Origin of the sequence: Amantichitinum ursilacus (assembly GCF_001294205.1) — a bacterium.
In the GTDB taxonomy this organism is placed as follows: Bacteria; Pseudomonadota; Gammaproteobacteria; order Burkholderiales; family Chitinibacteraceae; genus Amantichitinum; species Amantichitinum ursilacus.
This window is the reverse complement of record NZ_LAQT01000009.1, coordinates 115,343-346,028: the sequence shown is the minus strand read 5'-3', so window position 1 is coordinate 346,028 and position 230,686 is coordinate 115,343. Positions and strand designations below refer to the sequence as shown.

Genomic DNA, 230,686 nt, shown 5'->3' with positions numbered 1-230,686 from the left:
GCCATGCTTATTTCACCGTCACGGTGGGCACCACCGACATACCGGGCACCAGCAAATACTGGTGGATGCGGTCATCGTCAAACCAGATTTTGACCGGCAGCCGCTGCACCACTTTCACGTAGTTGCCGGTGGCGTTCTCCGCAGGTAGCTGGCTGAAATACGAGCCGGTGCCAGCCTGGATGCTGGCGACCTTGCCATTGAATTTAACGCCGGGATAGGTATCCACCTTGATCTCAACCGGCTGCCCGGCGTGCATATTGGTGAGCTGGGTTTCTTTGAAGTTGGCGGTAATCCACAGTTGCTGGCCGACGATGGCGAGCAAGGCCTGGCCCGGATTTACATAATTGCCGCTTTCCACCGACCGCTTGGTGATGCGGCCATCCACTGGCGCCACCACATGGGTGTAGGACAGTTGCAGCTCGGCCGCTTTGACTTGCGCGCGAGCGCTGACCACGGCGGCTTGCGCGGTTTTGACCTGAGCATAGGCTGCGTCGATCTGCCGATGCGACGCGCCCGCTTGCGCTTTGGCGGCCGCGACTTTAGCGGCATTGGTGCGATCTTGCGTTTGCGCCTGGTCCACTTGCTGCTGCGAAATCGCGTCTTTATCCACGCCTTCATAGCGCGCCCGATCCCGCGCCGAATTGCCTGCTTCTACTTCGGCCTCGTGCACCTGCGCATCGGCCTGACCGGCGTTGGCAGCGGCCACCTGGGTTTGTGCCCGCGCCTGCGCCAACTGGGCTTCAGCGTTAGCCAACTGGCCCAGAGCCTGATCCAGCTTCACCTGATAATCGCGTGCGTCGATTTCGAGCAAGGGCTGGCCGGCGTGCACGATCTCGTTATCGTCGACCAGCAATTTAACGACGCGCCCGCTAACTTGCGCCGCAATCTGGCTACCGCGGCCATCAATAAACGCATCGTCGGTGGAGACATGGCTGCGCGAATGCAGCCACGCGTATATGCCAGCGCACAGCAACAGGATGACCACGATGACGATGGCCAGCATAACCAGCGGGCGTTTATACAGCGGCTTTTTGTTCTTCTTTTTATCGTCCTTGCCATCGCCCTCGCCTTTGTCGTCCTTTTTGTCTTGATCGGACGCCGGTGCCGGCGCGGGCGCGTCCTGATCGGCATGGGTAACCGGGTGTTCGGCCTGGTCATCGTGACCGGAATGGTGAGCGGGTGCTGGCGTGGGTGTGGCGTCGGACATGGCGCATCCATAAAGCCAGCACTGCTGCGCTGGCGTTGAAGGAAAGAGGATTACAAACAAGGAAAGAGAATACAAAGCAAAGGGCTACAAACCGTGCCAGCCGGGCCTGTGAGCGTGGGTCGGCAAAGTCCGAAAGGCTTGCCGGGAGCGGGACTACAGCGACGATGTAGAGATTGCAATCAGGGGGCAGCGCTTGGCCCGGCCATTCCCCGCCGTTCGTGGCCTAAGGCCCGGCGGTGGCATAACCGAAATGTGCGTTGCCCCTTTGGGGTAACGCACCCTACGCGCTGCTTTTGCTGGGTTTGCTGGGTTTGCTGGAAATTTGAATTGCTTTAAGGTGGGCTGCGCATTTCTTGCGGGCGGCTTTGGGTGGTGGGTCTTGACCCACCCTATGCGACCGCAACGTAATCAGACGAAAGCGATAAGCACACGCAACGCCCATTCACTGCCACGGCCCAGCATCCACGCCCACCCGATGTTGCGCAGCAACGAGGCAGCAACCCTGGCTACGCCACGCCATCTCCTGAGCGCGCGAAGGTAGGAGACCAGCCCTATCGGGCTCCGACTGAGCGTCGCGTCCGCGGAGCGGCAGCTATGCAACCCAAAGGATGTGCTTGAGGCTTTTGACCTACCCCCGCATTGCGGCAGCTAAGGGCGGCCTCTTTGGTTACTTTCTCGGCTGTAGGAGAAAGTGACGTGCTCCCGGGCACCCCCGGGTATCAAAAATGCGCCGCAGGCTAAGCGGTTTATGACGTTCACGCCAGACGCCTAACACGGACACCCCTTCCCACTCCCCGCATACCGCGCATCAACGCAATACCGATGAAACTCCCGCCGCGTCATCGGCGCTACATCCGGATGCCGCTGCTGCATATGCTGCAAGTAATAATCATAATCCCGCACCCCCACCATCAAGCGCGCCATCTGCACCAGCTTATGCAACACGTCCTTGACGCGCTCCACCCAACTGCTTGCCAGCAATTGCTGATGTGCAAATTCCGCACGACTCAGGGCCGGAGCCCGCGCGCGTAACTGCAATTGCAGATAGCGCGCATAGGCCCGGTCCAGCTCATCGGCTGGTGCGTGCGCCGACAGCTCAAGCATGATGCGTTGCCCCGCCGCGCCATTCGATGTCGGCTTCGTGCGTGGTCGGTTGGCGCGACTTGAGCGCAGCGCGGATATTAAGCGCGGCCGAAACCAGCATCACCACGGCCACCAGCATAAAGAAACCGCATAGCGCTGCATTCACCTGGTTGTTAAGCACAATGCGTTGCATATCGTCGATGGTTTTAGCAGGTGCGAGGATGGTGCCTTGCTCAGCCGCAGCGCTGAACTTGTTGGCCACGGCCAGAAAACCAACCTTCGGATTATCGCTAAAGATCTTTTGCCAGCCTGCCGTCATCGAGCAGATAAACAACCACGCGGTCGGCAAAATCGTCACCCACGCGTAACGCTCTTTTTTCATCTTGAACAAAACCACCGTACCCAGGATCAGCGCCATCGAGGCCAGCATCTGGTTGCCGATGCCGAACAGCGGCCACAACGTGTTGATGCCGCCGAGCGGGTCCACCACGCCCTGATAGACAAAGTAACCCCAGCCTGCGACCGCCAGCGTGGTGCCGATCAGATTGCCACCCCAGCTATGGCTGCGAGCCAGTCTGGGGAAGGCCACACCGGCCAGATCCTGCACCATGAAACGGCAAGCGCGCGTACCGGCGTCGACGGCGGTCAGGATAAACAGCGCTTCAAACAGAATGGCAAAGTGATACCAGAACGCCATCAGCGCGCGGCTGTTGAACACATCGGACACGATATGCGCCATGCCGACCGCGAATGTTGGCGCACCGCCAGCGCGGGACAGGATGGTTTTTTCGCCGACATCACGTGCAACGGCCAGCAAGGTGTCCGGCGTAACCACAAAGCCCCAGCTATTGATGGCCACAGAGGCGGTTTCGACGGTTTTGCCAATCACCGCGGCTGGCGAGTTCATCGCAAAGTACACGCCCGGATCGATGACCGACGCGCAGATCAGCGCCATGATGGCGACGAACGATTCCATCAGCATCGCGCCGTAGCCAATCGCGCGAATATGGCTTTCGCGCTCAATCAACTTGGGCGTGGTGCCGGAAGCCACCAAGGCATGAAAGCCCGAAATCGAACCGCACGCAATCGTGATAAACAGAAACGGAAACAGCCCGCCGCTGAACACCGGGCCGGAGCCATCGATAAAGCGCGACACTGCGGGCATTTTCAGGTCGGGCGCGGCAAATACGATGCCGATGGCCAAGCCGACAATCACGCCAATCTTGAGGAAGGTGGACAGGTAATCCCGTGGTGCCAGCAGCAACCACACCGGCAACACTGAAGCGATAAAGCCGTAGATCACCAGGGCAATGGTCATCTGCGTGCCATTGAGCGTAAACAGCGGGCCCCAGGTCGGGCTCTGCGCGATATCGCCGCCGAAGATAATCGCCGCCATCATCAGCACAAAGCCGATCACCGAAATCTCGGCAATACGACCCGGGCGGATATAGCGCATATACACGCCCATAAACAAGGCGATCGGAATGGTGGCCGCGATGGTAAACGCGCCCCACGGGCTATCGGCCAAGGCTTTGACCACCACCAGGGCCAGTGCCGACAGGATGATAATCATCACGCCTAACGCGCCCAACATCACCACCACACCCGCAAACGGCCCCAGTTCCTGCTTGGCCATTTCGCCCAGCGAACGGCCGTCGCGGCGCGTTGAGATAAACAGCACCAGAAAATCCTGCACGGCGCCAGCCAGCATCACGCCAATCAAAATCCACAGCGTGCCCGGCAGATAACCCATTTGCGCCGCCAGAATTGGCCCTACCAGCGGCCCTGCGCCAGCAATGGCGGCGAAGTGGTGGCCAAACAGGACGAACTTGTTGGTAGGCACGTAATCGAGGCCGTCGTTGCGGCGTTCAGCTGGCGTTTTGCGACTGTCGTCGAGCTCGAACACTTTGGTGGCGATAAAACGGCTGTAGAAGCGGTAAGAGATGGCGTAACAGGCGATCGCCGCCACCACAATCCAGACGGCATTAACGTGCTCGCCGCGACTGAGCGCCAGAATGCCAAAGGCAATCGCGCCTACGATGGCCACCGCCACCCATAACAATTTGTCTTGAATACGGCCCATGCGCTTCCCCGAGATTGAATTCGAATGCAAGCCGCGCCGAAAGCATTTTAAACGCTTTGGCGCGTTTTCGTAGTCTATACAAACACACTACGTCTTTCATCACTCTTTCGCGATTCGGAGAAAAATAGAATTTTCTGATTGCCGGGGCGGTGCGGCAAAAATAAAGGCCCGGTTTAACCGGGCCCGGGGGACAAGCGTGGAATGCGATTACAGGCCGCGTTCCAGATCGGCGATCAGATCGCTGATATGCTCCAGACCTACCGAAATACGCACCAGCCCGTCGCCTATGCCGGCACGGGCACGGGCTTCTGGCGTCAAGCGACCATGCGAGGTGCTGGCCGGGTGCGAAATGGTGGTGCGCGTGTCGCCCAGGTTGGCGGTGCGCGACATCAGCTGCACGGCGTCGATCAGTTTCCATGCGGCTTCTTTGCCACCCTTCAGATCAAACGACACCACGCCGCCATGTCCACTTTGCTGCTTGTTGGCCAGTTCGTGACGCGGGTGATCTTTCAGGCCGGTGTAATACACTTTTTCGATGGCAGAATGCGTTTGCAGCCAACTCGCCAACTGGATGGCGTTATCGCAGTGCGCTTTCATGCGCAGCGACAAAGTTTCGAGCCCCTTCAACAACACCCAGGCGTTAAACGGCGACAAAGTTGGGCCCGCGGTGCGCAGAAACAAATACACCGGTTCGATCAATGCGCTGCTGCCGACCACTGCACCACCCAGAACGCGGCCCTGACCGTCAATATATTTGGTGGCCGAATGCACCACGATATCCGCGCCAAAACGCAGCGGCTGTTGCAGCGCGGGCGAGCAGAAGCAGTTATCCACCGTCAACAGTGCGTTGTTGGCGTGCGCGACATCGGCAATCGCTTGAATATCGGCCACATCCACCAGCGGGTTGGACGGCGTCTCGAGGAAGAACAAGCGCGTATTCGGGCGCACCGCCGCTTGCCATTCGGCAATATCCAGCGGCGAAACGTAGCTGACTTCGATGCCAAAACGCGTCAGATAGTTATTGAAGAAAGTCATGGTCGAGCCGAACAGCACATTCGACGCAACGATATGGTCGCCTGCTTTCAGGTGCGCCATGCACAACGAGGTGATCGCGCTCATGCCCGAGGCGGTGGCCACGGCGCGCTCGGCGCCTTCCAGCGCGGCTAGACGCTGTTCAAACGCCGACACGGTGGGATTGGTAAAGCGCGAATAGGTATAGCCGGGGATCTGGCCGGAGAACATCAACGCCGCTTGCTCGGCGTTTTCCATTACAAAGCTTGAGGTCAGGTACATCGCATCGGAATGCTCACCAAATTGCGAGCGTTCGGTACCGGCGCGCACAGCCAACGTGTCGCGATGCAGCTTTGAATAATCCAGATCCGCCATGTCCATCCCTTCCTTGTCGTTAGAAACAACATAGGGTGGGTCAAGACCCACCAACCAGAGTGGCATAACCGGACATTGATGTCCGGACGCCTGGCTTTGGTTGGTGGGTCTTGACCCACCCTATGGGTGCTGCGATTACATCAGGTTTTGTTCGGCCACACCAATGTTCATGTCGAGCAAACCGGCCTCGGTGGTGCGGTTGGACAGCGGCGACAGGCGCTTGGCTTCCAGTTGGTCCAGGTACTCGTCGGTGATATCGCCGGTGATGTAGTTACCGTCAAAACACGAGGTTTCGAATTCCGAAATCTTGCCGCCGCTGGCTTCGGTACACGCCAGAATCAGATCGCTCAGGTCTTGATAGATCACCGCATCGGCGCCGATTTCATCGGCAATTTGCGCAGCGGTGCGACCGGTGGCGATCAGTTCGGCACGCGTCGGCATATCGATGCCATACACATGCGGGAACATCACCGGCGGCGCAGCCGAAGCCAGGTAGACCTTGCGGGCACCCGCTTCACGCGCCATCTGCACGATTTCTTTGGAGGTGGTGCCGCGTACGATGGAGTCGTCTACCAGCAACACGCTGCGGCCGGCAAATTCCACGCCGATCGGATTGAGCTTCTGGCGCACCGACTTCTTGCGCGACGCCTGGCCTGGCATGATAAATGTGCGGCCGATATAGCGGTTTTTGATAAAGCCTTCGCGGTACGGCAAATCCAGCTTGATGGCTAGTTGCAACGCCGAAGCGCGGCTGGTGTCAGGAATCGGGATAACCACGTCGATATCGAGATCAGCGACTTCACGCGCGACTTTTTTGGCCAGGTATTCACCCATCTTCAGACGCGCTTCGTACACCGAAATGCCGTCGATGATGGTGTCCGGGCGGGCAAAGTACACGTGTTCGAAAATACACGGCACCAGCTGCGCGGCAGGATGACATTGGCGACTGCTGAATTCGCCACCAAACGAGATATACACGCCCTCGCCCGGCGCGATGTCACGCAGGCGCTTGAAGCCCAGCGTATCCAGCGCAACCGATTCGCTGGCAACCAGGTATTCCGGGCCTTCCGGCGTATCGTGCATACCCAGCGTCAGCGGTCGAATACCGTGCGGATCGCGAAACGCGACCAGACCGTAGCCTGCAATGATCGCGACCACTGCGTAAGCGCCTTTTACACGCTTGTGCACGGCGGCGATGGCTTCAAAAATAATGTCCTGATCCAGCTGGAAGCCGTTGGCGCGTTTCTGCAATTCGTGGGCAAACACGTTCAGCAGCGCTTCGGAATCCGAATTGGTATTGATATGCCGCAAGTCAGTCCGATACATCTCGTCCTTGAGCTTGCTGTCATTGGTCAGGTTGCCGTTGTGCGCCAGCACGATGCCGAACGGGCTGTTGACGTAGAACGGTTGCGCTTCGGCCAGGCTGCTGGCCGAACCGGCGGTGGGATAGCGCACGTGGCCAATGCCCGTGTTGCCCCACAGCGAGCGCATGTTGCGGGTGCGGAACACGTCGCGCACCAGCCCTTGGCCTTTGTGCATGTGCAGCCGTTGTTCTTCGGCGGTGACGATGCCGGCCGCATCCTGGCCCCGATGCTGTAGCACCAGCAGGCCGTCGTATAACAATTGGTTGACCGGAGATTTGGCGACTACGCCCAGGATGCCACACATGCTGAATGCCTCTTGAATCTGCTAAAACCAGTTACCGGAAAAACGATCAACGTTCCGCGCCATCAATCGTAATGGATGTGCGCCGCCACTTGCTGGGGCAGCCAGGGCAGCGTCATGCGCGCCGCTTCTTCGAACATGGGGCTGAACATGGCATTTCGCCAGAGCGGGCTTTGTGGAACCTGGGTAAGCCCGGCCAGCAATACCAACATCAACGTAAACAGAAAGCCGCGAGCCAGTCCGAACACCGAGCCCGCCAGCCGATCCAGCGGCTTGAGCCCGGTGGCCGTCAGAAACTGGCCCAGCGTAATGCGGATCAGCGAGCACAACAGCCAGCTGCCAAAAAAGATCATGACCAATGCGGCCAGATAACGTAACTGATCGGTGGGTAGCGCTTGCGGCATGAACACCGCCACGGCGCTGGCGAAATGAAACGCCAGCCACGCCGACGCAGCCCAGCCCACCAGCGCCATGACTTCCTGCACCAGCCCGCGCATTACCGATAACAGGATCGATAGACCGAGGATTGCCAGTACCAGGTAGTCGAACAGCGTCATGCCGGCACCTGCTTGCTACCGTGGCGTGCGTTGCGGTGGATCATCGTTATTTGCTGACCACCTGGCCCTGGTAACCCAGTGCGCCAAGTTTTTTGTTGATTGCGTACGCCTCGTTGGCCAGGATCGGGCCCACCCGCACGCGGGTCAGCGTGCCGTTGCTGGTGGTTACCTTCTCGGCGTAGGCCGGCATCCCTGCGGCCTTCAGCTTGCTCACGGTCTGACGCGCTTTTTCTGCATCACCAAACGCGCCCAGCTGCACATAGTGGCGCGGCGAATTGTCGTCTTTCTTCGCGCTGGTCGCGTCATCCATGCCGTTAAGAATGCGTTCCGGGTCATTGGCGGCAGGCTTGCTGTCTTTGACCGTGTCTTTCACATCTTTGACGGCCGGTTTCGGCGTTGGCGTGGGTTTCGGTTTGGCGACAGCCCCCTTGGCTGGCGTCGGCTTGGGTGTATGCGCGTCTTCATCATCCGCACCCGGGCGCACCAGCTTGCCGGGTAACAGTGTGGAGGCATGCGTCGGTTCGCTGTTATGCGCCACCACGGCAGGCGGCGGCACGGCAGCGGGCGCGGAACCCGCAGGCACCAGCACCGGTTGCGGCGCGACGGCAGCTGCGCTGGCATCCATGCCGGCATCAACCCCATCGTTAGCGATGACGACCTGCGACGCGACGCCAGAGCTGGGCGCGCTGGCGATGATTTCCACCGCGTGCTGCGACACCAGATTGGTCGGCGGTTGGGAATCCAGTACGGTCCAGAGAACGGTAAGGGAAAAAACAACCAGGGCGATTGCGCCAACCAGGCGACGACGCGCCCGCTTGCGCAGGTATTGCAGTTCTTCTGGAACGTTATCTCGAGCCATGCTGGGCGTTCATCACTTCGGCGACGGTGTAGAAGGATCCAAAGACCAGGATTCTATCAGCTTCCGCAGCCTGCTCACAGGCTGCTTGCCATGCCGCGGACACCGATGCAAAACCGGCTTGCGGCGCTTGCGGCGCGACGCTGGATACGATAGAGGCGAGTTGTTCCACGCTGGCAGCGCGTGGCAGATCGGGCGCAGCCAGATACCAGCGATCAATGCGATCGGCCAGTGCGCTGACCACGCCGGCAATATCTTTGTCCGCCATCGCGCCAAATACGGCGTGAGTACGGGCGGAAAAGCCCATCTGGTCCAGCGCCGTACGCAATGCGCGCGCGGCGTGGGGGTTGTGGGCCACATCAAGTACGGTTTGCGGGCGACCGGGCAATACCTGGCATCGTGCGGGCCATTCCACTTCCAGCAAACCGCGTTTGATATCGCCGATGCCCGGCGGCAGGCGATCGCGCACCGCATCCAGCATGGCGATCGCGATGCTGGCGTTGGCCAGTTGATAAGGTCCGCGCAACGCCGGCAGCGGCAGGGCATGACGCGCGCCGTGCGGTGTCCAGCAAACCCACTGATTGCCCTCGCCTTCTTTGGCGTAACCAAAATCGCGGCCGATCAGCTGCAACGGCGCACCCACGCGTTCTGCGGCGTCGAGTATCGATTGCGGTGGATTGGGGTCGGCGCACAGCGCGGGTTTACCTGCACGGAAAATACCGGCCTTCTCCGCACCGATGCTTTCGCGGTTGTCACCCAGCCAGGCTTGGTGGTCGAGGTCAATACTGACCACGCCCGCCACATCGGCATCGAAGGTATTTACCGAATCCAGCCGCCCGCCAAGGCCCACTTCCATCACCGCCACATCGACCTTGTCGGCGATGAACTGGTGCATTGCAGCCAGCGTGCCAAATTCGAAATACGTGAGCGTGGTTTCGCCGCGTGCGGCTTCAATGGCACGGAAGCTGGCCACCAACTGTTCGTCGCTGGCGGGCTCCATATTGATGCGCACTCGCTCGTTGTAATGCAGCAGATGCGGCGAGGTAAACGTGCCCACCTTGTAACCGGCGGCACGCAACATGCTCGACATCATCGCGCAGACGGAGCCTTTGCCATTGGTGCCACCGACGGTGAGCACCGGAAAGGTGGGCTGCAAGCCCAGCGCGTCGCGTACCTGCGACACCCGGACCAGGCCCATATCGATCTCGCTGCTGTGCAGGCTTTCCAGATGGCTGAGCCACTCGGCCAGAGTGGCCGCGTCAAAGCGCGACATCAGTTCGCCGTGGCAACAGCAGGTTGGCGACTGAGCAGCGTCACCAGATCAGCAATCTTCTGGCGCTGTTCGCGGCGGTCGACGATCTGGTCGATGGCGCCTTTTTCCAGCAAAAATTCGGAGCGCTGGAAGCCTTCCGGCAGCGTTTCGCGCACGGTTTGTTCAATCACACGCGGACCAGCAAAGCCAATCAGCGCGCCCGGCTCGGCCAGCACCACATCGCCCAGGAAAGCAAACGAGGCCGACACGCCACCCATGGTCGGATCAGTCAGCAGGCTGATAAACGGCAGACCCGCTTGCGTCAGACGCGTCAATGCGGCGCTGGTCTTGGCCATCTGCATCAGCGAAGTCAGGCCTTCCTGCATGCGCGCGCCACCCGAAGCGGCCACACACATAAACGGCACATTGTTTTCAATCGCGGCTTTAACGCCGCGCACAAAGCGCTCGCCCACCACCGAGCCCATCGAGCCGGTAATGAAGTTGTATTCAAACACCGCCACCACGATGGGCACGTTCAGGATCGAGCCCTGCATCACCACCATGGCGTCGTCTTCGCCACTGGCTTCTTTGCTGCTAACCAGTTGATCGGCGTAACGCTTGGTGGCTTTGAACTTGAGGATGTCGACCGGCTGCACTTCAGCGCCAATCTCGAAACGCCCTTCCGCGTCCAGCAGGATGTCGAGACGACGCCGAGCGTTGATGCGGTTATGAAAATTACACTTCGGGCAAACGTCGAGGTTTTTCTCCAGATCCGTGCGATACAGCACCGCGCCGCAGGCCTGGCACTTGTGCCACAAGCCTTCCGGCACGGCTGAACGCGCACCCGGCTCGCGGGTTTTGTTGATCTTGGGGGGAAGCAGTTTTTGCAGCCAACTCATTTGTTAATACTCCTTATGCGCGAGCCGTATCCATGGCCGCACGGACGCCTTTGAGGAAGGCAGTCAGGCGTTCTGCCAGACCGTCTTCGCCGGCTTCCACTTCTTGCACCAGACGCGACCCGATCACCACGGCGTCGGCAATTTGCGCGACGCTGCGGGCGGTGTCGGCATCACGGATACCAAAGCCCACGCCGACCGGAATGCTGAGGTGCTGTTTAATCACCGCCAGCTTTTCGGCCACGTTCGAAAGATCAAGATGCGACGCGCCGGTCACACCTTTCAGAGAAACATAATAGCCATAGCCACTGGCCAGGCGATCAATGGCCTGCAGGCGCGACACCGGGGTCGTCGGCGCCATCAGGAAAATCGGGTCAATCTTATTGGCTTTCAACACATTGGCCAGCGGCTCGGCTTCTTCGGGCGGCATATCCACCACCAGCAAACCGTCGACGCCCGCGGCATGCGCGGTGGCGGCAAAGTCTTGATAACCCCAACGCTCCACCGGGTTGGCATAACCCATCAGCACCACGGGCGTGGCGGCGTTGGTCTTGCGAAATTCGGCAACCATCGCCACCACATGGCGCAGGCTGGTCTTATGCGCCAGCGCGCGTTCGTTAGCACGCTGGATGACCGGGCCATCGGCCATCGGATCAGAAAATGGCACACCCAGTTCGATCACATCGGCACCGCCATCCACCAGCGCGTGCATAAGTTCTACCGTAATACCGGGGCGCGGATCGCCTGCGGTGATATACGGGATCAGCGCTTGCCGGCCTTGTTGCGCCAGTGCGGCGAGCGTGTTCTGGATGCGGGACATAATCTTCCGTCTTTTAGTCTGAGGGTAGAAACGCGCCAGTTGCCCGTGTGGACGACCTGGCGCGCAGCGGATTAACGATCGCGAGTGATTACAGTTCGATACCGGCCAGGCGCGCCATGGTCGGGATATCTTTATCGCCGCGGCCGGACAGATTAACCAGAATCACCTGGTCCTTCGGCAACGTCTTAGCCAGTTTGGCCGCATGTGCCAGCGCGTGGCTGGATTCCAGCGCCGGGATGATACCTTCAAAACGACTCAGATCGTGGAATGCCGCGATGGCTTCGCTGTCGGTAACGGCCACGTATTCGGCGCGATGGATGTCTTTGAGATAGCAATGCTCCGGGCCGACGCCCGGATAATCGAGGCCCGCCGACACCGAATGGGTATCCGCCACCTGGCCATCTTCATCCTGCATCAGATACATGCGGTTGCCGTGCAGCACGCCGGTGCCAACGTTGGCGGTCAGCGGCGCGGCGTGACGGCCGGTTTCGACGCCATCGCCACCGGCCTCAACGCCGATCAGACGCACGCCTTCCACCGGCACATACGGGTGGAAAATGCCGATGGCGTTGGAACCGCCACCAACACATGCCACCACGTAATCGGGCTGACGGCCGATCATTTCGGGCATCTGCAATTTGGCTTCTTCGCCGATCACGCACTGGAAATCACGCACCAGCTTGGGATACGGGTGCGGGCCGGCGCAGGTGCCGATGATGTAATAGGTGCTATCGACGTTGGTCACCCAGTCGCGCATCGCCTCGTTCATGGCGTCTTTCAGCGTTTTGGAGCCCGACTCAACCGGCACCACAGTGGCGCCCAGCAGCTTCATGCGAAATACATTGGGCGACTGACGTTTGACGTCTTCGGCACCCATGTACACCACGCATTCCAGACCGTAACGCGCCGCCACGGTGGCCGTGGCCACGCCGTGCTGACCCGCGCCGGTTTCGGCAATCACGCGTTTCTTACCCATGCGGCGTGCCAGCAAGGCTTGGCCGATGGTGTTGTTTACTTTGTGCGCGCCGGTGTGGTTCAGGTCTTCACGCTTCAGATAAATCTGCGCGCCGCCCAGCAGTTCGGACCAGCGTTGGGCGTGATAAATCGGGGAAGGACGGCCCACGTAATGCTTGAGCTCGTGATGGTATTCGGCCATGAAAGCCGGATCGGCTTTGGCCTTTTCGTATTCGATGCGTAATTCATCCAGCGCGGGCATCAGGGTTTCGGCCACATAAATGCCACCGAACTGGCCAAAATGGCCCTGCAAATCAGGTTGGTCGTAACGAAGGAAATCGTTCATGCGCTTCTCGCTGCCTTGATGAATTGGACGATCTTGCCGTGATCCTTGATTCCGCGGCTGGCTTCAACGCCGCTGGATACATCCACCGCCCACGGTTTAACCGCAGCGATGGCCTCTGCCACATTGCCTGCATGCAGCCCGCCGGACAGTATCAACGGCAAGGGCAAATCTGCAGGAATCAGTGACCAATCAAATGCTTCGCCGGTACCGCCTGGGGTGCCTTCGACAAAGGCATCCACCAGCAACCCGCGCGCGTCATGGTAAAGCGCCGCGTATTCTAACAAATTTGTGCCCGGTTTTACTCGCACTGCTTTGATATACGGTCGGCCAAAGCTGCGACAGTATTCGGGCGACTCATCCCCATGAAACTGCAGCAGGTCCAGCGGCAGTTCGCGCAGGGTTTGCCGCAGCCAGTCGGCGTCGGCATTCACAAACAAACCCACCGTGGTCACAAATGCGGGCACCGCCGCCAACAATGCCTTGGCGGGCTCGACGTCGATATTGCGCGGACTGGGCGCGTAGAACACAAAACCGATTGCATCGGCGCCCGCCTTGGCTACCAGCCGGACGGTCGCTGCGTCACGCAAACCGCAAATCTTGATACGAGGAAAACGGTCAGGCATAGAGATATCCAGACTAAGAGCGGTCAGATCAGACCGTAACGCGGATCGGGTTCGCTGGCCAGGCCAAATTCGGCCGGATAGCTTACGCCAGCCAGATACAGGCCGTCGGGCATAAACGTCGGCGGCGCCACCGTGCGATCACGCAAGGCGATCATGTGCAAAATCCATTCCGGCGACTCGTTGCCTTTGCCGATATGCAACAGCGCACCCATCAGATTGCGCACCATGTGGTGCAGAAAGGCATCGGCCTCAAAATCAATCGCCCACAGCGTGCCCATGGCATTGATGTCGACCCGCTTCATGGTTTTGACCGGCGTTTTGGCCTGGCATTCGGCGGCACGGAAACTACTGAAATCATGCGTGCCCAGCAATAACCTGGCAGCGGCGCGCATCGCGTCCACATCAAGTTCGTTATGTATCCAGCCCACGCGCCCCGCCAGTAAAGCCGGACGCACCGGATGATTTAGCAATAGATAGCGATAGTGGCGCGACGTGGCACAAAAGCGCGCGTGAAACGCATCGGGGACTTCTTGCGCCCAACGCACCGCCACGCCATCGGGCAGAAAGCTGTTTACGCCACGCACCCATGCGGTCAGCGGGCGTTTGACGTCGGTATCAAAATGCGCGATCTGGCCGCTGGCGTGCACGCCGGTATCGGTGCGGCCCGCTGCGTGCACACGGATCGGCTCGCCCGCCATGCGCGACACCGCGTATTCCAGCGCGCCTTGCACCGTCAGCTGATCGGGCTGCACTTGCCAGCCGCAAAAAGCCCGGCCGTCGTATTCGATGGCGAGCGCGTATTTCATGCGTAAACCGATGAGAAAAAAACGAAGGTTAGCACGATGCCTGACAGCAGCCCGATCAGCAAGCTGCGTTGCGGCGGTGTCAGCCGCACTTGCGGCAGCGTAACCACTGTGGCAACGGGCGAGCTGGGCGACGCGGGGGCATCCGCCGCAAGTTGATCCAGCGCGCTCAACTGCCGCCACAAGCCGCGCCAGTCCTGCCGTTCTGCCAGTAAGGCTTCGGCTTGGTCCATCGTAAGCGCCAGGCGCAAAGCCCAGCGTTCACGATTGATGCCCAGCGCGCGCAACGGCGCAGCCAATATATATAAGCCAGCGAACAGGCGATTGCGATCCATGCCGCGCAGCAACCATTGCAACGCGCTGAGCACCGCCAGCAGCCGTAGCGCCTGCACGCCGCCCGCCATTAAACCTTCGCGCGTCGGGGCGCCCCAGCCGGACCACAGATAAAGGCCCGGTGTGGAATAGCCATACACAATCAATATCGCCAATAGCAAAATGCGCACGCGCCGCAGCATGCGCGCCATGCGCGGCCATTCCAGCCAGCTGGTCAGCAGCACCAGCAGCACGGCGCAAACGACAAGTGGCGTGGGCCGCAACAACTGCAGCACACACGCCACCCATAGCCAGCAAAGAACCCGGTTTGCCGGATGCACTACCCGTCGACCTTACAGCGCATCCAACAGGCTACGCGCTTCGGTTTGCTGGTTGGCATTGCCTTCGCCCAGTGCTTCTTGCAGGATTTCTCGAGCGCCTTCGACATCGCCCATATCGATATAGGCACGCGCCAGATCGATCTTGGTTTGCACCGGATCATCGCTGGCAAAGTCGCTGCTTTGCAGATCCTGGCCAGCCGGTGGCGGGGTCAGCGCCAGATCCAGCGTATCCAGGCCCGGCACTGCCGGAGCCGGCGATGCCACCACAGGTTCGTTCAGATCAAAGCTGAAATCGAGGCCCAGATCGTCTTGCGCTTCGGCCGGAGCCGGTGCGGCAGCCAGCTCTTCCGGCATATCCAGCGAACCCAGATCCAGATCGAGGTCCAGATCGGTGTCTTCCAGGCTACCCAGATCGGCCGAATAATCCGGCTCGGCTTCAAAATGGGGATCAGCCGACGTTTCTGCCAGACCGGTGTTCAGCCCCGCATCCAGACCAAAGTCCAGGTCGTGATCAAGGTCAGCGGTGGCGTTCAGATCGGCCAGCGGATCGCTATCAATCGCGGGGTTGAGGGTCGGCTCGGCCAGCGGTGCGGCCGGCGCTTCCGGCACGCTGAACTGGTCCAGATCAAAGTCGAGATCGTTGCCCAGATCGGCGGCCAGGTCCGTCGCGGCGGTGTCTTCCACCACCGGCGCAGCGACTGGTTCCAGATGCGGCATGTCAAACACCGGCGCATCGGCTTGCGGGGCCAACGGCGACGGGGTTTCCGCCAGCAGCGAAGCCGGTTCAGCCGCGGCAACCGGGTCGGAGCCCAGATCAAAATCAAGATCATGACGGGCCGCTTCAGACGCAGCGGCAGCACCTGCCACGGCGACACCTGCAACCGCAGCGCCAGTCAGCAACGCGCCGGTGCCCAAAGCCGGTTCTGCGACAGCGCCAGCCGCGGTGCCTTCAGTACGACCGTACAGAGGGTTTTCCGGGTCCAGCGTGCGGCCGGTGTAGGCAGCTTGTTCCCACAGCGGACCACGGCCGTTTTGCGCGGCATACAGATCGGTGGCCACTTCTTCAAACGAGGTTTTGTCTTTGCGTGCGGCGTAGATTTCCAGCAATTTCATGCGGATTTCGTGGCGCGACGGGTCTTTCGACAAAGCGTCTTTCAGGATTTCTTCGGCTTGCGCATCACGACCATAGGCCATGTACACCTCAGCTTCGGCAATCGGATCGACTTCATCGGTATCGATGGTGCCGAGGCCTTGACGGCTGAAATCGGTCAGGAACGAATTTTCGGTCGGTTGCGTGCTGATCACCGCGCCGCCGGTCTGGCCCAGCACCGTGTTCGGCTTCAGATCGCCACCGGTAATGATGCTGTCTTCAAATGCAGCCGGCTTTTTGCGACGACGCATATAAAAGAATGCGCCTGCACCCAGCAGCAGCACCGCGAGGATGCCGCCCGGGATCAGCGGATCGTCCATGATGGTGTCCATCAGCGACGGCTCGGCGACCGGCACGGTGACCGGGATCACACGGCGCTTGTGCACCACGGCTGGCGCGCTGGCGACATCCGAAGCCGCAGCGGGTGCGGAAGCCACATCGCTGGCAGCGACCGGTGCCGATGCGGTTTCGCTGGCAGCGGCAACCACTGGCGCTGCGGTCGCAACCGGCGTGGGCGCAGGCGTCGGCACAGCGGTCGGTTCGGGTGTTGGCGTGGCTTTGGCGGCCGAAGCGGCGCCTTGCATGGCCAACAGACCCTTCATGTCCTTGACGTTCTTTTTGAGCGAATTGACGCGGTCTTGCGCGTCCTGCATTTCTTTTTGCTTGCCGACGCGCGCTTCTTCTTTGGCGTCTTTGCTGCCACCGTTAGCGGCGGCTTTGTCCGAGCCCTTGGACAGCTTCAGCACATCCTTGCTTTGCTGACCCTCGGTAACGCCCTTGTCTTCGACTTTGGCGCCAATCTTGCCGCTAATGGACTGATTGCCCGACTCAGCGGCGGGGGTTTTCTCCGCGTTCTCAGCCACCTGGTCACGGTAGGCGTGCCAGTTTTGCGACTGCAGATGGATTTCTTTGGCGGCATCCTTGCGGCTGACTTCGGCCATTTTTTCTGGCGTCGGCACTTGCAGGATGCGGCCCCGCTTGAGACGGTTCATGTTGCCGTCAAAAGCGCTGCTGTTATTGCGATACAGGCTGACCAGCACTTGCTCCAGGCTCACCCCGCCCGGCTGCACCGAACGCGCAATACTCGACAGCGTGTCGCCTGATTTAACGGTATAGCTATCGGCGCCAGCGTTGTCGCCGGCAGCAGCGGCCGGTGCGGCTTGTGCCACGGGTGCCGATGCAACATTGTCAGTGGGCGCCTTGGCGGCGGCACGAGCACGGCGGCTGCCACCGCGACTTCTTACAGTCGGGCTGGACGGTGTGATGGCCTTGCCAAAAGTGCGAGTGCCGCTGAAGTTGCTGGCGGCCGAGCCACCATTACCGTTGCTGGCGTTGTTGTAGCCCACGGGATCAATCAAAGCGGTATAGGTGCGCTGAATGCGGCCCGAGGCCCAGTTCAGGTCTACTACCAGATCCAGCACAGGCTCGCTAATCGCCTGGGCAGAGTTGACCACCACGTAATACTGGCCGTTGGGGCGCTTGTCGATCTGAAAGCGCAAACCCAGTCCACCTGCGGGGTACGGCACTTGCGCTGCGCTGAACGCTTCTGGCGGCGCCAGGCTGACGACCAGCGAATCGGCTTCTTCCGGCTGCACGGAAACCAGGTCGATTTCCCCGCGGAAAGGTTGCCCCAGCCCGGACAAGACATTTAAACGTCCCAACCCGGCTGCTTCGGCTCCCCATGGCGCCGCGATCATCAGCGCCAGTACGCAGGCTTTGACTCCAGTTTTGATAGGCACAGCTTCCCCCGTTGCTTTTATTACTTAAGACACGTTGCGATCGTGCCCGCATCCCAATCAGGGACGAGAACATAACATCCGGTAGCAAAGCCCTGCAAGGCGCTTGCCACGGGCAATCCTGACGCGGTCAGAATTGCAAAAATCGCCAATTCAATTGTCATTGTCAAATCAAATATCCATTCCATTCAATCAATACAACAGAATGAATACTGATTACCCCTGTTTTTTTAACTACTGATACTGCGTCGGCGCGCAATCCGGCTCAGTTGCCAGTGCGTGCGCGCCCAATCCCACAACGGTTTTAGCGCCCCTTGCGCCAACTCCGCGGGCGGCTGTTGCCCTAAAAACGACAATGCCGACCAGATTGCAGGTACTGCTTGTTCTATTTGCAATGCGCTTGCACGGGTTTGTTTGCTTAATTTTTCGCCCGCCGCATTGGCCAGCACTGGAATATGCGCATATTCCGGAAGCCGATAATGCAGTAATTGCCGCAAATAATTCTGACGAGGGGTCGAATCAAGCAGATCAGCGCCGCGCACGATATGCGTTACACCTTGATCCTGATCATCCACCACCACCGCCAATTGATATGCAAACAAACCATCGGCGCGCCGCAACACAAAATCGCCCACCTCATTAGCGAGATCGGCGGTTTGCGCACCCTGAATTAAATCAATAAATCGCAGCGGCGTATCTACCGTTCGTATCCGCCAGGCGCGCGGTTCGCGGCCAGATGCCAATCCGTGGCGACAAATACCAGGATAAACCGGACCATCAATACCCGCATGGGCCACTTCGGCGATTTCTTTGCGTGAGCAGCCGCATGGATAAACCATGTCAGCATCACGCAAGCTTTGCAGCACTTGCGCGTAGCGCTGTTGGCGCTCGGCGCTGTTTTGATAAACAACCGGACCATCCCATTCAAAGCCCCAGGCGTCTAGCAAATGCAATATGCGATCCGCCGCGCCGGGCATACAGCGGGTGACATCCAGATCTTCCATGCGCACCAGCCAGCGACCGTGATGCGCGCGTGCGTCCAGATAGCTGGCTACCGCAGCAATCAATGAGCCCTGATGCAGGTCGCCTGTCGGGCTAGGCGCAAAGCGGCCGCAATAGGGCGCGTTGTGGGCGGGCAAACTGGATGGGAATGTAGAGGCGTTATCGGACATATCTATAAGGGATATATGCAAAACCGCGCTTTATGACAGGCGTGCTTGGCATGTAATTGCTTCAGGGCAGCCAGGCTTTACGCTAAAATGCCCGGCTAATTCACCCATTTTATACGGGGCTGCCCTGCGGCGCTGCCCTATCCCGACTCCAGAAAAGGACAAATCATGACCTACGTTGTCACCGACGCCTGTGTGAAATGCAAGTACACCGACTGCGTGGACGTATGCCCGGTGGATTGCTTTCGTGAAGGCCCCAACTTTCTGGTCATCGATCCGGACGAGTGTATTGATTGCACTTTGTGCGTGGCTGAATGCCCGGTCGAAGCCATTTACGCCGAAGACGACGTGCCCGGCGATATGCAGCAATACATTGCCCTGAACGCCGAGATGTCGCAGGTGTGGCCCGCCATCGTGGAAAAGAAAGACCCGATGTCCGACCACGAAACCTGGGCGGCGGTGAGTGGCAAGTTTGACCAGATCGAGCGCTGATCACCGCATGTTTGCGCCCGCGCAGACATGGCAAAGCATGATCGCGGTTGCCGTGCGGTCGCTAATCTGCTTATAATCGCCGATTCACCCCTTGTCTGACCGTCGTCGCACGCGGCAGACTGAACCAATCCGTAAGGAGAGCACATGCGACATTATGAAATCGTATTTATCGTGCACCCCGATCAGAGCGAGCAAGTGCCCGCCATGATCGACCGTTACAAGTCCCTGATCGCTACGGGCAACGGCACGATCCATCGCCTGGAAGACTGGGGCCGCCGTCAACTGGCTTACCCGATCCAGAAAATCCACAAGGCTCACTACGTTCTGCTGAACGTAGAGATCGGCCAGGAAACCCTGGACGAACTCGAGCACGCCTTCAAGTTCAACGACGCCGTACTGCGCCATCTGACCACCAAGATGGAACACGCTGTGACCGAAGCTTCCCCGATGATGAAGGAAGAAAAGTCCCGCTCGCTGACCCCGGCTTCGCAAGAAGGCCAGGCTGCTTAAGCTGCAAAGCGCAAGCACTAAACCAGTGACGATCAGTAACCAGGTCACGTTGACTGCAACATTGCTTGAAAAACAAGCGCTAAGGCTAACGCCCGCTGGCATCCCGATTCTTGAAGTGACTTTGCTGCACGAATCGGAACAACAGCAAAACGGTATGCCCCGACGCGTTACCCTGGAAGCAGTGGCCAAGATTACCGGCCCACTTGCCAAACGGTTTGTTGAGCAGGTTGCAATTGGTCAGGCACTACAGATTGGCGGGTTTCTCGCCAGCGCCGGACAAAAACAACGTAACCGCCTGGTACTGCACATCGAACAGTACGAATTGTTGAATTAAAGGATCTATCCATGTCTCGTAATCTTTTCAAGCGGAAGAAATTCTGCCGCTTTACCGCTGAAGGCATCAAAGAAATCGACTACAAGGACACCGCGCTCCTGAAAGATTTCATCGCTGAAAACGGCAAGATCATCCCGGCCCGTATCACCGGCACCAAGGCCAAGTACCAACGTCAACTGTCGGCTGCCATCAAGCGCGCGCGCTTCCTGGCTCTGCTGCCGTACACCGACCTGCACTAAGTCGGGGAACATATAACATGCAAATCATTCTTCTTGAAAAAGTGGGCAACCTGGGTGGTCTGGGTGACGTGGTTAAAGTGAAGGACGGCTTCGCCCGTAACTTCCTGATCCCCCAAGGCAAAGCCAAGCGTGCTACCGAAGCTAACCTGCAAGAGTTCGAAGCTCGTCGTGCAGACCTGGAAAAGCGTCAAGCTGAAATCCTGGCCGGTTCGCAAGCTCGTGCTGAAAAGCTGGCTGGCGCTTCTGTCACCATCAGCCAGAAGGCTGGCGTTGATGGCCGTCTGTTTGGCTCGGTTGGCACCGCTGACATTGCTGATGCGTTTACCGCTGCTGGCAACGAAGTGAGCAAGAACGAAGTCCGTCTGCCGGAAGGCGCCCTGAAGGCTGTGGGCGAATACGAACTGGTGCTGGCTCTGCACCACGACGTAACCGTGGACGTGAAAGTGGTTGTGGTTGGCGAGCACTAAGCTCACCGCGCGGCTGGTTACAGCCGCAGCATCACACCAGAAAACGGGAAGCTTATGCTTCCCGTTTTTTTTATGCGCGCGATACCCGGCACGCTGCCGCCCCATACATGGGTATACATACAACACAGCGCCCGGATGGCATAAAAAAACAGCCCACTGGCAGCGGCATTTGCGCGCCCTTCTCTCTATAATCACTCTCTGTTTTATCAGAACACCGGCACTGCCCGAGGAAGCCTATAGCCATGCGCAAGTTGATCAACCCGACCGATGTCGCGCGCGAAACCTTCAAGCAGCTGGCGGTGCGGCGTATTCCGCCCACTCCTGATCATTACGAAGAGATTTACCATGGCATCGCCGGCACGCCCGAGGAAGAGCGCATCCCGCCGCTGGCCAAACAGCTGGAAGACACGCTGTCATCATTGCCGCGCCAATCTCCCGAACTTTCCCGCTCACTGGACCAGTTGCGCCGCTGCATCCGCGCCAGCAACTGGGAGAAAGTCACCGAACTCGCCATTCGCTGCGTTGAACTGCAAGGCGGCCAGACGCAACTGGCACGCGGCTGGGCCGAACTGATTCGCGATCTGGTCAAACAGTGGGATTTACGCAATCCCAACTACACCGCCGCGCGCAAGCAAGATGCGCTGGAGCGGGTGCTGATCAACTTTGGTGGCGACCCATCCTCGCTGAACGAAAAACTTGATGGTCTGGTGCGCGCGTGGGGCGAAACCGGCACGCCGTCTGACGGCTTGGGCGAAGCCGACGAAGCGGTGCAACCGGCGTCCAGCATCGCGCCCATGGCTTTAGACCCAGCGGCGCCTGGCGGCCCTGCTAGCTGGGCGGAATGGCGCGAATCCTTGTCGCATGCCCTTGATCTGGGCCTGGCCGCGCGGCTGACGCATTACCCCGAAATCGCCATTGAGGCCGCCGCACTGGCACGCGAAGCGGATGCAGTCGCCAACGAAGGCGATCTGCAAAAGTTTATGCCGCGCCTGAAGAAATTCTGGATCCGGCTGGAGCTGAGCAATTCGCAAGAAACGCGCTTGTGTGATGGCCTGCTCAGCCTGTTGCGCCTGCTGACCGACAATATCGGCGAGATCATCGTCGATGAAACCTGGGTGCGCGGCCAGATTGCCGTGGTTCAAGAAATCATGGCGCAGCCGCTGGACATGCGGCTGATCTATGACGCGGAAGCCGGCATCAAGGAAGTGATCTACAAGCAAAGCGTGCTCAAGCAAGGTCTGCGTGAGGCGCAGGCGGCGCTGAAATCAATGATGTCGACGTTTATTGATCGGCTGGGCACGATCTCCGACAGCACCGACCAATATCAACAACGCATTACCACTTATTCCGAGCAGATCAGCCGCAGCAATAACTTGTCCGATCTGAAGGTCGTGCTGGAGAACCTGACGCACGACACGCGCTCGATGCAGCTGGATGTGGTGCGTAGCCGCGACGAGCTGGTCGAAGCGCGTACGCGCGTCAACGAAGCGCAAACCCGTATCGACGAGCTGGAAAAAGAGCTGCAAGCAGTCAGCGAAAAGGTGCGCGAAGACCAGTTGACCGGCGCAATGAACCGCCGCGGCCTTGATGAGACCTTGACGGTTGAGGCCGCCCGCGCGCTGCGCAGCGGCAAGCCGCTGGGGCTGGCGTTGCTGGATATCGATAACTTTAAAAAGCTGAACGATGTGCGCGGCCACAGCGCGGGTGATCAGGCGTTGATCCACCTGGTGGCGGTGGTTAAATCGCTGTTGCGTCCCACCGACAAAATCGCGCGCTACGGTGGCGAAGAGTTTGTACTGCTATTGCCAGAAACCGATCTGCGGGAATCCGAAGCCGCCATGCTGCGTTTGCAGCGCGAACTGACGCGACGTTTCTTCTTGCACAATAACGACAAGGTGCTGATCACCTTCAGCGCGGGCGTGACGCTGCTGGCCCCCGGCGAAATCGGCCACGAAGCCATCGACCGCGCCGATGCCGCCATGTATCGCGCCAAGCAGGCGGGCAAGAACCGCGTTGAAGTCGAAGTGCCGCCCGATACCGTGGCCTCGCCAGGCTAAGAGCCGCGTGTAGTTCAAAAAAAAACGGGCATGGATCAAAAATCCCTGCCCGTTTTTAATTGCTACGATTCAGCGCGGATTACGCGCCGAACAATTCATCCGTGGTGCAGACCGCCGTACCCAGCTTGCCCACCACAATGCCGGCCGCCCGATTGGACCACTGCATGGCTTCCGGCAACGCCTGCCCGGCCGCCAGCATCAAGCCCAGCGTACCGATGACGGTATCGCCCGCGCCCGAGACGTCATACACCTCGCGCGCCAGGGTCGGCGTGTGGTTGACGCCCTGTTTGCGGAACAGAGTCATGCCTTCCTCGCTGCGCGTAACCAGCAGCGCATCCAGATCGAGCTGTTCGCGCATTGACTGCGCCTTGGCCACCAGATCGGCCTCATCACGCCACGGGCCCGCCACCTGACGGAACTCGGAGCGATTGGGCGTCAGCAGCGTCGCGCCACGGTAGCGCGCATAGTCTTCGCCTTTCGGATCAACCAGCACCGGCTTGTTGGCATTACGCGCGGCCGCGATCATCTCGTAGACGTGGCGCAAACCGCCCTTGCCGTAATCCGACAAGATCACCACGTCGATATCGGCCAACAGTCGACGGAAATCATCCAGCTTGCTGGCGAGGATTTCGTGGCTGGGCGATTCTTCAAAGTCGATACGCAGCAGTTGCTGTTGCTTGGCCAACACGCGCAATTTAACGGTGGTGGCAATGGCTGGATCGCGGTAAAGCTGCGCATCCACGCCGTCAGCAATCAGCAGGCGTTCCAGACTATCGCCCGCTTCGTCTTCGCCCACTACGGCCAGCAAAGTAGCCTTGCCGCCCAGCGCGGCAATATTGCGCGCCACATTGGCGGCGCCGCCCGCGCGCTCGTCGGTTTTGCGGATGCGCGCCACCGGTACCGGCGCTTCGGGCGAAATGCGATCGACATCGCCAAACCAGTAACGGTCCAGCATTACATCACCCACCACCAATACGCGCGCAGTGCTGACCGCGCTGCGCAGTGCGGTGAATTCAGGCGTTTCAACGGCGGCCGATGGCGTCATAGTCAATTCCGTATTCACGAACCATGGCCGGGTCGTACAGATTGCGGCCATCGAGAACCACCGGCTGTTTCAGCGTGGCGGCAATGCGTTCAAAGTCAGGGCACTGGAATTCTTTCCATTCCGTCACGATCAGCAAGGCGTCTGCGTCGGTGAGCGTACCCATTGGCGATACCGAGTAATCGATGCGGTCGCCCAACGTATGGCGCGCTTCCTGCATCGCGACCGGGTCAAACGCGCAGACCGTGGCGCCGCGGCTCAGCAAGCCATCAATGATGACCAGACTGGGCGCTTCGCGCATATCGTCGGTGCGCGGCTTGAACGCCAGGCCCCACAGTGCAAAGCGGCGCCCACGCAGATCTTCGCCGAAGCGGTCTACCACTTTCTGCAGCAGACGTTCCTTTTGCAGATCGTTAACGGCTTCCACCGCCCCGAGCACTTGCAAGTCCATGCCGTACTCAGTTGCGGTGCGGCGCAGCGCTTTCACGTCTTTGGGGAAACACGAACCGCCATAGCCGCAACCCGGGTACAGAAAACTGTAGCCAATGCGCGGATCAGAGCCGATGCCTTTGCGCACCAGTTCAATATCAGCGCCCAGCTTTTCCGCCAGGTTGGCCAACTCGTTCATAAACGAAATGCGCGTGGCCAGCATGGCGTTGGCGGCGTATTTGGTCAGTTCGGCCGAACGGATATCCATCACCAGCATGCGTTCATGGTTGCGCTGGAACGGCTGATAAATGCTGCGCATGATGCGGATGGCGCGTTCATCTTCCGCGCCGACCACAATGCGATCCGGGCGCATAAAGTCAGCGACGGCCGCGCCCTCTTTCAGAAATTCAGGGTTCGACACCACACCAAACGGCACATCGACGCCGCGCCTGGCCAACTCTTCACGAATCGCATCGGCCACTTTTTCGGCGGTGCCGACCGGCACGGTCGACTTGTCGACCACCACTTTGTAGTCGGTCATGTACTTGCCGACATTGCGCGCGGCAGCGGTCACATATTGCAGATCGGCCGAACCGTCTTCGCCAGGCGGCGTGCCGACGGCAATAAACTGCACGGTGCCATGCGCGACCGATTCTTCGATATCGGTACTGAAACGCAGACGCCCCGCTTCGACATTACGCGCCACGACATCGTCGAGGCCCGGTTCGTAAATCGGGATGCCGCCCGCACGCAGTATATCGATCTTGCGCTGGTCAAGATCGAGACACAGCACGTCGTTGCCATATTCAGCGAGGCATGCGCCGGTGACCAGGCCTACGTAGCCGGTACCAATCACAGTGATTTTCATAAGCCCGTGACTTCCTTGATGTTCTGGTTGATTTTTTTAAGAGTGGCCAGCGGATCCGCGCTTTGCGTAATCGGGCGGCCAATCACCAGATAATCGGCGCCTGCACTTAGGGCGGCCTGAGGCGTCATCACCCGGCTCTGGTCATCCAGCGCCGCATCGGCGGGGCGGATGCCAGGCGTAACCAGTTTGAAGTCCGCGCCACACAACGCCTTTAGCTGCTGCGCTTCTTGCGCCGAACACACCACGCCATCCAGACCACTTTGCTGCGCCAGTTGCGCCAGCCGCGGCACTTGCACCTCGGGGCCCGGCAACCCCAGATCAGCCAGTTGCTCGGCATCCATGCTGGTCAGCACGGTGACGGCAATCAACAAAGGGCGATGCGACAGCCCTTCCAGCGCATCGCGCGTGGTTTCCATCATCTTGCGTCCGCCCGAAGCGTGCACATTCACCATCCACACCCCCAGGCTGGCGGCAGCTTTGCAGGCTTGCGCCACGGTATTGGGGATGTCATGGAATTTAAGGTCGAGAAACACATCGAACCCGCGACCAATCAGGCTTTCCACCACGCCCGGCCCGGCGATGGTAAACAGCTCTTTGCCCACCTTCAGCCGGCATTCCTGTGGGCTGACGCGATCGGCAAAAGCCAGGGCGGCTTTTGGATCAGCGTAATCGAGGGCGACAATAATGCGAGGATCTTGAGACATAAGTCCTTTTCAGCAGTGTGTTATCCAGTTCTGCGCTGCGGCGCGCTATCCACGCCTTAATGCGGCGTGCGGCTGCGTTGGCCGCGCACGGGGGAGAATGTTTCCCACTCGGCGCAAGCCGGGCAATGCCAGAAGTACTGGCGCGCCTTGAAGCCGCAAGAGCCGCAGTAATACATCGATTGTTCGCGCGTTGCATCGTTGAGCAACTTGACGATGATTTCCAGCTCCGGCTTCTGATCGTCCGGGGCAATCAACAGATGGGTTTCCAGCAAGCGGCGCAGGCCCGGCATGGTCGGATGATTGCGCAGACGTTCACGCACAAACTGGTAGGCGTCTTCCAGGCCTTTTTGCGCCATCAAGCGCTCATAAGTCAGGTCGAGCACGTCCAGTTCGGGATACTGGCTCAGCAAACGCAGCAGCAAATGCGTGCCTTCGGTGGTTTTGCCCTTGGCATCCCATGCGGTGAGCAAGCGTCGTGCCACCAGCGCCAGGTAATCCGGGTCTTGCGATTCAATCGCCAGCCATTGCGCGATCGCCTCATCGGCATCGCCTGCAGCCATGGCCAGATCGCCCAGCAAGGAACGCGCGCGCGCGCATTGGCGGTTGGCGCTGAGTGCGGCGTTCAGCTCGATATGCGCTTCTTCGGGCAAAGAACGCGACATCGCTTGCTCGGCCAGTTCGCAATGGAACTGGGCGATCTCGTGCTGATAGTTGTGCGAGTCGTCACGCAGCTGTTGTGCAATCTCGATCGCTTTGCGCCAGGCTTTTTCTTGCTGATACACGGCCAGCAATTCGGTGCGCGCCAGGCGGGCGTTATCGGTGTGCTGCAGTTCGGTCAGCAACGCCTCGGCACGATCAAACAAGCCGGCTTTCATAAAATCCTGCGCCAGCTCGAACTGCGCTTGTTGGCGCTGCACATCGTTCAGCTCGTTACGCGCCAGCAATTTCTGGTGCATGCGGATTGCGCGTTCCAGCTCGCCGCGGCGGCGAAACAAATGGCCCAGCGTAAATTGCAGCTCCACCGTTTCGGCATGGTGTCGCGCTACTTCAACGTAGACGTCGACGGCGCGATTGGTCTCGCCGTTCAACAGATAGTTAAGCCCTTTGAAATACGCAGCAGGCAGCGAGCGTGTTTCGGACAGAACGTGTTTGATATCGATACGTGCCGCCATCCAGCCCAGCGCAAAAAACGCCGGCAAAGAGATCAGCCACCAGTATTGGGAATCTAGCATGGACAAGAACCTGGCCAGTTGAGACTGGTCTTGCAGTCAAAAGAAAGAAACGCAGCCCGCTTAGAGGGCATCGCGCGGTTGTTCCACCATCAGCGGCTCGCTGACCACCTCAACCGGCGCGGGGGTACGGACGCGCAGTTCCTTGCGTAGCGCCACCACTTCGCGGCGCAGACGGAACACCTGGCCCAGCATGGCCAGAAAGGCGAATACGGCGCCCGCGGCAAAGAATACGAACAGGATCATCGAGAGAGGTGCTTCCCAGCTGTAACCGAGGAAGAACTGCAAAGACACCGTGTCGGCGTTGTGCATGGCAAAGCCCAGCAACACGATAAACACCAGCAACTTGATCAATCCGTAGACGTAACGCATAGGCCATCCGCTCTGTTTGATTACGGCCGTATTGTAGCCGATTAAGCCTGGCGGGCTATCCTGGATTTCCCTTGAGCCTGTAACGACATCGGCATATTTACGCTACATGGACACAATACAACGTAAAAACGGCGCCCCGAAGGACGCCGTTTGAGGGACTAGCTAGCAATTACAGCAGTTCGTCTACGCGCTCGCGCAGTTCCTTGCCCGCTTTGAAGTGGGGCACGAACTTTTCCGGAACCTCGACTCGAGAGCCGGACTTCGGATTGCGACCGACGCGTGGCGGCCGGTAGTTGAGGTCAAAGCTGCCAAAGCCACGGATCTCGATGCGCTGACCTTGAGCCAGGCTTTTGGCCATGGCATCGAGTATGGTCTTGACGGCCAGCTCAGCGTCTTTGGTCACCAGTTGCGGATAGCGCGAGGTGAGTTTCGCGATGAGCTCGGACTTCGTCATGCTGCCTGAATTCCTTACTCAGCCGAGCCGGACAGCTTGGCTTTGAGCAGGGCACCCAGGTTGGTCGTACCAGCAGTGGCGTCGGACGACAGACGCGACATCGCATCTTTCTCGTCACCCATGTCCTTGGCTTTGATCGACAGGTTGATCGAACGATTCTTGCGATCAACGTTGATGATCATGGCTTCAACCGCATCGCCTTCTTTCAGGACGGAACGGATGTCTTCAACGCGGTCACGCGAAACTTCGGTCGAACGCAGGTAGCCTTCAACTTCGTCGGTCAGCGCAATCACAGCACCCTTGGCATCCAGGGACTTGACGGTACCCTTGACGATGGCGCCCTTGTCGCTGCTGGCCACGTAGTTGTTGAACGGATCGCCTTCCAGTTGCTTGATGCCGAGGCTGATGCGCTCTTTGTCCACGTCGATCGACAGGACAACGGCTTCAACTTCGTCACCCTTCTTGAAGTTGCGCACGGCTTCTTCGCCAGTCACTTGCCACGACAGGTCGGACAGGTGAACCAGGCCATCGATGCCGCCAGGCAGGCCAACGAACACGCCGAAGTCGGTAATCGACTTGATCGCGCCCTTCAGCTTGTCGCCCTTCTTGAAGTTTTCAGCGAATTCGTCCCAAGGATTAGCCGCGCATTGCTTCATGCCCAAGCTGATACGACGCTTCTCTTCGTCGATATCCAGGATCATCACTTCAACTTCGTCGCCCAGCGAAACAACCTTGGACGGATGAACGTTCTTGTTGGTCCAGTCCATTTCGGACACGTGCACCAGGCCTTCGATGCCTTGTTCGATTTCAACGAACGCGCCGTAGTCGGTCAGGTTGGTCACCTTGCCGAACAGACGGGTGCCTTGCGGGTAACGACGGGACAGACCCACCCACGGATCTTCGCCCAGTTGCTTCAGACCCAGCGATACGCGGTTCTTCTCTTGATCGAACTTCAGGACCTTGGCTTCGACTTCATCGCCAACAGCCAGCACTTCGGACGGGTGCTTCACGCGACGCCATGCCAGATCGGTGATGTGCAGCAGACCATCGATACCGCCCAGGTCCACGAAGGCGCCGTAGTCGGTGATGTTCTTGACGATACCCTTGACCACTGCGCCTTCGCGCAGGGTTTCGAGCAGCTTCTGACGTTCTTCGCCCAGCGATTCTTCCAGAACGGCGCGACGCGAAACCACCACGTTGTTGCGCTTGCGATCCAGCTTGATCACCTTGAATTCGATCTGCTTGCCTTCGAACGGGGTGGTGTCTTTTACCGGACGGATGTCGACGAGCGAACCCGGCAGGAAGGCGCGCAGGCCATTGACCATAACGGTCAGGCCGCCCTTGACCTTGCCAGAGATCACGCCGGTCATCACGGCGCCCTTCTCCAGGCAGTCTTCCAGCTCGATCCACGAGGCCAGGCGCTTGGCCTTTTCACGGGAGAGCTTGGTTTCGCCGTAGCCGTTTTCCAGGCTGTCGATCGCCACCGGCACGAAGTCGCCGATTGCAACTTCGACTTCGCCGTTGTCATTCTTGAACTCTTCCAGCGGAATCAGCGATTCCGACTTCAGACCGGCGTTCACGGTCACGAAGTTATTATCGATACCGACGACTTCGGCGGTAATCACTTCACCTGCGCGCATCTCTTGACGCGTGAGGCTTTCCTCGAAAAGCGCTGCAAAGCTTTCCATGGAAGTGTTGAGGGTTGCAGTTGTCATGTGTTGAGAAGTTCCAGCATCCCCGGACTTGAGGCCCGGAGGGGGTTAGTTACACCAGATCAGGCCTGCTTTGCGCAGGATTGATCACCAAAACGCGCCTGTCGGCGCAAAGGCGAGCCAGCCACCAGCTACAGGGTCGACTCGCGAAAGCAGCGATGTTAAAGAATTCTTCGCATCGCTTCAAGTATTTAGCGATTATCGGAAGGTCAGGCGGCGTTGGCATGCCACCATTGCAGCACCTGCCCTACCGCGGCCTCGATGCCCAGCGCCGAAGTTTCCAGCAAATGCGCGTCGGGCAACTGCCGCAGCGGCGCCACCGAGCGCGCACGATCCCGCGCATCGCGCGCTTCCAGATCAGCGGTAATGGCTGCCAGATCCGCGTTTTCGCCACGTCCGATCAATTGCTTGTAGCGGCGTTCGGCGCGCACCTCCGCAGTTGCCGTCAAAAACACCTTGAGCGGCGCCTGCGGAAACACCACCGACCCCATATCGCGACCATCGGCCACCAGACCCGGCGCTTGCGCAAACGCGCGCTGGCGTTCCAGCAAGGCCGCGCGCACCAGCGGCAGCGCCGCCACTTGCGACGCACCCACGCCGATGGTTTCCGAGCGGATCATGTGGCTGACATCATCGCCCGCCAGATAGATGTGCTCGCCTGCGAAGCGCACATCCAGCGCATGCGCCACCGCGGCTACACCATGTTCGTCATCCCAATGGATGCCCTGGCGGCTGGCGGCCAGCGCCGTCAGCCGGTACAGCGCGCCGGAATCCAGATAATGGAAACCGAGCGCGTCCGCTACACGTTGTGCAATCGTGCCTTTGCCCGACGCGGAAGGGCCGTCGATGGCAATTACCGGTACTGCCATGCTTAGCCTCGTCCAGCCAGGATGTCTTCAATGCGAGCCAGTTCTTCCACCGAGAAGTCCAGGTTTTTGACCGCACCCAGGTTTTCTTCGATTTGCTCGACGCGGCTGGCGCCGATGATGACGGTGGTAACGGTGCGCAACGCCCACGCCAGCGACATTTGCGCCAGCGTCTGTCCGCGCGCCACGGCCACTTCATTCAGCTTTTTGACCTGCGCCAGACGCTGTTCCACTTTGTCGGTGGACAAGAACGGGTTGCTGCTGTCGGCCGCGCGCGAATCCGCAGGGACGCCATTCAGATAGCGGCTGGTCAGCAGGCCTTGCGCCAGTGGGCAGAATGCGATCGAACCGATGCCTTCTTCCGTCAGCACGTCAGTCAGACCATCCTCAATCCAGCGATCCAACATCGAATACGACGGCTGATGGATCAGGCAAGGCGTGCCCAGTTCTTTCAGCACGCGCGCAGCCACTTTGGTCTGCTCGGCCGAGTACGACGAAATGCCGACGTACAGCGCCTTGCCCTGACGCACGATGGCGTCCAGCGCACCCATGGTTTCTTCAATCGGGGTATCCGGATCAGGACGGTGCGAATAGAAGATGTCCACATATTCAAGGCCCATGCGCTTCAGGCTTTGATCACAGCTGGCCATCAGATATTTGCGGCTGCCGAAATCGCCATACGGGCCCGGCCACATCTGCCAGCCCGCTTTGGACGAAATGATCAGCTCGTCACGATAGGGCTTGAGATCGGTCGCCAGCAGACGGCCAAACGTTTCTTCGGCCGAACCGGCGGGCGGGCCATAGTTGTTGGCCAGATCGAAATGGGTAATGCCGGCATCAAACGCGGCACGCACCATGGCGCGCGAGTTATCAAACGGCTTGTTGTCGCCAAAGTTGTGCCACAGACCCAGCGAAATCGCCGGCAGCTTAAGGCCGCTGTTGCCGCAGCGGCGATACGGCATGCGGTCATCGTAACGGTCGGGGTGCGCAATATAAGTCATGCTTTAGTCCTGTCCATGTGTGTCGTCGTGATGGCCCGCCCTTGCGGGCGCGACCTTGTTGTTTTTTCTTTTAGCGTTACCGCTTGCGGTTGCCCCAGGCCACGCGGGCTTTACTGGCCTGGGCGAAATAATCCGTCATGCCATCGCGGTCTTCGGCTTCAACCAGCGCAATCACTTGTTGCAACTGGGCAGCGCAGGATTTCAGGTCTTGCAACAAAGCGCTGCGATTGGCCAGCGCGATGTCGCGCCACATATCGGGATGCGAGCCGGCAATGCGGGTGAAATCGCGAAAGCCCGACGCAGCAAATTCAAGGCAGGTGTCGGCGTCGGCGCGCGCCAGTACGGTATTCATATATGCGAAAGCCAGCAAGTGAGGCATATGGCTTACGGCCGCGAATACGCCGTCATGCTGCGCCGCCTGCATGGTATGCACCACCGCGCCACATTGCTGCCACAACGCTTCAATGCGGGCGGTACTGGCCGGGTCGGTCTCCGCCAAGGGCGTCAGCACCACGCGACGGCCTTCAAACAAACCGTATTGCGCCGCCGCAGCCCCCGACAAATCAGAACCGGCAATCGGATGGCCCGGTACACACCACGCCAGATGCTCCGGCAGGTTTTCGCGAAACAGGGCGCAGACGTCCTGCTTGGTGGAGCCGCCATCGGTGACCAGGCAACCGGGCGCAAGGTGCGGTGCGATACGTTGCATCAGCGCGCCCATCTGGCCCACCGGCGTGGCCAGCAACACCAGATCGGCATCGACCACCGCTTCGGCCGCGTCGGCGGTGGCGACGTCAATGACATTCAGCTCGATGGCGCGCGCCAGATTGTCCGGATTACGCCCTACGCCCACCACGTGCTGCACCAGCCGCACGCGTTTCAACGCCAGCGCAAACGAGCCGCCGATCAAGCCAGTGCCCAGCAGCACCAGTTTTCGCACAGGGGTCATTGCGCTTTACCTTGCACGTCCTCTTCGCGATACGTGCTGATGATCTGCAGCAGCGTGCGTTTGATCCTGGAGCCATCCGCAGGCGCATCGGCAACCGGCGCTTCGGAAATGCGCAACGTATACAGTTTGCCCGGCGCGTAGTTAAAGCCTTCGATGCCGCCATACAACAGCTGCCATGGGCCATCGGCCTTTTCCCGGAACTGCAGGCAATCCATTTTGGCGGCGCCCGCCGTGCACGGCACGGTTTCCGGGGCAATCTGAATGACTTTCTCGACCAGTTGCGCCTTGTGCACAAACACCAGTTGGTCGGTATTGCCGGATTTGAACACCAGCTTGCCATCGCGGGTGAGGTCATAACTTTTCGCTTTGTTCAGCAACTGCAGCACATCGCGTTCTTTCTCGGACGACTCGGTATCCAGACACGCCATACGCGTACCCGCCAGCGGGCCGATCTTGAAGTCGGGATATTCAATCGCGCCCATAAACCGGTTGCACCCCGAAAACCCGCTGATCTTTGCGCCCTTGATGCTCATCGTCACCGGACGCTGTTGTTCGTCGATGGCTTTGGCCGACAATTCCTGACCATTAATGCGCCAGGACTGCAGCTCATAGTCGCCATCCAGCAGCGACAGCGCCTGCGCGCTAAGACTGGCCGCCAGTAACGCGCCGGCCACCAGCCAGGTTTGCAGCAGTTTCATTGGGTTCTCCGGATGTGTTGGTTTATCTGTTTTGGGCAATGCCATGCGACCACGGCGGGCGCGATCAGTTGCCTGCGCGCTGTTCGCGGCCATCAAATCAATCAGATCGAACGCCCCACTGCCTGGGCAATCGCGCCCAGCGTGGTCATCAGTTGTTTCAGCTCGGCCGGGGTCAGCGCCTGGTCGGCATCACACCACGCTTCGCAGGGATTGGGGTGCATTTCGATCAACAAACCGTCAGCGCCTGCTGCCACTGCCGCTTGCGCCAGGGCAGGCACCATCCAGGCTTTGCCCCCGGCGTGGCTCGGATCGACGATCACCGGTAAATGCGTTTCGCGCTTGATGACCGGGATGGCGGTGATATCGAGCACATTGCGATACGCCGTCTCAAACGTGCGGATGCCGCGCTCGCAAAAAATGATGTTGTGATTGCCGCCCGCCGCAATGTACTCCGCCGACATCAGCCATTCCGAAATCGTGGCCGACAAGCCGCGTTTGAGGATGACCGGCTTGTTGACGCGCCCCACTTCTTTCAGCAAATCAAAATTCTGCATATTGCGCGCGCCGATCTGGATGACGTCGACTTCATGCTCGATAAAAGTGTCGAGCATGCGCACATCCATCAGTTCGGTCACGATGGGCAGATTGTGCTGGCGCGCCGAACGCTGAAAGAACTCCAGCCCTTCCACGCCCAGCCCCTGAAACGCATACGGACTGGTGCGCGGTTTGAATGCCCCGCCGCGCATCATGCGACATCCCGCCGCCGCGACCGCCGCCGCCGACTCATCCATTTGCGCCTGGGTTTCCACCGAGCACGGCCCGCCAATCACCTGAATCTGTTCTCCGCCAATCGGAATACCGCGCACGCGGATCACCGAGCCTTGCGGGTGCGTCGCGCGCGCGACAATCTTGTATTGCTTGGCCACGCGGTGGGCGCGTTCCACGCCGGGCATGATTTCAAAATGCGCCAGGTCCAGCTTGTTTTCGTCGCCAATGGCACCAATGATGGTCAGTTCTGCGCCGCGCGAGACATGCTCTTGCAAGCCCGCCTTACGGATCTCGCTGATGACGCCATCGATGTGTGCAGCGGTGGCGTTTTGTTGCATGACGATAATCATGGTTGTTCCTGAATATTCGTGTCCGAAGACGGGAAGGCAAAAAGCGCAAGACCCCGATTGGAAACCAGAGCGCCGGTTCAGGCAACCTCTACGAGTGCCAATCAGGTCATTACACGGCTTACGCGGCCGTTTTTAGCGTAATCACAGCAACCCCAGCACAAGGCTGATATGGATTTACTGACCCGCTTGTTGATCAGCCTGATAACCCAGGCCGCCCTGGTGGAAGCGCGCGACGCGTGGGCGGGCGGACATTTATGGCGCGTATCGCAACTGGCGCGACGCCTGGCGTTGGATCTCAAATTGCCCGCGCCCGACGTCGCGCAAATTACGCTCGGCGCGCTGGTGCATGATCTGGGCAAGATCGGCGTGGCCGAAACCATCCTCAATAAACCGACCCGCCTGAGCGACGAAGAGTTCGATGCCATGCGCGCGCATCCGGAAACCGGTCTGGCCGCATTGGTGGGCCATCCGCTAGCGCATCTGGTCCGTGAATCGGTGCTGATGCATCACGAAACACCCGATGGCACGGGCTATCCGCAAGGTCTGCAAGGCGACGCGCTGCCGCTGGTGGCGCGCATCGTCGGGCTGGTAGACGCGTTTGATGCGATGACCTCAACGCGCTCCTATCGCCGCCAACTCGGCATCGAGCCCGCCTTGCAAGCCATTGAAGATAATATCGATACGCAATTTGATGGCGGACTGGCGCGACACTTTATCAAGATGGCGCGCGCAGGCGCGTTTGACGACATCGCGGGGCATTCCGAGAAAGGTATCGCCATGCAGCACTGCCCCACCTGCGGCCCGATCATCGCCATTCCCCACAAAACCCGTAGCGGCGATGTGATCGCCTGCCCGGCTTGTCGCACCGGTTTCAAGGTATTGGGCAACGCCAATGATTGGCACTTGCGGCCGCTACCGGTGCATATCAGCGCGCGCCCGCTCAGCGTTGATCACGAACTGGTGCAATGTCTGGCGCAGGAAATCCGCGCACAACTGGATGAGCGCGTGGCCCTCGGCGTGGTCTAAGTCCACGCCGGCATCGTGCCGGTTACACGCTGCGAAACTGCTGTGCCGCCACGCGCAAGTAATAGAACATCGAAATGATGGTCAGCACGCCGGCGACATACAGCGCGAGCATTCCGATAAACAAGGTGGGTACACCGGGGATGAGCGGGTCGTTCCAGAGCAGGAACAGGATTGCGATCATCTGCGCCGTGGTCTTGAATTTGCCGATGGTAGCGACGGCCACGCTGCGCGATTTGCCAAGCTGTGCCATCCATTCACGTAATGCAGAAATGGTAATTTCGCGACCGATGATAATGACGGCCAGCCACGACGGCGCGCGCTCCAGTTCCACCAGCAGGATCAGCGCCGCAGCCACCATCAGCTTGTCGGCCACCGGATCAAGAAAAGCGCCAAATGACGATGTCTGGTTCCAGCGCCGCGCCAGAAACCCGTCAAACCAGTCGGTAAGCGCCGCCACGGCAAAGATGGCGGTGCCGATCATGTTCTTCATCGGCATGGCAACCGCGGTGTCGGGCAGATAGAACAAGCCGACAAATACCGGAATTGCGGCTACACGCAGCCAGGTCAGAAAGATCGGCAGATTAAAAGGCATCGCGGGCCACGGTCCGGTTCAAAACCCGCATTCTAACAGCACATGCGCAGCTAGTCTTACAGCGCTGCGTGCATTTACACGCCGTTTTCAAATTGGCGGCGCGCGCAGGCAACACGCAGCGACTAGCCCCGCAATGCGGCATGAATCTTCTCGGCCAGCGCCTGGCTAATACCGTCCACCTGCATCAAATCATCCACGCCCGCGCCTTTTACGCCTTGCAGCCCGCCAAAGCGCGCCAGCAATTTCTGCCGCCGCTTGGGGCCAACGCCTTCAATTTCTTCCAGGCTGGACGCCACACGCGCCTTGGCGCGGCGCGCACGGTGCCCGGTAATGGCAAACCGGTGCGCCTCATCGCGGATTTGCTGGATCAGGTGCAGGCCCGGATGGTCGCGGGGCAGTTGCAGCACATTGTGCGTGCTGGCAAATACCAGTTGCTCCAGCCCGGCTTTACGCGTTTCGCCTTTGGCCACGCCGATCAGCGCCGGTTGCGGCAGGCCCACCTCTTCCATCACCGCCTCAGCCATCGACAACTGACCTTTGCCGCCGTCGATCAAAATAAGATCGGGCACCTTACCTTCGCCAGCTGCAATTTTCTCATAACGGCGCGTCAAGGCCTGGCGCATGGCGGCATAGTCATCGCCCGGCGTAATCCCATTGATGTTGTAGCGCCGGTACTGGCTGGTCTGGATATCGCCATCATCAAACACCACGCACGACGCCACGGTGGCCTCGCCCATGGTGTGCGAAATATCAAAGCACTCGATGCGTGCCGCGTCTTCCGGCAAACCCAAAGCTTCGATCAGCGCTTGCAAGCGCCCGGACTGGCTGGCGGCATGGCTGCTGCGTTGCTGGATGGCCAGGCTGGCGTTTTTGCGCGCCATTTCCAGCCACACCCGACGTTCGCCGTTGGGATTGGCGTTGATGATCACTTTGCGTTGCGCTTGCTCGGTCAACAGTTGCGTCAGCACGTCCAGATTGGGCGGCGCGGGCGAACAGATCACCACCGGCGGCACCGTGCGGTCCAGATAATGCTGGGCGAGGAAGGCTTCCAGCGCTTCGGCCTCGTCGTAATCCTCCGCGTGCGTGGGGAACAGATTTTTGTCGCCCACGTGTCGGCCGCCACGCACCATGGCGAGGTTCAGGCACACCGTGCCGTTTTCCACCACGGCGGCGACGATATCGGCGTCCAGCTCGTTGGTATTACTCGACACAAACTGCCGTTCCTGAATCCGCGCCAGCGCCTGGATCTGGTCGCGGATGGCGGCGGCTTCTTCAAACTTCCACTCTTCCGACAAACGCGCCATGCGCGTTTCCAGCTCCAGCAGCAATTCGTTGGCGCGGCCGTTTAAAAACAGCACCGCGTTATTGACGTCGGCCCGATAGTCCTCGGGCGTAATCAGGTCCACACAGGGCGCGGAACAGCGCTTGATCTGATGCAGCAAACAGGGGCGCGAGCGATTGGCAAACACCGTGTCTTCGCAGGTGCGCAGCTTGAACACCTTCTGCAACAGCTGAATGCTTTCCTTGACCACATAGCCGCTTGGAAACGGCCCGAAATACTGATTACGCTTGTCCAGCGCGCCGCGGTAATACGCCAGTCGCGGTGTTTTATGGCCCGTCACCACCAGATAGGGATAGCTTTTGTCGTCGCGAAACAAGATGTTATAGCGCGGCGCCAATGCCTTGATCAGGTTGTTTTCCAGTACCAACGCTTCGGCTTCGGAGCGCACCACCGTGGTTTCGATGCGCTCGACTTGCGTCAGCATCAGGCGGATGCGTGGGCTGTGGTCGTTTTTCTGAAAATACGAGCCCACACGCTTACGCAAGCTGATGGCTTTGCCGACATACAGCACCGTGCCATCGCCCGCCAGCATGCGATACACGCCGGGCAGCAGCGGCAGCGCTTTTACAAACGCCAGGTGACGTTCAAGGCGGGCTTGGGGATCGGAATCAGGAGCGGCTTGCGCCACGGAGTCGGACATGAGAGGCCTGGATCAAAATTCAGCCCCGATTTTAGCAACACTGCGCCAGGTGCTGAAAGCACAACGCGTGGCAGCCCTGTGCGTGCGCGCCTGGCCCCACGTTTCAGACGCGCTTTTCGGGCTTTATTCGAATGTCATAAATTGCTATTTAATACCGTTAATCTGCTATGCACCTGTATTCATTAAATGAAATTTTTCTGTATCTATAGATTGCTTTGAAAGCGCTATAACATCCGGCCGTAAGTTAAAAACAGGCCAGCAAGATAATCGCGGCAACGCCAGGCCAATATCGCAAAAGAACACCCACCAGTTAGCAGAATTCAAACAAGTGTCATCAAATCGATATAAACCAGGAGTCATGATGAGCAATCCCCAATTAACGCTGTATGTCGGCGCGGATTTTGTCAGCGTATTTGCCATGTCGGCATTTGTGGCTTTAACCGAAAAAGAACTCGAATTTGATATCGTCAAAGTCGATCTGAAACAGCGCGCCAATTACCTGCCCGATTACACGCAATTGTCGATCACCAACAAAGTGCCCACGCTGGTGCACAACGGTTTTAACGTGTCGGAATCCTCGGCCATTGCTGAATACCTGGACGAAACCTTTGCCGAAACCGGCCGCCGCGCGCTGTACCCCAAGGCCGCGCATGACCGCGCCCGCGCCCGGCAAATCCAGGCGTGGCTGCGCAGCGATCTGCTGGTGGTGCGCAAAGAACGCCCGGCTGATCTGATCTACTTTGGCAAAAAAGAAACGCCTTTATCCGACGAAGCACGCGTGGCCGTCGACAAACTGTTCCGCGTGGCCAACCAGTTGCTGGATCACGGTTCCGACCCGCTGTTTGGCGAATGGAGCATTGCCGATACCGATCTGGCCGTGATGCTTAACCGCCTGGTAGCCAATGGCGATGAGGTACCGGCCAACCTGGCGGCGTATGTGCAAAAGCAGTGGCAGCGCAACAGCGTGCAACGTTGGGTGCAGCAAACCCGCTAAGCCGCGTACGCGGGCGCAAGCCCGAATAAAACCCTGCGGCGGCGCACCCGCCCCGCAGGCGCCCTCTGGCCTCATTGCGCCAGAGCGCCAGCCCGCCGTTATCGCGGTGGGGTAACCCGATCTGACTGATTCATCGTGGCCGTAACCCCGCAGCCGTTTTTAAACGGCGGCGCGCCCTGTTACGCCCCGAGCAATGGTTAGCGCAAAGGCCCGATAGCGCGTGCATTAAATGGCGCATTAAGGCTACCGGCATGAAGCTTGTTTACTTTTTTTGCGAGGCGGATTGTGCAGGATGTGATCGAGTTTGAAAAATTCAAGCCTTATACAGCCAAGTCGATTCAGGATACTGAATACTGGCATAAATTAACGCCTGAATTACAGGAAGCCATTAACGTTGTTTCGCGCGTTATGCCTTTTCGCACCAATCAATATGTATTGAGCACATTGATCGACTGGAATAATGTACCCAATGATCCGATGTTCCGGCTCACCTTTCCGCATCGCGATATGTTGCTGGAAGAAGAATATGAATCGTTGCACGCATTAATTGCCGCGGGCGATCAGGTGGCAATCAAGCGCAGGGTGGAATTGATCTGGCGCCGCATGAATCCGCATCCGGCGGGCCAGCTCACGCATAACGCCGCGCTGCTGGACGGCAAACCGCTGGCGGGCGTGCAGCATAAATACCCCGAAACCGTGCTGTTTTTCCCCGGCGCGGGCCAGACCTGCCACGCCTATTGCACCTTCTGCTTTCGCTGGGCGCAGTTTATTGGTGAAGAAGAACTCAAGTTCAACGCCAGTGAGGCGGAAGAGCTGGTGGCTTATCTGCGCCAGTACCCCGAAGTGACCGATGTGCTGATCACGGGCGGCGATCCGCTGATCATGAACACGCGCTCGCTTGCCGGATACATCGAGCCGCTGCTGCAACTGCCGCAAATCAAGAGCATCCGCATCGGCACCAAATCGGTGGCGTACTGGCCGCAGCGCTTTGTTACCGATAAAGATGCCGATGCGCTGCTGGCGTTGTTCCGCCAGGTGGTCGCCTCGGGCAAAAACCTGGCGATCATGGGTCATTACAGCCATCCGGTGGAGCTGCGCCCGGCCATTGCCAAAGAAGCGGTGCGCCGCATTACCGGCACCGGCGCCACCTTGCGCATGCAGTCGCCGGTCATCCGCCATATCAACGAAGACCCGTATGCGTGGCGCGAACTGTGGGTGGAAGGCGTACGCCTGGGCGCGATTCCTTATTACATGTTTGTCGAGCGCGATACCGGCCCCAGCCACTATTTCGAGCTACCGCTGGCACAGGCTTTCCAGATTTTCCGCACCGCCTACACCGGCGTGTCTGGCCTGGCGCGCACCGTGCGCGGGCCGTCGATGAGCACCTTCTACGGCAAGGTGGTGATCAACGGCATCGAAGTGGTGGCAGGCGAAAAAGTGTTTGTGCTGACCTTCTTGCAGGCCCGCAATCCGGACTGGGTCTTGCGCCCGTTTTACGCGCGCTTTGATCCGCAAGCCACGTGGCTGGACGACCTGGTGCCCGCGTTTGGCCAGCAACACTTTTTCTTTGAACACGACGCCGAACCCGCGCCGCGCAAAACCATTGCCCTGACTCTGGCCGTGTAAGCGCGGCCCTTTACCGAACCTGGACTCCACACCATGAAACACCTGAACCCGGACATTGCCCGGTTAATCTGCCAACGCGCCGCGGAACGCCGTGGCGTGTCGACCGAACACGCGCGCTGGTTTGCCGATGCGCTGGTCGAAACCTCGTTGATGGGCATTGATACCCACGGCCTGCGCCTGTTTGCGCTGTACCTGCGTGAACTGGACGAAGGCCGCAGCAAAGCCAAACCGCACTTTATGCTGCGCCGTCGCCAGGGCGCGATGGCCACGCTGGATGCCGATGCCGCACTGGGCACCGTCGCCGGGCTGCATGCCGCGCGACTGGCGGTGGGCATTGCGCAAAGCCATGGCATCGGCGCGGTGGCGGTCGGCAATTCCAACCATTTTGGCGCGGCCTCCATCTATGGCCTCGAAATCGCCCGCCACAACATGATCGGCCTGGTCACCACCAGCGCCGCGGCGCGCATGTCGCCGTTTAATGGCAAGCGGGCCATGTTTGGCACCAACCCGATCTGCTTTGTGGCGCCGGGCGTGGGCGAGCAGCGTTTTATGCTGGATATGGCCACCAGCCAGATCTCGTATTCGCAAATCAAACACTATCGCAAAAACGGTCTGGCGCTGCCGCTGGGCTGGGTGCTCAATGCCGCGGGCGAGCCCACCGAGCAGCCAGCCGATGTGGTTTCGCTGTCGCCGCTGGGCGGCTACAAAGGCCAGGGCCTGGCGATGATGGTGCAGATCCTCAGTTGCCTGCTGGCCAGCATGCCGCTCGATCACGAACTGGACCATCTGGACACCGGGCGCTTTGATACCGGCCGCAATATCGGCCACTTCATGATCGCCATCGACCCCAGCGCATTTGCCAACCCGGCCAGCTTTCGCCAGCAAGTCAGCCGCCTGATGGACGACGTGCGCGCCACTCCGGCGCGTGACGGCGCGCGGGTACAAGTGGCGGGAGACCCGCAAGCGGCCAACCGGCAACAACGGCTGCAGCACGGTATTCCGGCCCTGCCCGAAGAAATCGAAGCCCTGCTGCGCGAAGGCGAGCGCGCGGGCGTGCTGGAAACCCGCGCCCTGGTGCTGGAAGACGCGGAGGTGACAGCATGAGCGGCAATGTCATTCCGTTTGACCGGCGTTCGGGCGAAGTCTGGCTGGATGGCGAATTTGTCGAGTGGCAGTCGGCGCGCATCCATGTACTAACGCACGGCCTGCACTACGGCAGCACCGTGTATGAAGGCGAGCGTGTGTATGGCGGCCAGGTGTTCAAGCTGGGCGCGCATACCGACCGGCTGTTTGCGTCGGCCGAGACCATGGATATCAAGTTGCCCTATCCGAAAGCCGAGCTGGAAAACGCCACCCGGCAATTGCTGGAACGCAACCAGATTGTGGATGGCTATGTGCGGCCCGTGGCCTGGCGCGGCAGCGAAATGATGGCGACCTCCGCGCGCAATAACCGCATTCATGTGGCGATCGCATGCTGGCAATGGCCCAGTTATTTTGATCCGGCCGCGCGCATGGCCGGCATTACCTTGCAAACGGCCGAATGGCGCCGCCCGCCTCCCTCCAGCAGCCCGTTTCAGGCCAAGGCGTCTGGCCATTACATGATCGCCACGCTGAGCAAACACAAAGCCGAAAACGCCGGCTTTCATGACGCGCTGATGCTGGACTGGCGCGGTTATGTGGCTGAAGCCACCAGCGCCAATATCTTTTTTGCGCGCGAAAACCGGCTGTACACGCCGCGCCCGGATTGCTTTCTGAACGGCATTACGCGCCAGACCGTGATTGCGCTGGCGCAAGAGATGGGCATGGAAGTGATCGAACGCCACATCCTGCCTGAAGAAATGGGCGAGTTTGACGAATGCTTTCTGACCGGCACCGCCGCTGAAGTCACGCCGGTCAGCCGCATTGATCATTATCAATTTAAACCCGGCCGGGTGTGCGAAGCGCTGGTCGCTGCGTACTTTGCTCTGGTGCAGCCCGCCGCCGCGCAAGGAGAACGCCATGCTGGCTGAAGCCCGTATTCAAAACCCCGCCACCGACGTGGCGCCCGAGCGGCTGCAGCGTTACCAGGCCGAACTGGCCGAGCGCGGCTGGACATTGGTCGAGCCGCGCGATGTGGCCGACGGCGTGCGCTCGCTGCTGGCGCATTTTGGCCGCGTGATCCCGCAACTGGATGGCCAGGAGACGTTTGAAGTCACGCTCAAGCCCGGCTTTGGCAATCTGCCGTACTCGCAAAGCAAAAACGGCATCGGCCCGCACACCGAAGCGCCGGTGTATGACCCACCCCCGCGTTATCTGGTGCTGCATTGCCACAAGCAGGCGCAATGCGGCGGCGGCCACACGCAACTGGCCGATGGCCTGGCGTTTTTTAACGCGCTGCCGGCCGAGCTGCAGCTTTGGGCCACGCGCAACCCGGTGCGCTTTACCGCCACCGCGCAGCCAGGCCAGCCCGCGCAACAGCAGATTGAACGCCCGATGCTGACGCATCAGGACGGCCAGCCGCTGTTCCGCTTCAGCTACAACCAGTTCAACTACGGCGACGTCAATCCGTCGGCCGCCGACATCGCCAACCCGCTGCAACACCACACCGAGACGCCGCTGCACCAGATCGCCGCAGCCGGTGAGGCGTTCTTTATCGCGCAAGCGGTGCCGGTGCTGATTCCCGAAGGCCATGTGCTGATCTGGGACAACTGGCGGCTGATGCATGCGCGCAGCCAGTACCAGGACCCGGCGCGCCACCTTACCCGCTACTGGCTGGCCTGAACGCCACGCCCGCCGCCACCCCGCTCTCGCCTCAGGAAAAGTGTTCATGTCGCAACCCACAAGCAACAACGCCGCCAGCGCGGTCAACCATGATCTGGTGCGCCATCTCAACCGCGCCTGGCCCAAACGCGCCACCGTCTGCGCCGTCGATCGTTTTCAGATCGAAGACGAATTTGATCCGGCGCGGCCCGATTACCCGCTCAGCATGGTGCCGTTTCATGACGACCCGCGCTTTGCACAACTGGACGCCGCCACGCGCAGCGCCATCCTCACGTGGGGCTGGATTGGTTATAACCAGCGCACCGTCACCGCCGAAGAAAGCGTGGTCAACCCCGCGCTGAGCGTGATCGCCAACCAGTATCTGGGCGAAGACGACTGGCATTTTCGTGAGGCCATGCAACAAACGCTGATCGACGAGCACTACCACACGCTGATGCATTTGCGCGCCATCGAACGCGCCCGCGCCGAGCGCCAGATTGATTACACGTTGACCCTGCCGCGCTCCGTCACCTATCGCCGTCTGCAAGAAGTGCAACAAGGCCTTAACGAGCCGTGGCAGCGCGATCTGGCCGCGATTGCGTTCGCGGTGGTGGCCGAGATCAGCGTTAACGCGTATCTGGATACCCTGGCGCAAGACCAGAGCATCCAGCCGCAAAACCGCCGCGTGGCCGAATTGCACAACCGTGACGAATACGCGCACAGCAAGGTGCTGGCCGAGATCGGCAAGGTGATGTTCGCCAATATGGCCACCGAGCGCCGCGCGTTTTTTGCGCAGATGCTGCCCGTCGCCCTGCATGCATTCGTGGCGCAGGACTACTCGATGTGGGAGGCCATTTTGCTGCATCTGCAAGTGCCCGACGCCGCCGCCATCATCGCCGACGCGCAAACCCGCAACCGCGGTGGCGTCATCATGCGCGATTACACCGGTCTGCACCGGTTGGCCGCCGATATCGGCATTCTGGACCAGATGAACTTTGACTTTACCGGCACGCTGCGCCCCAGCGCCGAAGCCATGACGGAGGCCGCATGAGCACGCCCGCCAACACCCCGCTGTACGAGGTCTACGCCATTCGCGTGGGCGCCAACGGCAAACGCACCGCGCGCGAGAACTTTTTGTATGACGCCTGCTGCGGCGACCCCAATGCATCGATGCCGCTGGATTATTACTTCTGGGTCATCCGCAATGCGCAGCACACCGTGGTGGTGGACACCTGCTTTCAGCCCGCCACCGCGCACAAGCGCGACCGCGAAATGCAGCGCCTGCCCGAGGCCTCTTTGCGCATGCTGGGCATCGAACCGGCCGAGGTGCGCGAGCTGATCATCACCCACCTGCATTGGGATCACGCTGGCAACCTGGGGCTGTTTCCACGCGCCACCGTGCATTTGCAAGAAGAAGAACTGCGCTTTTGCACCGGCCCGAAGATGACGCATCACACCATCAACAAAACCTACGAAGCCGACGACGTGGTCACTGCCATACGCCATCTGTTTGATGGCCGGCTGAAGCTGCATCGCGGCGTGGCCGAAGTGGTGCCAGGTGTGACGATCCACCCGGTGGGCGGGCATACGCCTGGCAGCCAGGTGGTGCGCGTACCCACGCAACGCGGCTGGATTGTGCTGGCCTCGGATTCGGCGCACTTGTGGGCCAATATCCGCCTGCGCAGCCCGTTTCCGATTCTGGACGACATGGCGCAAACGCTGGAGGCATTTGACACCATCGACCAACTGGCCGACGGCGATGACCATGTGATACCGGGGCATGATCCGCTGGTGGCGCAGCGCTTTCCGCACTGGGCGGGCGATGCGCAAATCATTTGCCTGCACGAGCAGCCCAGCGATATTCCGGGCCATACCAGCGCCTATCGTCAGGCCAGCGCGCGCTAAGCGCTACCGAGGTCGCATATGCAAACCGTAGATATTGTGGTGGTGGGGGCTGGCGTGGTGGGGCTGGCGGTGGCGCGGGCGCTGGCGCGCGCAGGCCGCCAGGTACTGGTGCTGGAAGCCGCGCCACAAGCGGGCATGGGCACCAGCGCGCGCGGCAGCAAGGTCATCCACGCCGGGCTGTATTACCCGGCCGGATCGCTGAAAGCGCAGCTCTGCACCCACGGCCGCCAGTTGCTGTACGCGTATTGCCAGCAGCGCCAGATTGCCTATCGGCGCTGCGGCAAATTGCTGGTGGCCACCTCCGATAACGAGCTGGACCAGTTGCATGCGCTGCAGCTCAAGGCCAAGCGCAACGGCGTAACCAATCTGCAGCTGATCAGCGCGGCACGGGCACAGGCCCTGGAACCCGAGTTGCGATGCAGTGGCGCGTTGTTGTCGCCCGACACCGGCATCGTCGATAGCGCGGCCTATGTGCGCGCATTGCAAACCGACGCCGAGCGTGCTGGCGCCCGTTTTGTGTTTAACGCCGAGCTGGCGTCGGCCGAGACGCGTGCGGACGGCTTTATGCTGATTGTGCGCGACGCCATGGGCACACAATGGCGCGCGCGCCAGCTGATCAACTGCGCCGGTTTGTGGGCGCCGCGGCTGGCGGCACAGATCAGCGGCCTGCCGCAACAGGCCGTGCCGCAAGCGTATTACGCCAAGGGCCATTACTTTAGATGCGATGCGCCCAGCCGCTTTAGCCATCTGATTTATCCGCTACCCAACCAGGCCGGACTGGGCGTGCATTTAACGCTCGATCTGGCAGGCCGCGTGCGCTTTGGGCCCGATGTGCAATGGCTGGATGGCCCCGGCATTGCGGCCGACCCCGCCCACATCGCGCCCTACCCGGCTGACCCGCAACGCGCCGCCGCGTTTTACACCGAAATCCGCAAATACTGGCCCGGCCTGCCCGACGGCGCGCTGCGCCCCGACAGCGCCGGCATCCGCCCCAAACTGGCTGGCGCGGATGCGGCGGCGCAGGACTTCCGCATCGACACCGAGGCGCAGCACGGCGTGCGCGGGCTGATCAATCTGTTCGGCATTGAATCGCCGGGGCTAACCGCGTCGCTGGCGCTGGGTGAGCACGTGGCCGCGCTGGTGCAAAGCGGTGCAGAAGTGGCGGCCGCCACGGCATAACCGAGGTCAACGTCCCCCATAGGGTGGGTCTAGACCCACCCAACAAAGCCAACGAAAAGAACACGGCCGTACGCGCATTTCTCATCGGCTTTGAATGGTGGGTCTAGATCCACCCTATGCACGTTTAAATCAGGCAGCGGCCATTTGCCCCAGCCGGTGCAGCGCGTCGTCCACGGCGGGCGTAAACGCCATGCCGGCGCTCAGGCGCAGGCAGTTGGCAAAATGTGCCGAGCTGGAAAACATCTGCCCCGGCGCAAAGCTGATGCCGCGTTGCAGCGCCTGTTCAAACAAGGGCAGCACTGAGCGTGGCGTGGGCAGCTGCACCCACAGCATCGCGCCGCCGCTGGGTTGCGATACCTGCGTGCCCGGCGGAAACGAGCGCAACACCGCCTGGGTGACACGCTCGCGCTGCACCGCCAGCTGCAGCCGCACCTGGCGCACATGTTGTTCATGCGTGCGCGAACCCAGAAAGCTGGCCAGCGTTAGCTGGGGCAGCAGATCGCACGAGCGCGACTGCGCATACTTGAGCATGCCCACCCGGCTACGCCAGCGCCCCGGCGCCATCCAGCCCAGCCGCAAGCCCGGCGCCAGCGATTTGGTCAGCGATGCGCAATGGATGACATAACCGGCCTCGTCCCAGCGTTTTAGCCCCGACAGCGGCGCGTCCTGGCTGGCCAGTTCGGCATAGGTGTCGTCTTCGATCACGGCAATCTGCTCGCGCGTGCACCAGCGCACCAGCCGTTCTTTATGCGCGTCGGGCATTACACAGCCCAGCGGGTTCTGCAGATTGGGCATCACCACCACCGCCTTGATCAACCGCCGTTGCGCTGCGCTTTCCAGCGCATCCAGGCAGATGCCGGTATGCGGGTCGGTGGGGATTTCCAGCGCCTGCAGGTTAAGACTTTCCAGCGTTTGCAACAGGCCAAAAAAGGTGGGCGATTCCACCGCCACCACGTCGCCCGGTTGCGTAACGGCGCGCAAGGCCAGGTTAAGCGCTTCGGTGCCGCCCTGGGTGATGATGATGTCCTCGGGCGTCAGATGCATGCGGCTCATCAGCGCGCGTCGCGCCAGCAATCCGCACAAGGCCGGGTGGCCGGTGGCGGGCGCGGGTCGGCCCAGCACGCCGCTTTGCCGCCGCAAGGTATTCATCATGCAACGTTGCAAGGCGGCATGCGGATAGAGCGCGGGCGCCATTTGCGCATGGGCCAGATTAACCTTGACCGACGTGGCGCGCGTTGCCGCCAGCAGCGCCGAAATGCGCGAGCTGGCGCCGTCAAACTGGGCGGCGTCCAGCTGCGCGCCAGGCTGCACCGGCGCCGGCGCTGGCGCGTTATCGCGCGGTGCGCGGATGTAGTTGCCCGAGCGCGGCCGCGCTTCCAGCACGCCGTGTTCTTCCAGGCGGCGGCACACATTCAGTGCGGTGGACAGGCTGATGTCGTGCTTGCTCATCAAGGTGCGCACCGACGGCATTTTGTCGCCGTGCTTGAGCGTGCCGCGCTCGATGGCGTCCAGATAATGGTTGGTGAGTTGGTGATACAGGGGAAGCGTGCGCATGGTTTCGTTTTTACCCGTTTAGAGAGCTGCTGCAGGCTTGCTGGGTCGCCATGGCGAGTACGCGTGTTACGGGGGATGGACTAACACCCGGCTGGGGGGTGGCGACGCGGCGTATCAACGCCGCGTCGCGGGCCGGGCAATGGCTCAGGCACCTTGTGGGATGGCCCGCAAACCGGCGCTGGATCTTTGCAGATAGCCGGTTACGCCTACGAACACGAGCGCCATGCCCGCGACCAGTAGCCAGAATTCGCTCATATGATTGTGGTTGCTCATCCAGCGCCAGGTGGTGACGCCAAAACCGCCGCCCAGCGACTCGCCCACGGCGGTGCTGATCGACAGAATGCTGTAGGCCACGGCGCGGCTTTCCTGGCCTATCAGGCCCAGCAGCAGCACGTCCACGCTGGGAATAAACAACATCTCGGCCAGCGTAAACAGCACCACGAACACCACCGCACCGGGATAACCGGGCACCGCCCACGCGGCAATAAACGCCAGCATGAATACGGTAAAAGCCAGCGTCACCTGGCGCATGGGGCGCCCACCCTGCCAGCGTTCGGCAATATGGGTCAATGGCAGCTGCAAGGTCACAATCAGCACCGCGTTCAGCGAATACAACCAGCCCAGTTTGCTGGCCGAATCCAGCGCGCTGGAGACATACAGCGCCAGCGTATTAAACAGCTGCCCGTACAGAAACCAGCCAAACGCATTGATCAGCAAAAACGCGCGCAAACCGGGCCGTTGCAGCAGGTTGCGATAGGTGCGCCAGTTGCTGGAACCGGCCTTTTGCATCACCGCCGCCACGCGATGCAGCCGCAGCCAGGTCAGTACGCCAGCCAGCACATAGGTGGCCGCAATGCCCGCCGCCACCCAGCCATATTGTTTGCGATCGACAAGATACAGCGCCAACGGCGCGGCCACGGCCGAAGCCACGTTAACCGCCACATTGATCACCGAAAACAGCCGCGCGCGGCTTTGCATCGAATCACTGACCGCCGCGCCCAACTGCTTGCTGGCCAGGTTGTTGATCGAGATGCCCACCCCCGCCAGCATTAGCGCCAGCGCCATCAGCGGCAGTTGCTGCACCTGGCCCAGCGTGGCCAGCCCCACCGCCGCGATCACGCAACCGGTCAGCACCGAGCGCGGCGCGGGACTGCCATCCAGCCATGGCGCCAGCGGAATCTTGGCCACCTTGTTGGCAAACGTGAACAAAGCCATCAGCAGCGCCACCTGGCTGGCCTGCAAACCTTTGGCGGTCAGCATCACCACCAGTGACGACAACAGGCCGAAATAGCCAAAGTTGGCCATAAAGTAATGAATGACGACGGCCGAGACGCCGCGTTGCTGTCCTGTCGGTTCCATAGTGGTTCTGCCTTTGTGGGTGATATCAAAACACTGCAATCAGAAGTTCATGCGCAGGCCAGCCAGCACATCGTGCGTGGTGCCGCCGCTATCCACCGGCAGCGCAAACCCCACGCCCGAACTGCTGCCGTTGCGCAGACTGGCCACGCTGGCGTACACGGCGTCGCGTTTGTTCAGCGCGTACACCACAGCCAGGCCATAAGTGAGCGCCTTGTTTTGCGGCGCGTTGGCGTTGCGCGTGGATGAATAATCCAGCCGCACATCCAGCTTTTCGCTCAGCCGCACAATGCCGCCGCAGGTGCTTTCGTCGATCACCTGGCCCAGTTGGGTGGTGCGGATGCGTTGGCGTCCGGCCGAAATGCGGCCCCAGTCAAATTCGTAAGCGGCGCCCAATAAAAACAGTTTGGCATCGGGGTCGGCCACGCTATAGCGATGATCAAATACCGCCGCGCTACCGATATATAAATGTGACAAGGGCCAGAGGGTAAAAGTTAAATAACCGCGGCCACCATCATTATCATTGCCGGGCGAATAACCACCGGCAAATGCCAGCTTTAAATCAGTGATCGGCGCTAGTTCCAAAACCATATCGTTGCGGCCATACTGGTATTTATTGCCGCCTTTAAAAATGGCATATGCATTGCCCCAGAACGACACGCCAAAACCATCCAGCTTTGATAACACGCGGTAATGGGGCGAGTACTGTTTGCCCACCGTCAGCTTGCCGTCTTCGGTCTGCAGCGCCATATAGGCCAGCCGCGGGCCAGTGATGTCGGTGGGCGGCGTAACGCCATGCGCCACAATCACTGGATATTCGATATCGCTGATCACCGTCATATAACCAAGGTCTTCGGTATTTCTGAATGCAATTTTTGAGGCATTCAATCCGTCATGGTCCACCAGCATGCGTTGCTGGGTATTGGTGCGCGTAAATTCAGTATAAATATCAATCGTGCCCAATATTTGCGTCGTGGCCTGACATTGCAATGCCGCGCCGCTAAAAACCAATATACCAAGCGCTTTACGGATTAATGCTGATTTAAATCGCGCCTTGTTGGGCGCGGCGTGCCCCACCGGGCCAGCGCGCTGGCCACGTTTGATTGCAATATGCATATAGGTCTTGTTGTTATGGTTATGCGGGCTGCAGCCACCGCCGCCGCGGCCAGGATGCCGCAGCGACGGTGGCGGGTGCGTCAGGCGTGTTCCGCGACGGCTGCAGCCGGTTTCCACACATACAGAAAGTCCAGCGATTTGATCGCGCCGCGCGCGCGTTCCAGCGCCTGGTCTGGCGATTCGCCCACTGCAATCGCCAGTGCCGAGCGATCAAAACTATGCCGCACCGCGCTGCCGCGCGAACCCGGTTTGCGGATCAGATCAAACGCTTTGATATACGACAGCTGTTTGATTTCGGTCATGCCGCGCACTTCGGCCAGTTGCTGGCTTTCCGACGCCGACGGGTCGGCATACCAGATGGCCGCGCTCTGGTTGCTGACGATGGTGGCGGGCAGCAGCGGCGTGATATCGGTGCCCAGGCTTTGCACGGCCACCAGGTCATACAGGTCTACGCCGGTGGCGTAATTAACCAGCTCGATAATGCGATCGCCGCCGATGCGCGTATGCGTTTCGATAATGCGCGGGCCGTCGGCCGTCAGCATCAGTTCGGTATGCGAAGGCGTGTTGTTAAAGCCAAACGCGGCCAGGATGCGTTTGACGTATTGCTCGATCGCCAGGTAGTCAGCCTGCGGCACCGGCGCGGGCACCAGATGGCCAATCTCGACAAAGGTTTTGGCGTCTTTGAATTTTTTGGTGATGGCCACCACGTGGTGCTGGCCGTTGCTGGAAATGGCTTCGACGCTGAATTCTTCGCCCACCAGAAATTCTTCCACCATTACGCCGGTTTCAATATTGGCCGCGCCCACCCAGTCCAGCGCTTCGGCAATGCCTGCGGCGTTGTCGATGCGCGCCACGCCCTCGCTGGCTTCGCCCGCCACCGGCTTGACGATGCACGGAAAACCGATGGTTTCGATGGCCGCCAGCAAGGCGGCGCGGCCTTGCGCAAACTGATAGCGGCAGCTGGGAATACCGTGCTGGTCCAGCGCCTTGCGCATGTCGGCCTTGTTGGCCACCAAGTGCAGCAAATCAATATCGATGGTGCACGGCACGCCCAGATGTTGCGCCACGGCATAGGCAGTGGCTTGCACCTGATCGTTGTACGCCGCCACCGCGTCAAACGGCTGGTTGGCGTGGAAAGCCGCGGCGGTGGCGGCCCACAGCTCGGTCGGGGTGTCGTCGTCGAGCATCACCACGTGTTGGTACGGGCCGTGCAGATCGTCGGCAATGATGCGATGGCGCGGCATGAACAACACAATCTGGTGCCCGCGCTCTTGCAGGCGGTAATGGCAAGGACGGTTGGTGCCTATGATCAGAACTCTCATTTCGGTTTACCTTTGCGCAGAAATATAAAAGTCAGTACCCACGCGACGCCACAGCGCCGCACACCCGCTATCGTCAACCCCGACGGCCTTGCTTCAGCCCGTGGCCGTGTCGGTGTTTTCGACCGAAAAACTGGATAACAGCGCCTGCTGCGGCAGGTTGTTGATATTCATCATCACCAGCGGCGCGCTGGCCGAGCTGTTGTCAAAGCGGTGCGTAATGCCCGCAGGCACCAGCACCCAATCACCCGGCGCTAGTACGGTGACTTCGGGCAGGCCGCTGTCCGGGTCTTGCAAGGTGACCGTGCCGTGGCCGGACTGGATAAAAAACAGATGCCACCACGAGTGCTTGTGCGTCTGCATCTGCTCGCCCGGGTTAATCCATTGCATCGACATCGCCATACCCGGCACCACTTCGCAGCCGGTTTCACCGGGGCCCACCGCCAGCGCGATGGTGTCGGTGGCCGGGTCGGTATTGGCCAGCCGCAACGCTTGTAGATCGGCATCGCGCCAGACGGCCGGGCGGCTTTGCATTTGCCGATAAAAGTTGCGGTACGGCATAAACGGAAAGGTGTTGCCAGCAAATTTGCTCATTACCAAAACCTGTTAAAACGATGGGGTCATCAAGGTGGCGCGCTCAGGCAGGCAGCGCTTGCGTGGCGCGCGCCGCGTGCAGTTCCAGCGCGTACAGCAGACACAGCGCCAGCCCGTGTGCCGCCGTCGCCACTTCGGCCACGGCCGGATAACTGGGCGCCAGCCGGATGTATTGGTCATCGGGGTCGCCATGCGGAAAACTGACGCCCGCTGGCGTAACGGTAATGCCCGCCTCGCGCGCCAGTTGCACCGTCAGCTTTGCCGTGCCCGGCGGCACTTGCAGATGAATAAAATAGCCGCCCTGCGGCTGGTTCCAATGCACGCCCGGCACGCCTGCCAGGTGCTGCGTAAACGCGTCATACACCGCCTGAAACCGCGGCCGCAGAATGGCGGCGTGGCGTCGCATCAGCGCCTGCACCGTGGGCAGATCGCGCATAAAGCGCACGTGGCGCAACTGGTTGATCTTGTCGGGGCCGATGCTGCGCACCAGCGCATGGCGCAGCCACCACGCGATATTGGCGGGCGATGCCGCCATCGCCGCCACGCCCGCGTTGGCGAACGTCATCTTGGCGGTGGAGGTAAACGCCAGCACGCGGTCGGGATGGCCCGCGGCGGTGCACTCTTCCAGCATGTTGAGCGTGTGGCGTGGCGTATCGCCCAGATGGTGATGGCGATAAGCGTCATCCCAGAACAAACGGAAATCCGGCGCGGCCTGCATGCGCGCCAGCCGCCGTACGACCGCATCGCCATACACGGTGCCGGTGGGGTTGTTATACGTGGGCACGCACCACATGCCGCGGATATCGGGGTGCGCCGCCAGCAAGCTTTCCACCGCATCCATATCGGGGCCGTCGTCCCGCAACGGCACCGTATACAGCGTGATGCCGTAGGCGGCGCAGATGCTGAAATGCCGGTCGTAGCCGGGCACCGGCGCAATAAACGCCAGTTGTTGCAGCGTGCGCCACGGCGCATGCGGCGCAAAACCGTGCCACAGCGCGTACATCAAACAGTCATGCATCATTTCGAGCGTGGCGCTGCCGCACACCACGGTTTGCGCGGCCGATGCGCCCAGCAATGCGCCAAATAACTGGCGCGCCTCGGGGATGCCGCCATTGCCGCCATAGTTGCGGCAGTCCATGCCATCGCTGGCGGCGCAATCGCTGTCGCTGGCCAGCATATCGAGCATGGGCATCGATAAATCCAGTTGCTCGGGCGCAGGTTTGCCGCGCGATAAATCAAGCTGTAGACCTTGTTGCAAAAGCTGGCGATAAGCGTGGGCGGCGGGCGTCATGGCGGGCTCCAAATAAGTTTTTATGCGGCGCGCGGGGTGGGTCAATAAACCGGCTTGATCTCGATACGCTGTTCCAGCGCCGCCACCAGTTGCAGCAATTGTCGGCACAGCGTGGCGTAATCGGCGTGATGCACCATCACGTAACCCAGAAAAGAAAAATTGTCGGTAATCAGCGTAGATGCAGGCGCGCCCAGCGGTTTGTCCCAGCCCCCGCCAATCAGCCGGATGCCCAGCGCGTTTGCGGTGGCGGCGATATCGGGCCAGGCCAGCACCGTGCCATCGCGCGGCGCCTGGATCAGCCGCACGCCGCTGTAGCCCACCTGCTGCAAAGGCGCGTTGTGCTCCACCCCTTCCACCGCCCAGCGCAGCCACGCCTGCCACGGATCAAAACCGGCAAATGAATGCATGGCCAGATGCCAGATCTGCATGCCACCGGGGCGCATATTGGTTTCAACGGCCGAGGTGGTCTGGTTGGCGCGCCAGAAAATCTCGTTATGCCAGGCGCCGTGGCGCGGCGCGACCAGGTCGGCCATATGTTGGCCGGCGGCATCGATGCGGCGCTGTGCCAGCTCGGGCAAGGGCGCGGGCACCACTTGCTGGATTTCGGCGCGAAAACGCCCTTCGGTGGTTTGCTTTTCGGTAATCCAGCGCGCACCCGCAACCTGGTCCCAGCTGTATTCGCGTGCGGCTTCGACCAGGGTTTCAACGATGACGCCACCGGCGCGATAGCGCGACAGCTCGGCCCATGCGTCTTCGCATTCGGCCAGGCTATGAATCACGCGGCAGCCACGGCTGGCGCCCTCTTGCGCCGGTTTGATAAACGCCTGGCCTTGCAATTGCGCCACCACATCGCGCAATGCGCTCAGGCTGTCCACCTGGGTGGAATACACCGGCTGATAGCCTTCTGGCCGGTCGATGCAGGCGGCATCGAGCCGACGGAACACGCGCTTGTCGATGCCGGCCAAGGCGGCCTCGGTGCCGCTGCCGGGCAGGCCATACGCCTCGGCCAGCGCCGCGCCCAGCACCACGCCGCGATCCGAAAACGGCAACACGCCCACCGGCTGCAACTGCAGTTCTTCCAGCGCCTGGCGCAACTGCGGCAATGCAGTGGCGAGATGCTCGGGGGCAAAGTCAGTCAGCAACACTCGGTCCGCCAGTTGCATATCGGTCGGCTTTAGTTGTTCCACCAGCAACACCAGCGGCTGGCCATACACGCGTTGGTAGGTCTGGCGCAGCAAGGCGATATCGAGCGCTCGAGTGCCGTTATATCCCACAACAATAATGCATTTAATTGCTGCCATTGATAGCCTCCTATTCATCCGCTAATGCGCGCTTTAATGCGCGTCTTAAAAAACCATGTTTTGTTCAATAAGCCAGTCAGCTAACCAGTCAGTCATACACTCTGATCGGGGCCGAATTGCGTGCGCTGTTCGGCATGCGCATCGGACAAGCAAGTTGACACTTCGCTGCTGCCATCCAGCGCAGGGTGCAGGCCGTAAAGTGGCGCCAGTGCTGGCGTTACGGGCGACCCACCGGTTTGCGACGAACCATCGTGCGCGGCCTCTGGCCACATATCGGCGGTAAAAAGCGCCATTTCAGATTCTCGCAATTCAAATATTAATTACGCGTCTTGATGCAATTGTCATAAACACGCCAATTAGCCGCATCAATTGGATGAGCGCATCGTAAGTTGGGCGTATCTTGTTGCCCAGATTAAGTTGAGGTAAAGTCAGCCGCACATTACTGGTCAAGTGAGCAGCAAAGTGCAGTCGTCGTCTCGGGCAGCAGTGCCGACTATAGAATTTGAGCCCGGCATTCCGATGGTTACGCAAATCGTCGAACAGCTAACCGAGGCAATACAGCGCGGCGATCTGGCGCAGGGTGCGCGCTTGCAACCGGTGCGCGAGATGGCGCTGCAGCTGGGCGTGAGCAAGTCCACGGTGATCGAAGCACTGGATCGCCTGCGCGCCAAAGGGCTGATCGTGTCGCGCCAGGGCGCGGGCCATGCGGTGGCGCGCAATCAGATCAAAGCGCCCGGCCTGGGCCGCGATTTGCTGCCGCAAGACACCTTGAGCGTATTGCGCCGTTCCCTGATTACAGAAACCGGCAAATTGCGCCCCGGCTGCGGCTTTCTGCCGCTGGACTGGCTGCCCGAAGACGCATTATTGAAAGCCATGCGCGGTGCAATTCGCGCCAATACCCTGCGCCTGAGCGAATGCGGTGCGGCCGCGGGCTATCTGCCGTTGCGCCATGCGCTGCAGATCAAGTTGGCGGCGGTGGGTATTGATGTGCCGGTGGAACAGATTGTGACCGCGTCCAGCACCATGAACGCGGTCGATATGGTGTTGCGGCTGTTGCTGCAACCGGGCGACAAAGTGCTGCTGGATGACCCGTGTTATTTCAATTTCCACGCCATGCTGGCTTATCGCGATGCGTCCGCCATCACCATCAAACGCACGCCGCAAGGCATTGATTTTGCCGAGCTGGAACACACGCTGATGACGCATCGGCCGCGGGTTTATATCACCAATAGTGTGCTGCACAATCCGCTGGGGCATTCGTTTTCGCCGGTCGAGGCTTTCCGCCTGGCCGATCTGGCGCGGCGTTATCAAGTGCACATTATTGAAGACGATCTGTATTGCGATATTCAGATGCAGCCAACCCCGCGCCTGGCGGTGGCAGGCGGGCTCGAGCACGTTAGCTATATCTCGGGATTTACCAAAACCTTAACGCCCAATACCCGCGCCAGCTTTATCGTGGCGACGCCCGCCTTGTCCGCGCAATTAACCGCATTAAAGCTCAGCACTGGCGGCATTACCTCGGAGCTGACCGAGCAGATCATTTATCGCATTCTTAGCGAAGGCAGTTATGGCCGGCATATTGCGCGCCTGACGGACCGGTTATTTGAATCGGGCCAGAACGTGGCGCAATGGCTGCAACAAGCAGGCTGCGAAGTGCAATCGACCACAGGCGAAGGATTTTTTCTGTGGGTGCGATTGCCGCAAGAGCTGGACGCAATTGTCATTGCGCGCCACGCATTGGCCGAAGGCATGGCCTTGGCGCCCGGTGGATTATTTAGCCGCGACCCGGCCGCCAATCAGTTTTTGCGTTTTAACGTGGCGCATAGCGATGATGCGCGCGTCAAATCGCTGTTTTTGCGTGCTTTGACTCTACGTTAATCAGTCTAGCCAGCTCGATGCATCGACTTGAAGCGTGACGGCGTTAAACCGCTTTGCGCCGAAAAGAAACGCGAAAACGCCGACACCGAAGAAAATCCCAACAAATCGCTGACATTGGAAATTGAGGCTTGCTCTTGCAGCAGCATTTGCTTGGCCTTTTTAAGCCGCACTTGCGCGGTGATGCGCTGGAAATGCGTGTCTTCTTTCTGCAGCAATCGATGCAAGGTAAAGCGTGAGGTATGCAAGCGTTCGCATACCATTTCCAGCAAGGTATTGTCGCCGGCAAACACCGTAACCGGATTGACCAATTCATCGATCAACGCCTGCACGCGCGCGGCAAATGAATATTTTTGCTGTAGCGCTTGCACCTCCGCTTGCGCCTGGCCATTAATCACGTCATAAGCCACCCGGTTATGCAGCGCATAGGCCTGCGCCGCGCCCGGCAAATGCAAGGCCATGCGATTGCGCGCAGCGCCAAACCGCAAACGACAACGCTCTTCTTCTTGCGCGGCTTGCCAGCCGGGAAACGGCTTGCCAGTTAACTCAATCGCCACCGGCAAATGCGCATCATCCAGATATTGTCGCGCCAGCCGCGCCATCAACATCAGATTGCCGAATGCGCTGCGGCCAGTACGTTCGCCATCGGCATTGCCTTCCATTTGATATTCGAATTCAAAATAATCGCCTTGCTGCTTAATCAGCATATCGTCCACATCGCCGATCAATCCGCGCAAATCCAGATAATTGGCAAATGCGTGTTGCAGCGTGGGCGAATTAGCCACCACGCAAATCACCGTGCTGAACGGCGCCGTGGTTAATACTGCTGACATGCTATGCGGCATATGTGCCAAGGGCGTCATGCGCTCGGTCAGATTCAGCATGGCGATATGTTTTTCGGCGGCAATGCGGCCTTGTGGATCGCGCGCTTCGGCTTCGGCAATACCGGTAATACGCTGGAATTCGCGCGGACTGAGGCCATGGGCGCGGGCGGATTCCAGCCCCAATAACGCCAGCTTGCTGGTGACAGTTCGAGACCACGGCGTCATTTAAAACCTCTTCATAATCAATCACTCACACTGCACTGCAACATCGGGGCATGGCGTTACATCACACTAACACAGGCCATAAATCGCACCAGTCAGGCATGGGCCTTATGCGCGGCAAGGCATAAAAAAACCGACCCGGCGCAGCAATGGCGCGGGTCGGTTTTAAATGGCTTTAATTATTTCGAAATCGGCAGGATTTTTTCTTCCAGCGTTTGCGTTTTGCTTATTGCATTGGCATCACGCGATGATGCGGCCGCATAGAAGGTATAAGCGCCTGCCGGAATATGCCATTGATGCAGATTGATATCCCAGATGGCCAGCCGCTCGTTATTGGCGGAGACGGTCACGGTTTTCGCTTCGCCTGCCGCCAATTGCACTTTTTGCCAGCCGATCAAACGGCGCGGCGGCTCGCCTGCCGCGCTGGGCATTGCGGTGTACAACTGCGCCACTTCTGCGCCCGCCACGCTGCCGGTGTTTTTGACGGTAAAGGTGGCCGTTAAATTGCCGCTGCTATCCACTGCAGTGGTCAAGCCGGAATAGGCAAACGTGGTATACGACAATCCATGCCCAAACGGGAATAGCGGCTGAATGTTTTGCGCGTCATACCAGCGATAACCGATTTGCAGGCCTTCGCTATACGTCACATTCAAATCAGTACTGGAAATGGCTTTCTGCGGTTGATCGGTATCGGCTTGCGGGAAAGTAATCGGCAATTTACCCGACGGATTGGTGGCGCCAAACAGGATATTGGCAATGGCCGGGCCGCCCTGCATACCGGGATACCAGGCTTCCAATACCGCATGCACATTCGCCAGCCACGGCATGGTGACTGCCGTGCCGCTTTCTAGCACCACCACGCTGCGTTTGGCGCTAGCCGCCACTGCGGCAATCAATGCGTTCTGGTCATACGCCTGATTGGCCGGATCCGTTGCGTTATTCGGCAATGCCAACGACGGCAAATCGCCACCCTCGGTTTGCCATTGCGTGCCAAATACAATCGCCACGTCGGCATTGGCTGCGGCCGCTGCGGCTGCAGTGGCATCCGAGCCATCCAGATAAGTGACCGTCGCATTGGGCGCTTTGGCTTTGATAGCGGCCAAAGGCGAAGATTTATAGAAGGTGGCGCACGCTGTTACCTGCCCCGCAATCATGGCCGTCGGTTGCAAACATGTGACCGCATTGCCATCGCGCGGCGGCGTCAGGCCGGAACCGCCACCCGACAATACGCCGACATCGGCATGGCCACCGATCACCACAATACTGTTGATGGTCGCGGCATTTAATGGCAATACCGCCGCGCTGGCATTGCTGGGCGCACTGTTTTTAAGCAATACCATCGATTGTTCGGCGGCCGCTTGCGTAGCAACATTGCCCGCCGCCTGATCGATCGTGCCATTCAAAGCGGCGGGGCTATCAAAAATGCCCAGGCGAATCAGCGTACGCAATTTACGCTGCACCATATCGTCCAGTCGTGATTGCGCTACGGTGCCGCCTTGCACCGCTGCTTTCAGCTTCTGATTGAAATACGTGGCGATACCATAAAAGCCGGTGCTGTCATCAGTAGAACCACCCTCTTCTTCATCCAGTCCGGCATTTGCGCCACGTACCGTATCAGTCAAGGCTTCAAACCAGTCTGATTGCACCTTGCCTTTAAAGCCCCATTCGGTCTTTAACACGTCGGTGAGCAGATACTTGTTCTCGCAGGCTTTAACGCCATTAACCAGGTTATAGGAGCACATCACATTGCCGGGTTTACCGGTTTTAACGCCAATCTCAAACGGCAACAAATGCAGTTCGCGCAAGGTGCGTTCATCGATGATGGAATTGGAGGTAAAGCGATTGGTTTCCTGATCATTGGCGGCGTAATGCTTGATGGTGGCCACCACTTTCTGATCCTGCGTGCCGGTGGTGCGGGCCGCGATCATATAACCGGCCAATACCGGATCTTCGCCCATGTATTCAAAGGTGCGGCCATTGCGCAATTCGCGCGCCAGATCGACGCCACCGCCAAGGCCTTCAGTAAAACCGATCGTGCGTAATTCCTTGCCGATTTGCGCGCCATAGTTGTACGCCAGTTGCGTATCCCAACTGGCGGCCAGGGCAATGGTGGACGGCATGGCGGTAGCGCCATTAACCACTGGAGATCCATTTAAAGTCTGATAAACGCCGGTTGCCGAATCGGCAATGTAATAGTCCGGAATGCCCAGCCGCGGAATGCCCGGAATATAACCCGCGCCGCCCAAAGGCCCGGTTTGCGTGCCCACGCCGTGCACCATCTGGATTTTCTCATCCAGCGTCATTTGCGCCACCAGCGCTGCCGCGCGCTGATCGGCCACAGCATCCAGATCTGTGGTCGCGCCGGGGCTGGCGCTGGTCACGTCATCGTTGCCACTACCGCACGCTGCCAACAATGCAGCGCAGAGCGTGGTTAAAACCCAGTTTGTGCGAGTCGTCATACTGCCTCCATGGTGCCTGACTGGCCGATGTACGCATCGGTATCAGGTTGTTATCGGAGCAGAAATGGTAGTCGCGGTTTTAAAACTACACTTTGCATGGCGTTGCGGGTTTTGGCTTTGCGTGCTGCGGCGGGGGCGGATGGGATAAGGGGATGGCCTTAGTCCGGATTGCGCCCGACACCTTGTCCTGGGACAAGTCCCAAAGGTGTAGATATTCCCAACTGTCATGCCGCGCCCCGCGCTTTATCATCGCGCCTCCGCGTCGTATCACGTTTGCGGAAAGTGCCATCGGTTTGCCTGTGCGCCGTCCAGCCCAAAAGGTTGGGCGCTGGCGGGTGCGGCAGACCAGGATGGAATGTGCAATCCAACACATCCTTGCAAGGGTCGGCTGTCACGGCTGGCAAAACATTATGACTCAACGCGACGGTTTTACTTCGACATTTGGCGTGCTGGTCGCGACGCTGGGCTCGGCGGTGGGGCTGGGTAATATCTGGAAGTTTCCATATTTAACCGGCACCAATGGCGGTGCCGGCTTCTTGCTGGTGTATTTGCTGGCGACCTTATTGCTGGGTTTGCCGGTGATGATTGCCGAAACCATGCTCGGTCGCGCCACGCGGGCGAATGCGGTGACGGCGTTTGAACGCTTGCGGCCGAGGCAACCGTTCTGGCAAATCATTGGTTATATGGGTTTGTTGGCGGCGGTATTGATCCTCGGCTTTTATACCGAAGTGGCAGGCTGGGTATTTGCGTATATCGCCAAAGCATTAACCGGCACGTTAATTCATGGCGATGCGGCGGCGGCACAAGCGCAATTTGGCCAGACCATTAGCGCGCCCGCCTCGGCTTTATTCTGGCAATGGCTGGTATTGGCTTTGGCGGGCGGCATTATCATGCTGGGCGTATCCAAAGGCATTGAGGCCGTCACCAAAAAGCTGATGCCGGTGCTATTTGTTTTGCTGTTGTTATTGTGCGTGCGCAGTCTGACTTTGCCGGGGGCGGCGGAAGGATTGCGCTTTTTGTTTGCGCCCGATTTCTCGCGCATTACGCCTGCCGTGGTGTTAACCGCCGTCGGCCTGGCGTTTTTTAAATTGTCGGTGGGCATGGGCACCATGCTCACTTACGGCAGTTATTTCCGCGACAATCAGAACATTCCCGCCACTGCGGGTCGCGTGATGTTGGCGGATTTAAGCATTTCGTTATTGGCCGGCATGGCGATTTTCCCCGCCGTATTTACCTTTCATTTTCAGCCTACCGATGGCCCCGGCCTGGTGTTTCTGACCATTCCCTCGGTCTTTGCCAGTTTGCCTGGCGGCAGCATCTTTACCGTATTGTTTTTTGTGCTGACGGCCATTGCATCCATGGGCGCAATTCTGTCGATTCTGGAGGTTCCGGTGGCCATGATTACCGAGCGCCTGCAATGGAGCCGCCGCAAAGCCACCTTATGCACGGTGTTATTGATTGCAGCATTGGGCGCGCCGGCCGCCTTGTCGCAAGGCGTGCTGGAACACACCACCTTGTTTGGCTTGTCGGCATTCGGGCTGTATGACTTTGTGAGCTCAAACGTCTTGTTGCCGGTCGGTGGTTTGTTGATTTGTCTATTTGTGGGCTGGGTAATCGGGCCGCGCTGGGTGCAGGCGCAATTAAGCAATCAAGATACGCTTGATAACCAATGGCTGGTCAAGGCGATTTTCTTTGTCGTGCGCTATGTTTCGCCGGTTTTGATTGTGATTGTGCTATTGCGCGGCATGAAAGTGATTTGATCCAGCCCGATTATATCGATCACTTTTCTTCGGGTAATTCCGGCAAAGTCAGTTTGGGCGTCGGCGCATCGACGCCCTTTTCTACCAGATAAACAAATGCCAGCAATTCGGCGACGGCACGATACAACTGCGCCGGAATGCGCTGGTCCAAATCCACCTGCATCAACATCGAAACCAGCTCGGGCGATTCGTGCACAAATACGCCCGCTTCCTTGGCTTTTTCGATAATCGTTTCAGCCAGAATGCCGCGGCCTTTCGCCACCACACGCGGCGCGCCACTGGCCTCGTTATAAGCGAGCGCCACTGCGTTCTGTAATGCACCGTGTCGATTAGGGGGTTTGCGTTGCATCGGGTCCTGCGGCGTCGCTCAGCGCGTCGTCAAAACGGGTATTGCCCAGCAGCAGACCGGCATCGTAGAACTGCTGGAATAGCTGCGGCTGCGCTTGTTTCAGCGTGGCCGCGGTCTCTTTATTGGCGGCATGAAACTGCAGGCTGAACTGGCCCTGCGATAGCGACGCGTTAATCGACACCTTGCCCAGGTTGGGCAGGTCCAGCGTCAACGTGGTGTTCCAGCGTTGCGCTTCGGTTTCGCGCGTGCCGCCGCCTTCGCGTTCGTTTTCGGCCTGCAACTGCCATTGCATCGGTTGGCCCGGCCACGCCTGGCCTTGCCAGATGATGGGGCGCTGGTCGATGACGTCTAGTTGTTGCTGCACCAGATTACGCAACATCGATTGCGGGTCGATGGCGTGCGTGGTGGTCGCCGTAGGTGTCGCGCTGGTTTGCGTCAGGCTGTTCGTGGCGTCGCTGGCCAGTTTCAGCGTTTGCGTGGCGACATCGGCCTTGGCGTTGTTGGCCGTGCTGGCGGCTTCGGCCGATTTGCTCAGCGTGGCCTGCGGTTCTTGTTGCAGTGATTGCAGGCTGCGCTGGCCGGTGGCCCACTCGGCTTGATGCGATTCGTAAAACAATCCGCTTTGGCCTAGCGCCTGGCCCAGCTTCTCGGCCAGCTTGCTGGTATCCGGCATGCCGGTAAACAGCGGTTCTGCATGCACCAGGCCATCGGCCTTACCCGCTTTGGTTTGATCGCCACTGGTAAGCAGATCATTCAGATAACGGCTGGCACCGCTTAATTGCGCATCGCCATTGGCGCGCGGATTGGAAGCCGTGGTGGTAGTTTGCGTAGGCTGGCCAGTGCTCTGGTTGTTGAGCGCAAAGGTCAGCCGCGGATCTTTGGCCACCACCGTCATATTCAGTTGGTCGCCAGTCTGGGTTTCGGCGGGCAGATTCAGATCAAGCAACTGATTGCTGACCAGCACGGCATAGCGCCCATTGCCCAGTTGCGCCGCCACCGTGCCCTGCACTTGCTGGCCCAGGCCAAACAGCGCTTCTTCGATCGGGGCATTGGCGACTTCGTTAACGCTGTTACTCGTGCCCGAGTACAGGTTGATCAGCGCGCCCAGCCCGCTTTGCGAGACCATGCCGCCCTCGCCTTACCGATGACCTTCGGTGCGGTACAGCGCCACGATCAGATCGGCCTCCCCGCGTGAGATGCCGCATTCCTGCGCCACCGCCGCCGCATCGGCGCCTTGACGGGCCATGCGGATGGCGTGTGCATACGGCGTCTCGGCGTTGGATTCGCTGGCGCCAGAAGGCACTTTTTCGGGATGAGGTAACAGATAGCTTTGCTGGGCTTGCGCGGCGGCCAGGCGCACCTTCAGCAGCTCCAGTTCCTGGCGCAAACCGGTGATATCCGCCTGCGCGGTTTCCAGCTGGTTGATCAGCTGGCGCGATACGGATTTGGGGGCGTTGGCGCGGCGCAAAAACAGCAGCAACTCGGCCACATAAAACAGGATGAGCACGAGTCCCAGGTAGAGCAACTGCGGCCAGGTAATGAGGATGCCGTTCACTAGCGCCTCTCAACGCACGGGGTGGATGCGGTGCGGCGTGAACGCGGCCCGGATCTGGTTAGCTATCAGGGGCCGTAAGCACGACGCATCTTTGCGCTATTTTGCAAATTTCTCAGCGTGCCGACAAGCTCCGTGCGCCGGGCTTCGGCGTGCGGCAGCAAACTGTCGATCTGCGTCTGGGTTTTACGTAACGTTTCGGCCAGCACATCGCGCTCGCCGGCTGGCAGGCTTTGCCAGTTGATGTCACGCAATTCGGCGCTCAGCGCCACATACTGTTCGGCTTCCATCAAGAAAGCCTCCCAGTTTTCTTTGGCCGCCCACTGCATCATGGCCAGGCACGTGGACGACAACTGTTGGTATACCGCAACGCCCGGGTCAGGCACGGCCATAGCTCAGCGTGCCGCGGTCGTTATTGGGATTGGCGGCAGCGGGGGGCGGCGCTTCGGCCACCGGTTGCGCGCCCGCGCGCGAACCCGCTTCAATCTGATCCCAGCTTTCTTTCAGCTCGCCCAGCAACTTGCCCACGTGGTCCAGCACATCCAGCTTGTTGTGCAGGTTGGCCAGCAGCAATTGCTCGGTCATGTAGCGATACAGCTGATCCAGGTTTTCGGCCAGATCGCCGCCCTTGGATTTGTCCAGCGACTGTCGCAGGCCCTGATCAATGATGGAGATGGCGTGGCTGATGGCCTTGCCCTTGTCGGGGATATGGCCAGCTTCCATATGGTACCTGGCCAGCCCAACCGCCTTGATGGCGCCTTCGTACAGCATCACCACCAGTTTAAGCGGGCTGGCCGTTTCGACCGCCACATCCAGACTGTTGTCGCCGTACTGCTTTAACGCCTTTTTAACGGCATAGCTCATGCCGCACCTCCATGTTCAACTGCGTAAAAGTCCAGCACGCTTTAAGACGACGACACACCTGGCAAGTTGGCCAGCTGTTGCGTCAGATAAGAACTGGTGGACTTGAGCTGACCAATCAACGTATCCATGGCCGTAAATTGCGTTACATAGTTAGCCTGAATCGAGGTCAGCCGCGTTTGCATTTGTGCTTCTTGCGTCTGCATGCCGGTAATCGATTTGTTCAGCGCCGCGGTGACGGTGGTGAATACACCGGTGGTCGACGACATCGAGGTAATCGCCGCATTCAGCCGATAGGCAAAACCCTGGCTGAACGACACCGTCCCCATATCACCGACCGAACCGCCGCTCAGCGTAACGATCATGCCTGCTGCCGCGCCCGTACCGGTCAACACGTTACCGACCGCCTTGGCCGGTTGGCCGCCGATGGTGGCCACTGCGTCGCTACCGGTACTTACTGCGGTATAGCCCAAGCCGATCGAGGCGGAGTTGGGCGAGGTACCGTTCACCTGAATATTCGAAGTCGAACCAAACGAGTTCGAGGTAAATTTCATCGCGCCGGTGGTGGTGTCGTACGCCACCGAGGCCGATACGCCCGCGGCTTTCAGCTGGCTATCGTTATTGATGGCGGTCTGCATGGCGGCGGCCAGATCAGCGGCCGAGTTATACACCGCGCCTTCAGTCAGTTTGATTTCGCCCGATTGCACGCCATCAAGGCCCACGCTGAAGCTGGCGTTGTTGCTGTCGATGGTGACCGGAAAGCCCGTGGAGCTATCCAGCGCCGGGCCTGATACCGAGCCCTGGGTGGCGGCTTTGCTCACAAAAATCGGATAGGTGCCGGGTTGCGTCTGGCTGCTGGAGGCCTTGAACGTCACGGCGCCCGGCTTGCTGGTGCTGCCCGCCGTGGCAAACAAGCCGGCCAGTGCGGTCGGGTTCGCGGTGATGGCCGCTTTCAGTTTGGTGGTATCGAGGTTCAGCACGCCGGCCTTGCTGGCATCCTGCGTGACCGTACCGGTGGACGACACGCTGCCGGTACCAAAGCTCAAGCCCACGTCGTACAGCGACTGGATCGAGTTGGTGGTGCCCAACGACTGGTTGAACACGGCGCGCAGCGAGGTCTTGATGCTGTTGAGCGACGTCTGGCCGTTAAGAATGCCCGATGCACCGGTGGTGGCATCGTAGCCGGTCAGCGTATTGAGCTGGTCCATGGTCGAGTTATACGCATCGACCATCGCCTGTACTTTCTTGACCAGGTCGTCGGTGTTGACGCCCACGGTGAGTGTGGTCGGCGTGGTGCCGGTGGTGCCAGTCAGGTTCAGCGTTACACCCGGAATGACATCGCTGACGGTATTGCTGGCCTTGGTAATGGCCACGCCATCCACCGAGAACGAGGCATCGCTGGCCGCTTGGGTCTGGCTGACGGTATTGGTGGTCGAAGCCGGATCGTAAGTCAGCTTGGACAAACCGGTGCCGGTGGTGTCGGACGAGGTGATCTTCAGGCTGTTGGACGCGCCGGTGTTGTTGGAGCTCATCACAAGACGGAAGCCAGTGCCATCGTTGATGACGCTGGCGGTTACGCCTTTGTTGGCGGAGTTGATCGCATCGCGCACGCCAAAGATGTTGTTGTTGCTGCTATCGATATTGACGGTAAACGAACTGGCGCTGGTATTGGCGGTAAAGCCCTTGGTGCTGTCGTACGAACCAAACGCAATGGTCAGCGAGCCGGTGCCGACCGGGTCAGTGGTATTGGTATAACGCGCCGAAGCCAGCACCTGGTTGGATGCCAGTGACGACACCGACAACGAGTGGCTGGACACCTGGGCAGTGCTGTCCGCGGTGGCCGTGCCGACCGAGGTATTGCCCAGCGTGGCGGTGGTGGTTTGCAGCTTGGTGGGATCAGACAGCGCTTTGACGGCAGTCTGGAAATCCGACATCGAGCTTTGCAGCGTGCCCAGCGCGCTGACTTGCGCCTGGTAGCTGGCTTCCTTTTTCTGCAGCACGGTCAGCGGTTGTTGTTCCACCGCCATCAGCTGCGAAATGATGCCCGAGACATCGATGCCCGAGCCGATACCCATCGACGTAATCGCGCCCAGATTGGAACTGGACGACAAACCCGAACTGGTGGTCGTCGACGGCGTGGGGGTGGGCGTGGGGCTGGAACTGCTAACACTCGATGTCATACGGCACTCCTTGGCAGCGACTCATCATACCGTGAAGCCACTGTAGCTTGCATTAAGCGTAACGCGAAGTCGCCATTCTCAATAAGAACAGCGGTGCGCGGTGATACCTGTTTATCGACCGGTCAGGCCGAATCTTTAATCAACAAACCCTGAAATTTATCGATCGCGGTGGCGATCTGGACCGCTTCTTCGGATGGAATCTGGCGGATCACTTCTTTCGATTGGGTATCGATGACTTTGACCAGGCGCATTTTGGTGGCGTCATCCACCGTAAATTCCAGCGTACTGGTCTTGGAATACTGTTTGAGCGCTTCGTTCAGTTTGTCGACCGCATCTTGCGTGGAGGTCGCGCTGGCGGTGGCTTTGGCGGTGGGATCGAGCGGTTGTGCGCTGCCGCTACCAGTGCTGCTGGCGCTGCCTAAAATCGGCGGCGCGGGCGTGGTGGTCGCGGTGGCACCCGAGGCAGTGGGTGTGGGCACAAGGGCAACGGCGGCACTAGCGGACGGGATCTGCATGATCGTGTCTCCTGTTACGCGGAAAGCCCCGAGGCAGAACCAGCTGCATCGGGGCGGTATTGCGGCCCCGGGTTGCCCCGGGGCGTTGCTTCAGTCAGCGCTGGCGCTTACTTCAGCAGGCTCAGTACGCTTTGCGGCAGCGAGTTGGCTTGCGACAGCATCGCGGTGCCCGCTTGTTGCAGAATCTGCGACTTGGTCAAGCTCGCGGTTTCCGACGCAAAGTCCGTATCCTGAATCCGGCTACGTGCGGCCGAGAGGTTCTCGGACGTCGTGGACAGGTTCGAGATGGTGGACGTAAAGCGGCTTTGCAGAGCACCCAGCTGAGCGCGTTGCGAGTCGATGTACGACAGTGCATCGTCCGCGATACGCAGTGCTTGAGTGGCGCCGTCTACCGTCGACACATCCAGGCTTTGCACGGTCTTCAGTTCTGCAGTGTTCACAGCACCCGAAGTGAACGAAGCGTTGATGGTGCCGTCGCTGTTCTTGGTGGTGAATACGCCAGAAGCAAAGCCTGCGCCGCTGGTGGTTACCGAGTACGAGTTAGCCGAGTTCAACACCACCTGGCCACCGAAGGTAAAGCTGCCCGAACCTGCTGCGCTGGTCAGTGCAGTACCGGTGGTGTACTGGTTGTTGCCGGTGGAGTTGGTGGTATCCAGGTTGTACTGGGTCACCGAACCGCCGAAGCCGCTCGATACGCCGCTAGCCGAAGTCATCTGGATGTTGGTGCCAGAATCGTTGGTCAGTTTGATACCGTAGGTGACGGCGCCGGTGTTGTCCGTGAAGGACGACAGCTGAGCCACAACACCCGTTTGCGATTGTTGTGCGTTGAACGCGTTCACAGCCTGGTTGTAATCGGAAGCGGTCGGAGCTTGACCCGAAACCGAAGACGTTACGCTGAAGGCCACGCCGACGTAGGTGTTGTTGTTCGAAGCCAGGGCCAGGCTGTACGAGCCCGAACCGAACGACAGATCAACTTCAGTACGTGCAGTTGCTTTAACGCCAGTGTTAGCCGCGTTGATCTTGGCAGCCACGTCGGAAGCCATGTCGGTGCCCGACACGGAAATCGACTTGCCGTTGATCGACATCGTGCCGCTGGAAGTCACGACCGCGTTGCTGACCGCAACGGTACCGGTCGCGCCCACAGCGCCTTCGGTGGAGCCGGACACTTCAGAAGTGATGGCCAGTTCGCCGGTACCCAGGCCGCCGCCCATTTGATAAGTACCGTACTGGTTGGTACGGAAGTTAGCGGTGGTTGCGGTGATGGTCTGGTTGGCGTTGGCGCCCACCTGGTACACAGCGGCAGTAAAGCTGCCGTCAAACAGGTTCTGGCCGTTGAACTGGGTGGTCGTGGCCGTGCGGTCCATTTCGGAAACCAGCTGGTTCACTTCCGCGTTCAGGGCTTGACGGTCAGACGTGGAGTTGGTGGCGTTACCCGACTGCACGGCCAACTGACGAATACGTTGAACCATATCGCCCATATCGCCCAGCGCGCCTTCAGCGGTCTGCGACAGCGAAACGCCGTCGTTGGCATTACGGGTGGCCTGATCCATACCGTTGATTTGCGACGTGAAGCGGGCCGAGATGGCCAGGCCAGCCGCGTCATCCTTGGCGCTGTTGATGCGCAGGCCAGAAGACAAACGTTGCAGCGACGTGCTCAACGACGATTGGGAATTGGACAGGTTACGCTGTGCGTCCAGTGACGCGACGTTTGTATTGATGACCATTGACATGGTGTATTGCTCCTCTTAGAGGCATATCTGCTTGAGTTTCAGACGCAACACAGCGCCCTTGAAACACTTATCGACAGGCCTTGAACGTTCTTTAGTTAAAAATGCGAAAAAATTTGATTCGCCGGTGATTAACGATTGCACGGCAGAAAAACGCCGATGAACGTTCCCCTTGCCTGTAAGCCATGTATCGGTAACAGCCCAAAAAACTTGAGAAGCTTTCATGCAAAAGCGCATGAACCCAGGTGCAGTCCTGGGCTAATCCACCTTTTTGATCATCAAGACCCTACGGTTGGTCTTTGAAACATCTCATAGGGTGGGTCATGACCCACCATTCAAAGCCGACAAACGTTACGCAGTGGCTGCGCTCCACGGCTTTGGGTGGTGGGTCATGACCCACCCTATTCTGTGGCTGCGTTTGCATAGGGTGGGTCACGACCCACCATTCAAAGCCGACGAGCATTACGCCGATGGCTGCGCTCCATGGCTTTGGGCGGTGGGTCATGACGGGGACGCCGAGTCCCACCCTATGCGACTGCGGCTTAGTCCGGGCTCCACGCCTTCAGCCATTTGCCCAGATTTTCGCCCTGCAGCATCCAGCGGCTCAGCACCGCTTCGCGCAGCGCGTCGCCGGCTGCCCAAGTGGCATCCAGATCGGCCAGATGCATGCGGATGGCGTCGGCCCAGTCCTTGTGCCGGTTGCGCACTCGGGTGACTGGCAGGTCGCCCTGGTACGGCACGATATCGGTACAAATGGTGGCAAAACCGCAAGCGCCGTATTCCAGCAAACGCAGATTACTCTTACATTCATTGAAAACATTGTGCTCCAGCGGCGCCAGCGCCAGATCCAGTTTCAGGCTGGCCAGTTTGGCCGGATAACGGTCGATCGGCACCCCTTCGTGGTACTCGGCGATATAGGGCCGCAGCTTGTCCGGGCACATGCCAAAAAACACCCAATCCACGGTGCCGGCAAACTCGCGCACCACATCAACAATCAGCTCCAGATCACCGGTGTGGCTGATGCCGCCCGCCCAACCCACGCGCGGCCGTGCGCCCCGGCTGCGCTGCGGCGGCAGATTGCCCCACCACGCCGGCGGCAGATAGTTATGCACCACATGAAAATTGTTGTGCAGATCGGAATACGCCTCAGCCAGCCGCTCGGTGCTGACCACAAAGCGATCGGTCAACTGCACCGCCCGGCGCAAAGACCGCAGAATGTCTTTCGGCATATGGTGCCGATGCAGGCTCTTGATCGGCAGATTGGGCAGATAGTCATCCAGCTCATAAATGCGATACGCACGCTGGAACTGCGCCGAGCGCGCCATAAAGCCGATCTGTTCTTCAGTAATCTGGCGCTGGAACACCAGCACATCCGGATCAATCCGGCGCAAATCCAGCGGATTGAGCAACTCCATCGATACCACGCCGCTGATCATGCCCGCGGCTTCCAGTGCATTCCACGGCTGCATGATGCGGTAGTTGCCGCAGCCCATCACATCAGCCGGATGCGACATGATGCGCAGCGGCGGCGTCCAGCTGATGGGGCGGAACGTCACCGGCCGACGTTGGTCCAGCTCGAAGCCATTGCCGTGCAGCAACAGATTGCGGTTGTAGTACGGGTCCAGCGCCAACTGTGGCAACCAGCGCTGCAACATCTCGTCCTGCTCACCGCGGAAGCGGTCCGCCTTGGCCTGCGCCGCCGCCGGATCCAGCTGGCGTTGGCTAACGCTGCCTTCATGCATCACGCTCACATGCGGCGTAAACACAATCAGATAGCCCGCCGCGCGTACCTTCAAGCACAGATCAACATCGTTGTATGAGACCTTGAACGCCGTCTCATCCATGCCGCCGACGGCGTGATACAGCGAAGTGCGGATTAGTGCACACGCGGCCGTCACCGCCGAATAGTTCTGCGTGACTTGCAGCCGGTTCATATAACCGCGTTCGTCACGGTTCATACCGATAAACGGATGGTCCGCCGGGCCGCGCAAGCCCAGCACCACGCCCGCGTGCTGCACGCGACCGTCCGGGTACAACAAACGCGGACCGACCATGCCCACGTCCGGGCGCAAGGCGATGCGCACCAGTTCTTCTAGCCAGTTGTCCTGGATGGCGGCCGTGTCATTGTTTAACAGCAGCAGGTATTCGCCCTTGGCCTCGCGCGCGGCCATATTGTTCATGGCCGAGAAATTAAACGGCTGCGGATAACGCAACACGCGGATTTGCGGATTGTTCAGCGCAATCAGCCCATCCAGAAACGCCACCGCATCGGGCTCGCTGGTGTTGTTATCGATCACCAGAATTTCAAACAGCGGATAAACGTTGTGTTCGATCAGGCTGGTAACGCAACGCGAAATCATCGAAAACTGGTCTTTGGTCGGAATCAGGATACTGACCAGCGGCGCGGTCGGATGCTCGTAGCGCACGTTAAGCGTGCCACCGATCAAACCGGGCTCCAGTGTGGCGGCCTGGCCGATGCGCGCCAGGTGGTCGCGGATGACGCGCGCAAACGCGGCGGCGCGGTTCGGCTCGTCCAGCCCACGCCATGGCCATTGCGCCAGATGCACGCCTAGCTCGGGGATATGTGCGATCGCGTTCACGCCGTGCTGTTCATACACGCGGCAGATCAGGTCATTCTGTTCTGCGCCCGCCTCTAACGGCCCCAGGGCCAACGCCTGTTGCAGGGCGCCCAGCCGCGCGACCACCACGCCATCGGCATAAGGCATGGCGCGCAGCAGATCGGGGCTGAAGTCAGGCTTCAGTCGCGGCATATCAGGCGCGCCGTTTTCATGCAGCCAGTCGTCGTCCCAATACAGCAATTGCCATTCGGGCTGCACCGCCGCCTGCACCAGACCCAGCAACACGCCTTCACGCGTCAGGCGGTCCCCCGCTTCGATAAAGCCGACCCATGCCGCGCTGGCGTTCTGGGCATCGGCGAGCAAATCCGCATACGCACCGCTGCCTTGCAGCCAGCCTATGCCGCTCTGGCTGGTCGGATCGGGGTTGGGCAACGGCGACACAATCACCGCTTGCACTGGCTTGTGATATTGCTCGGCCAACGAGGTGAGCGAGGTCGCCACCGCTGCCATATTGCCGATGCGATCGACGATATACAGCCGCAGCGGTTGCGGCGGCAGCTGGTTGCGGCGCGCGTCGATCAGATGCGCTTCGTTCAGCGTAAAGGCGCGCTGCAGCAGCCATTGTTCGTACGGCGCAGTCACGGCCACGGGCGTGTGCACATTGGCAGGCAAAGCGGGCAGCGGCAGCGCGGCGGTTTTCAGACCCGCCAGATCGGCCACCAACGGCAACACGCGTTCCATGATGTGCGCCAGCGTACCGTCCACCTGGCCTTGTTCGTCGTCGAAGTCCTCTTGCGTCACCCGCAATTCGCGCAACGCGGCAAACAGCAAACCACGCGCCCAGAACATGTTTCCCGCGACGAACAGGTATTCCAGATCGTCCGGGTCACGCCCCAGTTTGGCCGCCCATTCGCGCGTGCCCGGCAGGTTTTCCCCGCGCGAGCCGGCCACGCGCGCAGCGCTGCACATCGAACCGGTGGTGCCCACCAGACCCACTTCCGGGTGCGCATCAAAGAAGGCCAGCACGCTGCCGATCCCATCGGCCGGCACCAGCCCGCCATACAATTCAGCGCGCCACGCATCGCCATGCCCTTCGGCCTGGTGCAGTGACTTTTTGGTGTGCAGCTTCAAGACCAGGTCGTAATCCTGCAGCGGCTCGTAATCCAGCAGTTTGAACAGTGGGCCGACGTCCCTGCCCCGGTTTTCCACCAGATAAATGCGCGCTTGCGGATATTCGGCATCCACGCGGCCCAGCACGTCCTGACGCTGTTCCGCCGTGGTGGTAATGATCAGATCAAACGGCACTTTGATGCGTTTGAGCGTGGTGACCAGCTCAGGCCATACATCGGGGTAGTACAAATGGCAGACCACGGCGATGCGATGGCGCACCACCGCAGGCGGCGTGGCTGGCAACTCTTCGGCTGGCAGTTCGGGCAGCGCGGCGTCGGCCTCGCGCGGGCCGACCGCTGCGGCGGCGACCACGGGGTGGCGTTTTCGATGGCTTCGGTCACGGCCGCAGGCAGCAACGGCTGATCCAGCGCGCGCACCACGGGCGCATTCGGGTCCAGCCGGCGCGCCCACTGCCGCAAGGGTTCGGCGCGTTCGGCCTGACCATGACGCACCAGCAAGGTATACAAGGCACACAAGGCACGGATATGAAACGGGTTTTGCGTGATGACTTTTTCTAACGCAATGCGTGCGCTCTCGGCATCGCCACTCAATTCCGCCACCGAGGCGCGCGAGATTTCCAGCTCCTGCTCATCCAGCTTCGGTTTCAGTTCCTGCAATTGCAGCTTGCCTGCGGGCATGGCACGCAACAGCAAATCAATCTGGCCCAGATAGCGGAAGAATGGCGCGTTATAAAACGGCATTTCCACATATTGTTTGGGCGTAAAACTCCAGTCCGGCGCACCGCGCATATCCGGCCATTCCGAATAGAAAATTTCCTGCACGGTTAACGATTTATTAGTGCCCAGACATTGCACCAGCGTGCGCGCCGCCTGTTGCACCACTTGCAATGCGTCTTTATGGCTGCGGTCCGGCTCCAGTTGCACGTATAAATCGGCCAGCCAGTTAAAGAATGCGGCTTTGTCTTCCGGCGCAAAGGCCGGATCGTGCAAGGCCGTCAGCAAATCGGTTTGATGATCCGATGCCGGGTAATTCAATTCGCGAATTACATACGGCAGCGGCAGCAAGCGCGCCTTGCCCGCCATCAGCAAATGGAAAGCGTGGCCAAATTCGTTGAATTCCCAGCGGATATCATCGGGAATGGCGTGATACCACTCCAGCGCCACCGGCGTGCGGATCACCGCATAAAACGGCGGGATAAAGTTATCCATAAACGACAGAATGCGCGACACACTCAAATCAGCCGAGTGCTCTTCCATCACCTTGCGATCACGCAAGAAGTAATGCACGCGTTCGCCATCGGCCAGGTACATCAGGCAGTAGCCATGGCAAATGGCGTAATCGTCGTTCTGCTGCAAAAAAGCCGCGCTTTCGTGCAGGCCTTCGTGGGTTAAAAAGTCGTCATCGGTCACAAAGGCCAGATACGGCGTTTGCACCAGATCCACGCCTTTGCGGATCTTCTGCATGATCGCGCCGTAGGCAAATTCCGGGCAATGCTGATAGCTGACGTTGGCATTGGCGTATTGCGCGGCCGCTTCGGCATTGCTTTCGGGCGACGAATCCATCACCAACAGCAAGTACGGCATATTGGCGTAATGGCGAATCGCGCGCGCCATAAAGCGCGGGCGATTGTGCGTCAGCATCACCAGGGTTAACAGGGGGCCGGTATCGATCATTTAGAATCCTGAGGGGTATTTCAGAGGGCGCGTTTCAGATAGCCATCGGGCGCCACCGTCAGCAGCAGTTTGTCCTGAATGCTGCGGTCGATACTGAATTCGGGGTGTTGCGGCAAAAAGGCGTGCACGGCGGTTTTGGGGTTGTCGCCAATATCCCAGGGCCGATCGGGATAAGACCCGACAGGCATATCTTCCACAATGGTATCGAAGACCACGCAATAGCTGCCCGGCGTAACCAGATCGGCATAAGCGTTTAATTCATCCAGCACATGCGCATGCGTGTGATTGGAATCCAGACACACCAATACGGTTTTGTAGCCCTGCGCCAATTGGCGCACTTTGGCCACGGTCTCGGCGGCAATCGATGAGCCTTGCACCATGGTGATTTTGTGCGCCAGCGGATGCGCCTCAACGGCCGCGCGGTTATGCGCGCGGATATCGATGTCGATGCCGATCACGTGGCGCTTGCTGGCCTTGGGATCGAGCACCGTGCCTTGTTCCACCGCTTCGCAATAATCGATCAGCGCCAGGACCGATGCACTCAGGATTAACGAGCCGCCATGGGCAATGCCGGTTTCGATAATCAGATCGGGTTTGATCTGCCAGATCAGTTCCTGCATGGCCACCATATCTTGCGGCAACTGGATAATGGGCCGACCCAGCGCGCTAAAGTTATAGGTGTATTTATACGACTGGGTGCGCACCACAAAATCGACGCCCAATTGGTGCATTGCCGGGTCTTGACCCTGTGCGGCGATATCGCGTTGGCGTTCTGCTGCAAACTGGGCGTGCAAATCTTCTGCCATTGTGGCGGTCTCCGTGCCTGATGCGTTGCGGGGCGTTGTTTAACAATCGCCCACGCTGCTGTTGTTCAATGCTGCAATATCGCGGGTTTTAAGTACGCGCGCCGGGTTGCCCACCATTACTGCGCCCGCTGGCACATCTCTATTGATCAAAGCGCCCGCGCCAATAATGGCCCAATCCCCAATTTTAAGGCGCGGCATGATGGTTGCCCCCGCCCCGATAAATACGCCTTTACCAATCTGCACCAGGCCACACACATTAACGCCCGGCGCAATAAAGCTGGATACACCCACGGTGGTTTCGTGGCCGATCAGCGCGCCCATATGCATGCAGACGTTATCGGCCAGTTGCACGCCCGCTTGCACAATCACGCCTTCGCGCAAATAAATGCCGCGACCTAATTGCACCATGTCCAGATCAATCTGCGGATGGATCAGATTGGCCAGTTCAAAGCCGGCATCGCGCAGCGTTTGCGTGGTGCGATGCCGGGTGTGGCAATCGCCCGAAATCAGATTCACAAAATCGTATTCTTGCGGACTAAAGCGCGGCAAAACCTCAAAGCCGCCAAAAATCGGCAGCCCATAAAAATCGGTGCCTGCTTTGGCCGGGTCATTATCAATATAACCGGCAAATTGCGCGCCCGTGGCTTCGCGCACGCGTTTAAGCATGCGTGGCGATTCCGGATTATTGGCGCCCAATAGCAGGATTTGCTTCATCGCTTTAATCCGGCAAAACGCTCAGCAAACACGCCACCACGCGCGCAATTTGCGGCTCGGTCAGATCGTGATAACTGGGCAGATTAATGGCGCGATGGGGCAAGTCATAGGCCAGTGTATTCGTGGCCACCGGGCTGAATGACGGCGTGCTGGATAGCGGGCTAAAAAAGACGCGCGCATCGATGTCTTCGGTTTTAAACGCTTGTTGCAAACGTTCGCGCGTAATGCCGGTGGCGCTGGCAAACACCACCGTCGGCATCCAGTAGCCGTTTTGCGTGTTGGCCGCCTCGGGGTTGATCGCCAGTACGCCTTTGTCCACATACGGCTGCAGCCGTTGCTGGTAATGCTGGAATACCTCGCGCTTGCGCCGCACCAGCTCGTCGATGCGGCTGAGCTGGGCGCAACCCAAGGCCGCCTGCAGGTTGGACATCTTGTATTTAAAGCCGACTTCGGACGGCCAGAATTGTTTGGTCTCGCCGCGCTTGCGACCGTGGTTGCTGAGCGTCAGCACGCGCTCGTACAGGTCGGCGTCGGACGTGACAAACATGCCGCCCTCGCCCGTGGTCATGGTTTTGGTGCCATGAAACGAGAACACGCCAAAGCGCGCGCTCGCTCCGGCGCGGCGACCGTGATAGACCGAACCGATGGCTTCGGCTGCGTCTTCGATCAGCGCCAGGCCATGCTGTTCGGCCAGGGCCGCCAGTTCATCCAGCGCGCACAGATTGCCGTACAGATGTGTCGCCACAATCGCTTTGGTGCGCGGGGTAATGGCGGCGCGCACGGCTTGCGGGTCGATACACCAGCTATCAATCAGCACATCGACAAACACGGGCGTCGCACCCACGTGGACGATGGGCGCGACCGTGGCGATCCAGTTTGTGTCCGCCAGAATCACCTCGTCGCCCGCGCCTATATCCAGCGCGGCCAGACCCATATGCATGGCGCCGGTGCAACTGGAGGTGGCAATGGCATGCGGCACGCCCATCCACGCGGCAAACTCGCGCTCAAAACGGTTGAGATAGTCATAGCAATGCTCGCCCCAGCCATTGGCGGCGGCATCGGTGGCGTATTGCACTTCCAGCGCGGTAATCGACGGCTTGGTATACAGAATGCGATCCTGGCTCATAGCACGCGCACCTCCGGAATCGCCACCACAAAGCGCCCGCCCCATTCGCGGATGACGGCCAGTTGCTGCATCACCTCGGCCTGCAGATTCCACGGCAGGATGATGACGGTATCGGGCTTGGTCGCCAGCAGCGCTTCGGGCGACACAATCGGAATATGACTACCTGGCAAAAACTTGCCTTGCTTGGACGCGGCGGCATCGGCCACCAGCGGCAGCCATTCTTTATTTACGCCTGCGTAATTAAGCAGCGTATTGCCCTTGGCGGCTGCACCATAAGCGGCGACGGTGCGGCCTTCGCGCTGGCAATCCAGCAGAAACTGCACAAAATCGGTTCGCACGCGTTTTACATGCGCCTGAAAATCCGCGTAGGCCGCGGCGGTATTCAGGCCCGCCTCTCCTTCTTCGGCGCGCATGGCGATCAGCGCTTCGGTCTCGGCAAACGCGGCATGGGCGTGGCAGGCGTAAATGCGCAGACTGCCACCGTGCGTGGGCAAGGCTTCAACGTCATAAGCGCGCAAACCGGCCGCACCCAGGACGTGTTCCACCGCCAGCAAAGACAAATACGAAAAATGCTCGTGGTAAATCGTGTCGAATTGCGAATGGCGTAACAGATTAAATAAATGCGGAAATTCAATGGTCCACGTGCCGTGCTCGGCCAGCAATATCTTGAAGCCCTGCACAAAGTCGTTGATATCGGGCACGTGCGCCAACACGTTGTTGGACACCATCAGATCGGCTGCGCCGTATTGCTCGCGCAAGCGGCGCGCGGTTTCGCTGCCAAAAAACACTTCTTCGATATTCAGGCCCAGTTTGCGCGCGGCGGCAGCGGTGCTGGCGGTAGGCTCCACGCCCAGACAGGGAATCCCGCGCGCCTGCACATAGCGCAGCAGATAGCCATCATTGGCGGCCACTTCCACCACATGTGACTGCGTGGTCAGGCCAAGGCGCTCCACCATTTTGGCCACATAGGCATCGGCATGCGCCAGCCAGCTGCTGCTGGTCGATGAAAAATACGCGTAATCGGAGCTGAACAATAAATCGTGGCGCGCAAAGTCTTCGGTCTGCACCAGCCAGCAGTGCTGGCACACCTTTACACGCAATGGATAGTGGATTTCGGGCTCGGACAACTGCGCCTGAGTCAGGTAGGCGTTGGAGGGCGGCGAGAAGCCCAGATCAACCAGATCCAGCTCAAGTTCGTGAGCGCAATGGCGGCATTTCATAATGTGATTCCGTCAAAATCCGGCGATAGCAAAGGGTTGGCCTGGTCGCGGGCCGACAATTCGGTAATGGGCAACGGCCAGGCGATGGCCGCGCGTGGGTCGTTGTAGCGCACCGCGCCTTCCAGCTCGGGCGTATAAAAAGCAGTGTGCAGATACAGCATTTGCACGGCATCGGATTGCGTCTGAAAACCGTGTGCGCATCCGGGTGGAATCAGCAATGCGCGGTCATGCTGACCATCCAGCCATTCGGCATGCCATTGCATAAAGGTAGGCGATCCATGGCGCAGGTCGAGAAACACATCCCATACCTGGCCGCTGAGGCAACGCACTATTTTGAGTTCGGCTTGCGGCGCATGCTGAAAATGCAGGCCACGCACCGTGCCCTGGCGCGCGCTGAAGGAATGGTTGATCTGCACGATATGCTGGCCACCCAGCCAGTCGCCCAGTTCGTCTTCGCCATACCAGCGGCCGAAACTGCCACGCGTATCGCCACGGCGCTCGGTGGTCAGCAGCGCTGCCCCGGCAATCGGCAACGGCGTGATCAGCATGGCTTACTGCGCCCACTCGATGCCCGCCGCGCGCGCATCGTCGAGATAGGTTTGCAATTGCAGCGCCGACAAGACCTGGCCTTGCTGCCAGGCCTGATACCACTGCGCGGTATGCGCCAGCGTTTGCGCCAACGTCCACACCGGTTTCCAGCCCAGGCCCTGGCGCAGGCGCGACGAATCGAGGCGCAAGGCGTTGGTTTCATGCGCTTGCGCGCCGATCTTGCGCCATTGCACTTCGGGCCAGTGGCTCTGCATCTGCGTCAGCACATCCTGCACCGACGCGATATCGTCATCCGATGGGCCAACGTTCCAGGCCGAGGCCACTGCGCTGTTTTCTTGCAAGAGATGCTGGCCGATGAGCAGATAGGCGCTCAGCGATTCCAGCACGTGTTGCCATGGACGGATGGCCAGCGGATTGCGGATTTCAACCGCAGCGCCTTCGGCCGCGGCGCGAGCAATATCCGGGATCAGCCGATATGGGGCCCAATCGCCGCCGCCAATGACATTACCGGCACGCGCGGTAGCGATATACAGCGGCTGCATCTCGGCGCGCACGGCAAAGCTGGCGCGATAGGATGCGGCGACCAGTTCGGCGGCGGCCTTGGAGGCGCTGTAGGGATCATGCCCACCCAGCGCGTCTATTTCGCGATAGCCCCACGGCCATTCGCGGTTCTCATAACATTTGTCGGTGGTGATGACGACCACGGCGCGTACCGAGGGCAAATGGCGCGCAATTTCCAGCACGTTGGCCGCGCCCTGCACATTGATTTGCCAGGTGGATAACGGGTCTTGGTACGAGGTCAGCACCAACGGTTGCGCGGCCAGATGGAAAATGATCTCTGGCGCGGCGGTGGCCATGGCGTGGCGCAACGCTTCTACATCGCGGATATCCGCCAGCGTTTGCGTATGGCCCAGGCCCAGCACATGGCTGTGCGCGTGTTCGGGCTCGGCGGGCAAGCTGTAGCCGTGGACATCGGCGCCGGCCTGTTGCAGCCACAACGCCAGCCAGGAACCCTTAAAGCCCGTATCGCCAGTCACAAACACCGACCGGCCGCGATAAATGTCATTAAACAACGCGGTTATTCCCAGGTTTTCCAGGGCGCTTGCTTCTCGGCCCAGAGCTGATTGAGCTGCAATTTATCGCGCAGCGTATCCATGCATTTCCAGAAGCCGGTATGCCGATACGCCATCAAATGGCCGCTGGTGGCCAGCGTCTCCAGCGGCGCGGCTTCAAACACGGTGCTGTCGCCTTCAATAAAATCAAAGACACCCGGGCGGCATACCATAAAGCCGGCGTTGATCCAGCCCAGGTCGCCCGCCGGTTTTTCGCGGAATTCGCGGATCATGCCGGCGTCGTCCGAACCGACAATGCCAAAGCGCGCTTCGGGCTGCACGGTGCTCATCGTGACCAGCGCTTGCGGATTGGCTTTGTGTTGCGCCAGCAATGCATCCAGATCGATATCGGAAACGCCATCGCCATAAGTCAGCATAAAGTCGTCATCGCCCAGATAATCACGGGCGCGCAATATGCGGCCGCCGGTCATGGTATCGCGCCCGGTTTCCAGCAAAGTCACTTTCCACGGTTCGGATTGATTGCGGTGCACTGTAATCTGGTTATCGGTCAGGTCGATGGTGACATCGCCTTGATATAAAAAGTAATTGGCAAAAAATTCCTTGATCTGATTGCCTTTATAGCCAAGCAGAATCACGAATTCATGAAAGCCATAATTGGAATAGCTTTTCATGATGTGCCAAAGAATCGGCCGCCCGCCAATTTCCACCATCGGCTTTGGGCGCAAATCGGTTTCTTCGCCTAATCGCGTACCCAGACCACCCGCCAGAATCACGACTTTCATATTGTTTGTCCTTTTTGCAGCGGCAATCAGGTACGCGCCAACTGGCTCAAAATGCGGGTGATTTGTCGCAGCGCGCCCTGGAATGCATCGCCGGCCAGATCAAAGGTGACGTTATGGTTGCTGTCGCCCTTGCCCGCCGCCCAGTTGCTGACCACGGCCAGCGTGGCGTAATGCAGGCCCAGTTCGCGCGCCAAGGCGGCTTCGGGCATGCCGGTCATGCCCACCATATCGCCGCCATCGCGCTCAATACGGCGGATTTCGGCGGTGGTTTCCAGGCGCGGGCCTTGCGTGCAGGCGTAGGTGCCGCCGTCAATCAAGGCAATATTTTCAGCTTGCGCCGCGGCCAGTAATTGCTGGCGCAAGGCACGGTCATACGGCTCGGTAAAATCGATATGCGTTACCGGACGGTGGCCGCTTTCAAAATAGGTTTGATGCCGGCCGTGGCTGTAATCAATGATCTGATCAGGAATCACCAGGGCGCCCGGCTGCAGATCGGCGCGGATGCCGCCCACCGAGGCAATGGCAATCACGGCATCGGGTTTTTGCTGCGCCAATGCCCAGATATTGGCGCGATAGTTGATCTGATGCGGTGGCAGGGTGTGGCCATAGCCATGACGCGCGATAAAAACCACGTCGTGGCCGGCAATCACGCCAAAAGTCAGCGCGCCCGAGGGCTCGCCATAAGGAGTACGAATTACTTCGCGGCGCGTGTTCTGCAAATCGGCCAATTGGCCAGCGCCGGTTCCGCCGATGATGGCGAGCATGGACTTCTCCTGCAGAGCCAGGCGGCAATCGCCCGGAATGTATTATCTTTATCGGCTCATACGCCGCCATCTTAAAAAAGAAAATGAGGCGACACCAGAGATGTCGCCTCATTTATTGTAATCAATGCCGCAAATTTTGCGGCTTAACGCAATTTACGCTGCCAGCGAATCAATCTGGCCACGCATACGCAGATATTCCGCAAATTCCGCACCCACTTCCGGATGTTTCAAACCCAGTTCGTAAGTGGCTTTCAAAAAGCCGAATTTGCTGCCGCAATCGTAACGCGTGCCTTTAAGACGATGCGCCAGAATATGCTGTTCTTGCATCAGCGCAAAAATGCCATCGGTAAGCTGGATTTCGCCGCCTTTGCCCGGTTGCACGTGTTGCAGATGATGGAAAATACGCGGCGTTAAAATATAACGACCCACCACGGCCAGATTGGACGGGGCTTCTTCGGGCTTCGGCTTTTCAATGATGTTGTTGATTTTCAGGCGGTTAGGCGCGCTGGTGTTGACTTCAACAATCCCGTACGAGCCGGTATCTTCGTGCGGCACTTGCTCCACACCCAGCACCGAGCAATGCGTGTCGTCAAACAAATCCACCATCAATTTCAATTCGGACGTCGCGCCATCAATCAAGTCATCGGCCAGGATAACGGCAAATGGCTCGTCGCCCACGGCGGGCTTGGCGCACAGCACGGCGTGCCCCAGACCCAATGCTTCGGGCTGGCGGATGTACACGCAGGTCACGCCCTTGGGCAGCACATTGCGCACGATATCCAGCAGCTTTTGTTTGTTCTTGGCGGCCAGTTCGCTTTCCAGCTCATAGGCCTTGTCGAAGTGATCTTCGATCGAGCGCTTGTTGCGGCCCGTGATAAAGATCATTTCGGTGACACCGGCATCCAGCGCTTCTTCAACGGCGTACTGGATCAGCGGCTTGTCGACAATCGACATCATTTCTTTCGGGCTTGCCTTGGTGGCGGGCAGAAAGCGGGTACCCATACCAGCGACAGGAAAGACTGCCTTGCGAATTTTTTGCATTCCAAACCCCTTAACGTATTGACCTGAATCCAGCAAGCCCATGCGCATCGCCGCGCCCGTCACCTGATCGGTCTGGCGTTGCAACAGCTCGTCCGGCCACTGCGAAACCGCAGAACGACCGACCCCGAGGGCGTCGGCGAGACGAGACTGGCTTCCAAACAATCGGATGGCATCGGTTTTGCGCATTGCGGCATGTTCAATGAGTTAAACAACGACGTCAAGCAGGTTTTCGATCGCCTGCGTGAGTTCAATAAAATGAACGTCGCTGCGTGAATGCACCGATAATTACACAAGGCATAAGTATTTGACAACAGCCAGACAGAAAAAATATTTATGTAGTAATACTGCCAACGGCTACAAGTAAAGCAGCTTCATCCCAAATGATAATGCCGAGCTCTTCCGCTTTCGTCAGTTTCGACCCTGCCTCGGCGCCCGCTACCACCACATCGGTCTTTTTGGACACACTGCCCGAGACCTTGCCTCCGGCGTTTTCGATCAAGGCTTTGGCCTGGTCGCGCCCCAACGTCGGCAATGTGCCAGTCAGTACCAAAGTCTTGCCACTCAAGGGTCCGACGGCGATGGCGCTGGTTTCCGGCAAGGCCGCCAGCAAGGCAAGGCGCAATTCGGCCAAGGCTTGCAGTTGCTGTTTATGGCCTGGTTCGTTCAGCCATTGCTGCAGCGACGCGCGCACATCAGCCGGCAACACAGTCAGATCGTCGACATTCGCGGTCGCCAAAGCCGCCAGATCGGGCACGCTGCTGGCCAACTGTTTGCTGCGCACCGGTGTGAGCTTGGGCACACCCAACGCGGCGTAGAGTTCGGCGGGTTCGAGCTTGTCACGCAACTCCGGATGCGGTGCATGCTGGCCCGCCGGGGTAACGCCGGCGTCGAGCAGCGCTTGCAATGCTTGCTGATTGCGTTCTTCAGCAAAGAAATCGGCGATGGCGTCGGCCACCGTGCCGCCAATATCGGGCAGCACGCGCAGCAACGGTGCAGGCGCGTGCCGCACAAATTCCAGCGTACCCAACCAGTCGGCCAGTGTTTTGCCGGTAGATTCGCCCACGTGGCGAATCCCCAATGCAAACAGCATGCGCCCCAGTGCGGGTTGCTTGCTGGCCTGGATGGCCTCAAGCAGGTTTTCAGCCCATTTGGTCGGGCTTTCTTTGCCCGATTGCGTGGCGGCGGGCACGCTCTGGTCGCGCTCATCGGCGCGGCGTTTCATTTCGACAAAGTCCGCCAGCGTCAGCCGATACAGATCGGCTACGCCGTGCACATATTCCAGATCGACCAGGTTATCGATATAACGCTCGCCCAAGCCATCAATGTCCATGGCGCGGCGACCGGCGAAATGCGCAATCGCTTGCTTGCGTTGTGCCGGGCAAGCCAAGCCGCCCGAACATCGCGCGACGGCCTCGCCTTCTTCACGCACTACGTGCGAGCCGCAGACCGGGCATTGCGTAGGCAAGCGGTACGCCGCTTGCAACGGCTCCTTCGCCGGGTTGAACAGATCGCCGCCGGGCACATCGCGCATCGGGCGCTTTTCCAGCACCACGCCCACCACTTCCGGGATGACATCGCCCGCGCGCCGCACGATGACGGTATCGCCGATGCGCACGTCCTTGCGCCGCACTTCGTCTTCGTTATGCAGAGTGGCGTTAGTGACGGTCACGCCGCCGACGAACACCGGCTGCAAGCGCGCCACCGGCGTAATCGCGCCGGTGCGGCCAACTTGCACATCAATGGCGTCGACAATGGTCAACGCTTCTTGCGCCGGAAATTTATGCGCAATGGCCCAGCGCGGCGCGCGCGAGACAAAGCCCAGTTCTTCTTGCTGCGCGAACGCGTTGACCTTGTACACCACGCCATCGATTTCATACGGCAAGCTGGGCCGCACCGCGCCGATATGCCGGTAGTACTCGACCAGCCCTGCGCCGCCTTTAACCACGGCGCGCTCTTCACAGATTGGCAAACCCAACTGGCTGAGCCATTCCATCACGCCCGCTTGCGTGTTCGGCGGCGTTGCGCCTTCGCAGGTGGCAATGCCATAGGCAAAGAAATTAAGCCGGCGCGAGGCGGTGATACGCGAATCCAGCAAGCGCGTGGCACCGGCTGCGGCGTTGCGCGGGTTGGCGAAGGTTTTGTCACCTTTCGCGACTTGTTCTTCATTCAGCCGAATAAAGTCTTTTTTGAACATCAGCACTTCGCCACGCACTTCCAACAGCGTGGGCAGATTGGTGCCGCGCAATTTAAGCGGAATGGCCTGGATGGTGCGTACATTGGGGGTGACGTCCTCGCCGGTCGCGCCATCGCCGCGCGTCGCGCCTTGCACCAGCACACCGTTCTCGTAAGTCAGGCTCATGGCCATGCCATCGAACTTCGGGCCGACATCATAAGAAACCTCAGCCACGCCCAGCGCTTCACGCACGCGTTTGTCGAAGGCCAGTGCGTCTTCTTCTTCAAACGCGTTATTGAGCGACAGCATAGGCACGCGATGCGTCACCGGCTTGAGCGATGGCAGCGGCGCGCCACCCACGCGCTGGGTGGGTGAATCAGGCGTAATCAGCTCGGGATGCGCCAGTTCCAGCGCCTGCAGCTCACGAAAAATCCGGTCGTACTCGGCATCGGGCACCGTCGGATCATCCAGCACGTAATACTGATACCCATATTTATGCAGTGTTTCGCGCAGCTGCGCGGCCGTGTTTTGTAAGTCGAGATCGCTCATTACATACAGTCCAGTAACAAGGAAAAATGAAAAACCCGAACCGGCAAGCGCGGGTTCGGGTCGTTTATTGTTGTGTGGCGGCATCGCCGCCCGGTGTTATGCAAACAGACGCAGTGCGGCCATCGAACCCGGCACGATGCCGCGGTCGTCCATACGGGCGTAAATACCGCCCAACTGGCGATGGATATTGCCCAGGCTGCTTTCCGTCAGCGGCTTGCCGTTATCGTCCACAAGATTACCGCCCAGGCTTTGCGACAGATGCAGCGCAAAGTCGCACAGATATTCAAATACTTCGAGGCCACCGGCCACGCGCGGCACGTCGAACAGCAGCGTCAGCGCGGGCGAGGTGTTGCCAAACGGCGACTGGTCTTGATTAGCCAGCACAAACAGCGTCTTGCCCGAATCACTCTTGTAATGGAAGGTGCCATCCGGCGTACGCACCATGCGCGCTTGTTCTGCCAGCAAACGCACGCGTTCCAGCGGGAACGGCTTGTCGTGCGCGATCACGTTCAGACCAATCAGCACATCGACCGAGGCACAGAATTCGTCCAGATCGGCCGCAGCCGCCAGTTTGGCCGAGCGCTGCGGGAAAGTGACGACGGCCTCGTGGCCATCAGCAAACTGCTGCACGGCCATGCAAAAGCCGTTCAGTTGTTCCTGGGTGAGCGGGCCTTGGCGATCGGCCAATTGCAGGCCTACGCGCAGTTCATTAAAAGCGGCGTTGGTATTGCCATATACGATTTGCCAACGGCCATCATCGCCCTGGCCAATCACCTGCACACGCTTGGCGCCCGGAAACGGCGGGATTTCGTCGGCGGGGATATCCACGCCTGCGTGGATTTCGGCAACAAAGTCGAGCGCCGGGTCCAGCAGGCTGGACGCCACTTCGGTGTCATCGCTGCTGCGTTGCACTGCGGGCGTCGGAGCTGGCGTGGTACGTTGGACTTGCGGACGTTGCGGCGGCACGCGCGGCGCGGCTTCAACCGGCGGCTCGTACCAGGACGGTTCTTTGGCGGCGCCGACTGCGCCGACTTCTTCGTCGATCAGGCCTTCATCAATGATGGCCAGCTCGGGCTCGTGCCGCACTTCTGCCGCTGCGGGCACGCCCAGCGCCGGCTCCAGCCGTTGGCTATCGCCTTTGCGCACCACGTTTTGCGGCGTTTCCAGCAGCACATCGGGCTGGTTGCGCGCAAACGCTTTGGCCGCCTGTTTGCGGTAGCGATATTCTTGCCAGGAATTGAATGCGTAGACGGCGACGACGAGCGCGCCGCCAATCGCCAGAGAACCCAGTTGTAAATCGGTCATGGTCCAGACTGTATCAATCGACCCCGACGCGGCTTCGCCACGTCAGCGATCATGTTTAAGCGGTTGCGGCATCGCGCATGGACAAGGCGGTTTCGATATCGACCGCCACCACGCGTGACACCCCTTGTTCCTGCATTGTTACGCCCACCAGTTGCCCTGCCATTTCCATGGTCAGCCGGTTGTGGCTGATGTACAGAAACTGCGTGCGTTCGGCCATTTTTTTAACCAACTCGCAAAACCGCAGCGTGTTGGCGTCGTCCAGCGGCGCGTCCACCTCGTCCAGCAGGCAGAAAGGCGCCGGGTTTAGCCGGAACAGCGAGAATACCAGACTTAACGCAGTCAGTGCTTTCTCGCCCCCTGACAGTAAGTGGATCGTACTGTTCTTCTTACCCGGAGGCTGCGCCAGAATGGTCATTCCGGCGTCCAGGATTTCATCACCCGTCAACACCAGCTCGGCATGCCCGCCGCCAAACAGCAGCGGAAACAACTCTTGCAGATTGGCGTTGACCGTATTGTAGGTGTCTTGCAGCAAAGCGCGCGTTTCGCGGTCGATGCGGCGGATGGCGTTTTCCAGCGTTTCCACCGCCGCCAGCAAGTCGCCCGCTTGCGCGTTCAGATACTGCTCGCGTTCGCGCGCCGTATTTAACTCTTCAAGCGCCGCCAGGTTGACCGAACCCAATGCGTTAACCGCTTGCGATAGACGCGCAATCTCGCTCATCAAACTGTTGATCTTGAGGCCCGCGCCGATTTTGGCCTGCAAGGCGGCTTCGTCCGCGCCGGCCTCGGCCAGCTCTTCGGTAAAGCGGCTGAGCGCCAGGCGCGCCTCCTGTTCTTTAAGGCGCGCCGCGTTGACCGCTTCGCGCGCGGGTTCCATGCCCGCTTCAACACGCTGGCGCGCGGCTTCCTGCTCGCGCATTTGCTGGGCAAAGCCGTTGAGCGCATCGCGCGCGGCGGCCAGCAAGCGTTCGCGCTCGCTGCGCAGATTGATGGCGTACTGGAAACCGACATCAAAATCGCCTTCGTCGATGCCTTCCAGTTCCAGCATCAGGCTTTCGAGACGCTCGGCCACCACTTCGCGCCGTTGCTGCAAATCTTCATCACGCCGACGACTTTCCTGCATGCGCGTTTGCACGGCTTGCACGGCAAAGCGCGCTTCTTGCGCCATACGCTCGGTCTGGCGCAAACGGCTGCGCTGCAGATCGCAGGCGGATTCAGCCTCATGCCGCGCCAGTTTGTAGCTTTCCAGTTGCTCTTGCAGCGGTGCCAGCGCATCACTTAATTGCAGCCGGATTTGTTCGGCCTCTTGCCCGGCGTAGATTTCTTCTTCCAGCTGCGCACTCAGCGTGGTCAGTTCTTCTTGCCATTGCATTTGCTGACGTTGCTGCGCGGCCTGTGCCTCTTGCTGCCGTGCCGCTTGTTGCGCCAGATCGGCATGGCGTTTTTGCGCGTCGGCCAGTTGCTGGCGTTGTTGTTTGAGCGTGCTTTCGATCTGGCTTAACGCTTGCATGGCCGCTAGTTGCGCGGCTTGTACCGCACGCCATTGCGGCGCCAGTGTCTGTTCTTGTTGGCGCGCGTATTCCAGCTCCTGGCGTTGCGCCACCAGATTGGCGACCACCCCTTGCGCCGCGTGGTAATGCAGCGCATGCCGGTCGCCCACATGGCCTTCCGGCGTCACCAGCACGCCACCCAACGGTAGCTGCGCACGCCACTGCGGCCAGTCGGCGGCACTTTCGATACACCATGCCTGGCCTAGCCAGTCTTGTAATGGGGCGGCGGTTTGTTCGGCGCGGACGTACTCCCCCAGGCGCGGCAAGGGCAGCGTGCTTGCCGCGTCTGCCGCGACACCCGGCCACAACAGGGCAACGGCGGAGGGCGGCACATCGGCGGGCATCGCCGTCACGGTGCGCGCCTGCATGCGCAGCCCCAATACCGCTTCGACGGCTTTGCCCCACGGCGCAGTAATATTTAACGATTCAAACAAAGGTGCGACGTCGGCCAGACCTGCATCGCGCAGCCAGGATTGCAGCACCGCATCGTCCACCGGCGCGGGCAGGCTTTCCAGCGCATGGATCCGCGCCTGCACGCCGGTGTATTCGCGCTGTAGCTGGTCGCGGGCGGTGTTGGCGTCCTGCGTTTGCTGGCGCGCGTCATCGAGCGCCAGTTCGGTGTCGGCCAGCGCCAGTTGCTGGCTCTCCAGCGCAAAAGCGGCGTCTTCCAGTTGCTCGGCCAGGGCGTCATTGCCATCTGCCGGCGCCAATCGGGACAATTCCAGCTGCAGCCGGTCGCGCCGCGTTTTTAACGCCTCCGCATTACGCACATGGTTGGCGCCCTGCTGCTGCGCCAGTTGTAGCGCATTACGCGACTGCGCCAGTTCTTCGCGCGCCTGATCGAAACGTTGCTCTGCTTCGCGCTGCGCGTGTTCCAGCTCGGGCAGGCGCAGCGTCTCTTCTTCCAGCGCCATGGCGGCGGCTTCGGCGGCCAGGCTGGCGTCTTCCTGCTGGCGCGCCCATTCGCTCTGCTCCGCATCGGCCTGGCGTGCCGATTGTTCGATGCGCGCCAGTTCTTGTTTGGCGGCATCAAAATCTTGATTGAGGCGGTCGCGGTTCTGGCGTAAATGCAGCAATTGCTGCTCCAGCCGCGCCACAGCGGCATTGGCGTCGTACAACTCGGCTTGCGCGCTGTGCACGCTGTCGCTGGCGCTAAAGTGGGTTTCGCGCAGGTTTTCCAATGCCGCTTCGATGGCGCGTAATTCGGCCACCTGGCCATCGAGCGCGGTTTGCGCCAGGTCGATATCGCGGCGGGCGTTTTCAACGTCGCGTGCGGCATCCAGCTTGCGTTGCAGGGCCAGCAGGTTCTGCTTTTCGACGATGGTTTCTTTCAGCGTATTGAATTGCGCGGCCACGGCGGCCTGCGCATCGAGCTTTTCAATTTGCGCGGTCAGCTCGCGCCGGATGTCGTCAACGCGATCAAGGTTATCGCGTGTATCGGCCAGTCGGGTTTCGGTTTCGCGGCGACGTTCCTTGTATTTGGAGACGCCGGCAGCTTCTTCGAGAAAGTGGCGTAATTCTTCTGGCCGCGCTTCGATAATGCGCGAGATCATGCCCTGCTCGATGATGGCGTAACCGCCCTTGCCCACGCCGGTACCGAGAAACAGATCGGTAATATCGCGCCGCCGCACCGGCATCTGGTTGATGTAATACGAAGATTCGCCCTGCCGCGTCAGCAGGCGCTTGATCGAGATCTCGGCGTACTGGCTCCACTGGCCCGCAGCCAAACCGGCGCTGTTATCAAACACCAGTTCCACCGACGCGCGCGACACCGGCTTGCGCCCGCCGGAGCCATTAAAGATCACGTCCTGCATTGATTCGCCGCGCAACTGTTTGGCTGACGATTCGCCCAGCACCCACCGCACCGCATCAATCACATTGGACTTGCCACAACCGTTGGGCCCGCACACCGCCACCAATTGCCCGGCCACGTGGATGACCGAGGGGTCAACAAACGATTTGAAACCGGCAAGTTTGATGTGAGTCAGGCGCACGGCGAGATTGTCAGTTGGGGTGGCAGGAAAGCGGCAAGTGTAGCAGACCCGCCGCGCGCAACAGCCTGCTGCGCGCGGCGGGTCAGGGTAATGCGCCCTTGGCGCTTAGTCGTTCTGAATCACGATTTTGGGGAATTTTGCCGAGAAGTCCTGCGCACGCAGCGCCACCTTGGCCGCCACTTTGCGCGCGATCGATTGATAGATCTGCGCCACCTGGCCGCCGGGTTCCGCCACCACGCTGGGTTTGCCAGCGTCGGCGTGCTGCCGGATCGATAATGCCAGCGGCAATTGACCCAGCAGGTCGACGCCATAGTCCGCGCACATGGCGGCACCGCCGCCTTCGCCAAAAATGGGCTCGGCATGGCCGCAGTTGCTGCAGATGTGCACCGACATATTTTCGACGATGCCGAGGATGGGCACGCCCACCTTCTCGAACATCTTCAGGCCCTTGCGCGCGTCCAGCAGCGCAATGTCTTGCGGCGTGGTCACGATCACTGCGCCGGTCAACGGCACCTTTTGCGACAGCGTCAGCTGAATATCGCCGGTGCCCGGCGGCAGATCGATAATCAGGTAATCAAGGTCTTGCCACAGCGTGTCATTCAGCAACTGTTGCAGCGCCTGCGTCACCATCGGACCGCGCCACACCATGGGTTGCTCGGTATCGATCAGAAAACCGATCGACATGGTTTGCACGCCGTGGCTGATGATGGGCTCGATGTGTTTGTTATCAGGCGAGCTGGGGCGCTGATCGGCCACGCCCATCATGGTGGGTTGCGACGGGCCGTAGATATCGGCATCAAGCAAACCCACACGCGCGCCCTCTGCCGACAAGGCCAGCGCCAGATTGACCGCCGTGGTGGATTTACCCACACCGCCCTTGCCACTGGCCACCGCAATGATGTTCTTGACGCCAGGCAGTAGCGCCACGCCGCGTTGGGCCGAATGCGACACGATTTGCCAGCTGACGCGTATATCGGTGCTGGCTATGCCCGGCAGGTTGCGCAAGGCGGTTTCGATCTGTTGCTGGATCACGCCGGTTTGCGATTGCGCCGGATAACCCAACACCACGTCCATGCTGGCCACGCCGTTTTCGAGACGCAGGTTTTTAACGCTGCGCGTGGACATGAAGTCTTTGCCCGTGTTCGGGTCGATCAACGCGCTGAGCGTGGCCTGCAGGGTGTTCAGATCAGACATTTGCAATTACCGGAAAAGTGTAAGAAGTACCGCGTGCGCGATGGCGCCAGCGGTGGATTTTAGCGCAGATGGGGCTATGCGCCTTAACAATCAAGCATTAACGCTGCAACGCGGGGCAAGCTGAGGTGGGCAGATACGTTGAAAGCAAAACGCGCGATTATCGAATTAATTAATAAATCAAAATCAATATTTGAATGCAATTACAAAAATAGAAATCTAATTTTGCCTGAATTGCGCCCACTCAATCATGGCGCGGCGATTAGCCCAAACGCCTCAGTTGCTTTAATATCCCCCTATTAGCGCATAAGCAGGCGACCCGCCTTTTATAAACTAAAGGAACAGGTTCTTATTATGCAATCCAGTCTTAAAGTGTTAATCGCTGATGATCATCCGATTGTGCTGTTGGGCCTTGAACAGACCCTGGCCAGAATCCCGTTCGTGCGCCTTGTGGGTAAAGCGCACGATGGCCGTCAATTACTGCAAATGCTGCATGAAGATATGCCGGACCTTATAGTCAGTGATTATTCCATGCCCGGCGAAGACACGCCGGACGGGCTGATTCTGTTTCGCCATATCCGGCGTCTGGCCCCGCATTGCAAACTGATTATCCTGACCATGCTCGATAACGTGGCGTTTGTAGAAAGCATGCTTAAGTCGGGCGCAGATGGTGTGATGAATAAACAAGATGATCTGGCCGATATCGCCGAGGCCATTCAGGCGGTGATGGTGGGCAGGCAATATCTGGGCCGCAGTGTATTGGAAGCGCGTGCATTGGCGGGCCAGATGCCCGATGAAGAAATTGGTGGTTTGCGCGCATTAAGTCAGCGCGAGTTGGAGGTAATGCGCCTGTATTCTGCGGGTCGCTGTATTACCGAGATTGCACAGCAGTTAAACCGCAGCGTTAAAACCATCAGCCATCAGAAGAAATCGGCCATGGAGAAAATCGGCGCACGCAATGACATGGAATTATTCCAGTTGGCGCGTGAACTGCACCTGATCGTTTAAGCGCAGCCTGGCAAGACAAAACGCCCAATTACGGGCGTTTTTTATGATCACGGCCGCAGCGCGGTTTAATTAACGATTACGCATGAAATCTGCGGTACGGAAGAATGCGTCTTCGAGATGGTCGCGCAGGGCAGGATCGAGATGCAGTTCATCCATGGCGGTGTACATACACAATAGCCATTGATCGCGCGCGTCTTCATCCACCGCAAAAGGCAAATGCCGCGCGCGCAACATCGGATGGCCGTATTTCTCGATATACAAGGACGGGCCGCCGAGCCAACCGGACAGAAATTCAAACAGTTTCTGCCGGATCAAGGTGGTGTCAGCGCTATGCATGGCGTGCAGCGTGGCAGTGCGCGTATCGCTGGCCATCAGATCGTAGAAACGATCCACCAGCTTGCGCAGCACCGCGTCGCCACCGAGCATTTGAAACGGCGTGAGTTGTTGCAGCGCCGGATCGATCTGATCGCCCATGCTTATTCGCCCTTGCCGGCGTCACCCTTCACCGGGCGGACCAGGCTGGCGGCGTGTTTAGCACGTTCGCGGGCAATACCGGTGTCGTCACCGGCGGCCAGGGCGACGCCCATGCGACGGCGTTCGAACGCTTCGGGCTTGCCAAACAAACGCAGGTCGATGCGCGGCAATGACAGCGCTTCTTTAACGCCTTCAAAGGCGATGCCGGTTTCATTCATGCCGCCATAAATAACCGCGCTGGCGCCCGGCTCGCGCATGCCGGTATCGACCGGCAGACCAAGAATGGCGCGGGCATGCAATTCAAATTCGGAGAAGCGTTGCGACATCAGCGTAACCAGGCCGGTATCGTGCGGGCGCGGGCTCACTTCGGAGAACCACACCTTGTCGCCCTTTACGAACAGCTCAACGCCAAACAAGCCGCGACCGCCTAGATCGCCGGTCACTTTGGCGGCAATGTCGCGCGCGCTTTGCAAAGCGGCCGGGCTCATTGCTTGCGGCTGCCAGCTCTCGACGTAATCGCCCTTTACTTGCACGTGGCCAATCGGGTCGCAGAAATACGTTTCTACCTGGCCCGAAGCGCCGACTGCGCGCACGGTGAGCAGCGTGATTTCGTAATCAAAATCGATAAAGCCTTCGACGATGACCTTGCCCGAGTTAACACGGCCACCGCTGGCGGCGTAGTTCCAGGCCGCTTCGACATCGGCCTCGGAGCGCAGCGTGGACTGGCCCTTGCCCGACGACGACATCACTGGCTTGACCAGGCACGGATAGCCGATTTTCGCGATGGCAGCGCGCAGCTCTTCCAGCGTTTCGGCAAATTGATAGGGCGACGTTGCCAGACCCAGCGTTTCGGCAGCCAGGCGACGGATGCCTTCGCGGTTCATGGTCAGATTGGTGGCGCGTGCGGTGGGGATGACTTCGGCGACCTTGTCGGCCTCGATCCGCAGCAGCTCTTCGGTGGCGATGGCCTCGATTTCCGGCACGATCAGATGCGGCTTTTCTTGCTCGACCAGCGCGCGCAAAGCGACGGGATCGGCCATGTTGATGACGTGGCTGCGATGCGCCACCTGCATGCCGGGCGCATCGGCGTAGCGGTCGACGGCAATCACTTCGACACCCAGACGTTGCAGGGCGATGATGACTTCCTTACCCAATTCCCCGCTGCCCAGCAGCATGACTTTGGTGGCGGAAGCAGACAGCGGCGTACCGATACGCATGATGAACTCCAGAGGCGGCTAGCTTTTAAAGGGCGGCATCTTACCACGTCACCCCGCCGCGCCCAGCGCCCGCTCGACAGATGCGGCTGGCGTTGTAATCTAACCACGCTTGCGCACCGCGCCATGCAAAACAGGCCGGATTAACCGGCCTGTTGGTGTGCTAGCGCAGCGAAATCAGGTTCGCGCGGACAAATGATCAATCCAGCGAATACGGATACGGTTTCATCTTTACATTGGAGGCGGATTCGCGATCGCGCTCGTCCAGGTTGATGGGCTGCTTGTCCCACAGCAGCGCGCGGCCTTCGATCTGACCTTCGGCCACGTCTTTGTTTTCTTCCAGAAAACCTTGCATGAATTTGGTGAAATCAGAAACGTAGTTGATGTCTTGAGCCATGATCGTCTGTGTTCGTTAAACCGGAATAAGCGCCATTATAAAGGCAATCGGGCAAAAGCGGGCAGCAAGCTCGCATGCAACGCGGGCGTCGCCGCGGCCAGCACACAACCGGCGCTGCCCAGCACCAGCGGCTGACCTTGCCAATCGGTCATCACACCGCCTGCCCCGATAATCACCGGGGCCAAGGCGGCAAAGTCATGCAGCTTGAGGCCCTCTTCTGCCACCACGTCCAACCAGCCGCTAGCCAGCTGGGCATACAGAAAGCCGTCGCCGCCATAAATCGGGTAACGACATTGCGCTACCAGTTGATTGAACACACCCAAGGCGTTGGTCAAATATTCCGGGCCGGTGGTGCCGATACGCGCGGCGCTGATCGTGTCCACAGCGCTTACGCGCACGGGCTGGCCGTTGAGCGTGGTGGGTACGCCCTCGCCGCCGATCCAGCGGTCAGCCGTAATGGGCTGATTGATGACACCCAGCACCGGCTTGCCAAAATGCAGCAGACCAATCAGCGTTACAAACAGCGGCCGGCCCACAGTAAAAGATTTGGTGCCGTCGATGGGATCAAGCACCCACACCCATTCGGCGTCGGTATTTTCTTCGCCATGCTCTTCGCCAATGATGCCATCCTGCGGCCGCGCGGCATTGATGCGCTCGCGCATCACGCGCTCCGCCTCGCGATCGGCGATGGTCACCGGGCTGTCATCGGCTTTTTCGTCGATGGCAAACGGCTGGCGGTAATAGCGTTTGATCATCTCTCCCGACAGGTCGGCGAGCTCGTGGGCAAGGTGCAAGATGTCCGAAGGCAAAGTCATGAGAATCATTCAGTGGTTGAAGACGCGGAAAGCAGACTAGCACGGCGTGCAATACCTGCGAAACGGATGATTTAGGCGCAGTGGTACGCTCGGAACTGTCATAAAATACGGTGTTTTTACACGGAAGGAGCTGCCATGAAGGGTGATCCCATCGTTCTACGTGCGCTGAATGCAGTGCTGACGAACGAACTTACCGCCATCAACCAGTTTTTTCTGCATGCGCGCATGTATAAAAACTGGGGATTCAAGCGGCTGAATGATGCGGTGTATCACGAGTCGATCCACGCCATGAAACGGGCCGACAAATTGATCGAACGCATTCTGTTTCTGGAAGGCCTGCCCAATCTGCAACAACTGGGCAAATTGCTGATCGGCGAAAACCCGCAGGAAATGCTGGAATGCGATCTGAAGCTGGTCGGCGAGCATCTGTTGGTCTTGCGCCAGGCAGTAGAAAACGCAGAAACCGCGCAGGATTATGTCACCCGCGACATCCTGACTGATCTGCTGGAAGACGAAGAAGAATACCTGGATTGGGTAGAAACCCAGCTCGACCAGATCCCGGCCATGGGCATTGGCAATTATCTGCAAGCGCAGATTGAAGACTGAACAAGCGAGGCACCATGCAAGGCAAACAAAATGTAATCGATGGCCTGAACAGCCTGTTGGCGGCGGAACTGACCTCAATCGACCAGTACTTTCTGCATAGCGAGATGTATCACAACTGGGGCTTTGAGCGCCTGTATGCTCGCATCGCGCATGAACATCAGGACGAGATTGGCCACGCACGCCGTCTGATCGCCCGCATTCTGTTTCTGAATGGCACGCCCAATGTGGCTGCGCGTACACCGCTGCGCATCGGTAACGACGTGCCGACGATGCTGCAATATGATCTGGAAACCGAATACGACGTGGCGGCTGCGCTGAAGAGCGTGATCGCGATTGCGGAGCAAGAACAGGATTACGTGACGCGCGAAATGCTGACCGACCTGCTCGATGACACCGAAGTCGACCATGCGCATTGGCTGGAACAGCAGCTGAATCTGATCAGGGTGATTGGTCTGAGCAACTATCTGCAATCGCAGTTGGGCGAAGACAGCACCGCAGCTTAAGCGGCATTTTGTAGACAGCAACGCGGAAGAGGTAGAACGCGCTTTCGGTCGAATCCGAGGCTGGGCAGGCTGCTACGCGTAAAAAGCGCTCAGGCGGCTTCTGCCTCATCCCATTCGCGGATGGCTTTGGCTTCGAGTGCTTCGTACAGCGCTTCTTTGGCACAGCTGGTGCATTGCCCGCAGCAGGTTGCGGCGCGCGTGGCCATTTGCAATTGCGCAAAGGTCTGCACGCCGTCTTCAACCGCGGCATGAATGGCTTTCTGGTTAACGCTGTTGCAAATGCAGATGTACATGCACGATTCGCCGTTTACTGAGAACTGTTCGCATTATGTAGCAAGAACGATTCTCAATCTAGCACTGGATCCGTTGCTGCCGATAAACGGATTACGATTATATTAATCGGGCCACACTTTCTACGAACCGGCTTACCATTTGCAACAGGTCCGTTCATGAAATGCGCATGGCAATGCCCCGGCCGAATGATATAGTACGATCGTTCTATATCCTTGCAGGCCTGGTCATGAGCATCCAGCGCGGCCGCGGCACCGCCATCAATCCGCACAATCGTTATCAAAGCCAGACGCACCAGACTGAGGATGACGGCTGGCTGCAAGAAGAACCGGGCCGCCCCGCCACCACCGTGCAGTGGCTGCCTGCGCGCAATATCCTGACGCGCAATACCTCGCCTGATATTCCGTTTGATCGCTCGGTTAATCCCTATCAAGGTTGCGAGCACGGCTGCATCTATTGCTTTGCGCGCCCCAGCCACGCCTACTGGGATATGAGTCCGGGCCTCGATTTTGAGACCAGACTGATCGCCAAGCCTAATGCTGCGCAGTTGCTGCGCGAGCGTTTTCAGCAACGCGGCTATCAACCCGCCCCACTCTGTTTGGGCTCGAATACGGATGCCTATCAGCCACTGGAGCGCGATGCCAAGCTGTCGCGCGCGATTCTGGAAGTGCTGCTGGAGGCGCGCCACCCCGTGTATATGCTGACCAAGAATGCACTGATCGAACGCGACATTGATCTACTGCAGGAACTGGCGGGGCACAACCTGGTGTCGGTGAATGTGAGCATCACCACGCTGGATCGGCAACTGGCGCGCGTGATGGAGCCGCGGGCCAGTCAGCCGCTGCGGCGATTGGAAACAGTGCGCACTTTGGTCGACGCGGGCATTCCGACGGGAGTATTGGCCGCGCCCATGATCCCGGCGCTTAATGACCACGAGCTGGAGAAAATTCTGACCGCAGCCAAAGAAGCGGGCGCGACTTCGGCCGGCTATACCTTGCTGCGACTGCCCCATGAGTTGACGCAATTGTTTGAAGACTGGTTGCGCAACCACTACCCGGATCGCGCTGACCATGTACTGAACCTGGTGCGCGACACTCGCGACGGCGCTTTGTATAACAGCGATTGGGGCCAGCGCATGAAAGGCACCGGCCAATACGCACAGATGATTACGCAACGTTTTAGATTGGCAATTCAGAAACTCGGATTGAACAAAGGCCGGCCGGAACTGGACTGCACGTTATTTCGTGCACCGGGGCAGCAAGGGCATCTGTTTTAGATACCGCGTCCCCTCGCGCATATAAAAAAACCTCGCCGCAGCGAGGTTTTTTTATCGAAACACACCGAGTCGCCTTACTGACCGAACGGGTGACGCATCACGATGGTTTCTTCACGATCCGGGCCCGTCGAGATGATATCAACCGGCGCTTCGCACACTTCTTCCACGCGCTTAAGGTAAGCACGGGCGTTGGCGGGCAGATCTTCCCAGCGCTTGATGCCGAAGGTGGATTCGGTCCAGCCCGGCATTTCTTCGTACACCGGTTCGCAACGTGCGATTTCTTCTGCGCCCACCGGCAGGATGTCGACGACTTTGCCGTCCACTTTGTAGCCGGTGCACAGATTGATGGTCTCAATGCCATCCATCACGTCGAGCTTGGTGACACACAGGCCCGATACACCATTGATCTGGATCGAGCGCTTGAGTGCGGCGGCATCAAACCAGCCGCAACGCCGCGGACGACCCGTGACCGAACCAAACTCGTTGCCGCGCTTGGCCAGGCCAGCGCCGACTTCATCAAACAATTCGGTCGGGAAAGGACCCGAGCCCACACGCGTGGTATACGCCTTAACAATACCCAGCACGTAATGCAGCATCTGCGGCGCAACACCCGCGCCCGGCGCAGCGGCGCCCGCCACACAGTTGGACGACGTTACATACGGATAAGTACCGTGGTCGATATCGAGCAGCGTGCCTTGTGCGCCTTCAAACAGCAGCGGCTGACCGGCTTTGTTCATGTCGTACAGCGTGCGAGACACGTCGGCCATCATCGGGCGGATGCGTTCGGCGTAGGCCAGCGTTTCATCATGCACGCGTTGGAAGTCCAGCGTTTCAGCATTGAAATAATGCTTGAGCATGAAGTTGTAGTATTCGAGGTTCTCTTGCAGCTTGCTCACAAAGCGTTCGCCGTGGAACAAGTCTTGCAGACGGATTGCGCGGCGCGCCACCTTGTCTTCATAAGCGGGGCCGATGCCGCGGCCCGTGGTGCCGATCTTTTTCTCGCCACGAGCGGCTTCACGCGCCTGGTCGATCGCGATGTGATACGGCAAGATCAGCGGGCAGGCTTCGGAAATGCGCAGACGGCTGGCGACATCGATGCCAGCGGCGTTCAGCTCGTCGATTTCCTTGAGCAAGGCTTCCGGCGAAATCACCACGCCGTTACCGATAAAGCAAGCCTTGCCTGCATGCAGAATGCCGGACGGAATCAGGCGCAATACGGTTTTTTTGCCGCCCACCACCAACGTATGCCCGGCATTGTGACCGCCCTGAAAGCGGACCACACCTTGAGCGTGATCGGTCAGCCAGTCGACAATCTTGCCTTTGCCTTCGTCGCCCCATTGGGTGCCAACCACGACTACGTTTCTGCTCATTCAAAACCTCGATTTACCAAAAATAACGACTGTTAACCCGTGCTGCCAAAAGGCAGCCCACCTTTTAGCAGACTACCGCCAATGCGCCCATCCGCTCAGACAAGCGGACGCACCACCCAGTTGCCTTGTTCCAGACGCAGCACCCGATCCACATGGGCCTCTGCAGGCTGCACGCCCAGATCGATCACCACGGTCTCACCTGACTTACGCAGTGCGCGCACCGCATCAATCAGTGCACGATCATCGCCCGCGGGTGCAAGGATCGCGCTTTGCGCGGTCGGAAACGGCAAGCGACTTAGCTCGCGCAAATCCAGACTGAAACCGGTTGCCGGACGCGAGCGACCAAATTTTTCACCGACGCGATCATAACGACCCCCTCGCGCCACGGCATTGGCAAAGCCTTGCGCATAGGCGGCAAATACCAGACCCGTGTGGTAATCGCTACTGCGCACTTCAGCCAGATCAAAGCGCACGCCAATGCCACGCACCGCCAGCGCACCAGCCAACTGCTGCAATGCGGTCAAGGCCTCGGTTACGCCCGGCACAGCGGGCAGCAAACTGCCGGCGCGAGCCAGCACGTCATTGCTGTTGCCATAAAGACCCGGCAGCGCTTGTAAACCGGCGGCCAGTTCGGGCGCCAGATGCGCCGTTACTGCACGCAGCGTCGGAATATCTTTTTGTTGCAGCGCCGAGAAAGTCTGGTCGCGTGCATCGTCTTTCAGACCCGCCGCATCGGCCAGCGCGTGGAACAAACCAATGTGGCCAATATCCAGCCGCACTTGTTTCAGCCCGGCCAGCGCCAGGCTTTCAAACATCAGCTCGATAATCTCGACATCTGCGGCAATGTCGGCGCAGCCATAGATCTCAGCGCCAATCTGGCGCGGCTCGCGCGTCGACAAAATGCCATCGGGGCGCGTGTTGACCACGGAGCCGGAATAACACAAGCGCGTGGTGCCCTGGCGGTTGAGGATATGTGCGTCGATGCGCGCCACTTGCGGCGTGATATCGGCGCGCAGGCCCATCTGGCGGCCGGTCAGTTCATCCACCAGCTTGAACGTCTTGAGGTCGAGCGCAGGATCGTCATGCAGAAACAACGATTCCACGTATTCCACCAGCGGCGGCAACACCAGTTCATAGCCATAGCAGGCAAACAGATCAAGCATGCCACGACGCATGCTTTCAATTTGCCGAGCTTCTCGCGGCAGTACGTCGGAAATGTATTCCGGCAATATCCAGTTACGCATTCCATCACCTGTTGGCGGGCTTGCGGCCAGCCCGGACAAACGGACGCCCGGGCGCGCAACGCGTGCCTGGGCCGTAAAAAAGCAAGGGCGCATTATCTCACGATAATGCCGATACGCCGAGCGCAAAACGGTGCATTACGCGCATGTCATGCACAAAAAAACGCCTGGCGGGTTAGACCAGGCGTTTTGTAGCCGCTTGTAGCGCGTTGATTGGCGAGGCTTATTTGCCGGCTTTGGCGGCCGGCGCTTCTTTACCCAATGGGCTCTTCATGTACTTGAAGAAGGCCGAGCTAGGGTCCACCACCATCACGTCGCTCTTGCGGTTAAAGCTTTGCTTGTACGCGTCCATGCTGCGATAGAAGGAATAGAACTCGGGGTTTTTGCCATAAGCCGCACCATAAATGGCCGCCGCTTTACCGTCACCCTCACCCTTCAATTGCTGTGCCTGGTTGTAGGCATCGGCCAGAATGACCTCGCGCTGGCGATCCGCATCCGCCTTGATCTTCTCGGCAGCGGCCGAACCCTCGGCGCGCAGCTGATTGGCCACGGCTTTCCGCTCGGATTGCATACGCTCGTACACCGAGCTCAGTGTGCTGTCTTCCAGTTCCACCCGCTTGATGCGCACATCGACCACACGCACACCAATGCGCGCGGCATCGGCATCGGCCACTTGCTGCACGCGCGCCATCACGGCATCACGCTGGCCGGAAATCACGTCCTGCACCGTACGCTTGCCGAACTCGTCGCGCAGCATGTTGTTGACGGTATTGCGCAGGCGATCTACCGCTTTGGACTCATCCAGACCGACAGCACGGTAGTAACGCTCGACGTCAACGATTTGCCATTTGATATAGCTGTCGACCTTTACGTTCATCTTTTCGATGGTCTGAATGCGAGCAGGCTCGGCTTCGTCGATGCTCTGGATGCGTTTATCGAAATAACGCACATCCTGCAGCAACGGCACCTTGAAATAGATGCCCGGCTCAGCCAGCACGCGGCGGAATTCCGAGAACTGGAACACGACAGCCGACTGGCGCTGGTCCACCGTAAACAGCGACAAGCTCAACACAAACAAAACGACGAGGATTACCGCGATTGTTGGAATAATTCTGTTCATTGCCATCCCCTGTTAACGGCCGTCTCGTGAACCACGCTCAGCTGGCGCAGCCAGCGGATTGGCGGGAGTCACGGGTGCAGAATCAGTCGTTGCCGGAGAATCAGCCGCACGTGTGGTCGCGACGTCAGCAGACTGGCCGGGGTTGGTCGATTGAATCAGTTTATCCAGCGGCAGATACAGCAGGTTGCCGCTCGCTTTCTGGTCCACCAGCACCTTGGTGGTGTTGGCAAACAGCTGTTGCATCGTGTCCAGGTACATGCGATCACGCGTTACTTGCGGCGCCTTGGAATACTCGGCTTCCACTTGCTTGAAGCGCGATGCATCACCCTCGGCTTGCGCCACGACACGCTGCTGATAGCCTTGGGCTTCTTCCAGCAGGCGCGAAGCGGTACCACTAGCCTTCGGGATCACGTCATTGGCATAAGCCGTGCCTTCGTTGATCAGGCGGGCCTTGTCCTGGCGCGCCTTCACTGCATCGGCAAACGCGGCCTGCACCTGCTCAGGCGGTTGCACATCCTTGATGTTGACGCGCGATACCGAAATACCTGCGCCGTATTTATCCAGCAATTGCTGGATCAGCTCTTTGGTATCTTCAGCGATTTTGCCGCGGCCTTCGTTAAGCACGTAATCAACCTTGTTGCGGCCGATCACTTCACGAATCGCGGTTTCGGCGGCTTGCTTGACCATGTCCTTGCCGTCGCGATCGGTAAAGCGGTTATCGAACGAAAAGTCCTGTGCCGACTTGAGCGTGTATTGCACCTCTAGCTGCACCTGAATGATGTTCTGATCGCCCGACAACATGATCGATTCATCACCGCTACCGTCGCCACCCGCACCCACTTCCAGACTGCGGATTTCGGTGACATTGACGATTTCACGACTTTCAATCGGATACGGAAAGTGCCATTTCAGGCCGGATTTGTTGACGGTTTCAACGTAGCGGCCAAAGCGCAGGATCAGTGCGTTCTCGCGCTCGTCGACCACGTAAAAGCCCGACGCGAGCCACAACACGACCACCACGCCGACAATCGCCAGTACGCCGGTAGAGCCGCCCGGCATGCGCCCGCCGCCACCCGATGCGGGCGGCCGGTTACCATTGCCGCCGCCGAAAAAGCGGGAGACTCGGTTGCCAATGTTGCGAAGGATTTCGTCCAGATCGGGCGGGCCGTCTTTGCGGCCACCGCCCCACTGCGGATCGTTCTGACTCATGGATTTTTATTGTTCCTCGATGGGTTGACTCATTGAATCGACCAGTGCGCCACGCAGCAAATCCAGCCCCAAGCCTTGCGCAGCACTTACCCGCACGGCGCGGATTCTACCATACTCGTCAGGCTCAACTGCGGGCGTAAGCCCTTTCAGGTCGATCTTGTTCCAGACCATCAATTGCGGAATGCGTTCCGCACCAATTTCAGATAAAACCTTGTTGACTTCCGCCACCTGCATCTCGCGCAGCGGATGGTTGACGTCAACCACGTGCAACAACAGATCAGCCTGAATGGTTTCTTCCAGCGTGGCCCGAAATGCCGCGACCAGCGTGTGCGGCAAGGCGCGGATGAAGCCGACTGTATCCGAAATGACGACTGAGTGTTCGTGATCCAGAAACAGCTTGCGCGAGGTGGTGTCCAGTGTGGCAAACAGCTGGTCCGCCGCATAGGCGCGCGCCTTGGTCAGCGTGTTGAACAATGTCGATTTGCCCGCGTTGGTATAGCCGACAATCGACACCGAAAACTCGTTACGACGTTCGCGCGCGCGGCGCTGGGTAGCGCGTTGGCGCTGCACGGTTTCCAGCTGCGCCTTCAGGCGCTTGACGCGAATACCCAGTAAACGACGGTCTGTTTCCAGCTGGGTTTCACCCGGTCCGCGCAAACCGATACCGCCTTTTTGCCGCTCCAGGTGAGTCCAGCCGCGCACGAGGCGCGTAGCAATATGGGACAACTGCGCCAGTTCAACCTGCAGCTTGCCTTCCGCAGTGCGTGCGCGTTGCGCAAAGATATCGAGGATGAGCGTGGTGCGGTCGATCACGCGGCACTGCATGGCGCGCTCAAGGTTACGCTCCTGCGCGGGCGACAACTGATGATTAAAAATCACCAGTTCCGCTTCTTGGGCGCGCACGGCCTCGGCGATCTCTTCCACCTTGCCCGTGCCAGCAAAATAAGCCGGATCCGGGCGACTGCGCTTGCCCTCAACGACCGCCAGCGGCGTAACGCCTGCAGAGGTGACTAACTGGACAAACTCTTCCTGGCCGTCCCGGTAATCCGGCTCGCCAAAATCAAGACAAACCAGGACGGCGCGATCTCCGCCCTTGTGGCGATCAAACATAGGTGGGTATATGTCTCATGAAAGCGGCGTGTAACGCGCGCATTGGATAATGATAGCGAAGCCCGTGGACGACAAAGCCCCGGCGGCAACCACCGGGGCTCTGGTCTGATCACCGTAACGGAGGATCAGGCTTCCGGCGTGGCCGCGACACTGGCCTGCTGCGGATGCTCATGCGGGATATTGACCGGGCGCGACGGCACCACAGTCGAAATCGCATGCTTGTAGACCATCTGGGTGACGTTATTGCGCAGCAGCACCACATATTGGTCAAACGATTCGATCTGGCCCTGCAGCTTGATGCCGTTAACCAGGTAGATGTAAACCGGCACGTGTTCTTTACGAAGGATGTTCAAAAACGGGTCTTGTAGCATTTGCCCCTTGGTACTCATTGTTTTTTCTCCGATGCGTTATTGTTTGGCGGTCAAAGGACTGTGTGTATCAGCCTGATTGCTCTGCTTTCTAAAGCCTGTCTTACGCTTATAGTACAAAATGCGTTAGCTGCCAATAGCCGGAGCAACCGCGCCGCCCGTCCATCGGAAGCCATGCTGCGCTGCAATGCAACCGGTCTTGCAGTCCGCCCCGCTTATGCCAGGACGACTTGATCACGTGCTACATCGCAGCATCGGCGCGCCCTGGGCATGTCAGGCCGCGCCTTACCGCTTACTGCCCTTTCTTTGCCGCCAAGCGTTGTTTGAACTTCGCTTTCTCTGCGACTTTTGCCTTACGCGTCGCCACCAGACCCGGCTTGGAGCGAGATACTTCTTCTTTCTCTTGATACGGGTTGTCGCCCAGCTTGAACTGCACGCGCAACGGCGTGCCTTGCAGCTTGAACGTCTTCACAAACGTGGATTCCAGATAACGCCAGTACACGGCGGGCACTTTTTCGAGCGCATTGCCGTGAATCACCACCACCGGCGGGTTGGTGCCACCCTGGTGGGCATAACGTAACTTGGGGCGAATCTTGCCAGCCAAAGGGGGCTGTTGCCGTTCAATGGCCAATTGCAGTGCGCGAGTCAGTTTTGGTGTCGGAATCTTGATCATTGCGGCGTGGTAAGCCTGATCGATCGACTTGAACAACTCCGCCAGACCCTGCCCCTGTAGCGCCGAGATGTAATGGAATTGTGCAAACGACAGAAAACCCACCTTGCGCAGGACTTCGCGCTTGATGATTTCGCGCTGCTCCAGGTTGGCAGCCTCCCATTTATTGACGGCCACCACCATGGCGCGACCGGCTTCCAGTGCGAAACTGGCCAGACGCGCATCCTGATCCGACACCTCTTGCGTAGCATCCAGTACCAGCACCACGACGTTGGCGTCTTCAATCGCCTGCATGGTTTTAACCACCGAGAATTTCTCGATGGCCTCGTCGATCTTGCCGCGACGACGCACACCAGCCGTATCGATGATGGTGTACTTTTTTTCGCCGCGATCAAAATCGATATACACCGAATCGCGTGTAGTCCCAGGCTCGTCAAACGCGATGACACGCTCTTCGCCGAGCACCGCATTGACCAGCGTCGACTTGCCCACATTGGGCCGGCCGATCACGGCAAATTTGGGATGATTGGCTTCTTCCTCTTCCTCTTCCACCGGGAACAGTTCGAGCACTTCGTTGATCATCTCGCGCACGCCTTCGCCATGCGAGGCGGAGATCGCGCCAGGATCGCCCAGGCCCAATTCGAAGAACTCAGCGGTCACCACCGAGCGCGTCATGCCTTCGACCTTGTTGACGGCCACATACACCGGACGCTGCGTCTGGCGCAGGCGCTGCGCAATGATCTTGTCTTGCGGCGTCAAACCCGAACGGCCATCGACGATAAAGATAATCGCGTCGGCTTCGTCGATGGCTTGCAGCGTCTGGCGGGCCATCTCATGCATGATGCCGTCGTCGACCACGGGCTCGAAGCCCCCGGTATCGACGACCAGATACGGCCGATCGCCCACACGGCCATGGCCGTAGTGGCGATCACGGGTCAGGCCCGGATAGTCGGCGACCAGCGCATCACGCGTTTTGGTCAGCCGGTTGAACAGCGTGGATTTACCCACATTCGGGCGCCCGACGAGGGCAATGGTTGGCTTCATGCTTCTACTTTATTTACTTAACGCCCACCGAAAATACGTCACCTTTTTGTGACTGTACGATCAGATGGTCTTCCCAGGTTTGAGGAGCGGCGGCAATGCGGCTGTCATCCGTACGGAGCTGAGCCACAAATTCACCAGTATCGGTGTTCAGAAGGTGGATATAGCCTTGATAGTCGGCCACCGCCACATTACCTGCCAGCAGGGCGGGCGCGCCTACTGTGCGGGCATACAACTTTTCTTGCGTCCACACATTGCGGCCGGTGTCGCGTTCATAGGCCAGCACGTGACCTTGATCGTTGGTCACGTACACATGACCGCCGTCGATGGCCAGACCGGCAAAGCTGGAGGTCTCGCGCGACCATTGCACCGAGCCATTGACTTTGTCAAAGCAGGTTACGCGGCCCTGGTACGATACGGCGCAAACGGTGCCGCCGGCCACGACGGGCGCTGCGACGACGTCAGATACGCGCTCGACTTCAGTGGCACCCTTGGGTATGGCCACCGGGCTATCCCACAATACGCGACCATCGCCTGTAGCCAGTGCCACGAGACGCCCGCCCGGCATGCCGGCGTAGGCGAAACCGTTGTCGATAACGATAGGCGCATAGTTGCGCAGTGTCAGCGACGGCATCTGGCGCTGGAACTGCCATTTAAGCTTGCCATCTGCAGCATCGAACGCGGCAATCTTGCCATCGCCAGTCCGCACCAGCACTACACCATGGCCCACCGCTGGCGGCGCGATGATTTCGCTGGACGCCTGGCCTTGCCACAGCACTTTGCCCTGCGCGTCATATGCCAGCAGCACACCCTTGAGCGTACCTACAGCAACCACGCCCTCGCCAGCACCTACGCCGCCAGCAATCGCTTGCGGCAGGCGAACTTCCCATTCGCGACGACCATCAGCCAGTTGATACATACCAAGCCGATCGGGGCCACCCGCTACCACCAGGCTATCACCCAGACGCGCGGGCAGAAAGCGGTAATCAGTGCTGCTACCGGCACTCAGTTTCCACTGCACCGCCACGTTTACCGAGTTGGTGACCACGGGCAGTTTCGACGGTTCCGGCGCATTGCTCGGTGCGGCGCACGCGGCCAGCAATGCGGCGGTCAGCGCAGCCAGCGCCGCGCTTCGAAGGGTGTTTCTACGGTGCAAAGACATGATCAGGCGTTTCCGAGAGCTTCAAGTTTGACTTGGACGAACTTCGCATTGGGCGCGTCTTTGGCTAACTTGGCTAGCGCTTCTTTGTATGCGTCACGTGCCGCATTGTTATCGCCTTTAGCGGCCAGTACATCGCCGCGCGATTCAGCAAACAAGCCCGCGTTGGCGTCCACTTCGCGACCACCCAGCGCCTTCACGGCCTCGTCATACGCTTTCTGGTCCAGCAGCACCGCGGAGAGGCGCAAACGGCCGGCATCGCGGACTTCGGCTTCTTTGGCATGCGCTACCACCCACTCCAGTTGCGTCTGCGCCGATTTGAAATCATTGGCGCGCACGCTGGCTTTGGCGGCCAGCAAGGCGGCGCGTGGAGCATAAGCGCTGTCGCCATATTGCGCCTTGATCTTGTCAGCGCTGTCACGCACCTTGGCGGCATCGCCACCCAATTGGGTTTCCAGTTGGCCATATAGATCCGCTGCGGCAGCGGCCTGGCTATCGCGCCAGCTGTTGTAACCGGTCCAGCCGCCATAGGCGATCAGCGCAATGGCGGCGGCCGTGGTCAGGTATTTGCCCCAATCCGCCCACCAACCTTTCAACTGGGCAATCTGTTCTTGTTCTTGCAGATCAAAAGCCATCATCAATTCCTGTATCAGCGATACCTGGATCGCCCGTCGTTATTCTGTAGAGACCGCAAACTCTCGGGATTATGCCCGAATTCTGCCCAGCAAGTCCGCGCTCGGCAGCGTCACCTGCGCACCAGCATCCGCGCCGGTCAAGGTTTTGAGGTTGGCGGTGCCATTGGCCACTTCTTCATCGCCCAGCACCACCGCAAAACGCGCGCCGCTGGCATCGGCTTTTTTAAACTGCGACTTAAAGCTACCCCCGCCGCAATTGAGCACTACCGCCAGCCCCTGTTGGCGCAAAGCATGCGCCAACGTAAACGCCGCTGTGCTGGTGGTTTCGCCGCTGTGCACCAGATACACATCGGGCACCGCCGCAGGCGCGACGATGTTTTGTGCTTCGAGCAGCAGCAACATGCGTTCGATGCCGAGGCCAAAACCGACCCCGGGGCAAGGCTTGCCGCCCAGCTGCTCGACCAGGCCATCGTACCGGCCGCCACCACCCACGGTGGCTTGCGTGCCGAGTTCGGTGGTGGTCCACTCAAATACCGTCAGATTGTAATAATCCAGGCCACGCACCAGCCGCGGATTGATCACATACGCCACGCCCGCCGCGTCCAGCAGCGCCTTTAAACCCTCGAAATGCGCGCGCGATTTTTCGCCCAGAAAGTCGAGCAAACGCGGCGCATTGTTGGCCATCTCTTGCAGTGCCGGGTTTTTGGTATCCAGCACGCGCAACGGGTTGGTGTACAAACGGCGCTGGCCATCTTCATCCAGCTGCTCTTTAAAGCCTTCCAGATACTTGATCAGCTCGGCGCGATGCGCGGCGCGTTCACTGGCTTCGCCCAACGTGTTCAGCTCCAGCGTCAAACCAGTCAGGCCCAGCCGCTTGAAGAAATCGGCCAGCATAACGATCTGCTCAGCATCGACATCGGGTCCTTCGAAGCCAAATGCTTCCGCGCCAATCTGATGGAATTGACGATAACGACCTTTCTGCGGACGCTCGTGGCGATACATCTGGCCGATGTACCACAGACGCTGGGTCTGGTTGTACAACAAGCCGTGTTCGATACACGCCCGCACCGTGCCGGCCGTACCTTCCGGGCGCAACGTCAGGCGTTCGCCGTTGAGCTTGTCCTCAAACGAATACATCTCTTTTTCGACGATATCGGTGTGCTCACCTACGCCGCGCACAAACAGATCGGTCGATTCGACGATCGGGGTGCGAATCTGCTTATAGCCATAAGCATTGAGCCATTCACGCGCCACCTTTTCCAGATACAGCCAGGCCGGGGTGGCGATCGGTGCGCCCTTGGTAACGACGGGCAGCGCGTCATTCATGCCGCGGACGCCCTCGATATTTTTACTCATTTGATCAATCCGGTATGGGTAAAGACACGCGCCGCCTGTTGCAAGGCGGCGCGCAGCGGTCAGATTTGTTTAAGCGGAATACTGCGGGGTGCGGCGGTTTCGCGACGCTTGGCGCCGCCTTCCTGATAACGCGTCACCACATAGTCCTGCACGATGGCCAGAAACTCTTCGGTGACCCGATCGCCCTTCAGCGTGACCGTTTTTTCACCGTCCACATACACCGGACAGACCGGCACTTCACCCGTGCCAGGCAGGCTGATGCCGATATCGGCCAGTTTGGATTCACCCGGACCATTGACCACGCAGCCCATCACCGCCACTTTCAGGTCTTCGACGCCTGGATATTGCAGACGCCAGATCGGCATTTGTTCGCGCAGATATTGCTGGATGCCTTGCGCCAGTTCCTGGAAAACGGTGGAGGTGGTGCGACCACAGCCGGGGCAGGCCGTTACCAGCGGCGTAAACGAGCGCAAGCCCATCGTCTGCAGCAATTCTTGCGCCACAATCACTTCGCGCGCCCGATCGCCACCGGGCTCCGGCGTCAACGAAATACGGATGGTGTCGCCAAAGCCGTCTTGCATCAGCACGGCCAACGCCGCCGACGAAGCCACGATGCCTTTCGAGCCCATGCCCGCTTCGGTCAGACCCAGGTGCAACGGATAATCGCAACGGCCTGCCAGATCGCGGTAGACCTTGATCAGATCCTGTACGTGCGACACTTTGCACGACAGGATGATCTTGTCTTGCGCCAGACCCCAGCTGACCGCTTGCGCGGCCGAATCCAGCGCGGAGCGGATCAGCGCTTCGCGCATCACGGCATCGGCAGGCAGCGGCTGCGCCAGCTTCGAGTTTTCGTCCATCAGCCGCACGGCCAACGCTTGATCGAGCGAACCCCAGTTAACGCCAATGCGCACCGGTTTGTCGTACTCGATGGCCTTCTCGATCATGAACGCAAACTTCTCGTCCTTCTTCGAGCCCTTGCCGACGTTGCCCGGATTGATACGGTATTTAGCTAACGCCTCCGCACATTCCGGATAGTCACGCAGCAAACGATCACCGTTAAAGTGAAAGTCACCCACGATCGGTACATCACAGCCTTTGGCGGCCAGGATGTCACGAATGCGCGCCACTTGCGAGGCGGCCTCGGGGCTGTTGACGGTAATGCGGACCATCTCCGAGCCAGCCCGCCATAGATCGTAAATCTGCTGGGCGGTGCCGACGGCATCGACGGTGTCGGTGTTGGTCATGGACTGGACCACGATCGGGTGATCGCTACCAATCCAGACATTGCCCACGCGCACCTGGCGCGTGGGACGACGGGGAATACTATCGGTAATCATCATTTCTGCCTGGAGAAGAACCGCTTATTTCAGTTCCAGCGTTGCCACATTGTTCTTGATATACGGGGCCAGATCGACTTCCTGGCCATGCAGATACAGCTTGGTGCCGGGTGCATTGCCGATCTTGATTCGATAGGGACCGGTGCCGGCAAAACTGCGATCGGTGCCTGACTTGAGCAGATTGCCTACCAGGCGCGTGCCATTGGCATCGGTAATCTGCACCCAGGAATCTTCCGCCACAATCAGCCGCACCGGACCTTCACCTTGCGGCGCACTGGCGACTACCGCGGGCGCGGGGGTCGGCGTGGCGGCGGGCTTAGGGGTCGGCGTTGCAGCGGGCGCGGGCGTTGGCGTTGCCGCCGTCGCAAGCGCTGCGGGGGCAGCAGGCGTTGTCGCGCTGGCCACCGTTGCTGCGGCGCTATCACTGGCGGCCGTGTCACTGGCGATGGCGGGCGGTGTTTCCAGTGCAACCGCGGAGGCCGCAGCGCCCGAGGTGGCCAGTTCGGGCGAAGCCGGTTGCTGCAAGTACCACAGGATCGCACCTACCGCGCCGATAAACGCCACCACAAAACCAAGACCGACCATCCAGCGCCCACCCGAGCCACTACCGCTGCTCAGATTGAAAGCCGACGACTCTTCGGCCACATGCGGCAGCGCCGCTTGCGTGCGTTCGTGCGGCAAACGGCTTTCCAGGTCGGCCATGATCGGCGCCGGATCCAGTTGCAGCATGCGGGCATAGTTGCGCACAAAGCCGCGCGCAAAGGTATTGCCTGGCAATTGATCAAAGCGGTCGCTTTCAATCGAATCGATCTGGCGCTGCGACAACTTCAGTTGCGTGGCCACGTAATCAACATCCAGGCCCAACTCTTCGCGCCGCGCCTTCAGGGCCGCACCGGGCCCATGCACACGCAGGTTCTGTTCTTGTTCACTCATTGCATCGTCCGCCGGTGTTCCGGCTTGCCTTGATGTTAGCGGGCTCAGTCAAGCTGACCGCTCAACAACCGGGTGGTTTCAATGGAATCCGGATATTGACGCTTCAGGATCTCGGACAGGCGCGCCTCGGCCTCTTTGTTGCCGAGTGCGTGTTCCAGCCGCAAGCCCAGAAAGGTGACTTGTGCGCTGGGCTGCGCCATACGTTGCACTTCGTTGTAGTTTTGCCGGGTCAGCACGTAATCCTTGGTCTTCAGACCCAGTTCGGCCAACTGGAAACGTGCATCGACGCTGTCCGGGCGATAACGCATTACCCGGGTGAAATAATCTTTGGCGTTGTCGTAGTCACCCGCTGTTGCCGCACACTGGCCGGCGCTAAGCAGGGTTTTATCGGGCGTGGGATATAAGGGATTCTTCAGTGCATTCAGATAATACTGCACGCCCTCTTTCGGCTTGCCATGCCCGCACAGATACCAACCATAATTGTTGTTCAGGTCAGGATCATTGGGCGCATATTCAAGCGCTTGTTTGAAGTTGGCCGTGGCCTGGGCGTCATCGCGCAACTCGGCGTAGATCAGGCCCAGCATGCCAAAGGCGGCCGGATAACGCGGGCTGGTGGTCAGCGCCTCGCGCACTTCCTGCACCGCCACGTTGTATTGGCCACGCTTCAGGTACTCACCCGCCAGTTGGGTGTGCACCGCAGCGCGGCGATCACCGGAAGAAGTGCTGTCATCGGCCAGTGCGCGCTGGGCGCTCAAGCATGACATTGCCAGGCAGAACATCAAAAGCGGATACCGCCGGATCATGCACTTCCCCTCTGTGTGGTTTTATCTGAATGTAATCGGCCGGGTCTCCGCGGCCAGGCGCGCGGTGCGGCGCGTCTTGTCCTTCACTTGCCCTGCCAACTGGCCGCAGGCTGCATCGATGTCGTCACCGCGCGTCTTGCGCACGGTACAGATGTAGCCCGCATTCACCAGGATGTCACGGAACGCGAGAATAGCATCACGGCCCGATCGGTTGTAGCCCGAATTCGGGAAGGGATTGAAAGGAATGAGATTCAGCTTACAAGGGGTATCGCGCAACAGCGCTACCAGCTCGCGCGCGTGCTCGGGCTGATCATTCACGCCTTCAAGCATCACGTATTCAAACGTGATGAAGTCGCGCGGGGCTTTTTCAAGGTAGCGATTGCAGGCCGCCAGCAACTGGGCTAGCGGATATTTTTTATTCAGCGGGACGATTTCGTCACGGATACGGTCATTGGACGCATGCAAGCTCACAGCCAGCGCCACCGGACAAGCGTCGCGCAAGCGGTCCATGGCCGGCACCATGCCCGAGGTGGACAGGGTTACGCGGCGACGCGACAGACCATACATATTGTCGTCGAGCATCATTTGCAGCGCGGAAACCACGTTATCAAAATTGGCGAGCGGCTCGCCCATACCCATCATCACCACATTGGTGACGATGCGGCCATCATCGTTTACCGGCGCACCCACGCGCGCTTGTTCGGCGCTGAGGCGGTTATTGGCCCACCACAGCTGACCGATGATTTCGCCGACCGACAAATTGCGGTTGAAGCCCTGGCGGCCCGTCGAACAGAACGAACACTCCAGCGCGCAACCTACTTGCGAAGAAATACACAAGGTACCGCGATCATCCTCGGGGATGAACACGGTTTCGATGCCGTTGCCGACATTCACATCCAGCAGCCACTTGGTGGTGCCGTCGCTGGCCACATGTTCGGCCAGCATGCCGGGCGCCTTGACGATGGCGCCGGCCTGCAGCTTTTCGCGAAAGCCCTTAGCGATGTCGGTCATGTTGCCGAAGTCGGTTTCACCGCGTTGGTGGATCCACTTCATTAACTGTTTGGCGCGAAACGGCTTCTCACCGTAGCTGATCATCAGCTCGGCAAGGCCTTCCGCATCGTAATCCATCAAATTGACCGACATATCCAGAGCTCCCGCAATCTGCCCGCTTAGCGGCTGTAAACCTGGCTAGCCGGGAAGAAGTAAGCGATTTCAATTGCAGCGTTTTCGGCGCTGTCGGAACCGTGCACGGCGTTGGCGTCGATCGACTCAGCGAAGTCAGCGCGGATGGTGCCCTTGTCGGCTTTCTTCGGATCGGTCGCGCCCATCAGGTCACGATTTTTCAGAACGGCGCCTTCGCCTTCCAGAACCTGTACAAACACGGGGCCGGAAACCATGAAGTCAACCAGGTCTTTGAAGAACGGGCGAGCAGCGTGCACGGCGTAAAAGCCTTCAGCTTCAGCGCGCGACAGTTGCACCAGCTTGGCAGCCACAACCTTCAGGCCAGCGGTTTCGAAGCGGTCAACGATCTTGCCCACAACGTTCTTGGCAACTGCGTCAGGTTTGATGATGGACAGGGTGCGTTCAATAGCCATTTATTGCTCCAGTGTGATTGACTTGCGAGGATTGCTGATGATTTACTGCGTGCCTGCGACACCTGATAAACACGGCATCGCGGCTCATGATCGGTGCACGCCGAGGGCGTCTTGCAGCCAGACAGCCGGGCATTATAACAAACTCAACCCCGATTCGGCAGATGAGCGACCAACTGGACCCCATCCTGCAGCAGGCGGAGCAAAACCGGCTTAAAGAACAACTGTTCTGGCGACTGGGTATTGCCGCCGGGCTGATCATTATTGTACTGGGCGGCATCTGGCTGCTGGATCGCCCCGACGCCAGTCAGGATGTGATCCTGCCCAGCACGCCCCGCCCCGCTCCTACCCGGATTGCCAGCACACCGGCATCCAGCTCGGCCGCCAGCGCCCCTGCAATGATTGCCAGCACCATCACTGCCAGTGAGGTGATCGCCAGCGCGGTTGCCGCCAGTTCGCCCGCCGTTACTAGCGAACCGACCCCCATTGCAACCCCGACCAGCGCGCCCATAACGCCGATAGCCGCCGTCGCTACCGAGCCGCCCGGCGTGGCGCCGGTGACGGGCCGAAAAGCCGAGGCCGCACCGCGTTATGTACCGAATGCGCCACTGGTTAACCCAACACCCACTGCCAATGTGCAGCCTGTTGCAACGTCACCCAGCAAATCGACCAGCAATGCGCTGGCGACACCCGCAACGCCGACCATCCAGAACGCGACCCGCCCTACGTCTGCAGGCGGCAACAAAAATCCGACGCGCACCGAACCCGCTTTGAGTCTGGCACCGCTGTATGACACCGGCGCGACAGCATCCGCCACCACGCCACCTGCCGCCACGCCCACGACGGCAGCGCGCAATTTCGAAACACATGCCGTCGCCAATGGTTATGCCGTGCAGGCAGGTGTTTTCTTGCATCAGAGCAATGCCGACAAGATGCTGCGTCAGCTACAGAATGCGGGCGTGCCGGCCTACCTGGAAACGCGCGTACAAATCGGCCCCTTCAAAACCAAAGCCGAGGCCGATGCGGCGATTAAAAAGCTGCGTGCCCTCGGCATTGAACCCGTGGTGCACACAGCGGATTAAACGGGGCTGACCACATCAACCCCGCGAGCAACGCTCAGGCCAGTACCGGCGGCAGTTTCGCACTCAGAATCTGCCGCTGTTTGGTGGCCGCGCCCAGCAACGCAAAGCCCAGCAGCTGCCCATCCGCACCGACAAAATGCGCTTCCATTGCGTCTTCGGCGGTCTGCACTTGCCACTCGCCCAATGCGCCATGCGCCGGCGGCGCGACGATCGTCGCGCAGGATGGCGTTTTTACCAGCACCGGCATCGCCGGATAAGCCAGCGCCACATCATCCTTGCCCGCCAACACCTGGGCCAGCGTCCGCGCGGCATGCATCAGCGGCATGACATACGGCAGGTGGATGGTTTCCACTTCGGCGCAATCGCCCAACGCAAACACATTGGGATTGCTGGTGCGCAACTGACGGTCCACAGCCACACCCTTATTGACGTGCAGACCCGCCGCTTCGGCGAGCGCCGTATTTGGGTGCAGGCCGACCGCCGACAATACGCAATCCACTTCCAATACTTCACCAGTGGACAAGGTGACTTTGTAGCCCGCGCCCGCTTTGTCGACAGCCTTGGCGGTGGTGTTCAATACAAAGCGCACGCCGGATTGCGTCAAGCGTGCGGCAAACCAGGCGCCCGCCACATCAGGCAGCAAACCCGGCAACGGCCATGCACCCGCCTCAACGACGACCGGCGCAATCTCACGCGCCAGCAAATCATTGGCAAATTCGCAGCCAATCAGGCCGCCACCAATGACGGCAATGCGCTTGGCACCTTCCAGGCTTTGCGCAAAGACCGCAAAGTCTTCGATATGGTTGACCGACAGCACTTCATCAGCAGCGTCGCCGCCCAGGCGCAAGCGCACCGGTTGCGCGCCGACCGCCAGCACCAGATCACGGTACGGCTGGGCCTGGCCATCGGACAGCAACAAGAGTTTGGAAGCCAGATCGACGCCCACCACTTCGGTATCAGCACGAATAATGGCATTGAGTTCTTCCGCCATTTTTTCGGCGGACTTCATAACCAGCGTTTCGGCGGTCTTTTTGCCCGCCAACGCATTCGACAACATCGGCTTGGAATAGAAGCCCGCTTTGTCGTTGGCGATGATCACCAGCGGAAAAGTGGGGTCCAGCTTGCGGAATTCGCGCGCCAGGTTATAGCCGGCCAGGCCCGCGCCGATGATGACTACAGGGGATGCCATAAAACGTGTTCTCCAGACGCAGCCTGATCGGCGCGCACTTTCTATTTATTGACCTACTGACTGATTGAATTGCGATGGATGTCGGGCAGCACTGCGCAACCATCAGGCTGCGGCGGGCTCTTCTTCCAGAAACTGCACGCCCGGCAAATCGCTGTTAAGGATGGCCTCCTGTACCGCCTCAACCGCGCCCAGCCTCGGAAAATTACGCCGCCACGCCAGTACCACGCGGCGTGTCGGCACCGGCGCAGCAAACGGGCGGATAGTAAGTAGCGACGAATCCCCTGCCGAAATCGACGTGACCGGCAGCACCGTCACACCGATGCCACCCGCCACCATATGCCGGATGGTCGTCAGCGAGGAGCCTTGCAGCGTCCGCTGCAGGCTACCGGCGGGCAGACTTTCGCGGTTCAGGTCGGGGCAGGTTTGCAGCACGTGATCGCGAAAGCAATTGCCGGGCGACAGCAACAACACGTTTTCATCGGCCAGTTGCGCCGAATCGATCTGCTCAAACTTCTCCCAGGCGTGCCCTTTGGGCGTCGCTACCACAAACGGTTCGTCGTAGATGGCGCGGGTGGCGATCCCCGGCTCGTGGAAAGGCTCGGCCAGGATAGCCAGATCAATTTCGCCCTGCTTCAGCATCTCGGCCAGGCGGCCGGTGTAGTTTTCTTCCAGCAGAATCTGCATTTGCGGCGCAATTTCACGCATTTGCGGAATCAGATGCGGCAGCAGATACGGGCTGATCGTATAGATAATGCCCAGCTTCAGCGGCCCGGCCAGCGGGTCTTTGCCCTGCTCGGCCAATTGTTTGATCACCTGCACTTCTTCCAGCACGCGTTGTGCCTGCTCGACCACGCGATCACCAATCGGCGTCAACGTGACTTCGCCCGCGGCGCGCTCAAACAAAGTGATGCCGAGTTCGTCTTCCAGCTTTTTGACCGCCACCGACAAGGTCGGCTGCGACACAAAACAACTGTTGGCGGCGCGGCCAAAATGGCGCTCGCGCGCCACGGCCACGATGTATCTCAGTTCAGTCAACGTCATTTACGCTTTCCCTGGCATTTCCACACCAGCCATGCGCCGACGGTCAATGCCACAAACAGAATGAAGGTCCAGCACGGCATGCTGAGGCCCAGGAATTTCCAGTCGATGACTGCACATTCGCCGTGGCCCACCAACACAGCACGGAACACCTCCAGCCACGGCTGCTTTTGCAGCATCATTTCCAGACCGGGACCGCAGGACGCCAATTTGCTGGTATCCATAAAATACTGGATATAGATATGTCGGCCCGCCACGCCCATACCGGACAAGCCCACCAGCGTGAGCACGACAGGCCAGAAACGACTACCGCGCGCCGGCAACAATGCTGCCAGCAGCGACAGCACCCCAAACGTAATGATCACAATGCGCTGGAAAATACACAGCGGGCACGGACTCAAGAATTCGTAATATTGTTCATACAGTGCATAAGCCATGCACCCCGCACACACCAACGCCAGTCCCAGAAAACCGAGCCGCCACTTGACCATGTCTGCCACCTGTTGATTTATTGAATATTATGCTGCGATTGTTTTTATCAATCGCCATTGTAAGTGCCGTCAAGCACCAGCGGAAGACTGACGCGCTGGCAATTTGTTCCAGGCGCACCCCGCCCTGACGCCTGTTCAATCGCTGCGCGCAGCAATTCCCAAAAATTCACGCAATGCATGGCGCTGATGCATGGCATCTCGATAGCCCAACCGGATCAGTTGACGCACATAGTCATGATGAAACAGCAGATAACTGGCCAACACCGACCCATTGCGTCGAAAGGCGCCCAGGCCGCGCAACATAAACCGCAAGCCGGGCGGAAACGTGTTGCGATGCGGCATCGCCAGTTTTTCCAGCGGGCGTGATGGCGCAATGGTGAGCACATCCAGCGCGTGCAGATCGGTTTGATGCGCCGCCAGCGCGTGTTCGGGCAATAAACCCACGGTGCGGTTGACGCGCTGCACGCGCTCCAGATCGGTCTCCATTGCATCCAGAAATACGCTATTTAATAAGTGCCCTGCCACTTGGGCCAGCGACGGATAATCCTGCACCTTCTCGCGCGGCGGCAGTTCGCGTTGCGGCGCCACGCCGATCACCAGAATGCGTTGCGCACCCAGATGAATCGCCGGGCTGATCGGCGCAATCTGCCGCACCGAACCATCGCCAAAATATTCGCGATGCAAACGCACCGCCGGAAACACCAGCGGAATGGCGCTGGATGCCATCAGATGATCCAGCTCGATTTTTTCGCGCACGCCCAGCCGGGAGGCGCGCTGCCAGTTAGCGTGGTCAGCTGCGCCCTCGAAAAAACTCACTGACTGGCCCGAGGTGTAGCCCGACACCGTAATCGACAGCGCCGATAAATCGCCACGCTGCACCGCCGCGCCGATACCGGGAAAATCCACCAGCGCCGCCAGCATTTGCCGCAGCGGTTGGTTATCCAGCAAAGAACGCGGATTGCGCTTGCCCAGCCCACCCAGCAATAAAGATGCAGCCCAATGCAGCGCGCTTTTACCCAAGGCCCATGCGCTGGAGAGATAAACCTGGTCCGGCGTCAGCTTGAGCCACGAATTGCCCAGATGCCGCACCGCGCCATGGAAATCCCCCGCGCGCGCCGCCAGCGCCGCTGCGTTGATCGCGCCCGCCGACGTACCACAGACGATTGGAAACGGATTACCCGCACCCACCGGCCACAAGCGTGCAATCGCCAGTAATACGCCCACTTGATATGCGGCGCGTGCGCCACCGCCAGACAAGATCAGCGCGGCAGGCTGCGCTTTACAGACGGCGGCTTGCGCCGCAGACGAGGTTTCCGGGATGGGTGAAGTCATGCAAGGGCGCTCACTGCGGATAGAGTCAACATGCTGGATGGATAAGAGCTTTCTCAATCTTGTGCATCATAGGCATAAACCGCCGCACAGCCCGTGACGCCTACCGCCACACCCATCAGTTACTGCTAGACATGACAACAGGATAGGCGTACGGCGATTCTTTCGGTACAATCGACTTTTGGCGTGAAAGGATTCGCACAAATGCGCATCGTACAAAAAGCCCTTACCTTCGACGACGTCCTGCTCGTCCCGGCTCATTCTGAAGTTCTCCCGCGTGATGTAAGCCTCACTACGCAATTTACGCGCGACATCCGGCTTAACCTGCCGCTGATCTCCGCCGCCATGGATACAGTCACCGAGGCCCCGCTGGCCATTGCGCTTGCGCAAGAAGGCGGCATCGGCATCGTGCACAAAAACATGTCGGCCCGGCTGCAAGCCAAGGAAGTCTCCAAAGTCAAACGTTACGAATCCGGCATCGTTAAAGATCCGCTGACCGTAGCGCCCGAAATGCTGGTGCGTGATGTGCTGGCGCTGACGCGTCAACATCGCATCTCCGGCTTCCCGGTCATTGACAGCCGCGGCGTGGTGGTCGGCATTGTCACCAACCGTGATCTGCGTTTCGAAACCCGTCTCGACGTGCCTGTCGCCAGCATCATGACCCCGAAAGAGCGTCTGGTGATTGTGCGCGAAGGCGGCTCGATTGACGAAGCACGTAATCTGATGCACGACCACAAGCTCGAACGCGTGCTGGTGGTTAACGACAGTTTCCAGCTGCGCGGCCTGATTACCGTAAAAGACATTATCAAGACCAGCGAACACCCGTTTGCGTCGAAAGACGAACTGGGCCGTTTGCGCGTGGGCGCGGCAGTCGGCACCGGCGACGGCACCGAAGACCGCGTTACGCTGCTGGCCGAAGCCGGAGTTGATGTCATCGTGGTCGATACCGCGCATGGCCACAGCAAAGGCGTAATCGATCGCGTTAACTGGGTTAAACGCAACTTCCCCAACGTGCAGGTCATTGGCGGCAACATCGCCACCGCCGCCGCAGCGCGTGCGCTGGTTGATGCGGGCGCGGATGCGGTCAAGGTCGGTATCGGCCCGGGCTCGATCTGCACCACGCGTATCGTGGCTGGCGTGGGCGTGCCGCAAATTTCCGCCGTCGCCAACGTGGCTGACGAACTGGCAGGCAGCGGCGTGCCGCTGATTGCCGACGGTGGCATCCGCTTCTCGGGCGACATCTCCAAGGCCATCGCGGCAGGCGCACACACCGTGATGTTGGGTGGCTTGCTGGCCGGCACCGAAGAAGCGCCGGGTGAAGTCGAGCTGTACCAGGGTCGTTCGTACAAGAGCTACCGCGGTATGGGTTCGTTGGGCGCAATGCAACAAGGCTCCAGCGATCGGTACTTCCAGGAAGAAAACACCGCCAACGCCGACAAACTGGTGCCGGAAGGCATTGAAGGCCGCGTGCCGTACAAGGGCTCGGTCACCGCTATCGTGCATCAGCTGATTGGCGGCCTGCGCTCTTCGATGGGCTACCTCGGTTGCGCCACGATCGACGAGATGCACAAGAAAGCGGAATTTGTCGAGATCACCTCGGCCGGTATCCGCGAATCGCATGTGCATGACGTGCAGATCACCAAGGAAGCACCGAACTACCGCGTGGAATAACCTGAACATATAGGGTGGGACTGGGCGTCCCCGTCTAGATCCACCATTCAAAGGCAACGAGAAGCACGCTTATATGTACTTCTCTGCGGTTTTGAATGGTGGGTCTCGACCCACCCTATATTTTTATGCGGCGTTCAGCATAAACGGGTAATCCACCTCGGGCCGCCGACCGCCCAGCAGATCCGCCAGCGCACGCCCGCTACCGCAGCCTTCGGTCCAGCCCAGCGTACCGTGCCCGCTATTCACAAACAGACCCGCAACCCGCGTCTTGCCGATATAGGGCAGATTGCCCGGCGTTGAAGGCCGCAAACCTGTCCAGAATTGCGCATCCTTATAGCGCGCCAGATGCGGAAAAATCTCGCGCACGCGCCGCAGCAACGCCTGGCAGCGCGCCTGATCAATCTGCAAATCGTAGCCCGCAAATTCCGCCATCCCGGCCACACGCAAGCGCTGCCCCAAACGCGAGAACACCAGCTTTTGCCCATCGTCAGTCAGGCTGACTTCGGGTGCGATATCGCCTGCTTCCACCGGCACCGTCACCGAATAGCCCTTGGCCGGATAGATGTCGAGGGTAATGCCCAGCGGGCGTAGCGCGTGCGGCGTGTAGCTGCCCAGGCAAACCACATACGCGTCGGCCGTCACCAGCTCATCCTCGCCCGCCAATTGCACGCCCGCCACGCCGTCCGCTGCGGGAACGATGCGCGCAATGTTTACGCCGTAGCGAAAGCGCACACCTGCCTGCTGGCAGCGCGCCGCCAAAAGCTGGGTAAACCGGTGCGCGTCGCCCGATTCATCACTCTCGGTGTAGGTGCCGCCAACGATGGGCCGATGACTGTGCGCCAGGGCCGGCTCTATCGTCACGCATTGGGCGGGCGTAGCCGGTGTGCGCTGCAAGCCCATCTGGCGCATGGCAGCCGCAGCGGGCAAAGCAGCTTCAAATTCGCGTGGATCGGTGTAGTAATGCAGGATGCCGCGGGTGGACTGGTCGTAATCCAGACCCAGCTGACCGCGCAATTCCTGCAGCGCCTGTCGGCTATACAAGCCCAGGCGCACCAGCGCCTGCAGATTGCGGCGCGCCCGGCCTGGCGCGCACTCACGCAAAAACCGTAAACCCCAACGCCATTGCGCCACGTCGGCCTGCATACGCCACAGCAAGGGCGCGTCGTCTTCGGCCAGCCATTGCAATATCTTCCAGGGCGCTTTGAGATTGGCCCATGGCTCGGCATGGCACACCGAAATCTGCCCGCCATTGGCAAAACTGGTTTCCAGCGCCGCTGCATCGCCGCGCTCCAGCACCGTCACCTCGTGGCCGGCTTGTGCCAGATACCACGCCGACGTCACCCCCGCTATCCCCGCCCCTAACACCGCTACCCGCATGCTGGATCACCTTTCTTTGCGAGCCCGTATTATGCCGCTATCCTGGCCACAGCTGCAGCGTGTGTTGCGCGCAAGGCAAGTGCGGCAACCGTGCCGACAGCAGCCGTGGCGCCATCATGTAAGATGAAATCAAACGCCCGCCTCGGCGCACGTGGGCAAGCGCATCACCTTTAACATTCATGCCCGGGCCGAATGAATCTTTCTCTCCGTACCGCTCTGATCCTCGCCTTGTTGCTCGGCACGCTGTTGCCCGCCAGCATCAACGGCTATTTCAGCCTTAACCGTCAACTGGACAAGGCCGAAGCCGATCTGCACGCCGCCCATGCGCGCATAGCCGATGTGTTGGCGCTGGGCATGCAGGAACCGTTGTGGAATCTGTCGCCCGAAGCGGGCCGGCCGCTATTGCAATCGTTTATGAGCGATGAACGCGTGGTGCGCATCAGCGTTAACGACGCCACGCTGGGTAATTTTCTTAGCGCCAATCGGCCCGATCGCGTTACCGGCCATCTGTACAAGCTCTCCCGCATCGTCAGCAAGCAAGGCAACAATATTGGCACCGTCACGGTAGAACTCGACGACGGTTATGTGGTGGCGCAAATCCACGCCAATCAACGCTTTTATATTATTGCGGTGGCTTTGCAGGTGGCGATCAGCATGGGGCTGATCTTGTTCCTGCTGGAATCGCGTCTGCTGCGGCCGGTGCACAAACTCACGCGCCAGTCGCTCAAACTGGCGCAGCAAGACCTGACCGAAGGCTTTGAATGGCAACGCAATGACGAACTGGGCACGCTGGGCCGCAATCTGGAACACACGCGTTTGTCCTTGCGCCAGTTGATCCAGGCGCTGGAACAAAAAAACCTGCAGCTCGAAGCTGACCTGCTCAGCCGGCGCCAGATCGAATCCGCCTTGCGCGCCAGCGAAGATCGCTATCGGCGGCTGGTGGAAAACACCCAGGTCATCCCCTGGGATGCCCACCCCGAGGCCTGGAGTTTTACCTACGTCGGCCCGCAAGCCGAAGATCTGCTCGGTTATCCGCTGGCCAGTTGGTATCAGGAAAACTTTCTGGTTAACGTGCTGCACCCGGATGACCGCCATCTGCTTTATCCGGTCTTTTCCGAGTTTACGCAGACCCGCCACAGCCAGGTCGAATGCCGCTTTATTGGCCATGACGGCCGGGTGGTGTGGGTGTGGCTGGCGGCCAGTGCCACGGTCAACGCGGATGGCAGCAAGCATCTGCAAGGCTATCTGGTGGATATCAGCGCGCGCCGCCATACCGCGCAAGAGCTGGAAAACTATCGCAACCATCTGGAAGAAGCGATCGAACAGCGCACCCGCGCGATGGCCACGGTGCAGCATGAAAGTGATGCCTTGTCGTGGTCGATTTCGCACGATTTGCGCACGCCACTGCGCACCATCGACGGCTTTAGCCAGGTGCTGCAGGAAGACTACGGCGAAAAGCTCGATATCAACGCGCGCAACTATCTGTCGCGCATCCGCACGGCCGTGCTGAATATGTCGATGCTGATCGAAGACCTGATTGCGTTGACGCGTATCTCGCGCAGCGAAGTACGGCGGCAAGAAGTGGATGTCAGCGCGCTGGCGCAGGATGTGATCGAAGAACTGGAAGCGCTGGAGCCCGAGCGTAAAGTCAGCGTGCGCGTGCGCCCCGGCCTCACCGCCTGGGCCGACCCGCGTTTGCTGCGCGTGGTGCTGCATAACCTGCTGCACAACGCGTGGAAATTTACTGCCACGCGCGACCATGCCGATATCGAGTTCGGCATGAACCCCACCGGCGGCCAACCGGTGTTTTATGTGCGCGATAACGGTGTCGGCTTTGACATGAGCCAGGCCGGCAAACTGTTTACACCCTTCCACCGCCTGCATGGCCCCGGCGAAGCGGCGGGCAATGGCATCGGTCTGGCCATCGCCCAACGTGCCATCCACCGTCATGACGGCCGCATCTGGGCGCGCAGCAAAGCCAACGAAGGCACCACGCTGTTCTTTACCGTACCCGACTTACGCCGTGAGCCAGGCGCGCGCGAGTTTGCACTGCTTCCCTGACAACGTCCCACGCGGCCGCCGCCGGTCGGCCCGGGTTACATGCGGCCTACGCCACTTTGACAATGACAGCGAGCCTGCAAAAGATTTGTATCAATGCAAGTTTGGGCGCGCGCCTGATACGTTGAGATACAAAACCGGCTTTCGGCGCAGGGGTGATTCACATACATTCGCTGGCAACCCGGCTTGATACAAATGGCACGGTGATAACCCGCTCCGCACGCTAATGTGCGCGTAACTCTTGATGGCGCTTATGGAAAACCAGACCCCCACCCGCGTTCTCGTCGTTGATGACGACCACGAAATCCGCAGCCTGCTGGCCGATTACCTGGATACCCACGGCTTTCGCGCCTTTACCGCCAGTGACGGCGCAGGCATGCAACGTATGCTGGACGCCAACAAGGTCGATCTGGTGGTGCTGGATTTAACGCTGCCGGGCGAAGACGGCCTTACGCTGTGCCGCAATCTGCGGTCCGACTCCAACCTGCCGGTCATTATTCTGACCGCCCGCGGCGATCCGGTGGACCGCATTCTGGGCCTGGAAATGGGCGCGGACGACTATCTGACCAAGCCGTTTGAACCGCGCGAACTGGTGGCCCGCATCCGCACCGTACTACGCCGCACCTGGGCGCTGCCGCCCAACCTCGATACGCCGGACGCCACCGCCATGCGCTTTGCCGGCTGGACGCTCGATCTGCGTGCGCGCCATCTGGTGCGCCCCGATGGCGTGCTGGTAATGCTGTCGGGCGGCGAATTCCGCCTGCTTAAAACGCTGCTGGAACACCCGCAACGCGTGCTCAACCGCGACCAGATTCTCAACCTGACGCAAGGCCGCGACGCCGAGCCGTTCGAGCGCTCCATTGATCTGCAGATCAGCCGCTTGCGGCAAAAGCTGGACGACGACGCCAAGTCGCCGCAACTGATCAAAACCGTTCGTAACGAAGGCTACGTGCTTGCCGCCGTAGTGACGGTCGACCATTGAAAGCACGCCTCACCCGCCGTTGGCACAAGCTGACGGGCTCGATGACCAATCGCATCTTTCTGCTGCTGGCGGCGGGTGTGGTGCTGTCGATTCTGCTGACGCTGGAACTGGCGCGGCGCGAAGAACAGCAATCCATGCAACAACTGCGCGCGCAACACGATACCGAACGCGTGGCGCAGTTCATGCATTTGCTCAACGGCATTCCAGCCGAAGTGCGGCCGAAGATTGTCACGTCCAGTGGCCACGTGGGCTTGCGCGCCACGCTGGGCGGTGACGCCACGGTGCGCGGCGACGATGACCGCGCCCTGATGGCGTCGTTGCGCGCCCGTTTGCCTGCGGATGTCCAGGTGATGCACGCCAGCGCACAGGAACGCTGCGTGCGCTTTCCGCGCAGCTCGGATGACCGCCCGTTTGGACCGCGCCCCGAGGACGGCTTTGGCCCGCAAGAAGGACGACCTGATCCTGGCCCCGGCGGCATCAATACCGGCAACCCTGGGCCGCAAACCGAAATTCCGTGCATGCGCGTTGATCTGCAGCTAAGCGACGCCACGCCGGTGCATATCGCGATCGGTTCAGCGTTTGGCGGCCCGCCGCCATTCGGCCCGTTCGCCGCTGGCCGCCCGTTTCCCGTGCATCTATTGGTGTTCTTTGCGCTGATTGCCGCGTTGGCGTGGGTAGCGGCCCGCATGGTGATTTCGCCATTGCGGCGCTTGTCGCGCGCGGCCAGCGAACTGGGCGCCGATATCGAGCGCCAACCGCTGCGCGAAGAAGGCCCGTGGGAAATCCGCCGCGCCATCGCCGCGTTCAACACCATGCAGGCGCAGATTCGCGTCCATATCCAGCAACGCGTATTCATGCTGGCGGCCATCGCGCATGACCTGCAAACGCCGCTGACGCGCATCCGCCTGCGCCTGGAAAAAGTCGAAAACCCCGAACTGCGCGCGCAATTGCTCAATGATCTGGCGGCGATGCAGCAACTGGTGCGCGAAGGCCTCGATTTTGCCCGCAGCACCACGGCCGATCATATGCAGAATCTCGATCTGGATTCGCTGCTGGAAACGGTGTGCATCGATGCCGCCGACGCGGGCCAGGACGTGACATTGCGCAACCGCAGCGGCGTGGCCATCCGCGCCAATCCGGCATCGCTACAACGCTGCATGACCAATCTGATCGACAACGCCATCAAATACGGTGACGTCGCCATCGTCAGCACCGAACGGCGCGGCCGCCTGGTGGATATCCGCATCGAAGACCACGGCCCGGGCTTGCCCGACGATTATCTGGATAAAGTGTTTGAGCCGTTCTACCGCATGGAAAGCTCGCGCTCGCGCGAAACCGGCGGCGTGGGTCTGGGACTGGCGATTGCGCGCAATATCGTGCAACGCCACGGCGGCAACATCCGGCTGGAAAACACCGGCCACGGCATGGTGGCGATTGTGCAACTACCGCTGGCCGCCGCATAAACCCGGCCACAATGCATTTCAATTGACGGCGATATGGGCATGCCGCTTTGCTGGGTGGGTCTTGACCCACCGTATGGCTTGGCGCTGCCGTGGCGCGGTAACCGCCACGCTTTGATAGGGTGGGTCGAGACCCACCACCCCAAAGCAATCCCAACTGGCTGCCCGATCAGCGTCTCACTGACCGGCGCTCCCTGCTGTCGGCCCCATCAGGACGCCATGCTCTTCCAAGGCGTCAGGCGGCGTTGCAACCAGCGCAGGCCCAGTTCCAGCGCAAAGGCGATGATGGCGATGACGGCAATGCCCAGCACCACCACATCGGTCACCAGAAATTGCGCCGCCGATTGCACCATAAAGCCCAGCCCGCGCGTGGCGGCGATCAGCTCGGCCGCCACCAGCGTCGACCAGCCACTGCCCAAGCCGATGCGGATGCCCGTCAGAATGTCGGGCAGCGCATTCGGCAGCACCACGTAGAGCACGCTCTGCCAGCGTGTCGCGCCCAGCGCTTGCGCCGCGCGCAAACGCGCCGGGTCGACATGGCGCACGCCCGCCGCAGTGGCAATCGCAATCGGCGCAAAAATCGCCAGATAGATCAGCAAGACTTTCGATAACTCGCCGATACCAAACCAGATCACAATCAGCGGCAAATAAGCCAACGGCGGAATCGGCCGATAAAACTCGATCAGCGGATCAAGAATCGCATGCGCGCGCCGCGACAAGCCCATCGCCACGCCCACCGGCACCGCCAGCACCACTGCGGCCAGCAACGCCACCAGCATGCGGCCCAGGCTGGCGCCCAGATGCTGCCACAAGGTGGCGTCCATAAACCCGGTGGTGCTTACTGTCCAGGCTTTGCCCACCACGGCTTGCGGCGACGGCAAAAACACCGGCTGGATCAGCCCCGCAGTCGTCACCGCCCACCAGATCAACAGCAGCACGCCCACGGTTGTGGCGCTTGATACCCACGGTTTAAAGACCCGCTGCTCCGGCAACGGCCGCACGCCTGCAGCGCAACTGGCGCACTCCACGCTGGCCGCTTCGGTCACATCCAGTTCGGTGGTCAATAGCGTTTGCTCCATATCATTGCTCCTGACCGCGATGGGCAAAGATGCGCGCCAGCACGTGTTCGCGCGTGGCGATAAAAGACGGGTCGGATTTGATGCTGCGCGCCGATTCGCCTGCGGCGTAACGCCGGCCAAAATCCAGCGGCAGCCGCTCGACAATGCGGCCTGGCCGCGGCGACATCAGCACCAGATGCGTGGCCAGAAACACGGCTTCTTCGATGTCATGCGTAATCAGCAAAATGCGTTTGCCGTTGCGCCGCCACAGTTGCAGCAACAGCTCCTGCATCTGCTCGCGCGTAAAGGCGTCCAGCGCGGCAAACGGCTCATCCATCAGCAGCAATTGTGGGTCCGCCGCCAGCGCCCGCGCCAGCCCAACGCGCTGGCGCATGCCGCCCGACAATTGCCACACGTGTTGGCTGGCAAAGTCTTGCAGATCGACTTGCGCCAGTACGGCGCGCGCACGTTGTTCGCGCTCGGCCTTGGGCACGCGCTGCAACTTGAGGCCAAATGCCACGTTATCGAGCACATTCAGCCAGGGCAGCAGCGCGTTGTCCTGGAACACCACGCCGCGCGCGGCCGAGGGCGCGCTGATGCGCTCGCCGTTAAAGCGCACCACGCCCTGGCTGGGCTGCAAAAACCCCGCCGCCAGATTCAGCAGCGTGGTTTTGCCGCAGCCGGACGGCCCCAGCGCCACCACCACATCATCGTCAGCCACCCGCAGCGTGACGTTATGCAACGCGGGTTGGCTCTGGCCCGGATAGATCACACTGGCGGCTTCAAATTGCAGACCTTGCGTGGGGCTCATGGGGCGCGCTCCGGCAACAGGTTGGGATTATCGGGCGGCACGCACAAACTTGCCTTCCACCCACGGCGCGTAGTCGGGCTGCACGCTGTCCACTTTGCCTTGTTCTTTCAGAAACGCCGATGTGGCGGCCACGGCCTTGACGGTATTGGCGCCCAGCAAGTTACTTTGTTGGGTCGCATCCGGGTAGCCATTGCCTTCCAGCAAACCGGCAATTTCTTCGGGCTTGGCGCCGGTGAGACGCGACACCTTGTCCAGGTTGGCTTGATTGGCAATCCAGGCTTTCGGATTGGCGTTGTAATCGGCATAGGCTTTCAGCGTGACCTTGGCAAAGGCGGTAACAAAGTCGGGATTCTTGCTGGCGAAATCCTTGCGCACGATCCACGCATCAAACGTCGGCGCGCCCCACTTGCCCACGTCCGCCGACGTCACCAGCAGCTTGCCGGTTTCTTTGGCTTTGCCCAAAGCCGGGTCCCACACGTAAGCGGCATCGATGTCGCCACGTTGCCAGGCGGCGGTGATTTCGGACGGACGCAGATTGATGATCTGCACTTTGGACGGATCAATCTGCCAGTGTTTCAGCGCGGCCAGCAGGCTGTAATGCGTAGTCGAAACAAACGGCACGGCGATCTTTTTACCGATCAGATCGGCCGGTTTATTGATGCTGGGCCGCACCACCAGCGCTTCGGCCGAACCAATCTGGATAGCGATCAAGAACGTTTCCACCGGCAAGCCCCGGCTGGCCGCAGCGGCCAGCGGGCTGGAACCCACATAACCCACTTGCACATCGCCGGACGCCACCGCGGCTATCACTTCCGCGCCACTTTCAAATTTGCGCCAGTTGATTTTGCTGTGCGTGGCTTTCTCATACACGCCGTCCGCCTGCGCCACTTTGGCGGGCTCCACGGTGGTTTGATACGCCACGGTCACGTCGTCCGCTGCGTGTACGCCGGTGGCCGCAACGGCCAGCGTCAACGGCGCCAACCAGCCCAGCCAGCGCGCTTTGTTCAATGTGCTCATATTCAGTCCCCGTTCGTGTGTTTGTTGTAGGCACGCCTGCTGACGTGAGCGGCCAATCTAGCAAAGCACATTACAAACCAAAAAGAATAATAAGTGCGATTGTTATTCTTTTTTGTTTGTAATTCAGGATTGCTTAGGCATTGCCACCGCACGCATGCATTGGCGCGCCGCAACATCGAAACTTCTTGCGCCTGCCGCAGCGACACCCTACAAAAATGTAATCGTTTACATTCGACTACATTCATGTCCGAACCCCGCGCTAACCTACCCCGCCCTGCCCCTGCGCCGTCGGTATCGATTGCCGCCGTGGCGCGCCACGCCAATGTGTCGGTGGCCACGGTATCACGCGTGCTGAACGGCCAGCAGGTGGTGAAACCCGCCACGCGTGACGCGGTGATGGCCGCGGTGCAAACGCTGGGTTATCGCGTTAACGAAATGGCGCGCAATCTGCGCACCGCCGAAAGCCGCTTGCTGTTGGTGCTGGTGCCGGACGTAGGCAATCCATTTTATGCCGAGATCATGCGCGGCATCGATAGCGTGGCGCGCCAGCATGGTTATCTGGTGGTGCTGTGCGACACCGGCGCCGATGTGGAACGCGAGCACACCTGGTTTGATCTGTTACGCCGCCGGCGCGCGGACGGCGCGATTTGCCTCGACCCGGATACCGTGCAGCACGCGCTGGCGCACGACAACGCCCATCTGGCCTGGGTGGCCTGCGCCGAGTTCGACCCCGCCATGGCCGTGCCGTATGTGGGCATCGACAACCGTCTGGCCGCGCGCGATGCCGTGCAGCATTTGCTGGAACGCGGCCATCGCCGTATCGGGTTGATCAACACGGACGAAACCTGGCTGTACGCGCGGCAACGCAAGCAAGGTTGGCACGATGCGCTGACCGAAGCGGGCATCACGCCGCGGGCCGATTGGTGCATCAACACGCATAGCCTGGATTACGCGGCCGGCAACGCGGCGATGACGCAACTGCTCGCGCTGGCCGCGCCGCCCACCGCCGTGTTTGCGGTATCCGACACGTTGGCCATCGGCGCGCTGGCCGGTGCGCGCAGCCTGGGCAAGCGCATTCCGCACGATGTGGCCGTGGTCGGTTTCGACGATATCGCGCTGGCCGCGCAGACCGATCCGCCGCTGACCACCGTGGCGCAGCCGATGCGACAACTGGGCGAAACCGCCGTGCAATTGCTGCTGGATTTGCTGGCTGACCGCGGCCGCCCGCCCGCCCATGTACTGCTGCCGCACCGGCTAGCCCTCCGCGCGAGCGCCTGAACATGAGCCTGAAGATACGCTTTGAACAAATCAGCAAACGCTTCGGCCCGGTGGAAGTACTGCACGAGGTCAGCTTTGGCGTGGCGCCCGGCCGCATTTACGGCTTGCTGGGCGAAAACGGCGCGGGCAAATCCACGCTGATGAAGATTCTGGCCGGCTACGAGCAAGCCAGCGCAGGGCAACTATGGGTGGATGACCACGCACAGACCTTTACCGGCCCGCGCCAGGCCGAGGCTAACGGCATCGTGCTGATCCACCAGGAATTCAACCTGGCCGAGCATCTGAGCATTGCGCAGAACATTTTTCTCGGCCACGAAATCAAGCGCCACGGCTTGCTGGATGACCGCGCCATGCACGCTGCCACGCGCCATTATCTGGACCAGGTGGGGCTGAGCGCCGACCCGGCTACGCCGGTGCGGCGGCTGATCGTCGCCGAGAAGCAGTTGGTGGAAATCGCCAAGGCTTTGTCGCGTAATGCGCGCTTGCTGATCATGGACGAACCTACTGCCACGCTCACGCCTGGCGAAACCGAGCGCTTGTTTACGCTGATGCGCAAGCTGCGCGCCGATGGCGTCACGCTGTTGTATATCTCGCACAAGCTGGACGAGGTGGAACGCATCACCGACGAGATTGTGGTGATGCGCGATGGCCGCTTTGTCACCCGCGCGCCCACCGCCAGCGTCACGCGGCAGCAGATGGCCAATCTGATGGTGGGGCGCGATGTGTCCGAGCTGTTTCCGCCGCGCTTGCCCCCTGCCACTGATGCGCCGGAGGTGTTTGCCGTTAACCATCTCAAGGTGCCGGGCTGGATGCAGGATCTGAGTTTTAGCGTGCGGGCGGGCGAGATCCTCGGCTTTGCCGGTCTGGTTGGCGCGGGCCGTACCGAGGCGTTTGAGGCCATCATCGGTTTGCGTGCCCGCAGCGGCGGCGACTTTGCCATCAACGGCCAGCCGGTGCGTCTGAACAACCCGCGCGCGGCCATGCGCCACGGCCTGACCTATCTGAGCGAAGACCGCAAAGGCAAAGGCCTGCATGTCGACCTGGGCCTGCGGCAAAACCTGACCTTGATGACGCTGGAACGCTATGCCCACCCCTTGCTGGACGTGGCCGCCGAAACTGCCGCGCTGACGCGTGCCGTCCATGACTTTGGCATCCGTACCGGCGACATTAACAGCAAGGCGCGCATGCTGTCGGGCGGCAATCAGCAAAAGCTGGCGCTGGCCAAATTTCTGCATCCCGACCCCAAGGTGGTGGTGCTGGACGAGCCCACGCGTGGCGTGGATGTCGGGGCCAAGCGCGATATCTATTTCCTGATCCAGGCGCTGGCGCAGCAAGGCCGCGCGGTGATCGTCATTTCCAGCGAATTACTGGAGTTGATCGGCCTGTGCCATCGCGTAGCGGTATTACGCGGTGGCCAGTTGCAGACCACGCTGGATGCAGACCAACTGACTGAAGAGGCTTTGATCGGCTATGCCACTGGCACCCACTGAAACGCCGCGCGCCAGCCTGCGCTGGCTGGGCAAACTGCATGCGGTCGGGCCGCTGTTGGGGCTGCTGGTGCTGTGTGTGGCGGGCACGTTGCTCAACAGCGATTTCGCCACGTTCGACAACATGATGAACGTGCTGACGCGCACCGCTTTTATCGGAATTATCGCGGTGGGCATGACGTTTGTGATCATGTCCGGCGGCATCGATTTGTCGGTCGGTTCGATGGCGGCGTTGATTGCCGGCAGCATGATCTTGCTGATGAACAAACTGGGCACCGGAACATTGGCGGCGCATCCGGTCGCGGTCGTGGGTTTGGGGATCACACTGGCCCTGGTGCTGGGCGCAGTGTTTGGCGCTATCCACGGATTGCTGATTACGCGCGGCCGCATCGAGCCGTTTATTGTCACGCTGGGCACGCTCGGCATCTTTCGTGCGGTGCTGACGTGGCTGGCCGATGGCGGCGCGCTGACGCTCGAAAACACGCTCACCGATGTCTACAGCCCGGTGTATTACGGCGCGGTGTTGGGCGTGCCGATACCTGTGTGGATTTTTGTACTGGTGGCGCTGCTGGGCGCGCTATTGCTGAACCGCACCGCCTTTGGCCGCCACGTGCAAGCAATCGGTTCCAACGAACAAGTGGCGCGCTATGCCGCCATCCGCGTCGATCTGGTCAAGACGCTCACCCATGCCTTGCTGGGCCTGTGCGTGGGCATTGCCACCTTGTTGTATGTGCCACGGCTGGGCTCGGCCACCCCCACCACCGGCTTGCTGTGGGAGCTGGAAGCCATTGCCGCTGTCGTGGTGGGCGGCACCGCGCTGAAAGGTGGCGAAGGCCGCGTATTCGGTACGGTCATCGGCGCCATTCTGCTGTCGGTGATCAGCAATATTCTTAATCTCACCAGCATCATCAGCGTGTATCTCAACGCCGCCGTGCAAGGTGGGGTAATTATCGTGGTCGCGTTTTTGCAGCGCTCACGTCGTTAACGAAGGCATCCCCGCCTTCCTGCCCGGGCGCGCAGACAGCGCCCTTGGAGACCCACCATGAAACGCTTGATGTGCGTGATCAGCGCCAGCTTGCTGGCCTTGTCCACCCTCGCCCACGCGGCCGAAAAAGTAACGCTGGGCGTGTCGATTCCTACGGCCACCCACAGCTTTACCGCCGGCATTGTGTGGTGGGCCAACGAGGCGAAAAAAGAACTGGAAAAGCAACATCCCGATCTGAAAGTGATCGTCAAAACCGCCAGCGCTGCACCCGAGCAAGCCAACCAGCTGCAGGACTTGCTGACCGTTAACAAGATCAATGCGCTGGTGGTGTTTCCGTTTGAATCGGCGTCGTTAACCAAGCCGGTGGCGCAAGTCAAAGCCAAAGGCGTGTATGTGACGGTGGTGGACCGCGGCTTGACGGATACCAGCGCGCAAGATGCTTATGTGGCGGGCGACAATACCGCCTTCGGCAAATTGCCCGCCGAATATCTGGCCAAACAATTCAATGGCAAGGGCGACATCGTGGTGTTGCGTGGCATTCCCACCACGCTGGATAACGAACGCTTTGATGCCTTTAATGGCGTGATCAAAACCCATCCGGACATGAAAATTCTTGATGCCAAATACGGCAACTGGAACCGTGATGACGCCTTCAAGGTAATGCAGGATTATCTGACGCGCTTTAAACATATTGATGCCGTCTGGGCCGCCGACGACGATATGGCGGTGGGCGTGCTGAAAGCCATCAGCCAGGCCAAGCGCACCGACATCAAAGAAGTGTTTGGCGGCGCGGGCGCCAAAGGGGCGGTCAAAACCATTATGGATGGCAGCAATCCGCTGATTAAAGCCGACGTGTCGTATTCGCCCAAGTTTATTTATGACGCGATTAAATTGACGGCAGAAGCGCGGCTAAAAGGTGAGAAATTGCCCGCCAATACCATTATCCCCTCGGTATTGATTACCAAAGACAACGCCAAACAGTTCTATTTTCCGGATTCGCCTTTCTGATTTTGCCCAGGCCGCCCACAAGGCGGCGCCATCTGGTATAGCTTTAAGACGTTGCACGCGGAGACTGCACGATGATCACGATCAAAGGCCCGGCGATTTTTCTGGCGCAATACATGGGCGAAGCCACGCCATTTGATAGCCTGGCAAATCTGGCGCAATGGGCGGCGGGCTACGGCTTTGCCGCAGTGCAAATCCCCGCCGACCCGCGCTTGATTGACTTGCAGCAAGCCGCCACCAGCCAGGCCTATTGCGATGATTTACTGGACATGCTGGCCGGTTACGGCATGCAGATTTCCGAGCTATCCACGCATTTGCAAGGCCAGCTGGTGGCGGTGCATCCCGCGTACGACAGTCTGTTTGATGGCTTTGCGCCTGTAGCCGTGCGTGGCAACCCGCCCGCGCGCACGGCTTGGGCGACGGAGCAATTAAAGCTGGCGGCGCAGGCTTCCAAAAGGCTGGGCTTGCGCGCGCATGTCACTTTTTCTGGCGCGCTGGCCTGGCCGTATCTTTATCCATGGCCGCAACGGCCCGAAGGGCTGATCGAAACCGCGTTTGACACCTTATGCACACGCTGGCGGCCGATTCTGGATGAATTTGACGCGGCTGGCGTCGATGTCTGCTACGAGTTGCACCCGGGCGAAGATCTGCACGATGGCATCACCTTTGAGCGCTTTCTGCAGGGCGTGGAACATCATCCGCGCGCCAACATCCTGTACGACCCCAGCCATATGGTGCTGCAACAGCTGGATTATCTTGAGTTTATTGACTTCTACCACGCACGCATCAAGGCGTTTCACGTCAAGGACGCTGAGTTTCGTCCCAATGGCCGCCAAGGGGTCTATGGCGGTTACAGCAACTGGATTGATCGCGCCGGGCGGTTTAGATCGCTGGGCGATGGCCAGATCGACTTTCGCGCCATCTTCTCGAAAATGGCGCAATACGATTTCCCTGGCTGGGCGGTGCTGGAGTGGGAATGTTGTCTCAAGCACCCGCAAGAAGGGGCGCGCCAGGGCGCCGAATTTATCCGCGAACACATCATCGTGGTGGCAGAACGCGCGTTTGACGACTTTGCCGGCAGCGGCGTTAACGCAGCACAAATCCAGCAACTACTACGCCTGGGAGGCCGTTAATGCAGAGACGTTTACGCTTGGGCATGGTGGGTGGCGGACAAGGCGCGTTTATCGGCGCAGTGCATCGGCTGGCGGCGCGCATCGATGATTGCTACGAACTGGTGGCGGGCGCGTTATCGGCGGACCCCGACCGCGCCGCCGCCAGCGCCGCCGCCGCCCGTATCGACCCCCTGCGCAGTTACGCCGACTACCACACCATGGCGCAGGCCGAAGCTGAGCGCGAGGACGGGATTGATGTGGTCGCCATCGTTACGCCCAATCATTTGCATGCGCCGGTAGCGACCGCGTTTCTGGAAGCGGGTATCCACGTTATTTGCGATAAACCGCTGGCGATTTCGTTGCAGGAAGGGCTGGAATTGCAGCGCCTGGCGCGCTTGCACAACAAGGTGTTTGCATTAACGCACACCTATTCCGGCTATCCCATGGTGCGGCACGCGCGCGAGATGGTGACCAGCGGCGGCCTGGGCGACATCCGGGTAATCCAGGTGGAATATGCGCAGGACTGGTTGTCCGAACCGCTGGAGCTGGCCGGCAGTAAACAAGCGGGCTGGCGCGCCGATCCACAACGCGCCGGACCGGCGGGCTGCCTGGGTGATATCGGCACGCATGCGTATCATCTGGCCAGCTATGTCAGCGGCATGCAGCCAACCCGCATCGCGGCCGAGCTGCATACGTTTGTGCCGGGGCGGCAACTGGATGATCACGTGCAGGCCATGCTGCGCTATGCCAATGGCGCGCGCGGAATGTTGTGGGCCAGTCAGGTGGCGGCCGGCGAAGAAAACGCGCTGAAATTACGCGTCTATGGCACGAAAGCCGGGCTGGCGTTTGACCAGCAAAACCCCAACGAACTGCTGGTGACCCCGCTGGCGGGCGAAACCCGCCGCATTACGCGCGGCCGCGCGCAGAGTGAAGCCGCCGCGCACGCCACGCGCGTGCCGCCGGGCCATCCGGAAGGCTATCTGGAAGCTTTTGCCCAGCTGTACCAGGATGCGGCCTTGCAGATTCTGGCCGTCGACGCGGGCCTGCCCTTGCCGCCGGAAAGCAGCTTCTTGACGACGGTGGAGGATGGCGTGCGCGGCATGCAGTTTATCGACGCCGTGCTGCGCAGCCATCGCAACGATAGTCAGTGGACCGCACTGACGTCGTAGCGATAGCTGCGGTGCTTGTGCCGTGGCGGCCGCTGCGGTACCTGGACCACAAGCTAGATCAGCCGTGAAAGCTGGTTCTCGATCTGGTCCAACCAGCCGCTTTGCGCGGCGGCGATCGCGATAAAACCCGCGCTAAAGCGCGCATCGGCGGCCACGTTCCGCCAATACGCGCGCGCCAGCGGCAACATCGCGCGCCACACTGCGGGCACCGGTTGGCTGGGCACGATCAGCGGCGGCAGCTCATCACGCATCAGACCGTTGCGATCAGGCGCGAGCGCCATCGGCAGCATGTCGTAACACGGCGCCAAGGGCAGCGGCAGTTGGCCGTGATGCAGAAACGCGATGTTGCCGTGATGCATGTCGCAGTTGCCAATCAAACGGCCGAAGGCATAAAACTGCGCCGCCTGTTCAGCCGCTTGCGCAGTGATATAACCGTTGGCCGCCAACTGGCGCGTCAGCTCGGGCCACGCATGTTGCGCCTGGCCGATCACACCGGCCTCCAGCGCCGCCAGCGAAATCAAACCGCAGCGCCCCGCCGCGCCCAGACGATCAAAGCGTGTTAGCTGCAAAAAGCGTTGCTCCGGCGTATCGAGCACATTGCTTTCCGCAGCCGGTAAACCGTGGGCTCGCAGGGTTTCCAGTGCATGGTGTTCGGCCAGCAGCAAATCGCGCCAGCGTTGCGTGCTGGACGTATCGGCGGCCACGCTGAACTTGACCAGCACCGGCTGCTGCCAGGCATCGGCCGCGTCGCCATCGCGCAAGGTGCAGGCAAACTTGGGTTGTTCGCCAGCCGCCGACGAGCCCACTGGCTCACCCGCCAGCACCAGGCTCGCTAACTGTGGGTAGCGCGTGGCGCGCGCCGCCATTTGCACCACCTCACCGTCGGGGCGCGCCAGCCACGCAGTGCGCGCGGCTTCGCCCAGCAACAGATTGCCGATATTGTCTTGCTCGCCCGCCGCCAACGCGCGCAGCACGTGATTGTCGTCCCACGTGGTCAGATCGGCAGGCAAGCCCAACGGCACGGCGCGACGCTGCACCCACGTCCGCCCCAGAAAACCTTGCGGACGCATATCCTGCAGCCACCAGGGCAGGCCTTCGAACAGTTCGTCAGCGCTGCCATCCGTAAAGCGCACCAGCACATGCGGATTGGGGTAAACCGGCAACAGCTCGCCCCACTGCTGCACCTGGCCCGCTGGTGTTACGCGAAACAGCGGCAGCACGCGTTGGCCGTCGATTGCGCGGCTGGCCAGATAACGCGTGCTACGCGCCTGGCCCGTGCGCACCACGGCCACCCCGGCCGCGCGTAGCTGACGCGACAAGGTAGGCTGGCTAACGCCCAAAACGCGGCACAGCGTGGCCGCATCGGCCGCGCCACGCTGCAATGTATCGAGTAAAAGCCCCGTCAAACCCGGGCTGGATGCCTCCGCCATCGCGGCCACCTGAATCAATCATGAATAGATAATGAATAGATACTAACAAGATTCAGGATTGATTCATAATGGTTTTTTGGCCGCCATAGCTGCAAGGTGAATAGATCGGTTTACTTGGCGTACAGTTGTTCCGCCGGTGTGGATATTGGCTTGACGCGAATCTCGAAGCGTCCGGTCTTCCACAACACCAGCGTGGCCACCAGCCCGCAGGCGGCGGCAAAACTCAGCCATACGCCCGGCATCGCCTTGTTGCCGGTCAGGTGGATCAACCAGGTGGAAATCGCGGGCGTAAACCCACCAAAAATGGCGGCCGCCAGGCTATATGCCATCGAGAAACCGGTGGTACGCACTTCCACCGGCATGATCTCGGTCAGCGCCACCACCATCGCGCCGTTATAGCTGCCGTAGAGAAACGACAACCACAGCTCCACTAGCAGCAGATGGGTAAACGACGGCGCTTGCACCAGCCACGACAACACCGGATACGCAGTGAGCAAGCTCAGCACCGTAAACGTGAGCAACAGCGGCTTGCGCCCGACGCGATCCGACAACGCGCCCATTACCGGCAGCCAGAACAGATTGGATAAGCCGATGCAGACGGTGACGATAAAGTTGTCGCTCTCGCCCAGTTTGAGCACGGTTTTGCCAAAGGTCGGCGTGTAAGCGGTAATCAGATAAAACGAGACGGTGGTGGTGACCACCAACAGCGTGGCAATGCCCACCAGCTGCCAGTTTTGCAGCACCGACGCCAGAATCTGTTTGGGCGTTGGCCGCGTTTTGCGAGCGGCAAAGGCTTCGGTTTCGCGCAACGACGCGCGCAGGATAAACAGGAACGGCACGATCATGCAGCCAATCAAAAACGGCACGCGCCAGCCGTAATCATCCATTTGCTGCGTGCTCAGACTGGCGTGCAGGATGACGCCCAACAGTGCGGCAAATACCACCGCCACTTGCTGGCTGGCCGATTGCCATGCCACAAAAAAGCCTTTGCGGCCCGGTGGCGCAATCTCGGACAGATAAACCGACGCGCCGCCCAACTCCACCCCGGCCGAGAATCCTTGCAACAGGCGGCCAATCACCACCAGCAACGGCGCCGCCAGGCCGATCGTGCTATAGGCGGGCACACACGCCACCAACAAGGTGCCACAGGCCATCAAGCCCAGAGTCAGCATCAAGCCCGCGCGGCGGCCGTGATGATCGATATAGGCGCCCAGCACAATGGCGCCCAGTGGCCGCATCAAGAACCCCGCGCCGAAGGTCATCAGCGCCAACATCAGGGACAGGAATTCGCTATCGGAAGGAAAGAAGGTTTTGGCGATATTGCTGGCGTAATAGCCGTACACCATAAAGTCATACATTTCGAGAAAATTGCCGCTGGTGACGCGTAATACAGCGCCGGCCAGGCTTTGCGGTTTTTGCTGCATGGGAGTGGCTGACATGGCAAAACCTCATCCGTGTGCGGTTATAAGAATCCGCGCCCGGCGGGGTACGCGGGGACGTGCAAGCCGGAACGCGGTCCGGCTTTAACGCCGCGTAGTCTCAACCAGTTGACTACATTCGTCACAAATCCGCCCTAATGCCGAGGCCGTCACAGGCGCTACACCGTACATGCGTGTTATCTTATGTCGCTTACTAAGGACGCCAGACATGACGCAGCCCAACCCCGCTGATCCGCTTTCGCTTGAGCAACAACTGTGTTTTCCGTTGTACGCCGCCAGCAATATGCTGACGCGCTTGTATCGCCCGTTGCTGGACGAGCTGGGGCTGACGTATCCGCAATATCTGGTGTTGATGGCGCTGTGGCAAAACGCGCCACAAAGCGTGGGCGAACTGGGGCGCTTGCTGCATCTGGACAGTGGCACGCTGACGCCGTTACTCAAGCGCATGCAACAAAATGATCTGGTCACGCGTGAACGCGATCCGGACGATGAACGCCGCGTGGTGATCAATCTGACCGCGCGGGCGCGCGAGATGAAAACCCAGGCGGCGTCGATTCCTGCCCGCCTGATTTGTGCATTTCCGATGCCCGCCGATGACATCGTTACGCTGCGCGCGCAGTTGCAGGACTTTGTGCAAGTACTGGCGCAAGCTGATCCGCGTCAGCGCGATCACAGTAACGAAAACGGCTGCTAAACCACGCCAGTCTGCGCTTCAGCCTGCTAGCGGCGGCAAGCCCGCCTGGTAATCCGCCGCCTCGCGCAACAGCCACCCCATAAAATCATCCAGCTTGGCCGAGCCCTCACTGCGCTGCGGCCAGGCCAGCCAGTAATCGCGATCAAACGGCACTTCCACGCCCAGCAGCTGCACCAGCCTGCCTTCGCGAATCAAACCATCCGCCAAAGAACGCCGCGTCACCGCCACTCCCTGCCCGAGCAACACCGCCTGCACCAGCAAGTTGGAATCATTGCAGTTAAGCCCCGGCGGCAAAGATTGATCCAGCCCCGCCGCGCGGCACCAGTCGCGGCCACTGTCATACGAGCGGATGACCGGGCAACTGACGAATTCCTCAATGGTTTGCGGCAATACGCCGCCGTTGAAATGCGGAGCCGCTACGCCGATGGCGCGTTCGGGCATCAGCAATTGCGTCTGCACATCGGGCCATTGCCGCGCGCCGATACGGATGGCCAGATCGACCATGCCCGTCTTCAGATCATCGAGCGCCAGACCCGCGCGCAGTCGCATCTTGTAATGCGGAAATTGCGCGTTAAAACGCGGCAGGCGCGGGATGAGCCAATGCGTGGCAAAGGACGGGATAACCGACAGCACCAGCTCGTCACCGCGCGGGCGGTTAAGCACCATCTCGGTGGCGGTTTGCAGATCGCGCATGGCGGCGCGCACCTGCATGGCGTAAATGCGGCCCTCTTCGGTCAGCAACAGCCGCTTGCCCTGACGGGTAAACAGCAGCACGGCCAGTTCTTCTTCCAGCGCCTTGATCTGATGACTGATGGCGCTGTGCGTCACATGCAGTTCTTCAGCGGCCTGCACCATGCTACCCAAACGCGACACCGCTTCAAACGCGCGCAAGGCCGGTAACGGAGGAAGGTTACGCATCAGCGCCTCTTGTTAGTTTTATTCACGAAAAGCGTAAAAATATATCGATTTTTCTTAAGTTTGTGTGCCGATATATTACAAGCCATCACGGAGACAGGAGCAAGCGAGATGACACAAGACGTCCGACTCATACTAAAAAGCGAGCTGATGCGGCTGGATGCGCACGAGCGTTGGAGCATGGTTTGTGAAACAGGCGAGATGTGGATTACTGTAAATGGCCAGGCGCGCGACATTATTCTGAAAGCACAGGAAAGCGCCATCGTCGGGCCGGGCAATGTGCTGGTGGAAGGCCACGGCAGTTTGCGCCTGCGTGCGCAGCCCGGCTGGCTGTATCGGCAGGCCGCACGGCTGGTGGGCGCGTTGTGGGGCCTTATCCGCCGCCAGCGCGAACGGCGCGCGCAGCACGTGCATATCTCAATCACAAGGAAAGCTTGATGGGCTCTACGGACGGACAAGCGCAGTACACGTTGTATCTGGGCGACAAGAATTATTCTTCGTGGTCATTGCGGCCATGGTTGGCGCTGCGACAGCTGGGGATTGCATTTACGGAAGTCGAAGTACCACTGGGCGGCACGGGCGTAAACGAGCGCCATCTGGCGTATTCGCCCAACGGGCTGGTGCCCTGTCTGCATGATGGCGATCTGCAAGTGTTTGATAGCCTGGCAATCTGCGAATATCTGGCTGAACGTCATCCGCAACTGTGGCCCGCCGAGCGCACCGCCCGCGCCCGGGCCCGCAGCATTGCCGCCGAAATGCACAGTGGCTTTGGCCAGGTACGCAACCAACTGCCAATGAATATCCGCTTGCGGGCGCGCGGCACCGCGCTGCCTGCTGCCGTGCAGAAAGAAGTGGACCGCATCTGTCTGGCCTGGCGTGACGCTCGCACATACTTTGCCAGCGGCGATGGCCCGTTTCTGTTTGGCGCTTTCAGCATCGCCGACGCCATGTTCGCACCGGTAGTCTGGCGCTTTTATAGCTACAACGTGGCGCTGCCAGCTGATGCCGCGGCCTACCGCGACACGATGTTGGCGCTGCCCGCCATGCGCGAATGGCAAGCCGCTGCCGAGGCCAGCACATGGCGTAATCCTGGACAGGATGAGCTGATCCACCAACACGGCGGAGCCCGCGTATGAGCGCTCGATTTATCCGGCTCAAGGTTCGAACTGCACGTATCGTGCACGGATTTGACGCGCAAAATGTCGAGATCGTCGAAGAAGTCAACGAGGACGTCTATGTCACCAAACTGGTCGCCATCGAGCGTATTCAGTCCATCAGCGAACGTTATCTGCTGGTTTCCGGTGGCCAGGGTCGGCTGATGTATTGGGAATACAAAGGCGGCATGGATGCGCTGGCGCAACGGCTGGCCAAAGCAGGTCTGTTGCTCGAATAAGGGCGCGCAAAGCCGGCCCTGGAAAACGCCGTTGACATAACGGCAAATTGTCCGGCACTCTAAAAAGCATGAATTCCTACACACACGCTCAAGGCCGACGCAACGCGGCCCGCCGAGCCGCAGCCGCGGCGGCGGGCCGTGGCGCGTTGCCATGGGCGTGTGACAAGGACGGGTTGCCCTGACGCAACCCTGCTCCAGAAAACACACACCAGACCAACGGGCCGCGAAACACTTCGCGGCCCGTTTTTTTTCGCCGATCGATTCCGGCATCCAACCCCAAGGAGTAAACCAGCATGACCAGCCAGTCCAATCCGCTGATGTCCATCACCCCGCGTCCGCAGCTGCAATTCGAGCGCGGCGAAGGCGCGTGGCTGTATGACGCGGCGGGACGAGCCTGGCTGGACTGGTTACAAGGCTGGGCCGTCAACAGCCTGGGCCACGCACCCAAGCTGGTGGCCGATACGTTGTATCAGCAAGCCTGCACGCTGATTACCCCCAGCCCCGCCTTCAACAACACGCCCGCCACGCAACTGGCGCAATGGCTGGTAGACCACAGCTGCATGGACCAGGTGTTTCTGGCCAACACCGGCGCGGAAGCCAACGAAGGCGCGATCAAGCTGGCGCGCAAATGGGGCCGCCTGCATAAGGACGGCGCATTTGAAATCATCACCTTTACCAGCGCGTTTCATGGCCGCACCATCGCCGCGATGTCGGCCTCGGGCAAGCCGGGCTGGGATGTGTATTTTCCGCCGCAAGTGCCGGGCTTTCCCAAAGCCACACTCAACGATATCGAAAGCGTCCGGCGGCTGATCGGCCCGCACACGGTGGGCATCATGCTGGAACCCATCCAGGGCGAAGGCGGCGTTAATGCGGCCAGCCGCGCATTTCTGCAGGCACTGCGCGCCTTGTGCGACGAACATCAACTGCTGCTGATTTTTGATGAAGTGCAAACCGGCTGCGGCCGTACCGGCCCGCTGTTTGCCTATCAAGCCAGCGGCATCGAGCCCGATATCATGACCCTGGGCAAAGGCCTGGGCGCGGGCGTACCGATTTCGGCGCTGCTGGCCAAAGCCGCCTGCAGCGTATTCGAGCACGGCGATCAGGGCGGAACCTTTTGCGGCAACCCGCTCACCGCTGCGGTGGGGCTGGCGGTGATGCAGCATGTGGCGCAACCGGCGTTTCTGGCCAATGTGGTGGCGCGTGGCGCGCAATTGCAAAGCGGGCTGATCGAACTCAGCGCCCGCTTCGGGCTGGGCGAAGTACGCGGCGCAGGCTTGCTGTGGGCCATCGAACTGGGCGATGAGCGCGCTGAAGCGGTCATGCGGGCTGCGCGCGACAACGGCTTGCTGATTAACAATCCGCGCCCACATTGTCTGCGCATCATGCCCGCGCTCAATACCACGGCTGCCGAAATCGAGACCGGTCTGGCGTTGCTGGGCAAGACGCTGGCGCAGTTCTACGCGCCGTCTGCGCAAAAACATCGCACCGATATGCTTGCTGCATACAAATAAACAGTAACGACTGATATCGATCAAATGACACCGCCGCGGGGCGGACTGTAATAGCGGATTTTCGCCCCGTCCCCGAGGTTATCCATGTTGTTTGATCGATCCACTTTCCGCACGTTGGCGGCCTGTTTGCTGGCAGGCGCTGTTCTGCATCAGGCAGGCGCTACCGGCGCGCCAGCCACGCCCGACCCCGCCTTGCGCAAGCAGGCGCAAACCCTGTTCAAGCCCATCATCGCGACCCCCAATCCCGATCCGACGGGCCGCATTGCCTTGGGCAAGATGCTGTTTTTTGATGCGCGGCTGTCCAGGTCGGGCACGCAAAGTTGCAGTAGCTGCCACAACCTGGCGCGGGCGGGCGTCGACAACACGCCGGTGTCGCTGGGCCATCGCTGGACCAAAGGCACGCGCAATTCGCCCACGGTGCTGAACGCGACCTACCACAGCAAACAGTTCTGGGATGGCCGGGCGGTGACGCTGGAAGACCAGGCCAAGGGCCCGATCACCAATCCGGTGGAAATGGCGTTGGCGGACCCGGCCACCGCAGTGCGCCGGCTGAACAGCATTCCCGGTTATCCGCCGCTGTTTGCCAAGGCCTTTCCGGACAGCAAAAGCCCGCTGTCGTATGACAATATCGCCAGCGCCATCGCCAGCTTTGAGCGCACGCTGGTTACCCCGTCGCGCTTTGATCAATATCTGACCAGCAATCCGGCAGCGCTCACCGATACGGAGCAAACCGGTCTGCGGCGCTTTATGGAAACCGGTTGTATCGCCTGCCATAGCGGTGTGGCTTTGGGTGGCACGCAGTTTATGAAGTTTGGTCTGGCCAAGGGGCCGTACTGGAAATATACCGGCAGCAAGGGGCGTGACCATGGCGTGGCCGAAGTCAGCAAAAAGGCAGCCGATACCGATCTGTTTAAAGTGCCAGGATTACGCAATGTGGCGCAGACCGCGCCGTATTTTCATGATGGCAGCGTGTGGTCGCTGCGCGACGCCATCCGCATCATGGGCGAAACGCAGTTAGGCACCACGCTCACCGCCACTGACCTCGACACTATCGAGGCCTTTCTGACCAGCCTGAATGGCGAGGTGCCGCGCGCCGCACGCGAACTGCCGCAACTACCGCCTGACGGACCCAGCACGCCAAAACCCGACTTTAATTAATCGATCCACCCGATTGCACCGCGCGCCGCCACCAAGGCGGCGCGCTGGCTTTTAACGCGCGCGCGATTTGCCGGCCATGGTCTTCTTGCCCTTCCCCTGGCCGGGCCCGACGATCTTTTTGCGGGTGGCAGGCGCCGCGGCCGCGCCTTCGCTGCGGGGGCGTTGCGCATCGCCGTGGCGGGGTTTCTGCGGCACCGCATTACGCGGCGGCGCCACGGGCCGCTCGCCAGGCTGCTGCGCCGGAATCAGATGCTGCGGGCTGTTGCCGATCAATTCAGCGCGGCCCATCGCGACCAGTGCTTCACGCAGAATCGGCCAGTTGGCCGGATCGTGGTAACGCAGAAACGCCTTATGTACCTTGCGTTGATGCGCATCGCGAATAATCTCCACCTTCTCCGAACTCCGCGCCAGTTTGCGCAGCGGGTTACGTCGCGTGTGCCACATGGTGGTGGCCATCGCCATCGGCGTGGGCGTAAACGCCTGCACCTGATCAGGTTTGAAGTTATTCGACTTGAGCCATAACGCTAGATTAAGCATGTCTTCGTCGGTGGTGCCCGGATGCGCCGCGATGAAATACGGAATCAGATATTGCTTTTTGCCCGCCTGCGCCGAGAACTTGTCGAACAGCTGCTTAAACTTTTCAAACGTGCCGATGCCTGGCTTCATCATCTTGGAGAGCGGGCCGTCTTCGGTATGCTCGGGCGCAATCTTCAGATAACCGCTTACGTGGTGCGTCACCAGTTCTTTGATGTATTCCGGGTTTTCCACGGCGAGGTCATAACGCAAACCCGAACCGATGGTGATTTTTTTAACGCCCGGAATTGCGCGCGCCTTGCGATAAAGCTGGATCAGCGGCGCGTGATCGGTGTTCAGGTTTTCGCAAATGCCTGGGTAAACACAGGACAAGCGACGACAGGACTGTTCGATCTTGGGGTCTTTGCAGGCCAGACGATACATATTGGCGGTCGGGCCACCCAGATCAGAAATATGGCCGGTAAAGCCCTTGGTCTTGTCGCGAATCTCCACAATCTCGTTAAGAATCGATTCTTCCGAACGGCTCTGGATAATGCGACCTTCGTGTTCGGTAATCGAACAGAAGGTACAGCCGCCAAAACAGCCGCGCATGATGTTGATCGAAAAACGGATCATTTCCCACGCCGGAATCCGCGCGCCGTTATAGGCCGGATGCGGGTTACGCGCATAAAACAGGCCGTAGACGTAATCCATTTCTTCGGTGGTCAGCGGAATCGGCGGTGGGTTCAGCCACACGTCGCGTTCGCCGTGCGTTTGCACCATGGCGCGCGCATTGCCGGGGTTGGATTCCAGATGCAGCGTGCGGCTGGCGTGCGCGTACAGCACGGGGTCATACGCCACGGCCTCGTACGCCGGAATGCGCACCACGGTTTTCTGGCGCTGCGCCTGCTTGGCGGCCAGACGCTCGGCTTTCGAGACAATACGGATCGGCTGCACGGCATCGGGCGGCGTCACCGGCTCGTTCGATTTTTCCGGCTCCATGGCATACGGATCGGGATGCGGCTCCACGCGACCCGGCGTGTCGACGGTGGTCGAATCCAGTTCGGTCCAGTCCGCACCGGGCATCCAGCCGTGCTGCGTCAAGAATGCGGTGCCGCGCACATCGCGGATTTGCGATAGCCGTTCACCGGCAGCAGCGCGTTGCGCCACTTCCACCAACGCGCGTTCGGCATTACCAAACAACAGGATGTCGGCCTTGGCATACACCAGGGCGGACTGGCGCACCTTGTCGCTCCAGTAATCATATTGCGCGATGCGGCGCAGGCTGCCTTCAATGCCACCGGCCATAATCTCAACGCCCGGATAGGCCTCGCGGCAGCGCTGGCTGTAGACGGTGAGGGCACGATCGGGGCGTTTGCCGCCCTCGCCGCCTGCCGTATATGCATCATCCGAACGCGGCTTTTTATCGGCCGTATAGCGGTTGATCATCGAATCCATATTGCCCGCCGTCACGCCAAAGAACAGACGCGGCTTGCCCAGCACTTTAAAGCCCTCGGCCGAATGCCAATCGGGCTGGCTGATAATGCCGACGCGAAAGCCTTGCGCTTCCAGCAAACGCCCGATCAGCGCCATGCCAAAGCTGGGGTGATCAATATAGGCGTCGCCCGTCACCAGAATGATGTCGCACTCGTCCCAGCCCAGCACGTCCATCTCGGCGCGGCTCATCGGCAAAAATTGCGCCGGCTTGCGCGGCTGCATGCCTTGGGGCAGTTGATAAATAGGCGTGGGGGCGGACGACGGATTCATGATGCGGTCTTGTTGCGAGCAATCGAGCATTTTCGCAGAAATGAGCCCGGCTCATACAACTATTGCTTGCTATTCATCGGAATACGGATGGCGTCATGCCGCGATATGCGTCAGGCGCTGGTTTGCATTACCTCTTTAAAGCGTGCAATCAGTGGCGAAACATCATCCGTACGCGTCGCCAGCGAGGCCACGCTGATCGCGCCCTCGTCCGCAATCGGCCGATAACACACGCCTTCCACCTGAATGCAGGACAGCGGCCCTGGCAAGATCGACACCCCCAGCCCGGCCGCCACCAAACCGATCAGGGTGGTCCCCTCGCGCGCCTCTTGCACCACATGCGGTGCATAACCGGCTTGCTGGCACAGACGCAGAATCTGCCGGTGAATCCCGGTACCCGCGCTGGCGGGGTACGTCACAAATGGACGCTCGCGTAATTGCACCAGCGTTACCGTATCCTGGCGCGCCAACGGGTCATCACGCCGCAATACCGCCACCAGCGGATCGGACAGGAACGGCAGCAGCGTGATATTGGGCGGCGCTTCCACATCGCCGCCGCGCACCATGCCGATATCGAGTTTGCCCGCCGCCACAGCGCGCAGCTGGTCCAGCGTCATCATCTCGCGCAGGGTGAGCGTGACGTGCGGATGGCGCTCGCGGAAGGCGTGAATCAGCGCGGGCAGCAGCGTGGTAAACGGCAAAGACGGCGTAAAGCCTATGCGCAGTTCGCCCACTTCGCCGCGCGCGGCCCGCCGGGCGTCTTCTACCGCATCGCGCGTTTGCTGCAGGATCTGGCGCGCATGCGTTAAAAAACGTTCGCCCGCAGCGGTTAAGGCGACGCGCCGTTTGGTACGTGCAAACAAGGCCACGCCCAGCTCGTCTTCCAGCGCCTGGATTTGCTGGCTAAGCGGCGGCTGGCCGATATGCAGGCGCGCGGCGGCGCGGGTGAAATGCAGTTCTTCCGCTACCGTCACGAAATAACGCAGATGTCGTAATTCCATTTTGACAAATATCTCAAACCAATCAGAACAGCCATAAATATATATTGGACTGCCAGTTAGTGCAGTCCTAACATCGCTGCATCGTTTAAAACCATGCCGTTAGCATCATGCCCAGCGAGTTAGTCATTCCCGCCGCAGCGCGCCCCGATCGCCGTATCCATCGCATTCAGGCGGGCACACCCGAATTCAAACGCACCAATCTGGCTTTGTTTCTGGGCGGCTTTTCCACGTTCTGGTTGTTGTACTGGGTGCAACCGTTGTTACCACTGTTTGCGCGCGTTTTTGGCATCAGCCCGGCCGCCAGCAGCGTTACGCTGTCGGCCGCGACCGGCGCATTGGCTTTGGCGCTCATCCCCGCCAGCTTGTTGGCCGACCGCTTTGGTCGCAAACCGGTGATGTGCTGCGCGATGTTTGCCGCCGCGATATTGACCATGCTGACCGCCGCCGCGCCCGATTACAGCAGCATGCTGGTGCTGCGTGCGCTGTCGGGCATGGTGTTGGCGGGCTTGCCCGCAGTGGCGATGGCCTATCTGGGCGAAGAGATCGATCCGGCCTCGCTGGGCGCGGCGATGGGTGTGTATATCGCAGGCACCGCGCTGGGCGGCATGAGCGGCCGCCTGGCCACCTCGTTTATCGCCGATTTCACGTCGTGGCGGCTGGCTGGCGCATTGGTGGGCGGCACCGGTTTGATTGCGGCCACCGTGTTCTGGCGCAATCTGCCCGCCTCGCGTCATTTTGTCGCCCGCCCTTTACCCAGCAGCCGCGCCGGCCGCCTGGCCCTGGCGCAGGCCATCCGCGCCTTGTTTGCCGACGCAGGCTTGCCGTGGCTGTTTTGCGTAGGTTTTCTGCTAATGGGCTGCTTTGTCAGCCTGTATAACTACATCGGTTTTCGACTGGAACGCGCGCCGTTCAATTTGTCCGACGCCGCCATCGGCTGCATTTTTGCGCTGTACCTCGTCGGCACGGTGGCCTCGACCTGGTCAGGCCGCCTGGCAGACCGCATTGGTCGCCGACGCGTGTTGTGGGGCACCAAGATTCTGATGCTGGCGGGCCTGGTCCTGACTTTGTCGGACTGGCTTGCGATGGTGGTGGTTGGCATTGGCCTGTTTACCTTCGCATTTTTTGCCGGCCACACCACCGCCAGCAGTTGGGTAGGCCGTCGCGCTGGTCCGGCCAAGGCGCTGGCCTCTGCCTTGTATCTAAGCGCGTATTACCTCGGCAGCAGCCTGGTTGGTTCGCTTTCGGGTTTGTTCTGGCATCGGGGCGGTTGGGCTGGTGTGGCCACCGCGCTGATCGTCATTTTGTTGCTGAGCATTGCTGTCGCCTGGCGCTTGCGCAGCCTGCCTGTCAAACAATGGGCCAGCGCCTGACCATAACGAGGCCAGCCCAGTCTGGCTGACCGCGGCGTTCGCCCCTTCCTTCCGTCGCCGCGCGGGCGTGCGCGGCATTTTTGCGACGTTTGTTTGTACATGGCAGACATGAACCGACAGGCGCACGCCGCAGCACGCGCCAACCCGCGCCGATGTGACATCCAGCATTAATGCGGCTTGCAGCCCGGCGCGGACAAAACCTGACGCCACTCGTAGGAAGCTGTCAGGTGTTTTCCTACAAACCTGTGAAAAAGCGCTCACCAAATATCAGCAAAACATGATTTGACTGTCATAACGGCATTTTTTGTGGCTAAACTGCTCTCATATAGGCATGCAATGCCTGATGTTTTGCGTAAGCATTTGCCAGAGTGCATTGCGCGAAGCAGCCGACCCAACCGGTAACGGTTCCGCCGACCTCACAGCGGCGGGCGGCGCAATCCAGGCGCAGGGTCAATAACAATGGGGCGTAATACAGCACTGAAGTGAGCAGACCATGCGGCCGGCCCGCTGCCGGCACGACAACCATCATGGCGCACACCGGTGCCTAAAGAGAGGCTATATGCGACGTATTCCGGGGGCCAATGTGTTGATCGTCGATGACGATGAATACAACCGTAAATTGCTGAATATCTTTATCAGCACGGAGGGGCACAAGCCCATCGAAGCCAGCAGCGCGCAACAGGCGCTGCAACTGGCTGATTCCGACCATCCTGACATCATCTTGCTGGATTTGATGATGCCCGGCGTCGACGGTTTTGAACTGGCCCGACAGCTAAAAGGGAATCCGCGCACCGCAGATATCCCGTTGGTGGTGGTGTCCGCACTGGACGACCCCGCCGTCGCACAGCGTGCCATCAGCTGTGGCGTGGACGGCTTTGTGCAAAAGCCGCTGGATCGCTGGCAGTTGCTGCAAACCGTCAACAAGCTGTTAAAGATCGACGCGGGCGCAGCGCCCGGTACGGACGCCGATGCCTGAACTGACCGCACCCACTGACTCGGCGCGCAGCGTAGGCCTGTTTGGCCTGCTGAGCCGCATCAACCGCATCACGCTGGACACGCATAGTCCGGATGAGCTGTTGTTGAATCTGTGCCGAGCCTTTGGCGAGAGCGGTCTGTTCCGGTTTGCCTGGGCGGGCCTGGTCGAACCCGATTCGGAAGACTTGCGGCCGCTCACTTATTGGGGCGATCAGGATCACTGGCTGCGCCGCTTTGGCGCCACCAGCCAGTTAGCGCGCAGCGCACGCGAACAAGGCAGTGCGCAATTCAAGAATGATCTGTCGATGCAGCCGGACGAGGAATATCGCGTGCTGGTGGACGGTGGCATCTTTGCCGCCGCCGCGATTCCGGTGCGCGAAAGCGGCCGCATCAGTTGTGTGCTTAACCTGCTGGCCACCGATGCCGGCACTTTCGACGACTCCCTGTGCAATCTGCTGCGCGAAGTGGCTGACAACGTTGCGTTTGCGCTGGAACACATGCTGGGCATTCAGCAGCGCTCGGCCGCCGAATCGCGCATTCATTACCTGGCTTATTACGAAGCCCAGACCGGCCTGCCCAACCGCATCCTGCTGGAACAACGCATGCAGCAGATCACGGCGGGGGCACCGGGCGAGGCGCGCTATCTAACGCTGCTGGATATCAAACTGCGCCGGTTGGATCAGGTCATCCAGATTCTGGGCCACCAGGCCGTCGACGGCGCCTTGCGCACGCTGGCGCAACGGCTGGAGGCCTATCGCGGCTACGACGGCATCCTGGCGCAACTGGGTGCGGACGAATTCGCGCTGGCGTTTCCGGGGTTTCCGGGCAGTAACGCCGTCGGCGCGCTGATCCACCATGTGCACAGCGTGCTGCAACAAAGCGTGCAGGTGGATGGACAAGAAGTGTTTTTAAACGCCGGCATTGGCGTGGCGATTTATCCGCTGCATGAAAGCGACGTGCGCTATCTGTTGCGTCGCGCCCGTGCCGCCGCCGAACGCGCGGCGCAAGAAGGCGGCCTGCGCTATTACAGCGCTGATCTCGAAAAAGGTCTGGAACAACGCTTGCAACTGGAGGCTGATCTCCATCGCGCGCTCGAACGCGAAGAGTTCGAGCTCTTCTTCCAGCCGCAACTGAATCTCAAAACCGGCGCCATTGTCGGCGTTGAGGCCTTGTTGCGCTGGCGTCACCCGGAAAAAGGCCTGGTCGGCCCGGCCCAGTTCATTCCGATGATGGAAGAATGCGGCATGATGCCGGCCGTGGGCGAATGGGTGCTGCGCACCGCTTGTGCCAAGGCGCGCGGCTGGCAAGACGCGGGCCTGCCCCAGGTGCAGATTGCGGTGAATATGTCGGTACAGCAGTTCCGCCTGTCCGGCATCGTCAACGTAGTTAAACGCGCGTTGCAAGACACTGGCCTGGCCCCGGAATGGCTGGAGCTGGAACTGACCGAATCGCTGATTCTGGAAAACGCCGACCGCATTATCCAGGTAATGCACGACCTGAAAGCGTTGGGTGTCAGCCTGAGCCTGGATGACTTCGGCACCGGTTATTCGTCGCTGGCTTATCTGCAACGTTTTCCGATTGACCGCATCAAGATCGATAAATCGTTTATCCGCGATGTGGCTATCAAAACCGAAAGCGCGGCGTTGGTGCGCGCCATCGTTGCCATGGCGCACAGTCTGGGTTTATCCACCATTGCCGAAGGCGTGGAAAACGACAGCCAGCTGGGCTATTTGCGCAAGCAGTTCTGCCACGAAATGCAGGGCTTTTTATTCAGCCGCCCGCTACCCGAAAACGAGCTGCTGCAGTTGCTGCGCGATGATCGCAAGCTGGATCTGGAAGAGGACATCGACGCGGCGCGCTTTACGCTGCTGGTGGTGGATGACGACCTTGACGCCCTGGCCAACCTGAATCGCACTTTGCGGCGCGATGGCTGGCAGGTGCTGGAGGCCACCCGAACCGACACCGCGCTTGATCTGCTGGCCACGCGCCAGATTGGCGTGGTGATCTGCGACCACAATATGCCCGAGCTGGCAGGCACTGATTTTCTGCATCGGGTTAAAAAACTCTACCCCGATATCGTGCGTATTTTGCTGACCGGTTACTCGGAGTTCGCCAGCGTGATCGCCGCCGTCAATCGCGGTGATCTCTACAAAGTGCTGGGTAAACCGTGGGAAGACGAAGTACTGCGCGAAGCCATCCGCGACGCCTTCCGCCAATATGAAATCATGGCAGGCAGCCGCGCGCTGGTGCCGCAACGCACGGGCAACGCGCCCTGATTACGCGGGCATCCGCAGCGGATCGGGCCTGGATCGGGCTGCACCGCGCGGCGCAAAAGCTCTATGATGCTGGCATGCCGATACCCCGTTCTTCTCCCCGTCTGCAAACCCGCCCCTGCCCTCCGTTTGCCGGAGTGGTGGCATGACGCTCTGGCTGCCGGTAACGTGGTCGCCGCCTCTCGTGGTGGTTTCTGTATTGATCGCATGGTTTGCGTCGTATGTGGCGCTGGACCTGGCGCGACGCATCGGCAATGCCTCCGCGCTGGCGGCGCGCTGGTGGTGGCTGGGCGGCTCCATCGCCTTGGGCACCGGCATCTGGTCGATGCACTTTGTGGGCATGGCGGCGTTTTCGCTGCAGATTCCGCTCGGTTTTAATCTGATTATTACGCTGGCCAGTTATGCCGCCGCCGTGGCGGTGTCCAGCATTGCGCTGTATTTATCGGCGCGCCCGCATATTGATCGCGTGCATTTCATCGGCGGCGGCCTTTGCATGGCAGCCGGCATTTGCAGCATGCATTACATCGGCATGCACGCCCTGCAAATGGACCCCGCCATTGCCTGGGATTGGCGCTGGGTGGCGCTCTCGGCGTTGATTGCCTTTGTGGCGTCGCTGGCGGCGCTGCGGATTTTTGTGTGGATGCGTGGCTTGCCGCGCCAACGACGCGTGCTATGGCAAATGCTGGCCGCGCTGGTCATGGGTCTGGCCATTGCCGGCATGCACTATAGCGGGATGGCCGCGGCGCATTTTCCGCTAAACAGCATCTGCCGCGCGGCGGACGATATTTCGGCCAGCGGCATCTCGATTACGGTGGCCTCAGCCACGTTGGCCTTGCTGGCCGCCACCTTACTCACGTCCGTACTCGATACACGCCGCCAGGCCGAAACCACGCGCCTGGCCGCATCACTGCAAGAAGCCAATCAGGCACTGACGCGCGCGGCGTTTGAAGACCCGCTGACGCAACTCGGCAGTCGTTTATTGCTGGAAGAACGCTTGCGCCACGCGGTGGAAGTGGTCGACCGCAATGGCAAACGCGCGTGCGTGCTGTTTATTGATCTGGATGGTTTCAAGCCGGTTAACGACTCGCTGGGGCACAAGCTGGGCGATGAGGTGCTGCGTATTATCGCGGGACGCATCAAGGTGACAGTGCGCAAGCCTGACACGCTGGCGCGCGTGGGCGGTGATGAATTCGTGGTGCTGATGGAGCAAGTGGAAGATCGCTCGCGCCCGTCGTTGCTGGCGGAACGCTTGATCGACGCCATCCGCGCACCGATCCGCATCGCGCAGCAAGAAGTGCTGTTGTCGGCCTCGGTGGGCATCGCGGTCTATCCCGACGACAGCGCCGCGCACCGGCTGGTCGCCAATGCTGATGTGGCCATGTATTACGCCAAGCAAGCGGGCAAAGGCACCTTTTGCTATTACAGCACCGACATGGAAGCGGGCGCGGCGCGCTTGCTGGATCTGCAACGCGATCTGCGCCGCGCGCTGGCCAATGATGAATTTGTGCTGCACTACCAGCCCATCGTGGCGGGCAATCACACGCATCATCTGAACGCAGTGGAAGCGCTGATCCGCTGGCAAGATCCGCACCGCGGTTTGCTGATGCCGGGCGTGTTTATTGCAGAGGCCGAACGCTTTGGCTTGATCAGCGAAATTGGCGAATGGGTGCTGGATACCGCCTGCCGCCAATGCGCCATCTGGCGCGAGCAAGGCATGTTGATTCCGGTGGCGGTGAATGTGTCGGCAGTGCAGTTTCGCTCGCAAGGCCTGGTAGTGCTGGTGGAAAGCATCATGCGGCGCCACGGTTTGCCGCCGCATATGTTGACGCTGGAACTGACCGAATCGGTGGCGATGGATGACATGACGCACACGCTGATGATGGTGACACGGCTGCGCGAGCTGGGCGTCAAGATCGCCATTGATGACTTTGGCACCGGGCATTCCAGCCTGGCGTGGTTGCGCCAGTTCATGCCGCACGAGCTGAAAATCGACCGCAGTTTTATCGAAGATATCGAAGACGACCCGAGCGCGCGCGCCATCGTCAACGCCGTCATCCAGCTGGCGCATGCACTGAAGATTGAAGTGGTGGCCGAAGGCGTCGAAACCATTGCGCAACGCGATTTGCTGCAGGCGCAGGGTTGCGAATCGCTACAGGGTTATCACTTTGCCCGGCCCTTCCCGGCCACCGAACTGGAAGGCTATCTGCGCTCGCACAACCCTTTGCCCGCGCCGGAAAACGGCATTTAGACCGCCGGCTGCAGCACGGGCACGCAGCCGGTTTCGGCCTCGGTGACATCACCGCCCGACAACGGCGCGCCGTGGGGGCAGAGCAACTGCTCGCCATTATGCAAAGAGCGCAATTCCAGCCGTTGCTGCAATTGCGGTTGCCATAGATCCGCAAACGCAACGCGACCCTGCTCGGTAATCACGATCCGGCGCGGTGGGTTATCGCTAAGACGGTGCCAGCCGGTAACGCGGCCCAGGTCGCGCGTGGCGACCACCGCGTGTGCCGCCATCTGGTACGTCGGCCACACCCCGAACACCACCAGCCCGAACAGCGCCTGCGCAATCAGCAGCGCGCCAGTAAAGTCGCGCGGTGGCGGCACCAGCGAAACGGCGTTATCAACAACATCGGGCAAGGCCATGGCGCTCTCCGCATCCACTGAGCAGGCAGCTCGGTTTTAGCCTGGATCACGCTTGCAATTGCCGCAATGTGCGATGTCATCAGCGGTAAGGTTTTCCGCCCGGGCTGGCCATTCAAGCGCGCCAGCGGTTAAGCAGCAAGGTAAGCGCCCCGGCGACCAAACCCCAGAACGCCGCGCCGATGCCCAGCAAGGTGACGCCCGAAGCCGTCACCAGAAAGGTAATCAACGCCGGCTCACGCATGCGTTCTTCGCGCAACGCGTTGCTGAGGCTATTGCCGATCGTGCCGAACAAGGCGATGCCGGCAATCGCCAGTACCAGCTCGTGCGGAAACGCCGCAAACAACGCCGCAATGGTCGCGCCAAACAAGCCCGCAATCAGATAGAAGACGCCAGCGGCCACCGCCGCCTGATACCGCTGCGCCGGGTCTTCATGCGCCTCGCGCCCCATACAGATGGCCGCCGAAATCGCCGCAAGGTTGACCGAGAAACAGCCAAATGGCGCCAGCACCGCCGTCAGCACGCCAGTCCAGCTAATCAGTGGCGACACGGGGGTGTCGTAGCCTGCGCCGCGCATCACGGCCACGCCGGGCACGTTTTGTGACGCCATCGTCACGACAAACAACGGCACCGCCACGCCGATGACGGTGGCGATGTCAAAGCTGGGGGTAATCCACATCGGCCGTGCCACCGCCAGATGCAAACCGGCCCAGTTGAGCTTGCCCTGCACCGCCGCAATCGCCACACCCAGCAGCAGCACGCCCGGCACGCAATAGCGCGGCGACAGGCGTTTGAGCAGCAGCCACGCCACAAACATCGCCAACACCAACACGGCATTGACCTGCATGGCGGTAAACACATTCATGCCAAACCGCACCAGCACACCCGCCAGCATCGCCGCCGCCACTGGCAACGGAATATGGTCGATGGCTTTCTCAAACCAGCCGGTGACGCCGCATAACAAGATCAGCAAGCCACACACCACAAACGCGCCCAGGGCCGCGCTCATCGGCACTCCCACCAGACTGGTGGCCAGCAAGGCCGCGCCCGGCGTCGACCACGCCGTCACCACCGGTTTGCGGTAATACAAAGACAGCCCAATACAGCTGACCCCCATGGCCACGCCCAAAGCGGCAATCCACGACGACACCTCGGCCGCACTCGCGCCCGCGGCGCTGGCCGCCTGAAACACAATCGCCACTGAACTGGTAAAGCCCACCAGCACTGTGACAAAACCAGCCGTCAATGCCGACAAGGGCACCACAAAACGCCGTGTTGCCACGGCTTGGGACGTTGCCATAGGAGCAATCCTGAAAAATGCAGATGCGGGAATGACAGCGATGTTACCGCGCGGGGCCACGCGCCGACCGGTACAGCCTGCGCGGGGTTGGAGGTGCACAGCGGATTCAGGCCAGCGTACGCACCATGTCGGCAATGACGATATTGCGAATCGCGGCCAGCACCCGCTGCTCCCGCGCCTGGTAACGCAGCGCCTGATCGGGCTGCGGGCTTTGCTCGGCCAGCACCGGCATTTGCGCCTGCAATTGCGCGATCACGACATCGGCACTGGTCAGCGCCATTCGGCGCATCCGGTCGAGTTCACGCTCGGCGGTGGTGGCATTCAGACCTAATGCCTGGCCCGCGCGCAGCAGATGCGCGCGCCGCACCGCACCAAACGTGGCGGGTGCCTCCGTTTCGCGGGCCGTAGCGACCGACATCGCCAAAGCAGTATCCGGCCAGCTGGCACGTCCGTCCGCCAGAGCATGCGTGGCGTACACCGCAGTGCTCAGCAGATCATAGGCGGGGGCCAGTGCAATGCCGGCCGCGTCGACCAGAAATGACAGGTTCTTAAGGTGGTTGTCGCCATTGCCGATCAAGACGTTAAACACCAGCCATTGATACAACTGCTGACGCGTTTGGCCTTTCAAGCGGCAATAGTCCAGCGTGCTCACCAAGGCATCGACATTCGCCGACGCGTATTTGAAGCTGCGCGCCTGGTTGAGCAACTGGCAGGTATCGATCACATGGCGGCGCTGGATTTCATCACCCTGTAGCACCCTGTCAAACCGCTGCACCACGTAAACCGGCGTCGGCGTATACCACCATTGCGCGGGCGGCACTTCCAGACCCATTTGCGCGGCCAGACGCATGCTGAACACTTCGTTGATAACCGAGCCCTGGTAGTCGCCGCTCTGATGCTCGGGCTTAAGAATATGCGTGGACGGTGTGCCGGGCAGCGGCTCATAAATCTGCCCCTCTTTAAGCACCAGCAACATCTTGTGTTGCGCGCCCGCCAGCGACATGCGCTTGGGCGCATCGTGGGTCAGCGATTGTGTGGGCAGTTGCTGAATACGTGTTTCCAGCTCGGACAGGGTCAGCGTTTTAAGCCCCTGCTGCAGCGGCGGCGCATCCGCAGCCTGCAGAATCAGCGAACCTGCGGATTCAGCGCCCAACCAGGCCAACATGCCGAACGCGTCGTTCGCATCGAGCTTTGCTTCGCGCGCAATCACCTGCCGCAATAATTCTTCGGGTAGCAGGTTATCGAAATACCACTGTACAGGCCGCTTGCTGCCACCATCGGCGTGGCCATCGTGGCGGCTGAGCGCAGGCGATAAATCAAAACCGTCGACCGCATCGGTCCAGTCTTTGGAATACTGGAACGCCCATGAATCGTCACGATCAATCAGATCGCCTACGTGCCGCCCGTTGATCAAGACACTTAAATGGCGCAGCGTCATTGCGGCTGTCCGCCCTTCGTAGCCTTAGCCTTGCGCCTGGGCGCCAACGGCTTAACGCCTGTGGCCCGCACCTTGGCCACCGTGGCGGCAAAGTCGTCGGGCAGATCGGCTTTCAGTTCGATGCCGAGTTCGGCCAGCAATTGCAGTACGCGCCCCAATTGCACGGTTTGCTTGCCGCGTTCCAGCTCGCGCACGAACACCGGCCCAACCCCCGCCATGCCAGCGACGTCATCCATGCGCAGGCTTTGATGTTTGCGCGCTGCACGGACTAACAGGCCAAGTTCTTCAACGGTGCGGACGTGATGCAGCATGAGCTGAAATCCAGAAATCGATGCGATGGCATCGATTATGGCAATGTCGGTGGGTCAAAACAATACAATCGATGCGAACGCATCGATTTTGCCGAAAAGCAGCGCTATTTTGCCTGTTTTTTATACAAATCGATGCGGTGCCATCGATTTTCGTCAGCCCGCCGCTTTTCACAGCCTTGTGCAGCGCTGTTTAGCGCATCGCCAACGTCAAGCCCGCCACCTCTTCCCACGCCAGATCAACGTTAACGGGCGCGGCGCCGGTCTCCACCTGCCATTGCAGCAACGCTTGCGACACGGTCGGCAGAATCTGTTGATTAAGCAGGTGATCAATATTGCGCGCGCCGGTGTCGGGCAACAGGCAACTGGCAGCGATGAAATCCGGTAGAGAGGGCGCAAACGTCAGCGTGGTGGCGTAGTGCTGCGCCATTCGGGCGCTGACTTTGGCCAGCTTCATTTGCACAATGTCGCGGATGGGCGCCAGAGCCAATGGCCGATAGATGACTGTCTGAAAGCGCGCCAACAGGGCGGGCTGAAAGTGTTCGATTAATTGCGGGCGGATTGCTTCGTGCAACAGGGCGATATCGCACAGCGGATCTTGCTCATGCAACGCCATTAGCTCGGCGCTGCCCAGATTGGAGGTCATCAGAATCACAGTATTGCGAAAATCAATCTCGCGGCCCTCGCCATCGCGCATAAAACCGCGATCAAACACCTGATAAAACAGATTCAGCACATCGCGATGGGCTTTTTCCACTTCGTCGAGCAGGACGATGGAGTACGGCCGGTGCCGCACCGCTTCGGTCAGCATACCGCCCTGGCCATAGCCGACATAACCGGGCGGCGACCCTTTCAGTTGCGATACGGTGTGCGCTTCCTGATATTCCGACAGGTTGATGGTGACTACGGCGCGCTCGCCACCGAACAGGGCATCGGCCAGAGCCAGCGCGGTTTCGGTCTTGCCCACACCCGAAGTGCCCGCGAGCAGAAACACGCCCAGCGGGCCATCGCTGGTACGCAAACCCGTTCTCGCAGCACGCAAACTACTAGCGATACTGATCAACGCATCATCCTGCCCTACCACCCGTTGTTGCAGCTGGGCCTCCAGTTCCAGCAGGCTGGCTTGCTCGTTTTTAAGCAGGCTACTGAGCGGCACGCCGGTCCAGTCGGCAATGACTGCCGCGATGACTGCGGCATCCACGTCCACCAACACCAACGGTTCGCCCCGCTGCGCTTCAGCCAATTGCTCGCGTAATTCGGTCATGGCTGCGATGTCCGGGCTGTCTGCGTGCGGGTGCGATACCTTGATCAGCATCTCTTGCAACGTCTTCGCCGCAGTCAGCTCTTGTTGGTGCTGGCCTTGCAGGCGAGCCAGGTTTGCGGAGGCTGCCGCGATATCGCCATCCAGTTGCGCCAAGCGGGCCGCGTTGTTATTGCCGCCCGCGCGCAAGTCATTGCACAACGCCGCGTGTTCGGTTTGCGCGGCCCGTAATTGTGCGACGCAGTGTTCGATTTGCGCTGGCGTGGCATCAAGGCTCATGCGCACGCGCGCGGCTGCGGTGTCGATCAGGTCCACCGCCTTGTCCGGCAATTGCCGCCCGGTTAAATAGCGACGCGACAGTTGCACGGCGGCCACAATCGCTTCATCGCGGATATGTACACCATGATGCGCGGCATAGCGCGACTGCAGGCCGCGCAACATCAGGCACGCGGCGGCATCGTCGGGCTCATCCACCTTTACCATTTGAAAGCGCCGCTCCAGCGCCACATCGCGCTCAAAATATTGTTTGTATTCCGACCACGTGGTGGCGGCGATAGTGCGCAATTCACCGCGGGCCAAGGCGGGCTTCAACAGATTGGCCGCGTCTGCGCCACCCGCGCTATTGCCTGCACCGATCAGCGTATGCGCTTCATCGATAAACAGCAGGATCGGCGCAGGCGACGCCTGCACCGCGTCGATCACATTTTTGAGGCGTTGCTCAAATTCGCCTTTTACGCCCGCGCCCGCTTGTAGCAGCCCCAGATCAAGCACCAGTACCACCACTGATTGCAGACTGATGGGCACGTCGCCTTCGGCAATTTTGAGGGCGAGCCCTTCCACCAGCGCCGTCTTGCCCACGCCAGGGTCGCCCACCAGAATGGGATTGTTTTTGCGGCGCCGCGCCAGGATATCGATCATCTGGCGGATTTCGACATCGCGGCCAAACACCGGGTCAATCTGCCCGGCGCGTGCTTTTTCTGTGAGATCGATGGTGTAGCGTTGCAACGCCTCCGGCTGCACCTTACCGGGCAAAGTATTCAATCCAGCCGCATCTTGCGCACGCGCCACAACGTTAGGCGCAGCCCCCTGCGACTGCGGTGTTTCCAGCGAAATACGGTTCAGTTCCGGCACCAGGCGCGCAATCTGCGCGGCGGACACGCTCAGCAAAGGCCAGGCATCCCTGGCGCGCAGCCAGTGCGGGTTATCTTGTAATGCATGCAGCAAATGCGCCGAGCGGATCTGCTCGCAATCCTGTTCCAGCGAGGCGATCAGCCATGCCGCCTGCAGCCATTCCTGCAACGGCCGCGACAGGCCCGGCTTGCCACGCAAGGCATGCGGATATTGGTCCAGTGCGCCCAGCAAGCCCTGCCAGACGGCATCCATATCCAGTTTGTAGCGCCGCGCAATCGCTGGAATATCGCCATCGCCCTGCTCCAGTAGTTTGATCAACCAATGCTCGGGCGTGATCTCGGCGTGGGCGCGTGTTTGCGCCAGAGTGGCGGCCGCTTCCAGCGCTTGGGCGCAATGCGCATTAAGACGACGAAGCAGTTGGGCGGGGTCACGAACGGACATGGCGCAATCACCTGAAGAGAGAAGAAGTGGATCAAGACAACAACGGGTACGGCCCGTCGCAAAAACGGGCCGATCAATCAACCACCCATCGCCTCGGCTTAACGGCCTTCGGTCCAGCTATCGGCATGGATGATGTTGCCGTCCTTGTACGACCAGGTGATCTTTTCGTAGCGCAGCTCAATCTTTTCCAGATGGTTGTATTTCTCTTTGCCCGGCTCTTTGATGTTGTGCATCACCGGCGACACGCCCACCACTTTGACGTTGTCCAGTTTGGTGTTGAAGTACTCCACTTCATTACCGGCATCGTCGATCTTGTACCACTTGATTTCGACGCTCTTCAGCGTCTGGCCACTGGTGACCGCCTTGTACAGATACGGCGTGGACGCATCGGTTTCTTTAAAGAACACCAGTGGCTCATGCACGCGCGTACCGGTCAGCTTGCCGGTATTGCCATCGGTGGGGATGCGCACGCCGTGCGCAAATTCCACCACTTCAACACTGCCTTCGCGGCCTTGTACGGTGACGGAGCCTTTGATGTCGGCGCCGCCATCATCTTTCAGCCACATATACGCAGGAATTGCCATAACAGTTCTCCTTGAAGGGATGATCAGGGCCACCCAGCGCGGCCCCGTTGGGTTTCAATGCGGCGGTAGCGCGGGCACCAGCGTGATATCGACACGACGGTTACGCGCCTTGCCGGCGGCATCTTCGTTCGAGGCCACGGGGCGGCTATCGCCATATCCTTGCGTGGCGAAATGCCAGCTCGGCAAGCTGGACATGCTGACAAACCAGTCGCGCACGGCCACGGCGCGGGCTTCAGACAGTTTCTGATTCAGCTGCGCGTTGCCACTCTGATCGGTATGCCCGGCGATCAGCACCTGTTTGTCAGGATTGGCCGTGATCACGCTCAGCGCGCTAATCAGCGCCCGATTGGCATCGGGCTTGAGCACCGCGCTGCCGCTGGCAAACAAAGACAGGCTGTCCAGGCTGAGAACGGTGGGCGGCGGCGGCGGTGGCACATAGCGGCTGATTTCGCGCTCCAGCAGCGGCACCAACCTATCCGCACGATACATGCCCCAGCCCAGACGCCAAGGCACGCCGCGCCGCGCATAGGTTTTTAACAAAGTGCGATCAGCGCGCAACTGGTCGAGCGTAGACCGCTTCAGCTCGATTTCTACGGATGGCGTCTGGCGATAACGGACGATGTCATCTCCCACGCGGAGGATGAGTTCGGTGTTGGCACGCCAGGAGAAAAACAGTGCGACCGCGATCGCAAGCCCGGTCATCACCCCGGCGTGCAACAGGCCCGACAAACTGCCGGAGCAGCGCCAATGCCGCGGCAAATGCGGCACGACAGGCAGCGGCAAAGGATCGGGCATGCGGCCGCCGGGCCGAGACATTGGTGCCAGCGAAGCCTGATTCTGCAGCCACATCTGCCACAGATTGGACTGCAGCGATGCGGCGGCCGAATCAGCCAGTAACAGGCCTTGCAGCCGCAACACAGCCAGGCCATTGGCGGTTGTATCAAGCGCCGGCGCCAAGGCGTCGGCCACCCACGCCAGCAACGCTTGGGCACGCACGCTGCCACGCAAGCCGCTGCTGAGGCGCGTCGCTGTGGGCAAGCCAGCCTCCAGACGCGCCAGTGCCGCGCGCGCCAGCTTGCGCACATCGCCCGCCGCATCCGTGCCGCTCAACACCACGCCATGCCAGGTCGTAGCACCGTGCGCCGCAATGGCATCCAACCGCGCCAGCACGGTCAGGTAGACCGGAACGCGCAGATCAAACCAGTGCTGAAGGTTGGCGATGGCATAACGCCAGCTCACCAGATCGCCATGCAGCGCCGCGAGATCGGTATAGCGCTCGGGCGCAACGCTCAACACTACGGCGTTGGGCGCGCGACCACATTGTCGCTGGATCTGTCGTCGCGCGGGCAGCAACAAGCCGGGCTCAGCCACATCGACCCAGACCGCATTGCCGTCATGCAGCACCGCCGGTTTTGCACAGCCGCAGACATGACACACCAGCAGCACCGGTGTATCAGCCCGCAAATCATCAGGCAATGCCGTCAGCGCATGGGCCAGAGGTGAATCCGATTCCGCTGCCAGCGTGCGCCGCGTGTACCTACCGCGCCAGATGAGAACACTCGCGACCGCACATACAATCCATGCGGCCGCCAGCCACCGCCCTACTGCCGACAACGGCAGGCAAAACAGACACAGCGCAAGCAGCACATAGCCCGCCCAGACCGTCACCGCCCTATAGGGATAGCGTTGCGACACCATCGTCAGCCTTGCGTCGCGACGAGGATTTGCGCGAGCAGCGCATCCAGGCGGTGCTGCAGGACAATGCCCAACAGCGCGACGCCGGCGCTGATCAGCACTAACCACAGCCACGGCGACCAACCGCGCAATATCGCAAACCAGTCAGTACGGCCCGCCTTGATCCACAACTCCGGCGTTGAGGTCAGCGGCGGCGCAAGCCGTTGCAGTGCGTCTATCGTGCGTTGGCGTTCCGGATCTGCTTCATGCGCATACCGCCCTAAAAATCCCAGGCCCAACAGCAAACGATAGGTCTCGACCAACGCGGGCTCAGGGGCGCTCTGGCGCAGCAACGCGGCGATCTGCTCGAACACTGTATCGCCCGCGTTATAGCTTTGAAAAAAGCGCACCTGCAATGGCTCGGCCGCCCAGGCATCACGCTGCTCAGGCGGCAGCGCAGTCAAGGCGCACTCATCCAGCATCGCACACTGCGCATAACTGATTTCCTGCAGCACCGCGGGCGCAAATCCGGCGTCTTTCAAGCGCGCCTGCAAGGTTTCGACCAGTTCAACACAATGAGCACGCCATGTTGCAGGGTCGGCGATCACAGGCTGGTCTGCCAGCAAAGCCACCTGCAGGGCGGTATCGCGCAACAAAACATGCATGGACAAAGGCGAGTTGGAAGTGGCGGCCGTCATGTGCGCAGCACCGCAAACAGTTCGAGCGTGACTTCAGGTAGCGAAGCCGGGATATAGATGCTGCACGAGCGCGTCTGCAACATGCGGGCAAACGCCGGGGCGTGGTGATCCAGTGCGAAATACTGGTTCTCCAGCCGCAATGGCACTGCGGAAGGCACCCGCTGCAGCGCGCTCAGCGGCACACCGGCCACGGCAGAATTGAGGATACGTTCGACTTCTTCTGGCGCGCCGAGCTTGCAGACCATGGGCAGTTGCGCCTGCAGTTGCTGCGCGGGCATCGCAGCATGCACGGACAAGAAGAAATCGGCATTTTCCAGCAAGCGCGGGTCGTTAAAATGCGCCCGCCACAAGGTGGGCCGGATATTTTCCAGCGCGATCGGAATAACCGGCGACGGAATCACCGTATCGAGTAGATCGCGGATCAGCCGCTCCAGTTGTGCAAATACCGCCTGCAACTGGTCGTGCTGATAGGCCGGAATCTGGTCCAGACTGTGCGCCAGCGCAAACGAGCTGAGCGAGCCCGCCAGGCGCGCCATCGCCAGCCACAAGCGCTCGGGATGCTGGTTGGGGTGCGTGCGCAGATGCATCAGCTCAGGCCACGCCGTATTGATGCAATTAAGTAGCCAGAACAGCGAGACATCCGACACCGAATAGTCGGCCACATTCTGGTTGCGTTCACCTCGGCGTGCAGCCAGTTGGGCACTCCGTGCGCGCAAGATGTCAACCAGTCGTTCCGTCAGCCCGGTTAACGCCGCATTGGCACTCAACACCACGCAGGGCGCAATCCAGTCCGCGTCCAGCTGAAAGCGACCGCTGGCATCACGCACCAGCCGCGCCACGGGGCAACTGACCCAGTCCGCATGCACTTCAAAATCAAATATCAACGCCAGATTAAGCCGTTCGACATTGACCTCGCCAACAGCCTCACTAAACAGATCATTGACTTGCAGATATTCATTGCGAAAACGCCGGGCGCGGGCGCTTTGCTGAGTCGCATCGACGCAATTACTGCCTTGCGGATCGTGCAATGGCAATGCAATAGAAACAATCACAGCCTGACGTTCTATTGGCACATCGGACAAATCACGCCCCGGCGGCAACAAATCGCCCAAATAACTATTAATCATCAATCCATCAATGAGACGAATCTCAACGGATTGAATTCTTATTTTATTTAATTCGAGCGCTGACTCATCCCAGGCGATACGGCGCACACCCCAATCATGCGCGGTCGCCAAGCGCGCCACCGCTGCGGTCTGGGCGGCGTGAAACAGGCTCTGTTGCTGGAAATGCTGGGGCAGCAGCAATGCGCCCTCGGACCATAAAGGCTTGAAGATCTTCATGTGACACGTGGACCGGGTTAATCCGCCCGTTTCAATCGGCAGCACAAGTACTTTGAAAGAAACAAGCAGAGCTATTTGATAATTACGAAAACGCGCGCAACGTGTTTTATAAATGTTGCGGCTTTGTTATTGCACGTTTTAAACAGCTTACATTAGTATATCGAACAACTCAAAGCAAAACCGCGCATTTATTTTTTCTGAATCCAGCAGATAGATTCTCATATTTTATTTTGATAATTCTCAATTCACACAGCCCAACTACGGCTTTAATTCATTCAAGTCGACTTATGCTTTTTTGATAAAGCCGCATTTGGTATTTCGCTTTTCTCACAGGGAGTAGCTTAACGTGGCAGATAGTTTCCAGAACGAAGTCCCCGCAGCACGGATCAACATCAAACTCGACCTGCATACCGGTGGCGCGCAGAAGAAAATCGAGCTGCCGCTGAAGCTGCTTGCGATGGGCGACTACAGCAACGGGCAAGACACGCGCCCGGTGGCCGATCGCCCCAAGGTGTCGGTCAACAAAAACAATTTTGATGCCGTGCTGGCCGACCTGAACCCCAAGGCCCGCATCGCAGTGGCCAACACGCTGGGTGGCGGCAACGACGAAGTCATGGTCGACCTCGACTTCAAAGCCATGAAGGATTTCCACCCGGAGCAAGTGGCTCGCAACATTCCGCAACTGCGCGCGCTGCTGGCCATGCGCAATCTGCTGCGCGATCTCAAATCCAATCTGCTGGACAACGCGTCGTTCCGGCGCGAACTCGAAAAAATCCTGAAAGACCCGTCGCTCTCGGCCAACTTGCGTGCCGAGCTGGAAAAAGTGGCCCCTGTTGATACCGACGTCGTCTGAAACCTGGAGTAACCCTGTTATGTCGACACAAGAATCCCATGTCCTGAGCAGCGCGCAACCCAACGGCACCACGCTGGGCGCACCCAATATTTATGAAGCGCTGTGCGCCCGGATCAATCTGACGCCGGTCACCCACACGCAGCCATTTGAAACGTTCCAGAACAACGACGCCCTGTCGGAATCGTCAATCGACGAACGCGTGGCGGTCGCGGTCAATGTGTTTCTGAAAATGATTGAAGCGTCGTCGCGCACCGTGGACCGGCTGGATAAAAGCCTGCTGGATTTCCACATTGCGGCCATCGATGAAAAGATCAGCCGCCAGCTCGATGCCGTGATGCACCACCCCACTTTTCAGGCCATCGAGGGCGCGTGGCGGGGACTTAAATTTCTGGTGGACCGCACCGACTTCCGCAAAAACGTCAAGATTGAGCTGCTGGATGTATCCAAAGACGCGCTGCGCCAGGATTTTGAAGACACGCCGGAAGTGATCCAGAGCGGCCTGTACCGACACACCTATATTCAGGAATACGACACGCCAGGCGGTGAGCCGATCGGCTCCATCATCTCCAATTACGAGTTTGATCGCAGCCCGCAAGATATCGCCTTGCTGCGCAATATCTCCAAGGTGTCGGCGGCAGCACACATGCCGTTCGTGGGCGCGGTGGGCGCCGCGTTCTTCGGCAAGGAATCGATGGAAGAAGTGGCGGCCATTCAGGATATCGCCAACTATTTTGATCGCGCGGAATACATCAAATGGAAAAGCTTTCGCGACACCGATGATGCGCGCTATATCGGCCTGACGTTGCCGCGTTTCCTCGCGCGCTTGCCCTATGGCCCTGACACCACGCCAGTACGCGCGTTTAACTACACCGAGCAAGTCAAAGGTGCGGATCACGAACGCTATCTGTGGGCCAATGCCGCGTTCGCCTTTGCCGCCAACATGGTGCAGAGCTTTATCAAGAATGGCTGGTGCGTGCAGATTCGCGGGCCGCAAGCCGGTGGCGCGGTCAAGGATTTGCCCATCCATTTGTATGACCTGGGCACTGGCAACCAGGTCAAGATTCCAACCGAAGTGTTGATTCCTGAAACGCGCGAGTTCGAGTTCGCCAATCTGGGCTTTGTGCCGCTGTCGTTTTACAAGAATCGTGATTACGCCTGCTTCTTCTCCGCCAATTCGGCCCAGAAGCCTGCGCTTTACGAGACGCGTGAAGCAACCGCCAACAGCCGCATCAATGCGCGCATGCCGTATATCTTTTTGCTGTCACGGCTGGCGCACTATCTAAAGCTGATCCAGCGCGAAAATATCGGCACCACCAAAGATCGTCGCGTGCTGGAGCTGGAACTGAATAGTTGGATCAAGACGCTGGTGACAGAAATGACGGACCCCGGCGATGAGCTGCAAGCGTCGCATCCGTTGCGCGAGGCGCGCGTTACTGTGGAGGATATCGAGGACAACCCGGGCTTTTTCCGCGTCAAATTGTTTGTGATTCCGCACTTCCAGATTGAGGGCATGGATATCAATCTGTCGCTCGTCTCGCAAATGCCAAAAGCGAAAAACTAAAGCCGCTGTCCTGGCGTAAACACCCCCCGCAGCCATCGGGCGCGGGGGTGTTTTTATGCGCGCTGGGTCAGGTGTGCACGCGGTTTAGCCACACCCTCCCCTCCGGCATAAAGTACGTGCCGAAACGCACCAGACCGGCCTGTTTCAGATGGCACACCAAGGTATAACTGAGTATGGCTTCGTCCACCGCGGGCTGCAGTTCGATCTCAACGGACAGCAGCCGCGGCTCGAACAACTTCAGCGTGGCCTCCATGGTGCGTTTAAGCTGATGCGCGCTGGCGGGCAATTCACGATAAAGCGTGGTCAAATCAGGCAGACCATATTCCGGCAGATGCGCCAGACTGCCCGCGCGCGCGTTAAGAATGCGCTGGATGCTATCCATTACGCTGAGGATCGTTTGCGTGTTCGGGTCCACGGCATCGATCGCGACGCCGTCGGCGAAATGGCCGGTCAGCAGTTCATACAGAGCGGGGCCGGCCATGGTCAGCGCTGCGTCGGCGCAGGTCGGACCAGTGCGAAACCGATCGCTTCCAGACGCAATGGCTGCTTATCCGACAGATCGGCCCGCGGAATGCTCAGCCGCCAGCTCATGTCCTTGCCGTTTTGCCTGAAAAACGCCGCGACGCCGACGCTTTGCGTGGCCTTGTCCAGCGGTTCATTCAGACTGATCGTGGCGCCGGGCCGCAGGATGAATTCCTTGCGCGCCAGCAAGTTGCTTTTCAAGACGCTGGTGTCATCCGCGAGCAACATGTCGTAGTGGGCGGCCTCGAAGCCCTTGCCGTCGTCGAGCTGATAGACCCGTACCGCCACCGACATCGGCTGCTCCTTGTCGTCGCCATTCATGCCAGCGCGGCCAACCAGATCGAGCTTCAGCGTCAGCGTGTCAGCCACAAAGATCGCTTTGGTGGTGTTGACGGTGGCCACCTTGGCGGTTTGCCACGCACCGCAGCCAGCCAGCAAACCCGTCAGCGCCAATCCGCCGAACAGCTTGCCCCAGCAACTGGTGGGCGCGTGGTGCGCGAGGTATTTCATGGTCAATTTCCTTGTAGTCCTGGCGTCCAATGTTGGTCGCAATTCAGTGATGGGCCCGGCTGGTCGCAAAACCGCAATACCGACCGAGCCGGATATCGACCAATGTGCCTTGAGCGGGTCGTCCCGCCATCGTGGTCAGCCCCAGCCGCAGCGGGGCGCACCCGAGACGCATGGGTGGCAACGCGGCGACGTCGATCCGCAAAATGATTTCGGCATCCAGCTTGTAGCCGAGATAAACCTTGAGCATCTGCAGCAGATCGGTATGTTGCTGGCCGCCCGGCAACAGCGTGGCGATATCGGCGGCGGCGTCCAGCCGGATGACCACGCGCACCGTGCTGTTTCGATCGATGACCGACCTGCCCAGCACCAATGCCCCCGTACGCAGTGCCACCGGCGCCTGGCCCAACGTGGCGGGCTGCTCCAGCACGCGCGCCACCGCAAAAAACTCGTCGACCATCACGCGTGCATCGGGCCGCAGCAGACGCACCACCGCCGCCAGACCTTCGGCGGTGCGGGTGCGCTGCCCGCCCAGCCCCAGCAAGCCCATAAAGCGCGCCACCGGCAGATCAGGCCGATGCTGCGATTGGCCCATGCCCAAACCCACCAGACTGAGTAGCGCCTGCGAGGTGGGGTCTGCCGCGCCAGCCACGAAGCCCACCGGATAGCGATATTTGCGCCAGATGCGGTAATACAGCGTGATGATGCGGTGATTAAACAGATCCAGAAATGCGGCCAGCGCTTCATGCCCTTCGCGCCGCGTGGCAATGTCGTCGAGCACATGAAATGGCATGCGCGCATCCACGCCATACAGCCCCAGAAACCGGGTGCGCACGGTGGGCGGCGCGGCCAGATTATCCGGATCGGCTTCGGCGCGACCGAGCTCCGCCGCCGGAAATCCCAAAGCGGTGTGCGGCCGGAAACGCACCGGCTCATGCGCGGGCGTATCTTGCGTGCCCAGCGCGGGCCGCTGCGCTTGTGCAGAATCAAGCAACTCGCACAATTGATAAAAGTTAAATAGCGGCGCGCGACGCAAAATGGCCGGCACCAGCCCTTCGCCCGGCACGGTCTGGTCCGTACTGAAAGGCCGGGCTCTGGCGCTGGGCAGCTCGGTCAAATCACGCCCGTCAAACGAAGGCGGCACAGGTAAGGTCACGTTCATAAGCTGGGCCGCCCGGTTTTGCTCGGCGGCCACGCCAGCAATTGGTCGCTGGGCTGCAGACGCAATACCAGTTGCGTGTACAGATTCATGTCGGCATAGGCCGCAAAAAAACGATTTAACAATTCGCCAAACAGCATCAGATCACCTTCGCCGGCAAAACGCTGGCTATCCAGCGTGATGGTGATCTCCACGCCGCGCAGCACGCAGCCCTGCTCCATGCGTGTTAACGGACGCTGGGCAACCTGCAGAATGCCCTGCAGCCGTCTTCGATTGAGCTCGTCATCGGTCCAGTCGTACAGCGCCAGCGTGCCCCGCAACACCTCGGCATCCAGCAAGGAGAGATAGTTGGGCGCCAGATGCGACAACACGCGCCAGTGAAAGCGATCCTCCAGCGGCGGATAGACGGGCAAGGTGGGTGCGGTCACATTCTTGACGCTGTCAACGCAGGGATAGCCCACCACCATGGCCAGAATCTGCGACTCCCGAACCGCCTTGCGCGGCAACTGGCCATGTGTGCCGGTGACGCGCAAAGACAGCGTTTCCAAAGGTAGATCAGTGCGCGCTTGCCAGTCATGCCCGCCCAGCACCAGCCACGTCTCAAATCGGCCCGAAGCGCCTTGGCGCACGCGCGTGTGGTAATAGCGCTCGGGCGCTTCGTGCCGCAACATGCCGCCGCGATGGCGGAAGCTGGCAAACGGCACATAGTCATGCCGACTGCTGTTGCCGTGCTCAAAGCCTTGTACCGCATCCACCGACCAGGTCTCCACCTGCCCGCCCTCTTGCAACATGGGGACCACCCGGTACTCCGGCTCGGTATGGTCCACGCGTACCGGTTCCGCTTCCATCTCGAACAGGTTGATGGCTGGCGTGCAATGCAAGCGGATATGGCTGGCGTCAAACGGCATATCGGCCGGATAACGCTGGTCCAGCACCACGTCCAGTTCAAACCAGGACGAGGTTTCGGGCAACGCTTGCAAATCCAGGCCGCACAGATCGACAAACATGAATTTGTCGCGAAACGTAAAATATTCCAGCAACAACTGGTAGCCGCCAAACGCGTTGTCGGCTTTGGGCCAGAGCCGGTCGTCCGTAGCAAAACCCACCTGTTCGAAGCGCACCGCACCGGCATCGAGCAAAGCAGCTGGCAAGCCAGCGGACAGTGGCGCGCGTACTTCGATCTGCCGCGCGTGCCGGGTAAGCGCCAGGTGCAAGGCAGAGGCCACCGGCACGTCGGCGCTTAAAAACAGCCGGATGCGCGAGAAATCCAGTTGATCCCGCCGCCCCTGACTTTCCAGGCTAAAGCGCAAGCGAATTACGGAACGGCCATCGTTGCGGATCGGTGCACTGGCCGCCAGTAAGCGCAAGGGCAACAGCGCTACGGCTTGCGTGGTGCGATACAGGCACTGCGTTTGTTGCGGACCCACCGGCGTGCTGCGCAACACCAGTCCCGGTGGCACCGCTTCGCTATGTTGCAGCGCCTGCATCTGCGGCGTCAGCTCGACGATGGTCAGCGAAGGAATCATGCGCAGATAGTGCGGCCAAAGCAGGCTCATCAAGCCTTCGGTCAGCTCTGGCAAATCATCGTCCAGCTTCTGCCGCAAACGGCCGGTGAGAAAGGCAAAGCCTTCAAACAGACGCTCCACATAGGGATCGCGATCGCCGATACCATCCATATTCAGCAGCGCCGCGCGGTCGGGGTGCGCGTGGGCAAATTCTTTGCCCGCTTCGCGCAGATAGCGCATCTCGGCTTCGTAGTAACGCAGGGTCAAATCGTCCATGGGGTCTCTTGTGCGGGCGGGTGCGTAGGGTCACAAAACAGCATCAGGCGGGTTGGCTTAAAGCCAGTGTGCGTACTGGGTCGAGCGTGATCATCGCGCCGATCAGCTGATCCATACGCGCACCCAAGAGCGCTTTGTCCACGTCTTTGCGTTGCGCGCGCTGACGCAGCAAACGCAGCTGTTGTGCGCGGATCTCGAAGGTCAGCGCGGGTTCCCAGCGGTCAAGGTGGAAAGCCGCGATGTCGGCCTCCAGCGTGGACAGCAAATGCAAGGCCATATCGGCGCGGCCATGGCTTTCAGCCAGCCGCGCCATCAGCCATTGTCGCAATAGCCGGTTGCGCTCTCCCGTCACCGCAGGCAGATCACGCACCCACTGAAACGCGGCCTCCAGCCCGGCTTGGGCAGCCAGTTCCATCGCCTGGCGCTCGGTCTCGGGCCAGTCACCCTCGTTACCCCGCAACGGCGGCATCTGCACGGTTTCGCCTGCGTCCAGATCGCGGATGACGGCGTGGCGCGCAATCCATTCCAGCGTCGTGTCATCGGCAAACGGGGTGCCGTCGCTAAAGTGCAGACGTTCGATACCCGCCAGCCGATCACGCATCTGCGCAAAGTCGGTCAGTAGCAAATCCTGGCAGGCCGCGTACTCCGGTCCCGCCTGGCCTTGCGCTAGCCAGGCGTAGTACTGCAGATCCAGCCAGACATGGTTGGCGCCCTCGGCAAACGCCAGTTCCACCCGCTCCAGCAACTCCAGCCATTGCTGCTGCAAGGCCAGACGTTTGAGCTGTTGATGCAGTTCCTGGCGCGGCGGCGGCAAGCGCGTTTGGTGCGCGGTATCATGCGGCGGCGCGCTGCTCATGGTGTCCCAGCGAATGCAGCGCAACAAGCGATAGGCAGGTAGATAGCCCGAGGCCTGGCGACGCAGGAAGACCGCCATTTCACGCGCGCGATCGAGCAAGTCGCGCGCGGATGCAATCTGCGCCGGGCTGCTGGCGAAAGCGCCACTGCCGGCGCTGGCAGCAGCGCTAGTCACAGCGGCGTTGCCTGCCGCCCCACCCGCATCCGCCCGGTCCAACAACGCTTCGAACCGCTGCATCAGCGGTTGCACCGAGGGCCGGAACGGCTCATCCCACGTGCTGACCAGCTGTTCGATCAAGGCTAACGCTGAACATGCGCGTTCCAGATCAGCACGCAGACCCGTGTCGCGTTCCAGAAACAGCTGGAAGCGTTCACCGTTTAACCATTCCAGCGCCGCCTTGCGGCTTTCCGGGCGCTGCGGCAACACCGTATCGGGATAGCGCGCCAGTAACGCGGCCACCAGCGACAAGCCATCCGCCAGACCCGCCGCGCCCTCGGTGCGCAAGCGGGCAAATGCGTAGTAGCACGCGGGGCGAATATCCTTGCAGACCTCGCGCAACAGCCGCTCGCTGGTGGCCAGAATCAGCGCGTCATCCAGCCCGCCCAGCTTGCCGACTTCTTCGCGCAGCAATTGAAAGTCATCGTCATAGGCCGGGTCCGCCCCGACAGCGCTAGCGCCCGTAATGGGGGTCAGCCAGTCTTGCCACGCCGCCAGTCGCGAGCGCGCCAGATCCGCCGGTTCGGTTTGCCCGAACAGTGTTTTAAGAAAGGTGGGCAGTGCCATATCAATCAACCTGCGCCCACGTGGCGCGCAATATGTAGATGCAAGGGAAATGATGGCCAGATCGGATCACGACTTGCTCACCATCGGGGTTTTAGCCGGGCGCGACGCGCTGGCAGGTGCAGGTTCGCGGCCCGTGATAAACACGCGTTGCGGCAGCTTGAAGCCTTTGAGTTGCAGCAGCTCCAGCGGCCCCGCCCCAACCTGGGTGCGCAGCGCATAGCGCAGACGCAGGTTGTCATCCAGCGTCCACTCGATGCGATAACTGGCTTTGTCGATCGGCTCAATGCGCGCTTTGGACAACAGCCGCACAAAGCCCCACGTGCTATTGAAATCATCTTTTTGCTGCAGGCCGGTTTGCAGCGCCGTCCACGTCAGACTGCTGCCTGCGCTTTCAGGCTCGCCGGGCCAGTTGAAATGCGCCCATTTCTGCTTTTGATTAAAGTAATCCAGCACTTGCCCATCGATAGTCAGCTTGCTGTCGGTAAGCTGCGGATGCCCCATCGCCAATAGATCAAAGCGATAGCGGCTTTGGCCCTCCGCATACAAATGACTGGACAGCCGCGAAAGTCGGTTCAGCGCATTCAGGAAATCCGGATCAAACCGTAGCGCCTGCGTATACAGCGGGTTAGGTACCCACTGATCACCTTGCTGCTCCAGAATGCCGCCCAGTTGCGTCTGGGCAAATTGTGCCAGCACGCCTTGGGGCGCCAGAAAGCGCGCCAGCTCCGGCAGACTGGCTTCGTGCTCGGTATCGTTAAACGGAAAACGTCCGCTAAACGCGCTGTTAAACGGCAGATAAACGCTGCTTTGCCACAAACTTTTCAGGCTGGCGGAGGCCGGCTGCATCAAGGTGCGCCACGATTGATCCAGCGGACGCAGAAACAGGTTCTGCCCCATCGCAGCGTAGCCACTACCCAGACTGGCGGCAACCAATTCGGCATAACTGCGCGCATCCAGCAAGTCATTGGCACGCCCCTGAAACAGGTTCTGCGCCTGCTGCCGTGCAAACGCATCGGGGTCCGCCGCCGCGTTCACCTGATCCAGCTTCAGGCGGGTGGCGCTAACGCGATCCAGATAACGTTGCAGGCTAAGGCCGTTATCTGCCATCGCCCCGCCCGCGCTACTTTCTTCGGTGCTGCCCACCAGCCGCAACAACGGGCCAAACGTTTCGGCCAACGGCGCGGCTGGCCGCTGCATTGCGCTCGTGCCAGCGTCCGCGGGGGGCTGCTTGCCCTTGAACACGTTCTGCGCCTTGGCCACCAGGGTATCAGCCAGACTGGTTTGCTGCGCACCGGTTTGCGCCTGCCAGACGATGGTTTTCATCAACGCCGCCAGTGGCGACTGCTGCGCATCGGCATACACCCGCAACTGCTCGGAGGTGCCGGACAGGTTCGCCTCCGGCATCCAGTCAAGCCGGTTAAGAAAGCTTTGCCAGGCATAGCCAAAATCAGCGAAATAGCGTTTGTTAAGTGCGGCCTCAAGGTCAGCAGGTTTGATCGCTTCCTGATCCAGTTGCTGGCCCAGCACCCAATCGCCGCGCGTCGCCGCCTGGCCAACCCGTTGCTTGATGGCATCGCGCACATACCCTTCGTAGGCCTGGCGTGTAAACGTGCCGGGCAAACGCCCTTTCACCGACCACAATCCCCGCGCGTCACGCCCGCCAATCAGACTGCCCATGGTGGGATCGGGATAGCGCGCCTTGGTATCGGCCAACAGTTGCTGATACAGCGTGTCGTCGGCCTGCTTCAAGGTGATCAAGCCGGACAGGGTTTGTCGCGCGGCAAACAGCGTTTGCTGATCGCCCGGCAACTGCCACTCCGGATGCGCCGTGAGATGCGCCGCATAAAATTTCGTAATGCGATCCAGCCCATCCACGCTGAGGGTTGGCCAGACCACTTTGCCGGTTTGCAGCAGACGCGGCGCCAGAAAGCCGGCATCCGCATGTTTAGCTTGCGACAACATCAGCCAGGTTTTGAGGGTGTCGTAGCCTTGCTGGCCCGCTCCCTCCAATGCGTGCTCGGTGCTGGTATCGCGGCCATCCAGTGGCAAGGCATCCAACGTCTGTAGTTGCGCCGCCAGCTGCGTCTGCATGGGCCGCAACAGCCATTTGTGAGCTGCCGCGCCATATGGCTGCCATGTGACGGCCAGCAAATCCCGATCATGGTTAAGACCGAAGCGCGACAGCCACGGCGCGCCATGCTCAATGCGCGCCTCCAGCAGGGCAATCTGGTCCTGCAAGGCCAACAGACTGGGGAAAGCGGTCTGCAGATTGGGCGCAGCTTGCAGTGCGGCGAGATCGGCGTTGATCTGGTCGGCTAGCGCGCGATTCTGCCGATAGGACTCGGCCATCCCGCAGCCCCACAACGCGACGCAAATGGCCAGGGCGGTGCAACATGCGTCGAAGGCGGTGAACCGCAGTTTGGGTTTGCGCTGGCGGCGGAAGCTTTGCAGGATAGGTTTGGGGAAGGCGAGCGCATTGGCGCTGGTCTGCGCCAGTTGATGCAGCGTCGCGGCATCGACAGCACCCAGACGGTTACGGGGCGCAACGAGCTTGAGCTGCGGAGCGAACCATATCCCCGCCAGCCTTTGTTGCCGCTGCAGATTATGCGCAAGCTGGCTCAGCCACTCGCCCAGCGACTTGCTGTTTCGATCCAGAAACCGCGACAGCGCAGCATCGAAATATCGGCGTCTCTGCTTGACGATTGCGGCCAAGCCAATATGCGCGAGCGGATCAATCAGATGGCGGAATGCCTGGCCGGTTTGATCGGCGTCGCGCAATGTTGATACAGGCAGCTGCACAAGGATGGGGGCTGCGGGCTCATCACGTGCGCCGGCAATTGCGGGGGACAGCAACAGCTGTACGGGCAAGGCATAACCGCTTCGGGCCGCCAGATTGGAAAGCATTTGCCCATGTGGCGCGTCCGCAGCAGACACCAGGATGATCCCGTCAGCGGGCCGACGCCATTTGCCGCGCGACTGGCCCCATCCCCCGCCTGGCTCCAGCGCACCCTCACCCACCCACAGCAAGACGGCTTGCGGTGTATCCAACCATTGCTGCTCAAGCAGATATGGAAAATGGGCGCTGACCTGTGCGCCAGATCCGGTAACCCAGAACCAAGGCTTGCTGCGGCGCTGTCTCCACGAGTAATGCCCTTTCAGATATTTGCGCAGATCAGCCACAGGGTCGGTGGAGCGTGGATTTTGCGGTCCGCCATCCGTGGCGACACCGGTCTTACCGTCAGGCTTGGGCGCTGCTGCGTGCGCGGTTTTAAGCGCATGCGCGATTACGCGTCGCTGTGACCGTTTGGTGAGAAACCAGACCGCAAGTCCCACAACCACCACCGTCGCTGCCGCGCCAACGACCATCCAGACCCCGTAATCCTGCGCCGCAGGCAGCCAGTTGATCAGGAGCGGCCACAGGAAGACGTAAAGCAGCACGCCGAGGATGCAGATCCCGACGAGCAACACCAAGGTGATAAGTAGGACCATATGATTTTTCCGGGCAGCCGTTACGCGTGATGTGTGGGTTCGATTAATTGGAGAAATGCGTCGCCGGTGGCGCGGGCCGTCGCCAGCAAGCCCGACTGATTAGCCGCCCGCAACGCCTCAACGGCCAATACCAGCGCCAGCCAAGGGCCTGCATCGCCGCACGGACCCAACACCTTTTCGAGCACGCACACGCTGGCGAAACCCGCGCGCGGCTGCAGATCAAGCGCGTGTGCCTGCGCCGCCACCATCAGCGAGTTGTGCAATGCCTGCGGCAGGTTGCTGCTCCACAGCGCTTGCACCGGTTGCGACGGCCGCTGGATATGCAGTAATTCAGCCAGATCGCCTTCGACACTGGCGCACTCCAGAGGCATGGCCCGGTACAGCCACGCTGCGGGCAGGAGGCCTTGCGCCTGCGCGGCCTGAGCGGACCCCAGCAACAAGGCAAAGCCTGACTCGGTCAGAGCGGTAGATTTTCGCGGTGCCGCGAGCTGAAGCCCCAGCAGCAAATACGGTGTGGTTTTAGTAGCTGGCGGCCAGGTTTCGGGTGGCCCAGGCCACTCAGTTAACAGCGTTATTTCTGCCGCCGCCGCGATGCGAGCGTTGTGCCATGCGGCATTGATTGCATGTGCCACATCGGGCAACGCACCGTGCTCAGTCGGCAACACAAGTACCGCAACAGGCCCCTGCAATTGCTTGAGTGCGGGCAAGATTTGCTCAATTAACATGCCGACCAATTGCGCCTGGCGATCATCGTCTGTGAGCTGTTGCAGCCGAAGCGCCCTGCCCGGATTGAAGGGCGCTGAACCCATACGGCCCGTCAGGCGCGCGATTAAATCCGGCTCGGGCGTCACACTGCAGCAAGCCAGAACAGCCATCCGGCTGCGCGCCCAACCGTGCCATCGCGTGAGTTCTGCGTGCATGCCGTCGTTGGCGGCCAAAACCCACGACCGGTTCAACATATAAACCGCAACCCGCGTCAGAAAAACCAATGCCCACACCAGCGCGGGAATGGCAACTGCACACACCCAGAACAGCGGAACGCGACGGGAGGCGCCACCCGGCCAGAACAGCAAGGTCAGCATAGTAGCGGTGCCTAGCACCGCGACCAGCCCGATCGCCCAGTGCCGCCCTCCGGGGGGCTCGGGCAATGCTTGCGCGGTCAAGGGCGGGATGTACCAGGACATCGCGTTATTCCCCCCAACCGCTTGTGCTGGATAACAAACTACAACCGCACCCGGCTTTAAAGCCATCCAGCGCCACTTGTTGCCCATCCGACATCATGGTGCCCATCCCGGGCAGAATTTGAGTCACGCCATGGCCTTTTTTAGGGCAACTGACCTGATCACCCACCAGGGCGACAGGCTGGTTATCGACGACCATAGTAGAACTGGCAGAAATGACCTCACCGCCGTGATCGGTTTTGTCGTGTAAACGAATTACGCCACGCATTGCATCCCTCGTGCGCGGGTTAAAGCTGGAAATGGGGTAGCGAATGGCCTTCGGGTTCACAGGACGGCTCCCTGCACGGGTCGACGTTTTAGAGTCGGCAACAATGCATCCCAGACTGCGAGCGCGTCTTCCTCTTTGAGCGGCGAAGCAGTCTGTGTCTCTGGGGCACCTTGTTGCTTGCCCCATTCCATACGCACCGCCAACCGCGGGTTTTCAGTGGACTCCCAGACAAACAGGAACTGCTCGCCGACCTCGCTTTTCCACGCGGTTAACAACTCCTGGCCCGCCACGCCATTGATATTGCGTTCAGCCTTGCGCAGCGTACGAGGCTTGAATGCATCGAACAGCGCCACTACAAAACCGGGCGGCTTTCGATCAAACAGATAATCGCCTTCCCGGACCGAACCGACATTGACCGAGACATGCAGTCGCACGCCCGGCAGCGTTGGAAAGGTCGCCGACGCGAATGGCGTTTTGAAGAAATGTTCGCCTTTGCCGTCATTGGCATCGGCGATGAATCCGTCGTCGATGCATACGCCGTGCTGATCGGGACCCGGGACCTCAAAGTCACCACGCGGGCGAAAGCGTTTGAGCAGTGCGGTCTGGTTCTGGTACAGCGTGTTCAGTCGGGTGGCTTCATCCTCACCGATTTTGACCAGGAACCTGCTGCCCTCGATCTGCCACACCACGAACTGGTTGCGATATTGGTCAGGCGTGGCGGCTGGTCCGGGGTACAAGAACATGGTGCTGTAGTAATTATCGCCGCCCATTTGTTCACGGATTTTTAAACCCAAGGTGTTCCCAGGACTGATGGATTGCGCAACTACCACGGAATGAGCTCCGGTAAACAGCTCACGCGAGTCTCTAGTGACTTGGCCGGATTTACCCGGCGGAGCGTAAAACTGCTCCTCTTTTTTTATCAACCGCCGATAGCCTGACTGTCCTGCAAACGGATGGGTAGTGACTGCGAAGCTGTCATATGTAACCGGCTGACCCACTTTCGATGTCGAACCTGAGGGCACCGCCATCTGGTGATAGCCGAAGCAGAAAGTACGATTCAGGTCTTGCACAGCGGGGTTTGCGCATACGTGATGCCCACCCACCAGCATGATCAAAGTCAGAAGGCCGAAGGGAAGCGAACGAATGTTCACAAGGCTGCCCCCTGTACAGGACGCCGTTTCAAGGTCGGCAACAATGCATCCCAGACTGCGAGCGCGTCTTTCTCGTTGAGCGGCGAAGCGGTCTGCCTTTCTGGGGCACCTTGTTGCTTGCCCCACTCCATGCGCACGGCCAACCGCGGATTTTCGGTGGACTCCCAGACAAACAGGAACTGTTCACCGACCTCGCTTTTCCACGCGGTTAACAACTCCTGGCCCGCCACGCCATTGATATTGCGTTCTGCCTTGCGCAGCGTACGAAGCTTGAATGCATCGAACAGCGCCACCACAAAACCGGGCGGCTTTCGATCAAACAGATAATCGCCTTCCCGGACCGAACCGACATTGACCGAGACATGCAGTCGCACACCCGGCAGCGTTGGAAAGGTCGCCGACGCGAATGGCGTTTTGAAGAAATGCTCGCCTTTGCCGTCATTGGCATCAGCGATGAATCCGTCGTCGATACATACGCCGTGCTGATCGGGACCCGGGACCTCAAAGTCACCACGCGGGCGGAAGCGTTTGAGCAGTGCGGTCTGGTTCTGGTACAGCGTGTTCAGTCGGGTGGTTTCATCCTCACCAAACTTGAGCAGGAACATGCTGTCATCAATCCGCCAGACTACAAATTGATTACGATACTGGTCAGGAGTGGAGGCTGGACCGGGATATAGAAACATCGTGCTGTAGTAGTCGTCGCCGCCCATTTCCTTACGTATCGCGCGAGGCGTGTCGTATATCTTGTCTTCAGGAATGGGGGCCTGTCCGATGACGACTGAATGGGCCCCCGCGAAAAGCTCCCGCGAGTCGCGAGTGAGTTGCCCATCTACACCCGGCGCTGCATAAAAATTCTCTTTTTCCTTGATCAGCCTTTGGTAACCCGGCCTCCCCGCATTGGGGTGCGTCGAAATTACAAAGTTATCGTACGTTACGGGCTGACCAACATTCAAGGTCGCATCAGCTGACACCGCAATCTGGTGATAGCCGAAGCAAAAAGCGCGATCAAAGATAAGCATGGGAGGTTTTCCGGGAGGCACATCGGCAAAACTACAAACATGTAGTACAGAAGCAAAAAAAGTCAGTGCGAAGCGGTAGCGCACGATCAGCCCTTCCTCAGTTGGGCAAATTTGACGATGCCGAACAAAGCACTTTGCAATCCAAATTGATTTACTGCGATGTAGGCGTTTTGGTGGTCATAACCGCTGTGGGTGAAGCTGGGAACGCCCGCAATAAATGGCCCCATGCCCGACGGAGCAGGCACAGTTCCATCACCCGGCTCAGTCGCCGCGCCGATTTGTAGCAAAACGTCCTGGCCGTTTGCCAACGTGATTGTCACCTTGCCCTCACCGTCGTCGTTTTTGAGCACGGCGGCGCTTACATCGGCCGCTGTAACCCCAACGGGGAAATCACCTTCCCAGATGTGGGCCCACCAAGAGCGCTGTGCGGGGTCGCTGCCATAAAACGAGTAGGTTTTGCCCTCCAGATAGAAAGCTGCGTATTTCGACTGAAACAACGTCACGCGCTTTAGGCGACCTCGCAGCGCCACCCGATCGTCCTCTGGCTTCTCAGTGATCCCTCGCGCCCTACGCAAGGCCATTTCCCGTTCATCCGATGGAGTCACGCGCTTGTTGCGAATCACTCCGCTATCCCGGCCGACGTATTCGTTTCGGATGTCGGATGGCAGCAGGCTGAACCAGTTGGCGCCCATCAGCACTTCGTCGCGACCAGGTGCAAAGATGGGCGTGGTCTGGCCCTTGCGGCGCACCTGTAACCATTGTGCTAATGGCGGGTTGCTCCCGATGTGTTCAGCGTCGATGCCCGCGCCATAGTCCGGCCATGGCAGCAGTTGCAACGCCCCTTCCGAATTCAAAATGGGCGGTGCCGCCCGGTCGGCGTCGGGGCCCAGGATTTTCGAAGTGCCCCACCCCTCGATGCCGCCGCCTTCGCCGCCGAAACCGGCACGCACTCGTTTGTAGGTTGCGGGTGCCCCGGTGGCGGGCATGACGCCGTGCACGATGCCAAGAATCTTGTCGGGATGCGCCTTGGCGTACGCTCGCGCGACCAGGCCGCCCATTGAATGAGTAACCAGAATTACCTGTTTGCACTCCTTATCCCGGTGAGTGCGGACATCAGCCAGGATTCTGTCGACTTGATCCGAGAGCGCACTAACCCCGGCATCAGGCCCAGTTTCATAGCCGTTGGCGGAGTTTCGATTGCTATGAATCCAGTTGTACCCACACGCATAAACCGGATAGTGAAAATCACGCGCATGGTCCAGCTCCGCGGGCGTCACCGGGCTGATATCCGCGGATTCGGCCTGCCCGGCCTTCGCGGATCGTTCGGGGCGCAATGCCAGCAAAGACTTCCACGGCTCTTCGGATGTCTCAAAACACATCTGGTCGAGCAGGGATTGCAGCTTCACCAGAAAAGCGCCGTAGCTGTCCTTATGTACCGACCCCCAGCCACGCTTTAGCGCCAGCTTTTTTCCGTTCAGCGTGTAGCCGCCCTGCGCGTCGTCGACATCACCGAAGGTATTCGGCACGGCCTCCACGGGCCCGTCCCATTTAACGCTGGTGCTGTAGGGGTTAAGTCGCTCGGCCCGATCCGCCGCGCTTAGCGCGGCCCAGAAATTGAGCACCTGCCCGAAGCCGCTGACGATGTTATTGGGTGGCCCCCAAGCCTCTTGCGTATTGCCGTCCTTGTCGACGTAGTTGAGATTGCTGCCCATGATGCCGGGCACAAACAGCACGGGAATCACGCTGGTTTTAACCACCATTGCGCAGCGTTTAGTATCTGCGGTCGGGGTAAAGGTGGCTGTGACAGTGGGCTGTCCATCCTCGTTGTAACGCGTTTCCAGCACATGGTATTGCTCGGCAATCGATTTGACCTCAGCCATTCTGGCCTCCATCCAGCACGTTCAGCCGGTATCGGCCAACGCCCGCATCTGTTTTCTGAATGCCGGTATTGCCCAGCGCATCGGTGACGCCCGTAATCCGCGTGCCATCTTCGCGCACCAGCTCGAAGGCTTGGTGGGGCACGGGCTTGCCGCTGGGGTTGAGGATGGCAATTTCCTGGTCGTAGGTAGCCAAAGGCAAGCTGTTAAAGCTCTGGCTCAAACTGTTCGCGCCCTGCTTGTTAACACTGAAAGTCTTGATCAGCAGATCGCCGGGGCCGCCCAGTTCGATGTTGCCGTCCTTGATCCGGATATAAGCCCCGCCTGCATTGAGCAGAATTTCTTCTTTGCCGGTGATCACCACCTTGCCGCTAGTGCTGGTGAGGTTCAGGTTCTGTTGGGCCTGCAGATTCATCGCGCCGTGTTGCGCCTGGATATCAACCTTGCCCTGGCTGGCAAACAGCTTGATGCCGCTCTTTTGCGCAAACAGGCTGATGGCGTCGCCTGCGGCGACCGTCAACTTCTTGATTACACTCAAGTCGGCATGCCGAGCGGCCGTCAGCATCAGGTTTTCGCCCGCGCTCAGTTGCACCGATTGGGGTGTGGCAATGGCGACACCAGCAGGCGCACCGATCAATACGCCAGGCTGCTGCAGTCCCTTGAGCGACTCGTGCAGCAACTGTCGCTGGGTTTCGGTCTCAGCGGCATCGGCGGTCGCGGTGCTCGCGGCATCGCGCAGCGCTTCGGCCAATTGCAGCGCCTGCTGCAACTCGCTCACCAGCGCGTCCATCTCCAGCTGCTTACCTTTGGCCCGGCTCTGAGCGTATGCACTGACCAACACCCCTTTCCCCGCCCGCAGTGCACCCCAACCATCGCTGCGCAGTTCAAACCCGTCCCCACGTTGCTCGCGTTGCGCATCGACCAGGTGCCCGAGATTCAACTGGCTTTTGCCGTATTCGCTGGCGATCTTGATGTGCTGCGCGGCGTCTTTGTCTTCCAGGCGGATTTTGTTATTACTGGGCGTGCGGATGACGTTGCGCGTGTGGTTACGCTGGGTAACGTGGTCCGGCTTGCTCTGATCGTGCATAGCGTAGGCGATATAGGGCCGGTCGATATCGCCATTCTGAAAGGCCACTTGCACTTCCGTGCCATCAATCAGTGGCATATGAAAGCCGTAGGTATCGCCCGCATAGGGCCGCGCCAACCGCATCAAGCGGCTACTGCCCGCAGGCGGCCAGTGGCCGTTGCGGTAATCGGCGTCGAATAAATACGCGACGCGATACAGCCCGTCTTCGCTCAAGTACGCATTGCTGTATTTGCTGGGACTGGTAATGCGTGCGGGGATGGTGCCGCTGATGGTGGGCTTGGCGGTGTCGCGCGGCAGCCGGATGATGCGCTCGGCCGGAATCGCATTAAAGCGGTTGCTCCATGCCGCGTTGCGGCTGGCCTGGTGTGTGACCGCGGTAATCACCCAGCCCCATTCGGCCTGCGGGTCGGGCGGGTCAGTGCGAAAGATCTGCGCCGGGGCAAACGCCAGTACGGTGCTAACGCCCTCAGCGATGATCTGCCCGGCTAGCGCAATCTCATAATCGAGCTGCGCGGCCGCTTTGCCTTGCGCAGCGTCCTTGTGATGCGCCGCGCCGTAGCGATAAGCGTGGCCGATTTGACCCACCTGGCTGGCGCTGGATTTACTGCCCTGCAAATCCGCACCGGTTGAATTGCGATAATTGTAATCGTGCAATTGATGCTGGCCGATGATCGGGATAGCGCTCACGGTCAATTCCAGCACCGCTTCATTCCAGCCACTTTCCAGCCCGGCTTCGGGCCGGTATAACTGCACGCCCAGCGGTTGCAGATAGCTGGATTGATCGTCAATAAAAACGATCACTTCCTTGTCTTGCGTCTGTTGGAAATAAAACGACAAGCCGCACGTTTCGCATAATCTCGAAATAAACCTCAAGCCGTCTTCCTGCCAGCGGGTGATATGTTCCAGCACCGGATACGGCCGGGTGGTTTTAATGACAAAGTCATCACCTTTAAAGCCAAGATCATTGCGCAATACGGCTTCGATAACGCCAGGAATATCCAGATTCTGGTACAGCCGGGTATCCACACATTGCTGCAGTCGTGCCACGCGCGGAGCAATGCGGATTTGATAGCTAAATTCGTCGCGCGAGCTGCCCAGCCGCTTGATATTGCGTACCACACCCGCCCATTGGCGGACGGGCTGGGCAATGGTGGAAGGCGCGCTGCGCAAGGCGGACAGGCCGTTCTCTGGCACCGGCGTTACTGCGAAAATAGCGGTCTGGTCCAATGCCGCCAGCAGGTCAAGCGCGCCGGAGGTGGTCACGGTTAGCTCCGCCTCATACGGCTTGCCGATCTGTTCCTTGATCAGAACCGTACTAACCGACAGCGGGCTAGCGCTTGCAAGCCCAGGAATGCGAAGGTGATACGCCTGAATTGCCATGATCCAACCCGTGCCCACGCGCGATTTATTTTCGGAAAGCCAAAACAATTAATATGGATAATTGATAATTATCCGGCATTAATTATTCCAGCGATTGATCCGCGCAAATATGCCCTGGTTTTTTCAGGCTGACAATTGAATACCCGCGATAAGTTGATCGATCTTAAAAATCGAAATCATCTAAATAAAATATCAAAAAGACAGACAACACCGCCCAATGCCAATTGCATATTATCTTAATTAGCATAAAGGTTCATTAAGCGATGAATTGCATATAGAAATTGACACCCACAAAGCAATGGCGCCCTCCAGCCGCAGCCGTCCCTGCGACCATCCAGACACACTCGCCCACCGTCGCATCATCAGCACCTCACCCCAACATCAGGGCCAGCGCCCCAGCAAGGTGACCAGATCCAGCACCGATAGCTCGGTGGAACTGCCACGGTTGTTGGCCAGATGCCAGGCGCGGATCGCTTCGCGGGTTGCGCCGTCGAGGATGCCGCTGGCCGCGCCCTTGGCCATGCCCAGCGCCAGTTGCACTGCCTCCACTTTCACCGAATCGGCGGTCAGCGTTTCCTCCACTACGTTCAGCCACAGCTGCGACGGCGCAGGGGTCAGTGACGTGATCGCGGCGATGACAGCGGCTGCGGGTGGCAACAGCAACGCGGGTGTGGGCGAAGGCTTGGGTGCGGGGTCGGACGGCAATGACGGCGTGGGGTCGAGCGCGGCATCGGGCTCGGCGGCCGGTGGCGCATAGCTGACCACGTCGCCGCCCGCGACGGGCACGCCGACCGGGACCACCGCAGGTGCGGGCGCGGGCGTTTCGACGGGCGTTGGCGCAGGCGTCAACACCGCCCCGGCGACCGCACGCCCCAACACTTCGCCCACATGTTGCCCCAGTTGTTCACCCCCCTGCTGCCCCGCGGCGCGCGCGGCCGGAGCGGGACTGGCGTACACGCCGCCCACCTGGCCACTACTGGCCGTGGTCACCGGTTTGCTCGCGTCCGCGCCTTCCACAGGCTTGTTGCCCGAACCGCGCATATTCACCAGTTTGGTCAGCAGATCAAACCAGAACTGCGCACCCAACGTGCAGGCCGCCGCGGCAATCAAAAACCCCGCAATCATCGCCACCCAATAGAACAACGCTTGCGTGGGTTGCGGCGTCCAGGGTGGCGCGGGCGGATTGGTTTGCCAGCCCATCGGAATGCCCAGCGCGCACAATTTGCCCGCAGCCCAGCTCAAATCTTCGGTCTGCGGATTGGCGCGCGCCACGTCGCTGGCGGCATCGGCGTGATAAACCTTGTCGCCCACATACGCCGCAGCGGCCACCACGCCACTGCAATCCACAGCGGGCGCACTGGATGGCGCAGTGACCGGCGCGCTGGCCACCGCCTTGGGCGCACGCGTCAGACCATCCAGATAGCGTTCGTTGGCAATGCCTTGTTCGATCAGCGCCAGTTGGTCGGCCGCGGCAATGCCGATATCTGCAGCGGTGCCGGTGCCTTTATGTTGCGCGGCGGCTTTGGCGCGGTTGCCCAGGTCGGCCAGTTGCCGGTCGGTGATGGCGGCCAGTTGCTCCAGCATGCCGTCCGCATGCACAGGCATCTTGCGCGCATCACGCTCGGCGTCGACCGCCGCTTTTAAATGCGCCGCGCCGATCATCAACTGCAAGGCCACGCCGCTGCTGCCATCATCCTGGCGCAACAGCGCGCGCAAGGCGTTGAATTGCTTGTCTGAAAACGCGCTGCCATCAGCCGGTTTGCTCGCAGCCTGCGGGGCTGGCTTCTCGTTCAGCTTTTCTGCCGCCGCAGCGGCTGAGGCCACCGCTGCTGCTTGCACCAGCGCCGTGTTTTCCTGCGTGATGGAACGCGCCGATTCCACCATCGCCGCACGCAATACCGGATCGCGCCACAGCGCTTCGCCGATGCGGATCGGGTTGATATTCATCGCCAGCGCCAGCACAAAGCCAATGCCAAACAACCAGATTTGTGATTGCCGGGTAAACCAGCCACTGGCGCGGTCGGTGGTGGCGGTAAACCACTGCGTGATGCGGGTTTCAAAGGCTGGCCAGTCAGCCGCGCCCGCCGCCAGCGTCTGCAACGTACCCCCCAGCGCCACCAGGCCGGTGGCCGCGCCCAGACCGCTGGCTTGCTCGGGAAACTTCTGCGCCAGCACCGTACTCAGTCGCACCACAAAGTCTTGTGGCGTCCCGTTACCGCGCACCAGGTTGGCTTCGGGCACGTGTCGTCCCAGCAGATCAAACAAGGCGCTGCAAAACAGATCGGGCTCCAGATAGGATGGATGCCGGTCATTGCGATACAGCGTGCGTATCAGCGGCAGGCAATAGAACATTTGCGCCAGTTTGTCGTCATCGCCAAACATCGACGACACCGCCTGGGTCAGCACTTTGCCGCGCGATTTCAGCACGTTTTGCAACAGCCCCAGCAGGATGGACGCCAGCAAACTGGTCAGCGCAAACACCAGCACCAGGCCGATCGAGACGTCCAGCAGGCGGTTATCCATGGCGGCCCCTATCCGACGTCTTTAAAGAACAGATGCGCGCCCACTTGCGCGCACGGCTGGCGGCCCACCGCCCATTGCGGTGGCGTGTGCATGCTGGTGGCGTAGTAATGCGTGGCGCCGTGCGTGATGTCGTCGCCCAGCGTGCCCGCCACCGCGCGCCCGGCAATCTGCAGGGCCAGCGCAAATTGCGCGTCACTGGACGTCACCGCGCGCATTTTGGGCAGATTGGGGTCGTTCAGATTCCAGCAGGAAAACTGCCATGGCTTGCGACAGACTTCGACCACGGTGCGGCCCCACCAGCTTCTGGCGGCCACGCGATTGAGCACCACATGCGCCACGGCGGTCATGCCCGCTTCGGCGCCATTGCCGCCGCGCGCTTCACCCCACACCGTGCGCGCCAGCACATCTTGCGCATCGGCGTTAGCGCCAGTTAACGAGGGTGCTTGCCGAGGCAACGCGGCGCGCACGCGTTTTTCTTCGGGCGGTGGCAAGGCGATGGGCGCGGACGTGGCCAGCTGCAAGCCCAGCGTGGTCAGTACCGGCGCAATGGCGCAACCGACGCCATTCCAGTCTTCACCCGAATCGGCCACGCCTGCGCTATGCAGGCCCAACAACGCATTGCCCGCTGCATCGAGCAACGCCGCGCCGCTGTCGCCGGGCTGTGTCGCCGGACTGGCTTGATAGGTAATGCCCTGACTCAAGTAATAATCCTGCGGCGATGCGGTGGTTTCGGCGTCCACCCAGCCGGCAAAGTAGCCGCGAAACAACGCTGGCACCGAACCATTCTGGCCTTCGATCAGCAACGGCGTATCGATCGCATCCAGCGCGCCGGTGGCCGCTGGCGCCAGGCGTGGATTGGCTGCCATCAAGCGCTGTGCATCCGCTGTCGGTAGACGCGCGATGGCGGCGTCGATTTCGGTCAGCGTGAGATGGCTGCCGATGACGGGGGCCCAGTTTTCCAGCGCGCCGATGCAGGTCTGGCCGTTGTCGTACTGGATTTCAACGCGATCATCGACTTGCGCGTGCGCCGTACCCGCCAGCACATGCGCCGCCGTCAGCGCATACCACGTGCCATTGCCGCCGCTGTTTTGCAGTACCGCCGCCAACATGCCCTGCCCGCCGCCCTGGCTGCTGTTATTCAGCCGCAGTTGTGTGTGCGCACGCGGCGCGCGGATGGCGTGCACCGGCCAGCTTGTGCCATCCGGATCAAGGCTCAGCCAGCGCGGCAAGGCGCGGCCCGGCATATCGTCGGCAAAGGCCAGCGTCCAGCGCAAACGGCCGTGTTCGAGGCGGTAATGCGCCCATTGCAAGGGGCTGTCCGCCAACGGGTACAGCGCCCGCTGCCACGGCGTTATGCCCAGGCGCTGGATGGCCCCCAAGCGTCGCGCCAGGGCGTGGATCAACGCCGCTCTCATCGCGCCCCCTGCGGATAACAGCGACCACCGGGGCGGATCGCACTTTGCAAGGCGCCTTGCGTGTCGGCGCTATTGGCAATGCCGAGCGTTTGCGCGCAACGGTCTTTCAGGCTTTCGATCTGGTCATAGCAAGCTTCGTTGCTGCCCAGTTGGTTGGCGCGGCAAATCTGGTCAAGTTCGGTTTTGCTGATAGTGGGAATGCGCGTGGGGACGGGGGTAGCGGTTGCTGCGGCCGGCGCGGACTTGGGCGTGGGCGTGGGCGTGGGCGTGGGCGCAGGAATGAGGGCGACGGCTGCCGATGCCTTGATCGCGGCGGGCGACGTTGTCGCGGCAGAAGCCCTGGCGCTTTGCGGCCTGGCGGACGGCTTCGCTGGCTTGACGGCTGCATTTGCGGCCGACCCCGTGCCCGCCGACTGCGCCAGCGGTGGCACCGCAATCTTGCGATTCGGCATCAGCGCAGGAGTGGCGGCAACCCCGTCCACCGCGGACGTGGCCGTCGTCCCCACAATCCGCACATCACGCGATGCCAGATGGTTGGCATCCGAAATCGTCACCATCAACCACTGCCCTTGCGCCAACGTCTGCTTCAGCGTCACTTTGACTTGCGCCACGCCGCCATTGCCGCTGACCGCCACATCAGCCATCTCGCTGGAGCCCGACAATTGCGCTACCGGCACGCCAGGCACGCCATAGACCGACCAGGTAAATGATTGCGCACCATTCAGGGCAATCTCGTCCAGATCAGGCACCAGCGTAACCGTGCCAAAGCCCGTGCTCGGATTAAAACGGCAAGCCGTCACCGTGCCCGCCGCCCGCGCTTTGCGCTCGGCCAGTTCCACCTGGCGTTGCAAGGCCGCCTGGCTGACGCTGAGCGCATCAGTCGCATCAGATAAGGCCTGGATCGCGCGCTGTGTGGTGGCGTCCACGCCCGCCGTGCTGGTGGCGGATTGCGACTTCACCGCCGTCGGCGCCAGTAAGGCGCTATTGGTCAGCGCCAGCCCGCTGCTGCGCAAATCGTTGCCCACACTCAGCAAGCGGGTCAGATCCGGCACGGTGTTTAACACTTCGATATTCACCTGATCCTGAATCAGGTTGGTGCGGCCATTCAAGGCCGTGGCGGCGCCCGCGATATTGGCCTGGATCTGCAGGGCGCGGTCGGTCAGCACACTGCCCGCATCCACATTCTGCTGGCCCAGCCCCGCCGCGGTTTCGAGCAGATTGCGACTGTTGGCCGCCACGCCCTGGCCACGCGCCGCGTTGGCGCTACGACTGCTGCTTTGGTTGCTGCACACCTTGTCCTGCAAGGCCGCGATATCCGCCTGCCAGTCCGACGGCACGCCCGCCACCGGCGTGCGCACACAGCGCGTGGCGCCGCTTGCGCCGCTGGAGGCGTGCGCCTGCGCAATCGTCGTCGCCACATCCACCGCCTGCTGCAAGGCGCGCTGGTCGCGCAGATAGTGGTCGAGCGCGGTATCCAGCGCGTCTTCTTCGTCCTGCGTGTACAACCAGGGCCGCGAGGCCTGAATGGCGCACAATAAGGCGCCCGCACCCGCCATATACAAATGTTGGCGCGTGGGCGAAATAAAATTCTGCCCATATGCATACGCCGCCGCGCCGGTCAGCCCCATCGCCGCCAACTCGCGCGCCAGATGATCGCTATTGGAAGTAATGCCCTTGTAGATGCCTGCCGCCGATAGCGCGATCAGCCCCGCGCCGATGGTGTTGTGCAATGTGGTTTCGTCCGCCGCCGCTTCCAGATAGCGCAAACGCAACAAACTGGATTGGCAAATTTGCAAGCCCAGCTCGCTTTGAGTGCTGGCGGGGACATCGCAGGCGGGGTCGGTGGGTGGTTGGTTAAGCACCAGATCTTTCTGGATGATTTGCGGGCGCAGCGTGGTGCAACCCGCCAGCGCCAACGTCAGACACACCAGCGCCGCTACTGCTTTGCAGCTGCCCGAGCGTTGTGTCATGGCTGGCCCCCTCCCACTGCGCTGCGTGCATCGCAACCTCGCCTTGCACGAAGCCATCGATGTAAAAACTACACGCTGATGCAGTTCTGACCAGAATAGAAACAAATTCAGCAAAATGAAGATGTTACGGGGTGGATGGCAGGTCGAACTGATGAACGTATTGCTCGCAATCCAACATGGAGCGTTGTAAGCGGCTGCGGCCCGCTCTCCAAACCATGCACTCACTGCCGCCTGAACTGCATGGATTTACAACGGTGCGCTGCGCAGATTTGCCTCCAGCAAGCGTCCACACCAAGAATAAGCGCCCACGCCACATCGGCGCTGGCAACCTCTTACACGCCTGAGACCGCGACGATGCTGCCCCACCTGTACACCCTCGCCATCCCCACCTTCCGCCGCTATCTAACCCAACTGGACCAATTGATTGCGCTGGCCCAGCAGCATGCCGACGCCCATCCCGGCCTCGATGTGCTCGATGCCCGCATCGCGCCCGATATGTTGCCGTGGGCCACGCAGATCGAAATCGCCTGTAATTTTGTCGCGCGCACTTGCTTGCCGTTGGCGGGCCGGGCGGTGCCGCCGCATCCGCAGTGTGCGCGCAGCTTTGCGGGATTAAGGCAGCACGTTGCCTTGGCCAGCGCGCTGCTCGACCAGCTCGACCCGCAAGACTTTCTGGCGGACCGAATCATCCGGGATCAGGCAGGCCAGGCGTGGGTGGAATTGCCTGCTGCGGATTTTCTGCTGCAATACGCATTGCCCAATTTCATCTTTCACTTCAGCACGGCTTATCTGATTTTGCGTAGTCAGGGCGTGGCGCTGGGTAAAGCGCAGTTTGATGGCCTCCACGTTTACCCGCCCGCCGCGGCGCATTAAGACATTGCTTAGCTGCGGCCGCCCCGCTACGCTGGCCACTCCCTCCCTGCCGAGCAAATGCCATGCACGTTGCCATCCTCACCTTTGAAGGCTTTAACGAACTCGATTCGCTGATTGCGCTGGGCATTCTCAACCGCGTCAAAAAGCCAAACTGGCGCGTGTCGATTGCCAGTCCAACTTCGCATGTGCGTTCGATGAATGGCGTAACGCTGCAAGCGCAAGCCACGCTGGCCGATGCCGTGCACGCCGACGCGGTGCTGGTGGGCAGCGGCATGCAGACGCGCCACGTGGTGGCCGACCCGGCGTTGATGGCGCAATTGCAACTAGACCCAACGCGGCAATTGCTGGGCGCGCAATGCTCCGGCGCGCTGATCCTGGCCAAGCTCGGCTTGCTTAACGACGTGCCCGCCTGTACTGATCTGACCACCAAACCGTGGGTGCAAGAAGCGGGCGTGCAGGTGTTGAACCAACCGTTTGTGGCGCATGGCAATGTGGCGACGGCGGGCGGCTGCATGGCGTCGCAATATCTGGCGGCATGGATGATTGCGCGCTTGCACGGCGTGGACGAAGCAATCAGCGCCACGCATTACGTTGCGCCGGTGGGCGAGAAAGACGAATACGTGGCGCGTATGTTGAAGAATATCGAGCCGTATTTGCAGACAGCATCCGTGGCGGCGTAGGTCGTTTGCAGGCTGAATCGGGACGTTAAAAAACCGGGCCGCAAGCCCGGTTTTGTTTTGGTCGCCTTCAGCCGTGCCTTAAGCCTTGCGTCGACGCGAACGCGTCACCAGTCCCACCACGCCCAAGCCCATCAGCGCCCAGGTTTCGGGCTCCGGCACCGGCAGCGGCAAGCCCGTACCGGGGTCCAGATTGTAGTGATGATCAGCCGATGCTGCGTCCAGATACCACGTCACCGCGTAAGTACCCTCGCTTAGATTCCATAAAATCTGACCCGACTTCGACTGTGCCGAATCGGGATCCAACACCGTAACGCCCGGGCCCGCGAACGGAATGTGATTACCGTTGGCCAGGCGCACAACGCTGGAGACGTTAATGCCATCGATACCGGTGGCAGGCACCGCACCTGCGACCGCCTCTGCATCGTAATCCAGCGCAAAGGTAGCGCCGCCTGCGCCCACGGTCACGTTCTGCACCACCTGGATATCGGCCTGACCCGAATGGTTGGCCAGCGTGCCCGCAGAAGCAACGACATGCTGCCCCGTGGTCGTGACCGAAAACTCGCCAACGTTGGCAATGGTTTGATCAAAGTGATCCGTGCTCCCAAAGTAAATATTTTCGGGATAAACATCGAAATCCCACAGCGCGGATGTGCTGTAGCTGGTGGACGTAACTGCGGCAGCACCGGTTAATGACCAGTCGACCGCAACGCTGGCGCTAAACGGATAGGTAGTGGCTTGGGCAGCGCCGGCCAACAGCAATGCGCCTGCAAGAATGGCAAGTCTGTGGTGCAAAGTGGATTTCATTTCTGGACTCACTAAAAGGTTGGAAGGGACCGGCCCGCGGGACGCCGATCCGAAAACAACTTCTGCTTGTCCACATAAGATAGTACAAATTTTCAAGTCAGCACTACGAAAGCCCACCCCCTTATCGGTACGCGATTACAGCTCCTGCCGCGTCGGCCGGAACAGCACTTCGTTGATATCCACCTCGGGCGGCTGGCTCATCGCAAATTCCACCACGCGCGCAAACGACCCGGCCGGAATGGCGTATTCGTCGTAAAACTTTTTGATGTTCTCGGCCACATCGGCTTCGCTGATGCTGGTAGGCAGGTCGGTATCGATGGCACCCGGCGAAATAACCGTGGTGCGGATGTTGTACGGTTTGACTTCCTGCCGCAGCCCTTCCGAGAACATGAGCACCGCCGCCTTGGTGGCCGCATACACGGCGCTGCCCGGTCGCACTTTGTGGCCTGCCACCGACGACACATTGATGATGTGCCCCGCCATTTGCGCCTTCATATGCGGCAGCGCTGCGCCGATGCCGTACAGCACACCCTTGATATTGACGTCGACCATCTGGTCCCAATCCGCCACTTTTTGCCGTTCCAGCGGCGAATGCGGCATCAAGCCCGCGTTGTTAAGCATTACGTCGATGCGGCCATAGGTTTTGACGGCCGTATCGACCAGGTTTTGCACCTGGGCAAATTGCGTGACATCGGTGACGATGGCCAGCGCTTTGCCACCCTGGGCATTGATCTCTGCGGCCAGCGCATTGATGCGATCAGCGCGGCGTGCGCCCAGCACCACGGTCGCCCCCAGGGCGCTGAGATGTCGCGCGGTCGCCTGGCCCAGGCCTGCGCTGGCGCCGGTTAATACCACCACTTTGCCTGCGATATTGCTGCTCATGCTGCGTGTCCTTTTGCGATGTCGAATAGATTGCGGGTTCGACATGCAGTCTAGAAGGCACGCACTGGCGCAACAATCCCGCGGCCGCCGCACAGACTGATGAGTGGGACTCAGCAATCTGATGGTGACCGCGGCATTGCCACGGCGGGTCAGGCAGCAGGCAACAGCGCCTGCGCATCCGCGCCACCGGCGATGCGCATTGGGCTGCCGGCATCAGTGGCGGCACGCCAGACTGCTTCCGCCACGTCTTTGGCGTAGGTCACCGGGCCTTCCGCCTTGGCCCATTCGGCAAAGATCGATTGTGCTAACGGCGCATACGCTTCTGGAATCGAACTCGACATGCGCCGCTGTGCGTTCTGGCCAAAACTGGTTTCCGGCGCGCGGCCCGGCAGCACGAGATGCGCACGGATGTTGAAGGGCTTTAATTCCAGCGCCAGCGATTCGGTAAAGGCATTCACCGCCGCTTTGCTGCCCGTGTACACCGCCAGCAAAGGCAGCGATTTAAGCGTGACGCTGGAGGTTACATTAATCACCACGCCCGACTGACGTTCGCGAAATTGCGGCAGTACGGCCTGCGTCATGGCGATGGTGCCGATGGTGTTGGTCTCAAAAATGTCACGCACATGGTCGATGTGCTGGCCTTCCAGCGCACCCAGCATGCCAACGCCGGCGTTATTGACCAACACATCAATCGGGCCAGCGGCTTGCACCGCGGCGGCGATGCTGGCGGCATCCGTTACATCCAGCGCCAATACGCGCAGACGCTCGGATTGGGGCAGCACGTCGGCGTTGGGTGTGCGCATGGTGGCGATCACATTCCAGTCGCGCTCCAGAAAATAACGCGCGGTGTCCAGGCCAAAGCCGGACGAGCAGCCAGTAATCAAAACGGTTTTCATTGCGGATACTCCAGTGGGTTAGGCAATGACGTAACAATAGCCCCCACTGGCCGGATTAACTACAATCAGGAATCCACCATTCTTTAGCCAGAGTCCGACAATGAGCGATCCGCTATCTGATGTTGTGGCGCTATTACAGCCCAACGCCACTTTCTCAAAAATGGTCAGCGCCAGCGGACCCTGGCGGGTAAGGCGCGAAGAAAGCGGCCAACCGTTTTATTGCTTGGTGCTGGCAGGCAGTTGCTTGTTGCAGGTGGACGGCCACGCGCCGGTAACCTTGCAAGCCGACGACTTTGTGCTGATCCCAGCCGCGCACGGCTTCAGCAATGGCAGCGTCGAACCCCTGCCCACCGATGCGCCCGCCACCGTGCCGATCGCGACGGGCGACGGCAAATTCCGCATCGGCCCCGAGACCGACCAGCCCGACGCCGTAATGTTGATCGGCCATTGCCAACTGGGCTCGCCCGACGCCGCCTTGCTGGTGTCGCTGCTGCCGCAACTCATCCACGTGCGCGCCGAAAAACGTCTGGCCACGCTGGTGCAACTGGTGGGCGAAGAATCACGCCAGGACCGCGCCGCGCGTGAGGTGATCCTGGCGCGACTGCTGGAAGTGCTGTTTATTGAAGCGCTACGCGCCACGCCCACCGCCATGCAACCGGGCCTGGTCAGCGGCCTGGCCGACGCGCGCCTTGGCGCGGCCTTGCGCGCCATGCATCAACATCCGGCGCAAGCATGGACCGTGGCGCAACTGGCCAAAGTGGCCGCGCTGTCGCGCTCCACCTTCTTTGAACGCTTTAGTCGCGCGGTCGGCGTTGCACCGATGGAATATCTGCTGTCGTGGCGCATGGCGCTGGCCAAGGATTTGCTGCGTAAACACACACTGGCGATCGCGGAAGTGGCCGAACGGGTGGGTTACAGCTCGGCCAGCACGTTTAGCGTGGCGTTTGCGCGGCACGTGGGATTGCCGCCGATGCGGTTTGCGCGCGGGCAACCGGCGCGTGGCACCCCTGCTGACGTTGCCGAATGGGATGCCACGCTGCCGCTAACAACGCATTAACCGGCCAGAATTTCCAGCAAACGCTGCAACACGCGGCCATCAATGCCGTGGCCCAGCCCGCCAAATACATCCAGCGTCGACACCGCGCCCAGCTTGCGTAATTGCGCATCCGCATCGCGCGCAAACTGCGCCGGGATTACGGGATCGTTGTCGCCATGCAGAAAATGGATAGCAGTGTGTGCGGGCGCATGTTGCGGCAATTGCGCAAACCGCCCCGCCATCGACACCACCCGCGCCGCCAACCCGTCGGCCACCTGCGTGGACTCCAACGCCATGATGGCGCCTTGCGAGAACCCCAGCAGCGTGGTGTTAGCGGCCGAAACGCCAGTGTGTTGCTGCCAGTGCTGCACGACCTTCACAAAATCCGGCATCGCCGCAGCAATGCGCGCGGGCCGCGAGGCCTCATCCACGCCTTGCACCGAAAACCACTGCCAGCCCTGGCCGAAGTCGGATTTGTGGGGAGAACGGATGCTGATCATCCATGCATCGCGATGGCCCGGCGCCAGGGCCTGACCCAGCGGCACCAGATCTTCGGCGCTACTGCCGACGCCATGGAACATCAACAAAAGCTTGGATGCCGCGTTGCCAGCGGCGGGTTGGTGCACAATCAGGGCGTCTTGCATGGAAAGCCACTCCGTTTTGAGAGAGAGCGATGACGGCTAGCGTAAAGGCATGCGTCGATTTACAACGCCACGCCCATCGCAAACACCGTCACCACGCGCTCGCCGGCAAACCAAAGCTGCACGCCGTCATCTTCATAGTCATAAACCTGTTGCGCCGGCTGGTCTTCATCCACCACCACCTTGTACGGCGCGCCGTCGGCTTTGCCGAGTACTTTGGTAGCGGTGGCCAGATCCGCGCCGACCAGGTTGACGTCGCGATACCAGAATTCGGCGTCGGACGAGATGCTTTCCACGGCGTCATCGCGCAGGTACACCGATAGCGAATCGCGTTCCAGCACCACCAGGCCCACTTCCGGCAGATAGCGTTCGGGGTTTTCGATAAAGCCTTTGGCTTTGAGGTTGGCGGCGTTTTCGCCAAATAAAACATCGGCGTAGCTGACGTCGGGGATGAACTGGGCGGTCATTGCGGTTTTCCTGAGGGTGCCTGCGCGCAGGCGCAAAGGCGTCAATGATACCGCCAACGCCGTTCTCAGATACTGCGCCGCATCGCCGCGCCACGGCCGTCGCGTGGCGGCCGCTTTCGGCGGCACGGCGTTGCGGGCCGCCGCCGGTAGCTGGCTCAACAGTTTTTGCAATCCGATATTGCGCGCAGGAAAACCCATCGGATCGCGTAATGCACGGTTTATGGATTTACTGAGATGGAAGCGCGGTTTAAAGCGTAATCATAAATACAAAAAAGGGATTTCATGCAATGAAACCCCTTTTGTGCTTTTGTCATTTAAAAACAAAAAAAAACGCTATCGAATTAAATAGATATGAGATTGAATGTTTACCCAAAAATCCATTTGAATTGAACGTTCGTTCTGTTAGAGTGATTTATCAATTCGCTTGAAGGCAAACCCGGATTGATATTTTCGTGCGCCCAACCGTATTGCCCAATGCAATACCGCATGAAGAGTAGCGCGAGCCAAACGTGTTCCTAGCACTTTTGACCCGCTAACCACAATCACTTAAGGAGCAAGTAACTATGGCTAAGGACGAGTATAAGTCACCCACCCGCTCGACTCAAAATATGATTCTGGTCACCGTCGAGGCCGAACACCCTGCAACGCTTTATCCCAAACTCGAAATTAAAGGCGGTCCATTACTGCGCGCTGGATTTGCGGTAGGAGATTTGATTCAGGTTTGCGTTTTGAATGGGTCGATTGTTTTGATGCCGCGTAAAGAGGCGGCAAATCAAAAAAATGTGGCCGATGTATTCAAAGGCCCTTTCGCGGTCTGATTTCCGTCCCCCACCATTGAGTAAGTGGCCGCGCCAGCGGCCACTTTAGCCAAGGCAACTCTTCGGTCGCTCGCCTTGGGCCTACAAGAACCACAGAGGCATTCAAACATCGTTGCATTCGATACAGCCAGACGTTCAATCAAATTGCAATTTGGCAACAATTCGATTTTGCTCATTCCATTTTATGGAATTGCCATGGCGGACGCGCAGTTTAAAGTCCGATTGATAAATACAACAACGGGGACGCCAATCATGGAAATCCCCATTTCGCTTTACCGCAGCCCCCCAACCTCTCACCCCGCAGGCGGAACAAACTCCCGACCATAAATAAACGGCACAAACGATCGCGCATGTCCACGGACCATTGGTTCCGTCTTGCGATACCGGGTCACAATTTCATCCAGCGCCGGTCCATCAACAGCGTCCACGCACAGCAGCACAAATTCTTTCCCTGCTATGCCGCCCAGCGCGGTCAGCAAGGCGGCATATTCGCGCAATTCCGCGCGTTGGTCTGATTCGTCCGGCGAGATGGTCGCTTGCCGCTGTCGCACCGATTTCAGTATGTATTCCAGTTGCGGGCGGCCAAGGTTAATCATTTCCAGCATGGGTTTTCTCCTGCACAGCGATCGTGGCGAACAGGTTGAAGTGCTTCCTAAAGGGAGCGGCTGAGGTAGTGGCAACTGCATCTGGCGCAGTGGATTTGGGGTGCGAATCTGACGGCGCGGCGTTAGGTGCAACCAGGCGCATCATTAATCCGCAAAGCCGCAAAACACATCCCGAAACATCGCAATCAGATCCACCGTTCTGCGGTCACTGATGCGGTAATAGATATGGTTTGCCTCACGCCGGGAAATTAAAACGCCCTTCTCGCGCATGCTGGAAAGATGTTGCGATATATTGGATTGAGTAGAGCCGACCAGATTAACGATGCCTTGCACATGAATCTCTTCGGCCTCGCCCAACATGCACAAGATCTTCAATCGCAATGGATGTGCCATTGCCTGCAAAGCCCGGCTAACCCGGTCAAGGTCTATGGGCTCTTCAATCAATTGTTCGGCCTGCGGCATTGAGGACATGAGGGGCTCCGGGGGTGTTTGGGCAGCAGCCTGGTGAACCCATTAGTATTCGCATTGATTACCCCGGTCTGTGCGCTACCGAACATAGCCTTGATTTCTTTGCCATCTGCCGTGTGGGCGAAGCAATGCGCCACGCAATTGATTGATGGGTACTACTGCCGCGATCACGGCCACGCCGAGCGGCGGGAGTTGCCCACCGAGGCACGCCGGGCGCAAGGATCAAACCTTGGCAAGGGCGGCCACGCGTTCACGGAGGGGCGGAGAGAAAAATGCATGTGGGCGCTGAAAAAAACGATTTATTAAACATGCTGGGTCCGGTGGAACGGGAAGCATGGCGCGCGCACATCGAACCGATGGATATGCTGGCGGGCACCATGTTGTGCGAATCGGGCGAATCGCCGGCTTATGTTTATTTTCCGGCCACCTGTGTGGTGTCGTTGCTGTACGCCATGGAAAACGGCGCTTCCGCCGAGATTGCCATGGTGGGGCGCGAAGGCATGATCGGCGTGTCGGTCATTATGGGCGGCGACAACACGCCGGCGCGTGCGTTGGTCAGAAATTCGGGCATGGCGTATCGCGTAAAATCGGCATTTGTTAAAGCAGCTTTTGGACGACCGGCCGTGATGCAGCCGCTGCTGCGTTACACGCAAGCATTGATTGCGCAAATGGCACAAACTGCGGTGTGCAACCGGCATCATTCGGTCGATCAGCAATTGTGCCGCTGGCTGTTGGCCAGCCTGGATCGTTTGCCGGGCAACCAGTTTTCGATGACGCAAGAATTGATCAGCAAAATGCTGGGCGTGCGGCGTGAAGGCATTACCGCCGCGGCGCTTAAATTGCAGGAAGCTGGATACATCAGTTATTCGCGCGGTCATATTACGGTATTGAATCGCGCCGGCCTTGAACGAAATACCTGCGAATGCTATTGGGTGGTGCGCAAGGAATATCAACGCCTGCTAGTGGATGGCAAAACTGATTGAGCTGAATATCTCACACCGTTTCTGATGTGTTTTATGGAGACCCTGAAAATGGCACCTCATATTGATTGGGACGCACGCAGGCAAGGCCAACGGCACGAGGCGGAGGCGATGGTGGCCAGCCTTTCTCCCCAGATCGACGTCGACCAGCCCAGCGCGGTGCTGGCGCACGAATTGCTGGTACATAAAATCGAACTGGAAATGCAGATTGCCGAATTACAGCAAGCTAATTCCGCGATTGAAGTCGCATGCGATCGTTATCAAGAGCTCTATGATGACGCGCCGTATGGCTACATTACGCTGGATACGCGCGGTGCCATCCTCGAAGGCAATCGCAACGCGGCCGCGCTATTGGGCAAGCCGATTGATACGCTCACGCAAACCAATTTTGTGGCGCTGGTGCTGGAAGCGCAGGCGGATCGTTGGCTGCGTTTTTTGCAGCAAATGAAGGAATCGAAAACCACAGAAAACGCGGATATCGTATTGCCACTGCATCAGGGCGATAGTGTGCCGCGCATTGTTTATATCAGTTGCCGTCGCGCTTGCCATGCGTTTCGTACCGACGCTTTGCGTTTGTCTTTGACCGACGTTAATGCAATCAAACAGGCCGAGGCAGAGATGTTTCGCTCTACATCGGATTAATGATGCGCTTTGCAAAGTTCGCCTATGTCTGACCGGATTGCGCAACGCCGCACTGCCGCTAATTTAACGCATCGGGTCCGCATTGCCGCGCTGGGTTGCTCCGCGGGCGGCCTGGATGCCCTGATCAAATTTCTGTCGCATATGCCGGTGGATACCGGCATGGCCTGCGTAATCGTGCAGCATCTCGCGCCCGACCACGTCAGTGCCCTGCCTGAAATCCTGCAGCGCTACACCCGCATGCCGGTGCAGGAAGTCAGGCACAACACGCGGGTCGAAGCCAATCACATTTACGTGATTCCGCCGGTGCAGGATCTGGAGATCGTCGATGAACATCTGCATTTAAGCGCACCGGTCGAACGCGCTGGACTGCGCTTGCCCATCGATCGCTTTTTTAAATCGCTGGCGCAGGCGCGGCAGAAAGACGCCATTGGCATCGTGCTGTCCGGCATGGGCAGCGATGGCACCGCGGGCCTGGTCGCAATCAAGAATCAGCAAGGCCGCTGTCTATCGCAAGACCCCGCGACCGCCAGCGCCAGTAGCATGCCGCTTAGCGCCATTGCCGCTGGCGTGGTCGATACGGTGGCCGCGCCCGAGGCCTTGCCCGCACAACTGCTTGGCCACGCCGCCAGCGCCCCTGTCGCAGCGGCAGAGGCCGAGCCCGTTAGCGACGCCAGCCCGTCAGCAATGGCGCAGATTATTGAGTTGCTGCAACGGCATTGCCACAACGATTTCTCGCTGTACAAACCCAACACGCTGGAACGCCGTGTCGAACGCCGGGTGGCTCTGCATCGTTTTGAGAGCATCACCGAATACGCGCGCTGGCTGGGCACCAATCCGCATGAAGTGGAATTGCTATACAAAGAGCTGCTGATTGGGGTGACGCATTTTTTTCGTGACCCGGAAATCTGGGAATATCTGCTCGACGAAGGCTTTCCCGCTTTGTTTGCGCGCTCTCCGCAAGGTAAATGCATCCGCATCTGGGTGGCGGCGTGCTCCAGCGGCGAAGAGGCCTATTCGATGGCCATCCTGTTTGCCGAGGCGCTGCGCAAATCCCGGCCTGCCGCGAAATTCACTTTGCAAATCTACGCCACCGATCTCGATATCGACGCGGTCAACCGTGCGCGCAAAGGCGTGTTTGCGCGATCAATTACCAGTGAGGTTTCGGCCGAATATCTATCCCGCTATTTTGTCGAACAGCCCGATGGCTATCGAATTAAAAAAGACATCCGTGATTGCATTGTCTTTGCCACGCAAAACCTGATTTCCGATCCGCCGTTTACCCGGCTTGATGTGCTTAGTTGCCGCAATCTGCTGATTTACTTCAATCCCCAATTGCAGAAAAAACTGTTCCCGCTGTTTCATTACGCGTTGAATACCGGCGGTTTGCTGGTATTAGGCAGCGCCGAGACATCGGGCAATGCAGCCCATCTATTTGCGCCTGTGCGCAGCCGCCTGCGCATTTTCTGGCGGCAAGACCAACCGCTTTCTTTTTCTGAACTGGTTTTTCCGGACAGAAAACCGGAGTTCTCGCCCGTGCACCCGCCTTCCACCCATTCGAACGAGCATATGGCCACTGAAAATCTGGGCGCCCTGACCGATCAACTGATCCAGCAAACCTATGCGCCGCCTGCCGTGCTGGTTAACGCGGATGGCGACATTCTGTATATCAGCGGGCGCACCGGCGCTTATCTGGAGCCCGCCGCCGGCAAGGTCAGCATCAATATCCACGCCATGGCGCGCGAAGGCCTGCGTGAAGCGCTGATCGGCGTACTGCCGCGCGCACAACAAGCCGTGGGGCCTATCCTGCTGAAAGGCGTAAAGATTGCTTCGGAACGCCGCAGCGTGGTTGTCGACATCACCGTCAGCGCCATTGAAAAACCCGCGGCTTTGCGTGGCCAATTGATTATCGTGTTTCGCGAGGTGCCCGCTGCCCGGCGCGGCAAAAAACAGGACCTTGCCGCCGCTGCAGGCCAGGAAGAACTACAAACCGAACTACAACAAGCGCGCGAAGCATTGCAGCACTTGCGCGAACAAATGCAATCGTCGCTGGAAGAATTGCGCTCCACCAATGAAGAACTGCAGTCGGCCAATGAAGAATTGCAATCCACCAACGAAGAACTGACCACGTCAAAAGAAGAAATGCAGTCAATGAATGAAGAACTGCAAACGGTTAATGCCGAAATGCAATCCAGCGTGGATGATCTTAATGAAGTTAAAAACGATCTGACCAATCTGCTCAACAGCACCGAAATCGCGACGATTTTTCTGGATAATGAACTGCGCGTGCGCCGGTTTACCTCGCATGTTTCCTCTTTATTCAACCTGATCCAGAGCGACATTGGCCGCCCTTTATCCGACATGACCAGCATGCTGGAATATCCAGAGCTAAAGCCGGATGCCAAAGAAGTGCTGCGCTCGCTGGTGTTTCAGGAAAAACAGATCAGCACCGTGGATGGCCGTTGGTTTCGCGTGCGGATCATGCCCTACCGCACGCTGGAAAACCTGATTGATGGCGTAGTGATTACGTTTATGAACATCACTGAGTTGCATCAGTTAAAAGCCAAGCTGAGCAATGAATAAGGCGTAATAGCCTGCGCAAAAGCCCGCTCTCACGAACGGGCTTTTGCGTTACTGCTTACCGGCCGCCAGCACGGCCCACCGGATCACTCAATATCATTGCCTTCCGGCATTGCATTCAGCTCGTGATTGGCCACGGTTCTGATTTTGGCCCAGTCAAACTGAAACCGGTTAAAGACCTCAGGCGATACAATCCAGCGCCGCGTGCCGTCATCCAGCAAATACACTTTGCCTTCGCCCTCACCCTTGATCAGCGCCGCATCGTGGCCCAAAGGCCGCCCTTTGTGCACGTCACCCACGACGGGCGCATGTTGCTGCGCGGCGTCGTTGATAAACAGCGCATGCCATGCATTCAGGTTGGGGATCAGGCGCAAGCCGTTATCCAGCGACAGGTAAATGGCGCCATTGCTTTCATCCTTGATCTGGCGGCCGCTGGGCAATGCGTCATGAAACGGCAAATTGCCGATGATGCTTGCAGGATCAAACATGGCGTTATCTCCTCAAGCTCATCACTGCACTTGCACCGGCGCAGCCACCTTGCGCGGTGCCACGCTGCTTTGCAGGATATCCAGCACGCGCGACAAGCCTTCCGGCATGCCCTTGTCTTCGGCGTGCACGGCCACGGTGTACTTGGCCGAGTTGTCGGAGGTCCGCGTGTTGTCTTTGTGCGAGGAAACCGACCCTTGCACATGCACCTTGGCTGAGAACACCCCCCAGTTCACGCTGGCGTCCAGCGAGGCGGACATCGTGGAATCCTCGGAGGTGTGCTCGGCAAACGAAGACTTCACCTCCATCTCAAAATTGACATCCACGGTGGTAATGCTCAGCGCGGGCACTTTAACCAGCGCCAGCAGCGGCACCTCCATTTCCACTTCTTCTTCGTAAAAATCGCCGGGCTGCGCCGTGGCGGGGCGGTCTACCGGACGCTTGAACCTGAAGCTTGCGGTACGGGTGATGGGTGTGCCGGGGGTGCCCGCTGCGGCGGCGGGGTCCGGGGCAAAGCCGATCAACTGGATGAAGTCAGACGTCGCACGCGCCAGTTTGACCTGGGCATCGCACGCGGCGGTAAGCGGGGCGCCGATCAGGTCGGCCATAGGCAGACCTTTGAACTGCGCAGACATATTGACGATATCAGCCATTTTGTTACTCCTGCTTTTTAAAGGGATTGAGGGTTATGCAACGGGCCGGGGGGCGGCGGCTTTGACCACGCCCTGGGTTTGCGCCAGCTGGTTGGTCAGCTTGGCCATGCCGGCCGATATTTCTGTGCTATGCACCACCACCTTCAGATGTACTTTGCCGACCGATTGCTTTTTGCCGGGCTGCGCGTCGATTTGCACCGTCTTGCGCGGGGTGCCGTCGTTCCACGCGGTGTCGCCCGTGCCGGCGCTGGTTGGTGCGGCAGCGTTGCCGGTCTGCGGCTCGTTGCCCAGTTCTCCCAGCTCCACGTCAAATTCAATTTCCACTTCACGAATCTGCAAGGGGTTGGCGGGCACCAGCGCCAGCAGTGGCGCACGGTAAAAATCTTCTTCCCCCTCGTCAGCCCCAGGCGTCATGGAAGGCAGCCGCACCTGCACGCTGCGCGGACGGTTGTCTTCGTCAAAATAGCCGCTCAGGTTGGCCAGCTGATGTTGTTCGATCTGGTCTTGCGCACCAATCACCGCGCCCGACAATGCGGCCAGCAGATCTTTAAGGGTGAGGGGAGTTGCCATGTGGATGCCTCTGAAGGTTATGGACCATCACCAGGTTGCTGATGGCCTTTGCAGCATGGCTGCCCCCCAATGGCATTTAAATCAGTGTTTTTGATGGTGCAGCCAGGTGAAATGCCGATTCGCCCGTCTGCTTGGTCAGGCCGTGCCAGAGGGCGGTCTGACCTGGCTTTATGGCAAAAACAGGCCTAAGACGGACGGGGCCCAAAGCCCGCAATGCACTGTGTCTGGCCAGTGCCGGCGGCGCTTGTTTGATTGCCGTTATTTAACATGCCCACTATGCCTTGCCTTGCCGTGGCTTACCGTTGCGGCCCGCCTGCCCCCGCGCCTGCCTCCGCCCGGAGCTGGCCCGCCTGATGCCTGCACGCACCATCAAGCACTCTCCCCATCCGCCCTCAGCAAGTGACACGCCGGGGCCCGACCACGCCGCCAATCTGGCGGGCCTGAGCCCCCGCGAACGCCAGGTGGCGGCCGCCTTGTACGAAGGCCTCAGCCTGCGGCAGATTGCCCAGGGCAGCGCGTCCAGCATTGAAACGCTGCGCAAACAGCGCGCCAGCGTATACCGCAAACTGGGGGTAAACAGCCTGGCCGGCCTGCGCCAGGTGTGGGCGCCGCAGCCCTCTGTTTTTACCCGGCCCTCGCCGCATTAACGCCGCGTGAGCGACAAGTGGCTCTGCATATCCTGCGCGGCGACCACACCAAAACCATTGCGCGCGCATTGGGTATTTCTGTGGGCACTGCCCGCAAACACCGTGAAAACCTGATGCGCAAACTGGGGGTCAATCATGCGGGCCAATTGGCCGCAAAGGTCGCGCAGTGGCCCCTCGCCTGATACGACAACAGGGGTATTGCTGTGGCGATCCGGGCTATCCCAATATAAGCGGCGTCTACATTACCGATGATTTCACCATGCTTGCTATTTCAAAAAGAATATTGGAACACCCGTTGATTCTGGTTGATCATCGAGAGCTGGTGCGAGAAGGCTTGTCGCGCCTGATTAACGAGCTGGCCGATATCTCATTGGCGGCCCAAACCGGAGACGGTCTGGCTTGCCTGCGGCTGGTGGAGCAAATCCAGCCCGATGTGGTGGTATGCAGCGCACAGTTGCCAGGCATGACGGGCATAGAGCTGATGACCCGTCTGCGCGACATGCACCCTTCCCCACGCACGGTGCTGGTGGGCGGGCAGGAATCGCATGACTGGGTCAACCACGCAGTGCGCGCCGGTGTCAGTGGCCTGGTCATGCAACGCGATTCTTCCAACGAATTTCTGGCGGCCATTACCGCAGCCAGAGACGGTCGGCTGTATTTAAGCAGTATCGCCAATGCCTTGTTCTCGGGCCACAGCGGCGGCGCCACATCCGCCTGCCTGACCCCGCGCCAGCGAGAAATCCTGCACTTGTACGCCATGGGCCAAGGCACCAAGCAAATTGCCTACGGCTTGGGGCTGAGCGTAAAAACCGTAGCCACCCACCGCGAGCAGATTCTGGCCCGCCTGGGCCTGCGCAACACCACCGACCTGATCCGTTACGCCATCCGCGAGGGAATGATCGAGCTGTAGCGACCTGACCAGCGCCTTGTGCATTGCCGCAGCCTGCGGCGTCAGAACGACCGCTTTCATGGCGCATTCAGCACACCCGGAGATTAGCTGAGAGCAGCTAGCCAAAAGGCTGAGAGCGCCACCGGCAAGCCCCTGCCTAGATTGGGCTGAGCGCATTGCGACCCGCGCGATGCACTCACCCCACGAGGCATGTCATGGCACAACTTGATCTGTTTTTTAAACACTTGCTGGAATTTGAAGGTGGCTTTGTTAACAACCCCGCCGACCCCGGCGGCGCCACCAACAAGGGCATTACCCTCGCCACTTTTCAGATACACGCCCAGCCGCTGCTGGGCATTCCGCCCAATCTGGCCAACCTGAAAGCACTGACCGACGAGCAGGCCTTCAAGATTTACAAAGCGGCTTATTGGGACGTGCTGCATGGCGATGAAATACCCGACCAACCGCTGGCAGAAATCCTGTTCGACTTCTACGTCAACGCCGGTGGCAACGCCGTGCGCCTGCTGCAAAAGCTGCTGAATGAAAAGCCCACGGGCGCAATGCTGAATGCCGACGGCCTGTTTGGCGCCGCCACGCTGAAAGCCTTACTGGCGGCGGAGCCGGTTGATTTGTACCGGCGCTACAAAGCGGGCCGCAGAGCCTACTACCAGGACCTGGCCGCGCGTCGCCCGGCGCTCGCCCAATTTCTGAAGGGCTGGCTGCGCCGCACCGACAGCTTTGCTGACCGGTAACCCACGCCAGGGCCATCGGTAAAACACCTGGCACTCGCGCAAAAAACACTGATTTCTGCGCCGCAATCCGCAGGCCATGCTGCAAAGGCCACCACCCGCAAGCCGTGGCCCAACCCTGGCAGCCCGCAACGGCGCTCATCCGCAATCACTGATTTGCGGCTCTTTAACCGCGAACCCAAAGGGACGCACGTCATGCTTGATCTAACCGAAGTGCGATTCGTCAAGCGCATTGTGGTGGGCAGCGACAACCCTGCCCGTATCCGTACCCGTGACGAAGTGGCTGAGGCAGAAACCTTGCTGAACCGCTGCCTCACCGATTCGCCACGCGGCAGCATTCTGGCCGTGGAAAAGAGCTTTACCGTGCTGCAGGTGAACGAGCACCAGGTGGTGTTGCAGTGGTTGGTTTATCACGTCGGCTTTAGCCGTCGGCCCGTCTGGCTTGTGGATTAAGGGGCGACAGCATGCGCAACGTAATCACCCTGCAAGACCTGCTGACCGCGCTGTACGACAGCATGCTGGCCGCTCGCGCCACGCCGCGATCCGAGTCTCACGATGCCCCCGCCCCTCGCGCTGTAGAACGCGCCCGTCGCATTTTGCAAGCGGCTGGCGCGGCGTCACATATCAGCGCCACCGCCTACGACATCAGTGAAATGAAGATGCGGTTTGACTGCGAGCTGTATCAGCGCAACGGCAAAACCGGCCTGCAAATGCGCCGCACCCGGTGGTGGCGCAACCCGCCCAGCCTGCCCGTGGAAATACGGCTTTACGGCAGCCAGCCGCTCAAAACCGACGTATTGATCGGCGGCCATCTGCTTAAAACCATTGCCGGGCGGCCGCTGGGCAAAGCCGGAGGGTAATGCGGCGGTTGTGGAGCCACAACGCCCTGCCCATCCCATCCAGTCCCATACATTCAAGAGGTAAACAGAAATGGCTATTCAAGTAAGCAATCAGGACATCGTGGCCCTGGGCCATGGTTCTTATGAAGGCGGCGCCAAAAACTTCACCCTGCCCGCCGGTGTTGATCTCTACATCCTGCAGCCCGTGGGCTACACGCTAACCACCGGCGTGGCCGAGGCGCTGATCGGGCAACGCGCCATCGACAAGCTGTACCTCAGCCATTGGCAACAAGGCACCAAAAAATGGGGCCCGGCTACCGAATGGGAACCGTCGCCCGCGTTACCGGGCGGTAGCCTGGCGCCAGACCTGACTTTGTACCCGCTCGGCGATCTGGCCGACTGGGGCAAAAAGACCATCGGTGGCCGTACCAATGTGGTGCTGACGGATCAGCAAATCTCGCTGAGCGAGCTGCTTAAAACCAATGCTGCAATCCAGGCCGCCATCAAGGCGCAAGTGGCCAAGGGCGGCAAGCTGAAGCTGTACTGGAGCGCGTGCGCGGCGCAGATCAGCGGCAGCCGCGCTCATATTTCCGCCGACTAAGCCTGGACCGCGTTGGGCCTGACCCACGCCCTTGCAGCGCCCGCGTTGCAAGGGCTCTTCTTGAGGTTACATCATGAAAAACCGCTATCTGTTTTTGCTGGACCACGCCGAAGCCAGCCGCGCCCGTCAGCTGTTTGGCCGCGCGCCAACACGCCGCCCACAGCCTGGCTTCAGGCTATGGCTGCTCCTGGGCACGCTGATCGCTGCCCTGCTGGCCCTGGCCGCCACCACCAGCCATGCGGCTGAAACTGGCCCGGTTTATCAGGGCCAGCTGCTCTACAACGGCACCCAATACTGGCTGACCTACAATGCCAGCGGCAAATTGCCGTGGGTGAACATCACGGCGGGCAGCGATTGCCGGCTGGATGCGCTTAAAGCTGCCACGCCGCGCCCTATCCAGGGCAAAGACGGCAAGACCGTGACGGCCAGCCACTACGGGTCGCTCTCCAGCAACGGCGGCAAGCCATGCGCAGCGCTGGCGCAGGGCGCATTCGACCTCATCCCCGCCGCCAGCGGGCCCGGTGTGCTGCGATTTATGACCCAGACCGGCACGCCGATTGCCGATGTCCAGCTAACCGCCCCGTAATAGCGACGACACAGCGTGCCGAGGATGCCCGCCATGTTATTCAGCGCTATCGCCAACGCCCAGGCCCAACGCGTGGCCGCCAGTCGCAGACCGCTTCCCCAGCAGGTTGAACTGGAATGTGAAGCCATGGTGCGATACCTGCTACAGCACGGCATGCCCGTGGCCCCGGAGGGCGTGGCGCGGCTGGTGGCGCTGACGACGGACCAGCCCGTTCTTACCGCGCAACAAAATGCCGAGCTGGTGCACTTGCATCAAAAGCTGGCCCGCGCGGTGGCGCCCGCCACGCCCCAGGGCATTACCGTGCTGGACCAGGAAAAGCTGCGCGCCAGCCCGTGGTCCTGGTTGGGCCCGGTGCCACTGATACGCCGGTTAACGCTGAATGCGCTGGCGTTTTTGCTGGGTGTGGTGCTGATCGGGTTATTTCCGCAAGTAACCGAAGCCAACATGGATGCCGGCCTGCTGGGCTCATCGGGCTGGGTGCTGTTTGTAAACATGGCCTACCTGCTGAGCTGTGCCGGGCTGGGTGCCGCGTTTGCCACGTTGTTCCAGGCGCACCGCTATATCGCCGATTGCAGCTACGACCCCAAATACGACGCGTCTTATGGCGCACGGCTTATCCTGGGCGTGATTGCCGGATTGATTATTGTGGAAATGCTACCGGCCGGGCTGTTTGAAAGCGGCAGCATGGCCAACTTTGGCAAACCGGCACTGGCCATGCTGGGCGGCTTTTCTGCGACGGCGGTGGAGCGCCTGCTGCAACGACTGGTGGATACCCTGGAAACCCTGGTGCGCGGCGACGGCGCGGCCCAACTGCAAGCCGGCCTGCGGACCCAGCGTGCGCAGGGCGCCGCCGAACGCGTACAAACCCAGGCCGATCTGGCCGCCCGCATGCTGGCCTTGCAGACCCTGCTGGACGCAGGCACGCCGCCCGCGCTGATCCGCGAACAAATGACCGCGCTGATCCAGTCATTGCTAAGCACCCCGGACGCCGCAGCCTCTGACGCCACCGCGAGCACGGAGCAATAAATCATGGACTTTCTTTACAACTTGTCGGGCGTGCTGGCTGGCCTGCTGGTGGTCTGCGCCACCGTGCTGGCCGCGCTGCTGGGCTTTGCCCTGGTGCGCCGCCTGCGTTTGTCGCACCCCGATGCGGAACAACGCGCCATGACGCTGACCATGGTGTCGATTATCAGCACCATCAATTCACTGTTATTGGCTTTTGCTGCGGTAAACGTGCTGGACGCCTACGACAGCACCAAGCGCATCGTGGCTGCCGAAGCCGCCTGCGCCGGAGAACTGGCGCGCGATCTGGCCGCGTTTGATGCCAACCCTGCGGATCTGGCCGCAAGCACGCTGCATGACTACCTGCTGCGCGTGGCCACTGCGGAATGGCCGGTGATGGAACACGAGGCCAGAGCAGACCCGTCCACCGAGCGCTTGTTTGGCGTGCTGTTTGACCAGACCACCCGCCTTACCCCCACCACCCCGCGCCAGACCGCTTTGCTATCCGAAATATTGATGCGCCTGAACGAACTGGCCAAATGTCGCCAGCAGCGCTTGCTCTCGCTGGAAGCCCACTTGCCCGTCACACTATGGGTGGTGATGCTGGCGGTCAGCGCGCTGAGCTTTGCGGTGCTCTATACCCTGCCCGGCACGCACTTCAATACCTTCTTGATTGCCGGCTGGGCCGCAACCCTGGGCCTGGCGTTCTTCTTTGTGCTGGCCGTAGACCGCCCTTTCAACGGCGCCGTGCGTGTGAGCAACTTGCCATTTACGCTGACGCTGGATGAGCTGGGGTTGGTCCAGACAGGCCTGCGGCACGGAACGATGGGGGTGGGCGAGGCTCGGTGACCGTGGCGCTGGATTGCATCCACGCGCTAACGCTGTAGCTGGCTTATAAAACAGGTTTGGCACTACGCCCGGTGGCTTTCAGCGCAGTTTCAAGGGATGCGGCGAATAAAAGTGCGAATAAGCGCTTCGCGCCCCACTCGAGCCGACGCGGCAACAGAAATGAAAAGCCCCGAAAATCTTCGGGGCTTTTGCGTTCAATCGTCCGCTAAGCATGATTGACCGACTAACTTGATCGCCCGACCGGGCAACCCTCAATCCCAGCTCAGCGCCCCACCCGTTTGATATTCCGTCACGCGCGTCTCAAAGAAATTCTTCTCTTTCTTCAAGTCAATCATTTCGCTCATCCACGGGAACGGATTGGTCACGCCCGGGAACAATTGGTCGAGGCCAATCTGTTGCATACGGCGGTTGGCAATAAAGCGCAGGTATTCCTTGAACTGGCTGGCATTCAAACCCAGCACGCCGCGCGGCATGGTGTCTTCGGCGTAGGCGTATTCCAGATCCACTGCTTTTTTAAACAGTTCGGTAATCTCGGCCTTGAAGGTTTCAGTCCACAATTCCGGGTTTTCTTGTTTGATGGTGTTGATCAAATCAATACCAAAATTGCAGTGCATCGATTCGTCGCGCAGGATGTATTGATATTGCTCGGCTGCGCCGGTCATTTTGTTCTGGCGGCCCAGCGCCAGGATTTGCACAAAGCCGACGTAGAAGAACAGGCCTTCCATGATGCAGGCAAACACGATAATCGAGCGCAGCAGGGTCTGGTCGGTTTCCAGCGTGCCGCTCTTGAATTTCGGGTCGGTCAGCACGTCGATAAACGGAATCAGGAATTCGTCTTTATCGCGGATCGATGCCACTTCTTGATAGGCGTTGAACACTTCGCCTTCGTCCAGGCCCAGGCTTTCCACAATGTATTGGTAGGCGTGGGTATGAATGGCTTCGTCAAACGCCTGGCGCAGCAGAAACTGGCGGCATTCCGGCGAAGTAATCTGGCGATACGTACCCAGCACGATGTTGTTGGCGGCCAGCGAATCGGCGGTTACAAAAAAGCCCAGGTTGCGTTTGACCAGACGACGCTCGTCTTCGGTCAGGCCGTTCGGGCTTTTCCACAGTTCGATGTCGCGCTGCATGTTTACTTCTTGCGGCATCCAGTGGTTGGCACATTGCGCCAGATATTTTTCCCACGCCCATTTGTGTTTGAACGGCACCAGCTGGTTGACGTCGGTCGTGCCGTTAATCACGCGTTTGTCAGCGGCGCGCACGCGGTTGCTGGTGTTTACGCCTGCGGGGGCGGCGTCGCTGCTGTGTTGCGGGGTGGCGATGTCGTCGTCAAAGTTCAGCATTGTGGTTGTCCTGTTCGGGGCGCGCGGGGCGCGTTTGTAATCGATAAAGAAAAGCGTTGAATCTAGTGCGCCGCCGTGGCGGGCACCTGCAGCGGTTGCAACGGCAGCCGCTGGATGTTGCTGGTGTCCGGTACTTTCCAGATCACCTTGATATGGTTCATGTCGCGCGCAGTGCTATCGACGATGGCAACACTGGGTTGGTAATTCAGTTTGGCGTGGATATCGCCCAGGTACACCACCTGGCCCGCGCGCACATCAAATTGCTGGTTCAGCGGAATGTTCACCACATGATTGCTGAAGATGATGGTGTCGCTGCCGTCGTGCCAGCGCGCCCACACCGACGGCAACACATAGTGGCCCGGCGTTAACGTCAGCAAATGCAGCTTGCCGATGGCGTCCGGGATATCGCCCGCATCGCGGATAAAGTCCGTCATGGCCTGGGCAAAATATTCGTGCGTGCCGTCGGGGCCTTGCAACACAAAGCTGACGTTGGCGGTGTCTTTGTCCCAGCTATCAAATGTCAGCGCCACAATCGCGTAGGCCTTGCCATCGGGTGGCGTCATCTGGCCGCTGCCGGACATCATCGGCGCGGTGCCGCACGCGGTCACCAGCGCCAGCAAGCTGATGGCTGCGGCGCCTTGTGAACGCGTTTACGCCAGAGAACGCTGAAAAGATCACCCATCCGTCGCTTGAACATCGTGTAGTTCCTGTTAAGCCCGACCCGGTTCGACCCGCTGTTACCGCGTTGGTTTGGCATCTCGTCATCTGCCGCCAGCCATAAGCGGCCTTGCAATGCAGCATTTCCAGATCGCCAACAACGGGGGCAAAGATAGCATATCTAGTGCGACGTGTTAAAGCCGAACACTAGATGTAGTGATTGAATGGTCACACCCACCCTACCGGGTCCGCTTTGCGGGGGCCGTATTATATGCGGGATTGCGCCGCTTAGGGCACGCGTTGGACTACGGCGGGCGTGAGCGGCATGCCCCCACGCGCCAGCGCATGGCGTGCGGTAACGGCGCGGATGACTGACGTGGCTATCAGCGCGGGCGTGACGGTGATGTCAAAACGCATACCCGAGAATAGCGGCGACGATTCCGGCAATCAGGAGACTGCAATGGCTCAAACCAGTTACGCCGCCTGCATACTGGCGTGTTATGGCTGCGCCCAGGCGTGCGATCAGTGCGCACAAGCGTGTCTGGATGAAGAGGACATCAAGATAATGGCTAAATGCATCCGGCACGATATCGATTGCGCCGAGGCCTGCCGCTTTGCCGCCGCCCTGTTGGCGCGTCATAGCGGGTTTGCGGTGGAAGCGTGCGAATTGTGTGCGTCGGTTTGCGATGCTTGCGCCGCGGTGTGCGGCCAGCACGACGCTGACCACTGCAAGGTATGCGCCGCCGCCTGCATCGTGTGCGCCGACGCCTGCCGCAGCATGACGGTGGGCGGCTGATGTCGCCGCGCGCCCACACTCCGCGCCGCCTGGCCTGGCGCAAAGACGGCACGCCGCGCGGCGATGCACCTCTCAACGCGCCCGATGCCGCCGCAACAGGCGCCGAGGCGACCGCTAGCGCAGCAGCTGCCCCAACGGCTCCGGCCGATGGTACAGATAGCCCTGGGCGTAATCGATGCCCATATCGCGCAGCATGGAAGCGGTCTCTGCGGTTTCAACAAATTCCGCGACCGTCGCTTTGCCGACCGCACTGGCGATCTCGCGAATACAGCGCACGGTGGCTTGATCGACCGCGTCGCTGGCCAGCTCTTTAATAAACTGGCCGTCGATTTTCAGCACATCCACCGCCAGCGATTTCAGATAACCAAAGCTGGCCGCGCCGCTGCCAAAATCATCCAGCGCAAAGCGGATGCCACGCGCTTGCATGGCGGCGATAAAGTCATTGGCCTCGCGCATATTGGTGATGGCGGTGGTTTCGGTAATCTCAAAGCACAGCTTGCTGGTATCCACCTGATTGCGGTCGAGGTAATCCACCACAAAGCGGTGAAACGCGCGGTCACCAATGGATTGACCAGACAAGTTCACCGACAGCGTATCCACCAGGCTTAAATCAGCGCTGGCCATCGCTTCGCATACCTTGCGCACCACCCAGCGATCAATACGGCTAGCCATATGAAAGCGCTCCGCCGCGGGCAGGAAAGCGCCCGGCGGCACGATGCTGCCATCGGGCTCGCGCAAGCGCAGCAGCACTTCGCAATACAACGCGCCGGTGGGCGTGCTCAGCGGCGTCAGCCGTTGGGCGTACAACTCAAAATGATCTTCGTCGATGGCTTGTTCCAGCCGCGCGGCCCAATGCGTTTCCACCTGGCGGCTATGCAGGCTTTCATCGCTTTCCAGCCACATCTGCACGCGGTTGCGGCCGGCCTCTTTGGCGGTATAGCAAGCGGTGTCGGCGGCATGGATGACGGCGGCGGCGCTGGCCCAACTGGCATCTACCCGCACCAGACCGATGCTGGCGCCAATGCGAAAGCGCTGCTCATCGTGCATAAAGCGGAACTGGTCGATCAGCTCCACCATCTGTTCGGCAATGCGCAAGGCTTTATCCACCGCGCAATATTGCAAAATCACACCAAATTCATCGCCGCCCAACCGCGCCAGCGTATCGGTGGTGCGCACGCAGCTTTGCAGCATGCTGCTCACCTGGCGCAACAACTGGTCGCCCACGCTATGGCCACAAGCGTCATTAACCACCTTGAACTGATCCAGATCGATATACAGCGCCACGTGCTCGCCCTCGCCCGCTTTGGCCTCGTGCAGTGCGCGGTGCAGGCGCATATCAAATTCGCCGCGGTTTAACAGGCCCGTCAGCGGATCATGCGCCGCGCGGTAGGTCATTTCGCTGGTCATCTGGCGTTGCCGCGTTACATCGCGGAACACCAACACCATGCCGATCGATTCTTGCTGGTCGTTCAGCAAAGGTGCCATGTTTTCTTCGATGTCGTACTCAGCGCCATCGCGCGCAATCAGCACCGTGCCTTCGCGCGGCACACCGGGCAAGGCATAGGGTTTGCTGTGCTCGGCGGTCAGCTTGAATAGCTGGCTCAGATGCTGGCCGATGGCGTCGCCATTGCTCCAACCGGTCAGGCGTTCGGCCACCGGGTTCATATAACAAATCTTGCCGTCAACATCGGTGGTAATCACGCCATCACCGATGCATTGCAGCGTGACGCGCAGGCGTTCGTTCTGCTCGGCCAGCTCGCGCTCAAACCGTTTTTTCTCGGTGACGTCCTGCATGATGGCCAGCGAATGCCAGGCTTTGCCTTCCACATCGCGTTCCAGCCTCGCGCTTAGCAACACATCAATCACGCCGCCATCTTTGCGCTGATATTGATAATGCACATCGTCGCAACGGCCGTTCTCAAACAAGCCGGGGATGACTTGTTCGCGCGCCTTGATGCGCGATGCCGGCGTCAGAAATTCCCAGGTGTGGCGGCCAATCACTTCTTCGCGCGCATAGCCCATATGCGCCAGCCAGGTATCGCTAACCGTAATCAGCCGCGCCTCGGCATCCATGGTGTGCATCATCGCCGGGGCAATGTGGTACAGCATCTGGTGGCGCGTCAGCGAGCGATTCAATTCCTGATCAAGGCGTTTGCGTTCGCCCACATCGCGCGCAATTTTGGAAACGCCAATCACGCGGCCATGCGCATCCCTGATGGCCGATAAGGTAATCGCCACATCCAGCCGCCGGCCGTCTTTATGCAGGCGCACCGTTTCAAATTGCGAAATCGAGCCGTGTTGCAATACATGGCGGATCAGCATGCATTCTTCCTGCACGCCGTCAGTGGGAAACAACATGGAGATATGTTGGCCCACCGCTTCTTGCGCGGTATAGCCAAACAGCTTTTCGGCGGCCAGATTCCAGTGATGAATAATGCCGTCCAGCGATTTGCTGATAATGGCGTCGCTGCTGAAATCAACAATCGCGCGATAGCGGTCTTCGCTATCCATCAGATCGCGGCTTAAAGACACGCAACGTTCGCGCTCTTGCAGGCAATCGCTCACGATCTGCGCCAGGCATTGCAGGATATGGCGTTGGCTATCGGTTAATTGACGCGGCGTCTGGTCGATCACGCACAAGGTGCCAGGGCGCGCACCATCGCGCAGCGTAATCGGCGCGCCCGCGTAAAAGCGAAAGCCTAGCGGACCGGTAACCAGTTCGTTATCCGCAAAACGCGGGTCTTGCGTGGCGTCGTTGATTTCAAAGACGCCGCCGTGCTCGATGGCATGGGCGCAAAACGAGATATCGCGCGCGGTTTCGCTCACGCCTTCAAGGCCATAGGTCGATTTGAACCATTGGCGTTCTTTATCCACCAGACTGATCAGGCTGATCGGCATGCCACAGATTTCAGCGGCAAGGCGCGTGACGGTATCAAACAGCGCCTCCGGGGCGCTATCCAGTACATTCAACTGGTTTAACCGCGCCAGCCGGATGACTTCGGCCATCGCTTGATCAACCACCGTGGAATAAGTTGGGGGAGCACCCATTGTGTAGCCCCGCGCCGCAAGCGCTTATTGATTTGATTAGGCGCAAGGATACTGACCGGATGGATCGGGAACTACGCGTAGAACTCCTGGGGCGACTGTAAGGATGATGGGCGCTGGACCCGGGGCCGGGCCCCAAAAAAGTGAGTAAGCAGCACCATCGTGCTTCTCGGCGGCTTTGGGGGGGTGGGTCCAGACCCACCCTATGCGCGCGGGGCTGTATCGGCAAATTGCGGCGGCATCCTACGTGCTTGCAAGACGTGCCCGCACAGCGCTGGCGCGGGTGGACGGTTATTGTCACAGTGCGGCCCGCGCCAGACGGGTTCGCCTTTTCGCCAACGCCCAACACGCCTTAAAAAACCACGGAAAACAGCGCCATGTTTGGCTTTGACGTACGCACCGCCCGCATAGTCTGGACCATCCTGCTGATCGCATTGCTGGTCTATATCGTCTATGCCGTTTCCACTACCTTGCTGGTGGTGGTGTTTGCCATTTTCTTTAGCTATCTGATTTATCCGCTGATCGACCTGGTCGACCGCGTGCGGCCCGATCGCGTGCCTCGCACGGTTTCAATTGCGGTGGTATTTGCCGCCGTGATTAGCGTGATCGCCGTATTAGGCGCCGTATTCGGCACGCAGATCCAGGATGAAGCCGTGCATTTAAGCCAGCAATTGCCTGGCCTGCTTAATTCCAATCATATTTTCGAGCGCATTCCGCTCCCGGATTTTCTCAAACCCGTGCGCGGCCGTATTTTTGCCTTTATCCAGAGCCATATTACGGAAGGCGGTGATAACGGCGTGTCCACCGCCAAGCAATTCGGTATTGGCGTGATGCATGTGGCCAGCAATCTTATTTATCTGATCCTGGTGCCGATTCTGAGCTTTTTGCTGATCAAGGAAGGCCCGGATATCCGCAATACCGTCTTGCTATGGCTGGACCGTAAACAACGCAAACTGTGGGCCGGCATTATCGAAGATCTGGATGTGCTGTTATCCCGCTACGTGCGCGCCTTGTTATTGCTGGCCATTGCCACCTGCATTTCGTACAGCATTGGTTATTCTTTGCTGGGCGTGCCGTATGCCTTATTGCTGGCCAGCGCTGCGGCCATGCTGGAGTTCATTCCGTTTGCCGGACCCTTGGCGGCGGCCGGTCTGGCCATTGTGGTCGCTGGCTTTAGCGGTTATGCGCATATGTGGTGGCTGGTTATCTTTATTGGCTGCTATCGCATGTTCCAGGATTACGTGCTCAATCCGTTTTTGATGAGCGAAGGCGTGGAAGTCAGCCCGCTGATGGTGATTATTGGTTTGCTGGCGGGCGACCAATTGGGGGGCGTGGCGGGGATATTCTTGTCAGTGCCGTTAATGGCCGCACTCAAGATCATCTTTATTCGCGCCAGCGCCGCGCAAAAGACCAAGCTGGAAACCATGCGCAAAAAGGACGAAGAAGCGTTGGCGCGCGCCACCCTGCCCGCCGAATTGCCGCCCGATCTGCCGCCGGAAATTCACGAAGAACTGAAAGATGCCGCCGCGCCGGTGCCTTCGCCGCTTCGGCAAAGCTGATTGCGTCAGGGCGGGTTGCCACCCGCCCGTTGTGTCCATGCCACCCATGCGCCCCACCATGGCCGCGGCGCGTCCAGCGGACGGCCCAATACCTGATGTTTGCGCACCAGGGCGGCGCGGGTCAGCGTCAGCGTAAAGGTCAAACCACCCTCGGCATTACGCGCCACATGGATCGCGCCACCGTGCGATTCCATTGCACGTTGCGCAATCGCCAGCCCCAAGCCAAAGCCGCTGATTTCCGGATCGGTTTCAAAGCGGCGGAACGGCTCGAAAATGGCCTGCAACACGTCATCGGGCAGGCCGGGGCCATGGTCCACCACGGTGACGATCATCTCGGCCACCGTCGCCACCGCCGACACGTGCACCGCCGTATCGGGCCGCGTGTATTTGACTGCATTGCGGATCACGTTCTCGAAAGCGCGATACAGCAATTCGGCATTCACGCTGGCGACAAACCCGCCCTCGGTCTGCAGCACCACATCGCGGCCTTTGCTGCGCGCTTCAAACTGCGCATCGTCGGCAATGGCCACCACCAGCTCCATCACGTCCACGCGCGCGCGTTTGATGGTTTCGATGCCGTTTTCCAGTCGCGCCAGCAACAGCAATTCGCCCACCAGCATATTAAGCCGCTGCGCTTCACGGGTAATACGCGCCATCTCGGGTTCGGTTTCGGCATTGCCACGCCGGCGCTCGGCCAGTTCGATGGCAGCTTCCAGCCGGGCCAAGGGAGAGCGCAGTTCGTGCGACACGTCGTGCAGCAGCCGCCGTTGCGCATCCACCAGCAATTCCAGCCGTTGCGCCATGCTGTCGAAATCCTGGCCCAGCCGGCCCAGTTCGTCGCGGCGTTTGCCCATGCGGGGCATGACGCGGGTGTCCAGATGGCCTTTGGCGATATTGTGCAAGGCCCAACGCAAAGCGCGCAGCGGCCGCGCCCAATGCCAGGCCAGCAACGCGCTAAAAAACAGCCCCACCAGCGAGGCAATCGCCACCAGCCACTGCCACGTCAGCCGGATGCCGGTGTGATACGACATATACATGGCGCGCGTCACATGCGTGGTCACGGCGTAGCGATCGCCATCGGGCGTGCTCAGCCATTGCGCAAACGGCTCGGCTTGTTTGTCCGCATTGCGGGCAAAGGCCAGATCGTCGGGCGAGAGCGGCCGGTTGAGCAGTTCCGCGCCCGCTTCATCAATCACAAACACTTCGGGGTCCTGCCGCTGATTGCGCCAGTGCCGCAGCAAGGCCTGTGCGCCAGCGATATCCTCGCGCGCCAGCAGCTCACTCACCTGTTTGACACGTTCGCCTAAAGCATCGGTCTCGGCGTTCTGTTCGGGGATATGCTGCATGCGGCGCACCAGATCCGACCCCGCCACCAGCGTCAGCCCCACCGCAAACATCGCCAGCCAGAACGCAAACAAAAACTTCCAGAAAATACGCCCCATCGTTCAATCCTCGCGCAGCAACTGATAACCCACGCCGCGCACGGTCAGGATCATGGTTTTGGCCGGATTGGGGTGCACCAGCTTTTGCCGGATGCTGCTGATATGCACATCAATATTGCGATCAAAGCGCGTTAACGGGCGGCCCAGCGCCTGTTCGGACAAGGCCTGCTTGCCCACCACGCGCCCGGCGTTGCGCGCCAGTTCGGCCAGCAGGCTGAACTCGGTGCTGGTCAGCTCCAGCGGCAAGCCGCGCCAGGTGGCAGTGCGCTCGCCCGGATTCATGCTGAGCAAACCGGCCACGATCAGCTTGCTGGCGGCGACGGCGCCGCTGGTTTCGTCGGGTTGCAAGCGCCGCAGAATGGCGCGCAACCGCGCAGTCAGTTCGCGCGGCGAGCACGGTTTGGGCACGTAATCATCCGCGCCCAGTTCCAGCCCCAGAATGCGGTCGATGTCATCGCCGCGCGCGGTCAGCATCAATACGGGAATGCGGCTGTGCTGGCGGATTTGCCGCAGCACCTCCACGCCATTCAGCCCGGGCAACATCACATCCAGCACCACCATGTCGTGCGCACCACTTAAGGCGGCGGCCGCGCCACCCTGGCCATCGGCGGCAAACGCCACGGCAAAGCCTTCCTGCTCCAGGTATTCGCCCAGCAAGGCAGACAGCGCAGTGTCGTCGTCGATTAAAAGCACTCGGGTCATGGGGTTCTGCGATTTTTCTTAATAAGGGGGCCAGGCACTGAGTATAAAAGCGCGCTCGCACGCGCCGGAACCGGTTTACCAGAATTTACTTGCGCCGCCCCGCCGCTGTTGCGCGCACACCCAAAGCCGCAGCGCCAGCACCGGTATCGTTTTGTAGCGTCTGCGTCATCTTTACGCGTTTTTACATTCGGTTTACTGCGGTTAACCCGCGCAGCGGCCAGAATCCTGCCGTAGACAAATACCGGATTATTCCTGCCATGTTTAACCGTCGTTTTTGCGGACTGATGACGCCGCTGCTGGCTCTGGCGCTGGCGGGCTGCGCCGTCGGCCCCGATTATCAAGCGCCGCAACCGGCCATGCCGCCCGGTTGGCAGGCCACGCTGCCGCATGCGGGCAAAACGCAGCAACTGGTGGCGTGGTGGCAGCAAGCGGGCGACCGCGTGCTGACCCAATTGATTGCCGCGGCAGAAGCCGACAGCCCCACGCTGGACCAGGCCTGGGCCAATATCGAAAGCGCGCGCGCCACGCTGGCCACCGACAGCGCCGCCGCCTGGCCGCAAATCAATGGCAACGCCAGCGTGACGCGCGCCGGGGACAAGCGCAGCGATGCCGTACCCGCCAGCACCAATCGCAGCGTGGGCGCGGATGCATCGTGGGAGCTGGATCTGTTTGGCAAGATCCGGCGCAATAAAGAAGCCGCCACCGCCCGCATCACCGCGCGCATGGCCGACTGGCACGATGCGCGCATCAGCCTGGCCGCCGAAGTGGCCACTGATTACGTCGATTACCGCGCCTGCCAGCTGCAGGTGGATGTATACGAACGTAGCGTCAAGTCGTATCAGGAAACCGTGCGCTTGACGGGCGTAAACGCCGCAGCCGGGCTGCAACCGCCTTCCGAGCTGGCGCAAGCGCGCGCCAACGCCGCCGCGGTCAGCATCGCGCTGACCAGCACGCGCGCCAGTTGCGACATCACGGTGAAATCGCTGGTGCGGCTGACCGGCATGGACGAGCCGCAATTGCGCGGCTTGCTGGGTGGCACGCCCGATGCCCTGCCCGCGCTGGGCGACGTGGCCGTCAACAGCGTGCCCGCGCAATTGCTGCAGCAACGGCCCGATCTGGCTGCGGCCGAACGCGAACTCGCCGCTGCCAGCGCCGAAATCGGCGCGGCGCAAGCGGCCAAATACCCCGATCTGACGCTGAGCGGCTCGATTTCGCTGTCGTCGCTCTTGCAAGCCGGTACGCGCAGCACGCTGTTGCCGTGGTCAATTGCACCGGCGCTGGCCGTGCCGTTAGTGGACGGTGGCGCCAATGACGCAGCCGAGCGCGCCGCCATCGCCCGCTACAACCTGGCGCTGGCCACGTGGCGCGGCAAAGTACGCAGCGCGGTGCAGGAAGTCGAACAGGCCATGGTCAAGCTCAATAGCGCGGCGCTGCAGCAAAGCGATTACGCGATCAGCGTGCAGGGTTATCAAGACTATGAAGACGCCGCCACCACCAACAACAAGGCCGGACTGGGCAGCGCGCTGACGCTGGAACTGGCGCGCCGCGACACGCTCAACGCCCGCGTCAATCTGATTGGCGTGCAGCGCGATCGCATCGAAGACTGGATTGCCCTTTACAAAGCGCTGGGTGGCGGCTGGACTGCCGACAGCGTGGCCATCGCGCCGACACACAACACCGTTACACCCGGAGCCGCACTATGAAGCCCGCCGTTAAATATCTGATCGTCGCGGTGGTGGTTGTCGCCGCTGGCGCTGCCACTGTTTTACTCAAGCGCTCGCATGCCGAGGCCAAACCCGAACCGGCCGCCAGCAATGCCAAGACGGCGCTGACCGTCAAACTGGTGCAGCCGCAGCAACGCGACTGGAACAGCGCCATACGCGCCACCGGCGTGCTGGCGGCATGGCAGGAAGCGGTGATCGCGGCCGAGACCGGATCGCTGCGCATTACCACGGTGCAGGCCGATGTGGGCAGCCAGGTTAAACGCGGCCAGGTACTGGCCACGCTGGACACCGCCGCCCTGCACGCCGATATCGCCAAGCACCAGGCGGTGGTGGCGCAAATGCAGGCCGCCTTGTCGCAAGCCAGATCGGACGCTGACCGGGCGCGCGTGGTTAAAACTTCGGGCTCGTTGTCGGAACAAGCGATTACGCAATACATGGTGGCCGAGCAAACTGCGCAGGCCAATCTGGCCTCGGCGCAAGCGGATTTGCAGAATGACACGATTCGTCTGCAACAAACCGAAGTGCGCGCGGTGGATGACGGCGTGATTTCGTCGCGCAGCGCTTTGCTAGGCAATGTGGTGTCCACCGGCAGCGAACTGTTCCGCATGGTGCGGCAGAACCGCATTGAATGGCGCGCCGAAGTCGCGCCGGGCGAGCTATCAGGCATAGCGCCGGGCCAGGCCGCGCTGGTCACGCTGCCGGGCGGCGTTAACGTGCATGGCAAAGTGCGCATCGTCAGCCCGACGCTGAGCAATGACACGCGCCTGGCGCTGGTCTACGTCGATCTGGAACGCGCGCCGGGTGTTAAAGCCGGTTTGTACAGCAGTGGCAGCATCACCACCGGCCAGCGCAGCGCGCTGACCCTGCCCGCCGCCGCCGTCACCGCACGTGATGGCCAGCATTATGTATTTACGCTGCTGCCGCGCGCCGCCAACAAACCCGCGCAAGTACGCCAGACACTGGTGAGCACGGGTCGTCAGCAAGGCGATCTGATCGAGATTACCCACGGCCTGAATGCCGATGCCCAAGTCGTGGCCAGCGGTGGCGCATTCCTCGGCGATGGCGATCTGGTTACACTGGCCGCGCCCGCCCCGGCCACCGCCGTACAAGGCAAGGCCCAAGCCGCAACCGGTAAACAATCATGAACATCTCCGCCTGGTCCATCCGCAACCCGGTGCCTGCCATCCTGCTGTTTGTGATGCTGACACTGGTGGGTATTTACGGCCTGAAAATGATCGACGTGGCCGAAATGCCGGACGTTAATCTGCCCATTATTCTGGTCAGCGCCACGCTGGAAGGCGCCGCGCCCGAGCAACTGGAAAACGAAGTCGCGCGCAAGCTGGAAGACAAGCTGGCCACGGTCGGAGGCATCGACCATATGAGCAGCAGCATCAGCGACGGCAATGTCAGCGTGCGCGTGTCGTTTGATATCGAAAAGAACTCCGAAGAAGCGTTAAGCGAAGTGCGCAACGCCGTCGACGCCGCGCGCGCCGACTTGCCCAGCACGGTGGAGCCGCCCACGGTGTCCAAAATCACCACCACGGGTGAGGTTCTGCTGGCGTATACGGTGAGCGCACCCAATATGAGCGAGGCCGATATCTCGTGGCTGATCGATAACGACATCTCGAAAGCGTTATTGGCGGTGAAAGGCATCAACGCCATTACGCGAACCGGCGGCGTGCAGCGCGAAATCCAGGTCAGCCTGGACCCGGCGCAACTGGCGGGCCTGGGCATTACCGCGGCCGACGTCAGCAACCAGATTGCGCAAATCCAGAAAGATGATTCGGGCGGCCGCGGTACCGTCAGCGGGCAGAATCAATCCCTGCGTACGCTGGGCGCGCTGAGCATGCCCGAGCAACTGGGCGCGCTGAGCATTCCGGTTACGGTCACCGGCACCGCCAACAGCAGCAGCAATCTGGTGCTTTCCAGCGCCACGCATTTGCGGCTGGACCAGATTGCCAAGGTAAGCGATACGCAAGAAGACCGCTTTGCCTGGGCGGCACTGGATGGCAAGCCGGTGGTGGGCTTTCAGGTGACGGCGCTACTGGGCTCCAGCGAAGTGGAAGTGGCCAAAGGCGTGCGCAAAGCGGTGGCCAAATTCAACCAGACGCATCCGCAAACGCAAATCCACGAAATCTGGAACTGGGTACAACCGACGGAAGACAACTACACCGGCTCGATGCACCTGCTGTACGAAGGCGCCTTGCTGGCGGTGCTGGTGGTGTGGTGGTTTCTGCGCGACAACCGCGCCACGCTGGTGTCGGCCGCTGCGTTGCCGCTGTCGATTATTCCGACCTTTGGCGTGATGTACTTTGCCGGCTTTACCCTCAACATCCTGACGTTACTTAGCTTGAGTCTGGTGGTGGGCGTGCTGGTGGATGACGCCATCGTGGAAGTGGAGAACATCGTGCGCCACTTGCGCATGGGCAAATCGCCCATGCAAGCCGCCACCGATGCCGCCAATGAAATCGGCCTGGCCGTGGTGGCCACCACACTGACGCTGGTGGCGGTGTTTTTGCCGACCGCGTTTATGAGCGGGATTATCGGGCGCTACTTTATCCAGTTTGGTCTGACCGTTTCGGTGGCCGTGGTGGCGTCGCTGATGGTGGCGCGTTTGCTGACGCCGATGATGGCGGCGTATGTGCTCAAGAACAATCCCAAGCCCGAGACCGATAGCTGGCTGATGCAGCGTTATCTGAAAGCGGTGGCGGCGTGTCTGAAATATCGTGGCCGCACCGCCGCAGCCGCTGGTTTGTTTGTGATCATCTCGCTGGCTTTGGTGCCGCTCTTGCCCACCGGCTTTATCTCACCCAGTGATGACAGCATGACCACCGTGTCGCTGAAACTGGCGCCGGGCAGCAAGCTGGAAGAAACCGAAGCCGCCGTACTGGAAGCCACGCGCCGCCTGCAAAAGGTGAACCACGTCACGCAGGTATATGCCGTGGTGGGCGATGCCACCAGCGATGCGGCTTCCAGCGCGGTAAACGAAGCGACCTTGACCGTCAGCCTGACGCCGCGCGCCGATCGTTCGCGCAGCCAGTCGCAGATTGAAGGCGACATCCGCGAAGCCTTGTGGACATTGCCTGGCGTGCAAGTGGCCATCGCGGCCGAGAGCAACGGTCAGGTGATGGAGGTGACGATTACCAGCGATGATTCCACCGCGCTGGCCACCGCCGCCAACAACATCACGCGCGATCTGCGCAGCCTGAAAGATCTGGGCAATGTCAGCAGTAGCAGCAGTGTGGTCCGCCCCGAAATCCATATCACGCCGGACCCGGAGAAAATGGCCGAGCAAGGCGTGACCACCGAAGCGCTGGCCAGCACCATCCGCATTGCCACCTATGGCGACTTTTCCACCAGCCTGGCCAAGCTGAACCTGCCGCAACGCCAGTTGCCGGTGCGCGTGCAGGTGGACCCGGCGGTGCGCAATGATCTGGAAGCGCTGGGGCAATTGCGCGTGACCGGTCGTGCGGGCGGTGTGCCCTTGTCGTCGGTGGCCACCTTGAGCATGGATAGCGGCCCCACCGAAATTCATCGCCGCAACCGGCAGCGCTATGTGACGCTGAGCGTGGAAACCAATGGTCGGCCGATAGGCGATGTGGCGGCCGAAGTGAAAGCGCTGCCCTCCATCCGCAATCTGCCTGCGGGCGTTACGCGCCTGGCTACCGGCGATGACGAGCAAATGGCCAAGCTGGCGGTCAGCTTTGGTATGGCGCTGCTGATTGGCTTGATGTGCATTTATGCGGTGCTGGCGCTGCTGTTCCATGACTTTTTGCAGCCATTTACCATTCTGGCCGCCTTACCGCTGTCGATTGGCGGTGCGATGCTGGCTTTGCTGATTACGCATAACGCCATCGGCTTGTCCTCGCTGATCGGCATTTTGATGTTGACCGGCATCGTGACCAAAAACTCGATCCTGTTGGTGGAATACGCGGTGATGGCGCGTAAACACTATGGCTTGAGCCGCTACGACGCGCTGATGGACGCTTGCCACAAACGCGCCCGGCCGGTGCTGATGACCACGCTGGCCATGGGCGCGGGCATGATGCCGGTGGCGATGGGCATCGGCACCGATCCGTCGTTTCGCGCGCCGATGGCGATTGTGGTGGTGGGCGGGTTGATTACCTCCACCTTCCTTAGCCTGCTGGTGATCCCGGTGATCTACACCTTTGTCGATGGCCTGGGCGTGCGCCTGCGCAAACTGCTGGGGCGCGATGCGACCGGGCCGTATCTGCACGACGCCGCCACCGGCCACGGTGATGGTCTGGGCGTGGATCCACCCAAGCCGGTGGTGCTGGATTGATGCGTGGTTGCGCAAACGCGGCGCGACGGCCTAATCTACCGGGCGCGCCCGCGTGGGCGATCTGGAACTGCGATTGATGAACCTGGGCTCGATGCTGCCACCGACTGACTGGACTTCAACAACGCGCCGCGGGCTGGCGCTGGTGCTGTTTGCCGGGCTGAGCGCAACGGCCGGTTTGTTATGGGCGGCGCCGGCCAGCACGGCCCGCCCGGCCGCCGCCGCGGCAAAGAAATCCGCCCCCGCCGCGCCGTTGCAGGCTGGCATCGAACCCGCGGCAGCCGGGCAACTGCGCTTTTATGTGGCCGACGCCTCGGCCAGTGCCAGCCTGACTTATCGCATCAACAACGGCCCGACCCTCACCCGCAAGCTGGACGCCGATGGCGCGCGCCAGACCGTGCTGCTGTCCGATCTGAAAGACGGCGCGCGACTGCAATACAGCTTTAGCGTCACCCAGCCCGGCCCCAACAACAAAACGATTACCCGCCGCACCGCACGCCAGACCGCCATTGTCACCACCCCGATTACCGCCGCCGATGCCGCCGCATTGGCCAAAGTGGAAAGCGGCGCGCGGCAACTGGCCAATGGCTCGGTGGCGTTTTTTGCCAATGGCGCACCGTGGGCCGATGTGGATTACCGCGTTAACGCCAGCGCGCCGCACAAGGTGCGAATGCGCCGCGATGGCAAAACCAATACCTGGCAGATCAGCGGCGTGCCGACCGGCGCGACCGTGCAATACACCTTTACTTTGGGCGTGGGCGGCGTACCGCGCGGCACGGCCACACAGCAACTGGTGTATGGCACGGAAGATCTGACCCCGACGCCCGCGCCAGTGGTGGCCGCCGCCGCGCCCGTCGCGCCGCCGGTGACCTATGCCCAAACGCCCAGCTATGTGCGCACCAATCCCACTTTCGTCGCGCCGCCCGTTGCAGGCGGCGGTGGCGGCGGTGGTGGTTCGGATAACGCGGGTGGCGGCAATGCCTCCGCCCCCAATAGCGTGGATGGCAACAACAACGCCAATGGCAATAACGGCGCCACCGCGTCCAGCCCGGCCAGCATCAATAGTGGCGGCGGCGATGGCACCACCACCGTGGTCGACCTGGGCGCGAACGTGATCGTGGTCGACCCCAGCGCCAATACCACCACGCTGCAAGCGCAACTGGACGCGCTGTATGCGCAGCAAAAGACCAATGAATTCGGCACGCAACGTTACGCCATCCTGTTCAAGCAGGGCTCGTACGCGCTTAACGTTAACGTGGGCTACTACACCACCGTGCACGGTCTGGGCATGACCCCGGATGAAGTCACCATCAATGGTAGCGTGCAGCAAAAGGCCGACACCAGCACCGGCCTCGACCCCGCGCGTAGCACCTGGCGCGGCGCAGAAAACCTGGCCGTAGCGCCCACGGGCGGCATCGCGCGCTGGGTGGCTGCGCCTGCCGCGCCGTGGCGGCGCGTGCACGTTAAAGGCAGCCTGGATTTATGCGGGGCCAGTTGCGCCAATAGTGGCAGTGGCTACGTGGGCGACAGTCGCATCGACAATCAGATGATCGCCGGGCCCGGCCAGCAATGGCTCAGCCGCAATTCGCTCTGGGGCTCGTGGCCCAATATGAGTGGCAATGTCGTGTTTGTCGGCAATGTGTCGCCGCCCACCGCGCCGATCTGGCCCGCCGCTTTGTACACCACCGTCACGCGCACACCGGTGATGCGTGAAAAGCCATTTCTGACCATCGACACCAGCGGTAACTACAACGTATTTGTGCCGCCGCTGACCACCAACAGCACCGGCACCAGCTGGGCCTCGGGCACGCCGCAGGGCACCGCCATCCCCATCGCCAATTTCTTTATTGCCCTGCCCGGCGTGACGGCGGCGCAACTGAATGGCGCGCTGGCGCAAGGTTTGCATTTGCTGTTTACGCCCGGCGTGTACCACCTTAACCAGACGCTGCATGTGATCAAAGCCGACACCGTCATCCTGGGCATGGGCCTGGCCACGCTGATGCCTGATACCGGGCTGGATGCGATGGATGTGGACGATGTGGATGGCGTCAAGATCGCCGGCTTGTTGTTTGATGCCGGCCCGGGCAATTCGCCGGTATTGCTGAAGCTGGGCAGCACCAGCCTGGGCCATGCGGCCGATCCCAGCTCCTTGCATGATGTGTATTTTCGCGTGGGTGGCACCGCCAATGCGGCCGCCACCACCAGCCTGACCATCAACAGCGGCAACGTGATTGGCGACAATGTCTGGCTGTGGCGCGCTGACCATGGCATTGCCGACAACATCACTGGCTGGGCGGCCAACACCGCCGCCAATGGCCTGATCGTGAATGGGGCGGACGTCAGCCTGTACGGGCTGAATGTCGCCAACTACCAGCAATATCCGGTGCAATGGAACGGTGTGCGCGGGCATGTGTATGGCTATCGCGGCGAAAGCCCCACCGATATGCCGGACCAGGCGTCGTGGCAGGACGGTGATCAAAATGGGTACGCGGATTACACGGTGGCCAGCAGCGTGCTGACGCACGAGCTATGGGGCGGCAGCGTATATTGCGCATTCGCGGCAGACGCGCCCATCAAACAGGCGATGGCATTCAAAACGCCCAACAATGCGGGCGTGACGTTCAAGCACTTGAGCACGCAATGCCAGAACACCAAGGGCGAGATCAGCCACATCATCAACAGCACCGGCGATAGCGCCAACACGGCCAAGCCGCTGGCGACGTTGACGCAATTTCCGTAACGCAGTGTGCCGGTCCGACCCCGGGCCGCCACTGCGCATAACAACAACACCGAGACCCCGCTGTGACCGCATCCCATCTGGCCTGGCTGATTTGCCTGATTGCCACTGCCGGCGTCATCTTGCGCCCACTGCGCTGGCCCGAAGCGGTTTGGGCTTGCGGCGGCGCGGCGCTGATTGTGCTGCTGGGTTTGCTGCCCATCCCCGCGGCGCTGCATGCCATTGGCGAAGGCACCGATGTGTACTTGTTTCTGATCGGCATGATGCTGTTATCAGAAATCGCCCGGCGCGAAGGCCTGTTTGACTGGATTGCCGCCTATGCCGTCAACCACGCGCACGGCTCCACCACGCGTTTGTTTGTGCTGGTGTACATGCTGGGCGTGGGCGTCACCGCTTTGTTATCCAATGACGCCACCGCAGTGGTGATGACGCCCGCTGTATTTGCCGTGGCGCGCAAAGCCAATGCACCGGCCTTGC

207 protein-coding genes (2 of these 207 cut by a window edge) are annotated in these 230,686 nt (G+C 60.1%); 70 read left to right on the top strand and 137 right to left on the bottom strand.

From position 1 onward, the window contains the following. From WG78_RS12900 to gluQRS, 17 genes are all read right to left on the bottom strand, one after another. Positions 1 to 5: the beginning of a DHA2 family efflux MFS transporter permease subunit gene (locus WG78_RS12900; RefSeq protein ID WP_053938234.1), read on the bottom strand. Its footprint begins 1,540 nt before the window's first position; 5 of the gene's 1,545 nt are visible here — the first part of the coding sequence; it begins with the start codon at positions 3 to 5; the stop codon falls past the left edge of the window. A 2-nt stretch (positions 6 to 7) separates the two neighbouring features. Then, on the bottom strand, positions 8 to 1,207 hold the full coding sequence (locus tag WG78_RS12895; RefSeq protein ID WP_053938233.1) for an HlyD family secretion protein: 1,200 nt from the start codon (positions 1,205 to 1,207) through the stop codon (positions 8 to 10). 768 nt (positions 1,208 to 1,975) lie between these two features. Continuing rightward, positions 1,976 to 2,311, bottom strand: coding sequence for a YbdD/YjiX family protein (locus tag WG78_RS23255; protein WP_053938232.1), 336 nt, complete (start codon positions 2,309 to 2,311; stop codon positions 1,976 to 1,978). Then, on the bottom strand, positions 2,304 to 4,373 hold the full coding sequence (locus tag WG78_RS12885; RefSeq protein ID WP_053938231.1) for a carbon starvation CstA family protein: 2,070 nt from the start codon (positions 4,371 to 4,373) through the stop codon (positions 2,304 to 2,306). Before WG78_RS12885 ends, WG78_RS23255 begins: the two co-directional genes overlap by 8 nt. Before the next feature lie 207 nt (positions 4,374 to 4,580). After that, on the bottom strand, positions 4,581 to 5,759 hold the full coding sequence (locus WG78_RS12880) for an O-succinylhomoserine sulfhydrylase (protein ID WP_053938275.1): 1,179 nt from the start codon (positions 5,757 to 5,759) through the stop codon (positions 4,581 to 4,583). Between the two features lie 135 nt (positions 5,760 to 5,894). After that, positions 5,895 to 7,427, bottom strand: coding sequence for an amidophosphoribosyltransferase (gene purF / locus WG78_RS12875; protein ID WP_053938230.1), 1,533 nt, complete (start codon positions 7,425 to 7,427; stop codon positions 5,895 to 5,897). A gap of 62 nt (positions 7,428 to 7,489) precedes the next feature. Further along, on the bottom strand, positions 7,490 to 7,981 hold the full coding sequence (locus tag WG78_RS12870) for a CvpA family protein (RefSeq protein WP_053938229.1): 492 nt from the start codon (positions 7,979 to 7,981) through the stop codon (positions 7,490 to 7,492). 46 nt (positions 7,982 to 8,027) lie between these two features. Then, entirely contained in the window at positions 8,028 to 8,840 is an 813-nt protein-coding gene (locus tag WG78_RS12865) for an SPOR domain-containing protein (protein WP_053938228.1), read from the bottom strand. Beyond that, positions 8,827 to 10,110, bottom strand: a complete 1,284-nt coding sequence (gene folC / locus WG78_RS12860) for a bifunctional tetrahydrofolate synthase/dihydrofolate synthase (RefSeq protein ID WP_053938227.1) — start codon at positions 10,108 to 10,110, stop codon at positions 8,827 to 8,829. Before folC ends, WG78_RS12865 begins: the two co-directional genes overlap by 14 nt. Beyond that, positions 10,110 to 10,988, bottom strand: a complete 879-nt coding sequence (gene accD / locus WG78_RS12855) for an acetyl-CoA carboxylase, carboxyltransferase subunit beta (protein WP_053938226.1) — start codon at positions 10,986 to 10,988, stop codon at positions 10,110 to 10,112. Before accD ends, folC begins: the two co-directional genes overlap by 1 nt. Before the next feature lie 13 nt (positions 10,989 to 11,001). Next, positions 11,002 to 11,805, bottom strand: a complete 804-nt coding sequence (trpA, locus tag WG78_RS12850) for a tryptophan synthase subunit alpha (RefSeq protein ID WP_053938225.1) — start codon at positions 11,803 to 11,805, stop codon at positions 11,002 to 11,004. 88 nt (positions 11,806 to 11,893) lie between these two features. Next, a complete protein-coding gene (gene trpB, locus WG78_RS12845) occupies positions 11,894 to 13,105 on the bottom strand; it encodes a tryptophan synthase subunit beta (RefSeq protein WP_053938224.1) in 1,212 nt (403 codons plus the stop codon). Then, entirely contained in the window at positions 13,102 to 13,728 is a 627-nt protein-coding gene (locus WG78_RS12840; protein WP_053938223.1) for a phosphoribosylanthranilate isomerase, read from the bottom strand. The genes trpB and WG78_RS12840 overlap by 4 nt, the downstream gene beginning before the upstream one ends. Before the next feature lie 23 nt (positions 13,729 to 13,751). Next, on the bottom strand, positions 13,752 to 14,534 hold the full coding sequence (truA, locus tag WG78_RS12835; RefSeq protein WP_053938222.1) for a tRNA pseudouridine(38-40) synthase TruA: 783 nt from the start codon (positions 14,532 to 14,534) through the stop codon (positions 13,752 to 13,754). Continuing rightward, positions 14,531 to 15,148 (bottom strand): energy-coupling factor transporter transmembrane component T family protein, encoded by a 618-nt coding sequence (locus WG78_RS12830; protein ID WP_269082668.1) that lies wholly within the window; start codon positions 15,146 to 15,148, stop codon positions 14,531 to 14,533. Before WG78_RS12830 ends, truA begins: the two co-directional genes overlap by 4 nt. 48 nt (positions 15,149 to 15,196) lie before the next feature. After that, positions 15,197 to 18,073 carry a motility hub landmark protein FimV gene (locus tag WG78_RS12825; RefSeq protein WP_152969184.1) on the bottom strand — a complete coding sequence of 959 codons (2,877 nt, stop codon included), beginning with the start codon at positions 18,071 to 18,073 and terminating at the stop codon, positions 15,197 to 15,199. A gap of 227 nt (positions 18,074 to 18,300) precedes the next feature. Continuing rightward, complete coding sequence (gene gluQRS, locus WG78_RS12820; protein WP_053938219.1) at positions 18,301 to 19,242, bottom strand: tRNA glutamyl-Q(34) synthetase GluQRS; 942 nt, start codon at positions 19,240 to 19,242, stop codon at positions 18,301 to 18,303. A gap of 165 nt (positions 19,243 to 19,407) precedes the next feature. Here gluQRS and fdxA point away from each other — a divergent pair, with 165 nt between their 5' ends. The 6 genes from fdxA to WG78_RS12790 all read left to right on the top strand — a co-directional run bounded on the left by fdxA (position 19,408) and on the right by WG78_RS12790 (position 23,338). After that, positions 19,408 to 19,731: a ferredoxin FdxA gene (fdxA, locus tag WG78_RS12815; protein WP_053938218.1), complete on the top strand. Its 324-nt coding sequence runs from the start codon at positions 19,408 to 19,410 to the stop codon at positions 19,729 to 19,731. A gap of 144 nt (positions 19,732 to 19,875) precedes the next feature. Beyond that, complete coding sequence (rpsF, locus tag WG78_RS12810) at positions 19,876 to 20,241, top strand: 30S ribosomal protein S6 (RefSeq protein ID WP_053938217.1); 366 nt, start codon at positions 19,876 to 19,878, stop codon at positions 20,239 to 20,241. Positions 20,242 to 20,266: 25 nt separating this feature from the next. After that, complete coding sequence (priB, locus tag WG78_RS22125; protein ID WP_161805115.1) at positions 20,267 to 20,575, top strand: primosomal replication protein N; 309 nt, start codon at positions 20,267 to 20,269, stop codon at positions 20,573 to 20,575. A gap of 11 nt (positions 20,576 to 20,586) precedes the next feature. Beyond that, the gene (gene rpsR, locus WG78_RS12800; protein ID WP_053938215.1) at positions 20,587 to 20,814 is read left to right on the top strand and encodes a 30S ribosomal protein S18; all 228 of its coding nucleotides are present in this window, start codon (positions 20,587 to 20,589) and stop codon (positions 20,812 to 20,814) included. A 17-nt stretch (positions 20,815 to 20,831) separates the two neighbouring features. Then, positions 20,832 to 21,281 carry a 50S ribosomal protein L9 gene (gene rplI, locus WG78_RS12795; protein ID WP_053938214.1) on the top strand — a complete coding sequence of 150 codons (450 nt, stop codon included), beginning with the start codon at positions 20,832 to 20,834 and terminating at the stop codon, positions 21,279 to 21,281. Positions 21,282 to 21,523: 242 nt separating this feature from the next. After that, positions 21,524 to 23,338, top strand: a complete 1,815-nt coding sequence (locus WG78_RS12790; protein WP_053938213.1) for a GGDEF domain-containing protein — start codon at positions 21,524 to 21,526, stop codon at positions 23,336 to 23,338. A gap of 79 nt (positions 23,339 to 23,417) precedes the next feature. On the opposite strand, the gene rfaE1 is transcribed toward WG78_RS12790, so the two are convergent. From rfaE1 to aroF, 12 genes are all read right to left on the bottom strand, one after another. Beyond that, positions 23,418 to 24,383, bottom strand: a complete 966-nt coding sequence (gene rfaE1, locus WG78_RS12785; protein WP_053938212.1) for a D-glycero-beta-D-manno-heptose-7-phosphate kinase — start codon at positions 24,381 to 24,383, stop codon at positions 23,418 to 23,420. Beyond that, a complete protein-coding gene (locus tag WG78_RS12780) occupies positions 24,361 to 25,677 on the bottom strand; it encodes a UDP-glucose dehydrogenase family protein (protein WP_053938211.1) in 1,317 nt (438 codons plus the stop codon). Before WG78_RS12780 ends, rfaE1 begins: the two co-directional genes overlap by 23 nt. Next, on the bottom strand, positions 25,674 to 26,381 hold the full coding sequence (gene pyrF, locus WG78_RS12775; protein ID WP_053938210.1) for an orotidine-5'-phosphate decarboxylase: 708 nt from the start codon (positions 26,379 to 26,381) through the stop codon (positions 25,674 to 25,676). Before pyrF ends, WG78_RS12780 begins: the two co-directional genes overlap by 4 nt. A 56-nt stretch (positions 26,382 to 26,437) precedes the next feature. Beyond that, a complete protein-coding gene (gene lapB, locus WG78_RS12770; RefSeq protein WP_053938209.1) occupies positions 26,438 to 27,613 on the bottom strand; it encodes a lipopolysaccharide assembly protein LapB in 1,176 nt (391 codons plus the stop codon). Positions 27,614 to 27,673: 60 nt separating this feature from the next. Beyond that, entirely contained in the window at positions 27,674 to 27,982 is a 309-nt protein-coding gene (locus WG78_RS12765; protein WP_053938208.1) for a LapA family protein, read from the bottom strand. Between the two features lie 169 nt (positions 27,983 to 28,151). Beyond that, positions 28,152 to 28,436 carry an integration host factor subunit beta gene (locus tag WG78_RS12760; RefSeq protein ID WP_053938207.1) on the bottom strand — a complete coding sequence of 95 codons (285 nt, stop codon included), beginning with the start codon at positions 28,434 to 28,436 and terminating at the stop codon, positions 28,152 to 28,154. 14 nt (positions 28,437 to 28,450) lie between these two features. After that, positions 28,451 to 30,151: a 30S ribosomal protein S1 gene (gene rpsA, locus WG78_RS12755; protein WP_083459030.1), complete on the bottom strand. Its 1,701-nt coding sequence runs from the start codon at positions 30,149 to 30,151 to the stop codon at positions 28,451 to 28,453. Between the two features lie 206 nt (positions 30,152 to 30,357). After that, positions 30,358 to 31,017, bottom strand: coding sequence for a (d)CMP kinase (gene cmk, locus WG78_RS12750; RefSeq protein WP_053938205.1), 660 nt, complete (start codon positions 31,015 to 31,017; stop codon positions 30,358 to 30,360). Between the two features lie 2 nt (positions 31,018 to 31,019). After that, entirely contained in the window at positions 31,020 to 32,015 is a 996-nt protein-coding gene (mgrA, locus tag WG78_RS12745; RefSeq protein WP_053938204.1) for an L-glyceraldehyde 3-phosphate reductase, read from the bottom strand. A 76-nt stretch (positions 32,016 to 32,091) separates the two neighbouring features. After that, positions 32,092 to 32,964 carry a prephenate dehydrogenase gene (locus tag WG78_RS12740; RefSeq protein WP_053938203.1) on the bottom strand — a complete coding sequence of 291 codons (873 nt, stop codon included), beginning with the start codon at positions 32,962 to 32,964 and terminating at the stop codon, positions 32,092 to 32,094. Continuing rightward, positions 32,961 to 33,662, bottom strand: coding sequence for an META and DUF4377 domain-containing protein (locus tag WG78_RS12735; RefSeq protein ID WP_053938202.1), 702 nt, complete (start codon positions 33,660 to 33,662; stop codon positions 32,961 to 32,963). The genes WG78_RS12740 and WG78_RS12735 overlap by 4 nt, the downstream gene beginning before the upstream one ends. Before the next feature lie 101 nt (positions 33,663 to 33,763). Next, positions 33,764 to 34,780 (bottom strand): 3-deoxy-7-phosphoheptulonate synthase, encoded by a 1,017-nt coding sequence (gene aroF, locus WG78_RS12730; RefSeq protein ID WP_053938201.1) that lies wholly within the window; start codon positions 34,778 to 34,780, stop codon positions 33,764 to 33,766. A 168-nt stretch (positions 34,781 to 34,948) separates the two neighbouring features. Here aroF and WG78_RS12725 point away from each other — a divergent pair, with 168 nt between their 5' ends. Beyond that, a complete protein-coding gene (locus tag WG78_RS12725) occupies positions 34,949 to 35,806 on the top strand; it encodes an HD-GYP domain-containing protein (RefSeq protein ID WP_053938200.1) in 858 nt (285 codons plus the stop codon). A gap of 22 nt (positions 35,807 to 35,828) precedes the next feature. Here the strand turns inward: WG78_RS12725 and pgsA are convergent, their stop codons facing one another. Together pgsA and uvrC are read right to left on the bottom strand one after the other, a co-directional pair. Next, complete coding sequence (gene pgsA, locus WG78_RS12720) at positions 35,829 to 36,398, bottom strand: CDP-diacylglycerol--glycerol-3-phosphate 3-phosphatidyltransferase (RefSeq protein ID WP_053938199.1); 570 nt, start codon at positions 36,396 to 36,398, stop codon at positions 35,829 to 35,831. Between the two features lie 122 nt (positions 36,399 to 36,520). Beyond that, entirely contained in the window at positions 36,521 to 38,380 is a 1,860-nt protein-coding gene (gene uvrC / locus WG78_RS12715; RefSeq protein ID WP_083459024.1) for an excinuclease ABC subunit UvrC, read from the bottom strand. 361 nt (positions 38,381 to 38,741) lie between these two features. Here uvrC and yfcF point away from each other — a divergent pair, with 361 nt between their 5' ends. The 8 genes from yfcF to WG78_RS12675 all read left to right on the top strand — a co-directional run bounded on the left by yfcF (position 38,742) and on the right by WG78_RS12675 (position 46,823). Next, positions 38,742 to 39,374: a glutathione transferase gene (gene yfcF / locus WG78_RS12710; RefSeq protein WP_053938198.1), complete on the top strand. Its 633-nt coding sequence runs from the start codon at positions 38,742 to 38,744 to the stop codon at positions 39,372 to 39,374. A gap of 258 nt (positions 39,375 to 39,632) precedes the next feature. Beyond that, entirely contained in the window at positions 39,633 to 41,000 is a 1,368-nt protein-coding gene (locus WG78_RS12705; protein ID WP_201782428.1) for a KamA family radical SAM protein, read from the top strand. 33 nt (positions 41,001 to 41,033) lie between these two features. Further along, positions 41,034 to 42,104, top strand: coding sequence for an Ldh family oxidoreductase (locus WG78_RS12700; RefSeq protein WP_053938196.1), 1,071 nt, complete (start codon positions 41,034 to 41,036; stop codon positions 42,102 to 42,104). Then, positions 42,101 to 43,009 carry a branched-chain amino acid aminotransferase gene (locus WG78_RS12695; protein ID WP_053938195.1) on the top strand — a complete coding sequence of 303 codons (909 nt, stop codon included), beginning with the start codon at positions 42,101 to 42,103 and terminating at the stop codon, positions 43,007 to 43,009. The genes WG78_RS12700 and WG78_RS12695 overlap by 4 nt, the downstream gene beginning before the upstream one ends. Beyond that, positions 42,999 to 43,760, top strand: coding sequence for a TauD/TfdA family dioxygenase (locus WG78_RS12690; RefSeq protein ID WP_083459021.1), 762 nt, complete (start codon positions 42,999 to 43,001; stop codon positions 43,758 to 43,760). Before WG78_RS12695 ends, WG78_RS12690 begins: the two co-directional genes overlap by 11 nt. Before the next feature lie 46 nt (positions 43,761 to 43,806). Continuing rightward, positions 43,807 to 44,790, top strand: coding sequence for a diiron oxygenase (locus tag WG78_RS12685; RefSeq protein WP_053938194.1), 984 nt, complete (start codon positions 43,807 to 43,809; stop codon positions 44,788 to 44,790). After that, positions 44,787 to 45,644 carry an N-acyl homoserine lactonase family protein gene (locus WG78_RS12680; RefSeq protein WP_053938193.1) on the top strand — a complete coding sequence of 286 codons (858 nt, stop codon included), beginning with the start codon at positions 44,787 to 44,789 and terminating at the stop codon, positions 45,642 to 45,644. The genes WG78_RS12685 and WG78_RS12680 overlap by 4 nt, the downstream gene beginning before the upstream one ends. 18 nt (positions 45,645 to 45,662) lie before the next feature. Then, positions 45,663 to 46,823 (top strand): NAD(P)/FAD-dependent oxidoreductase, encoded by a 1,161-nt coding sequence (locus WG78_RS12675; RefSeq protein WP_053938192.1) that lies wholly within the window; start codon positions 45,663 to 45,665, stop codon positions 46,821 to 46,823. A 129-nt stretch (positions 46,824 to 46,952) separates the two neighbouring features. On the opposite strand, the gene WG78_RS12670 is transcribed toward WG78_RS12675, so the two are convergent. From WG78_RS12670 to WG78_RS12635, 8 genes are all read right to left on the bottom strand, one after another. Beyond that, the gene (locus WG78_RS12670; protein ID WP_053938191.1) at positions 46,953 to 48,377 is read right to left on the bottom strand and encodes an aminotransferase-like domain-containing protein; all 1,425 of its coding nucleotides are present in this window, start codon (positions 48,375 to 48,377) and stop codon (positions 46,953 to 46,955) included. 144 nt (positions 48,378 to 48,521) lie between these two features. Then, positions 48,522 to 49,736 (bottom strand): MFS transporter, encoded by a 1,215-nt coding sequence (locus WG78_RS12665; protein ID WP_053938190.1) that lies wholly within the window; start codon positions 49,734 to 49,736, stop codon positions 48,522 to 48,524. A gap of 39 nt (positions 49,737 to 49,775) precedes the next feature. After that, positions 49,776 to 50,849, bottom strand: coding sequence for a porin (locus WG78_RS12660; protein WP_152969183.1), 1,074 nt, complete (start codon positions 50,847 to 50,849; stop codon positions 49,776 to 49,778). 80 nt (positions 50,850 to 50,929) lie between these two features. Continuing rightward, entirely contained in the window at positions 50,930 to 52,171 is a 1,242-nt protein-coding gene (locus WG78_RS12655) for an ATP-grasp domain-containing protein (RefSeq protein WP_053938188.1), read from the bottom strand. Positions 52,172 to 52,264: 93 nt separating this feature from the next. Next, positions 52,265 to 52,762 carry a cupin domain-containing protein gene (locus tag WG78_RS12650; RefSeq protein ID WP_053938187.1) on the bottom strand — a complete coding sequence of 166 codons (498 nt, stop codon included), beginning with the start codon at positions 52,760 to 52,762 and terminating at the stop codon, positions 52,265 to 52,267. Positions 52,763 to 52,805: 43 nt separating this feature from the next. Beyond that, entirely contained in the window at positions 52,806 to 54,053 is a 1,248-nt protein-coding gene (locus tag WG78_RS12645) for an aspartate aminotransferase type Ic (RefSeq protein ID WP_053938186.1), read from the bottom strand. Positions 54,054 to 54,094: 41 nt separating this feature from the next. Beyond that, entirely contained in the window at positions 54,095 to 55,354 is a 1,260-nt protein-coding gene (locus tag WG78_RS12640; protein ID WP_053938185.1) for an ATP-grasp domain-containing protein, read from the bottom strand. A gap of 92 nt (positions 55,355 to 55,446) precedes the next feature. Continuing rightward, the gene (locus WG78_RS12635; protein ID WP_053938184.1) at positions 55,447 to 55,647 is read right to left on the bottom strand and encodes a hypothetical protein; all 201 of its coding nucleotides are present in this window, start codon (positions 55,645 to 55,647) and stop codon (positions 55,447 to 55,449) included. 226 nt (positions 55,648 to 55,873) lie between these two features. Between WG78_RS12635 and WG78_RS12630 the strand changes: the two genes are divergently transcribed. Then, positions 55,874 to 57,232, top strand: a complete 1,359-nt coding sequence (locus WG78_RS12630) for an aminotransferase-like domain-containing protein (RefSeq protein ID WP_053938183.1) — start codon at positions 55,874 to 55,876, stop codon at positions 57,230 to 57,232. A gap of 5 nt (positions 57,233 to 57,237) precedes the next feature. On the opposite strand, the gene WG78_RS12625 is transcribed toward WG78_RS12630, so the two are convergent. Continuing rightward, the gene (locus tag WG78_RS12625) at positions 57,238 to 58,278 is read right to left on the bottom strand and encodes an AraC family transcriptional regulator (RefSeq protein ID WP_053938182.1); all 1,041 of its coding nucleotides are present in this window, start codon (positions 58,276 to 58,278) and stop codon (positions 57,238 to 57,240) included. A gap of 176 nt (positions 58,279 to 58,454) precedes the next feature. Beyond that, the gene (locus WG78_RS12620) at positions 58,455 to 60,734 is read right to left on the bottom strand and encodes a beta-glucosidase family protein (protein WP_053938181.1); all 2,280 of its coding nucleotides are present in this window, start codon (positions 60,732 to 60,734) and stop codon (positions 58,455 to 58,457) included. Between the two features lie 410 nt (positions 60,735 to 61,144). Between WG78_RS12620 and WG78_RS12615 the strand changes: the two genes are divergently transcribed. After that, a complete protein-coding gene (locus WG78_RS12615; protein WP_053938180.1) occupies positions 61,145 to 62,494 on the top strand; it encodes a sodium-dependent transporter in 1,350 nt (449 codons plus the stop codon). A gap of 19 nt (positions 62,495 to 62,513) precedes the next feature. On the opposite strand, the gene WG78_RS12610 is transcribed toward WG78_RS12615, so the two are convergent. The 19 genes from WG78_RS12610 to galU form a co-directional block, all read right to left on the bottom strand. Next, positions 62,514 to 62,843, bottom strand: a complete 330-nt coding sequence (locus WG78_RS12610) for an EscU/YscU/HrcU family type III secretion system export apparatus switch protein (RefSeq protein ID WP_053938179.1) — start codon at positions 62,841 to 62,843, stop codon at positions 62,514 to 62,516. Further along, positions 62,824 to 63,969 carry a flagellar hook-length control protein FliK gene (gene fliK / locus WG78_RS12605; protein ID WP_053938178.1) on the bottom strand — a complete coding sequence of 382 codons (1,146 nt, stop codon included), beginning with the start codon at positions 63,967 to 63,969 and terminating at the stop codon, positions 62,824 to 62,826. Before fliK ends, WG78_RS12610 begins: the two co-directional genes overlap by 20 nt. 12 nt (positions 63,970 to 63,981) lie before the next feature. Beyond that, entirely contained in the window at positions 63,982 to 64,398 is a 417-nt protein-coding gene (locus WG78_RS12600) for a DUF2802 domain-containing protein (protein ID WP_053938177.1), read from the bottom strand. A 65-nt stretch (positions 64,399 to 64,463) separates the two neighbouring features. Next, complete coding sequence (locus WG78_RS12595; protein WP_053938176.1) at positions 64,464 to 64,787, bottom strand: flagellar protein FliT; 324 nt, start codon at positions 64,785 to 64,787, stop codon at positions 64,464 to 64,466. Beyond that, the gene (gene fliS, locus WG78_RS12590) at positions 64,774 to 65,259 is read right to left on the bottom strand and encodes a flagellar export chaperone FliS (protein ID WP_053938175.1); all 486 of its coding nucleotides are present in this window, start codon (positions 65,257 to 65,259) and stop codon (positions 64,774 to 64,776) included. The genes WG78_RS12595 and fliS overlap by 14 nt, the downstream gene beginning before the upstream one ends. Before the next feature lie 41 nt (positions 65,260 to 65,300). Further along, entirely contained in the window at positions 65,301 to 67,436 is a 2,136-nt protein-coding gene (gene fliD, locus WG78_RS12585) for a flagellar filament capping protein FliD (protein ID WP_083459018.1), read from the bottom strand. 122 nt (positions 67,437 to 67,558) lie between these two features. After that, positions 67,559 to 67,951: a flagellar protein FlaG gene (locus tag WG78_RS12580; RefSeq protein WP_053938173.1), complete on the bottom strand. Its 393-nt coding sequence runs from the start codon at positions 67,949 to 67,951 to the stop codon at positions 67,559 to 67,561. Between the two features lie 107 nt (positions 67,952 to 68,058). After that, positions 68,059 to 69,681, bottom strand: a complete 1,623-nt coding sequence (locus WG78_RS23315) for a flagellin N-terminal helical domain-containing protein (RefSeq protein ID WP_053938172.1) — start codon at positions 69,679 to 69,681, stop codon at positions 68,059 to 68,061. A gap of 539 nt (positions 69,682 to 70,220) precedes the next feature. After that, complete coding sequence (locus WG78_RS12570) at positions 70,221 to 73,628, bottom strand: rhamnan synthesis F family protein (protein WP_236692034.1); 3,408 nt, start codon at positions 73,626 to 73,628, stop codon at positions 70,221 to 70,223. Then, positions 73,547 to 75,061, bottom strand: coding sequence for a TIGR00180 family glycosyltransferase (locus tag WG78_RS23105; protein WP_083459014.1), 1,515 nt, complete (start codon positions 75,059 to 75,061; stop codon positions 73,547 to 73,549). Before WG78_RS23105 ends, WG78_RS12570 begins: the two co-directional genes overlap by 82 nt. Positions 75,062 to 75,081: 20 nt before the next feature. Beyond that, positions 75,082 to 75,867 (bottom strand): cephalosporin hydroxylase family protein, encoded by a 786-nt coding sequence (locus tag WG78_RS12565; protein WP_053938170.1) that lies wholly within the window; start codon positions 75,865 to 75,867, stop codon positions 75,082 to 75,084. Between the two features lie 39 nt (positions 75,868 to 75,906). Next, a complete protein-coding gene (locus tag WG78_RS12560; protein ID WP_053938169.1) occupies positions 75,907 to 76,581 on the bottom strand; it encodes an acetyltransferase in 675 nt (224 codons plus the stop codon). 4 nt (positions 76,582 to 76,585) lie between these two features. Beyond that, entirely contained in the window at positions 76,586 to 77,707 is a 1,122-nt protein-coding gene (locus WG78_RS12555; RefSeq protein WP_053938168.1) for a DegT/DnrJ/EryC1/StrS family aminotransferase, read from the bottom strand. After that, complete coding sequence (locus tag WG78_RS12550; protein ID WP_053938167.1) at positions 77,704 to 78,927, bottom strand: class I SAM-dependent methyltransferase; 1,224 nt, start codon at positions 78,925 to 78,927, stop codon at positions 77,704 to 77,706. The genes WG78_RS12555 and WG78_RS12550 overlap by 4 nt, the downstream gene beginning before the upstream one ends. Then, positions 78,924 to 79,475, bottom strand: a complete 552-nt coding sequence (locus tag WG78_RS12545; protein ID WP_053938166.1) for a dTDP-4-dehydrorhamnose 3,5-epimerase family protein — start codon at positions 79,473 to 79,475, stop codon at positions 78,924 to 78,926. Before WG78_RS12545 ends, WG78_RS12550 begins: the two co-directional genes overlap by 4 nt. A 3-nt stretch (positions 79,476 to 79,478) precedes the next feature. After that, on the bottom strand, positions 79,479 to 80,549 hold the full coding sequence (gene rfbG / locus WG78_RS12540) for a CDP-glucose 4,6-dehydratase (RefSeq protein WP_201782427.1): 1,071 nt from the start codon (positions 80,547 to 80,549) through the stop codon (positions 79,479 to 79,481). A 5-nt stretch (positions 80,550 to 80,554) separates the two neighbouring features. Further along, the gene (rfbF, locus tag WG78_RS12535; RefSeq protein ID WP_053938164.1) at positions 80,555 to 81,331 is read right to left on the bottom strand and encodes a glucose-1-phosphate cytidylyltransferase; all 777 of its coding nucleotides are present in this window, start codon (positions 81,329 to 81,331) and stop codon (positions 80,555 to 80,557) included. 26 nt (positions 81,332 to 81,357) lie between these two features. Continuing rightward, positions 81,358 to 82,095: an S-methyl-5'-thioinosine phosphorylase gene (locus WG78_RS12530; RefSeq protein ID WP_053938163.1), complete on the bottom strand. Its 738-nt coding sequence runs from the start codon at positions 82,093 to 82,095 to the stop codon at positions 81,358 to 81,360. 153 nt (positions 82,096 to 82,248) lie between these two features. Then, positions 82,249 to 83,298: a UTP--glucose-1-phosphate uridylyltransferase GalU gene (galU, locus tag WG78_RS12525; RefSeq protein WP_236692033.1), complete on the bottom strand. Its 1,050-nt coding sequence runs from the start codon at positions 83,296 to 83,298 to the stop codon at positions 82,249 to 82,251. On the opposite strand from galU, the gene WG78_RS23100 reads away from it, so the two are divergent. Next, a complete protein-coding gene (locus WG78_RS23100; protein ID WP_236692036.1) occupies positions 83,215 to 83,409 on the top strand; it encodes a hypothetical protein in 195 nt (64 codons plus the stop codon). The two genes, galU and WG78_RS23100, sit on opposite strands and share 84 nt — an antisense overlap. Positions 83,410 to 83,467: 58 nt before the next feature. On the opposite strand, the gene ligA is transcribed toward WG78_RS23100, so the two are convergent. The 4 genes from ligA to apbC form a co-directional block, all read right to left on the bottom strand. Beyond that, positions 83,468 to 85,858 (bottom strand): NAD-dependent DNA ligase LigA, encoded by a 2,391-nt coding sequence (gene ligA / locus WG78_RS12520; RefSeq protein WP_053938162.1) that lies wholly within the window; start codon positions 85,856 to 85,858, stop codon positions 83,468 to 83,470. A 96-nt stretch (positions 85,859 to 85,954) separates the two neighbouring features. Further along, a complete protein-coding gene (locus tag WG78_RS12515) occupies positions 85,955 to 87,163 on the bottom strand; it encodes a cell division protein ZipA C-terminal FtsZ-binding domain-containing protein (RefSeq protein ID WP_053938161.1) in 1,209 nt (402 codons plus the stop codon). A gap of 55 nt (positions 87,164 to 87,218) precedes the next feature. Continuing rightward, complete coding sequence (gene smc / locus WG78_RS12510) at positions 87,219 to 90,704, bottom strand: chromosome segregation protein SMC (RefSeq protein ID WP_053938160.1); 3,486 nt, start codon at positions 90,702 to 90,704, stop codon at positions 87,219 to 87,221. A gap of 105 nt (positions 90,705 to 90,809) precedes the next feature. Continuing rightward, a complete protein-coding gene (apbC, locus tag WG78_RS12505) occupies positions 90,810 to 91,898 on the bottom strand; it encodes an iron-sulfur cluster carrier protein ApbC (RefSeq protein ID WP_053938159.1) in 1,089 nt (362 codons plus the stop codon). A 351-nt stretch (positions 91,899 to 92,249) separates the two neighbouring features. Between apbC and WG78_RS12500 the strand changes: the two genes are divergently transcribed. Further along, positions 92,250 to 92,903: a response regulator gene (locus tag WG78_RS12500; RefSeq protein ID WP_053938158.1), complete on the top strand. Its 654-nt coding sequence runs from the start codon at positions 92,250 to 92,252 to the stop codon at positions 92,901 to 92,903. 69 nt (positions 92,904 to 92,972) lie between these two features. Here WG78_RS12500 and WG78_RS12495 read toward each other — a convergent pair whose 3' ends face one another. The 4 genes from WG78_RS12495 to WG78_RS12480 form a co-directional block, all read right to left on the bottom strand. Next, the gene (locus WG78_RS12495; RefSeq protein ID WP_201782426.1) at positions 92,973 to 93,377 is read right to left on the bottom strand and encodes a group II truncated hemoglobin; all 405 of its coding nucleotides are present in this window, start codon (positions 93,375 to 93,377) and stop codon (positions 92,973 to 92,975) included. 2 nt (positions 93,378 to 93,379) lie between these two features. Beyond that, entirely contained in the window at positions 93,380 to 94,594 is a 1,215-nt protein-coding gene (gene purT / locus WG78_RS12490; RefSeq protein WP_201782425.1) for a formate-dependent phosphoribosylglycinamide formyltransferase, read from the bottom strand. A 196-nt stretch (positions 94,595 to 94,790) separates the two neighbouring features. Next, positions 94,791 to 94,988 carry a DUF3460 family protein gene (locus tag WG78_RS12485; RefSeq protein WP_053938156.1) on the bottom strand — a complete coding sequence of 66 codons (198 nt, stop codon included), beginning with the start codon at positions 94,986 to 94,988 and terminating at the stop codon, positions 94,791 to 94,793. A gap of 35 nt (positions 94,989 to 95,023) precedes the next feature. Continuing rightward, positions 95,024 to 95,803 carry an inositol monophosphatase family protein gene (locus WG78_RS12480; RefSeq protein ID WP_053938155.1) on the bottom strand — a complete coding sequence of 260 codons (780 nt, stop codon included), beginning with the start codon at positions 95,801 to 95,803 and terminating at the stop codon, positions 95,024 to 95,026. Between the two features lie 135 nt (positions 95,804 to 95,938). On the opposite strand from WG78_RS12480, the gene bfr (WG78_RS12475) reads away from it, so the two are divergent. Next, entirely contained in the window at positions 95,939 to 96,409 is a 471-nt protein-coding gene (bfr, locus tag WG78_RS12475) for a bacterioferritin (protein ID WP_053938154.1), read from the top strand. Positions 96,410 to 96,423: 14 nt separating this feature from the next. Then, a complete protein-coding gene (gene bfr, locus WG78_RS12470) occupies positions 96,424 to 96,912 on the top strand; it encodes a bacterioferritin (protein ID WP_053938153.1) in 489 nt (162 codons plus the stop codon). A gap of 89 nt (positions 96,913 to 97,001) precedes the next feature. Here bfr (WG78_RS12470) and WG78_RS12465 read toward each other — a convergent pair whose 3' ends face one another. After that, positions 97,002 to 97,205 (bottom strand): (2Fe-2S)-binding protein, encoded by a 204-nt coding sequence (locus WG78_RS12465; RefSeq protein ID WP_053938152.1) that lies wholly within the window; start codon positions 97,203 to 97,205, stop codon positions 97,002 to 97,004. Between the two features lie 227 nt (positions 97,206 to 97,432). Between WG78_RS12465 and WG78_RS12460 the strand changes: the two genes are divergently transcribed. Continuing rightward, positions 97,433 to 98,479 carry a PA0069 family radical SAM protein gene (locus tag WG78_RS12460; RefSeq protein WP_053938151.1) on the top strand — a complete coding sequence of 349 codons (1,047 nt, stop codon included), beginning with the start codon at positions 97,433 to 97,435 and terminating at the stop codon, positions 98,477 to 98,479. Between the two features lie 74 nt (positions 98,480 to 98,553). Here WG78_RS12460 and WG78_RS12455 read toward each other — a convergent pair whose 3' ends face one another. The 15 genes from WG78_RS12455 to ndk all read right to left on the bottom strand — a co-directional run bounded on the left by WG78_RS12455 (position 98,554) and on the right by ndk (position 114,429). Next, positions 98,554 to 99,849 carry an adenylosuccinate synthase gene (locus WG78_RS12455; protein WP_053938150.1) on the bottom strand — a complete coding sequence of 432 codons (1,296 nt, stop codon included), beginning with the start codon at positions 99,847 to 99,849 and terminating at the stop codon, positions 98,554 to 98,556. A gap of 95 nt (positions 99,850 to 99,944) precedes the next feature. Next, a complete protein-coding gene (locus WG78_RS12450; protein WP_053938149.1) occupies positions 99,945 to 101,093 on the bottom strand; it encodes an ATP phosphoribosyltransferase regulatory subunit in 1,149 nt (382 codons plus the stop codon). Positions 101,094 to 101,313: 220 nt separating this feature from the next. Beyond that, entirely contained in the window at positions 101,314 to 102,210 is an 897-nt protein-coding gene (gene hflC, locus WG78_RS12445; protein WP_053938148.1) for a protease modulator HflC, read from the bottom strand. A gap of 12 nt (positions 102,211 to 102,222) precedes the next feature. Then, positions 102,223 to 103,419 carry an FtsH protease activity modulator HflK gene (gene hflK, locus WG78_RS12440; protein ID WP_053938147.1) on the bottom strand — a complete coding sequence of 399 codons (1,197 nt, stop codon included), beginning with the start codon at positions 103,417 to 103,419 and terminating at the stop codon, positions 102,223 to 102,225. Positions 103,420 to 103,425: 6 nt separating this feature from the next. Further along, positions 103,426 to 104,529 carry a ribosome rescue GTPase HflX gene (gene hflX / locus WG78_RS12435; RefSeq protein ID WP_053938146.1) on the bottom strand — a complete coding sequence of 368 codons (1,104 nt, stop codon included), beginning with the start codon at positions 104,527 to 104,529 and terminating at the stop codon, positions 103,426 to 103,428. Between the two features lie 125 nt (positions 104,530 to 104,654). After that, positions 104,655 to 104,918, bottom strand: coding sequence for an RNA chaperone Hfq (gene hfq / locus WG78_RS12430; protein WP_053938145.1), 264 nt, complete (start codon positions 104,916 to 104,918; stop codon positions 104,655 to 104,657). 271 nt (positions 104,919 to 105,189) lie between these two features. Further along, the gene (gene der, locus WG78_RS12425; RefSeq protein ID WP_053938144.1) at positions 105,190 to 106,611 is read right to left on the bottom strand and encodes a ribosome biogenesis GTPase Der; all 1,422 of its coding nucleotides are present in this window, start codon (positions 106,609 to 106,611) and stop codon (positions 105,190 to 105,192) included. Between the two features lie 13 nt (positions 106,612 to 106,624). After that, entirely contained in the window at positions 106,625 to 107,770 is a 1,146-nt protein-coding gene (bamB, locus tag WG78_RS12420) for an outer membrane protein assembly factor BamB (RefSeq protein ID WP_083459012.1), read from the bottom strand. A 2-nt stretch (positions 107,771 to 107,772) separates the two neighbouring features. After that, positions 107,773 to 108,402: a YfgM family protein gene (locus tag WG78_RS12415; protein ID WP_161805113.1), complete on the bottom strand. Its 630-nt coding sequence runs from the start codon at positions 108,400 to 108,402 to the stop codon at positions 107,773 to 107,775. A gap of 69 nt (positions 108,403 to 108,471) precedes the next feature. Further along, positions 108,472 to 109,758 carry a histidine--tRNA ligase gene (gene hisS / locus WG78_RS12410; RefSeq protein WP_053938141.1) on the bottom strand — a complete coding sequence of 429 codons (1,287 nt, stop codon included), beginning with the start codon at positions 109,756 to 109,758 and terminating at the stop codon, positions 108,472 to 108,474. A 59-nt stretch (positions 109,759 to 109,817) separates the two neighbouring features. Next, on the bottom strand, positions 109,818 to 111,098 hold the full coding sequence (gene ispG / locus WG78_RS12405) for a flavodoxin-dependent (E)-4-hydroxy-3-methylbut-2-enyl-diphosphate synthase (RefSeq protein ID WP_053938270.1): 1,281 nt from the start codon (positions 111,096 to 111,098) through the stop codon (positions 109,818 to 109,820). Between the two features lie 24 nt (positions 111,099 to 111,122). Beyond that, the gene (locus WG78_RS12400) at positions 111,123 to 112,031 is read right to left on the bottom strand and encodes a helix-turn-helix domain-containing protein (RefSeq protein ID WP_053938140.1); all 909 of its coding nucleotides are present in this window, start codon (positions 112,029 to 112,031) and stop codon (positions 111,123 to 111,125) included. A 44-nt stretch (positions 112,032 to 112,075) separates the two neighbouring features. After that, positions 112,076 to 112,810: a type IV pilus biogenesis/stability protein PilW gene (gene pilW, locus WG78_RS12395; protein WP_269082667.1), complete on the bottom strand. Its 735-nt coding sequence runs from the start codon at positions 112,808 to 112,810 to the stop codon at positions 112,076 to 112,078. Between the two features lie 45 nt (positions 112,811 to 112,855). After that, positions 112,856 to 113,977 (bottom strand): dual-specificity RNA methyltransferase RlmN, encoded by a 1,122-nt coding sequence (gene rlmN, locus WG78_RS12390; RefSeq protein WP_053938138.1) that lies wholly within the window; start codon positions 113,975 to 113,977, stop codon positions 112,856 to 112,858. A gap of 26 nt (positions 113,978 to 114,003) precedes the next feature. After that, positions 114,004 to 114,429, bottom strand: a complete 426-nt coding sequence (gene ndk / locus WG78_RS12385; RefSeq protein WP_053938137.1) for a nucleoside-diphosphate kinase — start codon at positions 114,427 to 114,429, stop codon at positions 114,004 to 114,006. A 161-nt stretch (positions 114,430 to 114,590) separates the two neighbouring features. On the opposite strand from ndk, the gene WG78_RS12380 reads away from it, so the two are divergent. Beyond that, the gene (locus WG78_RS12380; protein WP_053938136.1) at positions 114,591 to 115,508 is read left to right on the top strand and encodes an SPOR domain-containing protein; all 918 of its coding nucleotides are present in this window, start codon (positions 114,591 to 114,593) and stop codon (positions 115,506 to 115,508) included. A gap of 34 nt (positions 115,509 to 115,542) precedes the next feature. Here the strand turns inward: WG78_RS12380 and WG78_RS12375 are convergent, their stop codons facing one another. The 4 genes from WG78_RS12375 to WG78_RS12360 form a co-directional block, all read right to left on the bottom strand. Continuing rightward, complete coding sequence (locus tag WG78_RS12375) at positions 115,543 to 116,697, bottom strand: NAD(P)/FAD-dependent oxidoreductase (protein ID WP_053938135.1); 1,155 nt, start codon at positions 116,695 to 116,697, stop codon at positions 115,543 to 115,545. A gap of 102 nt (positions 116,698 to 116,799) precedes the next feature. Beyond that, positions 116,800 to 117,738, bottom strand: coding sequence for a LysR substrate-binding domain-containing protein (locus WG78_RS12370; protein WP_053938134.1), 939 nt, complete (start codon positions 117,736 to 117,738; stop codon positions 116,800 to 116,802). After that, a complete protein-coding gene (locus tag WG78_RS12365) occupies positions 117,735 to 118,226 on the bottom strand; it encodes a disulfide bond formation protein B (RefSeq protein WP_083459006.1) in 492 nt (163 codons plus the stop codon). The genes WG78_RS12370 and WG78_RS12365 overlap by 4 nt, the downstream gene beginning before the upstream one ends. A 135-nt stretch (positions 118,227 to 118,361) precedes the next feature. Then, positions 118,362 to 119,558 carry a patatin-like phospholipase family protein gene (locus tag WG78_RS12360; protein ID WP_083459004.1) on the bottom strand — a complete coding sequence of 399 codons (1,197 nt, stop codon included), beginning with the start codon at positions 119,556 to 119,558 and terminating at the stop codon, positions 118,362 to 118,364. 201 nt (positions 119,559 to 119,759) lie between these two features. On the opposite strand from WG78_RS12360, the gene guaB reads away from it, so the two are divergent. Further along, on the top strand, positions 119,760 to 121,226 hold the full coding sequence (guaB, locus tag WG78_RS12355; protein ID WP_053938132.1) for an IMP dehydrogenase: 1,467 nt from the start codon (positions 119,760 to 119,762) through the stop codon (positions 121,224 to 121,226). Positions 121,227 to 121,349: 123 nt separating this feature from the next. Here guaB and WG78_RS12350 read toward each other — a convergent pair whose 3' ends face one another. Continuing rightward, positions 121,350 to 122,603: a D-amino acid dehydrogenase gene (locus WG78_RS12350; RefSeq protein WP_053938131.1), complete on the bottom strand. Its 1,254-nt coding sequence runs from the start codon at positions 122,601 to 122,603 to the stop codon at positions 121,350 to 121,352. A gap of 192 nt (positions 122,604 to 122,795) precedes the next feature. Between WG78_RS12350 and WG78_RS12345 the strand changes: the two genes are divergently transcribed. The 3 genes from WG78_RS12345 to WG78_RS12335 all read left to right on the top strand — a co-directional run bounded on the left by WG78_RS12345 (position 122,796) and on the right by WG78_RS12335 (position 127,106). After that, positions 122,796 to 124,664, top strand: a complete 1,869-nt coding sequence (locus WG78_RS12345; protein WP_083459002.1) for an ATP-binding protein — start codon at positions 122,796 to 122,798, stop codon at positions 124,662 to 124,664. Between the two features lie 250 nt (positions 124,665 to 124,914). Next, entirely contained in the window at positions 124,915 to 125,643 is a 729-nt protein-coding gene (locus WG78_RS12340) for a response regulator (protein WP_053938268.1), read from the top strand. Then, positions 125,640 to 127,106 (top strand): ATP-binding protein, encoded by a 1,467-nt coding sequence (locus WG78_RS12335; RefSeq protein WP_053938129.1) that lies wholly within the window; start codon positions 125,640 to 125,642, stop codon positions 127,104 to 127,106. The genes WG78_RS12340 and WG78_RS12335 overlap by 4 nt, the downstream gene beginning before the upstream one ends. A 206-nt stretch (positions 127,107 to 127,312) precedes the next feature. Here the strand turns inward: WG78_RS12335 and tauC are convergent, their stop codons facing one another. From tauC to tauA, 3 genes are read right to left on the bottom strand one after another with little or no spacing between them, the layout of a single operon-like run. Further along, positions 127,313 to 128,182: a taurine ABC transporter permease TauC gene (gene tauC / locus WG78_RS12330; protein WP_083458997.1), complete on the bottom strand. Its 870-nt coding sequence runs from the start codon at positions 128,180 to 128,182 to the stop codon at positions 127,313 to 127,315. 1 nt (position 128,183) lies between these two features. Next, positions 128,184 to 128,972, bottom strand: coding sequence for a taurine ABC transporter ATP-binding subunit (tauB, locus tag WG78_RS12325; protein ID WP_053938128.1), 789 nt, complete (start codon positions 128,970 to 128,972; stop codon positions 128,184 to 128,186). 27 nt (positions 128,973 to 128,999) lie between these two features. Further along, positions 129,000 to 129,989: a taurine ABC transporter substrate-binding protein gene (tauA, locus tag WG78_RS12320; RefSeq protein ID WP_053938127.1), complete on the bottom strand. Its 990-nt coding sequence runs from the start codon at positions 129,987 to 129,989 to the stop codon at positions 129,000 to 129,002. A 243-nt stretch (positions 129,990 to 130,232) separates the two neighbouring features. Between tauA and WG78_RS12315 the strand changes: the two genes are divergently transcribed. The 6 genes from WG78_RS12315 (at position 130,233) to WG78_RS12290 (ending at position 137,025) form a co-directional block, all read left to right on the top strand. Then, a complete protein-coding gene (locus WG78_RS12315) occupies positions 130,233 to 131,267 on the top strand; it encodes a LacI family DNA-binding transcriptional regulator (protein ID WP_083458995.1) in 1,035 nt (344 codons plus the stop codon). A 2-nt stretch (positions 131,268 to 131,269) separates the two neighbouring features. Next, positions 131,270 to 132,757 carry a sugar ABC transporter ATP-binding protein gene (locus tag WG78_RS12310; RefSeq protein WP_053938125.1) on the top strand — a complete coding sequence of 496 codons (1,488 nt, stop codon included), beginning with the start codon at positions 131,270 to 131,272 and terminating at the stop codon, positions 132,755 to 132,757. Next, the gene (locus tag WG78_RS12305; protein WP_053938124.1) at positions 132,738 to 133,739 is read left to right on the top strand and encodes an ABC transporter permease; all 1,002 of its coding nucleotides are present in this window, start codon (positions 132,738 to 132,740) and stop codon (positions 133,737 to 133,739) included. Before WG78_RS12310 ends, WG78_RS12305 begins: the two co-directional genes overlap by 20 nt. A gap of 57 nt (positions 133,740 to 133,796) precedes the next feature. Beyond that, the gene (locus tag WG78_RS12300; RefSeq protein ID WP_053938123.1) at positions 133,797 to 134,747 is read left to right on the top strand and encodes a substrate-binding domain-containing protein; all 951 of its coding nucleotides are present in this window, start codon (positions 133,797 to 133,799) and stop codon (positions 134,745 to 134,747) included. Between the two features lie 71 nt (positions 134,748 to 134,818). Continuing rightward, the gene (locus tag WG78_RS12295) at positions 134,819 to 135,877 is read left to right on the top strand and encodes a sugar phosphate isomerase/epimerase family protein (RefSeq protein WP_053938122.1); all 1,059 of its coding nucleotides are present in this window, start codon (positions 134,819 to 134,821) and stop codon (positions 135,875 to 135,877) included. Further along, positions 135,877 to 137,025 carry a Gfo/Idh/MocA family protein gene (locus tag WG78_RS12290; protein ID WP_053938121.1) on the top strand — a complete coding sequence of 383 codons (1,149 nt, stop codon included), beginning with the start codon at positions 135,877 to 135,879 and terminating at the stop codon, positions 137,023 to 137,025. The genes WG78_RS12295 and WG78_RS12290 overlap by 1 nt, the downstream gene beginning before the upstream one ends. 53 nt (positions 137,026 to 137,078) lie before the next feature. On the opposite strand, the gene yjjJ is transcribed toward WG78_RS12290, so the two are convergent. Both yjjJ and WG78_RS12280 read right to left on the bottom strand, forming a co-directional pair. Then, positions 137,079 to 138,455 carry a type II toxin-antitoxin system HipA family toxin YjjJ gene (gene yjjJ, locus WG78_RS12285; protein WP_152969181.1) on the bottom strand — a complete coding sequence of 459 codons (1,377 nt, stop codon included), beginning with the start codon at positions 138,453 to 138,455 and terminating at the stop codon, positions 137,079 to 137,081. A 110-nt stretch (positions 138,456 to 138,565) separates the two neighbouring features. Further along, positions 138,566 to 139,894, bottom strand: a complete 1,329-nt coding sequence (locus WG78_RS12280; RefSeq protein ID WP_201782424.1) for an MFS transporter — start codon at positions 139,892 to 139,894, stop codon at positions 138,566 to 138,568. 208 nt (positions 139,895 to 140,102) lie between these two features. On the opposite strand from WG78_RS12280, the gene WG78_RS12275 reads away from it, so the two are divergent. Next, complete coding sequence (locus WG78_RS12275; protein WP_053938118.1) at positions 140,103 to 140,588, top strand: MarR family winged helix-turn-helix transcriptional regulator; 486 nt, start codon at positions 140,103 to 140,105, stop codon at positions 140,586 to 140,588. Positions 140,589 to 140,606: 18 nt separating this feature from the next. On the opposite strand, the gene WG78_RS12270 is transcribed toward WG78_RS12275, so the two are convergent. Then, positions 140,607 to 141,506, bottom strand: coding sequence for a LysR substrate-binding domain-containing protein (locus tag WG78_RS12270; protein WP_053938117.1), 900 nt, complete (start codon positions 141,504 to 141,506; stop codon positions 140,607 to 140,609). A gap of 108 nt (positions 141,507 to 141,614) precedes the next feature. On the opposite strand from WG78_RS12270, the gene WG78_RS12265 reads away from it, so the two are divergent. The 5 genes from WG78_RS12265 (at position 141,615) to WG78_RS23095 (ending at position 145,565) form a co-directional block, all read left to right on the top strand. Beyond that, positions 141,615 to 141,941, top strand: coding sequence for a DUF2917 domain-containing protein (locus tag WG78_RS12265; protein ID WP_083458991.1), 327 nt, complete (start codon positions 141,615 to 141,617; stop codon positions 141,939 to 141,941). Continuing rightward, entirely contained in the window at positions 141,941 to 142,639 is a 699-nt protein-coding gene (locus WG78_RS12260; RefSeq protein ID WP_053938115.1) for a glutathione S-transferase family protein, read from the top strand. The genes WG78_RS12265 and WG78_RS12260 overlap by 1 nt, the downstream gene beginning before the upstream one ends. Further along, complete coding sequence (locus WG78_RS12255; RefSeq protein ID WP_053938114.1) at positions 142,636 to 142,896, top strand: hypothetical protein; 261 nt, start codon at positions 142,636 to 142,638, stop codon at positions 142,894 to 142,896. Before WG78_RS12260 ends, WG78_RS12255 begins: the two co-directional genes overlap by 4 nt. A gap of 293 nt (positions 142,897 to 143,189) precedes the next feature. Beyond that, a complete protein-coding gene (locus WG78_RS12250; RefSeq protein ID WP_053938113.1) occupies positions 143,190 to 144,407 on the top strand; it encodes an acetylornithine transaminase in 1,218 nt (405 codons plus the stop codon). 84 nt (positions 144,408 to 144,491) lie between these two features. Then, a complete protein-coding gene (locus WG78_RS23095) occupies positions 144,492 to 145,565 on the top strand; it encodes a cytochrome-c peroxidase (protein ID WP_053938112.1) in 1,074 nt (357 codons plus the stop codon). A 51-nt stretch (positions 145,566 to 145,616) separates the two neighbouring features. Here the strand turns inward: WG78_RS23095 and WG78_RS12240 are convergent, their stop codons facing one another. Further along, a complete protein-coding gene (locus WG78_RS12240; protein WP_083459049.1) occupies positions 145,617 to 147,845 on the bottom strand; it encodes a YgiQ family radical SAM protein in 2,229 nt (742 codons plus the stop codon). Positions 147,846 to 147,955: 110 nt separating this feature from the next. Further along, positions 147,956 to 148,843 carry a LysR substrate-binding domain-containing protein gene (locus WG78_RS12235; protein WP_053938111.1) on the bottom strand — a complete coding sequence of 296 codons (888 nt, stop codon included), beginning with the start codon at positions 148,841 to 148,843 and terminating at the stop codon, positions 147,956 to 147,958. A 107-nt stretch (positions 148,844 to 148,950) separates the two neighbouring features. Between WG78_RS12235 and WG78_RS12230 the strand changes: the two genes are divergently transcribed. The 4 genes from WG78_RS12230 to WG78_RS12215 all read left to right on the top strand — a co-directional run bounded on the left by WG78_RS12230 (position 148,951) and on the right by WG78_RS12215 (position 155,709). Further along, entirely contained in the window at positions 148,951 to 150,213 is a 1,263-nt protein-coding gene (locus tag WG78_RS12230; protein ID WP_053938110.1) for an MFS transporter, read from the top strand. A 559-nt stretch (positions 150,214 to 150,772) separates the two neighbouring features. Further along, the gene (locus WG78_RS12225; RefSeq protein ID WP_161805112.1) at positions 150,773 to 151,189 is read left to right on the top strand and encodes a response regulator; all 417 of its coding nucleotides are present in this window, start codon (positions 150,773 to 150,775) and stop codon (positions 151,187 to 151,189) included. Continuing rightward, a complete protein-coding gene (locus WG78_RS12220; RefSeq protein ID WP_053938108.1) occupies positions 151,182 to 153,464 on the top strand; it encodes an EAL domain-containing protein in 2,283 nt (760 codons plus the stop codon). Before WG78_RS12225 ends, WG78_RS12220 begins: the two co-directional genes overlap by 8 nt. A 142-nt stretch (positions 153,465 to 153,606) precedes the next feature. Beyond that, positions 153,607 to 155,709 (top strand): putative bifunctional diguanylate cyclase/phosphodiesterase, encoded by a 2,103-nt coding sequence (locus WG78_RS12215; RefSeq protein ID WP_053938107.1) that lies wholly within the window; start codon positions 153,607 to 153,609, stop codon positions 155,707 to 155,709. Here the strand turns inward: WG78_RS12215 and WG78_RS12210 are convergent. From WG78_RS12210 to tssK, 9 genes are all read right to left on the bottom strand, one after another. Then, positions 155,706 to 156,107, bottom strand: a complete 402-nt coding sequence (locus tag WG78_RS12210; RefSeq protein ID WP_053938106.1) for a hypothetical protein — start codon at positions 156,105 to 156,107, stop codon at positions 155,706 to 155,708. The genes WG78_RS12215 and WG78_RS12210 overlap by 4 nt on opposite strands. A 112-nt stretch (positions 156,108 to 156,219) precedes the next feature. Further along, a complete protein-coding gene (locus WG78_RS12205) occupies positions 156,220 to 157,404 on the bottom strand; it encodes a benzoate/H(+) symporter BenE family transporter (RefSeq protein WP_152969180.1) in 1,185 nt (394 codons plus the stop codon). Between the two features lie 106 nt (positions 157,405 to 157,510). After that, on the bottom strand, positions 157,511 to 158,842 hold the full coding sequence (locus WG78_RS12200) for a HipA domain-containing protein (protein WP_083458987.1): 1,332 nt from the start codon (positions 158,840 to 158,842) through the stop codon (positions 157,511 to 157,513). Then, entirely contained in the window at positions 158,839 to 159,153 is a 315-nt protein-coding gene (locus tag WG78_RS12195; protein WP_053938105.1) for a helix-turn-helix domain-containing protein, read from the bottom strand. Before WG78_RS12195 ends, WG78_RS12200 begins: the two co-directional genes overlap by 4 nt. Before the next feature lie 190 nt (positions 159,154 to 159,343). Next, positions 159,344 to 161,983 carry a type VI secretion system ATPase TssH gene (tssH, locus tag WG78_RS12190; RefSeq protein ID WP_053938104.1) on the bottom strand — a complete coding sequence of 880 codons (2,640 nt, stop codon included), beginning with the start codon at positions 161,981 to 161,983 and terminating at the stop codon, positions 159,344 to 159,346. 98 nt (positions 161,984 to 162,081) lie between these two features. Then, positions 162,082 to 162,567: an Hcp family type VI secretion system effector gene (locus WG78_RS12185; RefSeq protein WP_053938103.1), complete on the bottom strand. Its 486-nt coding sequence runs from the start codon at positions 162,565 to 162,567 to the stop codon at positions 162,082 to 162,084. Between the two features lie 54 nt (positions 162,568 to 162,621). Next, a complete protein-coding gene (locus WG78_RS12180) occupies positions 162,622 to 164,265 on the bottom strand; it encodes an OmpA family protein (protein ID WP_053938102.1) in 1,644 nt (547 codons plus the stop codon). Positions 164,266 to 164,267: 2 nt separating this feature from the next. After that, a complete protein-coding gene (locus WG78_RS12175; RefSeq protein WP_053938101.1) occupies positions 164,268 to 164,939 on the bottom strand; it encodes a DotU/TssL family secretion system protein in 672 nt (223 codons plus the stop codon). Further along, positions 164,936 to 166,282, bottom strand: a complete 1,347-nt coding sequence (gene tssK, locus WG78_RS12170) for a type VI secretion system baseplate subunit TssK (protein WP_083458985.1) — start codon at positions 166,280 to 166,282, stop codon at positions 164,936 to 164,938. The genes WG78_RS12175 and tssK overlap by 4 nt, the downstream gene beginning before the upstream one ends. Before the next feature lie 346 nt (positions 166,283 to 166,628). Between tssK and tssB the strand changes: the two genes are divergently transcribed. Both tssB and tssC read left to right on the top strand, forming a co-directional pair. After that, complete coding sequence (gene tssB, locus WG78_RS12165) at positions 166,629 to 167,135, top strand: type VI secretion system contractile sheath small subunit (RefSeq protein WP_053938100.1); 507 nt, start codon at positions 166,629 to 166,631, stop codon at positions 167,133 to 167,135. A 19-nt stretch (positions 167,136 to 167,154) separates the two neighbouring features. Further along, complete coding sequence (gene tssC, locus WG78_RS12160; protein WP_053938099.1) at positions 167,155 to 168,696, top strand: type VI secretion system contractile sheath large subunit; 1,542 nt, start codon at positions 167,155 to 167,157, stop codon at positions 168,694 to 168,696. Positions 168,697 to 168,763: 67 nt separating this feature from the next. Here the strand turns inward: tssC and tssE are convergent, their stop codons facing one another. The 15 genes from tssE to WG78_RS12090 form a co-directional block, all read right to left on the bottom strand. Next, positions 168,764 to 169,177 carry a type VI secretion system baseplate subunit TssE gene (gene tssE, locus WG78_RS12155; protein ID WP_201782423.1) on the bottom strand — a complete coding sequence of 138 codons (414 nt, stop codon included), beginning with the start codon at positions 169,175 to 169,177 and terminating at the stop codon, positions 168,764 to 168,766. A 2-nt stretch (positions 169,178 to 169,179) separates the two neighbouring features. After that, the gene (gene tssJ, locus WG78_RS12150) at positions 169,180 to 169,728 is read right to left on the bottom strand and encodes a type VI secretion system lipoprotein TssJ (RefSeq protein ID WP_053938097.1); all 549 of its coding nucleotides are present in this window, start codon (positions 169,726 to 169,728) and stop codon (positions 169,180 to 169,182) included. 43 nt (positions 169,729 to 169,771) lie between these two features. After that, positions 169,772 to 170,887 carry a type VI secretion system baseplate subunit TssG gene (gene tssG / locus WG78_RS12145; protein ID WP_083459047.1) on the bottom strand — a complete coding sequence of 372 codons (1,116 nt, stop codon included), beginning with the start codon at positions 170,885 to 170,887 and terminating at the stop codon, positions 169,772 to 169,774. After that, a complete protein-coding gene (gene tssF / locus WG78_RS12140) occupies positions 170,884 to 172,665 on the bottom strand; it encodes a type VI secretion system baseplate subunit TssF (RefSeq protein ID WP_053938095.1) in 1,782 nt (593 codons plus the stop codon). Before tssF ends, tssG begins: the two co-directional genes overlap by 4 nt. Before the next feature lie 43 nt (positions 172,666 to 172,708). Then, the gene (tssA, locus tag WG78_RS12135; RefSeq protein WP_053938094.1) at positions 172,709 to 174,304 is read right to left on the bottom strand and encodes a type VI secretion system protein TssA; all 1,596 of its coding nucleotides are present in this window, start codon (positions 174,302 to 174,304) and stop codon (positions 172,709 to 172,711) included. A gap of 66 nt (positions 174,305 to 174,370) precedes the next feature. Continuing rightward, positions 174,371 to 177,793 (bottom strand): ImcF-related family protein, encoded by a 3,423-nt coding sequence (locus tag WG78_RS12130; protein WP_053938093.1) that lies wholly within the window; start codon positions 177,791 to 177,793, stop codon positions 174,371 to 174,373. Between the two features lie 20 nt (positions 177,794 to 177,813). Further along, positions 177,814 to 178,977: a KPHS_23130 family T6SS system protein gene (locus WG78_RS12125; RefSeq protein ID WP_152969179.1), complete on the bottom strand. Its 1,164-nt coding sequence runs from the start codon at positions 178,975 to 178,977 to the stop codon at positions 177,814 to 177,816. A 4-nt stretch (positions 178,978 to 178,981) separates the two neighbouring features. Next, the gene (locus WG78_RS22115; protein ID WP_236692030.1) at positions 178,982 to 179,302 is read right to left on the bottom strand and encodes a PAAR domain-containing protein; all 321 of its coding nucleotides are present in this window, start codon (positions 179,300 to 179,302) and stop codon (positions 178,982 to 178,984) included. After that, on the bottom strand, positions 179,299 to 180,393 hold the full coding sequence (locus tag WG78_RS12120) for a T6SS immunity protein Tli4 family protein (RefSeq protein WP_152969178.1): 1,095 nt from the start codon (positions 180,391 to 180,393) through the stop codon (positions 179,299 to 179,301). Before WG78_RS12120 ends, WG78_RS22115 begins: the two co-directional genes overlap by 4 nt. Further along, positions 180,390 to 181,412, bottom strand: coding sequence for a T6SS immunity protein Tli4 family protein (locus WG78_RS12115; RefSeq protein ID WP_053938090.1), 1,023 nt, complete (start codon positions 181,410 to 181,412; stop codon positions 180,390 to 180,392). The genes WG78_RS12120 and WG78_RS12115 overlap by 4 nt, the downstream gene beginning before the upstream one ends. A gap of 86 nt (positions 181,413 to 181,498) precedes the next feature. Next, positions 181,499 to 183,292: an esterase/lipase family protein gene (locus tag WG78_RS12110; RefSeq protein WP_161805111.1), complete on the bottom strand. Its 1,794-nt coding sequence runs from the start codon at positions 183,290 to 183,292 to the stop codon at positions 181,499 to 181,501. Further along, positions 183,285 to 185,756: a type VI secretion system Vgr family protein gene (locus WG78_RS12105; RefSeq protein ID WP_152969177.1), complete on the bottom strand. Its 2,472-nt coding sequence runs from the start codon at positions 185,754 to 185,756 to the stop codon at positions 183,285 to 183,287. The genes WG78_RS12110 and WG78_RS12105 overlap by 8 nt, the downstream gene beginning before the upstream one ends. Before the next feature lie 381 nt (positions 185,757 to 186,137). Then, entirely contained in the window at positions 186,138 to 188,279 is a 2,142-nt protein-coding gene (locus tag WG78_RS22715) for a hypothetical protein (protein ID WP_053938087.1), read from the bottom strand. Between the two features lie 8 nt (positions 188,280 to 188,287). Beyond that, on the bottom strand, positions 188,288 to 189,694 hold the full coding sequence (locus WG78_RS22110) for a cell wall hydrolase (RefSeq protein ID WP_083458981.1): 1,407 nt from the start codon (positions 189,692 to 189,694) through the stop codon (positions 188,288 to 188,290). Continuing rightward, positions 189,691 to 191,664, bottom strand: coding sequence for a hypothetical protein (locus WG78_RS12090; protein ID WP_053938086.1), 1,974 nt, complete (start codon positions 191,662 to 191,664; stop codon positions 189,691 to 189,693). The genes WG78_RS22110 and WG78_RS12090 overlap by 4 nt, the downstream gene beginning before the upstream one ends. 354 nt (positions 191,665 to 192,018) lie before the next feature. Between WG78_RS12090 and WG78_RS12085 the strand changes: the two genes are divergently transcribed. Continuing rightward, positions 192,019 to 192,537 carry a DUF1993 domain-containing protein gene (locus tag WG78_RS12085; protein ID WP_053938085.1) on the top strand — a complete coding sequence of 173 codons (519 nt, stop codon included), beginning with the start codon at positions 192,019 to 192,021 and terminating at the stop codon, positions 192,535 to 192,537. 62 nt (positions 192,538 to 192,599) lie between these two features. After that, positions 192,600 to 193,217: a DJ-1/PfpI family protein gene (locus tag WG78_RS12080; protein ID WP_053938084.1), complete on the top strand. Its 618-nt coding sequence runs from the start codon at positions 192,600 to 192,602 to the stop codon at positions 193,215 to 193,217. Between the two features lie 78 nt (positions 193,218 to 193,295). Here the strand turns inward: WG78_RS12080 and WG78_RS12075 are convergent, their stop codons facing one another. The 3 genes from WG78_RS12075 to WG78_RS12065 all read right to left on the bottom strand — a co-directional run bounded on the left by WG78_RS12075 (position 193,296) and on the right by WG78_RS12065 (position 195,799). Next, positions 193,296 to 194,021: a PEP-CTERM sorting domain-containing protein gene (locus tag WG78_RS12075; RefSeq protein ID WP_053938083.1), complete on the bottom strand. Its 726-nt coding sequence runs from the start codon at positions 194,019 to 194,021 to the stop codon at positions 193,296 to 193,298. Positions 194,022 to 194,156: 135 nt separating this feature from the next. After that, entirely contained in the window at positions 194,157 to 194,903 is a 747-nt protein-coding gene (locus tag WG78_RS12070) for an SDR family oxidoreductase (protein ID WP_053938082.1), read from the bottom strand. Between the two features lie 149 nt (positions 194,904 to 195,052). Then, positions 195,053 to 195,799 (bottom strand): SDR family oxidoreductase, encoded by a 747-nt coding sequence (locus WG78_RS12065; protein WP_053938081.1) that lies wholly within the window; start codon positions 195,797 to 195,799, stop codon positions 195,053 to 195,055. 100 nt (positions 195,800 to 195,899) lie between these two features. Between WG78_RS12065 and WG78_RS12060 the strand changes: the two genes are divergently transcribed. Beyond that, positions 195,900 to 196,856, top strand: coding sequence for an AraC family transcriptional regulator (locus tag WG78_RS12060; RefSeq protein WP_053938080.1), 957 nt, complete (start codon positions 195,900 to 195,902; stop codon positions 196,854 to 196,856). On the opposite strand, the gene ypfH is transcribed toward WG78_RS12060, so the two are convergent. Both ypfH and WG78_RS12050 read right to left on the bottom strand, forming a co-directional pair. After that, complete coding sequence (gene ypfH / locus WG78_RS12055) at positions 196,853 to 197,479, bottom strand: esterase (RefSeq protein ID WP_053938079.1); 627 nt, start codon at positions 197,477 to 197,479, stop codon at positions 196,853 to 196,855. The two genes, WG78_RS12060 and ypfH, sit on opposite strands and share 4 nt — an antisense overlap. 59 nt (positions 197,480 to 197,538) lie before the next feature. Beyond that, positions 197,539 to 197,943 (bottom strand): hypothetical protein, encoded by a 405-nt coding sequence (locus tag WG78_RS12050; RefSeq protein WP_152969176.1) that lies wholly within the window; start codon positions 197,941 to 197,943, stop codon positions 197,539 to 197,541. Between WG78_RS12050 and WG78_RS22450 the strand changes: the two genes are divergently transcribed. Together WG78_RS22450 and WG78_RS12045 are read left to right on the top strand one after the other, a co-directional pair. Next, positions 197,927 to 198,292, top strand: coding sequence for a hypothetical protein (locus WG78_RS22450; protein ID WP_152969175.1), 366 nt, complete (start codon positions 197,927 to 197,929; stop codon positions 198,290 to 198,292). The two genes, WG78_RS12050 and WG78_RS22450, sit on opposite strands and share 17 nt — an antisense overlap. A gap of 214 nt (positions 198,293 to 198,506) precedes the next feature. Then, complete coding sequence (locus WG78_RS12045; protein WP_053938077.1) at positions 198,507 to 198,761, top strand: SymE family type I addiction module toxin; 255 nt, start codon at positions 198,507 to 198,509, stop codon at positions 198,759 to 198,761. A gap of 293 nt (positions 198,762 to 199,054) precedes the next feature. On the opposite strand, the gene WG78_RS12040 is transcribed toward WG78_RS12045, so the two are convergent. Together WG78_RS12040 and WG78_RS12035 are read right to left on the bottom strand one after the other, a co-directional pair. Then, complete coding sequence (locus WG78_RS12040; protein WP_053938076.1) at positions 199,055 to 199,366, bottom strand: hypothetical protein; 312 nt, start codon at positions 199,364 to 199,366, stop codon at positions 199,055 to 199,057. A 144-nt stretch (positions 199,367 to 199,510) separates the two neighbouring features. Next, positions 199,511 to 199,837 carry an ArsR/SmtB family transcription factor gene (locus WG78_RS12035; protein WP_053938075.1) on the bottom strand — a complete coding sequence of 109 codons (327 nt, stop codon included), beginning with the start codon at positions 199,835 to 199,837 and terminating at the stop codon, positions 199,511 to 199,513. Positions 199,838 to 200,106: 269 nt separating this feature from the next. On the opposite strand from WG78_RS12035, the gene WG78_RS12030 reads away from it, so the two are divergent. The 3 genes from WG78_RS12030 to WG78_RS12020 are packed head-to-tail and all read left to right on the top strand — an operon-like array spanning position 200,107 to position 204,036. After that, on the top strand, positions 200,107 to 200,817 hold the full coding sequence (locus WG78_RS12030) for a Crp/Fnr family transcriptional regulator (protein ID WP_236692029.1): 711 nt from the start codon (positions 200,107 to 200,109) through the stop codon (positions 200,815 to 200,817). A 48-nt stretch (positions 200,818 to 200,865) separates the two neighbouring features. Then, positions 200,866 to 201,456: a PAS domain-containing protein gene (locus WG78_RS12025; protein WP_161805110.1), complete on the top strand. Its 591-nt coding sequence runs from the start codon at positions 200,866 to 200,868 to the stop codon at positions 201,454 to 201,456. Between the two features lie 24 nt (positions 201,457 to 201,480). After that, positions 201,481 to 204,036 (top strand): chemotaxis protein CheB, encoded by a 2,556-nt coding sequence (locus WG78_RS12020; protein WP_083458977.1) that lies wholly within the window; start codon positions 201,481 to 201,483, stop codon positions 204,034 to 204,036. A gap of 83 nt (positions 204,037 to 204,119) precedes the next feature. On the opposite strand, the gene WG78_RS12015 is transcribed toward WG78_RS12020, so the two are convergent. From WG78_RS12015 to WG78_RS12005, 3 genes are read right to left on the bottom strand one after another with little or no spacing between them, the layout of a single operon-like run. Further along, positions 204,120 to 204,521: a hypothetical protein gene (locus tag WG78_RS12015; protein ID WP_053938073.1), complete on the bottom strand. Its 402-nt coding sequence runs from the start codon at positions 204,519 to 204,521 to the stop codon at positions 204,120 to 204,122. 21 nt (positions 204,522 to 204,542) lie between these two features. After that, on the bottom strand, positions 204,543 to 205,172 hold the full coding sequence (locus tag WG78_RS12010) for a DUF2589 domain-containing protein (RefSeq protein WP_053938072.1): 630 nt from the start codon (positions 205,170 to 205,172) through the stop codon (positions 204,543 to 204,545). Positions 205,173 to 205,205: 33 nt separating this feature from the next. Then, positions 205,206 to 205,742 (bottom strand): DUF2589 domain-containing protein, encoded by a 537-nt coding sequence (locus WG78_RS12005; protein WP_083458975.1) that lies wholly within the window; start codon positions 205,740 to 205,742, stop codon positions 205,206 to 205,208. Positions 205,743 to 206,095: 353 nt separating this feature from the next. Here WG78_RS12005 and WG78_RS12000 point away from each other — a divergent pair, with 353 nt between their 5' ends. The 10 genes from WG78_RS12000 to WG78_RS11960 all read left to right on the top strand — a co-directional run bounded on the left by WG78_RS12000 (position 206,096) and on the right by WG78_RS11960 (position 211,904). Then, positions 206,096 to 206,389: a LuxR C-terminal-related transcriptional regulator gene (locus WG78_RS12000; RefSeq protein WP_053938071.1), complete on the top strand. Its 294-nt coding sequence runs from the start codon at positions 206,096 to 206,098 to the stop codon at positions 206,387 to 206,389. After that, positions 206,344 to 206,571, top strand: coding sequence for a LuxR C-terminal-related transcriptional regulator (locus tag WG78_RS23090; RefSeq protein WP_161805109.1), 228 nt, complete (start codon positions 206,344 to 206,346; stop codon positions 206,569 to 206,571). The genes WG78_RS12000 and WG78_RS23090 overlap by 46 nt, the downstream gene beginning before the upstream one ends. Positions 206,572 to 206,648: 77 nt before the next feature. Continuing rightward, positions 206,649 to 207,299, top strand: a complete 651-nt coding sequence (locus WG78_RS11995; RefSeq protein WP_083458971.1) for a response regulator transcription factor — start codon at positions 206,649 to 206,651, stop codon at positions 207,297 to 207,299. A 194-nt stretch (positions 207,300 to 207,493) separates the two neighbouring features. Then, positions 207,494 to 208,030, top strand: a complete 537-nt coding sequence (locus WG78_RS11990) for a glycoside hydrolase family 108 protein (RefSeq protein ID WP_053938069.1) — start codon at positions 207,494 to 207,496, stop codon at positions 208,028 to 208,030. Positions 208,031 to 208,222: 192 nt separating this feature from the next. Then, the gene (locus tag WG78_RS11985; protein WP_053938068.1) at positions 208,223 to 208,480 is read left to right on the top strand and encodes a hypothetical protein; all 258 of its coding nucleotides are present in this window, start codon (positions 208,223 to 208,225) and stop codon (positions 208,478 to 208,480) included. A gap of 11 nt (positions 208,481 to 208,491) precedes the next feature. After that, entirely contained in the window at positions 208,492 to 208,887 is a 396-nt protein-coding gene (locus tag WG78_RS11980) for a hypothetical protein (RefSeq protein ID WP_053938067.1), read from the top strand. Between the two features lie 70 nt (positions 208,888 to 208,957). After that, the gene (locus tag WG78_RS11975; protein ID WP_053938066.1) at positions 208,958 to 209,467 is read left to right on the top strand and encodes a putative adhesin; all 510 of its coding nucleotides are present in this window, start codon (positions 208,958 to 208,960) and stop codon (positions 209,465 to 209,467) included. Between the two features lie 73 nt (positions 209,468 to 209,540). After that, entirely contained in the window at positions 209,541 to 210,053 is a 513-nt protein-coding gene (locus WG78_RS11970; protein ID WP_053938065.1) for a hypothetical protein, read from the top strand. A 33-nt stretch (positions 210,054 to 210,086) separates the two neighbouring features. Continuing rightward, positions 210,087 to 211,079 (top strand): hypothetical protein, encoded by a 993-nt coding sequence (locus WG78_RS11965; protein ID WP_053938064.1) that lies wholly within the window; start codon positions 210,087 to 210,089, stop codon positions 211,077 to 211,079. 3 nt (positions 211,080 to 211,082) lie between these two features. Continuing rightward, positions 211,083 to 211,904 (top strand): bestrophin-like domain, encoded by an 822-nt coding sequence (locus WG78_RS11960; protein WP_053938063.1) that lies wholly within the window; start codon positions 211,083 to 211,085, stop codon positions 211,902 to 211,904. 251 nt (positions 211,905 to 212,155) lie between these two features. Here the strand turns inward: WG78_RS11960 and WG78_RS11955 are convergent, their stop codons facing one another. From WG78_RS11955 to WG78_RS23250, 3 genes are all read right to left on the bottom strand, one after another. After that, positions 212,156 to 213,247, bottom strand: a complete 1,092-nt coding sequence (locus WG78_RS11955) for a ribonucleotide-diphosphate reductase subunit beta (protein ID WP_053938062.1) — start codon at positions 213,245 to 213,247, stop codon at positions 212,156 to 212,158. 62 nt (positions 213,248 to 213,309) lie between these two features. Next, positions 213,310 to 213,867, bottom strand: a complete 558-nt coding sequence (locus WG78_RS11950; protein ID WP_053938061.1) for a hypothetical protein — start codon at positions 213,865 to 213,867, stop codon at positions 213,310 to 213,312. 325 nt (positions 213,868 to 214,192) lie between these two features. After that, entirely contained in the window at positions 214,193 to 214,321 is a 129-nt protein-coding gene (locus tag WG78_RS23250) for a hypothetical protein (protein ID WP_269082665.1), read from the bottom strand. A gap of 43 nt (positions 214,322 to 214,364) precedes the next feature. Here WG78_RS23250 and WG78_RS11945 point away from each other — a divergent pair, with 43 nt between their 5' ends. After that, entirely contained in the window at positions 214,365 to 214,700 is a 336-nt protein-coding gene (locus tag WG78_RS11945; protein WP_053938060.1) for a four-helix bundle copper-binding protein, read from the top strand. Between the two features lie 114 nt (positions 214,701 to 214,814). On the opposite strand, the gene WG78_RS11940 is transcribed toward WG78_RS11945, so the two are convergent. After that, positions 214,815 to 217,748: a PAS domain S-box protein gene (locus tag WG78_RS11940; protein ID WP_083458969.1), complete on the bottom strand. Its 2,934-nt coding sequence runs from the start codon at positions 217,746 to 217,748 to the stop codon at positions 214,815 to 214,817. Positions 217,749 to 218,122: 374 nt separating this feature from the next. On the opposite strand from WG78_RS11940, the gene WG78_RS11935 reads away from it, so the two are divergent. Next, on the top strand, positions 218,123 to 219,304 hold the full coding sequence (locus WG78_RS11935; protein ID WP_083458967.1) for an AI-2E family transporter: 1,182 nt from the start codon (positions 218,123 to 218,125) through the stop codon (positions 219,302 to 219,304). 5 nt (positions 219,305 to 219,309) lie between these two features. Here the strand turns inward: WG78_RS11935 and WG78_RS11930 are convergent, their stop codons facing one another. Both WG78_RS11930 and WG78_RS11925 read right to left on the bottom strand, forming a co-directional pair. Next, positions 219,310 to 220,746, bottom strand: a complete 1,437-nt coding sequence (locus WG78_RS11930) for a HAMP domain-containing sensor histidine kinase (RefSeq protein ID WP_053938058.1) — start codon at positions 220,744 to 220,746, stop codon at positions 219,310 to 219,312. A gap of 3 nt (positions 220,747 to 220,749) precedes the next feature. Continuing rightward, positions 220,750 to 221,448: a response regulator transcription factor gene (locus WG78_RS11925; RefSeq protein WP_053938057.1), complete on the bottom strand. Its 699-nt coding sequence runs from the start codon at positions 221,446 to 221,448 to the stop codon at positions 220,750 to 220,752. A 257-nt stretch (positions 221,449 to 221,705) separates the two neighbouring features. On the opposite strand from WG78_RS11925, the gene WG78_RS11920 reads away from it, so the two are divergent. From WG78_RS11920 to WG78_RS11900, 5 genes are all read left to right on the top strand, one after another. Beyond that, the gene (locus WG78_RS11920) at positions 221,706 to 223,151 is read left to right on the top strand and encodes an efflux transporter outer membrane subunit (RefSeq protein WP_053938258.1); all 1,446 of its coding nucleotides are present in this window, start codon (positions 221,706 to 221,708) and stop codon (positions 223,149 to 223,151) included. Next, positions 223,148 to 224,317 (top strand): efflux RND transporter periplasmic adaptor subunit, encoded by a 1,170-nt coding sequence (locus WG78_RS11915; RefSeq protein ID WP_053938056.1) that lies wholly within the window; start codon positions 223,148 to 223,150, stop codon positions 224,315 to 224,317. Before WG78_RS11920 ends, WG78_RS11915 begins: the two co-directional genes overlap by 4 nt. Beyond that, the gene (locus WG78_RS11910; protein ID WP_083458965.1) at positions 224,314 to 227,475 is read left to right on the top strand and encodes an efflux RND transporter permease subunit; all 3,162 of its coding nucleotides are present in this window, start codon (positions 224,314 to 224,316) and stop codon (positions 227,473 to 227,475) included. Before WG78_RS11915 ends, WG78_RS11910 begins: the two co-directional genes overlap by 4 nt. A gap of 52 nt (positions 227,476 to 227,527) precedes the next feature. Next, positions 227,528 to 230,212 (top strand): pectate lyase-like domain-containing protein, encoded by a 2,685-nt coding sequence (locus WG78_RS11905; protein WP_053938055.1) that lies wholly within the window; start codon positions 227,528 to 227,530, stop codon positions 230,210 to 230,212. 62 nt (positions 230,213 to 230,274) lie between these two features. Further along, a protein-coding gene (locus WG78_RS11900) for an arsenic transporter (RefSeq protein WP_053938054.1) crosses the window boundary here: on the top strand, positions 230,275 to 230,686 show its beginning. The gene runs 845 nt beyond the window's last position; 412 of the gene's 1,257 nt are visible here — the first part of the coding sequence; its start codon is at positions 230,275 to 230,277; its stop codon lies off the right edge, out of view.

Bases quoted from the DNA above. Each gene is read 5' to 3' on its own strand.
- WG78_RS12895 (WP_053938233.1), bottom strand. From the start codon at position 1,207: ATGTCCGACGCCACACCCACGCCAGCACCCGCTCACCATTCCGGTCAC.
- WG78_RS23255 (WP_053938232.1), bottom strand. From the start codon at position 2,311: ATGCTTGAGCTGTCGGCGCACGCACCAGCCGATGAGCTGGACCGGGCC.
- WG78_RS12885 (WP_053938231.1), bottom strand. From the start codon at position 4,373: ATGGGCCGTATTCAAGACAAATTGTTATGGGTGGCGGTGGCCATCGTA.
- WG78_RS12880 (WP_053938275.1), bottom strand. From the start codon at position 5,759: ATGGCGGATCTGGATTATTCAAAGCTGCATCGCGACACGTTGGCTGTG.
- purF (WP_053938230.1), bottom strand. From the start codon at position 7,427: ATGTGTGGCATCCTGGGCGTAGTCGCCAAATCTCCGGTCAACCAATTG.
- WG78_RS12870 (WP_053938229.1), bottom strand. From the start codon at position 7,981: ATGACGCTGTTCGACTACCTGGTACTGGCAATCCTCGGTCTATCGATC.
- WG78_RS12865 (WP_053938228.1), bottom strand. From the start codon at position 8,840: ATGGCTCGAGATAACGTTCCAGAAGAACTGCAATACCTGCGCAAGCGG.
- folC (WP_053938227.1), bottom strand. From the start codon at position 10,110: ATGTCGCGCTTTGACGCGGCCACTCTGGCCGAGTGGCTCAGCCATCTG.
- accD (WP_053938226.1), bottom strand. From the start codon at position 10,988: ATGAGTTGGCTGCAAAAACTGCTTCCCCCCAAGATCAACAAAACCCGC.
- trpA (WP_053938225.1), bottom strand. From the start codon at position 11,805: ATGTCCCGCATCCAGAACACGCTCGCCGCACTGGCGCAACAAGGCCGG.
- trpB (WP_053938224.1), bottom strand. From the start codon at position 13,105: ATGAACGATTTCCTTCGTTACGACCAACCTGATTTGCAGGGCCATTTT.
- WG78_RS12840 (WP_053938223.1), bottom strand. From the start codon at position 13,728: ATGCCTGACCGTTTTCCTCGTATCAAGATTTGCGGTTTGCGTGACGCA.
- truA (WP_053938222.1), bottom strand. From the start codon at position 14,534: ATGAAATACGCGCTCGCCATCGAATACGACGGCCGGGCTTTTTGCGGC.
- gluQRS (WP_053938219.1), bottom strand. From the start codon at position 19,242: ATGTCCGATAACGCCTCTACATTCCCATCCAGTTTGCCCGCCCACAAC.
- fdxA (WP_053938218.1), top strand. From the start codon at position 19,408: ATGACCTACGTTGTCACCGACGCCTGTGTGAAATGCAAGTACACCGAC.
- rpsF (WP_053938217.1), top strand. From the start codon at position 19,876: ATGCGACATTATGAAATCGTATTTATCGTGCACCCCGATCAGAGCGAG.
- rpsR (WP_053938215.1), top strand. From the start codon at position 20,587: ATGTCTCGTAATCTTTTCAAGCGGAAGAAATTCTGCCGCTTTACCGCT.
- rplI (WP_053938214.1), top strand. From the start codon at position 20,832: ATGCAAATCATTCTTCTTGAAAAAGTGGGCAACCTGGGTGGTCTGGGT.
- WG78_RS12790 (WP_053938213.1), top strand. From the start codon at position 21,524: ATGCGCAAGTTGATCAACCCGACCGATGTCGCGCGCGAAACCTTCAAG.
- rfaE1 (WP_053938212.1), bottom strand. From the start codon at position 24,383: ATGACGCCATCGGCCGCCGTTGAAACGCCTGAATTCACCGCACTGCGC.
- WG78_RS12780 (WP_053938211.1), bottom strand. From the start codon at position 25,677: ATGAAAATCACTGTGATTGGTACCGGCTACGTAGGCCTGGTCACCGGC.
- pyrF (WP_053938210.1), bottom strand. From the start codon at position 26,381: ATGTCTCAAGATCCTCGCATTATTGTCGCCCTCGATTACGCTGATCCA.
- lapB (WP_053938209.1), bottom strand. From the start codon at position 27,613: ATGCTAGATTCCCAATACTGGTGGCTGATCTCTTTGCCGGCGTTTTTT.
- WG78_RS12765 (WP_053938208.1), bottom strand. From the start codon at position 27,982: ATGCGTTACGTCTACGGATTGATCAAGTTGCTGGTGTTTATCGTGTTG.
- WG78_RS12760 (WP_053938207.1), bottom strand. From the start codon at position 28,436: ATGACGAAGTCCGAGCTCATCGCGAAACTCACCTCGCGCTATCCGCAA.
- rpsA (WP_083459030.1), bottom strand. From the start codon at position 30,151: ATGACAACTGCAACCCTCAACACTTCCATGGAAAGCTTTGCAGCGCTT.
- cmk (WP_053938205.1), bottom strand. From the start codon at position 31,017: ATGGCAGTACCGGTAATTGCCATCGACGGCCCTTCCGCGTCGGGCAAA.
- mgrA (WP_053938204.1), bottom strand. From the start codon at position 32,015: ATGACTTATATTGCGCACCCCGACCGTTACGATGACCGCATGCCGTAT.
- WG78_RS12740 (WP_053938203.1), bottom strand. From the start codon at position 32,964: ATGACCCCTGTGCGAAAACTGGTGCTGCTGGGCACTGGCTTGATCGGC.
- WG78_RS12735 (WP_053938202.1), bottom strand. From the start codon at position 33,662: ATGAAACTGCTGCAAACCTGGCTGGTGGCCGGCGCGTTACTGGCGGCC.
- aroF (WP_053938201.1), bottom strand. From the start codon at position 34,780: ATGATTATCGTCATGCAACAAAACGCCACCGCTGCACACATCGATGGC.
- WG78_RS12725 (WP_053938200.1), top strand. From the start codon at position 34,949: ATGGATTTACTGACCCGCTTGTTGATCAGCCTGATAACCCAGGCCGCC.
- pgsA (WP_053938199.1), bottom strand. From the start codon at position 36,398: ATGCCTTTTAATCTGCCGATCTTTCTGACCTGGCTGCGTGTAGCCGCA.
- uvrC (WP_083459024.1), bottom strand. From the start codon at position 38,380: ATGTCCGACTCCGTGGCGCAAGCCGCTCCTGATTCCGATCCCCAAGCC.
- yfcF (WP_053938198.1), top strand. From the start codon at position 38,742: ATGAGCAATCCCCAATTAACGCTGTATGTCGGCGCGGATTTTGTCAGC.
- WG78_RS12700 (WP_053938196.1), top strand. From the start codon at position 41,034: ATGAAACACCTGAACCCGGACATTGCCCGGTTAATCTGCCAACGCGCC.
- WG78_RS12695 (WP_053938195.1), top strand. From the start codon at position 42,101: ATGAGCGGCAATGTCATTCCGTTTGACCGGCGTTCGGGCGAAGTCTGG.
- WG78_RS12690 (WP_083459021.1), top strand. From the start codon at position 42,999: ATGCTGGCTGAAGCCCGTATTCAAAACCCCGCCACCGACGTGGCGCCC.
- WG78_RS12685 (WP_053938194.1), top strand. From the start codon at position 43,807: ATGTCGCAACCCACAAGCAACAACGCCGCCAGCGCGGTCAACCATGAT.
- WG78_RS12680 (WP_053938193.1), top strand. From the start codon at position 44,787: ATGAGCACGCCCGCCAACACCCCGCTGTACGAGGTCTACGCCATTCGC.
- WG78_RS12675 (WP_053938192.1), top strand. From the start codon at position 45,663: ATGCAAACCGTAGATATTGTGGTGGTGGGGGCTGGCGTGGTGGGGCTG.
- WG78_RS12670 (WP_053938191.1), bottom strand. From the start codon at position 48,377: ATGCGCACGCTTCCCCTGTATCACCAACTCACCAACCATTATCTGGAC.
- WG78_RS12665 (WP_053938190.1), bottom strand. From the start codon at position 49,736: ATGGAACCGACAGGACAGCAACGCGGCGTCTCGGCCGTCGTCATTCAT.
- WG78_RS12660 (WP_152969183.1), bottom strand. From the start codon at position 50,849: ATGCATATTGCAATCAAACGTGGCCAGCGCGCTGGCCCGGTGGGGCAC.
- WG78_RS12655 (WP_053938188.1), bottom strand. From the start codon at position 52,171: ATGAGAGTTCTGATCATAGGCACCAACCGTCCTTGCCATTACCGCCTG.
- WG78_RS12650 (WP_053938187.1), bottom strand. From the start codon at position 52,762: ATGAGCAAATTTGCTGGCAACACCTTTCCGTTTATGCCGTACCGCAAC.
- WG78_RS12645 (WP_053938186.1), bottom strand. From the start codon at position 54,053: ATGACGCCCGCCGCCCACGCTTATCGCCAGCTTTTGCAACAAGGTCTA.
- WG78_RS12640 (WP_053938185.1), bottom strand. From the start codon at position 55,354: ATGGCAGCAATTAAATGCATTATTGTTGTGGGATATAACGGCACTCGA.
- WG78_RS12635 (WP_053938184.1), bottom strand. From the start codon at position 55,647: ATGGCGCTTTTTACCGCCGATATGTGGCCAGAGGCCGCGCACGATGGT.
- WG78_RS12630 (WP_053938183.1), top strand. From the start codon at position 55,874: ATGGTTACGCAAATCGTCGAACAGCTAACCGAGGCAATACAGCGCGGC.
- WG78_RS12625 (WP_053938182.1), bottom strand. From the start codon at position 58,278: ATGACGCCGTGGTCTCGAACTGTCACCAGCAAGCTGGCGTTATTGGGG.
- WG78_RS12620 (WP_053938181.1), bottom strand. From the start codon at position 60,734: ATGACGACTCGCACAAACTGGGTTTTAACCACGCTCTGCGCTGCATTG.
- WG78_RS12615 (WP_053938180.1), top strand. From the start codon at position 61,145: ATGACTCAACGCGACGGTTTTACTTCGACATTTGGCGTGCTGGTCGCG.
- WG78_RS12610 (WP_053938179.1), bottom strand. From the start codon at position 62,843: ATGCAACGCAAACCCCCTAATCGACACGGTGCATTACAGAACGCAGTG.
- fliK (WP_053938178.1), bottom strand. From the start codon at position 63,969: ATGGTCTCGCAAAGCGGGCTGGGCGCGCTGATCAACCTGTACTCGGGC.
- WG78_RS12595 (WP_053938176.1), bottom strand. From the start codon at position 64,787: ATGGCCGTGCCTGACCCGGGCGTTGCGGTATACCAACAGTTGTCGTCC.
- fliS (WP_053938175.1), bottom strand. From the start codon at position 65,259: ATGAGCTATGCCGTTAAAAAGGCGTTAAAGCAGTACGGCGACAACAGT.
- fliD (WP_083459018.1), bottom strand. From the start codon at position 67,436: ATGACATCGAGTGTTAGCAGTTCCAGCCCCACGCCCACCCCCACGCCG.
- WG78_RS12580 (WP_053938173.1), bottom strand. From the start codon at position 67,951: ATGCAGATCCCGTCCGCTAGTGCCGCCGTTGCCCTTGTGCCCACACCC.
- WG78_RS23315 (WP_053938172.1), bottom strand. From the start codon at position 69,681: ATGTCAATGGTCATCAATACAAACGTCGCGTCACTGGACGCACAGCGT.
- WG78_RS23105 (WP_083459014.1), bottom strand. From the start codon at position 75,061: ATGATCGATACCGGCCCCCTGTTAACCCTGGTGATGCTGACGCACAAT.
- WG78_RS12565 (WP_053938170.1), bottom strand. From the start codon at position 75,867: ATGGCAGAAGATTTGCACGCCCAGTTTGCAGCAGAACGCCAACGCGAT.
- WG78_RS12560 (WP_053938169.1), bottom strand. From the start codon at position 76,581: ATGAAGCAAATCCTGCTATTGGGCGCCAATAATCCGGAATCGCCACGC.
- WG78_RS12555 (WP_053938168.1), bottom strand. From the start codon at position 77,707: ATGAGCCAGGATCGCATTCTGTATACCAAGCCGTCGATTACCGCGCTG.
- WG78_RS12550 (WP_053938167.1), bottom strand. From the start codon at position 78,927: ATGAAATGCCGCCATTGCGCTCACGAACTTGAGCTGGATCTGGTTGAT.
- WG78_RS12545 (WP_053938166.1), bottom strand. From the start codon at position 79,475: ATGCTGATCACGCCGTTGCCGATTGCCGGGGCAGCGCTGCTGACCACC.
- rfbF (WP_053938164.1), bottom strand. From the start codon at position 81,331: ATGAAAGTCGTGATTCTGGCGGGTGGTCTGGGTACGCGATTAGGCGAA.
- WG78_RS12530 (WP_053938163.1), bottom strand. From the start codon at position 82,095: ATGCTCGCCATCATCGGCGGAACCGGCGCTGGCCAATTGGCCGATTTG.
- ligA (WP_053938162.1), bottom strand. From the start codon at position 85,858: ATGAGCGATCTCGACTTACAAAACACGGCCGCGCAGCTGCGCGAAACA.
- WG78_RS12515 (WP_053938161.1), bottom strand. From the start codon at position 87,163: ATGACCGATTTACAACTGGGTTCTCTGGCGATTGGCGGCGCGCTCGTC.
- apbC (WP_053938159.1), bottom strand. From the start codon at position 91,898: ATGTCTGATCTGAACACCCTGCAGGCCACGCTCAGCGCGTTGATCGAC.
- WG78_RS12500 (WP_053938158.1), top strand. From the start codon at position 92,250: ATGCAATCCAGTCTTAAAGTGTTAATCGCTGATGATCATCCGATTGTG.
- WG78_RS12495 (WP_201782426.1), bottom strand. From the start codon at position 93,377: ATGGGCGATCAGATCGATCCGGCGCTGCAACAACTCACGCCGTTTCAA.
- purT (WP_201782425.1), bottom strand. From the start codon at position 94,594: ATGCGTATCGGTACGCCGCTGTCTGCTTCCGCCACCAAAGTCATGCTG.
- WG78_RS12485 (WP_053938156.1), bottom strand. From the start codon at position 94,988: ATGGCTCAAGACATCAACTACGTTTCTGATTTCACCAAATTCATGCAA.
- WG78_RS12480 (WP_053938155.1), bottom strand. From the start codon at position 95,803: ATGACTTTGCCTTCGGACATCTTGCACCTTGCCCACGAGCTCGCCGAC.
- bfr (WP_053938154.1), top strand. From the start codon at position 95,939: ATGAAGGGTGATCCCATCGTTCTACGTGCGCTGAATGCAGTGCTGACG.
- bfr (WP_053938153.1), top strand. From the start codon at position 96,424: ATGCAAGGCAAACAAAATGTAATCGATGGCCTGAACAGCCTGTTGGCG.
- WG78_RS12465 (WP_053938152.1), bottom strand. From the start codon at position 97,205: ATGTACATCTGCATTTGCAACAGCGTTAACCAGAAAGCCATTCATGCC.
- WG78_RS12460 (WP_053938151.1), top strand. From the start codon at position 97,433: ATGAGCATCCAGCGCGGCCGCGGCACCGCCATCAATCCGCACAATCGT.
- WG78_RS12455 (WP_053938150.1), bottom strand. From the start codon at position 99,849: ATGAGCAGAAACGTAGTCGTGGTTGGCACCCAATGGGGCGACGAAGGC.
- WG78_RS12450 (WP_053938149.1), bottom strand. From the start codon at position 101,093: ATGCGTAACTGGATATTGCCGGAATACATTTCCGACGTACTGCCGCGA.
- hflC (WP_053938148.1), bottom strand. From the start codon at position 102,210: ATGAACAGAATTATTCCAACAATCGCGGTAATCCTCGTCGTTTTGTTT.
- hflK (WP_053938147.1), bottom strand. From the start codon at position 103,419: ATGAGTCAGAACGATCCGCAGTGGGGCGGTGGCCGCAAAGACGGCCCG.
- hflX (WP_053938146.1), bottom strand. From the start codon at position 104,529: ATGTTTGATCGCCACAAGGGCGGAGATCGCGCCGTCCTGGTTTGTCTT.
- hfq (WP_053938145.1), bottom strand. From the start codon at position 104,918: ATGAGTACCAAGGGGCAAATGCTACAAGACCCGTTTTTGAACATCCTT.
- der (WP_053938144.1), bottom strand. From the start codon at position 106,611: ATGAAGCCAACCATTGCCCTCGTCGGGCGCCCGAATGTGGGTAAATCC.
- bamB (WP_083459012.1), bottom strand. From the start codon at position 107,770: ATGTCTTTGCACCGTAGAAACACCCTTCGAAGCGCGGCGCTGGCTGCG.
- WG78_RS12415 (WP_161805113.1), bottom strand. From the start codon at position 108,402: ATGGCTTTTGATCTGCAAGAACAAGAACAGATTGCCCAGTTGAAAGGT.
- hisS (WP_053938141.1), bottom strand. From the start codon at position 109,758: ATGAGTAAAAATATCGAGGGCGTCCGCGGCATGAATGACGCGCTGCCC.
- ispG (WP_053938270.1), bottom strand. From the start codon at position 111,098: ATGATTACCGATAGTATTCCCCGTCGTCCCACGCGCCAGGTGCGCGTG.
- WG78_RS12400 (WP_053938140.1), bottom strand. From the start codon at position 112,031: ATGAGTGAACAAGAACAGAACCTGCGTGTGCATGGGCCCGGTGCGGCC.
- pilW (WP_269082667.1), bottom strand. From the start codon at position 112,810: ATGTTCTGCCTGGCAATGTCATGCTTGAGCGCCCAGCGCGCACTGGCC.
- rlmN (WP_053938138.1), bottom strand. From the start codon at position 113,977: ATGTCGGTCAATTTGATGGATTACGATGCGGAAGGCCTTGCCGAGCTG.
- ndk (WP_053938137.1), bottom strand. From the start codon at position 114,429: ATGGCTATTGAACGCACCCTGTCCATCATCAAACCTGACGCAGTTGCC.
- WG78_RS12380 (WP_053938136.1), top strand. From the start codon at position 114,591: ATGAGCGACCAACTGGACCCCATCCTGCAGCAGGCGGAGCAAAACCGG.
- WG78_RS12375 (WP_053938135.1), bottom strand. From the start codon at position 116,697: ATGGCATCCCCTGTAGTCATCATCGGCGCGGGCCTGGCCGGCTATAAC.
- WG78_RS12370 (WP_053938134.1), bottom strand. From the start codon at position 117,738: ATGACGTTGACTGAACTGAGATACATCGTGGCCGTGGCGCGCGAGCGC.
- WG78_RS12365 (WP_083459006.1), bottom strand. From the start codon at position 118,226: ATGGTCAAGTGGCGGCTCGGTTTTCTGGGACTGGCGTTGGTGTGTGCG.
- WG78_RS12360 (WP_083459004.1), bottom strand. From the start codon at position 119,558: ATGACTTCACCCATCCCGGAAACCTCGTCTGCGGCGCAAGCCGCCGTC.
- guaB (WP_053938132.1), top strand. From the start codon at position 119,760: ATGCGCATCGTACAAAAAGCCCTTACCTTCGACGACGTCCTGCTCGTC.
- WG78_RS12350 (WP_053938131.1), bottom strand. From the start codon at position 122,603: ATGCGGGTAGCGGTGTTAGGGGCGGGGATAGCGGGGGTGACGTCGGCG.
- WG78_RS12345 (WP_083459002.1), top strand. From the start codon at position 122,796: ATGAATCTTTCTCTCCGTACCGCTCTGATCCTCGCCTTGTTGCTCGGC.
- WG78_RS12340 (WP_053938268.1), top strand. From the start codon at position 124,915: ATGGAAAACCAGACCCCCACCCGCGTTCTCGTCGTTGATGACGACCAC.
- tauC (WP_083458997.1), bottom strand. From the start codon at position 128,182: ATGGAGCAAACGCTATTGACCACCGAACTGGATGTGACCGAAGCGGCC.
- tauB (WP_053938128.1), bottom strand. From the start codon at position 128,972: ATGAGCCCCACGCAAGGTCTGCAATTTGAAGCCGCCAGTGTGATCTAT.
- tauA (WP_053938127.1), bottom strand. From the start codon at position 129,989: ATGAGCACATTGAACAAAGCGCGCTGGCTGGGCTGGTTGGCGCCGTTG.
- WG78_RS12315 (WP_083458995.1), top strand. From the start codon at position 130,233: ATGTCCGAACCCCGCGCTAACCTACCCCGCCCTGCCCCTGCGCCGTCG.
- WG78_RS12310 (WP_053938125.1), top strand. From the start codon at position 131,270: ATGAGCCTGAAGATACGCTTTGAACAAATCAGCAAACGCTTCGGCCCG.
- WG78_RS12305 (WP_053938124.1), top strand. From the start codon at position 132,738: ATGCCACTGGCACCCACTGAAACGCCGCGCGCCAGCCTGCGCTGGCTG.
- WG78_RS12300 (WP_053938123.1), top strand. From the start codon at position 133,797: ATGAAACGCTTGATGTGCGTGATCAGCGCCAGCTTGCTGGCCTTGTCC.
- WG78_RS12295 (WP_053938122.1), top strand. From the start codon at position 134,819: ATGATCACGATCAAAGGCCCGGCGATTTTTCTGGCGCAATACATGGGC.
- WG78_RS12290 (WP_053938121.1), top strand. From the start codon at position 135,877: ATGCAGAGACGTTTACGCTTGGGCATGGTGGGTGGCGGACAAGGCGCG.
- yjjJ (WP_152969181.1), bottom strand. From the start codon at position 138,455: ATGGCGGAGGCATCCAGCCCGGGTTTGACGGGGCTTTTACTCGATACA.
- WG78_RS12280 (WP_201782424.1), bottom strand. From the start codon at position 139,894: ATGTCAGCCACTCCCATGCAGCAAAAACCGCAAAGCCTGGCCGGCGCT.
- WG78_RS12275 (WP_053938118.1), top strand. From the start codon at position 140,103: ATGACGCAGCCCAACCCCGCTGATCCGCTTTCGCTTGAGCAACAACTG.
- WG78_RS12270 (WP_053938117.1), bottom strand. From the start codon at position 141,506: ATGCGTAACCTTCCTCCGTTACCGGCCTTGCGCGCGTTTGAAGCGGTG.
- WG78_RS12265 (WP_083458991.1), top strand. From the start codon at position 141,615: ATGACACAAGACGTCCGACTCATACTAAAAAGCGAGCTGATGCGGCTG.
- WG78_RS12260 (WP_053938115.1), top strand. From the start codon at position 141,941: ATGGGCTCTACGGACGGACAAGCGCAGTACACGTTGTATCTGGGCGAC.
- WG78_RS12255 (WP_053938114.1), top strand. From the start codon at position 142,636: ATGAGCGCTCGATTTATCCGGCTCAAGGTTCGAACTGCACGTATCGTG.
- WG78_RS12250 (WP_053938113.1), top strand. From the start codon at position 143,190: ATGACCAGCCAGTCCAATCCGCTGATGTCCATCACCCCGCGTCCGCAG.
- WG78_RS23095 (WP_053938112.1), top strand. From the start codon at position 144,492: ATGTTGTTTGATCGATCCACTTTCCGCACGTTGGCGGCCTGTTTGCTG.
- WG78_RS12240 (WP_083459049.1), bottom strand. From the start codon at position 147,845: ATGAATCCGTCGTCCGCCCCCACGCCTATTTATCAACTGCCCCAAGGC.
- WG78_RS12235 (WP_053938111.1), bottom strand. From the start codon at position 148,843: ATGGAATTACGACATCTGCGTTATTTCGTGACGGTAGCGGAAGAACTG.
- WG78_RS12230 (WP_053938110.1), top strand. From the start codon at position 148,951: ATGCCCAGCGAGTTAGTCATTCCCGCCGCAGCGCGCCCCGATCGCCGT.
- WG78_RS12225 (WP_161805112.1), top strand. From the start codon at position 150,773: ATGCGACGTATTCCGGGGGCCAATGTGTTGATCGTCGATGACGATGAA.
- WG78_RS12220 (WP_053938108.1), top strand. From the start codon at position 151,182: ATGCCTGAACTGACCGCACCCACTGACTCGGCGCGCAGCGTAGGCCTG.
- WG78_RS12215 (WP_053938107.1), top strand. From the start codon at position 153,607: ATGACGCTCTGGCTGCCGGTAACGTGGTCGCCGCCTCTCGTGGTGGTT.
- WG78_RS12210 (WP_053938106.1), bottom strand. From the start codon at position 156,107: ATGGCCTTGCCCGATGTTGTTGATAACGCCGTTTCGCTGGTGCCGCCA.
- WG78_RS12205 (WP_152969180.1), bottom strand. From the start codon at position 157,404: ATGGCAACGTCCCAAGCCGTGGCAACACGGCGTTTTGTGGTGCCCTTG.
- WG78_RS12200 (WP_083458987.1), bottom strand. From the start codon at position 158,842: ATGACGCTGCGCCATTTAAGTGTCTTGATCAACGGGCGGCACGTAGGC.
- WG78_RS12195 (WP_053938105.1), bottom strand. From the start codon at position 159,153: ATGCTGCATCACGTCCGCACCGTTGAAGAACTTGGCCTGTTAGTCCGT.
- tssH (WP_053938104.1), bottom strand. From the start codon at position 161,983: ATGTCCGTTCGTGACCCCGCCCAACTGCTTCGTCGTCTTAATGCGCAT.
- WG78_RS12185 (WP_053938103.1), bottom strand. From the start codon at position 162,567: ATGGCAATTCCTGCGTATATGTGGCTGAAAGATGATGGCGGCGCCGAC.
- WG78_RS12180 (WP_053938102.1), bottom strand. From the start codon at position 164,265: ATGGTGTCGCAACGCTATCCCTATAGGGCGGTGACGGTCTGGGCGGGC.
- WG78_RS12175 (WP_053938101.1), bottom strand. From the start codon at position 164,939: ATGACGGCCGCCACTTCCAACTCGCCTTTGTCCATGCATGTTTTGTTG.
- tssK (WP_083458985.1), bottom strand. From the start codon at position 166,282: ATGAAGATCTTCAAGCCTTTATGGTCCGAGGGCGCATTGCTGCTGCCC.
- tssC (WP_053938099.1), top strand. From the start codon at position 167,155: ATGTCGACACAAGAATCCCATGTCCTGAGCAGCGCGCAACCCAACGGC.
- tssE (WP_201782423.1), bottom strand. From the start codon at position 169,177: ATGGCCGGCCCCGCTCTGTATGAACTGCTGACCGGCCATTTCGCCGAC.
- tssJ (WP_053938097.1), bottom strand. From the start codon at position 169,728: ATGAAATACCTCGCGCACCACGCGCCCACCAGTTGCTGGGGCAAGCTG.
- tssG (WP_083459047.1), bottom strand. From the start codon at position 170,887: ATGAACGTGACCTTACCTGTGCCGCCTTCGTTTGACGGGCGTGATTTG.
- tssF (WP_053938095.1), bottom strand. From the start codon at position 172,665: ATGGACGATTTGACCCTGCGTTACTACGAAGCCGAGATGCGCTATCTG.
- tssA (WP_053938094.1), bottom strand. From the start codon at position 174,304: ATGGCACTGCCCACCTTTCTTAAAACACTGTTCGGGCAAACCGAACCG.
- WG78_RS12130 (WP_053938093.1), bottom strand. From the start codon at position 177,793: ATGGTCCTACTTATCACCTTGGTGTTGCTCGTCGGGATCTGCATCCTC.
- WG78_RS12125 (WP_152969179.1), bottom strand. From the start codon at position 178,977: ATGTCCTGGTACATCCCGCCCTTGACCGCGCAAGCATTGCCCGAGCCC.
- WG78_RS12115 (WP_053938090.1), bottom strand. From the start codon at position 181,412: ATGCTTATCTTTGATCGCGCTTTTTGCTTCGGCTATCACCAGATTGCG.
- WG78_RS12110 (WP_161805111.1), bottom strand. From the start codon at position 183,292: ATGGCTGAGGTCAAATCGATTGCCGAGCAATACCATGTGCTGGAAACG.
- WG78_RS12105 (WP_152969177.1), bottom strand. From the start codon at position 185,756: ATGGCAATTCAGGCGTATCACCTTCGCATTCCTGGGCTTGCAAGCGCT.
- WG78_RS22715 (WP_053938087.1), bottom strand. From the start codon at position 188,279: ATGGATAACCGCCTGCTGGACGTCTCGATCGGCCTGGTGCTGGTGTTT.
- WG78_RS22110 (WP_083458981.1), bottom strand. From the start codon at position 189,694: ATGAGAGCGGCGTTGATCCACGCCCTGGCGCGACGCTTGGGGGCCATC.
- WG78_RS12090 (WP_053938086.1), bottom strand. From the start codon at position 191,664: ATGACACAACGCTCGGGCAGCTGCAAAGCAGTAGCGGCGCTGGTGTGT.
- WG78_RS12085 (WP_053938085.1), top strand. From the start codon at position 192,019: ATGCTGCCCCACCTGTACACCCTCGCCATCCCCACCTTCCGCCGCTAT.
- WG78_RS12080 (WP_053938084.1), top strand. From the start codon at position 192,600: ATGCACGTTGCCATCCTCACCTTTGAAGGCTTTAACGAACTCGATTCG.
- WG78_RS12075 (WP_053938083.1), bottom strand. From the start codon at position 194,021: ATGAAATCCACTTTGCACCACAGACTTGCCATTCTTGCAGGCGCATTG.
- WG78_RS12070 (WP_053938082.1), bottom strand. From the start codon at position 194,903: ATGAGCAGCAATATCGCAGGCAAAGTGGTGGTATTAACCGGCGCCAGC.
- WG78_RS12065 (WP_053938081.1), bottom strand. From the start codon at position 195,799: ATGAAAACCGTTTTGATTACTGGCTGCTCGTCCGGCTTTGGCCTGGAC.
- WG78_RS12060 (WP_053938080.1), top strand. From the start codon at position 195,900: ATGAGCGATCCGCTATCTGATGTTGTGGCGCTATTACAGCCCAACGCC.
- ypfH (WP_053938079.1), bottom strand. From the start codon at position 197,479: ATGCAAGACGCCCTGATTGTGCACCAACCCGCCGCTGGCAACGCGGCA.
- WG78_RS22450 (WP_152969175.1), top strand. From the start codon at position 197,927: ATGAACTGGGCGGTCATTGCGGTTTTCCTGAGGGTGCCTGCGCGCAGG.
- WG78_RS12050 (WP_152969176.1), bottom strand. From the start codon at position 197,943: ATGACCGCCCAGTTCATCCCCGACGTCAGCTACGCCGATGTTTTATTT.
- WG78_RS12045 (WP_053938077.1), top strand. From the start codon at position 198,507: ATGGCTAAGGACGAGTATAAGTCACCCACCCGCTCGACTCAAAATATG.
- WG78_RS12040 (WP_053938076.1), bottom strand. From the start codon at position 199,366: ATGCTGGAAATGATTAACCTTGGCCGCCCGCAACTGGAATACATACTG.
- WG78_RS12035 (WP_053938075.1), bottom strand. From the start codon at position 199,837: ATGTCCTCAATGCCGCAGGCCGAACAATTGATTGAAGAGCCCATAGAC.
- WG78_RS12030 (WP_236692029.1), top strand. From the start codon at position 200,107: ATGCATGTGGGCGCTGAAAAAAACGATTTATTAAACATGCTGGGTCCG.
- WG78_RS12025 (WP_161805110.1), top strand. From the start codon at position 200,866: ATGGCACCTCATATTGATTGGGACGCACGCAGGCAAGGCCAACGGCAC.
- WG78_RS12020 (WP_083458977.1), top strand. From the start codon at position 201,481: ATGTCTGACCGGATTGCGCAACGCCGCACTGCCGCTAATTTAACGCAT.
- WG78_RS12015 (WP_053938073.1), bottom strand. From the start codon at position 204,521: ATGTTTGATCCTGCAAGCATCATCGGCAATTTGCCGTTTCATGACGCA.
- WG78_RS12010 (WP_053938072.1), bottom strand. From the start codon at position 205,172: ATGGCTGATATCGTCAATATGTCTGCGCAGTTCAAAGGTCTGCCTATG.
- WG78_RS12005 (WP_083458975.1), bottom strand. From the start codon at position 205,742: ATGGCAACTCCCCTCACCCTTAAAGATCTGCTGGCCGCATTGTCGGGC.
- WG78_RS12000 (WP_053938071.1), top strand. From the start codon at position 206,096: ATGCCTGCACGCACCATCAAGCACTCTCCCCATCCGCCCTCAGCAAGT.
- WG78_RS11995 (WP_083458971.1), top strand. From the start codon at position 206,649: ATGCTTGCTATTTCAAAAAGAATATTGGAACACCCGTTGATTCTGGTT.
- WG78_RS11990 (WP_053938069.1), top strand. From the start codon at position 207,494: ATGGCACAACTTGATCTGTTTTTTAAACACTTGCTGGAATTTGAAGGT.
- WG78_RS11985 (WP_053938068.1), top strand. From the start codon at position 208,223: ATGCTTGATCTAACCGAAGTGCGATTCGTCAAGCGCATTGTGGTGGGC.
- WG78_RS11980 (WP_053938067.1), top strand. From the start codon at position 208,492: ATGCGCAACGTAATCACCCTGCAAGACCTGCTGACCGCGCTGTACGAC.
- WG78_RS11975 (WP_053938066.1), top strand. From the start codon at position 208,958: ATGGCTATTCAAGTAAGCAATCAGGACATCGTGGCCCTGGGCCATGGT.
- WG78_RS11970 (WP_053938065.1), top strand. From the start codon at position 209,541: ATGAAAAACCGCTATCTGTTTTTGCTGGACCACGCCGAAGCCAGCCGC.
- WG78_RS11965 (WP_053938064.1), top strand. From the start codon at position 210,087: ATGTTATTCAGCGCTATCGCCAACGCCCAGGCCCAACGCGTGGCCGCC.
- WG78_RS11960 (WP_053938063.1), top strand. From the start codon at position 211,083: ATGGACTTTCTTTACAACTTGTCGGGCGTGCTGGCTGGCCTGCTGGTG.
- WG78_RS11955 (WP_053938062.1), bottom strand. From the start codon at position 213,247: ATGCTGAACTTTGACGACGACATCGCCACCCCGCAACACAGCAGCGAC.
- WG78_RS23250 (WP_269082665.1), bottom strand. From the start codon at position 214,321: ATGCGTTTTGACATCACCGTCACGCCCGCGCTGATAGCCACGTCAGTC.
- WG78_RS11945 (WP_053938060.1), top strand. From the start codon at position 214,365: ATGGCTCAAACCAGTTACGCCGCCTGCATACTGGCGTGTTATGGCTGC.
- WG78_RS11940 (WP_083458969.1), bottom strand. From the start codon at position 217,748: ATGGGTGCTCCCCCAACTTATTCCACGGTGGTTGATCAAGCGATGGCC.
- WG78_RS11935 (WP_083458967.1), top strand. From the start codon at position 218,123: ATGTTTGGCTTTGACGTACGCACCGCCCGCATAGTCTGGACCATCCTG.
- WG78_RS11930 (WP_053938058.1), bottom strand. From the start codon at position 220,746: ATGGGGCGTATTTTCTGGAAGTTTTTGTTTGCGTTCTGGCTGGCGATG.
- WG78_RS11925 (WP_053938057.1), bottom strand. From the start codon at position 221,448: ATGACCCGAGTGCTTTTAATCGACGACGACACTGCGCTGTCTGCCTTG.
- WG78_RS11920 (WP_053938258.1), top strand. From the start codon at position 221,706: ATGTTTAACCGTCGTTTTTGCGGACTGATGACGCCGCTGCTGGCTCTG.
- WG78_RS11915 (WP_053938056.1), top strand. From the start codon at position 223,148: ATGAAGCCCGCCGTTAAATATCTGATCGTCGCGGTGGTGGTTGTCGCC.
- WG78_RS11910 (WP_083458965.1), top strand. From the start codon at position 224,314: ATGAACATCTCCGCCTGGTCCATCCGCAACCCGGTGCCTGCCATCCTG.